The 230,686-nt window shown below is 54.8% G+C and carries 200 protein-coding genes, 7 tRNA genes, 3 rRNA genes, 4 other RNA genes and 1 pseudogene (2 of these 215 only partly in view); 130 read left to right on the forward strand and 85 right to left on the reverse strand.

Translation table 11 applies throughout. From position 1 onward, the window contains the following. The 8 genes from rluD to WM46_RS00305 all read left to right on the forward strand — a co-directional run. Positions 1–114, forward strand: partial view of a 23S rRNA pseudouridine(1911/1915/1917) synthase RluD gene (rluD, locus tag WM46_RS00270; RefSeq protein WP_042999700.1) — the end only. 867 nt of this gene lie to the left of the window's left edge; the window shows 114 of its 981 coding nt (coding positions 868–981); its start codon lies off the left edge, out of view; the stop codon is at positions 112–114. Continuing rightward, positions 111–842, forward strand: a complete 732-nt coding sequence (yfiH, locus tag WM46_RS00275) for a purine nucleoside phosphorylase YfiH (RefSeq protein WP_102601135.1) — start codon at positions 111–113, stop codon at positions 840–842. Before rluD ends, yfiH begins: the two co-directional genes overlap by 4 nt. A gap of 129 nt (positions 843–971) precedes the next feature. Then, positions 972–3,545, forward strand: a complete 2,574-nt coding sequence (gene clpB, locus WM46_RS00280) for an ATP-dependent chaperone ClpB (RefSeq protein WP_061075008.1) — start codon at positions 972–974, stop codon at positions 3,543–3,545. 454 nt (positions 3,546–3,999) lie between these two features. Then, positions 4,000–5,541: ribosomal RNA gene (locus WM46_RS00285) — 16S ribosomal RNA — on the forward strand. An 85-nt stretch (positions 5,542–5,626) separates the two neighbouring features. Continuing rightward, a tRNA-Glu gene (locus WM46_RS00290) sits at positions 5,627–5,702 on the forward strand. A 194-nt stretch (positions 5,703–5,896) separates the two neighbouring features. Beyond that, positions 5,897–8,803, forward strand: a 23S ribosomal RNA gene (locus WM46_RS00295). A 131-nt stretch (positions 8,804–8,934) separates the two neighbouring features. Further along, positions 8,935–9,050, forward strand: a 5S ribosomal RNA gene (gene rrf / locus WM46_RS00300). The 16S, 23S and 5S rRNA genes sit together here with 1 tRNA gene alongside, the layout of an rRNA operon. A 341-nt stretch (positions 9,051–9,391) precedes the next feature. Further along, positions 9,392–10,690, forward strand: coding sequence for an MFS transporter (locus WM46_RS00305; RefSeq protein ID WP_046485356.1), 1,299 nt, complete (start codon positions 9,392–9,394; stop codon positions 10,688–10,690). Here the strand turns inward: WM46_RS00305 and WM46_RS00310 are convergent. From WM46_RS00310 to trxC, 5 genes are all read right to left on the reverse strand, one after another. Beyond that, positions 10,687–11,013 carry a YfiM family lipoprotein gene (locus WM46_RS00310; protein WP_289712169.1) on the reverse strand — a complete coding sequence of 109 codons (327 nt, stop codon included), beginning with the start codon at positions 11,011–11,013 and terminating at the stop codon, positions 10,687–10,689. The genes WM46_RS00305 and WM46_RS00310 overlap by 4 nt on opposite strands. 41 nt (positions 11,014–11,054) lie before the next feature. After that, a complete protein-coding gene (pssA, locus tag WM46_RS00315) occupies positions 11,055–12,410 on the reverse strand; it encodes a CDP-diacylglycerol--serine O-phosphatidyltransferase (RefSeq protein WP_044253171.1) in 1,356 nt (451 codons plus the stop codon). A 113-nt stretch (positions 12,411–12,523) separates the two neighbouring features. Further along, a complete protein-coding gene (locus WM46_RS00320) occupies positions 12,524–15,184 on the reverse strand; it encodes a bifunctional acetate--CoA ligase family protein/GNAT family N-acetyltransferase (RefSeq protein ID WP_102601136.1) in 2,661 nt (886 codons plus the stop codon). 35 nt (positions 15,185–15,219) lie between these two features. Then, complete coding sequence (gene tapT, locus WM46_RS00325) at positions 15,220–15,918, reverse strand: tRNA-uridine aminocarboxypropyltransferase (RefSeq protein WP_102601137.1); 699 nt, start codon at positions 15,916–15,918, stop codon at positions 15,220–15,222. A 68-nt stretch (positions 15,919–15,986) separates the two neighbouring features. Beyond that, complete coding sequence (trxC, locus tag WM46_RS00330; protein WP_042999707.1) at positions 15,987–16,406, reverse strand: thioredoxin TrxC; 420 nt, start codon at positions 16,404–16,406, stop codon at positions 15,987–15,989. Between the two features lie 206 nt (positions 16,407–16,612). Between trxC and WM46_RS00340 the strand changes: the two genes are divergently transcribed. Beyond that, complete coding sequence (locus WM46_RS00340; protein WP_102601138.1) at positions 16,613–17,650, forward strand: tRNA/rRNA methyltransferase; 1,038 nt, start codon at positions 16,613–16,615, stop codon at positions 17,648–17,650. A gap of 32 nt (positions 17,651–17,682) precedes the next feature. Here WM46_RS00340 and ung read toward each other — a convergent pair whose 3' ends face one another. Next, positions 17,683–18,372: a uracil-DNA glycosylase gene (ung, locus tag WM46_RS00345; RefSeq protein ID WP_061077917.1), complete on the reverse strand. Its 690-nt coding sequence runs from the start codon at positions 18,370–18,372 to the stop codon at positions 17,683–17,685. A 317-nt stretch (positions 18,373–18,689) separates the two neighbouring features. Here ung and grcA point away from each other — a divergent pair, with 317 nt between their 5' ends. After that, a complete protein-coding gene (gene grcA / locus WM46_RS00350; RefSeq protein ID WP_044253162.1) occupies positions 18,690–19,073 on the forward strand; it encodes an autonomous glycyl radical cofactor GrcA in 384 nt (127 codons plus the stop codon). A gap of 44 nt (positions 19,074–19,117) precedes the next feature. On the opposite strand, the gene srmB is transcribed toward grcA, so the two are convergent. Further along, positions 19,118–20,452 (reverse strand): ATP-dependent RNA helicase SrmB, encoded by a 1,335-nt coding sequence (srmB, locus tag WM46_RS00355; RefSeq protein ID WP_061075003.1) that lies wholly within the window; start codon positions 20,450–20,452, stop codon positions 19,118–19,120. A 131-nt stretch (positions 20,453–20,583) separates the two neighbouring features. Here srmB and trmN point away from each other — a divergent pair, with 131 nt between their 5' ends. Next, complete coding sequence (gene trmN, locus WM46_RS00360) at positions 20,584–21,321, forward strand: tRNA(1)(Val) (adenine(37)-N(6))-methyltransferase TrmN (protein WP_044253159.1); 738 nt, start codon at positions 20,584–20,586, stop codon at positions 21,319–21,321. Here trmN and nadB read toward each other — a convergent pair. Next, a complete protein-coding gene (gene nadB / locus WM46_RS00365) occupies positions 21,306–22,928 on the reverse strand; it encodes an L-aspartate oxidase (protein WP_044253156.1) in 1,623 nt (540 codons plus the stop codon). The genes trmN and nadB overlap by 16 nt on opposite strands. Positions 22,929–23,188: 260 nt before the next feature. Between nadB and rseD the strand changes: the two are divergent. The 12 genes and pseudogenes from rseD (at position 23,189) to acpS (ending at position 32,837) form a co-directional block, all read left to right on the forward strand. Then, a pseudogene (gene rseD / locus WM46_RS26260) lies at positions 23,189–23,354 on the forward strand (rpoE leader peptide RseD). Then, positions 23,351–23,926 (forward strand): RNA polymerase sigma factor RpoE, encoded by a 576-nt coding sequence (gene rpoE, locus WM46_RS00375; protein WP_000003307.1) that lies wholly within the window; start codon positions 23,351–23,353, stop codon positions 23,924–23,926. Before rseD ends, rpoE begins: the two are co-directional and overlap by 4 nt. A 31-nt stretch (positions 23,927–23,957) precedes the next feature. Next, positions 23,958–24,608 (forward strand): anti-sigma-E factor RseA, encoded by a 651-nt coding sequence (gene rseA, locus WM46_RS00380; protein WP_042999714.1) that lies wholly within the window; start codon positions 23,958–23,960, stop codon positions 24,606–24,608. Then, positions 24,608–25,564 carry a sigma-E factor regulatory protein RseB gene (gene rseB / locus WM46_RS00385; protein WP_044326603.1) on the forward strand — a complete coding sequence of 319 codons (957 nt, stop codon included), beginning with the start codon at positions 24,608–24,610 and terminating at the stop codon, positions 25,562–25,564. The genes rseA and rseB overlap by 1 nt, the downstream gene beginning before the upstream one ends. Further along, positions 25,561–26,040, forward strand: coding sequence for a SoxR-reducing system protein RseC (gene rseC, locus WM46_RS00390; protein WP_102601139.1), 480 nt, complete (start codon positions 25,561–25,563; stop codon positions 26,038–26,040). Before rseB ends, rseC begins: the two co-directional genes overlap by 4 nt. A gap of 282 nt (positions 26,041–26,322) precedes the next feature. After that, positions 26,323–28,122, forward strand: coding sequence for a translation elongation factor 4 (gene lepA / locus WM46_RS00395; protein WP_042999780.1), 1,800 nt, complete (start codon positions 26,323–26,325; stop codon positions 28,120–28,122). Positions 28,123–28,138: 16 nt separating this feature from the next. Beyond that, positions 28,139–29,113 carry a signal peptidase I gene (gene lepB, locus WM46_RS00400; protein WP_044253147.1) on the forward strand — a complete coding sequence of 325 codons (975 nt, stop codon included), beginning with the start codon at positions 28,139–28,141 and terminating at the stop codon, positions 29,111–29,113. 273 nt (positions 29,114–29,386) lie between these two features. After that, complete coding sequence (gene rnc, locus WM46_RS00405; protein ID WP_042291512.1) at positions 29,387–30,067, forward strand: ribonuclease III; 681 nt, start codon at positions 29,387–29,389, stop codon at positions 30,065–30,067. Then, positions 30,064–30,969 carry a GTPase Era gene (gene era / locus WM46_RS00410; RefSeq protein WP_042999782.1) on the forward strand — a complete coding sequence of 302 codons (906 nt, stop codon included), beginning with the start codon at positions 30,064–30,066 and terminating at the stop codon, positions 30,967–30,969. Before rnc ends, era begins: the two co-directional genes overlap by 4 nt. Positions 30,970–30,998: 29 nt before the next feature. Then, positions 30,999–31,709: a DNA repair protein RecO gene (gene recO, locus WM46_RS00415; protein ID WP_102603744.1), complete on the forward strand. Its 711-nt coding sequence runs from the start codon at positions 30,999–31,001 to the stop codon at positions 31,707–31,709. Positions 31,710–31,725: 16 nt separating this feature from the next. After that, a complete protein-coding gene (gene pdxJ / locus WM46_RS00420; RefSeq protein WP_102601140.1) occupies positions 31,726–32,457 on the forward strand; it encodes a pyridoxine 5'-phosphate synthase in 732 nt (243 codons plus the stop codon). After that, entirely contained in the window at positions 32,457–32,837 is a 381-nt protein-coding gene (gene acpS, locus WM46_RS00425; RefSeq protein WP_042999784.1) for a holo-ACP synthase, read from the forward strand. Before pdxJ ends, acpS begins: the two co-directional genes overlap by 1 nt. Here acpS and WM46_RS00430 read toward each other — a convergent pair. Together WM46_RS00430 and WM46_RS00435 are read right to left on the reverse strand one after the other, a co-directional pair. Beyond that, positions 32,834–33,094 (reverse strand): YfhL family 4Fe-4S dicluster ferredoxin, encoded by a 261-nt coding sequence (locus WM46_RS00430; RefSeq protein ID WP_042999785.1) that lies wholly within the window; start codon positions 33,092–33,094, stop codon positions 32,834–32,836. The two genes, acpS and WM46_RS00430, sit on opposite strands and share 4 nt — an antisense overlap. Before the next feature lie 55 nt (positions 33,095–33,149). Beyond that, the gene (locus WM46_RS00435) at positions 33,150–33,998 is read right to left on the reverse strand and encodes a MurR/RpiR family transcriptional regulator (protein WP_102601141.1); all 849 of its coding nucleotides are present in this window, start codon (positions 33,996–33,998) and stop codon (positions 33,150–33,152) included. A gap of 116 nt (positions 33,999–34,114) precedes the next feature. Here WM46_RS00435 and murQ point away from each other — a divergent pair, with 116 nt between their 5' ends. The 4 genes from murQ (at position 34,115) to tadA (ending at position 37,705) form a co-directional block, all read left to right on the forward strand. After that, positions 34,115–35,017, forward strand: coding sequence for an N-acetylmuramic acid 6-phosphate etherase (gene murQ / locus WM46_RS00440; RefSeq protein ID WP_102601142.1), 903 nt, complete (start codon positions 34,115–34,117; stop codon positions 35,015–35,017). A 2-nt stretch (positions 35,018–35,019) separates the two neighbouring features. Then, a complete protein-coding gene (locus tag WM46_RS00445; protein WP_102601143.1) occupies positions 35,020–36,384 on the forward strand; it encodes a PTS transporter subunit EIIC in 1,365 nt (454 codons plus the stop codon). A 3-nt stretch (positions 36,385–36,387) separates the two neighbouring features. After that, complete coding sequence (gene yfhb, locus WM46_RS00450) at positions 36,388–37,023, forward strand: phosphatidylglycerophosphatase C (protein ID WP_102601144.1); 636 nt, start codon at positions 36,388–36,390, stop codon at positions 37,021–37,023. A 124-nt stretch (positions 37,024–37,147) separates the two neighbouring features. Next, a complete protein-coding gene (gene tadA / locus WM46_RS00455; protein WP_081093633.1) occupies positions 37,148–37,705 on the forward strand; it encodes a tRNA adenosine(34) deaminase TadA in 558 nt (185 codons plus the stop codon). Positions 37,706–37,720: 15 nt separating this feature from the next. On the opposite strand, the gene mltF is transcribed toward tadA, so the two are convergent. Continuing rightward, positions 37,721–39,271 carry a membrane-bound lytic murein transglycosylase MltF gene (mltF, locus tag WM46_RS00460; RefSeq protein WP_061074994.1) on the reverse strand — a complete coding sequence of 517 codons (1,551 nt, stop codon included), beginning with the start codon at positions 39,269–39,271 and terminating at the stop codon, positions 37,721–37,723. 256 nt (positions 39,272–39,527) lie between these two features. Between mltF and purL the strand changes: the two genes are divergently transcribed. Continuing rightward, entirely contained in the window at positions 39,528–43,415 is a 3,888-nt protein-coding gene (gene purL / locus WM46_RS00465) for a phosphoribosylformylglycinamidine synthase (RefSeq protein WP_102601145.1), read from the forward strand. A 62-nt stretch (positions 43,416–43,477) separates the two neighbouring features. On the opposite strand, the gene WM46_RS00470 is transcribed toward purL, so the two are convergent. Next, positions 43,478–45,031 carry a bifunctional metallophosphatase/5'-nucleotidase gene (locus WM46_RS00470; RefSeq protein WP_102601146.1) on the reverse strand — a complete coding sequence of 518 codons (1,554 nt, stop codon included), beginning with the start codon at positions 45,029–45,031 and terminating at the stop codon, positions 43,478–43,480. A 133-nt stretch (positions 45,032–45,164) separates the two neighbouring features. Here WM46_RS00470 and WM46_RS00475 point away from each other — a divergent pair, with 133 nt between their 5' ends. The 5 genes from WM46_RS00475 (at position 45,165) to glnB (ending at position 50,808) form a co-directional block, all read left to right on the forward strand. After that, entirely contained in the window at positions 45,165–46,412 is a 1,248-nt protein-coding gene (locus tag WM46_RS00475; protein WP_102601147.1) for an IS1 family transposase, read from the forward strand. Between the two features lie 479 nt (positions 46,413–46,891). Continuing rightward, positions 46,892–48,322 (forward strand): two component system sensor histidine kinase QseE/GlrK, encoded by a 1,431-nt coding sequence (qseE, locus tag WM46_RS00480; protein WP_061074990.1) that lies wholly within the window; start codon positions 46,892–46,894, stop codon positions 48,320–48,322. Between the two features lie 21 nt (positions 48,323–48,343). Continuing rightward, entirely contained in the window at positions 48,344–49,075 is a 732-nt protein-coding gene (qseG, locus tag WM46_RS00485; protein ID WP_102601148.1) for a two-component system QseEF-associated lipoprotein QseG, read from the forward strand. Further along, complete coding sequence (gene glrR / locus WM46_RS00490; RefSeq protein ID WP_102601149.1) at positions 49,075–50,409, forward strand: two-component system response regulator GlrR; 1,335 nt, start codon at positions 49,075–49,077, stop codon at positions 50,407–50,409. Before qseG ends, glrR begins: the two co-directional genes overlap by 1 nt. Before the next feature lie 60 nt (positions 50,410–50,469). Beyond that, positions 50,470–50,808 carry a nitrogen regulatory protein P-II gene (gene glnB, locus WM46_RS00495; protein WP_012906673.1) on the forward strand — a complete coding sequence of 113 codons (339 nt, stop codon included), beginning with the start codon at positions 50,470–50,472 and terminating at the stop codon, positions 50,806–50,808. Between the two features lie 95 nt (positions 50,809–50,903). On the opposite strand, the gene hmpA is transcribed toward glnB, so the two are convergent. Continuing rightward, complete coding sequence (gene hmpA / locus WM46_RS00500) at positions 50,904–52,094, reverse strand: NO-inducible flavohemoprotein (protein ID WP_102601150.1); 1,191 nt, start codon at positions 52,092–52,094, stop codon at positions 50,904–50,906. 327 nt (positions 52,095–52,421) lie between these two features. On the opposite strand from hmpA, the gene glyA reads away from it, so the two are divergent. Next, the gene (glyA, locus tag WM46_RS00510; RefSeq protein WP_061074987.1) at positions 52,422–53,675 is read left to right on the forward strand and encodes a serine hydroxymethyltransferase; all 1,254 of its coding nucleotides are present in this window, start codon (positions 52,422–52,424) and stop codon (positions 53,673–53,675) included. 50 nt (positions 53,676–53,725) lie between these two features. On the opposite strand, the gene WM46_RS00515 is transcribed toward glyA, so the two are convergent. Together WM46_RS00515 and WM46_RS00520 are read right to left on the reverse strand one after the other, a co-directional pair. Beyond that, a complete protein-coding gene (locus WM46_RS00515) occupies positions 53,726–54,148 on the reverse strand; it encodes a DoxX family protein (protein WP_061074986.1) in 423 nt (140 codons plus the stop codon). Positions 54,149–54,223: 75 nt separating this feature from the next. Next, positions 54,224–55,417: an ROK family transcriptional regulator gene (locus tag WM46_RS00520; protein ID WP_061074985.1), complete on the reverse strand. Its 1,194-nt coding sequence runs from the start codon at positions 55,415–55,417 to the stop codon at positions 54,224–54,226. Positions 55,418–55,530: 113 nt separating this feature from the next. Between WM46_RS00520 and WM46_RS00525 the strand changes: the two genes are divergently transcribed. The 4 genes from WM46_RS00525 to WM46_RS00540 all read left to right on the forward strand — a co-directional run bounded on the left by WM46_RS00525 (position 55,531) and on the right by WM46_RS00540 (position 62,378). Beyond that, the gene (locus WM46_RS00525; RefSeq protein WP_102601152.1) at positions 55,531–58,797 is read left to right on the forward strand and encodes a DUF5107 domain-containing protein; all 3,267 of its coding nucleotides are present in this window, start codon (positions 55,531–55,533) and stop codon (positions 58,795–58,797) included. 71 nt (positions 58,798–58,868) lie between these two features. Further along, positions 58,869–60,308, forward strand: coding sequence for a sugar porter family MFS transporter (locus WM46_RS00530; RefSeq protein WP_102601153.1), 1,440 nt, complete (start codon positions 58,869–58,871; stop codon positions 60,306–60,308). Then, on the forward strand, positions 60,308–61,150 hold the full coding sequence (locus WM46_RS00535; RefSeq protein ID WP_102601154.1) for an aldose 1-epimerase: 843 nt from the start codon (positions 60,308–60,310) through the stop codon (positions 61,148–61,150). The genes WM46_RS00530 and WM46_RS00535 overlap by 1 nt, the downstream gene beginning before the upstream one ends. Before the next feature lie 88 nt (positions 61,151–61,238). Beyond that, on the forward strand, positions 61,239–62,378 hold the full coding sequence (locus tag WM46_RS00540) for a 3-phenylpropionate MFS transporter (protein ID WP_061074981.1): 1,140 nt from the start codon (positions 61,239–61,241) through the stop codon (positions 62,376–62,378). Here the strand turns inward: WM46_RS00540 and csiE are convergent. From csiE to WM46_RS00575, 7 genes are all read right to left on the reverse strand, one after another. Beyond that, positions 62,370–63,650: a stationary phase inducible protein CsiE gene (csiE, locus tag WM46_RS00545; protein WP_102601155.1), complete on the reverse strand. Its 1,281-nt coding sequence runs from the start codon at positions 63,648–63,650 to the stop codon at positions 62,370–62,372. The genes WM46_RS00540 and csiE overlap by 9 nt on opposite strands. A 234-nt stretch (positions 63,651–63,884) precedes the next feature. Continuing rightward, on the reverse strand, positions 63,885–64,484 hold the full coding sequence (locus WM46_RS00550; RefSeq protein ID WP_061074979.1) for an SIS domain-containing protein: 600 nt from the start codon (positions 64,482–64,484) through the stop codon (positions 63,885–63,887). Further along, entirely contained in the window at positions 64,481–66,118 is a 1,638-nt protein-coding gene (locus WM46_RS00555) for an FGGY-family carbohydrate kinase (RefSeq protein WP_061074978.1), read from the reverse strand. Before WM46_RS00555 ends, WM46_RS00550 begins: the two co-directional genes overlap by 4 nt. Positions 66,119–66,134: 16 nt before the next feature. Further along, positions 66,135–67,088, reverse strand: a complete 954-nt coding sequence (locus tag WM46_RS00560) for an ABC transporter permease (protein WP_102601156.1) — start codon at positions 67,086–67,088, stop codon at positions 66,135–66,137. Position 67,089: 1 nt separating this feature from the next. Then, positions 67,090–68,079, reverse strand: coding sequence for an ABC transporter permease (locus WM46_RS00565; RefSeq protein ID WP_061074976.1), 990 nt, complete (start codon positions 68,077–68,079; stop codon positions 67,090–67,092). Then, positions 68,072–69,580, reverse strand: coding sequence for a sugar ABC transporter ATP-binding protein (locus tag WM46_RS00570; protein ID WP_061074975.1), 1,509 nt, complete (start codon positions 69,578–69,580; stop codon positions 68,072–68,074). The genes WM46_RS00565 and WM46_RS00570 overlap by 8 nt, the downstream gene beginning before the upstream one ends. Before the next feature lie 103 nt (positions 69,581–69,683). Continuing rightward, positions 69,684–70,667, reverse strand: coding sequence for an autoinducer 2 ABC transporter substrate-binding protein (locus WM46_RS00575; protein ID WP_042999813.1), 984 nt, complete (start codon positions 70,665–70,667; stop codon positions 69,684–69,686). A 428-nt stretch (positions 70,668–71,095) separates the two neighbouring features. Here WM46_RS00575 and WM46_RS00580 point away from each other — a divergent pair, with 428 nt between their 5' ends. Together WM46_RS00580 and WM46_RS00585 are read left to right on the forward strand one after the other, a co-directional pair. Then, the gene (locus WM46_RS00580) at positions 71,096–71,725 is read left to right on the forward strand and encodes a DUF1007 family protein (protein ID WP_102601157.1); all 630 of its coding nucleotides are present in this window, start codon (positions 71,096–71,098) and stop codon (positions 71,723–71,725) included. Continuing rightward, the gene (locus WM46_RS00585; protein WP_102601158.1) at positions 71,716–72,696 is read left to right on the forward strand and encodes a nickel/cobalt transporter; all 981 of its coding nucleotides are present in this window, start codon (positions 71,716–71,718) and stop codon (positions 72,694–72,696) included. Before WM46_RS00580 ends, WM46_RS00585 begins: the two co-directional genes overlap by 10 nt. A gap of 2 nt (positions 72,697–72,698) precedes the next feature. On the opposite strand, the gene asrC is transcribed toward WM46_RS00585, so the two are convergent. The 4 genes from asrC to suhB form a co-directional block, all read right to left on the reverse strand. Continuing rightward, complete coding sequence (gene asrC, locus WM46_RS00590) at positions 72,699–73,712, reverse strand: sulfite reductase subunit C (protein ID WP_102601159.1); 1,014 nt, start codon at positions 73,710–73,712, stop codon at positions 72,699–72,701. Positions 73,713–73,722: 10 nt separating this feature from the next. After that, a complete protein-coding gene (asrB, locus tag WM46_RS00595; RefSeq protein WP_102601160.1) occupies positions 73,723–74,541 on the reverse strand; it encodes an anaerobic sulfite reductase subunit AsrB in 819 nt (272 codons plus the stop codon). Between the two features lie 3 nt (positions 74,542–74,544). Continuing rightward, positions 74,545–75,588 (reverse strand): anaerobic sulfite reductase subunit AsrA, encoded by a 1,044-nt coding sequence (gene asrA, locus WM46_RS00600; RefSeq protein WP_102601161.1) that lies wholly within the window; start codon positions 75,586–75,588, stop codon positions 74,545–74,547. 212 nt (positions 75,589–75,800) lie between these two features. Then, the gene (suhB, locus tag WM46_RS00605) at positions 75,801–76,604 is read right to left on the reverse strand and encodes an inositol-1-monophosphatase (RefSeq protein ID WP_042999816.1); all 804 of its coding nucleotides are present in this window, start codon (positions 76,602–76,604) and stop codon (positions 75,801–75,803) included. Between the two features lie 118 nt (positions 76,605–76,722). Between suhB and trmJ the strand changes: the two genes are divergently transcribed. The 11 genes from trmJ to sseB all read left to right on the forward strand — a co-directional run bounded on the left by trmJ (position 76,723) and on the right by sseB (position 85,624). Next, positions 76,723–77,454 carry a tRNA (cytosine(32)/uridine(32)-2'-O)-methyltransferase TrmJ gene (trmJ, locus tag WM46_RS00610; RefSeq protein ID WP_061074972.1) on the forward strand — a complete coding sequence of 244 codons (732 nt, stop codon included), beginning with the start codon at positions 76,723–76,725 and terminating at the stop codon, positions 77,452–77,454. 241 nt (positions 77,455–77,695) lie between these two features. Next, a complete protein-coding gene (gene iscR, locus WM46_RS00615) occupies positions 77,696–78,187 on the forward strand; it encodes a Fe-S cluster assembly transcriptional regulator IscR (protein ID WP_042317591.1) in 492 nt (163 codons plus the stop codon). Positions 78,188–78,426: 239 nt separating this feature from the next. Next, entirely contained in the window at positions 78,427–79,641 is a 1,215-nt protein-coding gene (gene iscS / locus WM46_RS00620) for a cysteine desulfurase (RefSeq protein ID WP_042999818.1), read from the forward strand. 25 nt (positions 79,642–79,666) lie between these two features. Then, positions 79,667–80,053, forward strand: coding sequence for a Fe-S cluster assembly scaffold IscU (gene iscU / locus WM46_RS00625; protein ID WP_002913991.1), 387 nt, complete (start codon positions 79,667–79,669; stop codon positions 80,051–80,053). Between the two features lie 19 nt (positions 80,054–80,072). Beyond that, on the forward strand, positions 80,073–80,396 hold the full coding sequence (gene iscA / locus WM46_RS00630) for an iron-sulfur cluster assembly protein IscA (protein ID WP_003037681.1): 324 nt from the start codon (positions 80,073–80,075) through the stop codon (positions 80,394–80,396). Between the two features lie 76 nt (positions 80,397–80,472). Further along, complete coding sequence (gene hscB, locus WM46_RS00635) at positions 80,473–80,988, forward strand: co-chaperone HscB (protein ID WP_102601162.1); 516 nt, start codon at positions 80,473–80,475, stop codon at positions 80,986–80,988. 15 nt (positions 80,989–81,003) lie between these two features. Then, positions 81,004–82,854, forward strand: a complete 1,851-nt coding sequence (gene hscA, locus WM46_RS00640) for a Fe-S protein assembly chaperone HscA (RefSeq protein ID WP_102601163.1) — start codon at positions 81,004–81,006, stop codon at positions 82,852–82,854. 1 nt (position 82,855) lies between these two features. Next, entirely contained in the window at positions 82,856–83,191 is a 336-nt protein-coding gene (gene fdx / locus WM46_RS00645) for an ISC system 2Fe-2S type ferredoxin (protein WP_042317595.1), read from the forward strand. An 11-nt stretch (positions 83,192–83,202) separates the two neighbouring features. Then, the gene (iscX, locus tag WM46_RS00650; RefSeq protein ID WP_042999823.1) at positions 83,203–83,403 is read left to right on the forward strand and encodes a Fe-S cluster assembly protein IscX; all 201 of its coding nucleotides are present in this window, start codon (positions 83,203–83,205) and stop codon (positions 83,401–83,403) included. Positions 83,404–83,456: 53 nt separating this feature from the next. Next, complete coding sequence (gene pepB / locus WM46_RS00655; protein WP_102601164.1) at positions 83,457–84,740, forward strand: aminopeptidase PepB; 1,284 nt, start codon at positions 83,457–83,459, stop codon at positions 84,738–84,740. Positions 84,741–84,847: 107 nt separating this feature from the next. After that, positions 84,848–85,624 carry an enhanced serine sensitivity protein SseB gene (gene sseB, locus WM46_RS00660; protein WP_102601165.1) on the forward strand — a complete coding sequence of 259 codons (777 nt, stop codon included), beginning with the start codon at positions 84,848–84,850 and terminating at the stop codon, positions 85,622–85,624. 36 nt (positions 85,625–85,660) lie between these two features. On the opposite strand, the gene timP is transcribed toward sseB, so the two are convergent. Together timP and sseA are read right to left on the reverse strand one after the other, a co-directional pair. After that, complete coding sequence (gene timP, locus WM46_RS26790; RefSeq protein ID WP_354668479.1) at positions 85,661–85,789, reverse strand: small toxic inner membrane protein TimP; 129 nt, start codon at positions 85,787–85,789, stop codon at positions 85,661–85,663. A 343-nt stretch (positions 85,790–86,132) separates the two neighbouring features. Continuing rightward, on the reverse strand, positions 86,133–86,984 hold the full coding sequence (gene sseA / locus WM46_RS00670) for a 3-mercaptopyruvate sulfurtransferase (RefSeq protein ID WP_061074968.1): 852 nt from the start codon (positions 86,982–86,984) through the stop codon (positions 86,133–86,135). A gap of 207 nt (positions 86,985–87,191) precedes the next feature. On the opposite strand from sseA, the gene WM46_RS00675 reads away from it, so the two are divergent. The 11 genes from WM46_RS00675 to WM46_RS00730 all read left to right on the forward strand — a co-directional run bounded on the left by WM46_RS00675 (position 87,192) and on the right by WM46_RS00730 (position 103,937). Further along, entirely contained in the window at positions 87,192–92,153 is a 4,962-nt protein-coding gene (locus WM46_RS00675; protein WP_102601166.1) for an alpha-2-macroglobulin family protein, read from the forward strand. Next, on the forward strand, positions 92,154–94,466 hold the full coding sequence (gene pbpC / locus WM46_RS00680) for a peptidoglycan glycosyltransferase PbpC (RefSeq protein WP_102601167.1): 2,313 nt from the start codon (positions 92,154–92,156) through the stop codon (positions 94,464–94,466). 135 nt (positions 94,467–94,601) lie between these two features. Further along, entirely contained in the window at positions 94,602–95,033 is a 432-nt protein-coding gene (gene ndk, locus WM46_RS00685; RefSeq protein WP_046485030.1) for a nucleoside-diphosphate kinase, read from the forward strand. A 160-nt stretch (positions 95,034–95,193) separates the two neighbouring features. Then, positions 95,194–96,360 carry a bifunctional tRNA (adenosine(37)-C2)-methyltransferase TrmG/ribosomal RNA large subunit methyltransferase RlmN gene (locus WM46_RS00690; RefSeq protein ID WP_102601168.1) on the forward strand — a complete coding sequence of 389 codons (1,167 nt, stop codon included), beginning with the start codon at positions 95,194–95,196 and terminating at the stop codon, positions 96,358–96,360. A 287-nt stretch (positions 96,361–96,647) separates the two neighbouring features. After that, the gene (rodZ, locus tag WM46_RS00700) at positions 96,648–97,640 is read left to right on the forward strand and encodes a cytoskeleton protein RodZ (RefSeq protein WP_102601169.1); all 993 of its coding nucleotides are present in this window, start codon (positions 96,648–96,650) and stop codon (positions 97,638–97,640) included. 26 nt (positions 97,641–97,666) lie between these two features. Next, positions 97,667–98,785, forward strand: a complete 1,119-nt coding sequence (ispG, locus tag WM46_RS00705; protein WP_042999832.1) for a flavodoxin-dependent (E)-4-hydroxy-3-methylbut-2-enyl-diphosphate synthase — start codon at positions 97,667–97,669, stop codon at positions 98,783–98,785. Between the two features lie 110 nt (positions 98,786–98,895). After that, complete coding sequence (gene hisS / locus WM46_RS00710) at positions 98,896–100,170, forward strand: histidine--tRNA ligase (RefSeq protein ID WP_102601170.1); 1,275 nt, start codon at positions 98,896–98,898, stop codon at positions 100,168–100,170. A gap of 13 nt (positions 100,171–100,183) precedes the next feature. Continuing rightward, positions 100,184–100,804, forward strand: a complete 621-nt coding sequence (locus tag WM46_RS00715) for a YfgM family protein (protein ID WP_102601171.1) — start codon at positions 100,184–100,186, stop codon at positions 100,802–100,804. 10 nt (positions 100,805–100,814) lie between these two features. Further along, the gene (gene bamB / locus WM46_RS00720) at positions 100,815–101,993 is read left to right on the forward strand and encodes an outer membrane protein assembly factor BamB (protein WP_042999835.1); all 1,179 of its coding nucleotides are present in this window, start codon (positions 100,815–100,817) and stop codon (positions 101,991–101,993) included. Between the two features lie 118 nt (positions 101,994–102,111). Further along, positions 102,112–103,584, forward strand: a complete 1,473-nt coding sequence (gene der, locus WM46_RS00725; RefSeq protein ID WP_061074961.1) for a ribosome biogenesis GTPase Der — start codon at positions 102,112–102,114, stop codon at positions 103,582–103,584. Between the two features lie 131 nt (positions 103,585–103,715). Then, the gene (locus tag WM46_RS00730; RefSeq protein WP_102601172.1) at positions 103,716–103,937 is read left to right on the forward strand and encodes a zinc ribbon domain-containing protein; all 222 of its coding nucleotides are present in this window, start codon (positions 103,716–103,718) and stop codon (positions 103,935–103,937) included. 37 nt (positions 103,938–103,974) lie between these two features. Here the strand turns inward: WM46_RS00730 and xseA are convergent, their stop codons facing one another. Further along, entirely contained in the window at positions 103,975–105,339 is a 1,365-nt protein-coding gene (gene xseA, locus WM46_RS00735) for an exodeoxyribonuclease VII large subunit (RefSeq protein ID WP_102601173.1), read from the reverse strand. A 161-nt stretch (positions 105,340–105,500) separates the two neighbouring features. Here xseA and guaB point away from each other — a divergent pair, with 161 nt between their 5' ends. Both guaB and guaA read left to right on the forward strand, forming a co-directional pair. Continuing rightward, a complete protein-coding gene (gene guaB, locus WM46_RS00740; protein WP_187394431.1) occupies positions 105,501–106,967 on the forward strand; it encodes an IMP dehydrogenase in 1,467 nt (488 codons plus the stop codon). A gap of 67 nt (positions 106,968–107,034) precedes the next feature. Beyond that, positions 107,035–108,612 (forward strand): glutamine-hydrolyzing GMP synthase, encoded by a 1,578-nt coding sequence (guaA, locus tag WM46_RS00745; protein WP_102601174.1) that lies wholly within the window; start codon positions 107,035–107,037, stop codon positions 108,610–108,612. Positions 108,613–108,725: 113 nt separating this feature from the next. Here the strand turns inward: guaA and WM46_RS00750 are convergent, their stop codons facing one another. Next, a complete protein-coding gene (locus WM46_RS00750) occupies positions 108,726–108,917 on the reverse strand; it encodes a YfgG family protein (RefSeq protein ID WP_042999844.1) in 192 nt (63 codons plus the stop codon). 349 nt (positions 108,918–109,266) lie between these two features. Between WM46_RS00750 and WM46_RS00755 the strand changes: the two genes are divergently transcribed. Beyond that, on the forward strand, positions 109,267–111,507 hold the full coding sequence (locus WM46_RS00755) for a sensor domain-containing phosphodiesterase (protein ID WP_102601175.1): 2,241 nt from the start codon (positions 109,267–109,269) through the stop codon (positions 111,505–111,507). A gap of 7 nt (positions 111,508–111,514) precedes the next feature. Here the strand turns inward: WM46_RS00755 and ppx are convergent, their stop codons facing one another. From ppx to purM, 4 genes are all read right to left on the reverse strand, one after another. Next, positions 111,515–113,056 (reverse strand): exopolyphosphatase, encoded by a 1,542-nt coding sequence (gene ppx, locus WM46_RS00760; RefSeq protein ID WP_061074953.1) that lies wholly within the window; start codon positions 113,054–113,056, stop codon positions 111,515–111,517. Positions 113,057–113,060: 4 nt separating this feature from the next. Then, positions 113,061–115,127: a polyphosphate kinase 1 gene (gene ppk1, locus WM46_RS00765; protein ID WP_102601176.1), complete on the reverse strand. Its 2,067-nt coding sequence runs from the start codon at positions 115,125–115,127 to the stop codon at positions 113,061–113,063. 188 nt (positions 115,128–115,315) lie between these two features. Next, a complete protein-coding gene (gene purN / locus WM46_RS00770) occupies positions 115,316–115,957 on the reverse strand; it encodes a phosphoribosylglycinamide formyltransferase (protein ID WP_071887576.1) in 642 nt (213 codons plus the stop codon). After that, positions 115,954–116,991, reverse strand: a complete 1,038-nt coding sequence (purM, locus tag WM46_RS00775; RefSeq protein ID WP_102603748.1) for a phosphoribosylformylglycinamidine cyclo-ligase — start codon at positions 116,989–116,991, stop codon at positions 115,954–115,956. Before purM ends, purN begins: the two co-directional genes overlap by 4 nt. Positions 116,992–117,253: 262 nt before the next feature. Here purM and WM46_RS00780 point away from each other — a divergent pair, with 262 nt between their 5' ends. The 4 genes from WM46_RS00780 to WM46_RS00795 all read left to right on the forward strand — a co-directional run bounded on the left by WM46_RS00780 (position 117,254) and on the right by WM46_RS00795 (position 121,674). Next, entirely contained in the window at positions 117,254–118,684 is a 1,431-nt protein-coding gene (locus WM46_RS00780) for a 6-phospho-beta-glucosidase (protein ID WP_061074951.1), read from the forward strand. A gap of 182 nt (positions 118,685–118,866) precedes the next feature. After that, positions 118,867–119,493: a uracil phosphoribosyltransferase gene (gene upp, locus WM46_RS00785; RefSeq protein ID WP_046484979.1), complete on the forward strand. Its 627-nt coding sequence runs from the start codon at positions 118,867–118,869 to the stop codon at positions 119,491–119,493. Positions 119,494–119,588: 95 nt separating this feature from the next. Next, entirely contained in the window at positions 119,589–120,878 is a 1,290-nt protein-coding gene (uraA, locus tag WM46_RS00790) for a uracil permease (protein WP_061074950.1), read from the forward strand. A 94-nt stretch (positions 120,879–120,972) separates the two neighbouring features. After that, on the forward strand, positions 120,973–121,674 hold the full coding sequence (locus tag WM46_RS00795; protein ID WP_216525655.1) for a DnaA inactivator Hda: 702 nt from the start codon (positions 120,973–120,975) through the stop codon (positions 121,672–121,674). 131 nt (positions 121,675–121,805) lie between these two features. On the opposite strand, the gene WM46_RS00800 is transcribed toward WM46_RS00795, so the two are convergent. Genes WM46_RS00800 through celB form a run of 3 tightly spaced genes read right to left on the reverse strand, consistent with a single transcriptional unit; the run spans position 121,806 to position 125,518 of the window. Continuing rightward, positions 121,806–123,239, reverse strand: coding sequence for a leucyl aminopeptidase family protein (locus WM46_RS00800; RefSeq protein ID WP_102601177.1), 1,434 nt, complete (start codon positions 123,237–123,239; stop codon positions 121,806–121,808). Beyond that, positions 123,236–124,195, reverse strand: a complete 960-nt coding sequence (locus WM46_RS00805; RefSeq protein ID WP_102601178.1) for a N(4)-(beta-N-acetylglucosaminyl)-L-asparaginase — start codon at positions 124,193–124,195, stop codon at positions 123,236–123,238. The genes WM46_RS00800 and WM46_RS00805 overlap by 4 nt, the downstream gene beginning before the upstream one ends. A 3-nt stretch (positions 124,196–124,198) precedes the next feature. Further along, positions 124,199–125,518, reverse strand: coding sequence for a PTS cellobiose transporter subunit IIC (gene celB / locus WM46_RS00810; protein WP_102601179.1), 1,320 nt, complete (start codon positions 125,516–125,518; stop codon positions 124,199–124,201). A gap of 157 nt (positions 125,519–125,675) precedes the next feature. Between celB and WM46_RS00815 the strand changes: the two genes are divergently transcribed. Then, complete coding sequence (locus WM46_RS00815; protein ID WP_102601180.1) at positions 125,676–126,518, forward strand: helix-turn-helix domain-containing protein; 843 nt, start codon at positions 125,676–125,678, stop codon at positions 126,516–126,518. On the opposite strand, the gene arsC is transcribed toward WM46_RS00815, so the two are convergent. Together arsC and bepA are read right to left on the reverse strand one after the other, a co-directional pair. Continuing rightward, positions 126,519–126,878 carry an arsenate reductase (glutaredoxin) gene (arsC, locus tag WM46_RS00820; RefSeq protein WP_102601181.1) on the reverse strand — a complete coding sequence of 120 codons (360 nt, stop codon included), beginning with the start codon at positions 126,876–126,878 and terminating at the stop codon, positions 126,519–126,521. It abuts the gene before it with no gap. Positions 126,879–126,890: 12 nt separating this feature from the next. Further along, positions 126,891–128,354: a beta-barrel assembly-enhancing protease gene (gene bepA, locus WM46_RS00825; RefSeq protein ID WP_061074944.1), complete on the reverse strand. Its 1,464-nt coding sequence runs from the start codon at positions 128,352–128,354 to the stop codon at positions 126,891–126,893. A 223-nt stretch (positions 128,355–128,577) separates the two neighbouring features. On the opposite strand from bepA, the gene WM46_RS00835 reads away from it, so the two are divergent. Then, positions 128,578–129,642, forward strand: coding sequence for an AI-2E family transporter (locus WM46_RS00835; protein ID WP_102601182.1), 1,065 nt, complete (start codon positions 128,578–128,580; stop codon positions 129,640–129,642). A gap of 183 nt (positions 129,643–129,825) precedes the next feature. Here the strand turns inward: WM46_RS00835 and bcp are convergent, their stop codons facing one another. Continuing rightward, positions 129,826–130,296: a thioredoxin-dependent thiol peroxidase gene (bcp, locus tag WM46_RS00840; protein WP_042999859.1), complete on the reverse strand. Its 471-nt coding sequence runs from the start codon at positions 130,294–130,296 to the stop codon at positions 129,826–129,828. After that, entirely contained in the window at positions 130,296–130,868 is a 573-nt protein-coding gene (locus tag WM46_RS00845; protein ID WP_042999860.1) for a glycine cleavage system transcriptional repressor, read from the reverse strand. The genes bcp and WM46_RS00845 overlap by 1 nt, the downstream gene beginning before the upstream one ends. A gap of 145 nt (positions 130,869–131,013) precedes the next feature. Between WM46_RS00845 and dapA the strand changes: the two genes are divergently transcribed. The 6 genes from dapA to ypfH all read left to right on the forward strand — a co-directional run bounded on the left by dapA (position 131,014) and on the right by ypfH (position 137,556). Next, entirely contained in the window at positions 131,014–131,892 is an 879-nt protein-coding gene (dapA, locus tag WM46_RS00850; RefSeq protein WP_042999861.1) for a 4-hydroxy-tetrahydrodipicolinate synthase, read from the forward strand. Positions 131,893–131,908: 16 nt separating this feature from the next. Continuing rightward, on the forward strand, positions 131,909–132,943 hold the full coding sequence (bamC, locus tag WM46_RS00855) for an outer membrane protein assembly factor BamC (protein ID WP_102601183.1): 1,035 nt from the start codon (positions 131,909–131,911) through the stop codon (positions 132,941–132,943). A gap of 112 nt (positions 132,944–133,055) precedes the next feature. Continuing rightward, the gene (gene purC, locus WM46_RS00860) at positions 133,056–133,769 is read left to right on the forward strand and encodes a phosphoribosylaminoimidazolesuccinocarboxamide synthase (RefSeq protein ID WP_042999863.1); all 714 of its coding nucleotides are present in this window, start codon (positions 133,056–133,058) and stop codon (positions 133,767–133,769) included. Positions 133,770–133,893: 124 nt separating this feature from the next. Next, positions 133,894–134,760, forward strand: coding sequence for a neutral zinc metallopeptidase (locus tag WM46_RS00865; RefSeq protein WP_102601184.1), 867 nt, complete (start codon positions 133,894–133,896; stop codon positions 134,758–134,760). Positions 134,761–134,774: 14 nt separating this feature from the next. Next, positions 134,775–136,784 (forward strand): tRNA(Met) cytidine acetyltransferase TmcA, encoded by a 2,010-nt coding sequence (locus WM46_RS00870; protein ID WP_102601185.1) that lies wholly within the window; start codon positions 134,775–134,777, stop codon positions 136,782–136,784. Positions 136,785–136,857: 73 nt separating this feature from the next. Next, the gene (ypfH, locus tag WM46_RS00875) at positions 136,858–137,556 is read left to right on the forward strand and encodes an esterase (RefSeq protein ID WP_102601186.1); all 699 of its coding nucleotides are present in this window, start codon (positions 136,858–136,860) and stop codon (positions 137,554–137,556) included. A 38-nt stretch (positions 137,557–137,594) separates the two neighbouring features. Here ypfH and WM46_RS00880 read toward each other — a convergent pair whose 3' ends face one another. From WM46_RS00880 to WM46_RS00890, 3 genes are read right to left on the reverse strand one after another with little or no spacing between them, the layout of a single operon-like run. After that, entirely contained in the window at positions 137,595–137,795 is a 201-nt protein-coding gene (locus WM46_RS00880; RefSeq protein ID WP_102601187.1) for a YpfN family protein, read from the reverse strand. A gap of 26 nt (positions 137,796–137,821) precedes the next feature. Further along, the gene (dapE, locus tag WM46_RS00885; RefSeq protein ID WP_061074939.1) at positions 137,822–138,949 is read right to left on the reverse strand and encodes a succinyl-diaminopimelate desuccinylase; all 1,128 of its coding nucleotides are present in this window, start codon (positions 138,947–138,949) and stop codon (positions 137,822–137,824) included. A 3-nt stretch (positions 138,950–138,952) separates the two neighbouring features. Next, positions 138,953–139,309, reverse strand: coding sequence for an ArsC family reductase (locus WM46_RS00890; protein WP_061074938.1), 357 nt, complete (start codon positions 139,307–139,309; stop codon positions 138,953–138,955). Positions 139,310–139,698: 389 nt separating this feature from the next. On the opposite strand from WM46_RS00890, the gene ypfM reads away from it, so the two are divergent. After that, positions 139,699–139,758: a protein YpfM gene (gene ypfM / locus WM46_RS00895; RefSeq protein ID WP_001386977.1), complete on the forward strand. Its 60-nt coding sequence runs from the start codon at positions 139,699–139,701 to the stop codon at positions 139,756–139,758. Positions 139,759–139,851: 93 nt separating this feature from the next. Here the strand turns inward: ypfM and acrD are convergent, their stop codons facing one another. Both acrD and narQ read right to left on the reverse strand, forming a co-directional pair. Further along, positions 139,852–142,965 (reverse strand): multidrug efflux RND transporter permease AcrD, encoded by a 3,114-nt coding sequence (gene acrD, locus WM46_RS00900; RefSeq protein WP_061074937.1) that lies wholly within the window; start codon positions 142,963–142,965, stop codon positions 139,852–139,854. A gap of 168 nt (positions 142,966–143,133) precedes the next feature. Continuing rightward, positions 143,134–144,840 carry a nitrate/nitrite two-component system sensor histidine kinase NarQ gene (gene narQ / locus WM46_RS00905; RefSeq protein WP_061074936.1) on the reverse strand — a complete coding sequence of 569 codons (1,707 nt, stop codon included), beginning with the start codon at positions 144,838–144,840 and terminating at the stop codon, positions 143,134–143,136. A gap of 212 nt (positions 144,841–145,052) precedes the next feature. Here narQ and aegA point away from each other — a divergent pair, with 212 nt between their 5' ends. The 3 genes from aegA to WM46_RS00925 all read left to right on the forward strand — a co-directional run bounded on the left by aegA (position 145,053) and on the right by WM46_RS00925 (position 148,938). Further along, positions 145,053–147,014 carry a formate-dependent uric acid utilization protein AegA gene (gene aegA / locus WM46_RS00915; protein ID WP_102601188.1) on the forward strand — a complete coding sequence of 654 codons (1,962 nt, stop codon included), beginning with the start codon at positions 145,053–145,055 and terminating at the stop codon, positions 147,012–147,014. A gap of 182 nt (positions 147,015–147,196) precedes the next feature. Beyond that, on the forward strand, positions 147,197–147,772 hold the full coding sequence (gene nudK / locus WM46_RS00920) for a GDP-mannose pyrophosphatase NudK (protein WP_061074934.1): 576 nt from the start codon (positions 147,197–147,199) through the stop codon (positions 147,770–147,772). Between the two features lie 125 nt (positions 147,773–147,897). Then, a complete protein-coding gene (locus tag WM46_RS00925) occupies positions 147,898–148,938 on the forward strand; it encodes a DUF1176 domain-containing protein (protein ID WP_061074933.1) in 1,041 nt (346 codons plus the stop codon). Between the two features lie 78 nt (positions 148,939–149,016). On the opposite strand, the gene tkt is transcribed toward WM46_RS00925, so the two are convergent. Further along, positions 149,017–151,011, reverse strand: coding sequence for a transketolase (gene tkt, locus WM46_RS00930; protein ID WP_102601189.1), 1,995 nt, complete (start codon positions 151,009–151,011; stop codon positions 149,017–149,019). A gap of 20 nt (positions 151,012–151,031) precedes the next feature. Further along, complete coding sequence (gene tal / locus WM46_RS00935) at positions 151,032–151,982, reverse strand: transaldolase (protein ID WP_061074931.1); 951 nt, start codon at positions 151,980–151,982, stop codon at positions 151,032–151,034. A gap of 274 nt (positions 151,983–152,256) precedes the next feature. On the opposite strand from tal, the gene maeB reads away from it, so the two are divergent. The 18 genes from maeB to eutR all read left to right on the forward strand — a co-directional run bounded on the left by maeB (position 152,257) and on the right by eutR (position 169,469). Further along, entirely contained in the window at positions 152,257–154,536 is a 2,280-nt protein-coding gene (maeB, locus tag WM46_RS00945; RefSeq protein WP_102601190.1) for an NADP-dependent oxaloacetate-decarboxylating malate dehydrogenase, read from the forward strand. 159 nt (positions 154,537–154,695) lie between these two features. Beyond that, entirely contained in the window at positions 154,696–155,031 is a 336-nt protein-coding gene (eutS, locus tag WM46_RS00950) for an ethanolamine utilization microcompartment protein EutS (RefSeq protein ID WP_042317647.1), read from the forward strand. A 13-nt stretch (positions 155,032–155,044) separates the two neighbouring features. Next, positions 155,045–155,524: an ethanolamine utilization acetate kinase EutP gene (gene eutP / locus WM46_RS00955; protein ID WP_061074929.1), complete on the forward strand. Its 480-nt coding sequence runs from the start codon at positions 155,045–155,047 to the stop codon at positions 155,522–155,524. Beyond that, positions 155,502–156,194, forward strand: a complete 693-nt coding sequence (gene eutQ / locus WM46_RS00960; RefSeq protein ID WP_102601191.1) for an ethanolamine utilization acetate kinase EutQ — start codon at positions 155,502–155,504, stop codon at positions 156,192–156,194. Before eutP ends, eutQ begins: the two co-directional genes overlap by 23 nt. Next, on the forward strand, positions 156,191–156,994 hold the full coding sequence (eutT, locus tag WM46_RS00965; RefSeq protein WP_102601192.1) for an ethanolamine utilization cob(I)yrinic acid a,c-diamide adenosyltransferase EutT: 804 nt from the start codon (positions 156,191–156,193) through the stop codon (positions 156,992–156,994). Before eutQ ends, eutT begins: the two co-directional genes overlap by 4 nt. Next, on the forward strand, positions 156,991–158,007 hold the full coding sequence (gene pta / locus WM46_RS00970) for a phosphate acetyltransferase (RefSeq protein ID WP_102601193.1): 1,017 nt from the start codon (positions 156,991–156,993) through the stop codon (positions 158,005–158,007). Before eutT ends, pta begins: the two co-directional genes overlap by 4 nt. A 36-nt stretch (positions 158,008–158,043) precedes the next feature. Then, positions 158,044–158,334, forward strand: a complete 291-nt coding sequence (gene eutM / locus WM46_RS00975; protein ID WP_000387720.1) for an ethanolamine utilization microcompartment protein EutM — start codon at positions 158,044–158,046, stop codon at positions 158,332–158,334. A 77-nt stretch (positions 158,335–158,411) separates the two neighbouring features. Then, positions 158,412–158,699, forward strand: a complete 288-nt coding sequence (eutN, locus tag WM46_RS00980) for an ethanolamine utilization microcompartment protein EutN (protein WP_042317652.1) — start codon at positions 158,412–158,414, stop codon at positions 158,697–158,699. A gap of 11 nt (positions 158,700–158,710) precedes the next feature. Next, the gene (locus tag WM46_RS00985) at positions 158,711–160,114 is read left to right on the forward strand and encodes an aldehyde dehydrogenase family protein (RefSeq protein WP_061074925.1); all 1,404 of its coding nucleotides are present in this window, start codon (positions 158,711–158,713) and stop codon (positions 160,112–160,114) included. A 10-nt stretch (positions 160,115–160,124) separates the two neighbouring features. Continuing rightward, positions 160,125–160,964, forward strand: a complete 840-nt coding sequence (gene eutJ, locus WM46_RS00990) for an ethanolamine utilization protein EutJ (protein ID WP_102601194.1) — start codon at positions 160,125–160,127, stop codon at positions 160,962–160,964. Continuing rightward, entirely contained in the window at positions 160,954–162,141 is a 1,188-nt protein-coding gene (gene eutG / locus WM46_RS00995) for an ethanolamine utilization ethanol dehydrogenase EutG (RefSeq protein ID WP_102601195.1), read from the forward strand. Before eutJ ends, eutG begins: the two co-directional genes overlap by 11 nt. A 123-nt stretch (positions 162,142–162,264) precedes the next feature. Beyond that, positions 162,265–163,491 (forward strand): ethanolamine utilization protein EutH, encoded by a 1,227-nt coding sequence (gene eutH, locus WM46_RS01000; protein WP_061074923.1) that lies wholly within the window; start codon positions 162,265–162,267, stop codon positions 163,489–163,491. Further along, the gene (eutA, locus tag WM46_RS01005; RefSeq protein WP_061074922.1) at positions 163,488–164,891 is read left to right on the forward strand and encodes an ethanolamine ammonia-lyase reactivating factor EutA; all 1,404 of its coding nucleotides are present in this window, start codon (positions 163,488–163,490) and stop codon (positions 164,889–164,891) included. The genes eutH and eutA overlap by 4 nt, the downstream gene beginning before the upstream one ends. A gap of 11 nt (positions 164,892–164,902) precedes the next feature. Further along, positions 164,903–166,264 carry an ethanolamine ammonia-lyase subunit alpha gene (eutB, locus tag WM46_RS01010; RefSeq protein ID WP_061074921.1) on the forward strand — a complete coding sequence of 454 codons (1,362 nt, stop codon included), beginning with the start codon at positions 164,903–164,905 and terminating at the stop codon, positions 166,262–166,264. Between the two features lie 20 nt (positions 166,265–166,284). Beyond that, entirely contained in the window at positions 166,285–167,181 is an 897-nt protein-coding gene (gene eutC, locus WM46_RS01015) for an ethanolamine ammonia-lyase subunit EutC (protein ID WP_102601196.1), read from the forward strand. Between the two features lie 9 nt (positions 167,182–167,190). Beyond that, entirely contained in the window at positions 167,191–167,850 is a 660-nt protein-coding gene (gene eutL / locus WM46_RS01020; RefSeq protein ID WP_046484833.1) for an ethanolamine utilization microcompartment protein EutL, read from the forward strand. A 12-nt stretch (positions 167,851–167,862) separates the two neighbouring features. Next, positions 167,863–168,369: an ethanolamine utilization microcompartment protein EutK gene (eutK, locus tag WM46_RS01025; protein ID WP_061074919.1), complete on the forward strand. Its 507-nt coding sequence runs from the start codon at positions 167,863–167,865 to the stop codon at positions 168,367–168,369. A gap of 47 nt (positions 168,370–168,416) precedes the next feature. Further along, positions 168,417–169,469 (forward strand): HTH-type transcriptional regulator EutR, encoded by a 1,053-nt coding sequence (eutR, locus tag WM46_RS01030; RefSeq protein WP_061074918.1) that lies wholly within the window; start codon positions 168,417–168,419, stop codon positions 169,467–169,469. Positions 169,470–169,564: 95 nt separating this feature from the next. On the opposite strand, the gene hemF is transcribed toward eutR, so the two are convergent. Further along, complete coding sequence (gene hemF, locus WM46_RS01035) at positions 169,565–170,464, reverse strand: oxygen-dependent coproporphyrinogen oxidase (RefSeq protein ID WP_102601197.1); 900 nt, start codon at positions 170,462–170,464, stop codon at positions 169,565–169,567. A 2-nt stretch (positions 170,465–170,466) separates the two neighbouring features. Continuing rightward, positions 170,467–171,336, reverse strand: a complete 870-nt coding sequence (gene amiA / locus WM46_RS01040) for an N-acetylmuramoyl-L-alanine amidase AmiA (RefSeq protein WP_061074916.1) — start codon at positions 171,334–171,336, stop codon at positions 170,467–170,469. Between the two features lie 212 nt (positions 171,337–171,548). Between amiA and WM46_RS01045 the strand changes: the two genes are divergently transcribed. The 9 genes from WM46_RS01045 to cysA all read left to right on the forward strand — a co-directional run bounded on the left by WM46_RS01045 (position 171,549) and on the right by cysA (position 178,984). Further along, a complete protein-coding gene (locus WM46_RS01045; RefSeq protein WP_042317665.1) occupies positions 171,549–171,974 on the forward strand; it encodes a GNAT family acetyltransferase in 426 nt (141 codons plus the stop codon). Further along, entirely contained in the window at positions 171,961–172,410 is a 450-nt protein-coding gene (locus WM46_RS01050; RefSeq protein WP_102601198.1) for a DUF2919 domain-containing protein, read from the forward strand. Before WM46_RS01045 ends, WM46_RS01050 begins: the two co-directional genes overlap by 14 nt. Before the next feature lie 60 nt (positions 172,411–172,470). Then, positions 172,471–173,046: an RpoE-regulated lipoprotein gene (locus WM46_RS01055; protein ID WP_102601199.1), complete on the forward strand. Its 576-nt coding sequence runs from the start codon at positions 172,471–172,473 to the stop codon at positions 173,044–173,046. Between the two features lie 95 nt (positions 173,047–173,141). After that, entirely contained in the window at positions 173,142–174,041 is a 900-nt protein-coding gene (gene yfeX / locus WM46_RS01060) for a porphyrinogen peroxidase (RefSeq protein ID WP_061074913.1), read from the forward strand. Positions 174,042–174,220: 179 nt separating this feature from the next. Then, entirely contained in the window at positions 174,221–175,012 is a 792-nt protein-coding gene (ucpA, locus tag WM46_RS01065; protein WP_061074912.1) for an SDR family oxidoreductase UcpA, read from the forward strand. A 154-nt stretch (positions 175,013–175,166) separates the two neighbouring features. Next, positions 175,167–176,183, forward strand: a complete 1,017-nt coding sequence (gene cysP, locus WM46_RS01070) for a thiosulfate/sulfate ABC transporter substrate-binding protein CysP (RefSeq protein ID WP_061074911.1) — start codon at positions 175,167–175,169, stop codon at positions 176,181–176,183. Beyond that, on the forward strand, positions 176,183–177,016 hold the full coding sequence (gene cysT, locus WM46_RS01075) for a sulfate/thiosulfate ABC transporter permease CysT (RefSeq protein WP_061074910.1): 834 nt from the start codon (positions 176,183–176,185) through the stop codon (positions 177,014–177,016). Before cysP ends, cysT begins: the two co-directional genes overlap by 1 nt. Beyond that, positions 177,016–177,891, forward strand: a complete 876-nt coding sequence (gene cysW / locus WM46_RS01080; RefSeq protein ID WP_061074909.1) for a sulfate/thiosulfate ABC transporter permease CysW — start codon at positions 177,016–177,018, stop codon at positions 177,889–177,891. Before cysT ends, cysW begins: the two co-directional genes overlap by 1 nt. Beyond that, positions 177,881–178,984 (forward strand): sulfate/thiosulfate ABC transporter ATP-binding protein CysA, encoded by a 1,104-nt coding sequence (cysA, locus tag WM46_RS01085; protein ID WP_102601200.1) that lies wholly within the window; start codon positions 177,881–177,883, stop codon positions 178,982–178,984. Before cysW ends, cysA begins: the two co-directional genes overlap by 11 nt. A 138-nt stretch (positions 178,985–179,122) precedes the next feature. On the opposite strand, the gene WM46_RS01090 is transcribed toward cysA, so the two are convergent. Next, positions 179,123–180,685 carry a bifunctional metallophosphatase/5'-nucleotidase gene (locus tag WM46_RS01090; protein ID WP_262360436.1) on the reverse strand — a complete coding sequence of 521 codons (1,563 nt, stop codon included), beginning with the start codon at positions 180,683–180,685 and terminating at the stop codon, positions 179,123–179,125. 482 nt (positions 180,686–181,167) lie between these two features. On the opposite strand from WM46_RS01090, the gene cysM reads away from it, so the two are divergent. Further along, a complete protein-coding gene (gene cysM / locus WM46_RS01095; RefSeq protein WP_061074907.1) occupies positions 181,168–182,079 on the forward strand; it encodes a cysteine synthase CysM in 912 nt (303 codons plus the stop codon). Between the two features lie 32 nt (positions 182,080–182,111). On the opposite strand, the gene WM46_RS01100 is transcribed toward cysM, so the two are convergent. Both WM46_RS01100 and ptsJ read right to left on the reverse strand, forming a co-directional pair. Then, a complete protein-coding gene (locus WM46_RS01100) occupies positions 182,112–182,828 on the reverse strand; it encodes a type 1 glutamine amidotransferase (protein ID WP_102601201.1) in 717 nt (238 codons plus the stop codon). A gap of 13 nt (positions 182,829–182,841) precedes the next feature. Then, the gene (ptsJ, locus tag WM46_RS01105) at positions 182,842–184,137 is read right to left on the reverse strand and encodes a transcriptional regulator PtsJ (protein WP_102601202.1); all 1,296 of its coding nucleotides are present in this window, start codon (positions 184,135–184,137) and stop codon (positions 182,842–182,844) included. Positions 184,138–184,219: 82 nt separating this feature from the next. Between ptsJ and pdxK the strand changes: the two genes are divergently transcribed. Both pdxK and WM46_RS01115 read left to right on the forward strand, forming a co-directional pair. Continuing rightward, complete coding sequence (gene pdxK / locus WM46_RS01110) at positions 184,220–185,086, forward strand: pyridoxine/pyridoxal/pyridoxamine kinase (RefSeq protein ID WP_102601203.1); 867 nt, start codon at positions 184,220–184,222, stop codon at positions 185,084–185,086. Beyond that, positions 185,083–185,322: a cytoplasmic protein gene (locus WM46_RS01115; protein ID WP_102601204.1), complete on the forward strand. Its 240-nt coding sequence runs from the start codon at positions 185,083–185,085 to the stop codon at positions 185,320–185,322. The genes pdxK and WM46_RS01115 overlap by 4 nt, the downstream gene beginning before the upstream one ends. A gap of 109 nt (positions 185,323–185,431) precedes the next feature. On the opposite strand, the gene crr is transcribed toward WM46_RS01115, so the two are convergent. The 5 genes from crr to cysZ form a co-directional block, all read right to left on the reverse strand. Next, positions 185,432–185,941 carry a PTS glucose transporter subunit IIA gene (gene crr / locus WM46_RS01120; RefSeq protein ID WP_061074903.1) on the reverse strand — a complete coding sequence of 170 codons (510 nt, stop codon included), beginning with the start codon at positions 185,939–185,941 and terminating at the stop codon, positions 185,432–185,434. A gap of 40 nt (positions 185,942–185,981) precedes the next feature. Continuing rightward, positions 185,982–187,709: a phosphoenolpyruvate-protein phosphotransferase PtsI gene (gene ptsI / locus WM46_RS01125; protein ID WP_061074902.1), complete on the reverse strand. Its 1,728-nt coding sequence runs from the start codon at positions 187,707–187,709 to the stop codon at positions 185,982–185,984. Positions 187,710–187,755: 46 nt separating this feature from the next. Next, positions 187,756–188,013: a phosphocarrier protein Hpr gene (gene ptsH / locus WM46_RS01130; protein ID WP_000487600.1), complete on the reverse strand. Its 258-nt coding sequence runs from the start codon at positions 188,011–188,013 to the stop codon at positions 187,756–187,758. A 382-nt stretch (positions 188,014–188,395) separates the two neighbouring features. Then, positions 188,396–189,367: a cysteine synthase A gene (cysK, locus tag WM46_RS01140; protein ID WP_042999909.1), complete on the reverse strand. Its 972-nt coding sequence runs from the start codon at positions 189,365–189,367 to the stop codon at positions 188,396–188,398. A 163-nt stretch (positions 189,368–189,530) separates the two neighbouring features. Next, the gene (gene cysZ / locus WM46_RS01145; protein ID WP_102601205.1) at positions 189,531–190,292 is read right to left on the reverse strand and encodes a sulfate transporter CysZ; all 762 of its coding nucleotides are present in this window, start codon (positions 190,290–190,292) and stop codon (positions 189,531–189,533) included. A gap of 230 nt (positions 190,293–190,522) precedes the next feature. Between cysZ and zipA the strand changes: the two genes are divergently transcribed. From zipA to WM46_RS01160, 3 genes are all read left to right on the forward strand, one after another. Continuing rightward, positions 190,523–191,545: a cell division protein ZipA gene (gene zipA, locus WM46_RS01150; RefSeq protein WP_102601206.1), complete on the forward strand. Its 1,023-nt coding sequence runs from the start codon at positions 190,523–190,525 to the stop codon at positions 191,543–191,545. 72 nt (positions 191,546–191,617) lie between these two features. Beyond that, the gene (gene ligA / locus WM46_RS01155; protein ID WP_102601207.1) at positions 191,618–193,633 is read left to right on the forward strand and encodes an NAD-dependent DNA ligase LigA; all 2,016 of its coding nucleotides are present in this window, start codon (positions 191,618–191,620) and stop codon (positions 193,631–193,633) included. Between the two features lies 1 nt (position 193,634). Next, positions 193,635–193,853: a DUF3820 family protein gene (locus tag WM46_RS01160; RefSeq protein ID WP_042317684.1), complete on the forward strand. Its 219-nt coding sequence runs from the start codon at positions 193,635–193,637 to the stop codon at positions 193,851–193,853. Here WM46_RS01160 and WM46_RS01165 read toward each other — a convergent pair. Further along, positions 193,850–194,848 carry a bile acid:sodium symporter family protein gene (locus tag WM46_RS01165; RefSeq protein WP_102601208.1) on the reverse strand — a complete coding sequence of 333 codons (999 nt, stop codon included), beginning with the start codon at positions 194,846–194,848 and terminating at the stop codon, positions 193,850–193,852. The genes WM46_RS01160 and WM46_RS01165 overlap by 4 nt on opposite strands. An 89-nt stretch (positions 194,849–194,937) precedes the next feature. Here WM46_RS01165 and WM46_RS01170 point away from each other — a divergent pair, with 89 nt between their 5' ends. After that, positions 194,938–195,864, forward strand: a complete 927-nt coding sequence (locus tag WM46_RS01170; RefSeq protein WP_061074897.1) for a LysR family transcriptional regulator — start codon at positions 194,938–194,940, stop codon at positions 195,862–195,864. On the opposite strand, the gene WM46_RS01175 is transcribed toward WM46_RS01170, so the two are convergent. Next, positions 195,855–196,196 carry a FlxA-like family protein gene (locus WM46_RS01175; RefSeq protein WP_102601209.1) on the reverse strand — a complete coding sequence of 114 codons (342 nt, stop codon included), beginning with the start codon at positions 196,194–196,196 and terminating at the stop codon, positions 195,855–195,857. The genes WM46_RS01170 and WM46_RS01175 overlap by 10 nt on opposite strands. Before the next feature lie 236 nt (positions 196,197–196,432). Between WM46_RS01175 and xapA the strand changes: the two genes are divergently transcribed. The 3 genes from xapA (at position 196,433) to WM46_RS01190 (ending at position 199,570) form a co-directional block, all read left to right on the forward strand. Beyond that, on the forward strand, positions 196,433–197,266 hold the full coding sequence (gene xapA / locus WM46_RS01180; protein WP_102601210.1) for a xanthosine phosphorylase: 834 nt from the start codon (positions 196,433–196,435) through the stop codon (positions 197,264–197,266). 64 nt (positions 197,267–197,330) lie between these two features. After that, positions 197,331–198,587: a nucleoside permease gene (locus WM46_RS01185; RefSeq protein ID WP_102601211.1), complete on the forward strand. Its 1,257-nt coding sequence runs from the start codon at positions 197,331–197,333 to the stop codon at positions 198,585–198,587. Between the two features lie 98 nt (positions 198,588–198,685). After that, positions 198,686–199,570, forward strand: a complete 885-nt coding sequence (locus tag WM46_RS01190) for a LysR family transcriptional regulator (protein ID WP_061074893.1) — start codon at positions 198,686–198,688, stop codon at positions 199,568–199,570. A gap of 96 nt (positions 199,571–199,666) precedes the next feature. Here the strand turns inward: WM46_RS01190 and WM46_RS01195 are convergent. The 8 genes from WM46_RS01195 to WM46_RS01230 all read right to left on the reverse strand — a co-directional run bounded on the left by WM46_RS01195 (position 199,667) and on the right by WM46_RS01230 (position 200,684). Beyond that, positions 199,667–199,800, reverse strand: a non-coding RNA gene (locus tag WM46_RS01195) — RtT sRNA. 22 nt (positions 199,801–199,822) lie between these two features. Then, positions 199,823–199,956, reverse strand: a non-coding RNA gene (locus WM46_RS01200) — RtT sRNA. Positions 199,957–199,978: 22 nt separating this feature from the next. After that, a non-coding RNA gene (locus WM46_RS01205) (RtT sRNA) lies at positions 199,979–200,112 on the reverse strand. 22 nt (positions 200,113–200,134) lie between these two features. Further along, positions 200,135–200,268, reverse strand: a non-coding RNA gene (locus WM46_RS01210) — RtT sRNA. 22 nt (positions 200,269–200,290) lie between these two features. Continuing rightward, positions 200,291–200,366: transfer RNA gene (locus WM46_RS01215), tRNA-Lys, on the reverse strand. A 4-nt stretch (positions 200,367–200,370) separates the two neighbouring features. Continuing rightward, positions 200,371–200,446, reverse strand: a tRNA-Val gene (locus WM46_RS01220). A gap of 41 nt (positions 200,447–200,487) precedes the next feature. Beyond that, positions 200,488–200,563, reverse strand: a tRNA-Val gene (locus tag WM46_RS01225). A 45-nt stretch (positions 200,564–200,608) separates the two neighbouring features. Beyond that, positions 200,609–200,684 (reverse strand) — tRNA-Val (locus WM46_RS01230). A gap of 258 nt (positions 200,685–200,942) precedes the next feature. On the opposite strand from WM46_RS01230, the gene gltX reads away from it, so the two are divergent. Further along, a complete protein-coding gene (gene gltX / locus WM46_RS01235; RefSeq protein WP_102601212.1) occupies positions 200,943–202,358 on the forward strand; it encodes a glutamate--tRNA ligase in 1,416 nt (471 codons plus the stop codon). A gap of 53 nt (positions 202,359–202,411) precedes the next feature. On the opposite strand, the gene WM46_RS01240 is transcribed toward gltX, so the two are convergent. Together WM46_RS01240 and WM46_RS01245 are read right to left on the reverse strand one after the other, a co-directional pair. Beyond that, on the reverse strand, positions 202,412–202,804 hold the full coding sequence (locus WM46_RS01240) for a MerR family transcriptional regulator (RefSeq protein WP_061074891.1): 393 nt from the start codon (positions 202,802–202,804) through the stop codon (positions 202,412–202,414). Between the two features lies 1 nt (position 202,805). Then, positions 202,806–203,168 carry a MerR family transcriptional regulator gene (locus WM46_RS01245; protein ID WP_061074890.1) on the reverse strand — a complete coding sequence of 121 codons (363 nt, stop codon included), beginning with the start codon at positions 203,166–203,168 and terminating at the stop codon, positions 202,806–202,808. Between the two features lie 221 nt (positions 203,169–203,389). On the opposite strand from WM46_RS01245, the gene WM46_RS01250 reads away from it, so the two are divergent. The 3 genes from WM46_RS01250 (at position 203,390) to WM46_RS01260 (ending at position 205,968) form a co-directional block, all read left to right on the forward strand. Next, positions 203,390–203,465: transfer RNA gene (locus WM46_RS01250), tRNA-Ala, on the forward strand. A gap of 39 nt (positions 203,466–203,504) precedes the next feature. Then, positions 203,505–203,580: transfer RNA gene (locus WM46_RS01255), tRNA-Ala, on the forward strand. A 198-nt stretch (positions 203,581–203,778) separates the two neighbouring features. Then, complete coding sequence (locus tag WM46_RS01260) at positions 203,779–205,968, forward strand: sensor domain-containing phosphodiesterase (RefSeq protein ID WP_061074889.1); 2,190 nt, start codon at positions 203,779–203,781, stop codon at positions 205,966–205,968. A gap of 52 nt (positions 205,969–206,020) precedes the next feature. Here the strand turns inward: WM46_RS01260 and nupC are convergent, their stop codons facing one another. Continuing rightward, entirely contained in the window at positions 206,021–207,223 is a 1,203-nt protein-coding gene (gene nupC, locus WM46_RS01265; protein WP_061074888.1) for a nucleoside permease NupC, read from the reverse strand. A 343-nt stretch (positions 207,224–207,566) separates the two neighbouring features. Here nupC and WM46_RS01270 point away from each other — a divergent pair, with 343 nt between their 5' ends. Next, positions 207,567–208,805, forward strand: a complete 1,239-nt coding sequence (locus WM46_RS01270) for an Nramp family divalent metal transporter (protein WP_102601213.1) — start codon at positions 207,567–207,569, stop codon at positions 208,803–208,805. A gap of 87 nt (positions 208,806–208,892) precedes the next feature. Further along, positions 208,893–210,440: a hypothetical protein gene (locus WM46_RS01275; RefSeq protein ID WP_102601214.1), complete on the forward strand. Its 1,548-nt coding sequence runs from the start codon at positions 208,893–208,895 to the stop codon at positions 210,438–210,440. Here WM46_RS01275 and nagA read toward each other — a convergent pair. From nagA to mgrA, 5 genes are all read right to left on the reverse strand, one after another. Further along, the gene (gene nagA / locus WM46_RS01280) at positions 210,433–211,644 is read right to left on the reverse strand and encodes an N-acetylglucosamine-6-phosphate deacetylase (RefSeq protein ID WP_102601215.1); all 1,212 of its coding nucleotides are present in this window, start codon (positions 211,642–211,644) and stop codon (positions 210,433–210,435) included. The genes WM46_RS01275 and nagA overlap by 8 nt on opposite strands. Beyond that, the gene (locus WM46_RS01285) at positions 211,637–212,989 is read right to left on the reverse strand and encodes an adenylosuccinate lyase family protein (RefSeq protein WP_102601216.1); all 1,353 of its coding nucleotides are present in this window, start codon (positions 212,987–212,989) and stop codon (positions 211,637–211,639) included. Before WM46_RS01285 ends, nagA begins: the two co-directional genes overlap by 8 nt. Positions 212,990–213,005: 16 nt before the next feature. Next, positions 213,006–214,565: a PTS transporter subunit EIIC gene (locus WM46_RS01290; protein WP_102601217.1), complete on the reverse strand. Its 1,560-nt coding sequence runs from the start codon at positions 214,563–214,565 to the stop codon at positions 213,006–213,008. A 128-nt stretch (positions 214,566–214,693) separates the two neighbouring features. Further along, positions 214,694–215,020, reverse strand: a complete 327-nt coding sequence (ypeC, locus tag WM46_RS01295; RefSeq protein WP_061074882.1) for a DUF2502 domain-containing protein YpeC — start codon at positions 215,018–215,020, stop codon at positions 214,694–214,696. Positions 215,021–215,146: 126 nt separating this feature from the next. Next, the gene (gene mgrA / locus WM46_RS01300; protein WP_102601218.1) at positions 215,147–216,145 is read right to left on the reverse strand and encodes an L-glyceraldehyde 3-phosphate reductase; all 999 of its coding nucleotides are present in this window, start codon (positions 216,143–216,145) and stop codon (positions 215,147–215,149) included. Positions 216,146–216,327: 182 nt separating this feature from the next. Here mgrA and WM46_RS01305 point away from each other — a divergent pair, with 182 nt between their 5' ends. Next, positions 216,328–217,983: an alpha-keto acid decarboxylase family protein gene (locus tag WM46_RS01305; RefSeq protein WP_102601219.1), complete on the forward strand. Its 1,656-nt coding sequence runs from the start codon at positions 216,328–216,330 to the stop codon at positions 217,981–217,983. Here WM46_RS01305 and WM46_RS01310 read toward each other — a convergent pair whose 3' ends face one another. Continuing rightward, entirely contained in the window at positions 217,984–219,219 is a 1,236-nt protein-coding gene (locus WM46_RS01310) for an ion channel protein (RefSeq protein WP_102601220.1), read from the reverse strand. A 204-nt stretch (positions 219,220–219,423) separates the two neighbouring features. Here WM46_RS01310 and glk point away from each other — a divergent pair, with 204 nt between their 5' ends. Beyond that, positions 219,424–220,389, forward strand: a complete 966-nt coding sequence (gene glk / locus WM46_RS01320; protein WP_061074878.1) for a glucokinase — start codon at positions 219,424–219,426, stop codon at positions 220,387–220,389. Between the two features lie 214 nt (positions 220,390–220,603). Beyond that, positions 220,604–221,143, forward strand: coding sequence for a DUF2058 domain-containing protein (locus WM46_RS01325; protein ID WP_102601222.1), 540 nt, complete (start codon positions 220,604–220,606; stop codon positions 221,141–221,143). 7 nt (positions 221,144–221,150) lie between these two features. Here the strand turns inward: WM46_RS01325 and WM46_RS01330 are convergent, their stop codons facing one another. Next, positions 221,151–221,849 (reverse strand): RluA family pseudouridine synthase, encoded by a 699-nt coding sequence (locus WM46_RS01330; RefSeq protein ID WP_102601223.1) that lies wholly within the window; start codon positions 221,847–221,849, stop codon positions 221,151–221,153. A 188-nt stretch (positions 221,850–222,037) separates the two neighbouring features. Between WM46_RS01330 and WM46_RS01335 the strand changes: the two genes are divergently transcribed. Continuing rightward, positions 222,038–222,520, forward strand: a complete 483-nt coding sequence (locus tag WM46_RS01335) for a cold-shock protein (RefSeq protein ID WP_042999939.1) — start codon at positions 222,038–222,040, stop codon at positions 222,518–222,520. Between the two features lie 36 nt (positions 222,521–222,556). On the opposite strand, the gene WM46_RS01340 is transcribed toward WM46_RS01335, so the two are convergent. Continuing rightward, the gene (locus WM46_RS01340; protein ID WP_102601224.1) at positions 222,557–223,291 is read right to left on the reverse strand and encodes a LytR/AlgR family response regulator transcription factor; all 735 of its coding nucleotides are present in this window, start codon (positions 223,289–223,291) and stop codon (positions 222,557–222,559) included. 14 nt (positions 223,292–223,305) lie between these two features. Further along, positions 223,306–225,003, reverse strand: a complete 1,698-nt coding sequence (locus tag WM46_RS01345) for a sensor histidine kinase (RefSeq protein ID WP_102601225.1) — start codon at positions 225,001–225,003, stop codon at positions 223,306–223,308. A gap of 388 nt (positions 225,004–225,391) precedes the next feature. On the opposite strand from WM46_RS01345, the gene alaC reads away from it, so the two are divergent. After that, positions 225,392–226,630, forward strand: coding sequence for an alanine transaminase (gene alaC / locus WM46_RS01350; RefSeq protein ID WP_102601226.1), 1,239 nt, complete (start codon positions 225,392–225,394; stop codon positions 226,628–226,630). Between the two features lie 66 nt (positions 226,631–226,696). Here the strand turns inward: alaC and ypdK are convergent, their stop codons facing one another. Both ypdK and lpxP read right to left on the reverse strand, forming a co-directional pair. Continuing rightward, positions 226,697–226,768 (reverse strand): membrane protein YpdK, encoded by a 72-nt coding sequence (gene ypdK / locus WM46_RS01355; protein WP_010723117.1) that lies wholly within the window; start codon positions 226,766–226,768, stop codon positions 226,697–226,699. Between the two features lie 369 nt (positions 226,769–227,137). Next, complete coding sequence (gene lpxP, locus WM46_RS01360; RefSeq protein ID WP_102601227.1) at positions 227,138–228,058, reverse strand: kdo(2)-lipid IV(A) palmitoleoyltransferase; 921 nt, start codon at positions 228,056–228,058, stop codon at positions 227,138–227,140. A gap of 422 nt (positions 228,059–228,480) precedes the next feature. On the opposite strand from lpxP, the gene WM46_RS01365 reads away from it, so the two are divergent. Next, the gene (locus WM46_RS01365) at positions 228,481–228,723 is read left to right on the forward strand and encodes a DUF2545 family protein (protein ID WP_061074870.1); all 243 of its coding nucleotides are present in this window, start codon (positions 228,481–228,483) and stop codon (positions 228,721–228,723) included. A 137-nt stretch (positions 228,724–228,860) separates the two neighbouring features. Here WM46_RS01365 and WM46_RS01370 read toward each other — a convergent pair whose 3' ends face one another. From WM46_RS01370 to cynS, 3 genes are all read right to left on the reverse strand, one after another. Further along, positions 228,861–230,054, reverse strand: a complete 1,194-nt coding sequence (locus tag WM46_RS01370) for a cyanate transporter (protein ID WP_102601228.1) — start codon at positions 230,052–230,054, stop codon at positions 228,861–228,863. Further along, complete coding sequence (locus WM46_RS01375; protein WP_102601229.1) at positions 230,051–230,509, reverse strand: nucleoside deaminase; 459 nt, start codon at positions 230,507–230,509, stop codon at positions 230,051–230,053. Before WM46_RS01375 ends, WM46_RS01370 begins: the two co-directional genes overlap by 4 nt. A gap of 61 nt (positions 230,510–230,570) precedes the next feature. Further along, a protein-coding gene (gene cynS / locus WM46_RS01380) for a cyanase (RefSeq protein ID WP_061074868.1) crosses the window boundary here: on the reverse strand, positions 230,571–230,686 show its end. Its footprint extends 355 nt past the window's final position; the window shows 116 of its 471 coding nt (coding positions 356–471); its start codon lies off the right edge, out of view — the gene reads right to left on this strand; it ends in the stop codon at positions 230,571–230,573.

The following is a 230,686-nucleotide window of genomic DNA, read 5'->3' on the forward strand; positions in this document are numbered from 1 at the left end:
ATTTCCGGTATCGAAATGGAATGGCATGCGCCGATCCCGCAGGATATGGTTGAACTGATTGACGCGATGCGTGCGGATTTCGAAGAGCATAAGGATGACGTGGCCTGGCTATGAGTGAGCTTATTGTCCCGCAGTGGCCCCTGCCGAACGGTGTGGCGGCCTGCAGTTCGACCCGTACCGGCGGTGTGAGCTTGCCGCCGTATGATGCTTTAAATCTGGGCGCCCACTGCGGCGATAACCCGGAGCATGTCGAAGAGAACCGTAGACGTCTGTTTGCTGCGGGCAATCTGCCTTCAAAACCGGTCTGGCTGGAACAGGTGCATGGAAAAGATGTCCTGAAGCTGACCGGCGAGCCTTACGCCTCTAAACGGGCGGATGCGTCATACAGTAATACGCCGGGTACCGTATGTGCGGTAATGACGGCGGACTGTCTGCCCGTACTCTTTTGTAATCGGGCAGGAACGGAGGTGGCGGCAGCCCATGCGGGCTGGCGTGGATTATGTGAAGGCGTACTGGAAGAGACGGTGGCCTGCTTTGCGGATAAGCCTGAAAATATTCTTGCCTGGTTAGGCCCGGCGATTGGTCCTGCGGCGTTTGAAGTCGGACCAGAGGTGCGCGAGGCGTTTGTCGCCAAAGAGGCTAATGCGCATGAAGCCTTTGCGCCTCACGGCGAAAAATATCTGGCGAATATTTATCAGCTTGCCCGTCAGCGCCTGGCAAATGTCGGCGTTGAGCAAATTTATGGCGGCGACCGCTGTACTTTTAGTGAAAATGAGACTTTCTTCTCTTATCGTCGCGACAAGACCACGGGGCGTATGGCAAGTTTTATTTGGCTGATATAACCTAAAGAATCAAGACGATCCGGTACGTGTAATTTTCTTTTCACATAATTCAGGTCAATAACCTTGAATAATTGAGGGATGACCTCATTTAATCTCCAGTAGCAAATTTGACCTGTTATGGGAGGAGTTATGCGTCTGGATCGTCTTACTAACAAATTCCAGCTTGCTCTTGCCGATGCCCAGTCGCTCGCACTGGGGCACGACAACCAATTCATCGAACCTCTTCATTTAATGAGCGCCTTGCTGAATCAGGAAGGGGGATCGGTACGTCCTTTATTAACCTCTGCCGGTATTAATGCCGGACAGTTACGCACCGCCATCGATCAGGCGTTGAGTCGTTTACCGCAAGTGGAAGGCACCGGCGGCGACGTCCAGCCCTCTCAGGATCTGGTTCGTGTACTGAATCTTTGCGACAAGCTGGCGCAAAAGCGAGGGGACAATTTTATTTCGTCAGAACTGTTCGTTCTGGCGGCGCTTGAGTCGCGTGGCACACTGCCCGATTTACTGAAATCGGCTGGCGCAACGACCGCTAATATTACTCAGGCAATTGAACAAATGCGTGGAGGTGAAAGCGTGAACGACCAGGGGGCTGAAGACCAACGTCAGGCCTTGAAAAAATACACTGTCGATCTGACCGAGCGTGCCGAGCAGGGCAAACTTGACCCGGTTATCGGCCGTGATGAAGAGATCCGCCGGACCATTCAGGTTCTGCAACGTCGTACAAAAAACAACCCGGTATTAATCGGTGAACCTGGCGTCGGTAAAACGGCGATTGTTGAAGGACTGGCACAGCGAATCATTAATGGTGAAGTCCCTGAAGGGTTAAAAGGTCGTCGCGTACTGGCGCTGGATATGGGCGCGCTGGTGGCGGGGGCAAAATATCGCGGTGAATTTGAAGAGCGCTTAAAAGGTGTACTCAACGATCTCGCCAAACAGGAAGGGAATGTCATCCTGTTTATCGACGAATTGCACACCATGGTGGGCGCAGGTAAAGCGGATGGCGCAATGGATGCCGGGAACATGCTGAAACCGGCGCTGGCGCGTGGGGAACTGCACTGCGTAGGGGCGACAACGCTCGACGAGTATCGGCAGTACATCGAAAAAGATGCGGCGCTGGAACGTCGTTTTCAGAAAGTGTTCGTGGCTGAGCCGTCAGTGGAAGATACCATTGCGATACTGCGTGGTCTGAAAGAACGTTATGAACTGCATCACCATGTGCAGATTACTGACCCGGCGATCGTCGCGGCAGCCACGCTGTCTCATCGTTACATTGCCGATCGCCAGTTGCCGGATAAAGCCATCGACCTGATCGATGAAGCGGCATCCAGCATCCGTATGCAGATTGACTCTAAGCCGGAAGAGCTGGACAGACTCGACCGCCGTATTATCCAGCTCAAACTGGAGCAGCAGGCGTTGATGAAAGAGTCTGATGAGGCGAGTAAAAAACGTCTCGACATGCTCAACGAAGAGCTGGACGACAAAGAGCGTCAGTACTCTGAATTAGAAGAAGAGTGGAAAGCGGAAAAAGCGTCGCTCTCCGGAACACAAACGATCAAAGCCGAACTGGAACAGGCGAAGATTGCCATTGAACAGGCGCGTCGTGTTGGCGATCTGGCGCGGATGTCAGAACTGCAGTACGGCAAAATTCCTGAGCTGGAAAAACAGCTGGAAGCTGCGACGCAGTCGGAAGGTAAAACCATGCGTCTGTTGCGTAATAAAGTGACGGATGCGGAAATTGCCGAAGTGTTGGCGCGCTGGACCGGTATTCCGGTCGCGAGAATGCTGGAAGGCGAGCGTGAAAAACTGTTGCGTATGGAACAAGAGTTGCATAGTCGCGTGATCGGGCAGAATGAAGCGGTGGAAGCGGTATCGAATGCGATTCGTCGTAGCCGTGCGGGTCTTGCCGATCCAAACCGTCCGATTGGTTCGTTCCTGTTCCTCGGCCCAACCGGGGTCGGTAAAACCGAACTGTGTAAGGCGCTGGCAAACTTTATGTTTGACAGTGATGACGCGATGGTGCGAATCGACATGTCCGAGTTTATGGAGAAACACTCCGTATCACGTCTGGTGGGGGCGCCTCCGGGATATGTCGGTTATGAAGAGGGGGGCTACCTGACAGAAGCGGTTCGTCGTCGTCCTTATTCCGTTATTCTGCTTGATGAAGTTGAGAAAGCGCATCCTGATGTGTTCAACATTCTTCTGCAGGTACTGGATGATGGTCGTCTGACCGATGGGCAGGGGAGAACGGTCGACTTCCGTAATACGGTGGTCATTATGACCTCTAACCTGGGTTCCGACCTGATTCAGGAACGCTTCGGCGATCTCGACTACAGCCATATGAAAGACCTGGTGTTAGGTGTGGTGAGTCACAACTTCCGCCCGGAATTCATCAACCGTATAGATGAGGTTGTGGTATTCCATCCGTTGGGTGAACAACACATCGCGTCTATTGCGCAGATCCAACTGCAGCGTCTGTACAAACGTCTGGAAGAGCGTGGCTATGAAATCCACATCTCCGATGAAGCGCTGAAACTGCTGAGCGCAAATGGTTATGATCCGGTGTATGGGGCGCGTCCGTTGAAACGTGCAATCCAGCAGCAGATCGAAAACCCGCTGGCGCAGCAAATTCTGTCTGGTGAGTTAATTCCAGGCAAAACGATTCGTCTTGAAGTAAACGACGATCGGATTGTCGCAGTACAGTAATGCTTGATGAAATAATAAATGGGCTCTTCGGAGCCCATTTTTGTTTAAAAACCAGGCTAAAATGACGGTTTATAGGGTAATTTGCCTGGAAAGTGAGCGGTTGATGGGTTTTTTGTATTTTTGACTTGTCAGCCCGAAATAACTCCCTATAATGCGCCTCCACTGACACGGAACAACGGCACGCAAGCCGCCGGGTCAGCGGGGTTCAGAGATGAACGCCGACAGAGAAAAGCGAAATAAATGCTTGACTCTGAAGCGGGAAAGCGTATTATGCACACCCCGCGCCGCTGAGAAAAAGCGAAGCGGCACTGCTCTTTAACAATTTATCAGACAATCTGTGTGGGCACTCAGAGTGACATGGATTCTTAACGTCGCAAGACGAAAAATGAATACCAAGTCTCAAAGAGTGAACACGTAATTCATTACGACGTTTAATTCTAAGAGCATCAAACTTAAATTGAAGAGTTTGATCATGGCTCAGATTGAACGCTGGCGGCAGGCCTAACACATGCAAGTCGAACGGTAACAGGAAGCAGCTTGCTGCTTCGCTGACGAGTGGCGGACGGGTGAGTAATGTCTGGGAAACTGCCCGATGGAGGGGGATAACTACTGGAAACGGTAGCTAATACCGCATAACGTCGCAAGACCAAAGAGGGGGACCTTCGGGCCTCTTGCCATCGGATGTGCCCAGATGGGATTAGCTTGTTGGTGAGGTAACGGCTCACCAAGGCGACGATCCCTAGCTGGTCTGAGAGGATGACCAGCCACACTGGAACTGAGACACGGTCCAGACTCCTACGGGAGGCAGCAGTGGGGAATATTGCACAATGGGCGCAAGCCTGATGCAGCCATGCCGCGTGTATGAAGAAGGCCTTCGGGTTGTAAAGTACTTTCAGCGGGGAGGAAGGTGTTGTGGTTAATAACCGCAACAATTGACGTTACCCGCAGAAGAAGCACCGGCTAACTCCGTGCCAGCAGCCGCGGTAATACGGAGGGTGCAAGCGTTAATCGGAATTACTGGGCGTAAAGCGCACGCAGGCGGTCTGTCAAGTCGGATGTGAAATCCCCGGGCTCAACCTGGGAACTGCATTCGAAACTGGCAGGCTTGAGTCTCGTAGAGGGGGGTAGAATTCCAGGTGTAGCGGTGAAATGCGTAGAGATCTGGAGGAATACCGGTGGCGAAGGCGGCCCCCTGGACGAAGACTGACGCTCAGGTGCGAAAGCGTGGGGAGCAAACAGGATTAGATACCCTGGTAGTCCACGCCGTAAACGATGTCTATTTGGAGGTTGTGCCCTTGAGGCGTGGCTTCCGGAGCTAACGCGTTAAATAGACCGCCTGGGGAGTACGGCCGCAAGGTTAAAACTCAAATGAATTGACGGGGGCCCGCACAAGCGGTGGAGCATGTGGTTTAATTCGATGCAACGCGAAGAACCTTACCTGGTCTTGACATCCACAGAACTTTCCAGAGATGGATTGGTGCCTTCGGGAACTGTGAGACAGGTGCTGCATGGCTGTCGTCAGCTCGTGTTGTGAAATGTTGGGTTAAGTCCCGCAACGAGCGCAACCCTTATCCTTTGTTGCCAGCGGTCCGGCCGGGAACTCAAAGGAGACTGCCAGTGATAAACTGGAGGAAGGTGGGGATGACGTCAAGTCATCATGGCCCTTACGACCAGGGCTACACACGTGCTACAATGGCATATACAAAGAGAAGCGACCTCGCGAGAGCAAGCGGACCTCATAAAGTATGTCGTAGTCCGGATTGGAGTCTGCAACTCGACTCCATGAAGTCGGAATCGCTAGTAATCGTGGATCAGAATGCCACGGTGAATACGTTCCCGGGCCTTGTACACACCGCCCGTCACACCATGGGAGTGGGTTGCAAAAGAAGTAGGTAGCTTAACCTTCGGGAGGGCGCTTACCACTTTGTGATTCATGACTGGGGTGAAGTCGTAACAAGGTAACCGTAGGGGAACCTGCGGTTGGATCACCTCCTTACCTTAAAGAACCTGCCTTTGTAGTGCCCACACAGATTGTCTGATGAAAAGTGAATAGCAAGGCGTCTTGCGATTGAGACTTCAGTGTCCCCTTCGTCTAGAGGCCCAGGACACCGCCCTTTCACGGCGGTAACAGGGGTTCGAATCCCCTAGGGGACGCCACTTGCTGGTTTGTGAGTGAAAGTCACCTGCCTTAATATCTCAAAACTGACTTCAGAGTCATGTTTGAGATATTTGCTCTTTAAAAATCTGGATCAAGCTGAAAATTGAAACGACACACCGTTAATGGTGTGTCCGAGTCTCTCAAATTTTCGCAATCACGATGATGAATCGGAAGAAACATCTTCGGGTTGTGAGGTTAAGCGACTAAGCGTACACGGTGGATGCCCTGGCAGTCAGAGGCGATGAAGGACGTGCTAATCTGCGAAAAGCGCCGGTAAGGTGATATGAACCGTTATAGCCGGCGATGTCCGAATGGGGAAACCCAGTGCAATTCGTTGCACTATCGTTAACTGAATACATAGGTTAACGAGGCGAACCGGGGGAACTGAAACATCTAAGTACCCCGAGGAAAAGAAATCAACCGAGATTCCCCCAGTAGCGGCGAGCGAACGGGGAGCAGCCCAGAGCCTGAATCAGCATGTGTGGTAGTGGAACGGTCTGGAAAGGCCGGCGATACAGGGTGACAGCCCCGTACACAAAACCGCATGTGTTGTGAGCTCGATGAGTAGGGCGGGACACGTGGTATCCTGTCTGAATATGGGGGGACCATCCTCCAAGGCTAAATACTCCTGACTGACCGATAGTGAACCAGTACCGTGAGGGAAAGGCGAAAAGAACCCCGGCGAGGGGAGTGAAAAAGAACCTGAAACCGTGTACGTACAAGCAGTGGGAGCCTCTTTTATGGGGTGACTGCGTACCTTTTGTATAATGGGTCAGCGACTTATATTCTGTAGCAAGGTTAACCGAATAGGGGAGCCGAAGGGAAACCGAGTCTTAACTGGGCGTTAAGTTGCAGGGTATAGACCCGAAACCCGGTGATCTAGCCATGGGCAGGTTGAAGGTTGGGTAACACTAACTGGAGGACCGAACCGACTAATGTTGAAAAATTAGCGGATGACTTGTGGCTGGGGGTGAAAGGCCAATCAAACCGGGAGATAGCTGGTTCTCCCCGAAAGCTATTTAGGTAGCGCCTCGTGAATTCATCTCCGGGGGTAGAGCACTGTTTCGGCTAGGGGGTCATCCCGACTTACCAACCCGATGCAAACTGCGAATACCGGAGAATGTTATCACGGGAGACACACGGCGGGTGCTAACGTCCGTCGTGAAGAGGGAAACAACCCAGACCGCCAGCTAAGGTCCCAAAGTCATGGTTAAGTGGGAAACGATGTGGGAAGGCTCAGACAGCCAGGATGTTGGCTTAGAAGCAGCCATCATTTAAAGAAAGCGTAATAGCTCACTGGTCGAGTCGGCCTGCGCGGAAGATGTAACGGGGCTAAACCATGCACCGAAGCTGCGGCAGCGACACTAAGTGTTGTTGGGTAGGGGAGCGTTCTGTAAGCCTGTGAAGGTGTGCTGTGAGGCATGCTGGAGGTATCAGAAGTGCGAATGCTGACATAAGTAACGATAAAGCGGGTGAAAAGCCCGCTCGCCGGAAGACCAAGGGTTCCTGTCCAACGTTAATCGGGGCAGGGTGAGTCGACCCCTAAGGCGAGGCCGAAAGGCGTAGTCGATGGGAAACAGGTTAATATTCCTGTACCAGGTGTTACTGCGAAGGGGGGACGGAGAAGGCTATGTTGGCCGGGCGACGGTTGTCCCGGTTTAAGCGTGTAGGTGTGTGTTCCAGGTAAATCCGGTTCACTTTAACACTGAGGCGTGATGACGAGGCACTACGGTGCTGAAGCAACAAATGCCCTGCTTCCAGGAAAAGCCTCTAAGCATCAGGTAACATCAGATCGTACCCCAAACCGACACAGGTGGTCAGGTAGAGAATACCAAGGCGCTTGAGAGAACTCGGGTGAAGGAACTAGGCAAAATGGTGCCGTAACTTCGGGAGAAGGCACGCTGATACGTAGGTGAAGCGATTTACTCGTGGAGCTGAAATCAGTCGAAGATACCAGCTGGCTGCAACTGTTTATTAAAAACACAGCACTGTGCAAACACGAAAGTGGACGTATACGGTGTGACGCCTGCCCGGTGCCGGAAGGTTAATTGATGGGGTTATCCGTAAGGAGAAGCTCTTGATCGAAGCCCCGGTAAACGGCGGCCGTAACTATAACGGTCCTAAGGTAGCGAAATTCCTTGTCGGGTAAGTTCCGACCTGCACGAATGGCGTAATGATGGCCAGGCTGTCTCCACCCGAGACTCAGTGAAATTGAACTCGCTGTGAAGATGCAGTGTACCCGCGGCAAGACGGAAAGACCCCGTGAACCTTTACTATAGCTTGACACTGAACACTGGTCCTTGATGTGTAGGATAGGTGGGAGGCTTTGAAGCGCGGACGCCAGTTCGTGTGGAGCCAACCTTGAAATACCACCCTTTAATGGCTGGTGTTCTAACGTAGGCCCGTAATCCGGGTTGCGGACAGTGTCTGGTGGGTAGTTTGACTGGGGCGGTCTCCTCCTAAAGAGTAACGGAGGAGCACGAAGGTTAGCTAATCCTGGTCGGACATCAGGAGGTTAGTGCAAAGGCATAAGCTAGCTTGACTGCGAGCGTGACGGCGCGAGCAGGTGCGAAAGCAGGTCTTAGTGATCCGGTGGTTCTGAATGGAAGGGCCATCGCTCAACGGATAAAAGGTACTCCGGGGATAACAGGCTGATACCGCCCAAGAGTTCATATCGACGGCGGTGTTTGGCACCTCGATGTCGGCTCATCACATCCTGGGGCTGAAGTAGGTCCCAAGGGTATGGCTGTTCGCCATTTAAAGTGGTACGCGAGCTGGGTTTAGAACGTCGTGAGACAGTTCGGTCCCTATCTGCCGTGGGCGCTGGAGAATTGAGGGGGGCTGCTCCTAGTACGAGAGGACCGGAGTGGACGCATCACTGGTGTTCGGGTTGTCATGCCAATGGCACTGCCCGGTAGCTAAATGCGGAAGAGATAAGTGCTGAAAGCATCTAAGCACGAAACTTGCCCCGAGATGAGTTCTCCCTGACCCTTTAAGGGTCCTGAAGGAACGTTGAAGACGACGACGTTGATAGGCCGGGTGTGTAAGCGCAGCGATGCGTTGAGCTAACCGGTACTAATGAACCGTGAGGCTTAACCTTACAACGCCGAAGATGTTTTGGCGGAATAGAGAGAATTTCAGCTTGATAACAGATTTGCGAAAACGAAAGATTTTGCGCTGAGGCAAGGTAGCATCAGAGTAAAAGATTCGTTTTGAGCACAAAAGAATTTGCCTGGCGGCTGTAGCGCGGTGGTCCCACCTGACCCCATGCCGAACTCAGAAGTGAAACGCCGTAGCGCCGATGGTAGTGTGGGGTCTCCCCATGTGAGAGTAGGGAACTGCCAGGCATCAAATAAGTGAAGAAGCCCATCCTGACGGATGGGCTTTTTTGCGTTTTTTCGCCGCAAATTTGCCGGAGGGTGGTTTTGCCTTATCCGGCCTACAGTCAGTACAAGGCCCTGTGGTTAACGGATACGGCAGTCCAGGATCGTCGACCTCTGCGCGCACCGTTACTCTGAATCCCATCATCTAATGCCTGCGCTTACTCCTAAATTCTTTCCCTGCTAATTAAAATCGCGATCGCTGTCACATAATAATATATAACAATTATATAACATTTCATTTACTAAAAAAGACAGCAAACACAACCGACAAGCACAATCGGATCTTTGGCAGGAGTACAACTTTAATGACTGAAAGCAGTGTAACTGCGAACGGGTCACTGACTGACAGTGATACCCGTCGTCGCATATGGGCAATTGTAGGTGCGTCATCCGGAAATCTGGTTGAATGGTTTGATTTCTATGTCTACTCGTTTTGCTCGCTCTATTTTGCCCACATCTTCTTTCCTTCCGGAAACACGACAACGCAACTACTACAAACCGCAGGCGTTTTTGCAGCTGGGTTTTTAATGCGTCCTATTGGCGGCTGGCTATTCGGCCGTATCGCCGATAAACATGGTCGTAAAAAATCCATGCTTTTGTCCGTTTGCATGATGTGTCTGGGATCGCTGGTGATCGCCTGCCTGCCGGGTTATGAAACCATTGGAACCTGGGCTCCGGCGCTGTTACTGCTGGCGCGTTTGTTCCAGGGGTTATCTGTTGGTGGGGAGTATGGCACTAGCGCGACCTACATGAGTGAAGTTGCCGTCGAAGGTCGTAAAGGATTCTACGCCTCTTTCCAGTACGTCACACTTATCGGTGGTCAGCTTTTGGCGCTGCTGGTTGTGGTTGTCTTACAGCAGACTATGGAAGATTCTGCACTCAGAGAGTGGGGCTGGCGTATTCCTTTCGCGTTAGGCGCGGTACTGGCGGTTGTGGCGCTCTGGTTGCGTCGTCAGTTGGATGAAACGTCAAAGCAGGAAACGCGTGCGCTGAAGGAGGCCGGATCGCTGAAAGGGTTATGGCGCAACCGTAGAGCGTTCATCATGGTGCTCGGGTTCACGGCGGCGGGATCGCTGTGCTTCTATACCTTCACCACCTATATGCAAAAGTATCTGGTGAACACCGCAGGTATGCATGCCAATGTGGCAAGCGGTATTATGACGGCGGCGTTATTTGTTTATATGCTCGTGCAACCGCTGTTTGGCGCGTTGTCAGATAAAATTGGCCGACGTACCTCCATGTTGTGCTTTGGTGCACTGGCAACCCTGTTTACTGTACCCATTTTGACCGCGCTTCAGAATGTGACTTCGCCGTACGCAGCATTTGGTCTGGTGATGTGCGCGCTGCTGATCGTCAGTTTCTATACCTCGATCAGCGGTATATTGAAAGCTGAAATGTTCCCGGCACAGGTTCGTGCATTGGGCGTTGGGCTTTCTTATGCTGTGGCGAATGCTCTGTTTGGCGGTTCGGCGGAATATGTGGCGCTGTCGCTGAAGTCTGTCGGTATGGAGACGTCGTTCTTCTGGTATGTCACCGTGATGTCGATCGTCGCATTTCTGGTTTCGCTGACGCTGCATCGCAAAGGGAAAGGTCTGCGCCTCTAGTAATGCGCCATTTGCCAGAGGGTATAGCCGGTCGTTGCACCGGCGACATCCCAGGCAAAGTCTTTCCAGCTCCAGCCGCTCCCTGCGGGGCGGCTATCCCAAAGCTCCTTTGACGCCCCCAGACTGACCGAAAACATAAACCCCATCATCGCACTGCGATCGCGGCCCATTCCCTGATGTTGCGCGTACTCATTACCTGCGGCTGAGAGCATCGCGGAAGCAATAAAGTGCTGTGCTTTGTCCTGCCCACTCCAGCTGTCCTGTGCCATATGGCTACAGCCTGACAGAATAAAAGCGCTCAGAAGAAAAATAACGCGCACCATGCCCCCATAGAAAAAACCCCGTTCAGGACGGGGTTTCACTTTTACAGAATACGGCTTATCAGCCTGTCGATTCGAATACGACGTAATCGACGGATCAGTTTGCGAACTTTTACCGGGTAATCGGCAATGCTCTGCAAGTCACGATAGTGCTTAACGACCGTGGTATGTGTACGAATTAGCGCCAGCTCTTTCTCGCGCTGCGCAGCCAGCTCTTGCTTAGGATCGTGGATCAGAATCGCATTTTCCAGATCCAGACGCCAGGCGCGCGGGTTGAGGTTGTTCCCGGTCAGCAGCATCCACTTGTCATCGATCCACATCCCTTTGAGATGGTAGGTATTGTCGTCATCTTTCCACAAGCGGACGACCAGTTGATCGGTATTGACGTAATACTGCAAACGGCTCAGGAAGCGACGCAGGTTAATCTCATAGAGATAGGGCAGTGCGCCGATTATCTTAAATGGCTCATTTTCCGGGATATAAAAATCGTTGGCGGTTTTATCCCCCACAATGATCTCAACCTTCTTCCCTTCGCGCAGCAGTTGAATGATGTTGCGGACAAGAATTGCTGGCAGGTTGAAATAGGGGGTACAAATCGTGAGCTTATGCTCCGCACAGGGCATAAGATGGAAAATGGTTTTGTTCAGCAGGCTGGATTTCCCCAGACCAACCAATGGCGTCACGGACAACTGTTCATTATCGGCATCGCCCTGGAAGTGATAAGCCGCGTCACGAAGCTCCTGGCGGTATAAACGAATGTCGTTTTTAATCTCCGGGCTTTTCGGACGCTGGGTATTATCCAGACGATTTACGCCACGACCATTCATCAGGTTCTGGGTCACCCACTCGAACATGATGTCAGCCATTCTGGCGTTGCGGATTAACTGATAACGGTCATAGCGATATTTATCGTGCTGATGCAGATAGACATCGTTCAGACTGGCACCGCTGTACAGGACGCTATCATCGATGATAAAGCCTTTAAAGTGCAGAACGCCGAGGGCTTCGCGAGTATTGATAGGCACACCGTATACCGGAACATCGACACCTGGGTTTTCATGCGCCATTCGGCAATACCAGTCAGCGTTGGTATTGGATGCTGCCGCGCCAATACGTCCACGCTGCGCACGATGCCAGTCGACGAGTACCCGAACATCCAGTTCAGGACGCTGCCGTTTCGCCTCGTAAAGCGCGCTAAGAATGCCTTTGCCACCGTCATCCTGTTCCAGATACAGGGCAATAATGCAAATGCGCTGCTTCGCGCTGGCTATCTTTTCCAGCAGGGTCTCCCTGAACCTGGCGGGAGCATAAAAGAAATCGACATCATCAACTGATTGAGAAATCTTAGGTAGTTGGGCAAGGTGTTGTTGATGTTTATTACGCTTAAATTTTGACAACATCACAGTGCATTTCTTCTCTGTTCATTGAAGGGTCCTCTGTGCTATGCAGACGACATAAGCGGGCAATGATAACACCGTCCCCGTTAAAGTGGTCAACATTTCCAGTACCTTACTCACGATTCCTCGGGCGGAGCCAGATCCAGCGACAGCCCGACGATTCCCTCTTCGAGCTGGATATCCACGCTAAACCCAAGCTTACGCGCCAGCGCGACCATGCCACGATTATTTGGCATCGTAATACCATTCAGCCTTCTCAGTCCGTGATCTCGTGTATAGGTAATCAATTTTTCCAGCAATCGACGACCTAGCCCTAACCCTTTGAGATCGGAACGAACCAGTACGGCAAATTCAGCATCAATATTATCCGGGTCGGAGATCGCTCGCGTCACACCAAGGATCTCTTCCGTTCGTTCAACGCGCCTCACCGCAACAAACGCCATTTCCCGATCGTAGTCGATCTGCGTCATGTTGGCTAAATCTTCATGAGTAAATTCATTGATCTCGCTGAAATAGCGGTAATAAAGATCTTCTTTGGTGACCTGGGAAATAAACTGCTGAAGCTGGGGTTCATCTTCCGGCAGGATAGGACGGAACAGACATTGCTCGCCATTTTTCATCTCCACCCACTCTTCCAGTTGATGCGGATAGGGGCGAACGGCGAGACGACTTTCGTTATCGCCCTCGAATGGGGCGATATCCAGCGTGACATCCAGGGCGGTGAACTCACCGGCGGAGGCCAGCAGCGGGTGAATATCCAGACGCTGGATCTCCGGGCAGTCGACAATCAGGTTTGAGACCTGAACCAACAACTGACTTAACCCCGCGACATCCAACGGGCGCAGTGCACTGCGGCCACGGATCTTTTTATTCTTGATCGCCTGAATCACTAAATAGCGCGCCAGGTTCATGTTCAGCGGCGGTAACGCCACCACGGCCTGCTCTTCAGGCCGCCACTCAACGCCGCCTTCACCCAACATGATCAATGAGCCAAATACGGGATCGTGCTCTACCACCACGCGCAGTTCCTGCGCTCCCGCACGGTTCGCCATACTCTGCACCAGCAGACCGTGGATCCGCGCCTGCGGCCATGTCATTTTCACACGATCAATAATTGCATTGGCCGCCTGCTGAACTTCATTTGCCGTGCGCAGGTAGAGCATTACGCCCTGAACTTCAGATTTGTGCGGGATGTCCGGTGAACGCAGCTTCAGCGCGACCGGGTAGCCAATCTGTTCTGCGATGTGGACGGCTTCGATGCTGTCGCCGGCAATCCAGGTCGGGAGCGTATGTAAGCCATAAGCCTGCAGGATCGGCTGAACCTCATGGGTATCGAGTGAGGTCGCCCCATCGGCAATCGCCTGCTGAAGCAGTTCATGCGCCTGGGCCGTGTTGGAGGTCAGATTGCTGGGTAGGGCTGGCGTTTCACGCAGCTGTTTCTGGTTGCGTCGGTACTCGACCATATGCATAAACGCGGTGATCGTCCCTTCCGGAGTGCGGTAGGTAGGGAGCCCGGCTTCACTGAACAGTCTACGGGCTTCCTGAGAGGAAAACTCTCCACACCAGTTGGTCAACAGCGAGACAAATTTGCCACGTGGATGATGCTTAACGGCATCAATCAGTGCCTGAGCACACTCGGTGGCGGGGGCGGCGGCACTGGGGGAGTGAATCACCATCAGTGCGTCAAAGTCCTGGCTGGCGAGCAGAATATCCAGCGTCCGGGTGTAATGCTCAATGCTGGCATCGTCACGCAGATCCAGCGGGTTGGCGATCTCGACATGGGCAGGCAGAGCATCGCGCAGTTTCTGGCTGGTCTCCTCACTCAGCATGGCCAGCTTGCCATTGCGGGACCAGAGTTGATCAAGCGCCAGCGCTGCAGGCGCGGCACCATTACTGATGATCATCAGCCTGTCACCGCGCAGAGGGCGCATGTGGCTGAGCGTTTCCACTGCGGAAAAGAGCTCATGGGTATCTTTCACACGCAGCAAACCGGCTCGCTGGATGGCGGCATCCCAGGCGGGATCCATTCCGGCGCTGGTATGCAATAACCGCTGCGCTGCCGGGCTGCGACCGCTCTTAATGACCAGAATGGGTTTGTTGCGCGCGGCGCTACGGGCGGCGGATACAAAGTGTCGGGCATCGCTGAGATGTTCGAGATAAAGCAAAATGGCGCTGGTTTTGCTGTCACGCGCCAGATAATCCAGCAACTCATCGACATCAATATCCAGGCTGTCGCCGAGCGCAATAAAATAGGAAAACCCCATTTCCCGCTGCTGTGCCCAGTCGAGAATGGTGTTGGAAACCGCAGCGGACTGAGAAATAAACGCCAGTTTGCCGCGTTTAATCGGGACCGGGGAAAAGCTGGCATTCAATCCCTGCCAGGGCGCCAGCAGGCCAAGACTGTTAGGGCCGAGCAGACGCATGTTGTAGCGTTGCGCGCAGGCCAGCAGTTCTGCATGTTGCGCGCCAGGGGCCGAGAGAATAATGCAGGTTTTACAGCCCTTTTCCCCAAGCGCTTCCAGCAAGGCCAGATTGCGGCTGGCATTGGTACACAACACGGCAAGGTCGGGGGTGAAGGGCAGACTGGCAATATCGGGCCAGGCCAGGACGCCCAGAACGGCTTTCCAGGCGGGGGTTACCGGCAAAACGGGACCGTTAAATCCTCCCGCCAGCAGGTTGCGCATCATCAGATATCCCGCCCGATTGGGCTTCATCGATGCCCCGACCACCGCGATCGATTTTGGTCGCAGAAGCGCTTCCAGTCCTCGCTGACTCATACCGGTTTCCCTTACACAGAAGTGACCGAATGATTCTAAACGCTTTCTGCTGATTCTGCTGTGATGCTTCCCTGATGTTGGGTTTTTCCTGCGAGGTAGCGCGTTTTAAAGCGGGTAAAGTGCTCGCCGAGGCTGCCTGCCGCATCGGTATCACCGGCCAGATCCAGCAGCGCAATGGCGACTTCGGCTGTGCAATATTGTCCTTCGGCATGGACCTCGCGCAGGTGATAGGCCGACAGACGCGACAGATCCACCGAAATCACGGGGAGAGAGTCGAGATACGGGCTTTTACGGAACATCTTACGCGCTTCCGGCCAGGTGCCGTCGAGCATAATAAACAGCGGAGGCTTACCCGTCGGTGGGGTGAAAATCACCTCACGTTCGGCGCCGGCATAGGAGGCGGGAAACACCACCATCGGCTGATAATCCGGGTTTTTCACCAGATCCAGCAAAGCCTGCGGTGGCTGTGTTCGTGACCACTGAAACGCAGCGGTATCCGGTAAAATATCGGCGATCAGACGTCCGGTATTACTCGGTTTCATCGGTTCGGTATCAAACATCACCAGACAAAAACGGCTCGTTGCCTGAGAGGGCGACAGCGTCGCACACAGGCAAAGTTTCAGCGGCAGTAAGCAGCGCTGACAGCGACGAATGCGATTGCCCCGGGCGAGAAAAGGGCGAGTGGCGCGCGCCAGACGTTCAGCGCGAAGCTTGAGAACAGCGTTTTCAGTCATAGAGAATGCGTTGAAAAACGCTATTGTCGCAGAGGTGAAAACGGGGCACAAGATGCGCCCCGCAGAGTTTACAGTGACTCGTTCAGCCAACTATCAAATGGCGCTTTGGGGACCGCGCCATTTAGCATGTCGACAACCTGACCGTTTTTGAAGATCATAATGGTGGGAATACTGCGGATACCAAAGCGTGCGCTGAGCTCACGTTCCGCTTCCGTGTTGATCTTCACGAAGCGAACTTTGCCGCTGCGTTCTTCGGCGACATCTTCAAAGATGGGCGCGAAGTTACGGCATGGGCCGCACCATGGTGCCCAGAAATCGATCACGACGGGCAGATCGTCTTTGAGCAGTTTATCCAGTGTTTCACCGGTCGCATTGATCACCTCCCCGTCGAACAGGTCGTGACCACAGCGTCCGCATTTTGCCGCATCCTCAACCCGATCGTCGGGAATGCGGTTGATGGCCTGGCAGCTGGTACAAACGGTATTCATAACTAACCTCTGGATGCGTCGGGGTATTGAACGGCAGAGACGCCGATATGTTTCTAATATGTTACATATTATCGATGAGACTGTTTTAAACGACAATCTGTTTTATTCAATGAGTACAATAGTCATAAGCTTTTAAATGAAATAATGGCTAACCTGGTGCACATCGGGTAATCTGCGCGCTTCGCGCAGCGCTGGTGGAGAAAAGCATGAACGATGAATTGAAAAACAAAAGCGGCAAGGTCAAAGTGATGTATGTCCGCAGTGATGATGATTCTGATAAACGTACCCATAACCCGCGTACCGGGAAAGGTGGCGGGCGTCCAGGAAAATCTCGTGCCGACGGTGGCCGTCGCCCCGCCCGCGATGAAAGAACCCCTCAGAGCCGCGATCGCAAGCGTGAAGACTCACCGTGGCGGACCGTGTCCCGCGCGCCGGGTGATGAAACGCCTGAAAAAGCCGATCACGGTGGTATCAGCGGTAAAAGCTTTATCGATCCTGAAGTCTTACGTCGTCAACGTGCGGAAGAGACCCGCGTTTACGGTGAAAATGCCTGTCAGGCCCTGTTCCAGAGTCGCCCGGACGCGATTGTCCGCGCCTGGTTCATTCAGAGCGTCACGCCACGCTTCAAAGAAGCATTACGCTGGATGGCGGCAAACCGCAAAGCGTACCATGTGGTTGATGAAGCGGAACTGGCGAAAGCTTCAGGGACTGAGCATCACGGCGGTGTCTGCTTCCTGATTAAAAAACGTAACGGCACTACGGTGAAACAGTGGGTAAGCCAGGCGGGCGCGCAGGACTGCGTGTTAGCGCTGGAAGCTATTTCTAACCCGCACAACCTCGGCGGCATGATGCGTAGCTGCGCGCACTTCGGTGTGAAAGGCGTAGTGGTGCAGGATGCGGCGCTGTTGGAGTCCGGCGCGGCGATTCGTACCGCAGAAGGCGGCGCCGAACACGTTCAGCCGATTACCGGCGACAGCATCGTTGATGTGCTGGATGATTTCCGTCAGGCGGGTTACACCGTGGTGACAACGTCCAGCGAACGTGGCAAACCGCTGTTTAAAACTGAACTACCAGAGAAAATCGTCCTGGTGTTAGGTCAGGACGTTGACGGTTTGCCCGATGCGGCGCGCGATGCCAGCGATCTGTGCGTGAAAATCGACGGCACGGGGAATGTTGAAAGCCTGAACGTCTCGGTGGAAACCGGTGTGCTGCTTGCCGAATGGTGGCGTCAGAATAAAGCCTGACGGAAAAATGCCAGCGAATCGCTGGCATTTTTTTATTCGCTCTCCGCCGGTAAAACTGGCATCCAGTCAATCGGCTTCTCGCCGCGCTGTTCCAGCCACTGATTCGCCAACACAAAATGGTTACAGCCAAAGAACCCACGATGTGCCGAGAGCGGTGAGGGATGAGGCGCTTTCAAAACATGATGACGTTTCTGATCAATGATCGCGCCTTTCTTCTGCGCATGAGAACCCCATAGCAGGAAAACCACCCCTTCACGATGTTGATTAATCAGGGCGATCACTTTATCGGTGAACGTTTCCCATCCCAGACTGGCATGAGAGTGCGCCTGACCCGCCCGCACGGTTAATACCGTATTAAGCAGCAGAACGCCCTGGTGCGCCCAGCTTTCAAGGTAACCGTGGGCAGGACGAGTGAAACCGGGGATCGACCCTTCCAGTTCCTTATACATGTTCAGCAGCGAAGGGGGCGTAGCAATACCGGGACGGACAGAAAACGCCAGACCATGCGCCTGACCGGGACCGTGGTACGGATCCTGTCCAAGGATCACGACCTTAACATCACCCAGCTCGGTGAAACGAAACGCATTGAACACATCTTTTTGCGGCGGATAAACCGTGATCCCGGACTGACGCTCTCCGGCGACGGTATGCAGCGTATTGATAAAGTAGGGCTGCTGTTTCTCTTCAGCCAGCACATCGTGCCAGGTTAATTCAGTGGCCATCTCGCTCTCCTGCGAATTTTCAATCGTCATAGCTTAACTGCTTCTTTCGACGGCGCAAAATTCTCTCCGCGATGATGTGCGCTATGCACTTAATAAAGTTGAAAATTTGTGTAAAAAGTTTATATCCACATATAGCGTAAGTTGATGTAAAACAATAAAATCATCTCATTCCCTTGTTTGGTGTGTGGATTTTATTGATTTAAATCAATGAATCGAGGGTGTCAGGGGGGTATATATACACTCAAGCAACAATGGTTTTACCAATTGGCCGCGAGCCGGCCAACCCTAATCAAATACTTTGCCGGGGAGGCATCACAATGATTACAGGTATCCAGATTACTAAAGCCGCTAATGACGATCTGCTGAATTCCTTCTGGCTGCTGGACAGCGAAAAAGGCGAAGCGCGTTGCATCGCGGCTAAAGCTGGTTTTGCCGAAGATGAAGTGGTAGCGGTCAGCAAACTGGGTGAAATTGAGTACCGCGAAATTCCGATGGAAGTGAAACCGGAAGTTCGTGTGGAAGGCGGCCAGCACCTGAACGTTAACGTTCTGCGTCGTGAAACGCTGGAAGATGCGGTTAAGCATCCGGAAAAATACCCGCAGCTGACTATCCGTGTTTCTGGCTATGCCGTGCGTTTTAACTCACTGACGCCGGAACAGCAGCGCGACGTTATCGCGCGTACCTTTACTGAAAGCCTGTAAGGCTTAACGTTTAAATAAAAACGCCGGGAAATCCCGGCGTTTTTCTATTCTTCGTTTGATTCCTGCGACGTCGTTGCCGCACTCGGCTTACGACGTTTACCAATGTTCTTGGTATCGCGATGGCGTTTCTTCACGCGCGGTTTATCTTTGTCTTTCTCTTTTTTCTTCTCTTCACGTTTTGCGAGCGCTTTTTTCGACGGTTTGCCCGTCATCTTTTCGCTCGGCGCGCGTGAGGTCGGGCGCAACTCATCAATCACCCTGGATTTTAGCGGTTCTTCAATGTAGCGACCAATTTTCAGCAGCAGCAGGTGATCGTGCGCTTCGACCAGCGAGATTGCGGTGCCCTTGCGACCGGCACGGCCCGTACGGCCAATGCGGTGCAGATAGGTGTCTCCGCTACGCGGCATGTCGAAGTTAATCACGTGGCTGACGTCAGGAATATCGATCCCGCGCGCGGCAACGTCGGTGGCGACCAGCACGTTAACGCGACCGTCAGTAAGACGCTTAATGCCTTCGTTACGCTTGATCTGCGCCATCTCACCTTCGAGATAGCAGTTGTTGATCCCTGCCAGTCGCAGCATTTCAGCCAGTTCGTGCACGCGCTCGCGCTTGCGGACAAACACGATGGTACGGGTGGCGTCGTCTTGTTTCAGCAGGTGCTTCAGCAGTTCGAATTTGTGTTCGAAGTTATCCGCGCGGTAATACCACTGGTGGATCTTCTTACGTTCGCGGGTGGATGGCGTTGCGGACACTTCGACCGGCTCTTCCAGCAGACGTTCGGCAAAATCTTTAATTGCATCGCCTTCCAGCGTGGCGGAGAACAGCATCGTCTGTTTGCGCCAGCGCGTTTCCCCGGCGATGTGCTCGATGTCCTGGGCAAAGCCCATATCCAGCATTCGGTCGGCTTCGTCGAGGATCAGCGTTTCCACGGCGCGGCAGTCAAAATTCTCTTCTTTAATATACTGCAGCAGACGCCCGGTGGTGGCGACCACAATATCCTGGTTTTCGCTGAACACTTCGGCGTGGTTCATGTAGGCTACGCCGCCGGTAATCGTCGCGATATCCAGGTGGGTGTTTTTGGCCAGCTCACGGGCATGATCGGCGACCTGCATCGCCAGTTCGCGGGTCGGGGTCAGGATCAAAATACGCGGCGGACCGGATTTTTTACGCGGAAAGTCGAGCAGGTGCTGCAACGCTGGCAGCAAATACGCCGCCGTTTTACCGGTGCCTGTCGGCGCAGAACCGAGTACGTCACGGCCTTCGAGTGCAGGCGGAATGGCGGCAGCCTGAATGGCGGTCGGGCGAGTGAAACCTTTTTCCTGGAGGGCATCCAGCAGGCTTTCATCGAGTTCAAGTTCGGAAAAAGTCGTTACAGTCATGTTCTACCTCTGTGTGGGGCGCTGATTATAGACGTTACGGCTGCAATCTTCATCTGTTTGTATGGATATCGCTTCTCAGGTATTGTTTTCACCTGGTGCTGTCGCCGTTTTTCCTGCAAGGTTTTTAATTCATGCCTCAGTCTACATCCGTCCTTCGTCGTAATGGATTTACTTTTAAACAGTTTTTTGTCGCGCACGATCGTTGTGCGATGAAAGTCGGAACAGATGGGATTCTGTTAGGGGCATGGGCACCGGTGGCGGGCGTAAAGCGGATCCTCGATATCGGTACCGGCAGCGGACTGTTGGCGCTGATGCTGGCGCAGCGTACTGATGAAAGCGTCACCGTTGATGCCGTTGAACTGGATAGCGATGCCGCCGCGCAGGCGCAAGAAAACGTTACCCAGTCGCCGTGGGCGGATCGGGTGACGGTGCAGGCGGAAGATGTCCAGCACTGGGCGGCACGCCAGACCGTTAAATATGACCTCATCATCAGCAATCCGCCTTATTACGAGCAGGGCGTCGAGTGCGCCACACCACAGCGGGAGCAGGCGCGTTATACCACGATGCTGGATCATTCTGCGCTGTTAGCGACGGCGACGGGGCTTATTACGGAAGAGGGATTCTTGTGTGTCGTGCTGCCGGAAAATATCGGCAATACCTTCACGCAGCAGGCGTTAAATATGGGCTGGCATTTACGCTTACGGACCGACGTTGCTGAAACGGAGGCGCGGTTACCGCATCGGGTGCTGCTGGCATTCTCCCCAAAGAAGGGGGAATGCTTTAGCGACAGGCTGGTGATTCGCGGACCGGATCAGCGTTACTCCGAAGGTTATACGGCGCTGACCCAGGCATTTTATCTGTTCATGTGAGCCGTTAACGGCGAGAGCACTGACGGGCCAGATTCCTCCAGCAGTGCCGGATAATCGAGCGTGTAGTGCAGACCGCGGCTCTCTTTGCGCATCATCGCACAGCGAACAATCAGCTCGGCGACCTGAACCAGGTTGCGTAACTCCAGCAAATTATTCGAGACGCGGAAATGGGCGTAATACTCGTCGATCTCCTGCTGTAACATGGTGATACGACGCAGGGCGCGCTCCAGACGTTTGGTGGTGCGCACAATCCCCACGTAGTCCCACATAAATAGCCGCAGCTCATGCCAGTTATGCTGGATCACCACCAGTTCGTCAGGGTTGTCCACGCGACTTTCATCCCAGGCGGGCAGGGCGCTGACGCCACGGGCGTAAGGCATTCGTCTGTCGATATCTTCCGCAGCGGACCAGCCGTACACCAGACATTCCAGCAGCGAATTTGAGGCCATCCGGTTCGCGCCGTGCAGGCCGGTGTAGCTTACTTCCCCGATCGCATACAGGCCGTCCACATCGGTACGACCAAAGTCGTCAACCATCACGCCGCCGCAGGTGTAGTGTGCAGCCGGTACGATGGGCACCGGTTCTTTGGTCAGGTCGATGCCCAGTCCCAGCAGTTTTTCGTAAATCATCGGGAAATGCTGGCGTACAAAGGCTTCTGGCTTATGGCTGATGTCAAGAAACATACAGTCCGCACCGAGACGCTTCATTTCATGGTCGATAGCGCGGGCGACGATATCGCGCGGTGCCAGTTCTCCTCGCGCGTCAAAGTCCGGCATAAACCGTGTACCGTCCGGGCGTTTGAGGTGGGCGCCTTCTCCGCGCAGCGCTTCGGTAAGCAGGAAATTACGTGCCTGGGGATGATACAGCGCGGTGGGGTGGAACTGATTAAATTCGAGATTCGCGACCCTGCATCCTGCACGCCAGGCCATCGCAATACCGTCGCCGGAGGAAATGTCCGGATTCGTTGTATATTGATACACCTTTGATGCGCCGCCGGTCGCCAGCACGACAGACTTCGCGTGACAGGTTTCCACCGCTTCTTTATTCCGATTCCAGACCCATGCCCCAACGACGCGGCGGGTACCGGGCAGGCCAATTTTGTCGGAGATGATGAGATCGACGGCGTTACTGCGTTCCAGTACCCGGATATTCGGATGGCTTTGCGCCTTGCTGACCAGCGTGGTTTCCACCTCTTTACCGGTGGCGTCAGCGGCATGCAAAATGCGACGATGGCTATGGCCACCTTCACGCGTCAGATGGTAACTCTCTTCACCGTTAGGCTGAACCTGGGTATCAAACAGCACCCCCTGGTCAATCAACCACTGTACGCAGGGGCGAGCGTTGCTGGCGACAAACTCCACCGCATGACGATCGCAAATACCGGCGCCGGCAATGAGCGTATCTTCCACATGTGAATCAATGCTGTCGGTTTCATCGAAAACGGCGGCAATCCCGCCCTGCGCATAGAAAGTGGAGCCTTCGCTGACGGGACCTTTACTCAGAACGATAACCTGGTGCTTTTCAGCCAGGCGCAGCGCCAGCGAGAGTCCGGCAGCGCCGCTACCAATAATTAACACGTCACAAGAAAGTTCAGGCGTAGTTTTCATGATTTTTGTTTAATTTACTAAACAGTGTTTGGCCAGCATAGCACCAGAATCTGCGATTTCGCACGTTTTATTTTCAGTGTTGTTGTAATGGCTAAACAAAGCGGTGCGATGTAAACGGATGTCAGCCGGGTAAACCATTTTGCGTGGCGGGCCGTAAGCATCAGATTAGAGGATGAAATAAAGTGGCCGTTGGGTTACTCTGCAACCGGTTTATGGGCATTTTTAAAGATAGTGCGTTGTTCAGACTCGGTAGACTTATAATGAGAGATAATGACCGTCTACAACATGACAAACAAAAAACAGATGCGTAACGGAACTTTACAAAAACGAGACACTCTAACCTGTTGCTTGCTCATAGTGCAGCTAATGGAGTGGCGTTTCGCGAACGCGTGGAAATTTGGTTTGGGGAGACTTTACCTCGGATGAGCGAGCAGTTAACGGACCAGGTCCTGGTTGAACGGGTCCAGAAGGGAGATCAGAAAGCCTTCAATTTACTGGTAGTACGCTACCAGCATAAAGTGGCGAGTCTGGTTTCCCGCTATGTCCCGTCGGGCGATGTTCCCGATGTGGTGCAAGAATCATTTATTAAAGCCTATCGTGCGCTGGACTCGTTCCGGGGAGATAGTGCTTTTTATACCTGGCTGTATCGCATTGCGGTGAATACAGCGAAGAATTACCTGGTGGCTCAGGGGCGTCGTCCGCCATCAAGCGATGTGGATGCGATTGAAGCAGAAAACTTCGAAAGTGGCGGTGCGCTGAAAGAAATTTCGAACCCTGAGAACTTAATGTTGTCAGAAGAACTGAGACAGATAGTTTTCCGAACTATTGAGTCCCTCCCGGAAGATTTACGCATGGCAATAACCTTGCGGGAGCTGGATGGCCTGAGCTATGAAGAGATAGCCGCTATCATGGATTGTCCGGTGGGTACGGTGCGTTCACGTATCTTCCGAGCGCGGGAAGCTATTGATAATAAAGTTCAACCGCTTATCAGGCGTTGACGATAGCGGGATACTGGAAAAGGTATTAGGCATGCAGAAAGAAAAACTTTCCGCTTTAATGGATGGCGAGACGCTGGATAGTGAGTTGCTCAACGAACTGGCTCACGATTCGGATATGCAAAAAACCTGGGAAAGCTATCACCTTATTCGTGATTCAATGCGGGGTGATACACCTGAGGTGCTTCATTTCGATATTTCCGCTCGCGTAATGGCCGCTATTGAAGATGAGCCGGTACGTAATACGGTGCCATTCATTCCAGAGGCCCAGCCTGCGCCGCAGCAATGGCAGAAAATGCCATTCTGGAAAAAAATGCGCCCGTGGGCCGCACAACTTACCCAAATGGGCGTTGCCGCGTGCGTATCGCTTGCAGTTATCGTTGGTGTCCAGCACTATAATGGACAATCTGAAACGTCCCAGCAGCCTGAAACGCCGGTCTTCAATACTTTGCCGATGATGGGTAAAGCCAGCCCGGTAAGCCTGGGAGTACCTTCTGATGCGACCGCGAACGGTGGGCAACAGCAGCAGGTACAGGAGCAGCGTCGTCGGATCAACGCAATGTTGCAGGATTACGAACTGCAACGCCGACTGCACTCCGAACAGCTTCAGTTTGAGCAGGCACAGACACAGCAAGCCGCTGTTCAGGTGCCAGGAATTCAAACTCTAGGAACGCAATCGCAGTAATGAAGCAACTTTGGTTTGCCATGTCACTTGTGACGGGTAGCCTGTTCTTCTCTGTCAACGCCTCGGCCAACACTGCGTCCGGGGCGTTGTTGCAGCAGATGAACGTGGCGAGCCAGTCACTCAATTACGAGCTGTCATTCGTCAGCATCACGAAACAAGGCGTTGAGTCTCTGCGTTATCGCCATGCTCGCCTGGAAAATCGTCCGCTTGCGCAACTGCTGCAAATGGATGGTCCGCGTCGTGAAGTGGTCCAGCGCGGCAATGAAATTAGCTATTTCGAGCCCGGACTCGAACCGTTCACTCTGAACGGTGACTACATCGTTGACTCCCTGCCGTCGCTGATCTATACCGATTTCAAACGTCTTGCTCCCTACTATGATTTTATTGCAGTGGGCCGTACCCGGATTGCCGATCGCCTGTGCGAGGTGATTCGCGTGGTCGCGCGCGATGGTACGCGTTACAGCTATATTGTCTGGATGGATACGGAAACGAAGCTGCCGATGCGGGTCGATCTCCTCGATCGCGATGGCGAAACGTTAGAGCAATTCCGGGTGATTGCCTTCACCGTGAATCAGGATGTCGGTAGCGGCATGCAGACGCTGGCGAAAGCCAGTTTGCCGCCGCTGCTCTCTGTTCCGGCGGGTGAAAAAGCCAAATTCAGCTGGAATCCGACCTGGCTTCCGAAAGGGTTTAGCGAAGTGTCCAGCGGGCGCAGACCGTTGCCGACGATGGACAACATGCCGATTGAGTCGCGTCTCTACTCCGACGGTCTGTTTAGCTTCTCAATTAACGTCAATCGGGCGACTCAGGCCAGCACTGACCAGATGCTACGCACCGGGCGCAGAACGGTCAGCACCAGCGTACGCGACAACGCGGAAATTACCATCGTGGGTGAATTGCCGCCGCAGACAGCGAAGCGTATTGCCGACACCATTAAGTTCGGAGCCGCGCAATGATCAAAGAGTGGGCTACCGTGGTGTCATGGCAAAACGGGGAGGCATTAGTGAGCTGCGATGTGAAAGCGTCCTGCAGCAGCTGTGCTTCACGTTCCGGATGTGGCACCCGCGTGCTGAACAAACTCGGGCCGCAGACCACGCATACCATTGTAGTGGCGAGCGATGTGCCGTTAGCACCTGGGCAGAAAGTGGAGCTGGGGATTGCCGAAGGCAGTCTGTTAGGTTCCGCCATGCTGGTTTATCTGTCGCCGCTGGTGGGGTTATTCCTCATCGCATCCCTGTTTCAGGTGCTGTTTGGCTCCGATCTCGCGGCGTTAAGCGGCGCGATACTGGGCGGCGTCGGCGGATTCCTGATTGCCCGCGGCTATTCCCGCAAGCTGGCGGAACGCGAAGCCTGGCAGCCCGTTATTCTTAATGTTGCCCTCCCGCCCGATATGATTCGCGTTGAAACACCCTCTACCGAAACGATCCGATGATATTCTTGCCGGATGGCGGCTTCGTCTTATCCGGCCTACAAACGATCAGCAAGCCCTGCAGGTCCGATACGCTTGCGCCATCGGGCATCATGCTTCTCTTACGATGTTTTACATCAGAAAAGCGATGCCGTTTCCAGTTCCCGTAATCCTGACTCTATGAACATTTCCTCGCCTCAGCGTTGTAGTGTAGAATGCGGCGTTTCAGTTAAACAGACGTTAAGCTCAGAACAGCGACTTCTCAAAGCCTGTCCAACCAGGCGTAAGGCACAATAATTACACTCTATGAAGAACATACGTAACTTTTCGATCATTGCTCACATCGACCACGGTAAATCGACGCTGTCTGACCGTATTATTCAGATCTGCGGTGGCCTGTCTGACCGTGAAATGGAAGCGCAGGTTCTCGACTCGATGGATCTTGAGCGTGAGCGCGGTATTACTATCAAAGCGCAGAGCGTAACGCTCGATTTCAAATCCGCTGATGGTGAAACTTACCAGCTTAACTTCATCGACACCCCAGGCCACGTTGACTTCTCGTATGAGGTTTCTCGTTCGCTTGCCGCTTGTGAAGGCGCTCTGCTGGTGGTAGATGCCGGACAGGGCGTCGAAGCGCAAACCCTGGCAAACTGCTACACCGCGATGGAAATGGATCTCGAAGTGGTGCCGGTCCTCAACAAAATTGACCTGCCAGCCGCCGATCCCGAGCGTGTCGCCGAAGAGATTGAAGACATCGTCGGTATTGATGCGACCGATGCCGTGCGCTGCTCGGCGAAAACCGGCGTGGGCGTGACCGACGTTCTGGAACGTCTGGTGCGTGATATTCCGCCGCCGCAGGGCGATCCGGATGGCCCGTTACAGGCGCTGATCATCGACTCCTGGTTCGATAACTATCTCGGCGTTGTCTCGCTGGTGCGTATTAAAAACGGCACCCTGCGTAAAGGTGACAAAATCAAAGTGATGAGTACCGGTCAGACCTATAACGCTGACCGTCTGGGGATCTTCACACCTAAACAGGTTGATCGTACTGAGCTGAAATGCGGCGAGGTAGGTTGGCTGGTGTGCGCCATTAAAGACATCCTCGGCGCACCGGTTGGCGATACCCTGACTCAGGCACGTAACCCGGCAGAAAAAGCACTGCCAGGCTTCAAAAAGGTAAAACCGCAGGTTTATGCGGGCCTGTTCCCGGTCAGCTCTGATGATTACGAGAACTTCCGCGACGCGCTTGGTAAGCTGAGCCTTAACGACGCCTCTCTGTTCTATGAGCCGGAAAGTTCTACTGCGCTGGGCTTCGGCTTCCGCTGTGGCTTCCTTGGTCTGTTGCACATGGAGATCATTCAGGAGCGTCTGGAACGTGAATACGATCTGGACCTGATCACCACCGCGCCGACCGTCGTGTATGAAGTCGAAACCACCGCGAAAGAGACGATCTACGTCGACAGCCCGTCCAAGCTGCCACCGCTGAACAACATCTACGAATTGCGCGAGCCGATCGCGGAATGCCACATGCTGCTGCCTCAGGCATACCTCGGTAACGTGATTACCCTGTGTATTGAGAAGCGTGGCGTGCAGACCAACATGGTTTACCACGGTAACCAGGTGGCGCTGACTTATGAAATCCCGATGGCTGAAGTGGTACTCGACTTCTTTGACCGCCTGAAATCCACCTCGCGCGGTTATGCGTCGCTGGATTATAACTTTAAACGCTTCCAGGCCTCCGACATGGTGCGTGTTGATGTCTTGATCAACAACGAACGTGTCGATGCGCTGGCGCTGATCACTCACCGTGATAACTCGCAGAGCCGTGGTCGTGAACTGGTGGAGAAGATGAAAGATCTGATCCCACGTCAGCAGTTCGATATCGCGATCCAGGCAGCGATCGGGACGCACATCATTGCGCGTTCTACCGTGAAACAGTTGCGTAAAAACGTTCTGGCAAAATGCTATGGCGGTGATATCAGCCGTAAGAAAAAGCTGCTGCAGAAGCAGAAAGAAGGTAAGAAGCGTATGAAGCAGATCGGTAACGTTGAGCTGCCTCAGGAAGCGTTCCTCGCCATTCTGCATGTCGGCAAAGACAGCAAATAATCCTTAAGGAGTTGGCATGGCGAATATGTTTGCCCTGATTCTGGTGATTGCCACATTGGTCACGGGCATTTTATGGTGCGTGGATAAATTTATCTTCGCGCCAAAACGTCGGGAGCGTCAGGCGGCGGCACAGGCTGCTGCCGGAGATTCACTGGATAAGGCAACGCTGAAAAAAGTCTCGCCGAAGCCTGGCTGGCTGGAAACCGGTGCCTCGGTTTTCCCGGTGCTGGCTATCGTGCTGGTTGTGCGTTCGTTCATCTATGAACCTTTCCAGATCCCGTCGGGTTCGATGATGCCGACGCTGTTGATCGGTGACTTTATCCTGGTGGAGAAATTCGCCTACGGTATTAAAGATCCGATTTACCAGAAAACCCTGATCGAAACGGGTCATCCCAAACGCGGCGATATCGTGGTCTTTAAATACCCGGAAGATCCGCGTCTGGATTACATCAAGCGAGCGGTCGGGTTGCCTGGTGATAAAGTGACCTATGATCCGGTTGCGAAAGAAGTGACTATTCAGCCGGGCTGTCGTTCGGGTCAGGCGTGTGAAAACGCGCTGCCGGTCACCTATAGCGATGTTCAGCCGAGCGATTTTGTGCAGACATTTGCACGTCGTAACGGGGGGGAAGCCACCAGTGGTTTCTTCGAGATCCCGCTGAGTGAAACGAAAGAGAACGGTATTCGTCTGTCTGAGCGTAAAGAGACGTTGGGCGATGTGACGCACCGTATTCTGACCGTGCCGATTGCTCAGGATCAGGTGGGAATGTATTACCAGCAGTCCGGGCAGCCGCTGGCGACCTGGATTGTACCGCCGGGCCAGTATTTCATGATGGGCGACAACCGTGATAACAGCGCGGACAGCCGTTACTGGGGCTTTGTCCCGGAAGCGAATCTGGTCGGTAAAGCCACTGCTATCTGGATGAGTTTCGACAAACAGGAAGGCGAATGGCCGACTGGCGTTCGTTTAAGCCGCATTGGTGGTATCCACTAATTGCCGCGAATCGTTCACGTTGTCGTCATTATGACGGCAACGTGAATTATTTCTTCGATAAATCCGCCCAGGCTAACGACATCCCTTGTCGTTGTGTATAGAATATTCCCCCGAAGTTTCAGGTTGGCGCCTCCAGGTCGCCACGGCACACGAAACAGCGTTGGTCCCCCTATATGAGCGTACATAAGCTGCTTAACGCGGCCGGAAGGATGCTACATATATCAGGTCTGTTTCGTGTGCTGAATTGTTGACGCATTTATTTATTGGTATCGCATGAACCCCATCGTAATTAATCGGCTTCAACGGAAGCTGGGCTACACTTTTACTCATCAGGAGTTGTTGCAGCAGGCATTAACCCATCGCAGTGCCAGCAGCAAACATAACGAGCGTTTAGAATTTCTTGGCGACTCAATTTTAAGTTTTGTGATTGCGAATGCGCTGTATCACCGTTTCCCGCGGGTGGACGAGGGTGATATGAGTCGTATGCGCGCGACGCTGGTGCGCGGGAATACGCTGGCTGAATTAGCCCGCGAGTTCGATCTGGGCGAATGTCTGCGCTTAGGGCCGGGCGAACTGAAAAGCGGCGGCTTCCGTCGCGAATCGATTCTGGCCGATACTGTTGAAGCGCTGATTGGCGGGGTTTTCCTTGACAGTGACATTCAGACCGTCGAAAAGTTGATCCTCAACTGGTATCAGACTCGTCTGGACGAAATCAGCCCAGGCGATAAGCAAAAAGATCCGAAAACGCGTTTGCAGGAGTATTTGCAGGGTCGCCATCTGCCGCTGCCGTCTTATCTGGTGGTACAGGTGCGTGGTGAAGCGCACGATCAGGAATTTACTATCCACTGCCAGGTCAGCGGCCTGAGTGAACCGGTGGTTGGCACAGGTTCGAGCCGTCGCAAGGCGGAACAGGCTGCCGCCGAACAGGCGTTGAAAAAACTGGAGCTGGAATGAGCGACGAAAAAACCTATTGCGGATTTATTGCCATCGTCGGTCGCCCGAACGTTGGCAAATCCACCCTGTTGAACAACCTGCTCGGGCAGAAGATTTCGATCACCTCCCGTAAAGCGCAGACCACGCGTCACCGTATTGTCGGGATCCATACCGAAGGGCCCTGGCAGGCGATTTACGTCGATACCCCGGGTCTGCACATGGAAGAAAAACGCGCGATTAACCGTCTGATGAACAAAGCGGCCAGCAGCTCCATTGGTGATGTTGAACTGGTGATCTTTGTGGTGGAAGGCACCCGCTGGACGCCGGATGACGAGATGGTGCTCAACAAACTGCGTGACGGTAAAGCGCCGGTGATTCTGGCCGTCAACAAAGTGGATAACGTGCAGGAAAAAGCCGATCTGCTGCCGCATTTGCAGTTCCTCGCGAGCCAGATGGACTTCCTCGACATCGTACCGATCTCAGCGGAAACCGGGATGAATGTCGATACCGTCGCGGGCATCGTGCGCAAGCATCTGCCGGAAGCGGAGCATCACTTCCCGGAAGATTACATCACCGATCGCTCACAGCGTTTTATGGCTTCTGAAATCATCCGTGAAAAGCTGATGCGTTTCCTGGGCGCTGAACTGCCGTACTCCGTGACTGTGGAAATCGAACGCTTCGTGTCAAACGAGCGCGGCGGTTATGACATCAACGGGCTGATCCTCGTTGAGCGCGAAGGGCAGAAGAAGATGGTCATTGGCAACAAAGGGGCCAAAATCAAGACCATCGGTATTGAAGCGCGTAAAGACATGCAGGAAATGTTTGAAGCTCCGGTTCATCTTGAACTGTGGGTGAAAGTGAAATCCGGCTGGGCCGATGACGAACGCGCTCTGCGCAGTCTCGGTTACGTCGACGATCTCTAAACCTGCGCTCCGAACAGGCGACGAGTATGATGGAGGGCTGGCAGCGCGCATTTGTCCTGCATAGTCGCCCCTGGAGCGAAACCAGCCTGATGCTGGACGTCTTCACGGAAGAGTCGGGTCGCGTGCGCCTTGTTGCCAAAGGCGCACGTTCTAAACGCTCTAATCTGAAAGGTGCCCTCCAGCCTTTTACCCCCCTGTTAGTCCGCTTTGGCGGACGTGGCGAAGTCAAAACGCTGCGTAGCGCGGAAGCCGTTTCTCTGGCGCTCCCTCTGAGCGGCATCACGCTGTACAGCGGCCTGTACATCAACGAACTGCTCGCCCGCGTGCTGGAGCACGAAACCCGCTTTTCTGAACTCTTTTTCGATTACCTGCACTGCATTCAGGCACTGGCAGGGGCAACGGGAACGCCGGAGCCCGTGCTGCGTCGTTTTGAACTGGCGCTACTCGGCCACCTCGGTTACGGGGTCGATTTTCTGCACTGTGCGGGCAGCGGCGAACCGGTGGATGACACCATGACCTACCGCTATCGCGAAGAAAAAGGCTTCATCGCCAGCATTGTAATTGACAACAGCACCTTTACCGGACGTCATCTGCGGGCGCTGGCAGAACGCGAATTTCCGGATGCTGATACGCTACGTGCGGCGAAACGCTTTACCCGCATAGCGCTGAAGCCGTATCTTGGTGGTAAACCCTTAAAGAGCCGCGAATTATTCCGGCAGTTCATGCCGAAGCGAACATAAAATCACGAGGATTGTCATGGCTGAATTACTGTTAGGCGTCAACATTGACCACATTGCCACGTTACGTAATGCACGCGGTACCGCATATCCGGATCCGGTTCAGGCGGCATTCATTGCCGAGCAGGCGGGGGCCGATGGCATCACCGTCCATTTACGTGAAGATCGCCGCCATATTACCGACCGCGATGTCCGCATTCTGCGCCAGACGCTGGACACGCGTATGAACCTGGAAATGGCGGTGACGGAAGAGATGCTGGCGATTGCCGTTGAAACCAAACCCCATTTTTGCTGCCTGGTGCCGGAAAAGCGCCAGGAAGTAACCACCGAAGGCGGTCTGGATGTGGCCGGGCAGCGCGATAAAATGCGTGATGCCTGTAAACGTCTGGCTGACGCCGGGATCCTCGTGTCGCTGTTCATTGACGCCGATGACGTGCAAATCAAGGCGGCGGCTGACGTTGGCGCGCCGTACATTGAAATTCATACCGGCTGCTATGCGGATGCGAAAACCGATGCGGAACAGGCACAGGAACTGGCGCGCATCGCGAAAGCCGCCACCTTCGCCGCAAGCCTGGGGCTGAAGGTTAATGCGGGCCACGGGCTGACCTATCATAACGTCAAAGCTATCGCCGCACTGCCGGAAATGCACGAGCTGAATATCGGTCATGCGATTATCGGTCGTGCGGTGATGAGCGGGTTGAAAGAGGCCGTCGCGGAAATGAAACGTCTGATGCTGGAAGCGCGCGGCTAATGGCCATCCTTGGATTAGGCACCGATATCGTGGAGATTGCGCGCATTGAAGCGGTGATCTCCCGTTCCGGTGACCGGCTAGCCAGACGAGTGCTCAGCGCTAACGAGTGGGCTATCTGGGAAACGCATCAGCAGCCGGTGCGTTTTCTGGCAAAACGCTTTGCCGTCAAAGAGGCGGCCGCGAAAGCCTTTGGTACCGGTATTCGCAATGGGCTGGCGTTTAATCAGTTTGAAGTGTTTAACGACGAGCTCGGTAAACCGCGCCTGCGGTTGTGGGGAGAGGCGTTAGCGCTGGCGGAAAAACTGGGCGTTGCGCATATGCACGTAACGCTGGCCGATGAACGTCACTATGCCTGCGCCACGGTCATTATCGAAAGTTAGATTTTATCGGCGTGGTGCATCTGGACAAACTTGTCCCACAACTGTTCTTCCGTTTCGACATGTGCCGGGTCTTTGAGGATCGTATTAGGGATCGGGCACACCTTCTGGCAGGTGGGCGTGTCGTAATGGCCAACGCACTCAGTGCATTTGTCGCTGTTAATCTCATAAATGCTGTCACCCATTGAAATGGCCTCATTCGGGCATTCGGGTTCGCACATATCGCAATTAATGCATTTTTTAGTGATTAACAGGGCCATCAGGAAACTCTCAAAACAACACAAACCGGGCGGGCATTATACGCGCATTCTCTGCTCAGACCAGTTTTTTTACCAGCGCCTCACTGTGGCGAATACGTTCAGGTGCGTGCTCCAGATCCTGCTGTACCAGCGCCATAAAAAGCAGATCGGTGAGCATCATCTGCGCGTGGGTTGAAGAGATCGCCGCACTGCGGGTGGCCTGTTCTTCCGCGATGGTATACAGACAGTGGCTTGCGCGCTGCTGAAGCCCATTGGGGGTGAAACCGGTGATCGCCAGGATCTGCCCGCCGACGCGTAAAGTCTCTTCTGCCGCCAGGTTCAGTTCCCGACGTTCACCGCTATAGGAAATCGCCAGCAGCAGATCGTCCGGCGTCAGCGCCTGAACCGTGGCCAGCAGCGCATGCATATCGCGCTCAACAATGGCGTTCAGGCCGATTTTCATCAGCTTCCAGGCAAAATTCTGCGCCACCAGGCCGGATGCGCCAATCCCGGTCAACACGATCCGACGGGCGTTACGTAGAATTGTCACGCTTTCGCTCAGCTTCTCTTCCGTGTTGACATCCAGCGTGGCGTGCATCGCCGCCATATTCTCTTTGATCAGTTTCTCGCCGACCAGACGCAGGGGATCGTCGCCACGAATCTGGTTATGCACCGGCACCGAATGTGGGTTCGGATTGCTGACCAGCGCTTCGCTGATCGCCAGTTTCAACGCCGGGAATCCCTTATAGCCGAGCTTTTGTGCGAACTTCACCACGCTCGACTGGCTGACGCCCGCTTCAGCCGCCAGTTGCTGAGAGCTGAGGTGGCGGGCGGCGTCGGGTTGTATCAGAAGGTAGTCCGCGAGTTTTTTATCGCTCTGCGCAAATCCCGGGTAGCGCTGGCGGATGCGAATCAAACAGTTCATGGTCTCTCCCGACGAAAACGTGATGGCGGCGACAAAATGAAATTTCACTCGCCTGCACGAATATTATATTCCATTATTGGCGTTTAATATGAATTAAAAATTCCTGAGGAGCAAATATGAATCTCGGCGCTTTAGTATCAGAAACCCGTAATCCGCAAACAATGGACCTCGATGCGTTATCGACGCTGGATCTGGTTCACCGTTTTAATCAACAGGATACGCTGGTAGCGGAAGCAGTAAAAGCAACATTGCCCGATGTTGCGAGCGCCGTCGATGCCGCGGCTGAAGCGTTAAAATCCGGTGGCCGGATTATCTATATGGGCGCCGGGACCAGCGGGCGACTCGGCGTGCTGGATGCGTCTGAATGCCCACCGACGTTTGGCGTTCCTCACGGGCTGGTGGTGGGGCTGATCGCCGGTGGCCCGGGAGCATTGCTGAAGGCTGTTGAAGGGGCAGAAGACAATGCGCAGCTCGGTGAAGACGATCTTATTGCCCTGAACCTCGCGCCGCAGGATCTGGTGGTCGGGCTGGCGGCATCAGGGCGTACGCCGTATGTCATCGGTGGGCTGAAATATGCCCGCAAAACGGGTTGTACTACGGTCGCTGTCTCCTGTAATCCTGACTCGCCGATTGCGCAGGAAGCGGATATCGCGATTTCACCCGTGGTAGGGCCGGAGGCGCTGACGGGCTCAACGCGGTTGAAATCCGGCACTGCGCAAAAGCTGGTGCTCAATATGATCTCCACCGGGGCGATGGTGAAGTTTGGCAAGGTGTACCAGAACCTGATGGTGGATATGAAAGCCACCAATATCAAACTGATGGATCGCGCGTGCCGAATGGTGGTTGAAGCCACTGGTATTGCACGCGCAGAAGCGGAAACGCTGCTCAGACAGACCGATTTTGACGTGAAACCGGCCATTCTTATGGCGCTGAGCGGCCTTAACGCTAATGCGGCGCGCGAGAAGCTGACCGCCCATCAGGGATTCTTACGCGCTGCGTTAGCAGATTCATCGAGGTAACTATGGATAAGACGGCGACCCTTGCCTGCGACATTCTGCTGGGAATAGGCGGAGAACAAAATATTCTGCGTCTGGAAAATTGCATGACGCGCGTCCGGGTGGAAGTGAAAGACGATACGGTGCTGGATATCCCGCATCTGAAACAGCTACCGGGCGTCAGTGGCTACGTGAAGCAGGGGGCGCAGCATCAGCTCATCGTCGGGCCTGGCAAGGCAGCAAAGGTTGTTGATGCTATGCGCTCGCAGCTGGCGCAGGGAGGAGAGCGTCAGTCAGACGATGACATTGAGCGCACGAAATCGCAGGCGAAAGCGAAGTACAAAGCGCCAATGAGCGATGCGCTACGCAAGCTGGCGAACGTATTTATTCCCCTGATCCCGGCGTTTATCGCCTCCGGTTTAATCACCGGCATCATTAACATTCTCAAACGCCCGGATATTGTTGGCGATTTCGCCACCCATTACCCCAACATGCTGGGGTTGATGGGGATCTTCGGCAGTGCGGTCTTCGCCATCATGAACATTCTGGTGGGGGTGAATACTGCCAAAGTCTTCGGCGGTTCGCTGGCGATGGGCGGCGTGATGGCGGGTATTCTGTCGAGTCCGCAACTGGCGCAAATTACCCTCTTTGGCGAAGCGCTACAGCCAGGCCGCGGCGGGGTTATCGCCGTGCTGCTGGTGGTGGCGCTGATGTGCTGGATTGAGCGTAAGTTCCGTGACATTTTGCCGGGTTCGCTGGAGCTGATCCTCAATCCCCTGCTGACGACGATCATCACCGGCACGATTGCGATTGTGGCGCTGCAACCGCTGGGAGGCTGGATTTCGGAATCAATCGCTCACGGCGCGTCGTGGGCGATTGATCGCGGCGGCTTTCTGGTGGGCGCGGTTTTGGCGGGAACCTTCCTGCCATTGGTGCTGACAGGGCTGCATCAGGGGCTGGTGCCGATTCACGTTGAGCTGGTGCAGGCGCATGGCTATAACGCGCTCTTTCCCATTCTGGCGATGGCGGGCGTCGGGCAGGTGGGTGCGGCAATTGCCGTGCTGATGAAAACCCGTAACGCGCGGTTGAAAAAAGTGATTAAGGGGGCGTTACCGGTAGGATTACTCGGTATTGGCGAACCGTTGATTTTTGGCGTCACGCTACCGCTGGGCAAACCGTTTATTGGCGCCTGTCTTGGTGGCGCAGTCGGCGGAGCGCTGATCAGCTACTGGAAGGTCGCCACCGTGATCACCTTCGGTATTTCCGGATTGCCGCTGGCGTTAACGATTGTTGCCGGAAAAGTGATGTTCTATCTGTTAGGCTATTTAGTAGCAGTGATAGCCGGGTTCCTGTTTACCTGGCTGTTAGGATTCAACGATCCCGAGGAGTAAGGTTTGACCAATCACGCGCGTCGTGTCGTTTTTTTTGATTTGGATGGTACGTTACATCAGCAGGATATGTTCGGCAGTTTCCTGCGCTATCTGTTGCGTCGCCAGCCGCTGAATGCGCTGCTTGTGCTGCCGTTGTTGCCCGTGATTGTCGGCGCGTTACTGATCAAAGGACGCGCCGCGCGCTGGCCGATGAGCCTGTTGCTGTGGGGATGTACCTTCGGTCACAGCGAAGCCAGTCTACAGGCCAGGCAGGCCGATTTTGTTCAGTGGTTCCGGCAGAGCGTCACGGCGTTTCCTCAGGTCCAGGAGCGTCTGACCACCTATCTGCTCAGCTCCGATGCCGATATCTGGCTCATCACCGGTTCGCCGCAGTCGCTGGTGGAACAGGTCTATGTTGATACGCCGTGGCTGCCGCGCGTGAATCTGATCGCCAGCCAGATGAAGCGGGGGTACGGCGGTTGGGTGCTGACCCTGCGCTGTCTGGGGCATGAAAAAGTCGCGCAACTGGAGCGTAAAATCGGCACGCCGCTGCGTCTTTACAGCGGCTACAGCGACAGCAATCAGGACAACCCGCTGCTCTATTTTTGCCAGCACCGCTGGCGCGTCACGCCTCGTGGAGAACTTCAGCAACTGGAATAGTTGAAAGACGAAGGGGATATACACTTTATCAGTTGCCTCAGCGTTGGCTGTCTTCGTTCACCCCTGTCACTGACTTATGTAAGCTCCAGGGGATTCTCTCCGTTGCCGCCTTGATGCAACTCGAATGATTTTGTGTATAGCAACCCTGTATAATGCGCCCGCAATGATTACCGGAGTAACCCTTTTGTCAGATGTTGAATTTAGCCACGAATACTGGATGCGTCATGCGTTAACGCTGGCGAAGCGCGCCTGGGATGAACGTGAAGTCCCGGTCGGTGCCGTATTGGTGCACAACAATCGCGTGATTGGTGAAGGGTGGAACCGCCCGATTGGCCATCACGATCCCACCGCGCACGCAGAGATCATGGCGCTACGCCAGGGCGGTCTCGTCCTGCAAAATTATCGTCTGATTGACGCGACGCTATATGTGACCCTTGAGCCGTGCGTCATGTGCGCCGGCGCGATGGTGCACAGCCGTATCCGCCATGTGGTGTTCGGCGCGCGCGATGCCAAAACCGGCGCGGCCGGTTCGCTGATGGATGTTCTGCATCATCCGGGAATGAATCATCGTGTTGAGGTAACCGAGGGGATCCTGCGTGAGGAGTGTGCGACGCTGCTCAGCGATTTCTTCCGCATGCGCCGTCAGGAGATCAAAGCGTTGAAGAAAGCCGCAAGCCAGTAGTCATTGCGGCTCTGTTTACTCTTTCTCTTCTTTCTTCTGCGGTAAACGCAGCAGCGACGGCGAGTGCGTCAGATAACTGGATGACGATTGCGACAGGAAGGCGGCGAGTGGTCGCCGCTGTTTGCCAAATTCCGTTGGCGAGACGACCGGATACTCTTCAGCCAGTTTCATCTCTTCAGCCAGTTGCTTTTCTTTCTCCTGCAAATAGCCCTGCAGGCTTATCTGATATTTACGGATGTTTTCAACGTAGGCATAAGCCTCATGTCCGCGTGCATAGCCGTAGGTCAGCTTGCTGTAATACTGTTTTTGACTGAGCAACGGCAGACGCTGTTTGACGTCCGCCCAACTGTCCGGGTTTCCCTTCGTTTTGGCCGTCAGCGCCCGCGCATCAAGCATATGCGCATAACCCATGTTATAGGCCGCCAGCGCAAACCAGATGCGTTCGTTCTCGGGCACAGTGTCCGGTACTTTACTCATCATGTCCTGTAAATAGCGTGCTCCACCGCTGATGCTCTGTTCAGGATCGGTTCTGTCGGTCAGACCGAGACTTTGCGCGGTGTTTTTGGTGAGCATCATCATGCCACGCACGCCGGTTGGCGATGTGGCCTGCGGATCCCAGTGCGATTCCTGCCAGGAGATCGCCGCAAGCAGCTGCCAGTCAATCTCCTGGGCGTGTTTTTCAAACAGTGGTTTCAGGTCGGGGAGCATGGCATCAACCGCGCGCAGAAAGGTGCGGGTATCGACATAGTCAAAATCATCGCCGTGCCCCAGATACTTTTCTTCGAGACGCGCCAGGGAGCCGTCCTCATTCATACCGTTGAAGAAATCGAGCAGGGCGGCAGACAGCGTGTTGTCATCATCCAGCGGACTAAACCAGGTCACCGGCTGTTCGTCGGTGATATCCAGCGCCACGGCCAGTTCGGGGTGAACGCGCTGATAAAGGCTGATGGCGACAGAGTCGGCAATGGTGTAATCCAGCTGTCCGGCAATCACCGCATCAAGCAGTTCCGTTGAGCCTTTTTTCTCATCGATCCGCCAGCTCAGCTCAGGGTATTTTGTCTGTTTCAGGGTTTGTAGATCGTTCGCCACCACATGCCCCGGGGTGATAGTGAGCTGACTTTCCGTCACGCTGCCCAATGTACGGGGACGATACTGGCCCACTTTGTAGACCAGTTGCTGGGACACCGAATAGTAGGTTGGTCCCGGCTGATAATTTTTCACTCGTTCACTGTTGTAGACCAGCCCGGCCGCCAGCAGGTCGGCGTCACCATTATCCAGATCGTCAAACAGCTGGCTGATGTTCTGGCGGACGGTAATCTTCAGCTTTACGCCCAGATAACTGGCGAACTGCTGCGCCAGCTCGTAATCGAGCCCGTACGGCTTACCGTCGAGTTTCGCCCAGGTGAGTGGTGACTCAATCGTGCTCACGCGCAACTCTCCCCGCGACTGGATCGCGGCGATACGATTATCGGCTTTACCGAACCAGGGGATAGAGGGCCAGAGGGCCGCGGCCAGCAGCAGCGTCAATATGCCGATGAACAGATAATTAATCTTTAATTTTTTCAATTAGTTAATTCTCTGAACCGTGCGTTGCCTCAGGATGGGAAAAGGAATAGAAAGACCAGGAGTATTCATCAATGAGCGGCATTTTGCTTAAACTTGCGCCAGTTGGCAACTAATTAGAGCAATCGGTAGCATCGTATGACAACAACGCGGGGTGATTTTATTTCGACGCAAACGGTTTCGTCGGCGGCTCAGATTCTTTATAATGACGCCCGTTTCCCCACTTGGGCACACCGAAAGCTTAGAAGACGAGAGACTTATGATGGAAATTCTGCGTGGTTCGCCTGCACTGTCCGCATTCCGTATTAACAAACTGCTGGCACGTTTTCAGGCTGCCAACCTCCAGGTAAGCAATATTTACGCCGAGTACGTCCATTTCGCTGACCTGAACGCGCCGTTGAACGAGGATGAGCACGCGCAGCTTGCCCGTCTGCTGAAATACGGTCCCAGCCTGAGCAGCCACACCCCGGAAGGGAAACTGCTACTGGTGACGCCTCGCCCTGGCACCATCTCCCCCTGGTCTTCCAAAGCGACAGATATCGCCCATAACTGCGGTCTGCAACAGATTGACCGTCTGGAACGCGGCGTCGCTTATTACGTTGAGGCCTCCACGCTGAGTGCTGAGCAGTGGCAGTGGGTTGCCGCCGAGCTGCACGATCGGATGATGGAAACGGTGTTTTCTTCATTAACTGACGCGGAAAAACTGTTTGCTCACCATCAGCCAGCGCCGGTTGCAAGCGTTGATCTGCTGGGTGAAGGCCGTCAGGCGCTGATTGACGCTAACCTGCGTCTCGGTCTGGCGCTGGCGGATGACGAAATTGATTACCTGCAGGATGCGTTTACCCGACTGGGGCGCAACCCGAACGATATCGAGCTCTACATGTTTGCGCAGGCGAACTCTGAGCACTGCCGCCACAAGATTTTCAACGCCGACTGGATCATCGATGGCAAGCAACAGCCGAAGTCGCTGTTCAAGATGATCAAAAACACCTTTGAAACCACGCCGGATCATGTGCTTTCCGCTTATAAAGACAACGCGGCGGTGATGGAAGGGTCTGAAGTGGGGCGTTACTTTGCCGACCACGCGACCGGTCGCTATGACTTCCACCAGGAGCCGGCGCACATCCTGATGAAAGTGGAAACCCATAACCACCCGACGGCGATCTCTCCGTGGCCGGGTGCGGCGACCGGTTCCGGCGGTGAAATCCGTGATGAAGGGGCTACCGGACGCGGCGCGAAGCCAAAAGCGGGTCTGGTAGGCTTCTCCGTTTCTAACCTGCGCATTCCGGGCTTTGAGCAGCCGTGGGAAGAAGACTTCGGCAAGCCGGAGCGTATTGTGACCGCGCTGGATATCATGACCGAAGGCCCGCTGGGCGGCGCGGCGTTTAACAACGAATTTGGTCGTCCGGCGCTGAACGGCTATTTCCGTACTTACGAAGAAAAAGTGACCAGCCATAACGGCGAAGAACTGCGCGGCTATCACAAGCCGATCATGCTGGCGGGCGGGATTGGTAACATCCGTGCCGATCACGTGCAGAAAGGCGAGATCGTCGTCGGGGCGAAACTGATCGTTCTCGGCGGTCCGGCGATGAATATCGGCCTGGGCGGCGGCGCGGCTTCCTCGATGGCTTCCGGCCAGTCTGACGCGGATCTTGATTTCGCCTCGGTACAGCGTGATAACCCGGAGATGGAACGCCGCTGCCAGGAAGTGATTGACCGCTGCTGGCAGTTGGGTGACGCCAACCCGATCCTGTTTATCCACGACGTTGGTGCCGGTGGTCTGTCGAATGCGATGCCTGAACTGGTTAGCGACGGCGGACGCGGCGGTAAATTCGAACTGCGTGACATCCTCAGCGATGAGCCGGGTATGAGCCCGCTGGAGATCTGGTGTAACGAGTCCCAGGAACGTTACGTGCTGGCCGTGGCGGCGGATCAACTGCCGCTGTTTGACGAGCTGTGTAAGCGCGAGCGCGCGCCGTATGCGGTGATTGGTGAGGCAACCGAAGAACAGCATCTGTCGCTAAACGATCGTCACTTCGACAACCAGCCTATCGATCTGCCGCTTGACGTGCTGCTCGGTAAAACGCCGAAGATGACCCGCGACGTTCAGACGCTGAAGGCGAAAGGTGAGGCACTGAATCGTGCTGACATCACCATTGCGGATGCTGTTAAACGCGTTCTGCATCTGCCGACGGTGGCGGAAAAAACCTTCCTGGTCACCATTGGCGACCGTACCGTGACCGGGATGGTGTCCCGCGATCAGATGGTCGGTCCGTGGCAGGTGCCGGTGGCGAACTGCGCGGTGACCACCGCCAGCCTCGACAGCTACTACGGTGAAGCGATGTCGATCGGCGAACGTGCGCCAGTGGCACTGCTCGACTTCTCCGCCTCTGCCCGTCTGGCGGTTGGGGAAGCATTGACCAATATCGCGGCGACGCAGATTGGCGATATCAAACGCATTAAGCTTTCCGCCAACTGGATGGCCGCAGCCGGTCACCCGGGTGAAGATGCGGGTCTGTATGAAGCGGTGAAAGCGGTCGGTGAAGAACTCTGCCCGGCGCTGGGTCTGACCATTCCGGTGGGTAAAGACTCGATGTCGATGAAAACCCGTTGGCGGGAAGGTAATGAACAACGCGAAATGACCTCGCCGCTGTCGCTGGTGATTTCCGCTTTTGCCCGCGTGGAAGATGTGCGTCATACCATCACCCCGCAGCTTTCCACTGAAGACAACGCGCTGCTGCTGATCGATCTGGGCCGTGGCCATAACGCGCTGGGTGCGACGGCGCTGGCGCAAGTGTACCGTCAGCTTGGCGATACACCGGCAGATGTGCGTGACGTCGCGCAACTGAAAGGCTTCTACGACGCGATGCAGGCGCTGGTGGCGCAACGTAAACTGCTGGCTTATCACGACCGTTCCGACGGCGGCCTGCTGGTGACGCTGGCTGAAATGGCCTTCACCGGTCACTGCGGTATTCAGGCGGATATCGCGGCGCTGGGCGACGATCGTCTGGCGGCGCTGTTTAACGAAGAGCTGGGCGCGGTAATTCAGGTTCACGCCGAGGATCGCGAGGCGGTGGAAGCGCTGCTGGCGCAACACGGTCTGGGCGATTGCGTACATTACCTGGGTCAGGCCGTCACGGGCGATCGTTTTGTTATCGAAGCCAACGGTCAGACCGTCTTCAGTGAAAGCCGCACTCAGCTTCGCATCTGGTGGGCAGAAACCACCTGGCAGATGCAGCGTTTGCGTGATAACCCGGAGTGCGCCGATCAGGAGCACGATGCTAAAACCAACGATGCCGATCCAGGCCTGAGCGCGAAGCTGACGTTTGAACTCAATGAGGATATCGCCGCACCGTATATTGCGACCGGGGCGCGTCCGAAAGTGGCGGTACTGCGTGAGCAAGGGGTGAACTCCCACGTAGAAATGGCTGCGGCGTTCCAGCGTGCAGGCTTTGACGCGATTGACGTGCACATGAGCGATCTGCTCGGTGGCCGTACCGGTCTGGGCAACTTCCAGGCGCTGGTAGCCTGTGGCGGCTTCTCTTACGGCGATGTTCTGGGCGCGGGTGAGGGCTGGGCGAAATCAATCCTGTTCAACAACCGCGTGCGCGATGAGTTCGAAACCTTCTTCCATCGCCCACAGACGCTGGCGCTGGGCGTGTGTAACGGCTGTCAGATGATGTCGAATCTGCGCGAACTGATCCCGGGCAGTGACCTGTGGCCGCGCTTTGTGCGTAACCATTCGGATCGCTTTGAAGCCCGCTTCAGCCTGGTGGAAGTGACCCAGAGCCCGTCTCTGTTGCTGCAGGGCATGGTCGGGTCAATGATGCCTATCGCCGTCTCGCACGGGGAAGGGCGTGTTGAAGTTCGCGATGCAGCCCATCTGGCGGCACTGGAAAGCAAAGGTCTGGTGGCGCTGCGCTTTGTCGATAACTTCGGCAACGTGACGGAAACCTACCCGGCTAACCCGAATGGCTCGCCGAATGGTATTACCGCGGTCACCACGGAAAGTGGTCGTGTGACGGTGATGATGCCGCATCCGGAACGTGTGTACCGTACCGTCAGCAACTCATGGCACCCGGAAAACTGGGGCGAGGACGGTCCGTGGATGCGTATCTTCCGTAACGCGCGCAAGCAGTTAGGATAATGTACCCGCCATGATGAAAGCCCGGTGAATGTCACCGGGCTTTTTTTTACGTCAGGGACCGGTTATTTTTTGACTTCCTGTACGCGCATTTCATTCACCTGTTGCGGGTTGATGGTGTTGCCTTTTTTCAGGTAATCAATCACCGCATCAGAGAGGTTATATCCGCCGCTGACCTGGCTATTCTTACCTTCGGTAAAGGCCATAAAGCCGTCTCCGCCCGGGGAGAGGAAACTGTTGGTGGCGACACGATAGGTTTGCGTATCGACGATAGCTTTACCGTTAAGCGTGAACAGCGTAACGCGCTGGCCGACCGGTTTACTCGGGTCGTAGTGCATTTCCGCGCCTTTCGACATCTGCAATACGCCGTTGCTTAGAGACGCGCCGTGTTCCATCAGGCTACGCAATGACTTCCCGCTTAAGTCCATCACGGTTAATTCATTAGGGAACGGGAACGTACTGATGATATCGCCGAGGGTAATCGTTCCTGAGTTTAAATCGGCGCGTAAACCGCCTGAATTGGTCAGTGCGATCTGCGCATCTGGCGCGGCGACCAGCATGGCATCGGTAAACAGATTACCCAACGGGGATGACTCGCCATATGCTCGGGTCAGCGCAATCGGCGTTTCACCCACTTTTTGGCTCACGGTTTCAGTCAGCTTTTTGTTCCAGCCATCAATCACCTGCTGAGTGGTCGGATCCGGTTTCCATTCATCCGCATAAACGGTTTTGAGCTCAAAGCTTTTAACCGTGTGGCGATGGGTTTTTGTATTCACATCCAGCACCAGTTTCCCGATATCAATACCGCCGCTGTCGGTTGAGAGGATGAGCGTGTTGCCCACTTTAATCGGTTCTGGCGTTCCCACATGCGCGTGCCCGGTAATCAGCAGGTCGAGGCCTTTTACCTGTTTTGCAGTCTGAATATCTTTATCCAGCGCGCGTCTGACGTCCGCATTGCCGATACTGGACTGGCGCGCCGGCGTCCCTTCATGCATTAAAGCGACGGTGATATCCACTTTTCCGCGGAGTTCATCCAGATAGCGCTGCAGATACTTGACTTCATCACGCGCCTCAATCCCCTGACGCATGGCCGCGGAAACCGTGTCATCAAAGGCAAATACACCGTGTAATCCAATGACGCCTATTTTCACGCCGTCCTTTTCCACAATCGTGTAAGGCTTATTCCAGAAGGGCATACTACTATTCTGGAAAAATACGTTACCCAATAAAATGGGAAATTTCGCCTGGCTGAGCTGCAGTAACGTATTATCCCAGCCATGATCAAATTCGTGATTGCCAACGGAGGCGGCATCGACCGACATCGTATTCATAATATCGATGATGGCCTTCCCTTTGGTCAGACTACTGATATAGGGCCCGGTAAAATAATCACCGGCATCAAAATAAAACGTCGCCTTATTGTTAGCTTTTTCCTGTTTAACCAGTGTGGAAATATTGGCAAAGCCGCCAACCTCCCGTTTACCTTCAGCGATATACGGCAGCTTATACGGTTCAACGTGGGCGTGGAGGTCATTGGTATAGATGACGGTAACATCCTGCGCGCAGGCATACCCCACATATCCTGCGATGAGTAACGAGGCAATCAATCGTTTTTTCATTCTTTATCCTTAAAGTAAAAATGAGAGTGTTATTGTCGTTTCCGCTTGCCTGGATTTTGTGAGGCTCCTCACGACAGTTAATCTGAATAACCGCCAGAGTCATTCGACTGACAAAATCAGTTGGTCGAGTGAAATGAAAAGCCAGAACAAAATACATCTCAATGTCTGCAAAAGTTGGTCATGCCCTAATCTCGGCGTTGCGGAGGCGGCTGACTATATTTATCCCGTTTATCGCCTGGGGTATGCGGCGCTGGAGTGCCAGAAATGTGGCGGTCTTCCGCCTTTATTTAATGAACGCGAATTTAATCACTGGTTTGCGCTGCTGATGAAAAATAAACCGGACACAACCGGAGCTGAATGTCCGCACTGCTCAGCCAGCGACGTGATTCGCTATGGGCGAACGCAGGCAGGTCATGGGCGATTCCAGTGCCGTCTTTGTCGGACGGTTTTCACTCCCCGACAGACGAAAGCCCGTTTTGAACGCACCATCGAGCCATTTCTCTTGCGACTTCAGCGGGGCGATTACGCGGCAGAGACCACGCAATATCGTCTGTTGGCGAAAGCGGTTGACTGGTGTGAACAGCAACTGCATCACGCCACCATTGACGTGAAACGCGTTGCGACAAAGGTTCTGGTACTGCCTTTCCAGGGGAAGGCGGCAAAGCAACAGTTGTATGCGGTGATCAGTGCCGATGCCTGCTCTGGTCGTATTCTTCAGGTCACGACCAACTACAGTGATGAAGCGGTTGGCGACGCCTTGCTTTATAAAAGTTCGGCGAGTCCTGCGTCGCAAATGGCGCAGGAGTGCACGGAGGAGTACCTCCGCTGGCAGGAAATACAGTTCATGCAAAGAAGTCAGTTCGATGAAATTCACTATGGCAGTGCGCAACTGAAGCGCAACGATCGCGGGTGTATCCTTCGCCCCGTGATCGCGATTCACGGTCATTTCCAGCGGTTGAAACGGCGGTTTCCGGCTATCACCGATCACTACCTTGCGCACGAGTGTGTGCTGCGTGGCGCAGCGATTACGGCGTGGTCAGCAGAAGTGCAGCGTGGTACGACGAATCTGTGGTTTGTGCTGGAAGACGCCAACCCGCCATTCGGGACAGAGGCGGAGTACAGACTGACAGGCAACTGGAACATTGGGTGGTGGAACAACGTCTGGCAGCGGTGGAGTTGCGGCGGAGCGGATAAGATCGTCTGCTCATTAACCGGGCAAAAGCAGGCCGGGAATATTGCCCCGGTTTCTCTGCGCGCCAGCGATGCCTTTGTTCGCTGGCTGCATGTGCATCCGTGGTCCTCGGGTCAGTCAGGGTTAGGCGCGAAGGTGCTGAGTCGTCATGTAGTGTGCCTCGCGTATCTTTATAATCACTATCGCTAATTCGGCCTGTCGGGAATTCACGACAAATGCGCATAAGGAGTGTCTCTAAAAGGAGACATTTAACTTATTGATTTTTATGATGACAAATACATTGTGTTTAAGGTGTTGCTAATTGGCGACAGTTTGTTTGAAAATTGCTCACGATATTAATCAGATAATTATCAATAAAAACCAATTAAATTCAGCGTGTTAATAATTTGTTTTGAATGTTGGCATAGTTACTGCATAATAATAACCAGTGGCTCATTCACCTTCTTATGTCAGCCCCTTCGGGACGTGCTACATAAACTTCGAATGACGCACAACAAGGTGCCTGCCGTCCAACTTCTGATAATAGCGCTGCTTTATCAACCATCGGGCGAAACGTCGAGTTAGGCACCGCCTTATTCCATAACAAAGCCGGGTTCAGCCCGGCTTTGTTGTATCTGGCGTTCCCCTCAGTTAGCATCGTTCTATTCATCTCCTGTGAGAGTAACGCATTGAAGCGCTGGTCTGTTTTTCCCCGGTCATTACGCCAACTGGTGACGCTGGCATTCCTGCTGATCCTGCTACCGCTGCTGGTCCTCGCCTGGCAGGCGTGGCAAAGCCTGAACGCGCTTAGCGCCCAGGCGGCGCTGACGAACCGTACTACCCTTATCGACGCGCGCCGCAGTGAGGCGATGACCAATGCCGCCCTGGAGATGGAGCGCAGCTACCGTCAGTATTGCGTGCTTGACGATCCGACGCTGGCGAAGGTGTATCAGAGCCAGCGCAAACGCTACAGTGAAATGCTGGACGCCCATGCGGGCGTTCTGCCTGACGATAAGCTGTATCAGGCGTTGCGTCAGGATCTGAACGACCTGGCGCAACTGCAATGCCGTAACAGCGGGCCCGATACCGCCGCCGCCGCGCGACTGGAAGCATTTGCCAACGCCAATACCGAAATGGTGCAAGCGACGCGTACCGTGGTTTTCTCTCGCGGGCAGCAGTTACAACAAGAAATTGCCGAGCGCGGGCAGTTCTTCGGCTGGCAGGCGCTGGTATTGTTTCTGGTGAGTCTGGCGATGGTGCTGCTGTTCACGCGGATGATTATCGGGCCGGTAAAGGGCATCGAGCGGATGATCAATCGTCTGGGGGAAGGGCGATCGCTGGGCAATACCGTCACTTTTGCCGGACCGCGCGAACTGCGTTCCGTTGGACAACGGATCATCTGGTTGAGCGAGCGCCTCTCCTGGCTGGAGTCTCAACGCCATCAATTTTTGCGCCATCTCTCCCATGAGCTCAAAACCCCATTGGCCAGCATGCGTGAAGGCACCGAACTGCTGGCGGACCAGGTGGTGGGACCGCTGACGCCGGAACAAAAAGAGGTGGTTGGCATTCTTGATGACAGTAGCCGTAACCTGCAAAAATTGATTGAGCAACTGCTTGATTACAACCGCAAGCTGGCGGATAGCGCCATTGAAATGGAAAGCGTGGAGATTGAACCGCTGGTGGATATGGTGGTTTCCGCTCATAGTCTACCGGCTCGCGCTAAAATGATGCATACCGACATTGAGCTGGCGGCCGATCGCTGTCTGGCCGAGCCGATGTTACTGATGAGCGTACTGGATAATCTTTATTCCAATGCGGTGCACTATGGGGCTGAATCCGGTAACATCCGTATTCGCAGCCGCTTACAGGGATCAACGGTGTATATCGATGTTATCAATACCGGAACCCCTATTCCTGAAGCGGAAAGAACTATGATTTTCGAACCTTTTTTCCAGGGAAGTCATCAACGGAAAGGGGCAGTGAAAGGGAGCGGACTGGGGCTAAGTATCGCCAGAGATTGTATCCGCCGTATGCAGGGGGAGCTGTATCTTGTCGATGAACAGGCGCAAGAGGTTTGCTTCCGCATAGAACTGCCGTTATCTGCAACGAAAAACGACTAAATAATGCTAAGCCTGGTGAATATGCCACACGTTTTTTCTCACATTTTCCAACGTCTATTCTCCCGTCAGTTCATCCTGGCGGGAATGCCTTGCCTTGCGCTGGTGGGGTGTACGCCGCATGCGGTGAAGCACATCACCGGGGATGCGCCGCAGGATGCCCTCCCGACATATCAACTGGCGGATTACCTGTCGGTTGAATGCACTGATATCTGGGCATTGCAGGGGCAATCGACAGATACCAACCCTCTTTACTGGCTGCGCGCCATTGACTGCGCAGATCGCCTGCTGCCCGTGCAGTCGCGCAGTGAGGCTCGCTCGCTGAGTGACGACAGCTGGCAAAACGCGTTTAAGCGCGGCATTTTGCTGGCGAATGCCAAAATTACGCCGCTGGAGCGTCGCGAAAATGTCTCGCGGCTGGATGCGTTCAGCCCGCAGATCCCGGCGCAGGTGCGTCCGCTTTATCAGATCTGGCGTGACGGTCAGTCGTTACAGCTCCAGCTCGCCGAAGAACGCCAGCGTTACAGCAAACTGCAGCAAACGACCGATGGCGATCTGGATACGCTGCGTCAGCAGCATCAGCACCTTCAGGCGCAGCTCGATCTCACCACGCGCAAGCTGGAGAACCTGACCGATATCGAGCGTCAGCTTTCCACCCGTAAACCGGCGGGAAATTACAATCCGGATGCGACGCACGGCGGCGATAAGTCTGAGGGACAAGCGCCGGAACCATCACAAGATGAGGTGACCCCATAATGAGTCGTAAACCGGCGCATTTACTGCTCGTGGATGATGATCCAGGCTTGTTAAAACTGCTGGGCATGCGTCTGACCAGTGAAGGCTATAGCGTGGTGACCGCAGAGAGCGGGGCTGAAGGGCTGCGCGTTCTGAACCGTGAAAAAGTGGATCTGGTGATAAGCGATCTGCGGATGGATGAGATGGACGGCATGCAGTTGTTCAGTGAGATCCAGAAGGTGCAGCCGGGAATGCCGGTCATCATTCTGACCGCCCACGGTTCGATTCCGGATGCGGTCGCGGCAACGCAAAAAGGCGTGTTCAGCTTCCTGACTAAACCCGTGGATAAAGATGCGCTGTATCAGGCGATCGACGAGGCGCTTGAGCAGTCGGCGCCCGCCACGGATGATAGCTGGCGTGAATCGATTGTGACCCGTAGCCCGCTGATGCTGCGTCTGTTGGAGCAGGCGCGGATGGTGGCGCAGTCCGACGTCAGCGTGTTGATCAATGGTCAGAGCGGCACCGGGAAAGAGATCTTCGCCCAGGCTATTCACAATGCCAGCCCGCGCAGCAACAAACCGTTTATTGCCATCAACTGTGGGGCGCTGCCGGAACAATTGCTGGAGTCGGAGTTATTCGGCCACTCGCGCGGCGCGTTTACCGGCGCGGTGAGCAATCGTGAGGGACTGTTTCAGGCGGCGGAAGGCGGGACGCTGTTCCTGGACGAGATTGGCGACATGCCCGCGCCGCTACAGGTCAAACTGCTGCGCGTCTTGCAGGAGCGCAAAGTCAGACCGCTTGGCAGCAATCGCGACATCGATATTGATGTGCGTATCATCTCGGCAACCCACCGTGACTTGCCGAAAGCGATGGCGCGCGGCGAGTTTCGTGAAGATTTATACTACCGCCTCAACGTGGTGAGTCTGAAGATCCCGGCGTTGGCGGAGCGGACAGAAGATATTCCGCTGCTGGCGAATCATCTGCTGCGCCAGTCGGCGGAGCGGCATAAGCCGTTTGTGCGGGCGTTTTCGACGGATGCAATGAAGCGGCTGATGACCGCCAGCTGGCCGGGCAACGTGCGTCAACTGGTGAACGTGATCGAACAGTGTGTGGCGCTGACCTCTTCGCCGGTGATCAGCGATGCGCTGGTGGAACAGGCGCTGGAAGGGGAAAACACCGCGCTGCCGACGTTTGTTGAAGCGCGTAACCAGTTTGAACTGAACTATCTGCGCAAGTTGCTGCAAATCACCAAAGGCAATGTGACGCATGCGGCAAGAATGGCGGGCCGTAACCGGACGGAGTTCTACAAACTCCTGTCACGCCATGAGCTGGATGCAAACGATTTCAAAGAATAACTCAGCGTAATATGTTACGTTTACCCGATTAAAAGACAGGCGACCTTTTCAAGGACTAGCATGAAAAAGATTGATGCGATTATTAAACCCTTCAAGCTCGATGATGTGCGTGAAGCGCTGGCTGAAGTCGGTATTACCGGGATGACCGTCACTGAAGTGAAAGGCTTTGGGCGTCAGAAAGGGCATACTGAGCTGTACCGTGGCGCGGAATACATGGTGGATTTTCTGCCGAAGGTGAAAATTGAAATCGTCGTACCGGACGATATCGTTGAAACCTGCGTGGATACCATTATTCGCACGGCGCAGACGGGCAAAATCGGCGACGGTAAAATTTTCGTCTTTGATGTGGCGCGCGTGGTGCGTATCCGTACCGGAGAAGAAGACGACGCGGCAATTTAAGCCGCGCCGTGCTTGCCGGATAACGGCGTAAACGCCTTATCAGGCCTACAGCATTCCGTAGGTCTGATAAGCGCAGCGCCGCAGGCATGACGTAATTACAAGACCTTGTGCGGGCCGAAGCATTCGTAATGGATGTTTTCGTTTTTCACGCCCAGTTCAACCAACTGCTTCGCGGCAAACTGCATAAAGCCAACCGGGCCGCACAGGTAAAACTGCATCGCCGGATCGCTGATTGCGCCTTCCAGTTTGTTCAAATCCATCAGCCCAACGCTGTCAAACGCGCCTTTCGCGCGATCGGCTTCGGTTGGCTCACGATACCAGGTATGGGCGCTAAAGCGTGGCAGCGTTTTACCCAGTTCACTCACTTCATCGGCAAACGCATGGACGTCGCCGTTTTCCGCGGCGTGGAACCAGTTGACCTGCGCGGTGTGGTTCGCTTTTGCCAGCGTATCCAGCATTGCCAGCATGGGCGTTTGACCGACGCCGGCAGAAATCAGAGACACCGGCGTATCGCGGGCAACCGCCATAAAGAAATCGCCAGCCGGCGCGGCCAGATGAACGACATCGCCGATGTTTGCATGGTTATGCAGCCAGTTTGATACCTGACCGCCTTCTTCACGTTTAACGGCAATACGGTAGCCTTTGCCATCCGCTTTATGGGTCAGAGAATACTGACGAATCTCCTGATGCGGGAAGCCTTCCGGCTTCAGCCAGACACCAAGATACTGGCCAGGCTGGTATTCGGCCACGGCGCCACCATCTACCGGTTCAAATTCAAAGCTGGTAATCAGTGCGCTGCGCGGGGTTTTCGCCACGATACGGAACGGACGCGTGCCTTCCCAGCCACCGGTTTTACTGGCGTTTTCACTGTAGATTTGCGCTTCACGGTTGATAAAGACATTCGCCAACACGCCGTAGGCTTTGCCCCACGCATCCAGCACTTCCTGACCCGGACTGAACATTTCGTCGAGGGTTGCCAGCAGGTGTGTACCGACAATGTTGTACTGTTCAGGTTTGATCTGGAAGCTGGTGTGCTTCTGGGCGATTTTCTCAACCGCAGGCAGCAGGGCGGGCAGATTCTCAATATTGCTGGCATAAGCGGCAATGGCATTAAACAGAGCTTCACGTTGATCGCCATTACGCTGGTTACTCATGTTGAAAATTTCTTTGAGTTCAGGGTTATGAGCAAACATGCGATCGTAAAAATGGGCGGTCAGTTTGGGACCTGTTTCTACCAGCAGGGGAATGGTGGCTTTTACAGTGGCGATGGTTTGGGCGTCAAGCATACGGTCTTCCTTTATGTGAATCTTTAATGATGTATGTCAAATACATCTTATAAAAAATACCCCTGCATTGTAAATGGTTCTTTGACGCTTTACGTATTAAACGTTACAACGTGAAAAATCTGCATCACAAACCTGAAAAGAAATCCGTTGAAATTCGTAAGGTCTTCATTCCGCAAAGCCTTGTGTCGTGTGAAGGTAATCGTTTGCGTAAATTCCTTTGTCAAGACCTGTTATCGCAGAATGATTCAGTTATACTGTTGCCCGTTGTCCAACAGGACCGCCTTTTAAGGCCAAAAATTCTATCGTTAGCTGAGTCAGGAGATGCGGATGTTAAAGCGTGAAATGAACATTGCCGATTATGATGCCGAACTGTGGCAGGCTATGGAGCAGGAAAAAGTACGTCAGGAAGAGCACATCGAACTGATCGCCTCCGAAAACTACACCAGTCCGCGCGTCATGCAGGCGCAGGGCTCTCAGCTGACCAACAAATACGCTGAAGGATATCCGGGCAAGCGCTACTACGGCGGTTGCGAATACGTGGATATCGTTGAGCAACTGGCGATTGATCGTGCGAAAGAACTGTTTGGCGCAGACTACGCTAACGTACAGCCGCACTCCGGCTCTCAGGCTAACTTTGCGGTCTACACCGCGCTGCTGCAACCGGGTGATACCGTTCTGGGTATGAACCTGGCGCAAGGCGGCCACCTGACTCACGGCTCCCCGGTTAACTTCTCTGGCAAACTGTACAACATCGTACCTTACGGTATTGATGAGTCCGGTAAAATTGACTACGAAGAGATGGCGAAGCTGGCCAAAGAGCACAAGCCGAAGATGATCATCGGCGGCTTCTCTGCCTACTCCGGCGTGGTTGACTGGGCAAAAATGCGTGAAATCGCTGACAGCATCGGTGCGTACCTGTTCGTTGATATGGCCCACGTTGCGGGTCTGATTGCCGCAGGCGTTTACCCGAACCCGGTTCCGCATGCGCACGTTGTGACCACCACCACCCACAAAACGCTGGCCGGTCCGCGCGGCGGCCTGATCCTGGCGAAAGGCGGTGACGAAGAGCTGTACAAAAAACTGAACTCCGCGGTGTTCCCAAGCGCCCAGGGCGGCCCGCTGATGCACGTGATTGCCGGTAAAGCGGTCGCACTGAAAGAAGCGATGGAGCCAGAGTTCAAAGTCTACCAGCAGCAGGTTGCGAAAAACGCCAAAGCGATGGTGGAAGTGTTCCTGAACCGTGGCTACAAAGTGGTGTCTGGCGGTACTGAAAACCACCTGTTCCTGCTGGATCTGGTGGACAAAAACCTGACCGGTAAAGAAGCTGACGCCGCGCTGGGTCGTGCCAATATCACCGTGAACAAAAACAGCGTGCCGAACGATCCGAAGAGCCCGTTCGTCACTTCCGGTATCCGTATTGGTTCTCCGGCCATAACGCGTCGCGGCTTTAAAGAAGCTGAAGCCAAAGAACTGGCGGGCTGGATGTGTGACGTGCTGGACAACATCAATGATGAAGCGGTGATTGAGCGCATCAAAGGGAAAGTTCTGGATATCTGCGCACGCTTCCCGGTTTACGCATAATTCCGTTTTGCTGCAAACAAAAGGCCGCCTGATGCGGCCTTTTTTCCTTTTTAGCGCCGGTCAATAGAGATCGCGCCCGGCCCCGTCAGCGCCAGCAGCAGGAATCCGCCTGCAATACTGACATTCTTATAAAAGTTAATCATATTCGGCCCCACCGCATCACCGGTCATATTCCAGAAGTGATGACCGATCACGGCGGTACCCAACGTATAGAAAACGAAGAGGATTGCCAGCGGGCGAGTGAAAAAGCCCAGCACAATCAGTATCGCTGCCGGAACCTCCATGACAACGGCAATGATCGCGGCAAGCATTGGCGCTGGTGTGCCGAGAGACGTCATATATTGTACGGTACCGTCGAACCCTGTCAGTTTAGGAAAGCCAAAAATAATAAACAGAATTGCCAGCGCAATACGGGCAATCAATAAAAACAGATGGCGTGATTCTCCAAAATCAAAATAACGTAACGTGTTCATAGCAGGCTCATTAGCATGAGTAACGTACTTTAAAATTAATACACAACCCCGAGCCTCGCCATTCACGCCATAAGCTTATATTTCGTTCAGTTGCGACTCCACGTACAGATAGCCAATTCCCATCAGCTGCTGGGCACGGGTCAACGTGCCAAAGCTAATCTGCGTCGCTTTCGCTCGCGGATTATCGCCGTGATCGAAAGGGTTAAATCCCGTCTGTTGCCGTAGCGTATTGAGCCAGGATTCACCGAAGGCGCAACTGCGTCCGTACAGCCAGATCTGGTTAATATTCAGGATATTAAGAAAGTTATACAGGCTTAAGCCAATCGCGCTGGCGGCATGTTCCACCCACGCCTGAATGCGAACATCACCCTTGCGCCAGGCGTCGATCAGCAAATCCGTGGTCAGCGTTTCCGGATCTCTCCCTGGCACCGGCTGCGCCTTCATCCAGACTCTGGCCTGCTTTTTCAGCGCGCTCAGGGAGGCGACGGTTTCCAGACAGCCGTAACGACCGCAGTCGCAGGCGATCCCGTCGGGGTTAACAATGGTATGCCCAATCTGACCGCTGCCGTACAGGCTACCGCGCCAGATACTGTCGTGAATGACGAACGATGAGCCAATGCCGTAATCGACGTTAATCACGCAGAAGTCCTCGTTGGCGGCCGGATTTTGCCACTTTTCCGCCAGCGCCAGCATCACGCAGTCGTTGTCGAGGCGGACCTGGATGCCGAGCCGCTCCTCCAGCAGATACTTGATTTCCACTGGCGTTTTCCACGGCGCCTGCGGCATCGTTTTCGACGCCCCGGTGATCGGATCCACCTGACCGTGGACGCCCAGCGCGAGGTTGATCGTCGTGTCGGGATAGCGCTGACGCCAGCGCCGCCAGTGGTTGGCTATCGCGGCAAGCAGCGCGTCAGGCGTCGCGGCGTTAATCACCTCATGCTGCCAGTCGCCAACCGCCACCAGACGCGCATCGGCCAGTTGGCTGGTCAGACTGGTGGGGGTGACGTTGATACACAGCGTCCACGCGCCCTGTACCGGCAGATGAAAACTCCCGCTGCTAAGCCCGCGCTGGCTCAGCGTTTCACGGGAGTGGCAAAGCCGCCCTTCGTCCAGCAGTTCTTCAAGAATATTACTCACCGCCGGAATCGACAGGCCGGTGAGCTGCGCCAGCTGCGATTTACTGAGCTGCTTTTCGCGCCACAAATGCGACAGGAAGATCTGTTTATTCGCCTGTCTGACCCGGGCGTTATTGAATCCCGAACGCTGCATACACTTAACTCCCTTAACTATATTGCGTGAGCATTGCGCATTTTACCGCCAGTTAACTGCCACACAATAGCCACAAGATGACATTTTACTTTTGTTTATTGAGTGGAGGCAGCATGTACGGTTCAGTTAAGGTCTGGCAGGAAACCCTCTCACTACCGACCTGGACGGTGGGTGAGGAAGATCCGAACCCGATGTTTCTGGAAAAACGAGTTTATCAGGGGTCTTCAGGTGCGGTTTACCCTTACGGCGTGATCGACACCCTGACCGGCAAGCGCGAGATGCGCGATTACCAGGCCGTGTGGATGGAAAACGATTTTATCCGCGTCATGCTGCTGCCGGAACTGGGAGGGCGAATCCACCGTGCGTATGACAAAGTGCAGCAGCGCGATTTTGTCTATTACAACGAAGTGGTGAAACCTGCGCTGGTTGGCCTGTTGGGGCCGTGGATCTCCGGCGGGATCGAATTTAACTGGCCGCAACACCACCGCCCCACCACTTTTATGCCGGTAGATTTTACGCAGCGGGCAGGGGAGCACGGCGAACAAACCGTCTGGATGGGCGAAGTGGAGCCAATGCGCGGTCTGCAGGTGATGACCGGATTCACCCTCTACCCGGATCGCGCGCTGATAGAAATCACCGGTAAAGTCTTCAACGGCAACGCCACGCCGCGCCATTTTTTATGGTGGGCGAACCCGGCGGTGAAGGGCGGCGACGATCATCAAAGCGTGTTCCCGCCTGATGTTACGGCGGTGTTCGATCACGGCAAGCGCGATGTCTCCGCTTTTCCGATCGCCACGGGCACCTATTACAAAGTCGACTACTCGGCGGGGGTGGATATCTCCCGCTATAAGAATGTGCCGGTGCCGACCTCGTACATGGCGGAAAAATCGGACTACGACTTTGTCGGCGCCTGGCATCACGGTGAGCGTGGCGGGTTGTTGCACGTTGCCGATCATCACATCTCGCCGGGGAAAAAGCAGTGGAGCTGGGGATACGGGGATTTTGGCGTGGCCTGGGATCGTAACCTGACCGATGAGAATGGCCCGTACATCGAATTAATGACCGGGGTGTTTACCGACAATCAGCCGGATTTCACCTGGCTTGCACCTTATGAAGAGAAGGTATTTGTTCAGAACTTCCTGCCATACAGCGAATTAGGGATGGTGCAAAACGCCAGTACCGACCTGGCGCTGCGGCTGGTGCGTGATGAAAACCAGCTGTCCGTTGGCGTTTATGCGGTTGCGCCATTGCATGATGTACGGGTGACGCTCAGCGCAGACGGCGCGCCTTTCTTTGAAACCACGCTGACGCTGGCGCCGGGGAAAAGCTGGCTGACGACGCTTGCCGATTCGGGCTATGCGCGGATCACCATGACGGTCACCCGTCACGACGGTCAGACGTTGCTGCAATATGAAGAACACATTGCTGACGATTTGCCGCTGCCCTCGGCGGCAACGGCCCCGGCACAGCCAGAGGCGTTATCCAACACCGATGAACTCTACTTTATCGGTCAGCATCTGGAGCAGTATAACCACGCCAGTCGTTACGCCGGGGATTACTATCGCCAGGCGCTGGATATTGATCCGCTGGATTACCGCAACAACGTCGCACTGGGGACGCTGGCGCTGAACCAGGCTGACTGGGCGCAAGCTGAACGCTGTGCGAAAGCGGCATTAGAGCGGGCGCATCGCCTGAACAAAAACCCACGCGATGGCGAAGCCAGTATGCTGTTGGCCGCTGCGCGGGAGCGCCAGGGCGATTGCCTGCAGGCCTGGGATCACTACTACAAGGCGAGCTGGAGTGGGAACTGTCGTGATGCGGCCTTCTGGGCACTGGCCCGGCTTGCGATGGCGCGTGGCGATCATGCGGATGCACTGGAAAAAGTGACGCAGAGTTTGCGCTTTAACGGCAGCAACAACCTGGCGATGGGACTGAAAGCGCTGGTACTGGCAGAACGGGGACGCACGTCAGAGGCGTTGAAATACATTGAGCAGCAGCTTAATGATTACCCGCTCAGCTACGCGCTGCACTATGCCCGCTGGGCTATACGCCGGGATGAACCGTCGAAAATGGCGCTTATCGCCATTACCGGTCGCCGCGGTACTAACGCCTGCGAACTGGCGGGATGGTTGCTCTCTTTCGGTCAGAAAGCCGCGGCACGCGAACTACTGGAACTGCTGGACAGTCAGGAAACGCTGCCGTTGCTGTGGCGGGCGTCGCTGAGCGACAATCCGCAGCCGTTCATCGCCCAGGCGCGTGCTTGTCTGCATAACCGGGTGCGTTTCCCGAACACCCTCGACGAAGTACAGATGCTGCAAACGCTGGAGCACAGTGCTTACGCCCGCTATCTGTTGGGCTGCTTCTGGTACAGCAAACGCCGCTACGAAGAGGCGCTTTCCTGCTGGCAATTTACCCTGCAACAGGAGCCTGAATTTGCGCCCGTGCATCGTCTGCTGGGGATTTACGCGTGGAACAAACAGCACGATGCCGCCAGGGCACAGCAGTATTTGTCGCAGGCCGTAGCGCTGGAGCCTGATAACGCCCGCTTCCTGTTTGAACTGGATTACCTCAATAAGCTGTTGGCGACGCCGGTTGAGCAACGTCTGCAACAGCTTGAATCGCGCAAGGCGGTGGTGTTCCAGCGTGACGATTTAACCGTGGAGTTGCTCAGTCTGTGGAACGGACTGGGCCACTACGATGATGCAGCGAAGGTGCTTGGCGAGCGCGTATTCCATCCCTGGGAAGGGGGAGAAGGGAAAGCGACCGGGCAGTATCTGCTGAACCAGATGCATAGGGCGCTGGCGGCGATCGGCAGAGAGGAATTCCCTGACGCGGTCAGTCTGCTACAACAGGCGCTGATCTATCCGCATAACCTGGGGGAAGGGCGCTTACCCGGACAAACCGATAACGATATCTGGTATCTGTTGGGCTATTGCGCTCAACGTCAGGGATATCATGACGAAGCGCAGCGTTACTTTGCCCGCGCCACCCGTGGCGGAAGCACGCTGGATGCCGGACGCTACTACAACGATCAGCCTGTGGACTATCTCTTCTGGCAGGGCATGGCGCTGAAACAGTTGGGTGAACGTGACGACGCCGAGCAACTTTTCCACAGCTTCCTGCAGTGGGTGGCGTCACAACGAGACCACGTGCCGGAGGTGGATTTCTTCGCCGTTTCATTACCGGATCTGGTGGTGCTTGATACGCCGGCGGAGGCAAAGCACCAGCAGCACTGCCTGTTTATTACCGCGTTGGGGCATCTGGGGCTGGGAGATTTACCTGCCTGTCAGCAGGCGATTGACGCACTTCTGCAACAGAACCCGGCGCATGACAAAGCTCTGTTCTTGCGCCATGTCATCAGACTGGAGTTATTGCACTAAACCCTGAACCGGTGGCGGTGACGTCACCGGAAACCTACTGTTCCCTGCGTTTCCCTGAAAGAGGAATCATAATGAATAACGCGCAGACACATTTGAAAATCGGCTACGTCTGGACCATCTGTCTGGTCGCGGCCTGTGGTGGTTTGCTGTTTGGCTACGACTGGGTGGTGATTGGCGGGGCAAAGCCTTTTTATGAAGCGTATTTCTCGATAACCGATCCGGCGCAGTCGGGCTGGGCGATGAGCTCAGCGCTGGTGGGCTGTATTTTTGGCGCGCTGATTTCTGGCTGGTGTGCGGATAAATTTGGCCGAAAAATGCCGCTGATCCTCTCTGCTATCCTGTTCAGTGCTTCCGCATGGGGAACCGCCGTTGCCAGCCACTTCGACATGTTCGTGATTTACCGCATCGTTGGCGGCGTCGGGATTGGCCTTGCGTCAGCACTCAGTCCGCTGTACATCGCTGAAGTCAGTCCGGCGGAAAAACGCGGACGTTTTGTGGCGGTGAACCAGTTGACCATCGTGATTGGCGTCCTGGCGGCACAGTTGATCAACCTGATGATCGCTGAACCCGTTGCCACAGGGGCCACGCAGCAGGCGATTGTTGAAAGCTGGAACGGGCAGATGGGCTGGCGCTGGATGTTCGGCGCAGAGCTGGTTCCCGCGCTGGTGTTTCTGGTGCTGATGTTTTTCGTTCCGGAATCCCCGCGCTGGCTGGTGAAGGCGGGCAAACCGGAGCGTGCACGCGCCATGCTGCAACGCATTGGTTCTGCGGAGTACGCCGGGCAGACGCTGAAAGAGATCGAACATACGCTGCTCAAAGATAATCACAAAGTCGCATGGTCAACGCTGCTGCAACCGCAGATCAAACCGATTGTGATCATTGGTATGGTGCTGGCGGTCTTCCAGCAGTGGTGCGGGATCAACGTGATCTTTAATTACGCGCAGGAGATTTTTGCCTCTGCCGGTTTCGACATTAACGGTACGCTGAAATCCATCGTCGCCACCGGCATTATCAATCTGGTCTTTACCCTTGCCGCGCTGCCGCTGGTGGATAAAATTGGCCGCCGCAAACTGATGCTGTTTGGCGCATCCGGGCTGACCGTGATTTATGTGCTGATTGCTGGCGCTTATGGGATGGGGATTATGGGCTGGCCGGTGCTGGTTCTGGTGCTGGCGGCGATTGCCATTTATGCTCTGACGCTGGCGCCTGTCACCTGGGTGCTGCTGTCCGAAATCTTCCCTAACCGCGTACGCGGGCTGGCGATGTCGCTGGGCACGTTGGCGCTGTGGATTGCCTGCTTCCTGCTGACCTATACCTTCCCGCTGCTCAATGCCGGGCTGGGCGCCGCCGGGAGTTTCCTGCTCTATGGCGTGATTTGTGCGCTGGGCTACGTGTATGTGTTGCGTAATGTACCGGAAACCAAAGGCGTCACCCTGGAGGCCCTTGAGGAACGACTGGCGGCGAGACACCTGAAGGCCAGCCCGTCAGCACAACAGAGAAGCGCACGCTGATGACGACGCCGCTGACGCTGCATAACGCGCATCTGCGGATGCGCGTGGATCCGCAGGGCGGTACGCTGCTGTCGTTGTTTTCGTTACCACATCAACAGCCGATTTTACGCGCAGGCGAGGGGAAAACTGCCGGTGATGGCGGGCTGTTTCCGATGCTACCGGTTGCCAATCGCGTGGCCGGTAACCGCTTCAGCCAGTGCGGAACCGAGGTGCAATTGCCGCTGTATGAGGCTGACGACCGGTTTTTCCTGCACGGTGACGGCTGGCTTAAGCGCTGGGAAGTGATGGCGGCGACCGATGATAGCTGTTCGCTGCGTCTGCGCAGTCAACTGGCATGTGGCTATGATTATCAGGCCGAACTGCAGTATGTGCTGGAGGCGTCGGTATTCAGGGCGTCGCTGACGATCGCTCATCTGGGCAAGCGTCCCATGCTGTACGGCTGCGGTTTCCACCCGTTTTTTGCTTTCGATGCGCAAAGTACGCTGCAGTTTTCGGCCAGCGGTTACTGGCCGGAAGGCGAGCACCATTTGCCGCTGCCCTGGCAGAGTGAACTGCCGACGGAGGCCGATTTCACCAGGGCGCAGTATGGCGCGGATCGCTGGTTGAACGTGGGGTATTCTGGCTGGAGCGGGCAGGCGGTTATTCATCGTGATGTGATGAGGGTCACGATTTCTGCGCAAACTCCCTGGCTGATGCTTTTCAGAATGCCAGGTCAGTCATTCCTTTGTCTGGAACCGCAGACGCATCCGGTAAATGCCCACCACATGCCGGGGCAGCCGGGATTACGGATGTTAGGCCCTGGCGATCGGTGCCATTTCGCGATGGAGATTCGCGTTGATTAGTGGCAAATCGTTGTTATGTTGCTGTTAATGTTCACTTGCGCCAGCCTGCGTTTATCGCCAGACTATCGCCTCCACACGGGAGGGGATCATGTCTTTGCACTCCACGCGCTGGCTGGCGCTCGGTTACTTCACCTACTTTTTTAGCTACGGGATTTTTCTTCCCTTCTGGAGCGTCTGGCTTAAAGGGCTTGGCCTCACGCCGGAGACCATTGGCCTGCTATTGGGCGCTGGACTGGTGGCGCGTTTTCTCGGGAGTCTGATTATTGCCCCACGGGTCAGCGACCCGTCGCGGCTGATCTCCGCGTTACGCATTCTGGCGCTGCTGGCGCTGGTCTTTGCGCTGGCCTTCTGGGCCGGAACCCACGTCGCCTGGCTGATGGTGGTGATGGTCGGCTTTAACCTCTTCTTCTCACCGCTGGTGCCGCTCACAGACGCGCTGGCGAATACCTGGCAAAAACAGATCACGATGGACTACGGTCGGGTACGGCTGTGGGGATCGGTGGCGTTTGTGATCGGTTCGGCGTTGACCGGAAAGCTGGTCAGCGTATTTGATTATCGGGCCGTGCTGGCGCTGCTGACGCTGGGCGTCGCCTCAATGCTGCTGGGAATGCTGATTCGCCCCAGCGTGCTGCCCGAAGGGGAAAACCGTCACCAGGAGAGCGCAGGCTGGCTCGCCTGGCGCGCACTGGTCACGCAGAGCTGGCGCTTTCTGGCCTGCGTCTGTCTGTTGCAGGGGGCGCATGCCGCCTACTACGGCTTTAGCGCCATTTACTGGCAGGGCGCGGGGTATTCCGCTTCGGCAGTTGGCTATCTCTGGTCGCTCGGCGTGGTGGCGGAAGTGATTATCTTTGCCCTGAGCAATAAGTTGTTTCGCCGCTTTAGCGCCCGCGATCTGTTACTGCTCTCCGCCATCTGCGGGGTGATTCGCTGGGGACTGATGGGCTGGACGACGGCGCTGCCGTGGCTGATTGTGGTGCAGATCCTCCACTGCGGCACCTTTACCGTCTGCCACCTGGCGGCGATGCGCTATATTGCGGCGCGTCAGGGAAGCGAGGTCATTCGTCTGCAGGCGGTCTATTCTGCCGTGGCGATGGGCGGCAGCATTGCCATCATGACCGTGTTTGCCGGCTTCCTGTACCAGAATCTGGGTAACGGCGTCTTCTGGGTGATGGCGCTGGTGGCGTTGCCGGCCATGGTGCTGCGGCCAAAAGTGGCCGCTTCAGCCTGATTCCAGCATCTTGCGGATCTGCTGCTGCTGATGTGGCGTCAGCGCCTGATCCGCATGAATCAACGGGGGTGAAAAGAGCGGCAGCAGCGTGGCGTAAGGGGTGACAATCAGCGCCACGCCGCGCGGTGAGCCTTCCTGCTGGAATGTTCGCATCGGCAATGGTTTGATGTTCAGCGGCAGTAGCGTCAGTTCACGCAACTGTTGTTCTATCTGCTGCTCCAGTTGCGGATTATCCCCGGTCAGTAAGACAACCTGTTTCTCATGCAGGTCATTATCCTGCATCAGCCACGCGCCAAAAATCACCGCCACCAGTCCCGTCTCTTCTTCGGAAAACTCAACGTCATACTCTTCTTCAAACCCGCGTAACGCGTCGCGAGTGGTACGCATCAGACGCGGATAGAGGCGGGCGAACTCTTCCGGCAGCGTGTTATCGATACCGATAGAAAACAGACTGCGGTTCAGCGCCTGGGCGAGGTGGATGTAGAGTTGCGCGTTCAGCCCGTGTTCGTCATTGAAGCGTACCGCCCCCATTTCGCGAAAGCGCAGGATCAGGCGGGCGATCGCCAGACGCAACCGTCGGTTCTGCTGATGGTTATCGCGAATCGGGTCCGGGATGCGGATCATTGAAAACAGCAGCGCCATAAACAGCGATTCCGTAAGCGGCGCATTTTGCATGACGCGTCGCTGCCAGTGGCGGCCAATCTCTTGTGCCAGTGGGTACTCGGCGCAGGACTGCGCCCAGCGCTGCTGGACAGGATTGAATTCCGGCGAGATCCCCGCGTGATGCTGCAACAGACAATATTGCAGGTAGAGGTGCAGGAACTGGATGTCCCGGCATTCGAATGGCTTTTGCAGACGACGCGCGCACAGGTTAATCAGCGCATGCAGATTGGTATCGTCATACAGCGTGCGCAGGATCCCCCGCTGTTTCAGCTCAATTTTGAGGGCGGGGGCAAAATGCTGGTTAATGAACGCCGGACACAGACGCAGGCCGCGTCTGAGCCAGTGTAAGAGGCAGAGGCGTTGGTTAAGCGCGGTACCTTCGATCCGGTAGCACCCATTCGGACCAGTGCTAATGCTGAGTCGATGATAACGTTGGATCTCCAGTCCCGTTTCGACTATATCCTCACGGGCAACAGTATCATCGACACCATTTAGCGCACTGAACATTTCCGCAGTGGCAATCTGCCCTGGCTGGAAAAGCGTCAGCAAAACTTGGCAACGGCGCTGGGGAGCAGAAAGTACAGATGGCGGAGCAAGCGTTGGCATCATCTGTCGGATCTCCCGTAGGTATGTTAGATAAGAATAGCTAAAGTTTTTCCATAGCCATTACGAATGAAATGTTTTGCGTCAGGATTGCAGGGAGAGGTCACAGAATTTTTCACGTGTGCAACCGTGTAAGAGAGTTTAACGCAGCGATTTATTAGGATTTTCCACGTTTTTATCTTCACATTGCGCAGTAAAAAGCCTCGCCGGGGGAGGCGAGGCTGAAAGGTTATTAATGGATTAACGTTCCTGTCGCAGGGTTAAACCGACATCGCCACCCGGATGCACGGCCAGCAGCGTTTCTCTGGAGTAGCCGCTTTCGCTCATCAGGCAGGCGCAGGCAGCATCAAAGATCGCAATCACCAGCATGATGGAGGTGGTCGCCAGCATGTTCAGCGGATCTGCCTCGCGCTGGACGCCGGTGGAAATCACCAGCCGGGCGGCGCGGGCAATGGCGGAGTCCGGGTTTTCCGTGACGCTGATAATCGGCACGCTGCGTGTGGCCAGACCCGGCAATAAGCGCGTAAGCTCGTCAGAGTTACCGCCACGGGAGAGCAGAATGACCCGGTCGTCCGCGCGTAAAAAACCGAGATCGCCGTGCGCGGCATCGGTGGCGTTGAGGTAGATCGCCGGGCGCTCAACGCAGGACAGCATGTGGGCGATTTTTCGCGCCGCAATGCCGGAGGTGCCGACGCCGGTGACCACGATTTTCCCGCGGCATTCGCGCAGTTCCGTCATTAATGCGTTCCAGACCGGTTCGTTCAGATGCTGGCCCAGACCGGCCAGCGCCTCACTGTAGAGGGTCCAGGTATCGGTGGCCTGTTGCCATGGGCTACTCATGCGTCCCCCTGCATTAACTGGCGGTACTTCATGTGATCCTGATACATCTCGTGGAACACCTGATATTTACGGTCGTAATACTGCTTAATGCGATTGGTCTGCGGGGTGACCGTTTTACCTATCCGACTCATCGCCGACATCGCTTCCGGGAAGGTCTCAAAAACGCCGGCGGCGATGGTGCCCATCATTGCGCCGCCCAGCAGCATCGCTTCGCTCTCTTCCGGCAACAACATGGCGCAACCGGTGGCATTGGCATGTTCCTGCACAAAGATAGGGTTCTTGGTGCCGCCGCCGCTGGCCATGATGGTGTCGATGCTATACCCACTCTGGTTCATGGTTTCAATGATGTGGCGCGTCCCCAGCGCGATGGCCTGAATGGTCGCCAGATAGTGCAGCGCCATGTCTTCCGGCGTGCGGGAAAGCTTCAGACCGCTGATCGCCCCGGTCAGCGTCGGGTTGGCGCGCGGCGAACGGTTGCCGTGGAAGTAGGGCAGGATATGAATATCGCGGGTCAGGAAGGCGATATTCTCCGGCTCGCCTGCCATTTTACGCAGCAACGCGTTCAGCACTTCATAAATGGTTTGCCCCTGCGCTTTGGCCTGTGCCAGCAGCGTGTCATAACAAGGGTGCGACTGAATCATGTGGTCGATCAGCGCGCCGGTCGCAGACTGTCCGCCTTCATTGAGCCAGTATTCCGGCAACACGGCGGAATAGTAGGGACCCCAGACGCCACCGATAAAGCGCGGCTGTTTAGAGATAGCCATGTGACCGGTTGAGGTGCCGCCAATCAGCGCCACGCGACGGTCAAAGTCAGCGACTTCGCCAGAGACGCCGCAGGCGCCAAGCGTACCGAGGGTACCCGCGTGGGCGTCGATGATCGACACGCTGACGGCGGTGCCCGGAATCAGCCCCATTTCACTGGCGGCGCGCTGGGTCAACCCATGGCCGAGCGGTTCGCCCATCGTTTTCACGTAGCGACCGATTTTTGCCGCATCGTGTTCCAGCAGATCTTCCAGTCCGATCTCGCGGAAGTAGCTGGCATCCCACTTGTCTTCATGGCCCATGTAGGTCCATTTGCACACCGTGGAGCAAAGTGAACGCGTGTCGTCGCCGGTGGCGCGCCAGGTCAGAAAGTCAGGTAAATCAAAATAGTAGCCCGCGTTTGCCCAGGTGTTAGGCATATGCTGTTTCAGCCACAGCAGTTTCGGCGTCTGCATTTCCGGGGAGATGATCCCGCCCACGTAGTCCAGTACCCGATGATGCATCGCGTTGATGCGCTCGGCCTGGGTGATGGCGCGGTGATCCATCCACACGATAATGTTTTGTTCGCTGCGCCCGGAAGGGCTGATGGTCAGCGGTTTGCCCTCTTTATCCAACACCACCAGCGAACAGGTGGCGTCAAATCCCAGCCCTTTCACCTGGATGGGGTTGATATCGGACTGATTAATGGCATCACGAACCGCGTTGCAGACGGCCTGCCAGATGTTATCGGACGACTGCTCGACGAAATCGGCCTGCGGGCGGTAAATCTCAATCGCGCGAGTGGCCTGACCGACCATTCTGCCGTTGAGATCAAATACCCCTGCGCGAGCGCTGCCGGTTCCTACATCCACACCAATAAAGTAACTCGCCATAATTTTTCTCCTGAAATCAGGCTCTACGATTCTGTAATGCGATAAAGAGGATGAGTACCGCGCCCCAAAGCGCCATCGTCAGATAGCTACTGATCCCCAGCAAGTTAAAGCCGCTTTCCAGCATTTGCAGCACAATCAGCGCCAGCACCAGGCCGATGATACGGCCAAATCCGCCGTCCGGATTGATGCCGCCCAGCACCGAGGCGAGAATAGTGACCAACAGATAAGACTCACCGTATCCGGCCTTCGCCGAGTTGAATTTCGCCATCATTAAGATTGCGGCCACCCAGCCGAGCAGGGCGGAAATGACGTAGACGGAAATCTGCACCCGAACGGTGTTCACGCCGCTGTAGCGGGTCGCCTGCTCGTTGGAACCCATCAGATAGAGACTGCGCCCAAGCGTGGTGTGCTCCAGCAGCACCCATAGCAGTACAGCGACGAATAAGAAGAGCAGCAGGGCGACGGGGATCCCCGCAAGGGTGGCGTTGCCGAGGTACTGAATTGCCGCCGGAAAGCCGGAAATCACCGTGCCGTTAGAGAGCAAAATATTCAGTCCGGAGATCAGCGTCATGGTGCCGAGCGTGGCGAGGATCGGCGACACGCCAACCCAGGCGATCAGCGCGCCGTTCAGCGTCCCTATCGCCACGGCGACCGCCGCACCGGCCAGCAGCGCCAGCGCAAGGAACAACGGATTGTCCGGATGGCTGACGATGACGGCGGCCATCACCAGCGAACAGGCGTTGGCGCCGGCAATAATCGACAGGTTAATGCCGCCCGTCAGCATGGTCATGCCCATTCCCAGCGCCAGCATGCCGAGGATCGGTAACTGTGAGCCGATGGACTGGAAGTTTACGACGCTGAAAAAGCGAGTGCCCAACAGCGCCGAGAAGACGACGGCGACGACGATAATAATCACGCACTGCAGGCGGATGATGGCATCACCGGGTAATACTTTTGCGAACGCTTTCATCTCAAAGCTCCCTTGCCAGTTTGCGTTTTTCATTCCACGCGGTGGCGCTGATGCTGACCAGGATAATGACGCCGCTGAAAACGGTGTGCCAGTACGATGAGACGCTGAGCAGCGTCAGACCGTTTTGCAAAAAGGCCAGCAGAATGACCCCCAACAGCGTCCCGGTTAATGTGCCGCGTCCGCCGCTCATACTGGTCCCGCCCAGTACAACCGCCGCCAGCACCGTCAGCTCAAAACCGAGCAGTGAGTTCGGCGCCACGGACTGCGTGATCTGCGCCTGCACGACGGCGGCTACGCCCGCGAGGATGCCCATGTAGCCGTAGACATAGAAATGCAGCTTCAACAGATTCAGTCCGAGGCGGGAGGCGGCGTCGCGGTTGCCGCCCATCGCGTAAATCTGGCGACCGAGACGGGTGTAGTTCATCAGGATAGCGGTGAAGACGATCACCGCCGCCAGGCACAGTAACGGCAGGGTAATGCCGTAGTCATAGCCATCTGCCGCGGTGAACGAGAGCCAGTTGATGCCGTTCATGAACCAGTCCGGGAAGCCGTACAGCCAGGTGCCTTTGGTGGCGTAAACCAGCAGACCGTAATAGACGTTAAGCGTAGCGATGGTGATGATGATAGCGGGCACGCGCAGCCAGTAGACCAGAAAGCCGTTAATCAGCCCGAGCAATAAGCCGACGGCGATGGCGATGGTCAGCGCCAGCAGAAAGTTGCCGCCGTGGGCGATGACCCAGCTTGCCATCGCGTATTGCGCTATCGCCGTCATCGCCGGGAACGAAATATCGATTCCGCCGGAGATCAGCACGACAAACAGCCCGCAGGCGAGAATACCGAGAATGGCATAGCTGGTGGCAACGTCCGTCAGGTTACCGAGTGACAGGAACTCGTCAGTGCTGACGCTCAGCCCAACGGCAAGTGCAATCACCAGCAGGCCCAGCCAGAATTCATGGTGCCCGAGTAAACGGGAGAGACGAAAGTTATTCATGGATGACCTCGACCACCTCTGCAATGTCCTCTTCACGACAGCGATGCGGATTAAACTCGGCGACCAGCTTCCCGCGACGCATGACCAGTACGCGGTGGCTGTTGTAATACGCTTCCGGGATCTCATCGCAAATCATCAGCACCGCCATTCCCTGTTCCGCAAGATTGCGGGCGATCTGGTAAATCCCCTCTTTGTTGGCGATATCAACCCCCACCGTCGGGGAATCCAGGATCAGGATACGCGGTTGGGTCGCTACCCATTTGGCGATGGCGATACGCTGGGCGTTGCCGCCGGAGAGTGTTTTGACCGGCAACTGCGGATCGGCCACCTTGATGTTCAGTTCACGGATCAGATCGGCGACCAGCGTTTTGGCTTTACCGTGATCGAGCAGACCGCTGCGGGTATGCAGTTTGTCGAAGACCGTGACAATCGTATTGTCGTAGATCGACTGTTCCATGATCAGCCCCTGGGTCAGGCGATCTTCCGAGACATAGCCGATCCCGTGCCTGATGGCGTCATGGTTGTTGCGCAGTTGAACCGGTTTCCCGTTAATGCGGATTTCCCCGCTTTCCGGGTGGGTCATGCCAAACAGACTCAGACAGAGTTCGGTGCGGCCCGCGCCAAGCAGGCCGACAATGGATACGATCTCACCGCTGCGCAGCGACAGGTTGATATCCTGATATTTTCCTTTGCGGCTCAGGTTGCGCAGTTCCAGCATCGGCTCCTGCTCAACCGGCGGTTTTTCCGGCAGCGGACTGTAGTGGAAGCGTTGACCGGTCATCAGGAATGCCAGTTCATGGCTGTCGAGTTCGCTGGCGGGATACGTCCCCACCAGTTTGCCGTCGCGCATCACGCTGATGCGGTCCGCCACTTCCATCACCTCATCGAGACGATGGCTGACGAACACCACGCAAATCCCGTCGGCTTTCAGTTCGTTGACCACGCGCAGCAGGCCGTTGACCTCCTGGCGCGTCAGGGAAGCGGTGGGTTCATCCATAATCACCAGACGGGCGTCGGCGGCAATAGCGCGACAAATCGCGACGAGCTGACGGTCGGCAATGGAGAGTTTTTCCACTTTTTTATCGGGATCGATGCTAACGCCAATCCGCTTCATCGCCGCCAGCGCCTGTTGCTTCATCGTACCGCGCCGCACCCAGATGTCGCCGCCGGGCAGGTAGCGGTTGACGGCTATATTCTCCGCCACGCTGAAGTTAGGAAAGAGGGATAAATCCTGATAGATAACCTGGATGCCGTAATGCGAAGAGAGCTGCGGCGACAACTGGTGGAACAGTTTGCCATCCAGCAGGATCTGCGCTCCTTTTTCCGGCTGATAGACCCCGGAAATCACTTTAATAATGGTGCTTTTACCGCAACCGTTCTGTCCTGCCAGACAGTGAACTTCGCCTTTTTTCAGCGTCAGATTCACATTATCCAGCGCCAGCACGCCCGGGAATTGCTTGCTGATATTCTCAAGAGTGATAAATGCGGTGGTGTCTGTCATGGACAATACCCCTGCGAGCGCCCTGACGGGCGCAGAGTGTTAAGCCTGTTGATAGCGCCGACCAGACGGTCGGCGTTAGGTTTCCCTGGTGGTGGCTGGAGCCTTAGAAACCGAGTGATTGCGCGTTGTCTTTGGTGACTTCGAGGATCTTGTTAAAGCGGATCACTTTCTTCTCCATGTCGACATCGGCTTTCCCTAATCCTTCAATGGTCAGATCTGGCGTGACCTCTTTACCTTGCAGCAACTGATCTGCCACGGTCACCAGCGCGTAGCCGGCATCTTTTGGATCCCACAGCATCGCTTTTTTGATGTCACCACGCATCAGATAAGGCGCTGCCTGTGCGGGCATCGCAATCCCCACCACGGCAATTTTATCTTTCGCGCGTTTTTTCTGTACCGCCTGACCTGCACCAATCGGACCCAGTGAACCGAAGCCAATGATGCCCTTCATCTGCGGATAGGTTTTCATCAGGTCCAGCGTCGTGGAGTAGGATTTGTCGATGCTCTCAGCCACCGGCAGACGGGTGGTGACTTCAAACATCTCCGGGTATTTTTCTTTCTGGTACTTGATGGCGTAATCGGCCCAGGCGTTGTGCAATGGCACGGTCAGCGAGCCGACGTAAATGGCATAGCCGCCTTTACCGCCCATATCCTTCGCCAGCTCGTCGACGTTGGCCTGCGCGTATTTCTCGCTGTCGATCGTTTCGATATCCCACTGGCCGATTTGCTGATCCGGCGATTCGTGAGTCAGAACGACAATGCCCTTATCGCGCGCTTTTTTCAGCACGGGCTCAAGTACCTTGGCGTCATTAGGTACCACAATGATCGCGTTAACGTTCTTGGCAATAAGATCTTCAATGACCTTCACCTGCTGAGCCGGATCCGGCGTGGAAGGGCCGGTCTGGTAAGCATTCACATCCAGTTTCTTCGCGGCTTCATTCACGCCAGTTTCCATGCGGTTAAACCACGGAATACCGGTGACTTTAGCAACCACAGCGATTTCATATTTTTCTGCCGCAAAGGACGGGCCGGACAACATGCATGCAGAAACCAGGGTTGCACTGAGTAATGCGAGTTTGAATTTCATAGTTGTACCTTTTGTAGGGACCGGGGCATGTCACGAACAGGAGGTTATCAACGAAGGGAAGAGGTAATGAATCGCAAGTTTAATAAATGTGATAAATGCCCGTTTTTGTTAATTTATGGATATCTTTAGGTTAAATTATGGTTAATTTTGATATGTGCAATGCATTGAATGTCAATTTTAATGTTAAAAATAATTAGAAATTGCTTATTTATTTTTACAATTTGTTATCAAAATGGTTGTGACACACAGAAAGTTACCGCCGCAGGCGCACAGCCTCCAACAATGAAATCGCAAATCTGAGAACTGAATCGCGTCCAGAAATCAACGCTCAACATTCCTCATTTCAATGTTATCCTCACGGACAATCCTGCCACGACGATCGTGACTTGCGTGGCCCGTCCTGTTTTTGTGGGGAGTTGATAGCATTCATGATACGCGGCGCTTTGCTGGTATTACTCGTATTTTTGACGTTTACGGTGAGCGCACATCCTCACAGTTTTATCCGTCTGAAAACGGAAGTGGTCAGCGATAACGGGACTATCGTGGCGCTGAAGATGCGCTGGACAATGGATGAACTGACCTCTGCCGATCTGCTCTATGATGCGGGAGAGGCTAAACCGGGTTCTGGAATCTGGAAGAAGCTGGCGGCGGAAGTGATGGCGAATGTGTTGGGACAGCATTACTTTACCGAAATGTGGCACAACGGGCAGCGCGTTAAATTTAAAAACCGCCCTACGGAATACAGCATGGAGCGTGATGAGCATCAGGCCGTGCTCACCTTTGTGTTGCCACTTGCCGAACCGCAACCATTGAGCGGTCAGCGTTACACCTTCTCGACCTTTGATCCCTCTTATTATGTCGATATGAGCTACGAAGACGATAACGATGCAACGCTATCGTCGGCGTTACGCGAGCGCTGCAACATTGCGCTGCACACGCCCGCACCGAGCGAAGCGTCGCTTATTTTTGCCCAGTCGCTGGATAAAGAAGATGCGCCGCCGGAGGATATGGAACTGGGGAAACAATTCGCGCAGACGGTGACGATCTCATGTCAGTAATATCAACAAACCGCATTCACGCACGGCGTTGGTTATCGCTGTGGCCGTTGGCGCTGTTTTTGCTGATTGCAGCGATCGGTTGTGTCTGGCTGTGGCACGCCTGGCCGCAGGTGATGATCAAAAGTATTGTCTGGCAGCGGGAGGTCAATCAGCAGATGAGCGTATTGCTGAAGGCCGTTGCCGCCAGTCCAGCCCAGGCGGGTGGGTCGTTGCTGCTGTTTAGCTTTATCTATGGTGTGCTGCACGCGCTGGGGCCGGGACACGGAAAAGTGGTGATCACCACCTGGCTGGCAACCCATCCTTCAAAGCTGAAGTCGAGTATTGGGCTGACGCTGGCCTCTTCGTTATTGCAGGGGCTGGTGGCGATCGGGCTGGTCGTGGTGGTGCTCAGCATCCTGCAACTGCCGGCGAAACAGTTACATCTGAGTGGTTTCTGGCTGGAGAAGGGGAGCTATGCGCTGGTGGGGATTCTGGGTGTTTTGCTCTGCTGGCGGGCGCTGAAGAAACTGCATGCGCTGCTGCGCAAACCCAGGTTTATTGCCTTCACGCCACACCATGTGCACCATGAAAACTGTGGTTGCGGGCATCAGCACGTACCGAATCCGGACCAGCTTCACCGCGATGATGACTGGCGCGCGCGGCTAATGATTATTCTGTCGATGGGGATGCGTCCCTGTTCCGGAGCGATCATGGTCCTGCTGTTCAGCAAAGTCATTGGCGTCTTTTACTGGGGGATGGCCTCGGCACTGGCGATGGCAGCGGGAACGTCGCTGACGATTACCTCTCTGGCGCTGCTGGTGCACAGTTTTCGTACGCTGGCAGTCAGGCTGAGCGGCAATCATGCGCCAGTACTGTGGCGGCAGATAGGTTGGTCAACGCTGGCGTTAGCCGGTGGCGCGATATTAGTGGTGGCAGCAGGAGTGATGTGGGTGAGTGCGCCACAGCCCATGCAAGGGCTGCGGCCATTTTGATCTTAATGCCCGGCGGGTTTGAGATGCATTCGGACTGCTGACTCATCTTCCGCCCAGTAAATGCGCTCAGCGACCATGGCTTCCGGGTTTAGCTGTACGTCGCGCAATACGCGTTCCTTAAAGCGCAGATAACCGCCCTTATCAATCAGGTGACCCATATGGAGATAGACAGGCTTCCCCCCCAGCATCTCTTTTTCGAACTCATACAGATTGATGATGACCTGACTGATAACCTCTTCGGTGACCCAGTTGAGAAACAGTTTCCCCACGCGAGGTGTTTTTTTACTGGTTCGTCCCCCTAATCGAACCTGCCAGAATGGATCGGGTTTACGTTGCCAGGCGAGAGTAGGGCAGGCCAGAACGCATTCCCCGCAGCCGATACAGGCGGATTCCTCCTTAATAGCTTTGCCGTTTTTTAATGACAGGCAACCCACCGCATGATGCGCGCAGGCTTTCACACAGGCGCTACAGCCAATGCACCGCTCGGCATTGAAGCGTAATTTTGCCACGCCAAGGATGCCAAGATCAGCCATTGAGGCCTTTGCACAATCATTCGGGCAGCCCACAATAACGGTTTTCAGATGGTAAGGGCTGGGATAGACCAGCTTTTCCAGACGGCGGGCGAGACCGGTTGTATCAGTATTGGCTTTCTGGCAAATACGATTCCCCTGACAGGCGACAATGTTACGTCCACCGATGGCCAGATATCCCGCCAGAGGATCTTCAACTTGTACGTTGCACAGGCCCATTTCAATTTCACGAATAAAGGGTTCCAGTGCTGCGTTCACTTTGTCGATATCTTCATAACGAATGCCCGGCATCGCCAGTTTCTGACGTGTGGTCAGGTGAATCTGTCCATTGCCGTAGGTTTCTGCAATATCGCGTGCCACCGTTAGCAGGTGAGCAGGCAGAATACCGCCGGGAATGCGGACACTGATCATGGCTTCACCACGGACTTTGGACAAGCGGTACTCGTTTTTTGCCCGGGCTTTAATGATGTCAATATCAATGCTCATGATGTTCTCCTCAATCCACAAACCGTTGGGCGACGGCGTAGTTGAAAATTGGGCCGTCAACGCAGACATACACATCCCCCATGCGACAGTGCCCGCATTTGCCCACAGAGCACGCCATTCTGCGTTCGTAATCCACCCAGATTTGTTCGGCTCGTAACCCCTTTTGCAGTAACATCTGTACGGTGAAAGCAATCATGACCGGGGGACCGACCACGATGGCTTGCATCGTGTCGACCTGACAAAGTGCTAACTCCGCCAGTCGATCCGTAACCCGGCCAACGTGGTACCGTTTATCCGCTTCACCTTCATCGAGAGTCAGGATCAGATTGTGAGGCGATTTCCAGTTCTCCATTTCCTCTTTGTACAATACGCAATCGCGATTTTTGTAGCCGAGGATCATATCCATCTGCGTAATCTCGCCGGGATTATTGACGAAATAGCGCATCAACCCTTTGACAGGGGCGACACCGGTACCGCCAGCGACAATCAGTAGAGGCTTATGGCGAAAGGCATCAAGGGGATAGCCGTTGCCATAACAGCCGCGTAGCCACAGGTTATCACCGGCGTTTAATGTGAAGAGTTCGTGGGTGACCTTACCTACTTTGCGGATCAGAAGGTCTATCCAGCCCTCGCCGCAGTCAGATACCGAAATGGGCGCTTCTCCTACGCGCGGCAGAGATACCTCTACAAACTGGCCGAATTGAGCGGGAAAATCGACCGCTACGCGGAAGTTCCACTCCTGCGGCGTGTGGCGGGTAATATCAAGAATGCGACAGGCGGCAGGTAGCAGATGGTTCTGCTCAGAATTATGACAGGAACACGGTGACATATGTTATGCCTCCTCTGCCAGCGCCTGACGGACGGCAGCGGTCATTTTATTGATAATATTCGAGAATTTAATGTACTGTGGGCAGCGATCGTCGCAGCGCCCGCAACCTACGCACATATGCTCAGCGTTGTTGCGAGCTTTATAGTCATTGACCTTATGTAATGCGCGGTAGCGTAATCGTTCGCCGGCGTGCTCCCGAAAACCGTGTCCGCCAGCCATATCGCTGAAGCCGGGAACCATACAGCTCGCCCACTGGCGTCGGCGCTCGCCGCGCTGTGGATTTTCATCATAGGCGACGTCATACATGCTGTAGCAGGTGCAGGTTGGGCAACCGGTTGTGCAGCGGCCGCAACTGATGCAACGAGTGTTATATTCATCCCAGAGTGGATGATTTAACAGAATATCGCGGATTTTTTGCGGGTCATCGCAGACGCTTTCAGGAAGCGTGATGATGTCGGGATTTTCACTGACGAAACCGGGCGCGTATGCAATGGTTTGCCCAAGCCCCTGTAATGCTTTTTCGATAAACGGGTCGACGATGCAGACGCTAGCTCCATCATTGCTAAATTGCATTGCTGCGCTGTAATTCTCAGTTTTATTACTTCCCATTGAAACACAGAAGCAATTTTCAAAACTCCGCGCACATTCCATTAAAATAAAATGAATATGTTCACGTAACTGTTGATAATAGATATCTGAGTTATTGCCATTTTCTAAATGCATGTAGTCCAGACGAGACATGGCATTAATGTCGCAGGCGCGGGCGAATATTAATATTGGGCGAGCATCCGTCTCTCGTGGCTGGACAGTCTCTTTATCAAAATAAAAGAGTGTTTCTGTTATTGGCGTGATAACCGTTTTCGGCGACATGTGCGATTTCTCGTGCCAGACGATGTCGCTCCAGCTTCCAATTTCTTGATAAACAATATTATCTGTATCTGAGAAACGACCGCCGCGGAACTCAGCAGACGGAGCAAAGACGCGCCATTTTTCGCTTAACCGCTGGATCAGTACGTTAAACTCATCAGGCGTAATTTTGATAGCCATCACATACTCCACAGTAATATTCAGGAAGGAATCTTGAGAAAGATAAAAAGAATATTACGGTGTACGCTAGCGCCAATTCGTCATGTCTGCTAACGGGAATAAATGATTGTTGATACCGGTATAATAAATAGAAGGGAAATATTTATTGGAATGATAATAGCAGCGTATTGCTGAGCTTCCGGTGAGCGCAGCGCACCCACCGGAACAGAAAATTAACGCTTCAGCGCGTCGCTCAGTTCGTCACGCATATTCGCCAGCATCGCTTTTACCACGCGCGGGTTGCCCGCCACGATGTTGCCGGTCGTCATGTAGTTGTGACCGCCGGTAAAGTCGCAGACCAGGGCGCCAGCTTCACGGGCGATCAGTTCACCCGCGGCGAAATCCCACGGACGCAAACCAATTTCGAAATAACCGTCAACGCGCGCAGCGGCAACATAGGCCAGATCCAGCGCAGCAGAACCGGTGCGACGGAAGTCAGCGCACTCGGTAAACATTTTGCCGAGGATATTCATGTAAGAGGTGGCGTGCTGTTTGGCCTTGAACGGGAAGCCGGTTGCGATAATGGTGCCGTCCAGATCACGCGCATTGCTGCCGCGCAGACGGTAGCCATTCAGCTGTGCGCCCTGACCGCGAGTCGCGGTGAACAGTTCATTACGCATCGGATCGTAAACCACGGCGACTTCAGTGCGGCCTTTAATACGTACGGCGATGGAAACCGCGAAGTGCGGCAGACGTTTTACGAAGTTGGTGGTGCCATCCAGTGGATCGATAACCCATTGAACATCCTGATCGGTACCTTCATGTTCACCGCTTTCTTCGGTGATGATGGTGTGCTGTGGGTAAGATTTGCGGATCGTTTCGATAATAATCGCTTCGGCGGCTTTATCGACGTTGGTCACGAAATCATTGCTGCCTTTCTGGCTGGTTTCTACTGAGTCAGGCGTTTCGTAGTGTTTGGCAATTACATTACCCGCCTTGCGCGCTGCGCGCACGGCGATGGTCAGCATCGGATGCATCGGTCTCTCTCACTGGATGTTAAAGAACGGGAAAACGGCGCAGAGTATAGCAGCGAGATCGGAATATGTCTTCGATTTATGATAATATGACCGAATAATCTTTAGCTGAAGAAAGACAATGCTGCAAAATATTCGAATCGTGCTGGTGGAAACGTCTCATACCGGCAACATGGGCTCTGTCGCCCGCGCCATGAAAACAATGGGGTTAACCAACCTGTGGCTGGTGAACCCGCTCGTGAAACCTGACTCCCAGGCCATCGCCCTGGCGGCAGGAGCCAGCGATGTGATCGGCAACGCGCAGATCGTCGATACCCTCGATGAAGCGCTGGCTGGATGCAGCCTGGTGGTCGGGACCAGCGCACGTTCGCGTACGCTGCCGTGGCCGATGCTTGATCCGCGTGAATGCGGTTTAAAAAGCGTTGCGGAAGCGGCAAATACCCCTGTGGCGCTGGTGTTTGGTCGTGAACGCGTTGGGCTGACCAACGACGAACTGCAAAAATGCCATTACCATGTCGCGATCGCGGCAAACCCGGAGTACAGTTCGCTGAACCTGGCAATGGCGGTACAGGTCATCGCGTATGAAGTACGCATGGCCTGGCTGGCGACGCAGGAAGGTGATAAGACCGCCGAATACGAAGAAGCTGAGTATCCGCTGGTGGATGATTTAGAGCGTTTTTATGGTCATCTGGAACAAACGCTGCTGTCGACTGGGTTTATTCGCGAAGGCCATCCGGGACAAGTGATGAACAAGCTACGCCGTCTGTTTACGCGTGCGCGTCCTGAGAGTCAGGAGCTGAATATCCTGCGCGGGATTCTGGCATCTGTCGAACAGCAGAATAAAAGCAAGTAACGGTGCTAATGCCGGATGGTGCTTCGCTTATCCGGCCTGCCAATCGTGCGGCCTGTAGGCCGGATAAGCGAAGCGCCATCCGGCAAACGAATACCGCACGGAACGTCAAATACCTGACTAAATTAGTCAAGTAAATAGTTGACTGATTTAGTCGGGAATGTCAGACTTGGCCCTGCTATGCAATACCCCCATTTTACAATAAAAAACCCCGGGCAGGGGCGAGTTTGAGGCTAAGTAAGACATGAGACTGACATCTAAAGGGCGTTATGCCGTGACCGCAATGTTGGACGTTGCGCTCAACTCCGAAGCGGGCCCGGTACCGTTGGCTGATATTTCTGAACGTCAGGGAATTTCCCTTTCTTATCTGGAACAGCTGTTCTCCCGTTTGCGTAAAAATGGTCTGGTGTCCAGCGTACGTGGACCAGGCGGTGGTTATCTGCTGGGTAAAGATGCCGGCAGTATTGCAGTCGGTGAAGTGATTAGCGCTGTTGACGAGTCGGTTGATGCGACCCGTTGTCAGGGCAAAGGCGGTTGTCAGGGCGGCGATAAATGCCTGACCCACGCGCTGTGGCGCGATCTGAGCGACCGTCTGACCGGTTTCCTCAACAACATTACGTTAGGCGAACTGGTGAATAATCAGGAAGTCCTGGATGTGTCTGGTCGCCAGCACAGCCACGACGCTCCACGCACAAATCGTGCACAAGACGCGATTGACGTTAAGTTACGCGCTTAAATAGAAAATTACGCAAATCATTCTGGCTGCATTAAGGCGGCAACTGAATGAATCCTCAGGCGTTTACACCAGTAAGTGACTGAGGTGAGTGAAGGCAGCCAGCGCAGAGGCAGCCAGTAGGATTAAGCGTAAAAGTATTCAGAGTCAGGCCGGAGCGTTTGCGCTCCGTTAACACGGTCGTACATCCAGCCGGTTGCCTGACTCCTTGCATTGAAGCGATGTACGGAGTTTATAGAGCAATGAAATTACCGATTTATCTCGACTACTCCGCAACCACGCCGGTGGACCCGCGTGTTGCCGAGAAAATGATGCAGTTCCTGACGCTGGACGGAACCTTTGGTAACCCGGCCTCCCGTTCACACCGTTTCGGCTGGCAGGCTGAAGAGGCGGTAGACATCGCCCGTAATCAGATTGCCGATCTGGTGGGTGCCGATCCGCGTGAAATCGTCTTTACTTCCGGTGCGACTGAATCCGACAACCTGGCGATCAAAGGTGCAGCCAACTTTTATCAGAAAAAAGGCAAGCACATTATCACCAGCAAAACCGAGCACAAAGCGGTACTGGATACCTGCCGTCAACTGGAGCGCGAAGGCTTTGAAGTCACTTACCTGGCGCCGCAGAGCAACGGGATTATCGATCTCAAAGAGCTGGAAGCCGCGATGCGTGACGACACCATTCTGGTTTCCATCATGCACGTGAATAACGAAATCGGCGTGGTACAGGATATCGCGACTATCGGCGAAATGTGCCGTGCGCGCGGCATTATCTACCATGTTGACGCCACCCAGAGCGTGGGCAAACTGCCTATCGATCTGAGCCAGTTGAAAGTTGACCTGATGTCCTTCTCCGGTCACAAAATTTATGGCCCGAAAGGGATCGGCGCGCTGTACGTTCGTCGTAAACCGCGTATTCGCATCGAAGCACAGATGCACGGCGGCGGTCACGAGCGTGGTATGCGTTCCGGTACGCTGCCTGTCCACCAGATCGTCGGCATGGGCGAAGCCTATCGCATCGCGAAAGAAGAGATGGAAACCGAGATGGCGCGTCTGCGCGGTCTGCGTAACCGTCTGTGGAACGGCGTGAAAGATATGGAAGAAGTCTACCTGAACGGTGACCTTGAGCAGGGCGCGCCAAACATCCTCAACGTGAGCTTTAACTACGTTGAAGGCGAGTCGCTGATCATGGCGCTGAAAGACCTCGCGGTCTCTTCCGGTTCTGCCTGTACCTCTGCGAGCCTCGAACCTTCCTACGTGTTGCGCGCACTGGGAATGACCGACGAGCTGGCACATAGCTCTATTCGTTTCTCTTTAGGTCGTTTTACTACCGAAGAAGAGATTGATTACACCATCGAACTGGTTCGTAAATCTATCGGCCGTCTGCGTGACCTTTCTCCGCTGTGGGAAATGCACAAGCAGGGCGTGGATCTGAATAGCATCGAATGGTCGCATCATTAATCGGTACCGATAAGGAGAATTCATCATGGCTTACAGCGAAAAAGTAATCGATCATTACGAGAATCCACGTAACGTGGGCTCTTTTGACAACAGCGACGAGAACGTGGGCAGCGGCATGGTGGGTGCACCAGCCTGTGGCGACGTGATGAAGTTGCAGATCAAAGTTAACAATGAAGGTATCATTGAAGACGCGCGTTTCAAGACTTACGGCTGCGGTTCCGCTATCGCGTCCAGCTCCCTGGTTACCGAATGGGTGAAAGGCAAATCACTGGACGAAGCACAGGCGATCAAAAATACCGATATCGCCGATGAGCTTGAGTTGCCGCCAGTGAAAATTCACTGTTCTATTCTGGCAGAAGACGCGATCAAAGCCGCCATTGCGGACTACAAAAGCAAACGTGAAGCAAAATAAGAAGAGTTGAGGTTTTATTATGTCGATTACACTTAGCGACAGTGCAGCAGCGCGAGTAAATACCTTCCTGGCGAACCGCGGTAAAGGGTTTGGCCTGCGTCTGGGCGTGAGAACCTCCGGCTGCTCAGGTATGGCGTATGTACTGGAATTTGTTGATGAACCGGCGGCAGAAGACACCGTGTTTGAAGACAAAGGCGTTAAGGTCGTGGTCGACGGAAAAAGCCTGCAATTTCTGGACGGAACGCAGTTAGACTTCGTGAAAGAAGGTCTGAACGAAGGGTTTAAGTTCACGAACCCGAACGTGAAAGACGAGTGTGGTTGCGGCGAAAGCTTCCACGTGTAACGCGCGTCATCCGAAAACCCCGCCGTGGCCTTGCTACGTGTGGGGTTTGTTCTAACAGGCTACCCCTGAGAATGTTATGGACTACTTCACCCTCTTTGGCTTACCGGCCCGTTATCCGCTCGATATTCAGGCGCTGAGCCTTCGTTTTCAGGATCTGCAACGCCAGTATCACCCTGATAAATTTGCCAGCGGTACCCAGGCGGAACAGCTTGCTGCCGTCCAGCAATCCGCCACCATCAACCAGGCCTGGCAAACGCTGCGCCATCCTCTGATGCGCGCAGAATATCTGCTTTCGCTACACGGTTTTGATCTCAGCAACGAGCAGCACACGGTGCGCGATACCGCATTCCTGATGGAACAACTGGAACTGCGCGAAGAACTTGATGAGATCGAACAGGCGAAAGACGAGGCGCGGCTGGAACAGTTTATTCAGCGCGTGAAAAAGATGTTTGATAGCCGCCATCAGCTAATGGTGGAACAACTGGATAGCGAGACGTGGGACGCTGCGGCCGATACCGTGCGTAAACTGCGTTTTCTCGATAAACTGCGAAGCAGTGCAGAACAACTCGAAGAAAAACTGCTCGATTTTTAATATTCGGAAGCAATTATGGCCTTATTACAAATTAGTGAGCCTGGTCTGAGCGCAGCGCCACACCAGCGTCGTCTGGCTGTGGGCATCGATCTCGGGACCACCAACTCTCTGGTCGCAACCGTGCGTAGCGGTCAGGCGGAAACGCTGGCCGATCACGACGGTCGTCATCTGCTGCCGTCCGTCGTTCACTATCAGCCGCAGGGCCACACGGTCGGCTATGATGCGCGTGCTAATGCCGCGCTGGATACCGCCAATACCATCAGTTCGGTGAAACGCATGATGGGGCGTTCACTGGCGGATATTCAGACTCGCTACCCGCATCTGCCGTACCGTTTCCAGGCAAGTGAAAATGGCTTGCCGATGATTGAAACGGCGGCGGGCTTGCTGAATCCAGTCCGTGTTTCAGCCGATATCCTGAAAGCACTGGCGGCGCGAGCCTCTGAGTCACTCTCCGGCGATTTGGATGGTGTGGTGATTACCGTACCGGCGTACTTTGACGATGCACAGCGTCAGGGGACTAAAGATGCCGCACGCCTGGCGGGCCTCCATGTGCTGCGCCTGCTCAATGAACCGACCGCTGCGGCGATTGCCTACGGTCTGGATTCCGGTAAAGAGGGCGTTATTGCGGTGTATGACCTCGGCGGCGGAACGTTTGATATTTCTATTCTGCGCCTGAGTCGCGGAGTGTTCGAAGTGTTGGCGACCGGCGGGGATTCCGCGCTTGGCGGCGATGACTTCGACCACCTGCTGGCGGATTACATCCGTGAACAGGCGGGAATTGCCGATCGCAGCGATAACCGCGTACAGCGCGAGCTGCTGGATGCCGCCATCGCGGCGAAAATCGCGCTCAGCGATGCTGAGTCTGTCACGGTTAACGTGGCGGGCTGGCAGGGTGAGATTACCCGCGAACAGTTTAATGAACTCATTTCCGCGCTGGTTAAGCGTACGCTACTGGCCTGTCGTCGCGCACTGAAAGATGCCGGCGTTGAGGCGCAGGAGGTGCTGGAAGTGGTGATGGTTGGCGGTTCCACGCGCGTACCGCTGGTGCGTGAACGTGTGGGTGAATTCTTCGGTCGCCCACCGCTGACGTCAATCGACCCGGATAAAGTGGTAGCGATTGGCGCGGCAATCCAGGCGGATATCTTGGTCGGCAATAAACCGGACAGTGAAATGCTGCTGCTCGACGTGATCCCGCTGTCCCTGGGACTGGAAACCATGGGTGGCCTGGTGGAGAAGGTGATTCCGCGTAACACCACGATTCCGGTGGCGCGCGCGCAGGACTTTACCACTTTTAAAGACGGCCAGACCGCGATGTCTATCCACGTCATGCAGGGCGAACGTGAACTGGTGCAGGACTGCCGTTCGCTGGCGCGCTTTGCCCTGCGTGGTATTCCGGCGCTCCCGGCAGGCGGCGCGCATATTCGCGTTACCTTCCAGGTGGATGCTGACGGTCTGCTGAGCGTCACTGCGATGGAGAAATCCACCGGCGTTGAGGCTTCTATTCAGGTGAAACCGTCCTACGGTCTGACCGACAGCGAAATTGCCTCAATGATTCAGGATTCGATGAGCTTTGCCGAGCAGGACGTGAAAGCGCGCATGCTGGCAGAGCAGAAAGTCGAAGCGGCGCGCGTGCTGGAGAGTTTAACCGGCGCGCTGACCGCTGATGCCGCGCTGCTAAGCGCCGCAGAACGTCAATTGATCGACGATGCCGCCGCGCACCTGAGCGAGGTGGCGCTGGGCGATGATGTTGACGCTATCGAACAAGCCATTAAAAACGTAGACAAACAAACCCAGGAATTCGCCGCTCGCCGCATGGACCAGTCGGTCCGTAGCGCGCTGAAAGGCCATTCCGTGGACGAGGTTTAATATGCCAAAGATTGTTATTCTGCCTCATCAGGATCTCTGTCCGGATGGCGCAGTTCTGGAAGCTGAGACCGGTGAAACCATTCTTGACGTTGCGCTGCGCAACGGTATCGAGATTGAACACGCTTGCGAAAAATCCTGCGCCTGTACGACTTGCCACTGCATCGTGCGTGAAGGCTTTGACTCCCTGCCGGAAAGCACGGAAGAAGAAGACGACATGCTGGATAAAGCCTGGGGACTGGAGCCGGAGAGCCGTTTAAGCTGTCAGGCTCGCGTCACCGGGGATGATTTAGTGGTCGAAATCCCACGTTACACAATCAATCATGCTCGTGAGCATTAACAGAGGGTAGTATGGGACTGAAGTGGACCGATAGCCGCGAAATCGGTGAAGCGCTGTACGATGCGTTCCCCGATCTCGATCCAAAGACCGTTCGTTTCACCGATCTTCATCAGTGGATCTGCGATCTTGAGGAATTTGATGACGACCCTGACGCATCCAATGAAAAAATTCTGGAGGCGATTCTGCTAGTCTGGTTAGATGAAGCAGAGTAAGTCACATAACGGGCTGCCATGAGGCGGCCCGTTTGCTAATAAGGATAAATAACATGACAGAAGCCATGAAAATTACGCTTTCCACACAACCCGCTGACGCACGCTGGGGTGAAAAAGCGACATACAGTATCAATAACGATGGTATTGCCCTGCACCTCAATGGGAAAGATGACCTGGGCCTTATTCAGCGCGCCGCACGTAAAGTTGACGGCCTTGGCATCAAGCATGTTCAACTGGCAGGCGAGGGCTGGAATGCAGACCGCTGCTGGTCATTCTGGCAGGGTTACAAAGGGCCGAAAGGCAGCCGCAAAGTGGAATGGCCAGAGCTGGACGACGTACAGCGCCAGGAGCTGGATAACCGTCTGACCATCATTGACTGGGTGCGTGACACCATTAACGCACCGGCGGAAGAGTTGGGTCCAGAGCAACTGGCGCAGCGCGCCGTTGACCTGCTGTGCAGCGTGGCGTGCGATCACGTCTCTTACCGCATTACCAAAGGCGAAGATCTGCGTGAGCAGAACTACATGGGGCTGCATACCGTGGGTCGCGGCTCTGAACGTCCGCCGGTCCTGCTGGCGCTCGACTATAACCCGACAGGAGATAAAGAAGCCCCGGTTTTTGCTTGCCTGGTCGGGAAAGGGATCACCTTTGATTCCGGCGGCTACAGCATCAAGCAGAGCGCCTTTATGGACTCCATGAAATCCGACATGGGGGGGGCTGCAACGGTGACCGGCGCGCTGGCATTTGCGATCACGCGCGGTCTGAACAAACGCGTGAAGCTGTACCTGTGCTGTGCGGATAACCTGATCAGCGGTAACGCGTTCAAGCTGGGCGATATCATCCACTATCGCAACGGTAAAAACGTCGAAGTGATGAATACCGATGCCGAAGGGCGTCTGGTGCTGGCGGACGGTTTGATTGACGCCAGCGCGCAGAAACCGGAACTGATCATTGATGCCGCGACGCTGACCGGTGCCGCGAAAACCGCGCTGGGTAACGACTACCATGCGCTGTTCAGCTTCGATGACCAACTGGCGAACCGTCTGCTGGCAAGCGCAGCCGAAGAGAACGAGGCGTTCTGGCGTCTGCCGCTGGCGGAATTCCACCGCAACCAGTTGCCGTCTAATTTTGCCGAGTTGAACAATACCGGCAGCGCGGCGTATCCGGCAGGGGCGAGCACAGCCGCAGGATTCCTGTCGCACTTTGTGGAAAATTACCAGCAGGGCTGGCTGCATATCGATTGCTCGGCAACCTATCGCAAAGCGCCGGTTGAGCAGTGGTCTGCCGGGGCGACCGGTCTGGGCGTGCGTACAATCGCGAATCTGCTGACTGCCTGAACGGTGTTTTTGTAGGCCGGGTAAGCGAAGCGCCACCCGGCATTTTGCCTGATGGCGATGCAGTGCGTCTTATCAGGCCTACAGTCCATATATAATTTGTGATCCCTATGTCCGAAACAAAAAACGAATTAGAAACCCTGCTGGAGCAGGCGGCGACTGAACCCGCACACCGTCCGGCATTTTTTCGCACCCTGCTGGAATCCACCGTCTGGGTACCTGGCACCGCGGCAGAAGGCGAAGCGATTGTCGAAGACAGCGCGCTCGATCTTCAGCACTGGGAAAAAGAAGATGGCACCACCGTTATTCCCTTTTTCACCTCACTGGAAGCGTTGCAGCAGGCCGTCGAAGATGAGCAGGCGTTTGTGGTGATGCCGGTACGGACGCTGTTTGAAATGACGCTCGGCGAAACGCTGTTTCTCAACGCCAAATTGCCGACCGGTAAAGAGTTCATGCCGCGCGAAATCAGCCTGCTGATGGGGGAAGAGGGCAATCCGCTGAGTACGCAGGAAGTGCTGGAAGGCGGGGAATCGCTGATCCTCTCCGAAGTGGCCGAACCACCAGCACAGATGATCGATTCGCTCACGACGCTGTTTAAGACCATCAAGCCGGTGAAGCGTGCGTTTCTCTGCTCAATTAAAGAGCGCGCGGACGCCGAGGCCAATCTGCTGATTGGTATTGAGGCCGATGGGGATATTGAGGAGATTATTCATGCAGCTGGCAGCGTGGCAACCGATACGCTACCGGGCGATGAACCGATCGATATCTGTCAGGTGAAAAAAGGTGAGAAAGGGATTAGCCACTTAATCACCGAACACATCGCGCCGTTCTACGAACGCCGCTGGGGTGGGTTCCTGCGTGATTTCAAACAGAACCGGATTATTTAAGTGAAGGAAAGCCGCCCCGAAAGGCGGCATCCTCGCTTACCTGCCCTGATCGTTGGTTTTTACGAGACCAGAATTACCGGGGTAACTCTGGTCTGCGTGCAGACACAACACACCAGAAACAAGAAGCACGATACAGACGTACCGTATCTTCATTGTGCGGTCCATGCGAAGACCGCTTCACGACAGCACCACTGGCGATAATGCCGTGACAGCAAGCACTACGACGTGCCTGCGCTAACGGCCATGGGACATCCTTTTCTAAAGCCAGTGCCCGCTTGCGAGGCGGCGAAAAGGGCCGGGAAGAATAATACATCAATTTCATAATAGTTTCCTGGCTAACTAACTTGACATTATCTTTCTTAAAAGAGAGTATTACCCCACTACGACGTGCCTGCGTTGCTATGGCAACACAGCCAGCTGGAAAGGCCGCGAACCGGACCAGCATAAAAAAACCGCTCAAACGTTTGAGCGGTTTTTTTGTGGGCGAAACAGACTAAGAAATCGGAATTTATTTAGCGTCAGCCGGTTCTACCGGTAAATCGGCACGCGATCCCCATTCACTCCACGCACCGTCGTACAACGTGACATCTGGCACATCAAGCGTCGCAAGCGCCAGCACGACGACGGCTGCCGTCACGCCAGAACCACAGCTGGCGATGATCGGACGATCAAAACTGACCCCGTGGCGAAAGAAAATGGCATCCAGTTCGTCGGTTGTTTTTAATTCGCCTTCCTGAACCAGTTCAGTCCACGGCACGTTTAAGGCGCCGGGTACATGACCACGTCTGAGACCTGGACGCGGCTCGTCGACTTCAGCATTAAAACGTGCAGCCGGGCGGGCATCGACAATCTGTGCGCTTTTCTCATGGCTGGCGAGCAGGACGTCGGTGACGCGCACGACGGCTTCAGGGGTAAATGCCGCATCAAACTCGCCTTCCGGCAGTTCGACGTTACCTTCCTGTAGCGGCAATTCATCACGTTGCCAGCCCGCCAGTCCACCTCCCAGAATAGACACGTTCTCCACGCCAAAGGTGCGCAGCATCCACCACGCGCGCGGGGCGGAGAACAGATTTCCCTCGTCATACACGATCAGATGTTTATCCTGATGCACCCCCAGTTCACGCATCGCCACGGCGAAGCTTTCCGGGCGCGGCATCATATGTGGCAGAGGTGAAGTGTGGTCGGAGAGCGCTTCAATATCGAAAAACACCGCACCCGGGATATGCCCCGAGCGATACTCTTGCGCAACGTCGCGGTCTTCCTGTCCTGGCGGTGCCATACGGGCGTCGATAATTTGAATCTGCGGATCGTCAATATGCTCGGCAAGCCAGTCGGCGGCGACAAAAAAGGCGGTAGTCATGGGGATCTCCATGTTTATCAGGTATCCGGTAAATTGTCAGGCCTTTGCCGACAGGGGACAAGTAAAAGAGGCTGATTTGTCCGGTGATCCCACATTTCTTAATTAAATTCGGACAAGATGGGGGGGATAGAGACTTACACAAAGTGAAATCTCACGCATAATAACGGTTCTACGTTGCTAACGGGCCGTGCTGGCCAGGGATGAAAAATGAAACACATACGCGTAGTTGCCTGCATGCTCATGCTGGCGCTGGCTGGGTGCGACAACAACGATAAAGCCCTTACGGTGGGGAAAAAAGACGCCCCTGCGACACAATCTGCCCCCGTTGCACAGCCCGAGGCGGAAAAGAAAGCGGAAAAAGATACCGCAAAGCTGCAGAAACTGGCCCAGCAGAGCGAAGGTAAAGCGCTGACGCTGCTGGATGCCTCAGAGGTGCAGCTGGACGGTGCATCCACGCTGGTGTTGACCTTTTCCGTCCCGTTAGATCCTGAACAGGATTTTGCCCGTATCGTCCACGTGGTGGATAAAAAAAGCGGCAAAGTCGATGGCGCATGGGAACTGTCGCCGAATCTGAAAGAGTTGCGTCTACGCCACCTGGAACCTAATCGTGACCTGCTGGTGACTATTGAGCGCGATCTCAGGGCGCTGAACAAAGCGATCTTCGAAATTAACTATGAGAAAAGCCTCACCACGCGTGATATCCAGCCTAGCGTAGGCTTTGCCAGCCGCGGTTCACTGCTGCCGGGGAAAGTGGTGGAAGGGCTGCCAGTGATGGCGCTCAACGTGAACAACGTAGACGTTAACTTCTTCCGCGTGAAACCCGAATCGCTGGCGGCCTTTGTCAGTCAGTGGGAGTACCGAAATTCAATGTCCAACTGGGAGTCCGACAATCTGCTGAAAATGGCGGATTTGGTCTACACCGGTCGCTTCGATCTCAATCCTGCGCGTAACACCCGCGAAAAACTCCTTCTGCCGCTGAGCGAGATTAAGCCGCTGCAGCAGGCGGGGGTCTACGTTGCGGTGATGACTAAAGCCGGGCAGTACGAGTACAGCAACGCCGCAACGTTGTTCACGCTCAGCGACATCGGCGTATCAGCCCACCGCTATCAGAACCGACTCGATGTGTTTACGCAAAGTCTGGAGAATGGCGCCGCGCAGCAGGGGGTAGATGTCGCTTTGCTGGATGAAAAAGGACAGACTCTGGCGAAAGCGACCAGCGATGCGAAAGGCCATGTACAGCTTGAAAACCACCAGAATGCCGCGCTGTTGCTGGCGCGTAAAGAGGGGCAAACCACGCTGCTGGATCTGAAACTCCCGGCGCTGGATTTAGCGGAGTTTGATATCGCGGGGGATCCCGGCTACAGCAAACAGTTCTTTATGTTTGGCCCGCGCGATCTCTACCGTCCCGGCGAGACGGTGATCCTCAACGGTCTACTGCGTGACAGCGACGGCAAGACGCTGCCCGATCAGCCAGTGAAGCTGGAAGTGGTTAAGCCGGACGGACAGGTGATTCGTACTGTCGTCAGTCAACCGGATAACGGGCTATATCGCTTTACTTATTCGCTGGACAGCGGCGCGCCAACCGGAATGTGGCACATTCGCGCCAACACGGGCGATAACCAAAGTCGGATGTGGGATTTCCACGTTGAAGATTTCATGCCGGAGCGAATGGCGCTGAATCTCACCAGTCAAAAAACACCTTTGTCGCCGTCTGATAAAGTGACGTTCTCGGTGGTTGGCTATTACCTCTACGGCGCACCGGCGAATGGCAATGCGTTGCAGGGACAGCTGTATCTGCGCCCGCTGCGTGATGCTGTACCCTCATTGCCAGGCTTCCAGTTTGGCAATATTGCCGAGGAAAACCTGTCGCGCAGTCTCGATGAAGTTCAACTGACGCTGGATGAAACCGGGCGTGGCGACATCAGCACCAACAGCGCATGGCGTGAAACCCACTCACCGTTGAAGGTCATTTTGCAGGCCAGTCTGCTGGAGTCCGGTGGTCGTCCGGTAACGCGTCGCGCTGAGCAGGCGATCTGGCCGGCCGACACATTACCGGGTATCCGCCCGCAATTTGCGGTGAAAGCGGTGTATGACTACCGCACCGATACCACGGTGAATCAGCCGATTGTCGATGAAGACAGCAACGCCGCTTTTGACATTGTCTATGTCGATGCCCTGGGAGAGAAGAAAGCGGTCTCCGGGTTACAGGTGCGTTTGATTCGTGAGCGTCGCGACTACTACTGGGACTGGCTGGAAAGCGAAGGCTGGCAGTCGCGCTTTGATCAAAAAGATCTGGTGGAAGGTGAGCAGACGCTGGATCTGAAAGCCGATGAAACCGGCAAAGTGACATTCCCGGTCGAATGGGGTGCCTACCGACTGGAAGTGAAAGCGCCAAACGATGCGATCAGCAGCATCCGTTTCTGGGCGGGCTACAGCTGGCAGGATAACAGTGATGGCAGCGGGGCGGCGCGGCCGGATCGCGTTACGTTGAAGCTGGATAAACCAGCCTATCGTCCGGGCGACACCATGAAGCTGCATATTGCGGTGCCGGCGGCGGGGAAAGGCTATGCGATGGTGGAATCCAGTGAAGGTCCGCTGTGGTGGCAGGAAATTGATGTCCCGGCGCAAGGGCTGGATCTCTCCATTCCGGTCGATAAGTCGTGGAATCGCCACGATCTATACCTGAGCACGCTGGTGGTGCGTCCGGGGGATAAATCCCGTTCTGCAACGCCGAAACGTGCCGTAGGGTTGCTGCATCTACCGCTGGGGGATGAAAACCGACGTCTGGATTTGGCGCTGGAAAGCCCGGCCAAAATGCGTCCGAACCAGCCGTTGACCGTGAAGATCAAGGCCAGCAGTAAAAATGGCGGGACGCCAAAACAGGTCAACGTCCTGGTGTCGGCGGTGGACAGCGGTGTGTTGAACATTACCGATTACGTTACGCCGGATCCGTGGCAGGCCTTCTTCGGGCAAAAACGCTACGGCGCGGATATTTATGACATTTATGGCCAGGTGATTGAGGGCCAGGGGCGTCTGGCAGCACTGCGCTTTGGTGGTGATGGCGACGAACTGAAGCGTGGCGGTAAACCGCCGGTCAACCATGTAAACATCGTGGCGCAGCAGGCGCAACCGGTCACGCTGAATGAGCAGGGTGAAGGTAGTGTGACGCTGCCGATTGGCGATTTTAATGGCGAACTGCGCGTGATGGCGCAGGCGTGGACGGCGGATGACTTTGGCAGCAATGAAAGCAAAACTATCGTCGCCGCCCCGGTCATTGCTGAGCTGAATATGCCGCGCTTTATGGCCGGTGGCGATACCTCGCGACTGGTGCTGGACGTGACCAACCTTACCGATCGACCACAGTCACTGAACGTGACGCTGACCGCCAGCGGACTGATCGAACTGGTCAGCGACCAGCCTGCGCAGATTAATCTGGAGCCGGGCGTGCGTACGACCTTGTTTGTTCCGGTTCGTGCGAAAGAAGGATTTGGTGATGGTGAGCTGCAGGCGACGTTAAGCGGATTGAACGTGCCGGGAGAAGACATCGGACCGCAGCAAAAGCAGTGGAAGATTGGCGTCCGTCCGGCATTCCCGGCGCAAACGGTCAACAACGGCGTGATGCTGCAACCGGGTGAAAGCTGGACCCTTCCCGAGGAAGGGTTGACGAATTTCTCTCCGGTGACGGTACAGGGCCAACTACTGTTCAGTGGTAAACCGCCGTTAAACCTGGCGCGCTACATTCGCGAGCTGAAGGCGTATCCTTACGGCTGTCTGGAGCAGACCACCAGCGGCCTGTTCCCGTCGCTTTATACCAGTGCCGCGCAGCTACAAGCGCTGGGCATCGCGGGCGATACCGACGAGAAGCGTCGTGCGGCAATTGAAACCGGGATTGCCCGCCTGTTGCAAATGCAGCGTGATAACGGTGGTTTTGCGCTGTGGGACAAAAATGGTTCAGAAGAGTACTGGCTGACCGCCTATGCGATGGATTTCCTGGTCCGGGCGAGTGAGCAGGGCTATAGCGTTCCAGCGGCAGGGATCAATCAGGGCAATGCGCGCCTGCTGCGATATCTGCAGGATCCGGGAATGATGTCGATTCGCTACACCAGCAACACGCAGGCAAGCAAATTTGCCGTGCAGGCTTATGCCGCGCTGGTCCTGGCACGGCAGCAAAAAGCCCCGCTTGGCGCGTTACGCGAGATCTGGGAACGGCGCAGTCAGGCGGCGTCCGGCTTACCGCTGCTGCAATTAGGCATGGCGTTGAAAGCGATGGGCGACGCGAAACGAAGTGACGATGCGGTTACGCTGGCGCTCTCCACCCCGCGTCACGATGAACGTCAGTGGCTGGCCGATTACGGTAGTCCGCTTCGCGATAACGCCCTGATGCTGGCGCTGCTGGAAGAGAATAACCTGAAGCCGGACGTCCAGAACTCGCTGCTGAACACGCTCTCTGAACAAGCGTTTGGTCAGCGCTGGTTGTCCACGCAGGAGAATAATGCGCTGTTCCTGGCAGCCCGTTCGCTGCAGGATCTACCCGGTACCTGGCAGGCGCAGACTTCTCTCGCGGAGCAACCGCTGACGGGCGAGAAAGCGCAAACCCGTAATCTGGATGCCGATCAGCTTGCGGCGTTGCAGGTGACGAATAACGGTGCTCAACCGATGTGGTTGCGTCTGGACGTGAGCGGCTATCCGCAATCGGCTCCGGCACCCGCCAGCAATGTGCTGCAGATTGAGCGTCATATTCTGGGCAGTGACGGGCAGAGCAAATCGCTGGATTCCCTGCGTAGTGGTGAACTTGTTCTGGTCTGGCTGGAAGTGAAAGCCAGCCAGGACGTGCCGGATGCGTTGGTGGTGGATCTGCTACCAGCCGGGCTGGAACTGGAAAACCAGAATCTGGCCAACGGTAGCGCCAGCTTGCAGGACAGCGGCAGCGAGGTGCAAAACCTGCTCAATCAGATGCAACAGGCAGATATTCAGCACGTTGAGTTTCGGGATGACCGCTTTGTTGCCGCCGTGGCGGTGAATCGTGGACAGCCGGTGACGCTGGTCTATCTGGCGCGTGCGGTGACGCCTGGAACCTATCAGGTGCCGATGCCTATGGTGGAATCGATGTATGTTCCACAATGGCGGGCGACCGGTGCGGCCGAGGGCATTCTGATTGTTAAGCCGTAAATGGGGCGATTAGTCGGTAAACGTGGCGGTTGGCTTTGGCTGGTCGCCGCGTCTGTTTTACTCGTCTGCGCCGTCTGGGTGGCAGACAAAATCTGGCCGTTGCCTTTACGCGAGGTCAATCCGGCGCGGGTGGTTGTGGCGCATGACGGAACGCCGCTGTGGCGGTTTGCCGACGCGGATGGGATCTGGCGTTATCCGGTGACGCTCGAAGAGGTTTCCCCGCGCTATCTTGAGGCGCTCATCAACTATGAAGATCGCTGGTTCTGGCAACACCCTGGAGTCAATCCTCTCTCTATACTTCGCGCCGCCTGGCAGGATCTCTCCTCCGGGCGGGTGATTTCCGGCGGCAGCACGCTGACTATGCAGGTGGCACGATTACTGGATCCGCACCCCCGTACGTTCGGCGGTAAGTTTCGCCAGCTCTGGCGCGCTCTGCAGCTCGAATGGCATCTCTCAAAACGCGACATTCTGACGCTGTACCTCAATCGTGCGCCGTTTGGCGGCACGTTGCAGGGGATTGGCGCGGCCAGTTGGGCCTATCTCGGAAAACCTCCGTCACAGCTCAGCTACTCTGAAGCCGCGTTACTGGCGGTATTACCGCAGGCGCCGAGTCGACTGCGCCCTGATCGCTGGCCGGATCGGGCAGAAGCAGCGCGCAACAAAGTGCTTGAGCGGATGGCAATGCAGGGGATTTGGTCACCGCGCCAGGTGGCGGAATCACGTGAAGAGCCGGTCTGGCTGACGCCCCGCCAGATGCCGCAACTCGCACCGCTGTTCTCGCGGATGATGCTGGGTAAAAATCAAGGCGACAAAATTGTCACCACCCTGGATGCCGGGCTGCAACGACAGCTGGAAGAGCTGGCGCAAAACTGGAAGGGCAGGCTGCCAGCGCGCAGTTCGCTGGCGATGATCGTCGTCGATCACACCGACATGAGTGTGCGTGGCTGGGTCGGATCGGTCGATCTGAATGATGACACGCGTTTCGGTCATGTGGATATGGTCAAGGCGATTCGATCACCCGGCTCAGTGCTCAAGCCTTTTGTCTATGGACTGGCGCTGGATGATGGATTAATCCACCCGGCGTCTTTATTGCAGGATGTACCACGCCGTAGCGGGGACTATCGTCCGGGGAATTTTGACAGCGGCTTTCATGGCCCTGTCAGTATGAGCGAAGCGCTGGTGCGCTCGCTGAATTTACCTGCGGTACAGGTGCTGGAGGCCTACGGTCCGAAGCGCTTTGCCGCACAATTACGTAATAGTGGACTACCGCTGTACTTGCCTGCGGGCGCGACTCCTAATCTGTCGCTTATTCTGGGGGGCGCAGGCGCACGGCTTGAGGATATGGTCGCGGGGTACAGCGCTTTTGCTCGCCACGGCAAGGCGGGAAAACTGCGTTTGCAACCGGGCGACTCACTCGCTGAACGCAGGCTGATGTCGCCCGGCGCGGCGTGGATTATCCGACGTATTTTGGCCGATGAAGCGCAACCATTGCCGGATAGCGCGCTTCCCCGGGTGGCCCCGCTGGCGTGGAAAACGGGCACCAGCTATGGTTATCGCGATGCGTGGGCGATTGGCCTTAATGCCCGCTATGTCATCGGTATCTGGACCGGCAGACCGGACGGCACGCCCGTTGCCGGACAGTTTGGTTATGCCAGTGCGATCCCGCTGCTCAATCAGGTAAACAACCTGCTCTTAGCCCGTGGCGCCTCGCTACCGGAAGATCCGCGCCCGCAGTCGGTTACCCGTGGCGTGGTGTGCTGGCCAGGCGGGCAATCTCTTCCCCCTGGTGACAGCAATTGTCGGCGTCGTCTGGCCACCTGGCTGCTGGAAGACGTGCAGCCGCCCACGCTGTTGCTGCCGGAACAAGAAGGGGTGAGCGGTATTCGTTTCCCGATCTGGCTGGATAAGGCGGGCCGACGCGTTGCCGTCGATTGTCCGCAGGCGCAAGAACAAATGCTGATTGTCTGGCCGTTGCCGCTTGAACCGTGGTTGCCCGCTTCAGAGCGTCGCAGCGCACGCTTGCCGTTATCCTCAGCGGCGTGTCCGCCGCACGGACAGGATCCCGCATTGCCACTGTTGCTGTCAGGCGTGCGTGATGGTGCAATCGTCAAACGTTTACCGGGGGCCACGGAGGCGAGGGTGACGCTTCAGAGCAGCGGCGGCGCAGGCGTGCGCTGGTGGTTCCTCAACGGTGAACCGCTGCAAGAACGTGAGCGCAGTATCACGCTACGTCTGCGCGAAAAAGGTGACTATCAGCTACTGGCGATGGATGAGAGCGGGCAGGTTGCGACGGTGAGGTTTACGTTGCAGTAGACCAGATTGACACTTTTTGTTGCTAATGCTCATCTTATTTTAAAAAAATGTTACCTTCATCCATATGCAATAGCCGGGATGCTCTTTATAATCCGCGCCAGGTAAAACACAACAGAACATCTTTCAGAGGTAATCATGGCTATTGAACGTACTTTTTCCATCATCAAGCCAAACGCGGTGGCAAAAAACGTTATTGGTAATATCTTTGCGCGCTTTGAAGCAGCAGGGTTCAAAATTGTCGGCACCAAAATGCTGCATCTGAGCGTTGAGCAGGCACGCGGCTTTTACGCTGAGCACGACGGCAAGCCGTTCTTCGACGGACTGGTTGAGTTCATGACCTCTGGTCCTATCGTGGTGTCCGTGCTGGAAAGCGAAAATGCGGTTCAGCGTCACCGCGATCTGCTGGGTGCAACCAACCCGGCTAACGCCCTGGCGGGTACGCTGCGCGCTGACTACGCCGACAGCTTCACTGAAAACGGGACTCACGGTTCTGATTCCGTGGAATCCGCTCAGCGCGAAATCGCCTATTTCTTCGGTGAAGGCGAAGTGTGCGCTCGCACACGTTGATCCCGTTGGGAATAATTTTTCGGTAAATGCCGCGTGCAAACGTGGCATCCTTGCGCCAGACTTTGTACAATGCAACGCCCCGGATGAGCACTGCTTACCGGGGCGTTTTTTTTCAACCTCCCATGGGCCATAACGTGTAACAACGAGGCCGGAAAAAATTATGTCTGAATTAGTTAACACTTCCGAAATCATCACCCCTGCGGTTCCTGCGAAAAATGGCAAAATCAACCTGCTGGATCTGAACCGTCAGCAGATGCGCGAATTCTTTAAAGAGATGGGTGAGAAGCCGTTTCGCGCTGACCAGGTGATGAAATGGATGTACCACTATTGCAGCGACAACTTTGATGAGATGACTGACATCAACAAAGTGTTGCGTAACAAGCTCAAAGAGGTGGCGGAAATCCGCGCACCGGAAGTGGTTGAAGAACAGCGCTCCTCCGATGGCACCATCAAATGGGCGATTGCCGTGGGCGATCAGCGCGTCGAAACGGTGTATATCCCGGAAGAGGATCGCGCCACGCTGTGCGTCTCTTCGCAGGTGGGGTGTGCGCTGGAATGCAAATTCTGTTCAACCGCACAGCAGGGTTTTAACCGTAACCTGCGCGTTTCTGAAATTATTGGTCAGGTCTGGCGTGCGGCGAAAATTGTTGGCGCGGCGAAAATCACCGGTCAGCGTCCAATCACCAATGTGGTGATGATGGGAATGGGTGAACCGCTGCTCAACCTGACTAACGTCGTGCCGGCCATGGAAATCATGCTTGATGATTTCGGCTTCGGTTTGTCCAAGCGTCGCGTCACGCTGTCGACTTCCGGCGTCGTGCCTGCGCTCGACAAATTAGGTGACATGATTGACGTCGCGCTGGCGATCTCGCTGCACGCGCCGAATGACGAAATTCGTGACGAAATTGTGCCAATCAACAAAAAGTACAATATCGAAACCTTCCTGGGCGCGGTGCGCCGCTATCTGGAGAAATCCAATGCCAACCAGGGACGCGTCACCATCGAATACGTCATGCTGGATCACGTTAACGATGGCACAGAGCATGCGCATCAACTGGCGGAGTTGTTGAAAGACACGCCTTGTAAAATCAACCTGATCCCATGGAACCCGTTCCCGGGGGCGCCTTATGGACGTAGTTCTAATAGCCGTATTGACCGTTTCTCTAAGGTGCTGATGAGCTACGGCTTTACCACCATTGTGCGTAAAACGCGCGGTGATGATATTGACGCTGCCTGCGGACAACTGGCGGGGGAGGTGATCGACCGGACTAAACGTACGCTACGTAAGCGTATGCAGGGTGAGGCTATCGACGTTAAAACCGTCTGATGCGCAATGCGCCACAGCCGTATTTTTGTGCTGTGGCGCAGTGTAATTTGCATGAGGGCCTGGGTTGTACTTGTCCGGTCAATAATAACGGTGCGTTTTTGTCGACTTTAAGGCAGTATGTACGGCGCGACAATAGTTTAGCCCTCAGGCTTAAGCTGTTTTTGTTAAGAGTCAGCAGAGAGGTTTATACTGTTTGACTCAGGTTGACTGAACCGATTTTCGCGGTGTGGGTGGGCATTGTGACTCGCCGGCGCCTGAACCCTAATTTTCACCAGCAGCTGTAGCGAATGAATACTGAAGCCACTCACGACCAACATGAAGCACAATCCACCGGCGTTCGCCTACGCAATGCCCGTGAACAACTCGGACTCAGCCAGCAGGCTGTCGCTGAGCGACTTTGCCTGAAGGTATCCACCGTACGCGACATTGAAGACGATAAGGCGCCTGCCGACCTGGCTTCAACGTTCCTGCGCGGATACATTCGCTCTTATGCACGTCTGGTCCATATTCCTGAAGAAGAACTGTTACCGGCTCTGGAGAAACAGGCGCCGGTTCGTGCGGCGAAAGTGGCACCGATGCAGAGCTTCTCATTAGGCAAACGTCGTAGAAAGCGCGATGGCTGGTTGATGACGTTTACCTGGCTGGTGCTGTTTGTGGTGGTTGGCCTGACGGGCGCATGGTGGTGGCAAAACCACAAAGCGCAGCAGGAAGAGATCTCCACGATGGCCGATCAATCCTCTGCTGAGCTGAACGCCAACAGCGAAAACACGCAAAGCGTGCCGCTGGATACCAGCGCGACGGCAACGCAGGACAACACGCCTGCGGCCACCGGTCCGGCGGAGACGGCGCAAACGCCTGCGCCGACGACGGCTCCTGCGGTTGACTCGCAGCAGAACGCCGTGGTCGCCCCTTCTCAGGCCAACGTTGATACCGCAACAACCTCTCCTGCGACACCGGCAACGCCGGATGGCGCGGCACCGTTGCCGACCAATCAGGCGGGTGTGGAAGCCGCTGCCGATCCAAACGCACTGGTGATGAATTTTACCGCCGATTGCTGGCTGGAAGTGAGCGATGCGACGGGCAAAAAGCTGTTCAGCGGAATGCAGCGTAAAGATGGCAATTTAAACCTGACCGGTCAGGCGCCTTACAAGCTTAAAATTGGCGCGCCGGCTGCGGTGCAGATCCAGTATCAAGGAAAACCTGTCGATCTGAGCCGTTTTATCAGAACTAACCAGGTTGCGCGTCTGACCCTAAATGCCGAACAATCACCGGCGCAGTAATAGACGGGTAACGCGGGAGATTTTTCATGCATAACCAGGCTCCAATTCAACGTAGAAAATCAACGCGTATTTACGTTGGGAATGTGCCGATTGGCGATGGGGCACCCATCGCCGTCCAGTCGATGACCAACACGCGGACCACGGATGTGGAAGCGACGGTTAATCAGATCAAAGCGCTGGAACGCGTTGGCGCTGACATTGTTCGTGTCTCCGTACCAACGATGGATGCCGCAGAAGCCTTCAAACTGATCAAGCAACAGGTTTCTGTTCCGCTGGTCGCCGATATTCACTTCGACTACCGTATTGCACTCAAAGTGGCGGAGTACGGTGTTGACTGCCTGCGTATTAATCCAGGCAACATCGGCAATGAAGAGCGTATCCGCATGGTGGTGGATTGCGCACGTGATAAAAATATCCCAATTCGTATCGGTGTTAACGCCGGATCGCTGGAAAAAGATCTGCAGGAAAAGTACGGCGAACCTACGCCGCAGGCCTTGCTGGAATCGGCCATGCGCCATGTGGATCATCTCGATCGTCTGAACTTTGATCAGTTCAAGGTCAGCGTAAAAGCGTCTGACGTTTTCCTCGCCGTTGAATCCTATCGTCTGCTGGCGAAGCAAATCGATCAACCACTGCATTTAGGGATCACCGAAGCCGGTGGTGCGCGCAGTGGTGCGGTGAAATCGGCAATCGGTCTTGGCCTGCTGCTGTCCGAAGGAATTGGCGATACGCTGCGCGTTTCGCTGGCTGCCGATCCGGTGGAAGAGATTAAGGTTGGCTTCGATATCCTGAAGTCTCTGCGCATTCGTGCTCGCGGGATCAACTTCATCGCCTGTCCGACCTGTTCGCGTCAGGAATTTGACGTGATTGGTACGGTTAACGCATTGGAACAGCGTCTGGAAGACATCATTACGCCTATGGATGTATCCATTATTGGCTGCGTGGTTAACGGACCGGGCGAAGCGCTGGTCTCCACGTTGGGCGTAACCGGCGGCAATAAGAAAAGTGGTCTCTATGAAGATGGCGTGCGTAAAGATCGTCTGGACAATAGCGATATGATTGACCAGCTTGAAGCCCGTATCCGCGCCAAAGCGACGATGCTCGACGAAGCGCAGCGGATTAACGTGCAGCAGGTTGAAAAATAATAACGTGATGGGAAGCGGCGTGCTTCCCGTGTATGATTGAACCCGCATGGCTCCCGTATCGCTCGGGGAAGCGCTGAGGGTTCATTTTTATATTCAGAAAGAGAATAAACGTGGCAAAAAACATTCAAGCCATTCGCGGCATGAACGATTATCTGCCTGGCGAGACCGCCATCTGGCAGCGCATTGAAGGCACACTCAAAAACGTGCTCGGCAGCTACGGTTACAGTGAAATCCGCTTGCCGATTGTAGAGCAGACCCCGTTATTCAAACGCGCGATCGGTGAAGTGACCGACGTGGTTGAAAAAGAGATGTATACCTTTGAGGACCGCAATGGCGATAGCCTGACGCTGCGTCCGGAAGGCACGGCGGGCTGTGTACGCGCCGGCATCGAGCATGGTCTCCTGTACAATCAGGAACAGCGCCTGTGGTATATCGGGCCGATGTTCCGCCACGAGCGTCCGCAGAAAGGGCGCTATCGTCAGTTTCATCAGTTGGGTGTCGAAGCCTTTGGTCTGCAAGGGCCGGATATTGATGCCGAACTGATCATGTTAACCGCACGCTGGTGGCGCGCGCTGGGTATCGCTGAGCATGTCAATCTGGAGCTGAACTCCATTGGCTCGCTGGACGCGCGTGCAAACTACCGCGATGCGCTGGTGGCGTTCCTTGAACAGCACGTTGAGAAACTGGACGAAGACTGCAAACGTCGCATGTACTCCAACCCATTGCGCGTACTGGATTCAAAGAATCCTGACGTGCAGGCGTTGCTCAACGATGCACCTCAGCTTGGCGATTATCTGGATGACGATTCCCGCGAACACTTTGCGGGTCTGTGCAAACTGCTGGAAGCCGCTGGCATTGCCTACACCGTCAACCAGCGTCTGGTTCGTGGTCTCGACTACTATAACCGTACGGTGTTTGAGTGGGTCACCAGCAGTCTGGGTTCGCAAGGCACCGTCTGTGCGGGCGGTCGTTATGACGGACTGGTTGAGCAACTCGGCGGTCGCGCGACCCCGGGAGTGGGTTTTGCAATGGGCCTGGAACGACTTGTTTTACTGGTTCAGGCAGTGAATCCGGAATTTAAAGCCGATTCTGTTGTCGATATATACCTGGTCGCTTCAGGCGCGGATACGCAGTCTGCGGCAATGACACTGGCCGAGCGCGTGCGTGATGAAATCCCGGGCGTGAAGCTGATGACAAACCACGGCGGCGGCAACTTTAAGAAACAGTTTGCCCGAGCTGATAAATGGGGCGCCCGCGTTGCACTGGTGCTTGGCGAGTCCGAAGTGGCTGCTGGTACCGTTGTAGTGAAGGATTTGCGCTCCGGTGAGCAAACCGAGGTGGCACAGGATAGCGTTGCCGCCCATTTGCGCACGTTAATGGCTTAAGGAGAAGGACTGCGTGGAAATTTACGAGAACGAAAACGACCAGGTTGATGCGATTAAACGCTTCTTTGCCGAAAACGGCAAAGCTCTGGCTGTTGGGGTTATTTTAGGTGTTGGTGCGCTGGTAGGCTGGCGCTACTGGAACAGTCATCAGACTGAGTCCGCACGCTCTGCTTCTCTATCATATCAAACCGTGGTGAGTTCGCTCAGCGCGGGTAAAGCGGAAGACCTGTCAGCCGCAGAGAAATTTGCTGCCGACAATAAGAACACCTACGGCGCGTTAGCGTCGATGGAACTGGCGCAGCAGTTTGTCGATCAGAATCAACTTGAGAAAGCCGCAGCCCAGCTTCAGCAGGGACTGGCCGCCACGAGTGATGAGAATCTTAACGCGGTGATCACGCTGCGTCTTGCTCGCGTTCAGGTTCAACTCAAGCAGGCGGATACGGCGCTGAAAACCCTGGAGAGCGTGAAGGGTGAAGGATGGGCAGCGATTGTTGCCGATCTGCGCGGCGAAGCGTTGCTGAGCAAAGGTGATAAACAAGGTGCGCGTAGTGCGTGGGAAGCGGGCGTGAAAAGTAACGCCTCCCCGGCACTGAGCGAAATGATGCAGATGAAAATCAATAATTTGTCCATCTGAGAGGGACCCGATGCAATTGCGTAAATTACTTCTGCCAGGGCTGCTTTCCGTTACCCTGTTGAGCGGCTGTTCACTGTTTAGTGGCGAAGAAGACGTTGTTAAAATGTCCCCATTACCGGTGGTTGAAAATCAGTTTACCCCGTCTACAGCCTGGAGCACGTCTGTAGGCAATGGTATCGGTGATTTCTATTCCAACCTCCACCCGGCGTATGCCGATAACGTGGTCTACGCAGCCGATCGCGCTGGCGTGGTGAAAGCGTTAAATGCTGATGACGGAAAAGAAGTCTGGTCGGTTAACCTGGGTGAGAAAGATGGCTGGTTCTCACGCTCGTCAGCGCAGTTGTCTGGCGGCGTAACGGTTGCAGGCGGTCACGTCTATATCGGCAGCGAAAAAGCGCAGGTTTATGCGCTGAACGCGGCGGACGGTACGGTTGCATGGCAAACCAAAGTGGCGGGCGAAGCGCTCTCCCGTCCGGTAGTTAGCGACGGCATGGTGCTGATTCATACCAGCAACGGTCAGTTGCAGGCACTGAATGAAGCCGATGGCGCCATTAAGTGGACCGTGAACCTGGATATGCCTTCGCTGTCCCTGCGTGGCGAATCTGCGCCGGCAACCGCCTTTGGCGCGGCCATTGTCGGTGGCGATAACGGCCGCGTGAGCGCCGTATTGATGCAGCAAGGCCAGATGATCTGGCAGCAGCGTATTTCTCAGGCGACCGGTTCTACTGAGATTGACCGTCTGAGCGATGTGGACACCACCCCGGTAATCGTTAATGGCGTCGTTTACGCCCTGGCTTATAATGGTAACCTGACTGCGCTGGATCTGCGCAGCGGTCAGATCATGTGGAAACGTGAACTGGGCTCGGTGAATGACTTTATCGTCGATGGCAACCGTATCTACCTGGTGGATCAGAATGACCGCGTACTGGCGCTGACTACCGATGGCGGCGTCACGCTGTGGACGCAGAGCGATCTGCTGCACCGTCTGCTGACTTCCCCGGCGTTGTATAATGGCAACCTGGTGGTGGGTGACAGCGAAGGTTATCTGCACTGGCTTAACGTCGAAGACGGCCGTTTTGTGGCTCAGCAGAAAGTAGACAGCTCTGGCTTCCTGACCGAACCGGTCTCTGCCGATGGCAAACTGCTGATCCAGGCCAAAGACGGTACCGTGTATTCCATTACACGTTAATCGTCCTGGTCGTACGCTTTAAAAAACGGCTCCTGGTGCAGGGGCCGTTTTCCTGTTTTTAACAACGGCGCAAAAATCGCGTCTGTTGTCTGATGATTTTTAAAATGAGGCTTTAAACATGGTACCTGTGGTCGCGCTTGTCGGGCGCCCTAACGTCGGAAAATCCACGTTATTTAACCGTCTAACTCGCACCCGAGATGCGCTGGTTGCGGATTTCCCGGGTCTGACTCGTGACCGTAAGTACGGTCGTGCGGAGATTGAAGGTCGTGAGTTTATCTGCATCGATACCGGCGGGATTGATGGCACCGAAGATGGCGTAGAAACCCGCATGGCGGAACAGTCGCTGCTGGCGATTGAAGAGGCGGATGTGGTGCTGTTCATGGTGGATGCGCGTGCTGGCCTGATGCCTGCCGATGAAGCTATCGCCCAGCATTTACGCTCTCGTGAAAAACCGACGTTCCTGGTTGCCAACAAAACGGACGGACTCGATCCGGATCAGGCCATCGTTGATTTCTACTCGCTGGGTCTGGGGGAGATTCATCCGATCGCCGCGTCTCATGGCCGTGGCGTGCTCAGTCTGCTGGAACACGTCCTGCTGCCGTGGATGGACGATGCCGCGCCGCAGGAAGAGGTGGATGAAGACGCCGAATACTGGGCGCAGTTTGAAGCCGACGAGAACGGTGAAGAAGAGCCCGAAGATGACTTCAATCCGCAGGATCTGCCGATTAAGCTGGCGATTGTCGGTCGTCCGAACGTCGGTAAGTCCACACTGACTAACCGTATCCTGGGTGAAGATCGCGTGGTGGTTTATGACATGCCAGGCACCACCCGTGACAGTATTTATATCCCGATGGAACGCGATGAGCGCGAATACGTGCTCATCGATACTGCCGGGGTGCGTAAGCGCGGCAAAATCACCGATGCGGTGGAAAAGTTCTCGGTTATCAAAACATTGCAGGCGATTGAAGACGCTAACGTGGTGATGCTGGTGATTGATGCCCGCGAAGGTATCTCTGATCAGGATCTGTCGCTGCTGGGTTTTATCCTCAATAGTGGGCGCTCACTTGTCATCGTAGTGAACAAGTGGGATGGCCTGACTCAGGAAGTGAAAGAGCAGGTGAAAGAAACGCTGGACTTCCGTCTGGGCTTTATCGATTTCGCGCGCGTGCATTTTATCTCTGCGCTGCATGGCAGCGGTGTTGGCAATCTGTTTGAATCCGTCCGCGAAGCCTATGACAGCTCCACCCGTCGCGTTAGCACGGCGATGCTGACCCGTATCATGACGATGGCGGTCGAAGATCATCAGCCGCCGCTGGTCCGTGGTCGTCGCGTGAAACTGAAATATGCTCACGCGGGGGGCTATAACCCGCCGATTGTGGTGATTCACGGTAACCAGGTTAAAGACCTGCCGGATTCCTATAAGCGCTACCTGATGAACTACTTCCGTAAATCGCTGGAAGTGATGGGGACGCCGATCCGCATTCAGTTTAAAGAGGGCGAGAACCCGTATGCCAACAAGCGCAATACGCTGACGCCGACCCAGATGCGCAAGCGTAAGCGTCTGATTAAACACATCAAGAAAAGTAAGTAATAACTTATCTGCCATTCAGATAACGCCTAAAAGCCCGCGACCGTCGGGCTTTTTGATGTCTGTATCTTCAGGACAGAACGTCCTGGTCATTGGCATCCTCTTCAGCAGAAGAGGAGAGTGAAGGAGGTGATATGGAACTGATTTGCCCTGTTTGTCAAAACTTGCTGGAACGCAATGGAGAAACGGCCCATTGCGCGACCTGCGATACAGATTTTACCGTTGAAGCGCGATGCCCGGATTGCCACCAGCCGCTACAGGTGTTGAAAGCTTGTGGCGCGGTGGATTATTTTTGCCAGAATGGCCACGGGCTGATTTCCAAAAAACGCGTTGAGTTTACGCTGCCTGACGCGTGACCGGACGTTGCTCAGTTTCTGCCAGAGGCTGAGCCACTTACTTGCGGGCGCGCTTCTTCACCGGTTTAATATCAGTGACCTGACTCTCCACCCAGCCGTCTTCCAGTCGGGTGGTCATCACATCACCCGTTTTCACCTGTTTCACTTTTTTCAGCACTTTGCCATCGTTGGCGGTAGAGACGCTGTAGCCACGTGCCAGGGTTGAGAGTGGGCTGACCGCTTCCAGATGTGTTACCGCATTGCCAAAGCGTTCCCGCGTGGCGCTCAGACGGGAACGCACATTCTCCGCCAGCCGATATTCCAGTTGCTGAATGCGGGTTTGCGCGCGGTGAATGCGCGGTTGCGGATTTTGCTGGTTCAGGCGTTGCAGCAGACGGGATTGCCGCTGGCTGGTGCGCTTCAACTGGCCGTCGATGGCCACGTTCATGCGCTGATGCAACCTCTCCAGTGCCGTTTGCTGACGAGCGAGACGCAGCTGCGGATGTTGCTGTTGCAGGCGATGATAAATCTGGGTGAATCGACGGCTGCGGTTCGCCAGAAAGTAATCCATCGCCATGCCGAGACGCTGCTGTGCAGACAGGATCTGACGCAGCAACTCCTGCTGATTTCGGCTGATCATTTCAGCGGCGGCCGAAGGCGTCGGCGCACGCAGGTCGGCAATAAAATCGGCAATAGTGACATCCGTTTCGTGGCCGACGGCGCTGACTACCGGGATCGCGCTGGCAAAAATAGCCCGTGCGACGCGCTCGTCGTTAAAGCTCCATAAATCTTCCAGCGAACCGCCGCCGCGCCCGACGATCAGGACATCACACTCCTGGCGCGCATTCGCCAGTTCAATTGCGCGGACAATTTGCCCCGGTGCGTCGTCACCCTGGACGGCGGTCGGATAGATGATAACCGGTAAAGAGGGATCGCGACGTTTCAGGACATGGAGAATATCGTGCAGCGCGGCCCCGGTTTTTGAGGTAACCACCCCCACGCAGTGGGCAGGAGAGGGAAGCGGCTGCTTATGCTGCTGATCAAAAAGCCCTTCAGCCTGTAGTTTAGCTTTTAATTGTTCATACTTTTGCTGGAGCAGACCTTCACCGGCAGGCTGCATGCTTTCGACGATAATTTGATAGTCGCCGCGCGGCTCGTACAGGGTGATATTGGCGCGAACCAGAACCTGCTGGCCGTGCTGAGGGCGAAAGGTCACCCGACGATTGCTGTTGCGGAACATTGCACAGCGGACTTGTGCCGTGTCATCTTTCAGCGTGAAGTACCAGTGCCCCGATGACGGCTGCGAGAAATTGGAAATCTCGCCGCTGATCCAGACCTGTCCCATCTCCTGTTCTAACAGCAGACGAACCGTCTGATTAAGGCGGCTAACAGTAAAAATTGCGGAGGTCTGAGAGGATAACATGTGAGCGGGATCAAATTCTAAATCAGCAGGTTATTCAATCGATAGTAACCCGCCTGAGCAGGAGCGCAAGCATTATTTGCAAAAAAGTGTGGATGCAACCGATTACGCTCTGTATAATGCCACGGCAATATTTATCCACCCCCAGGTTAGAGATATTGCCCATGCTACGTATTGCTAAAGAAGCTTTGACGTTTGACGACGTTCTCCTCGTTCCCGCTCATTCCACCGTTCTGCCGAATACTGCTGACCTCAGCACGCAGTTGACGAAAACCATTCGTCTGAACATTCCTATGCTCTCCGCAGCGATGGATACCGTGACTGAAGCGCGCCTCGCGATTGCGCTGGCACAGGAAGGCGGCATCGGTTTTATCCATAAAAACATGTCGATTGAGCGTCAGGCAGAAGAAGTTCGCCGCGTGAAAAAACATGAATCTGGCGTAGTAACTGACCCGCAAACCGTTCTGCCGACGACCACTCTGCGTGAAGTGAAAGAACTGACCGAACGCAATGGCTTTGCAGGCTACCCGGTCGTGACGCAAGACAATGAGTTGGTCGGGATCATCACCGGTCGTGACGTGCGTTTTGTAACCGACCTGAGCCAACCGGTCAGCGTTTACATGACGCCGAAAGAGCGTCTGGTCACCGTTCGCGAAGGCGAAGCGCGTGACGTCGTGCTGGCAAAAATGCACGAGAAACGCGTTGAGAAAGCGCTGGTTGTTGATGACAGCTTCCATCTGCTTGGCATGATCACCGTAAAAGACTTCCAGAAAGCCGAACGTAAACCGAACTCCTGTAAAGATGAGCATGGCCGTCTGCGCGTTGGCGCTGCGGTTGGCGCAGGCGCGGGCAACGAAGAGCGTGTTGATGCGCTGGTCGCGGCTGGTGTTGATGTGCTGCTGATCGACTCTTCTCACGGCCATTCAGAAGGCGTTTTGCAGCGCATTCGTGAAACCCGCGCGAAATACCCGGATCTGCAAATCATTGGCGGTAACGTGGCGACCGGTGCAGGCGCTCGTGCCCTGGCGGACGCTGGCGTGAGCGCGGTGAAAGTGGGTATCGGCCCAGGCTCCATCTGTACCACGCGTATCGTGACTGGCGTGGGTGTTCCGCAGATCACCGCAGTGTCTGATGCTGTTGAAGCGCTGGAAGGCATGGGTATTCCGGTTATCGCTGACGGCGGTATCCGTTTCTCTGGCGATATCGCCAAAGCCATCGCGGCTGGCGCAAGCGCAGTGATGGTGGGCTCCATGCTGGCGGGCACGGAAGAATCCCCGGGTGAAATCGAACTTTACCAGGGGCGCTCTTACAAATCCTACCGTGGTATGGGCTCTCTGGGCGCGATGTCCAAAGGTTCTTCTGACCGTTACTTCCAGAGCGATAACGCCGCTGACAAACTGGTGCCGGAAGGTATCGAAGGTCGCGTTGCCTATAAAGGCCGCCTGAAAGAGATCATTCACCAGCAGATGGGCGGCCTGCGCTCCTGTATGGGGCTGACTGGCTGTGGTACTATCAACGAATTGCGTACTAAAGCGGAATTCGTACGTATCAGTGGTGCGGGTATTCAGGAAAGCCACGTTCACGACGTGACCATCACCAAAGAGTCCCCGAACTACCGTATGGGCTCCTGATAAGTTTCCGCGCCCGGTTTTAACCGGGCGTTTTGTTATTGTTTCACTTGCCTCGGAATTAGCGTCAATGACAGACAATATTCACAAGCATCGCATTCTCATCCTTGATTTCGGATCGCAGTACACACAGCTGGTTGCACGTCGCGTGCGTGAACTGGGCGTTTACTGTGAACTGTGGGCGTGGGATGTGACTGAAGCACAGATTCGCGAGTTTAATCCTAGCGGTATCATTCTTTCCGGCGGCCCGGAAAGTACCACGGAAGAAAACAGCCCGCGTGCACCGCAATACGTTTTCGAAGCCGGTGTTCCGGTATTCGGCGTATGCTACGGCATGCAGACGATGGCGATGCAGTTGGGCGGTCATGTTGAAGGTTCGACTGAGCGTGAGTTCGGCTACGCGCAGGTTGAAGTTGTAACCGACAGCGCGCTGGTTCGCGGTATCGAGGACTCCCTGACCGCAGACGGCAAACCGCTGTTGGACGTGTGGATGAGCCACGGCGATAAAGTGACGGCGATCCCGTCCGATTTCGTCACTGTTGCCAGCACCGAAAGCTGCCCGTTTGCCATTATGGCGAACGAAGAAAAACGCTTTTACGGCGTTCAGTTCCACCCGGAAGTGACCCACACCCGTCAGGGGATGCGCATGCTGGAGCGTTTTGTCCGCGACATCTGCCAGTGTGAAGCGCTGTGGACGCCGGCAAAAATCATCGACGACGCCGTTGAGCGTATCCGCCAGCAGGTGGGCGATGACAAAGTGATCCTCGGCCTTTCCGGTGGCGTGGACTCTTCCGTCACGGCGATGCTGCTGCACCGTGCGATCGGTAAAAACCTGACCTGTGTCTTCGTCGATAACGGTCTGCTGCGTCTGAATGAAGCCGAGCAGGTGATGGATATGTTCGGTGATCACTTTGGTCTGAACATTGTTCACGTTCCGGCTGAAGAGCGCTTCCTGACCGCGCTGAAAGGCGAGAACGATCCGGAAGCGAAACGTAAGATCATTGGCCGCGTCTTTGTTGAAGTCTTCGACGAAGAAGCGCTGAAGCTGGAAGATGTGAAATGGCTGGCGCAGGGCACCATCTACCCGGACGTGATTGAATCTGCCGCTTCTGCGACCGGTAAAGCGCACGTCATCAAATCTCACCACAACGTAGGCGGTCTGCCAAAAGAGATGAAGATGGGTCTGGTTGAGCCGCTGAAAGAGCTGTTCAAAGACGAAGTGCGTAAAATTGGTCTGGAGCTGGGCCTGCCGTACGACATGCTTTACCGTCACCCGTTCCCGGGGCCGGGTCTGGGCGTACGCGTGCTGGGCGAAGTGAAGAAAGAGTATTGCGACCTGCTGCGTCGTGCGGACGCTATCTTCATTGAAGAACTGCACAAAGCCGATCTGTACAACAAAGTGAGTCAGGCGTTCACCGTATTCCTGCCGGTTCGTTCTGTTGGTGTGATGGGTGATGGCCGTAAATACGACTGGGTGGTTTCTCTGCGTGCGGTTGAAACCATTGACTTCATGACCGCGCATTGGGCGCACCTGTCGTATGACTTCCTGGGCCGTGTGTCTAACCGTATCATCAACGAAGTGAATGGTATTTCACGCGTCGTGTATGACATCAGCGGCAAGCCGCCAGCCACGATCGAGTGGGAATAATCTCCCCCACGCGTCACTGACGTATAATCAATAAAACCCTCTGTTTATACAGGGGGTTTTTGTTTTATTCGGGCGTATAAAAGACCAAATGGCGTCTGTCAGGAATAAAAGGATTAACGTTGAGCAGGCGTTTCGACAGAAAGAGTGGACTGTTGCGCGTCTTTTTTGTCCTGATGATGATGCCAGGCACCGATAGAAGAGTAGACAAAGCGTCCAAAGAAGAAGATAAAGCTGATAAGCAATACGATACGGGTCATGCGACTGTTAAATCGATGTCGTTTTCGCATACTGGTTGCCTGACTCACAAAAGGTTCCTTAAGGGATGCCCATACGGGCGACAGATACATTAAGGCACACTGTGTCAGATGGGTCAATTCTTGATGATGTAAAATTGCGTCAGTTGAACCATATCTCGTTGTTATGAAGAATAATGATATTATTTACATTAATAATGTGAAAATGATAACACCGTGAAATAAAGGTAATAATTGATTAATGGGGACTGTATTATTTGATATACGTCAAAAATAACTTCCTGTTGATAACTAAAATCTGTGCGACATGTATGGTGAGTTTTTCATCTTAATTTTGACGTCAGGTGGGATGCCTGTCTGATACAACCCCTTCAGGATCCAGGGGTTCCGCTGAGCATCTATGCGACTGAATAAAAGTTATATTGCAATCAGAGATAAGTGGTGGGGACTGCCTCTGGTTTTGCCTTCCCTGTTTTTACCGCTCGTGAGCCATACGAATACCTATGCGCATGTGGCCACCGGGGATGTCATCCTTTTCTACTTACCGTTATCGCTCATGATGAGCCTGATGATCTTTTTCGGTTGGGCGGCATTACCCGGTATTGTTCTGGCGGTTTTTATTCGCAAATATCCGCAGGTAGGGCTGGCGGAAACGTTGCCTGTTATTGCGCATTTTCTTATTGCTGTGGTGCTGAGTTGGGGCGGTTACCGTGTCTTTACGCCCCGGCGTAACAACATCTCGCATGGTGACGCGCAGCTGGTCTTCCCTCGCATTTTTTGGCAAGTTTTTTGTCCCGCCACGCTATTTCTGGTGCTTTTCCAGTTCGCGGCCTTTGTGGGGATGTATGAAAGTAAGTTGAGCTTAATGGGGGGAACACCATTTAACATCAACGCATTAATAAACTACCAGGGCATTCTGGTGGGCAATTTGATTGGTGTACCGCTCTTCTACTTTCTTATTCGCGTTATTCGTAACCCGCTGCATTTGCGCGGTTATTATTCACAGTTAAAGTTACAGTTTGATGCCAAGGCCTCGCAAAAAGAGGTCATTATTTGGTTGCTGGTATTGTCCGCATTAATGTCTTTGCTTTGTATGCCATTGAATGAAAATAGTTCAATATTCAGCACAAACTATACTATGTCATTATTACTCCCGGTTATGTTATGGGGAGCGATGCGTTATGGTTATCGATTCATATCACTGCTGTGGGCGCCAGTTTTAATTATTGCGATTCATAATTACAGAAGTTATACGCCCTATTATTCAGGTTATGATGTACAACTGGCGATTACCTCTTCCAGTTTCATGGTTTTTTCTTTTATTGTGAATTACATGGCGGTGTTGGCGACGCGTCAGCGGATTGTGAGCGGTCGTGCCCGACGGCTTGCGTTTCTTGATCCGGTTGTCCATCTTCCCAATCTTCGCGCGCTCAACCGTGCGCTGAGAAATACGCCCTGGTCAGCGTTGTGTTTTCTGCGCGTTCCTGAACTCGAGTTTCTCGTTAAAAATTACGGAATAATGCTGCGTATCCAGTACAAGCAACAGCTCTCCCACTGGATTGCCGAAAAGCTGGGGCCTGATGAACATGTTTATCAAATGTCCGGGCCTGACCTGCTGCTACGCTTAAATACAGAGTCGCATCAGCAACGCATTGACGATCTGGATGAGCATATCAAGACGTTCCGCTTTGTCTGGGATGGCATGACGTTCCTGCCGCAGGTGGGGATGAGCTATTGCTATGTGCGTTCCCCGGTAAATCACATTTACCTGTTGCTGGGGGAGTTGAGCACTACGGCTGAGCTGTCCATCATGACCAACACGCCGGAAAATTTAGAGCGTAGTGGTGCCATGAACATGCAGCGTAATCTGCGAGACAAAGTCGCGATGATGAACCGGTTACAGCATGCGCTGGAACATGACCGTTTTTGTCTGATGGCGCAGCCAATCGAAGGGCTTCGCGGCGATGTTTATCATGAGATTTTACTGCGATTGCTGGATGATGACGGTGGCATGATCAATCCTGATGCCTTCCTGCCCGTCGCGCATGAGTTTGGTCTCTCCTCGAGAATTGATCTCTGGGTTATCGAACACACGTTGCGCTTTATGGCGGAGAATCGCGCGCAGATGCCTGCCCGTCGCTTTGCGCTTAACCTGTCGGCGTCCTCGGTCTGTCGGGCAAAGTTTGCGCAGGATATCAGCAAACTGCTGAGCAAATACCAGATCGAAGCCTGGCAATTGATATTTGAAGTGACAGAAAGTCAGGCGCTGATGAATGCCGGACAGGCGGAGGCAACGCTGCAAAATCTGCAACAACTGGGCTGCCAAATCGCTATTGATGATTTCGGTACGGGTTACGCCAGTTATGCAAGGCTGAAAAACGTTAACGCCAATATTCTGAAGATTGACGGTAGTTTCATCCGTAATATCGTTTCGAATAGCCTCGACTATCAGATCGTGGCCTCAATCTGTCATCTGGCGCGTATGAAGAAAATGCAGGTGGTTGCTGAATTTGTCGAAAGCGAGGAGATTCGCCATGCGGCGATCTCACTGGGGATTGACTACATGCAGGGATATTTAATCGGTGTGCCGCAGCCGTTAAGCGATACGCTGAAAGAGCAGGTGCCAGTCACTGGCACCTGAGTGTGCTTCACGCAGCGATTTCCGGTGAATGTTCTTCTTCAATTTTCAGACGCCAGCCGGTCACCGCTTCCCAGTACTGCTGTTCTTTTTCCAGATCGAGTAAAACCAGCGCGTTCTGGCTGAACCAGTCGTGAGGGAAACGCAGGGTCCAGTGGTTGTCATCGGTGATGAGCGTCAGCGTAGGCGGTGTGGTCGTGGCCTGGCGCTGGTTATTCAGCAGCACGCCAAGACGCAACAGTTGAATGAGCGGCAGGAACTGCTTCTTCTTAAACAGCGTAAAACGGGGGAGATCGTCCAGCTTCACCGCCTTACGATGGTAGCGAACCAGCGTGGCCATCATGGTTTGCTGCTCCTGATTAAAACCAGGCAAATCGCTGTTTTGCAGAATATACGCCGAGTGACGGTGCAGGCCGCTGTGATTGATGTTCAGTCCAACCTCATGCAACATCGCCGCCCATTTCAGCAACGCTTCGAGCTGCGGATGCGCCAGCTTCGGCTGCTGCGTTTGCCATTGGTCATACATCTGCATCGTGGTTTCCAGCACGCGTCGCGCCTGTTCGCTGTCGATGTTGTACTGATTCGCCAGACTGCTGGCGGTGCGACTGCGGACATCCTGATGGCGGAAGCGGCCTTCCATCTCGTACAACACGCCTTCGCGTAGCGCACCATCGGAAAGGCGTAACTCGCGGATCGCCAGCGCATCAAAGACACCGCATAGAATCGCCAGACCTGGAACAAAGACCGCTTTTCGTTCTTCAGATAGCCCCGGCAGGCTTAGCGACTCGAAACTGCGGTGTTGCAGCAGTTCGGTTACCAGCCGGTCCAGACGCTCTGGGGTGATGAACCCGTCTTTCTCGCCCATTTCTAAGAGCACTTCGTGCGCGGCTTTGATGGTGCCAGAGGCCCCCAGCGCAACGTTCCAGCCCTGAATGCGGAATTGCCAGGTCAGGGTTTCAAGTTTTTGCGCCGCCGCCATTCTGGCGCGCTGGAAGTTTTCCTTGCTGATGACGCCGCCGGGGAAATAGATCTGGGCAAAACTGACGCAACCCATACGACGGCTTTCAACCAGCTTCGGTTCGAAGTTTTCGCCAATGACCAGCTCCGTCGAGCCGCCGCCAATGTCGATGACCAGCTTGCGGCCTTTTTCCGGTTGCGTATGTTCTACGCCCATAAAGATCAGACGCGCTTCTTCATTGCCGGAAATGATTTCGATCGGATAGGGGATGACCTTTTCCGCCCGCTTGAGAAAATCGGTGGCGTTTTGCGCCTGACGAAGCGTATGGGTACCGACAATACACACGCTGGAGGGGGCGAACCCCTGAAGACGTTCGGCGAACAGTGACAGGCAGCTTAGCCCGCGCTCCATTGCCTCTTCGCTCAGCATGTTGTCTTCGCCGAGACCATCAGCCAGATGCACGCGCTGCTTCAGGCGGCCAATAATCTGCATGGCGCCATCCACCACACGGGCAATCACCATGTGAAAACTGTTTGAACCGAGGTCGACCGCCGCAAACTCCTGCGGTCGTGGGGTCTTATCATGTATTGGCATAGCGTTAGTCAGATTGCTCGAGTGATTTGATATAGTCGTAAATGGCCAGTTGCGACTGCACTTTGCGGCGGTTTCCACGCGGCACGTAGCGATTACTCAGTTCTTTATCGATGTAGCGGGCTTTTACCGTATCACTGAACAGGATGTCAATAATATCCAGTACCCGCTGCTTCAGGCGCGGGTCGAGCAGCGGCGTCGCCACCTCAATGCGGTAGTCGATATTTCGCGTCATCCAGTCTGCGGAAGAGAGGTAGACCTGCTTATCGCCGCCGTTTTCAAAGATGTACACCCGGTCATGCTCAAGATAACGGTCCACAATGCTGATGACGCGGATATTATCGCTGATACCTTCCAGATTCGGAATAAGCGAGCACATGCCGCGAATCAACAGATTGACCGGTACACCAGAGCTGGAGGCGGCATACAGTCGATCGACCAGCCCTTTGTCCACCAGGTTATTCAGTTTCAGTGTGATGCCGGAGGGGAGTCCCTGTTGGGCGTTGGCGATTTCACGATCGATCATCTCATACAGCAGCCGGCGCGAGTTTTGCGGCGAGACCAGCAGATAATCAAACGTCACCGGGCGATACGGGTTCTCGATAAAATTGAACACCCGACGGACTTCATTGGTGATTCGCGCATCGGCGGTCAACAGCGAATAGTCGGTATACAGACGCGCGGTTTTTTCGTTGAAGTTACCGGTGCCGATATGGGCGTAACGCACCACTTCTTCGCCTTCTTTACGCGAAATCAGGAACAGCTTGGCGTGAATTTTTAAGCCGGGCGCGGAGAAGATGACATGCACGCCCGCTTCCGTCAGGCGTTTTGCCCAGTGAATGTTGGCCTCTTCATCAAACCGCGCCTGCAGCTCCACCACGACGGTCACTTTTTTACCGTTATGGGCGGCGTGGATCATTGAGTCGATGATCCGCGAGTCTTTTGCCACGCGGTAGATGTTGATTTTGATTGCCAGTACGCTCGGGTCAAACGAGGCCTGGCGCAGCAGTTCCAGAACGTGCTCAAAGGTGTGATACGGATAGTAAAGCAACACATCGCGTTCACGAATGGCGTCAAATCCATTACGGAACTTCTCTTTATCGAACCAGATATGGCGCAAGCGCGGAAGCGGCTTATTCACCAGATTGGCTTTGCCGACATTAGGGAAGTTAATGAAATCTTTGAAGTTGTGATAACGCCCACCGGGAACGATAGAGTCATAGCGTGAAATCGTCAGCTTCTCGCGCAGCACTTCGACCAGCGCATTAGGCATGTCGCGCTGATAGACAAAACGCACCGGCTCGGCGGTCAGACGTTGTTTCAGGCTGGAAGACATCAGCTCCATCAGGCTGGATTCCATCTCGTGCACCAGATCGTACTCGGCGTCACGGGTCATCTTCATGGAATAGGCGTTCAGCGCGTCGTAATCAAAGAAGCCCTTAAAGATGTCGTCCAGGCAGTAGCGCAGAATATTGTCCAGCAGGATCATCGGCTTGCGACGACGCGGGGCTTCCGGCGGCAGATTCACAAAGCGTGGAACCTTGTCAGACGGAATTTCCAGCAGCGCATAACGAATGCTGTCGCCGCGAATAATTTCGACCGCCAGATAGGTGTAGTCATCCTTCAGGAACTGTACCAGATCCGTTTCGCGGTTAATTAAAATTGGGGTGATGTGCTGGCGCAGATACTGTTTGAAATAATGGCGCAGCCAGCTTTGCTGATTGACTGACAGTTGACGCTCGTTGATCAGGAAGATCTGATTACGCGCCATCTCCAGCAGCAGTTCGTTATACAGGCCATCGAATTCCTGGTCGGCTTTCAGTACGCGGGACTGGATTTTGCCTAACAGGTGGCGAGAATGTGAATTTGAACCCTGTTCTTCGCTGATGATGATGCGGCGTTTGAGCTCGGCGAAGCGAACTTTGTAGAATTCATCCAGGTTATTGGAATAGATGCCTAAGAAACGCATCCGTTCAATCAGCGGGTTTGATTTATCCGCAGCTTCCTGGAGCACACGTTCGTTGAACGCTAACCAGCTTAGCTCTTTCTCGATGTAAAGCTTTTCCTGACCCATTAATACTTATACTCCGTTTTATTCACGGGACACTGCCTGATTATTATGGCGAGCATTGCGCTCAGATGTCCAACTGTGCCAGAAAAATATGACAATAAACCGTCTGATCGTAAAGGGGAAGGGAGACTGGAGGTCTGAAGAGAAGCGCTGGCCGGATAACGGATGACATCCGTTATCCGGCACCGTTTTTACTCGTCGGCAGCGTAGCCCTGTGGCGGCAGGCGAACACCGTCCAGCCAGGCGGCGTTATCCTGCATTTTCAGCCGCCCGTCCACAAACCAACTGACGACCAGCGGGTAAATGGCGTGTTCCTGTACCTGAACGCGAGCGGTGATTTCATCTTCGTCATCGCCCTCAAAGACCGGAACTTTGGACTGCAAAATGACCGGTCCGCCGTCGAGCTCGTCAGTCACAAAGTGGACCGAGGTGCCGTGTTCCTCATCGCCATTTTCCAGCGCCTGGCGGTGGGTGTGCAAACCGGGATATTTGGGCAACAGGGAAGGGTGAATATTCAGCAGTCGACCGTTGTAGTGCGCGACGAACGCCGGGCTCAGAATGCGCATAAAACCGGCCAGCACCACCACGTCAGGCGCATAAGCGTCGATCTCAAGGATCAGCTCGCGGTCAAATGCTTCACGGCTGGCAAACTGGTCCGCCGTCAGCGTATGGGCCGGGATTGCCGCTTTTCTGGCTCGCTCAAGGCCGAACGCGTCGGCCTTGTTGCTGAATACTGCCCGCAGGGTGCCGTTGATTTTCTTCTCTCTGCAGGCATCAATAATCGCCTGCAAATTGCTTCCGTTACCGGAAATAAGCACCACAATATTCATTATTCAATAACCACGCGCTGCGCGGAATCGGAAGCCTTGATGACACCGAGCTTCCAGGCTTCTTCGCCTTTTGCCTTCAGCAGGGCAAGGGCGTTGTCCACTTCCGCCGCCGGCAGGGCAATGACCATGCCGACGCCGCAGTTAAAGGTACGGTACATTTCATGCTGGCTGACGTTACCGGCGCTCTGCAGCCAGTTGAAGACGGCTGGCCACTGCCAGGAGGATTCATCGATCACCGCCTGCGTGTTGTCCGGCAGCACGCGCGGAATGTTTTCCCAGAAGCCGCCGCCGGTCAGGTGCGCGATAGCGTGCACATCAACCTTCTCGATCAGTTCCAGAATCGATTTCACGTAGATACGGGTTGGCGCCAGCAGGTGGTCGGCCAACGGTTTGCCTTCCAGCACTGTCGTTTCTGGATCGCAGCCGCTGACGTCGACAATTTTACGTACCAGTGAGTAACCGTTGGAGTGCGGACCGCTGGAACCCAGTGCAATCAGCACATCGCCGTCGGCCACTTTGGAACCGTCAATGATTTCTGATTTTTCTACCACACCGACGCAGAAACCAGCGACGTCATAATCTTCACCGTGGTACATCCCCGGCATTTCAGCGGTTTCCCCGCCGACCAGCGCGCAGCCAGACTGCAGACAGCCTTCGGCGATCCCCTGAATCACGCTGGCTGCGGTATCCACATCCAGTTTGCCAGTGGCGTAGTAGTCGAGGAAAAACAACGGCTCAGCACCCTGAACCACCAGGTCGTTGACACACATCGCCACGAGATCGATGCCGATGGTATCGTGACGTTTCAGATCCATCGCCAGACGCAGTTTTGTCCCGACGCCATCAGTACCGGAAACCAGCACGGGTTCACGATATTTTTGCGGCAATGCGCACAGCGCACCGAAGCCACCCAAACCACCCATCACTTCCGGGCGGCGAGTTTTCTTCACTACGCCTTTGATTCGATCCACCAGAGCATTACCCGCGTCAATATCAACACCGGCATCTTTGTAGCTAAGAGAGGTTTTATCGGTCACTGCCTGGTTCCCCACGTTTTCTTACGGTAAAAGTAAAATTCGGCGCAATTCTAACAGGGAAAGCAAACGTTTGCGAGCCTGCGTTGCATCCGTTTTTATCTGTCGAGTTTTCCTGCATTTTCTCCGCGGCGCGGTGTTTTTATGACCTGAACCACGAAAATGAAACCGGGTTCAGTTTCACCCTTGAAAGCGTGGTCGGGATTGCTCAGTATCATACTGAAACCGGTTTCTGTTTTGTCATAGCAAATCAACGAGGGAAACTATGTCTGGATTTAACGCGAATTTCATGTGGGGCGGGGCGGTCGCCGCTCATCAGCTTGAGGGCGGTTGGCAGGAAGGCGGAAAAGGGATCAGCGTTGCCGACGTCATGACGGCGGGCGCTCACGGCGTTGCGCGAGAAATTACTGATGGCGTGCTGCCCGGGAAAAACTACCCTAACCACGAGGCGATCGATTTCTATCATCGCTACAAAGAAGACATCAGGTTGTTTGCGGAAATGGGCTTTAAATGTTTTCGTACCTCCATCGCCTGGACGCGTATTTTCCCGCGCGGGGATGAAACGCAGCCAAACGAGGCGGGACTGCAATTTTACGACAATCTGTTTGATGAATGTCTGAAATACGGCATTGAACCGGTGATTACCCTGTCGCATTTCGAGATGCCCTACCATCTGGTGACGGAGTATGGTGGCTGGCGCAACCGCAAGCTGATCGACTTTTTTGTCCGCTTTGCAAAAGTAGTCTTTACCCGCTATCAGCACAAAGTGAAGTACTGGATGACCTTCAATGAGATCAACAACCAGGCAAATTATCATGAGGATTTTGCGCCGTTCACTAACTCCGGCCTGAAGTATCAGCCAGGTGAAGATCGTGAGCCGGTAATGTACCAGGCGGCACATTACGAACTGGTGGCCAGTGCGCTGGCGGTGAAGGCGGCACGAGAAATTAACCCGACGTTGCAGATCGGCTGCATGATCGCCATGTGTCCTATCTACCCGCTGACCTGTGCACCAGACGACATGATGATGGCGATGAACGCCATGCATCGTCGCTACTGGTTTACCGACGTGCATGTACGGGGGAAATATCCGCAGCATATTCTCAACTATTTTGCGCGCCGCGAGTTTGACCTCGATATTACGGAGGAAGACCGCATTGCTCTGTCCGAAGGCTGCGTGGATTACATCGGTTTTAGCTATTACATGTCGTTTGTCACCAAAGCGACAGACGATAATCCGCAGCTCGATTATGACGAGAGCAAAAGCCTGGTCTCCAATCCCTACGTACAGAAATCGGACTGGGGCTGGCAGATTGATCCGGTGGGACTGCGCTATTCGCTAAACTGGTTCTGGGATCACTACCAGTTGCCGTTGTTTATCGTTGAAAACGGGTTTGGTGCGATTGATGTTCAACTGCCTGACGGCACCGTGGATGACAGCTATCGTATCGAGTATATGGCGGCGCATCTTCGTGAAATGAAAAAAGCGGTGGAAGAGGATGGCGTGGATCTCATGGGGTACACGCCGTGGGGATGTATCGATCTGGTCTCTGCGGGAACGGGAGAGATGAAAAAGCGCTACGGGTTTATCTACGTTGATAAAAATAATGACGGTAGTGGGACGCTGGCGCGCAGCCGTAAGAAATCTTTCGCCTGGTATCAGCAGGTGATAAAAAGTAACGGTGAATCCCTCTGATTTCAGCCACTTGATACTCGGCCCCGCACGGAATGCGGGGCATGTTTTATACTCATCACCCAAACGTATACCACTTTGCTTGATCCAGGTCATGCATACGTTATGTTGCGCCAGAGAGGAAAAGCGGTATAATCCGGCGATTTTTTTTGTGGTTGCCACTCGTCTGAGGAAAGGAGAAGAGTATGAAGATCGTGGAAGTCAAACACCCACTCGTCAAACACAAGCTGGGTCTGATGCGTGAGAACGATATCAGCACCAAACGCTTTCGTGAACTCGCCTCGGAAGTAGGCAGTCTGCTGACCTACGAAGCGACTGCGGGCCTGGAAACTGAAAAAGTGACCATTGAAGGCTGGAATGGTCCGGTCGAAGTGGATCAAATCAAAGGCAAAAAAATTACCGTCGTGCCTATCCTGCGTGCAGGTTTGGGGATGATGGACGGCGTGCTGGAAAACGTACCGAGCGCGCGTATCAGTGTAGTCGGCATGTACCGTAACGAAGAGACGCTGGAGCCGGTTCCGTATTTCCAGAAACTGGTTTCTCATATCGACGAGCGCATGGCGCTGATCGTCGACCCAATGCTGGCGACCGGGGGTTCCGTTATCGCCACCATCGATCTGCTGAAAAAAGCGGGCTGCAGCAGCATCAAAGTGCTGGTGCTGGTGGCGGCGCCGGAAGGCATCGCCGCGCTGGAAAAAGCGCATCCGGATGTGGAACTGTACACCGCATCGATCGACCAGGGCCTGAACGAGCACGGATACATTATTCCGGGGCTTGGTGATGCCGGCGATAAGATTTTTGGTACTAAGTAAGTGAATAACTAATAAATAGCCGACTTTAAGAGTCGGCTTTTTTTTGAATAAAACAACTCAACGACTCATAACAAACACACTCAGAGGAAAACACTATGACGCGCCGTGCTATCGGGGTGAGTGAAAGACCGCCGCTTTTACAGACAATCCCGCTTAGTTTGCAACACCTGTTCGCCATGTTTGGCGCAACCGTGCTGGTGCCAGTTCTGTTTCATATCAACCCGGCTACCGTTCTGTTGTTCAACGGGATCGGGACGTTGCTGTATCTCTTTATCTGTAAAGGAAAAATCCCTGCCTATTTAGGTTCAAGCTTCGCCTTTATCTCACCTGTTCTGCTGCTGCTGCCGTTGGGATACGAAGTGGCGCTGGGCGGCTTCATCATGTGTGGCGTGCTGTTCTGCTTGGTTTCGTTCATTGTTAAGAAAGCCGGTACCGGCTGGCTGGACGTGATGTTTCCTCCTGCGGCAATGGGCGCAATCGTTGCCGTCATCGGTCTTGAACTGGCAGGCGTTGCCGCCGGTATGGCCGGATTGCTGCCTGCGGAAGGACAATCTGCGGATTCGAAAACCATCATTATCTCGATGGTGACGCTGGCGGTGACCGTATTTGGCTCGGTGCTGTTCCGTGGTTTCCTTGCGATTATCCCGATCCTGATTGGGGTACTGGCAGGTTATGCACTGTCATTTGCGATGGGCGTGGTTGATACCACACCGATTGCCGAGGCGCACTGGTTTGCGCTGCCGACCTTCTACACCCCTCGTTTTGAGTGGTTCGCCATTCTGACCATTCTGCCTGCGGCGCTGGTGGTGATTGCCGAACACGTCGGTCACCTGGTGGTGACGGCGAACATCGTCAAAAAAGATCTGGTTCGCGATCCGGGTCTGCATCGCTCAATGTTTGCCAACGGTCTGTCGACGGTGATTTCCGGCTTCTTTGGCTCCACGCCGAACACCACCTACGGTGAGAACATTGGCGTAATGGCAATCACGCGTGTTTACAGTACCTGGGTGATCGGCGGCGCGGCGATTTTCGCTATTCTGCTCTCCTGCGTCGGTAAACTGGCGGCGGCGATTCAGATCATTCCGCTGCCGGTGATGGGTGGGGTGTCATTGCTGCTGTACGGGGTGATCGGGGCATCCGGTATTCGCGTGCTGATTGAATCGAAAGTGGATTACAACAAAGCGCAGAACCTGATCCTGACCTCTGTCATCCTGATCATCGGCGTCAGCGGCGCGAAAGTGCACATTGGCGCGGCGGAGCTGAAAGGAATGGCGCTGGCGACAATCGTCGGGATCGCGCTGAGCCTGATCTTCAAGCTGATCTCTGTTCTGCGCCCGGAAGAAGTGGTGCTGGACGCGGAAGATGCGGATACGCCGCAACAGTAATACAGGCGCCGGGCAGTGATGCTGCCCGGTTCTAACACGACAGAATTCTGTGGTAAACTCATCGCGATTGAATGAAATCTGGATTGAGGTCTCTCTGAACACACCGGCACAGCTCTCTTTGCCACTTTATCTTCCTGACGACGAAACTTTCGCAAGTTTCTGGCCGGGGGATAACGCCTCTTTACTGGCCGCACTGCAAAATGTGCTGCGTCAGGAGCATAGCGGATACATCTATCTCTGGTCGCGTGAAGGCGCGGGCCGCAGCCATTTGCTGCACGCCGCCTGTGCTGAACTGTCCCAGCGTGGCGATGCGGTAGGTTATGTGCCGCTGGACAAACGAACCTGGTTCGTACCGGAAGTGCTCGATGGCATGGAGCATCTGTCGTTAGTCTGTATCGACAATATCGAATGCGTTGCCGGGGATGAACTGTGGGAGATGGCCATTTTTGATCTCTACAACCGTATTCTGGAATCCGGAAAAACGCGGTTGCTGATCACCGGCGATCGCCCGCCGCGTCAGTTAAAACTGGGGTTACCCGATCTGGCCTCGCGCCTGGACTGGGGACAAATCTACAAGCTGCAACCACTGTCGGATGAAGACAAACTGCAGGCGCTACAGTTACGCGCCCGACTGCGCGGATTTGAACTCCCGGAAGACGTGGGGCGCTTCTTGCTTAAGCGGCTCGACAGGGAAATGCGCACGCTGTTTATGACGCTCGATCAGCTTGATCACGCCTCCATCACCGCGCAGCGCAAATTGACCATTCCGTTCGTAAAAGAGATTCTGAAGCTCTAGCCAGAATACAAGGTTACGTATTGCAGTAGCTCTGATAAGCGTAGCGCCATCAGACAGAACGATGCGGATGCCGGATGGCGACGTCGCCTTATCCGGCCTGATTACCCAAACAAAGACCGTCACTCAGAGGTTTACTCCTCAACAGCCAGATCGTTAAGCAAATGCTGCATCAGCAGTGGAATCGGCCTGCCCGACGCCACGCTTCTTCCTCCCTCGCGCCACAACGCCGTACCGCTGACATCGAGATGCGCCCACGGAATAGTTGCCGGACAAAAATGATGCAGCAGCCAGGCCGCCGATGCGCTGATTGCCGCGTTGTTAGTCGGCGTATTGCACAGGTCGGCAATCGCGCTCTCCGTTTGTTTTTTCAGGCGAGCGTCCAGCGGCAGCGACCAGACTTCATCACCGCTCTGTTCACCGGCAACGGTTAACGCCGCACGCAGCGCGTTATCCTGGGTCATCAACCCGCTCAACTCATAGCCCAGCGCTTTCACCACAGCGCCGGTCAGCGTTGCTAAATCAATGATATAGCGAGTCTCTTCGTGGCGCTGGCTGGCCCAGGCAATGGCGTCTGCAAGTACCAGTCGTCCTTCGGCGTCGGTATTGTTTATCTCCACCGTCATCCCGTTACAGGCGCGAGCTACGCTACCCGGCTGCATGGCGTCGGGGCCTATGGCGTTTTCCGCCAGCGCCAGCACGCCCATTACCCGGACCGGCAGCGCCAGCCCGGCAATGCTTAGCATCAGCCCAAGCACGTTGGCCGCGCCGCACATGTCGTACTTCATGGTGTACATCCCCGTGCCTTCTTTCAGCCACAAACCGCCGGTGTCGAAAGTGATGCCTTTCCCGACATAGCTGCGCACCGGGCCGCTGCTGGCGCCGTCGTAGTGAATCGCCAGCAGGCGGGGTGGGCGGCTGGAGCCTTTCCCCACGGCGTGCAGCAAACCAAGACCTTGCGCGACGATGGCCTGCTCGTCCAGCACTTCGCAGCGCAGGTCAGGGTAAGCCGCGCATAGACGTTGAGCCTCTTCGACAACGAACTGCGGCGTACACTGCTCGGATGGAATATCCGCCAGGCGGCGGGCGGCGACCATGCCGTTAGCAATGGCCTGCTGCTGACGAAAAATTTCCTCTAACGCTTCCTGCTGTTCGGGTAAACAAAGCGCCGCTATGTGGGCGAGTCGCATCGTCGCGTTGTTTGCGGTTTTCAGTTGCAGGTCGTCAAGGCGATGTACCTGATTGAACAGAAAACGCAGAACCTGAAGCAGCACGGTTTCGTGAATTTCGCGAACGTCAATGATCACGTGGGAACTGACCGGCGTGGCGAACAATGGACGCAATGCGTTCAGCAAACTGTCCGTCAGGTTGTCCTGCCACAGCGCGGATGGAATGAGGGTGATGCGTTTGAAAGGGGCGCAGCCAAAACAGGTATCCGCCATGTTACCCGTGGCACGCATTTCGTTTATCAGCGCGGTGTCCGGTAACTGTTGGCTTGTGGGGCGGGCAATCAGGTGCGCGTTGGGTTGCGCCTCTGAAAGGGACTGAATCAACTGATATGTCATCATTCTTCTTCCTCTATTGGCGCACGGATCCGGGCTGCGTAGGCCTGCATCCACGCCTCATCGACTGGCTGGTAATACGTCTTTTCGTGCCGACGTTCCGCGAGATAGACGGTGAGTGGGTGGCTGGCTGTGGCAACGGTAAACGAGAACGTTTTGATATTGGTCGCCGCGCCAAATTCTCCCCGGTGATTCATACACACGACGGATAAATCGCCCACCCGGCCAAAGCGGGACATCAGGTTGTCCTCCAGTTCAAAAACCACTGAGTCCGCAGCCTGCTGCGGCGTCATGCCCTGCGCCATACGGCGAACGATTTCGTAGCTGGTGCAGCCCTTCATCAGGTCTTCGCCAACGCCAGTGGCGGTCGCGGCGCCGATTTGACTGTCGCAGTAGAAGCCGGAGCCAATAATCGGCGAATCTCCCAGACGACCGCGTTTTTTCATAAACAGACCGCTGGTGGAGGTCGCCACGCTCATCGAACCCTGCGTGTCCAGTCCGATAATACCGACGGTATCATGGCCGTCATAAGGGCTCAGTCCCTTATCCAGCGTCTCACGGCAGCGTTTGCGATAGTGTTGGATGGCGCGGTCGGTAAGCATGGTTTTTTCTGCAAACCCCTGGCTTAACGCCCACTCGCGAGCGCCCTGGCCGACAAGCAGGCTGTTATACCGCTGACGACTCAGGGCGTGCGCAACGCGTACCGGATTGGCGATATCCACGAGATTGCCCACGGCGCCGAACGCCAGCGTGTCGCCATCCATAAACGCGGCATCCAGTTCCACCTCACCCTTTTCGGTTGGCAGTCCGCCGTAGCCAACGGATTTGTATAATGGGAAGTCCTCAACTGCGGCAACGGCATCGACTACCGCGCTGGCCGCTGTTTGGCCTGCAGCCAGTGCGGAAGCGGACTCAGTAACGCCTTCAAGCGCCATTCGCCAGGTGGCGATAATTCCCCACATGTTTTACTCCTGTTTAACGGGTGTACTCTCGTTTTGCGCCAGCGTGGTGATTTCCGCCGCGCGGTACTGTTTATCGACAATGCGCATAAAGGGCAGATAGAGCATTGCGCCAATCAGTAAATTGATGATTTGCATGACGCTACCGCTGAGATGGCCTGTGACGATAAAACCACTGATAACCGGCGGGAGCGTCCATGGAATGAATACGCCCGTCGTGACGGCAACGGCGCCAATTTTCATTGCGACGTACTGGATGGTGACTAACACCAGAGGCACCAGGTTGAACGGTATAAGCATGATGGGGTTCATGATTACCGGCAGGCCGAACAGAATGGGTTCGTTGATATTGAAAATCGATGCGCCGGCTCCCAGTCGGGCCACTTCCCGCATGTTTTTACTGCGGGCAAATATCAGCATCGCGATGACCAGCGATAAGGTTGCGCCGGCGCCCCCCATCCAGATCATGTCAAAAAACTGCTCGGTGATAATATGCGGTGGCGTAACGCCCGCCTGAATGGCGGCGATGTTATCCGTCTGGTTCTCCATCCACAGTGGCCGGATAATGCCATTGATCATCGACCCGGAGTTAATCCCTACCGACCATAAAATCGTGATGCTGAAAACCGTCATCAGCGCGCCAAAATAGGAGGTGCCATAGTGACGAACCGGCGTCGCAACCACTTCATAGATAAAGCGGTGAATTGTCTGGTAGTGGGTATTTTCAAACAGGATGCGAATAATCAGCACCAGGATCATTACCAACAGGGCGGGGATCAGCGCGGCAAACGATTCCTGTACGGCAGGCGGAACCCCTTCGGGCATCTTGATGACCAGCTTTTTGCGTTTCAGCCAGCAGAACAATTCAGTCCACAGCAACGAGCCAATCATTGCCACGAACAGCCCTTTAGTGCCGATCCACTCTACTGGTATCACGGTGATGCCGCCGTTATCCGCAACTTTGATAAACGGGGTGAGGATCAGAAAGCTGACCAGCGCCAGGATGCCGCAGGAGATACGGTCTTCACCGTAGTGTTCCGCCAGACGGTAGGCAACCAGGAAACTGATGAACAGCGACATCGTTGAGAACACCGCGTTAAACGGGATCTCAATAATACTGCTCCAGCTTTCGCCAAACGCGCCAGACATAAATTGCTGATAGGTCTGGTTCGGAAAGGAGGAGATAACCAACAGAATGGAGCCGACGATAATGAACGGCATAAAGGAAACATAGGCGCCACGGATCGCGCCCAGGTGACGCTGCTGCGCCGTTTTGGCCGCAAGCGGCATCAGTTTTGCTTCAAGAAATCCCAGAACATTGTTCATTGTGAACTCCGTACAAGATCGGATGAGAGTATTTATGGTATGCCAAAGGATTATCAGGGAAGCACCGCAGCCGAAAGGTGAATCTGGTCACAATGTGTTCGCTACATAAATATAAATCTCATATGATTAGTTATCTCTGTGAAAAAAGGATTTGGCGATGGAAATAAAACTGCATGCCAATGCCACCACGACACCGCGCATCCGTCGTTATCTGCAGCAGTCTGATAAAAGCGACAGGGCGCTGGCCGCTGAGCTGGGGATTTCCGTCACTACGGTCAGGCGCTGGCGACAACGTGAGCAGACTGCCGACCGGCAAACTACGCCGAAAGTGATACACAAAGCGATGAGACAAGAGCAGATTGCGCTGATTAATGGGCTGCGGGATGCGACCGGCGCGCCGTTAGATGAGCTTTTGTTACTGGTCAATGAAGGGCTGGGCATTCACGTATCCCGTGCGACGCTAAATCGTTATCTCAAACCTGTAAGGATGATGCGTCAGGGAACGCTTTTGCAGGGGAAAAAGGCACTGAAGGCCGGGCATTTCCCTCATTTGCTTGAGGTGCATCACCTCCCGCTTTCACTGCATATGGAGGATGGAGGGGAGCATCATGTGCTCTGGGCTCGTGAACCGGTGAGCGGCTGGTGCTATGCGCGATTGTATGCAGGGATTTCACCGCATCTGGTCATGAAATGGCTGGATGCGCTGCTGACGGCCTGTCCGGCTGATATACAATCTATTGAGACTTTCTTTTCTGACACCCATCTCGATGGGCTGGAACAGGGGCTGATAGCTCGAGGGATGACGCACAAAATAAACCGTAACGTGCAGAATGCAATTCGGGTAAATCTTCCGCTGGCGGCGATTGTGCCGCGGGTAAAGGACGTATCGGCCAGTCAACTACTGACAGAGATTTGCGAAAGTTATAATACTGGCAAGGCGCAGAAAAAACTGGGGGAGATGACGCCGCAGGCTTTTCTTGAAGCACTACGGCGGGGGTGATTAGCCGATGATTTCCAGCACCTGTTCCGGTGGACGGCCAATGCGCGCCTGGCCGTTCGCCACCACAATTGGACGTTCCATCAGTTTCGGGTGTTCCACCATCGCCTGAATCAGTTCTTCTTCACTTAGACTGCTGTCAGCCAGGTTGAGCGACGCGTAGAGCTCCTCTTTTCGGCGCATCAGTTCCCGGGCGCTTTCCATGCCCAGCATCTTCAACAGCTGACGCAGGGTTGCGGCATCTGCGGGCGTATCCAGGTAAAGCACCACTTCTGGCTCCACACCGTGCGATTGCAGCAGGTTCAGCGTTTCGCGGCTCTTGGAGCAGCGCGGGTTATGATAGATTTTTACGGCCTTTGACATGGCGAATCCTTTTTACATTTTTGTATACGGCTTAAAGCGTTCCTGCAACTGGCGCAGCTGGTCGATGCGCGCATCGTAACGCGCTTGTTGCTGGCTGCCCAGCTTCACTTGCGAACTGGCGCTGCTCAGTAATGAGATGGCCTGATCGAGACGGCCCGCCAGCGCATACCCTTCCGCACGCGCGGCCAGTTCCTGATCGCGGTTATACAGCGCGGCTTCCGCCTGAGCCAGCAGATCCCAGCCGTTGGCGTCGTCCTTGTTATTAAACGTATAACGGTTGAGGATGGTTGCCGCTTCTTGTGGCTGACCGCCCTGTAGCAGGGCGTTCGCAAGGTTAAGTTGCAAAACCGGGTTGACTCGCAAATCACGCGCCTTTTTCAGTCGGGCAATCGCGTCACTGGTTTTCTTTTGGCCGAGGTCGATGTCGGTGGCCAGATCCAGATACCAGGCGTTATTGGGCTCTGCGGACAGCAGCGGTTGCAGCGCTTTGCGAGCCTCGTCGTATTTACTGGCTTCCATCGCCTGCAACGCACGGCCATACTGTGCGGCGCGCTGCTGGCGGACGTTACCTTTTGCCCATTCGTCCAGCATGTCGCTGGTCAGTTGATTTCGCCCGGAGTTATACATCCCCAGAGTTCGTGCTTTCGCCAGATAGAAATCTTCAGAGGATTGCACAACCACCGGACGCATCTGGTTTGCGCGGTTGCGGGTATCTGAAAGACGGCTTTCCGGCAGGGGGTGGGTCAGCAAAATTTCAGGCGGACGCGAGGAGTAACGCGCCTGGTCGAGCAGTTTTTCCAGGAAGGTCGGCATCGCCTGCGGATCGAATCCAGAACGTTGTAAAACCTGAATGCCGATACGGTCTGCTTCCTGTTCATTCTGCTGCGTGAAGCTAATCATCCCCTGACGCGATCCCGCCAGCGTGCCGGTGAGCGCGGCCATCCCGGCCTGAGGGCTTGCCATCGCCAATAGAATGGAGCCTAACGCGCCAACCCAGGTCAGCGGCGCGCTGCGTTTCTGATCTTCCATGGCGCGCGCCAGGTGGCGCTGGGTGACGTGTGAGATTTCGTGCGCCATAACCGAGGCGAGCTGGCTTTCGTTATCGGAATAGCGAAACAGGGCAGAGTGCAGCACGACGTTACCGCCAAAAAAGGCAAAGGCGTTGATTTCGTCGTTATTAATCAAAAAGAAATGAAAGGGCGTCTTGACCGAATCGGCGTGTGAAACCAGACGCATACCCAACCCATTAATGTACTGAACCAGCAGCGGATCGTTAATCAGCGGCGCGCTGCCACGCAGCTGGCGTACATAATAATCGCCCATCTGCATTTCCTGGCCGATGGAAAGCGTACTTGCAGCCGAGGTTCCCATGTCCGGCAAGCTGTCCGCGGAGTTTGCGAACGCGGGAGCCACCTGACTCAGGGTCAGCGCGGCAATCAGGGTAGCAACCAGGTTCTTCTTAAACTGCCTGAACATAACCTCTGTCCTGTTTTCTTTGAGATAGTCATTTGACCGATGCCGGGTCGTATCGTTCCGTGTCTGCCGACACAGGCAGTGTAACGGCGAAATTTGTCGATGAATACCCTGCACAAATGACTTTTCAGTTTCCAGAATCAGCAATAAAAAGCGAAGTCTTTTTTGTGACATTTCGATACAATTCGGGATCGCAATCCCGCTATTGAGGTTCAGGGAAGGTTTTATGCTCGAAATGTTGATGCAATGGTATCGCCGTCGCTTTAGCGACCCCGAGGCGATTGCCTTGCTGGTTATTCTGGTTGCCGGGTTTGGCATTCTTTTCTTTTTTAGCGGATTACTGGCGCCGCTGCTGGTCGCCATTGTGCTGGCATATCTGCTGGAATGGCCAACGGTGCGCCTCGAAGCCATCGGCTGCTCGCGCCGCTGGGCGACCTCTCTCGTGCTGATCGTATTTGTCGGCATTTTGCTGTTGATGGCCTTTGTGGTGATGCCAGTGGCATGGCAACAGGGGATCTTACTGATTCGCGACATGCCAGGCATGTTGAGCAAACTGTCGGATTTTGCCGCCACGCTGCCGCGTCGTTATCCGGCCTTAATGGACGCGGGTATCATCGATGCGATGGCGGAAAACATGCGCACCCGCATGCTGACGATGGGCGATTCGGTAGTGAAATATTCGCTGGCCTCTTTGGTCGGGCTGCTGACTCTGGCAGTCTATCTGGTACTGGTGCCGCTGATGGTGTTCTTCCTCGTCAAAGACAAAGAGCAGATGCTGAATGCCGTGCGTCGTGTGCTGCCGCGTAATCGCGGGCTGGCGGGTCAGGTCTGGAAGGAGATGAACCAGCAAATCACCAACTATATTCGCGGCAAGGTGCTGGAGATGATGGTGGTGGGCGTGGCGACCTGGCTGGGCTTCCTGCTCTTTGGCCTCAACTACTCGCTGCTGCTGGCCGTACTGGTGGGGTTCTCGGTACTCATTCCTTATATTGGCGCTTTTGTGGTCACCATTCCTGTGGTGGGCGTTGCGCTGTTCCAGTTTGGTCTGGGGACCGAGTTCTGGAGTTGTTTCGCCGTCTATTTGATTATCCAGGCGCTGGACGGCAACCTGCTGGTGCCCGTGCTGTTTTCTGAAGCGGTGAATTTGCATCCGCTGGTGATTATCCTGTCAGTGGTGATCTTTGGCGGCCTGTGGGGATTCTGGGGCGTTTTCTTCGCCATTCCGCTGGCGACGTTAATCAAGGCCGTTGTCCATGCCTGGCCGGATGCGCAGGTCGTTGACGAGTCCTGATGCGTTTATGTAACAGGGAAGGGGGGGAACGGTCTGTAAGTCGATGCGCTCTGGGCGAAAGGTAATAAGGTGGCGCGAGATAAAAAGGCGAGTGTAAAAAGGACGCTTAAACAGACAGCCGATTACCCGGCCTACACACTGTAGGCCGGACAGGGCGTCAGCCGTCATCCGGCAGCGTGAAAGTCAGGCGTTTTCTTTCAGCCAGTTCAGCACCACATCGTGGTGATTACTGGTTTTGAAATCATCGAAAACGTGTTCAATCTTACCGTCAGCGTCAATCAGGAAACTGATGCGATGGATCCCATCATAGGTTTTCCCCATAAAGGATTTCTCGCCCCAGACGCCAAACTGCTCGCAGACCTGATGATCCTCGTCGGACAGCAGGGTAAAGTTGAGCAACTCTTTTTCGGCAAAACGGGAAAGCTTTTCAGGCTTGTCAGTGCTGATGCCCAGCACGTCTACGCCTGCTTTTTTCAGCTCATCCATGTTATCTCGCAGGCCACAGGCCTGAACGGTACAGCCTGGCGTCATGGCTTTCGGATAGAAATAGACCAGCACACGCTGTCCCTGGAAGTCGGTCAAATTTACTTGTTCTCCGTCTTGATCCGGCAAGCTAAATTTCGGTGCGATGTCACCGGCTTTCAGTGGATTCATTACTTAACTCCATCCTGTTCATCATGTTGTGAATAATTAACAACGTTAATACTGCCTTGTGCATTGAGTTCTGTACATAGTGCTTTAAAGGCCTGTTCAATATTTGCGGCATCATCCGACGCCGGACTGTGGGCGGTAATCTGGATGTATAACTGCGCCGCCTTATCATTTTCAGCAGGTTGCGTGCGCGAAACCAGTTCCGCAATGTTCATTCGATGGTTATCAAACAGGGCAGTAAATCGTTCAATTAAATGTGGCGAATCCGGTACATCCACCTGAACCCATACCGTTGCCGGCATTGGCGGACGGGGATGCGCCGTCGTGCGCTTCATCACAATCAATAAATCCAGCTCTGCACCTTTCAACGGCAGGGTCGATTCGATCAGGGTGATGGCATTCCAGGTACCCGACAGCAGCATGATAAACGTAAACTCATCGCCCAGCATGGCCAGGCGACTGTCTTCGATATTACAGCCGCAACTGCTGACATGGCGGGTGATCGTGTTCACAATTCCAGGGCGATCGGCACCCAGCGCAGTAATAACCAGGTAATGTTGCGATGACGGTGTCAAACCTGTTCTTCCTTTGAGAGGTGGGGTAATCATAAGGAAAGCATAAAAAAAACCTGCATACAACAATCAGAAGGGCTCTCGTCGCTTGCTTTTATTGTCGTACCAAACGTAACATTGAGACACTTGTTTGCACAGAGGATGGCCCATGTTCACGGGAAGTATTGTCGCGCTTGTTACACCGATGGATGAAAAAGGTAATGTCTGCCGGTCAAGCCTGAAAAAACTGATTGATTATCATGTCGCCAGCGGCACCTCGGCGATCGTTTCTGTTGGCACTACCGGTGAGTCTGCCACGCTGAGTCATGACGAACATGGCGATGTGGTGATGATGACGCTGGAGTTGGCTGATGGGCGTATCCCGGTGATTGCCGGTACGGGCGCGAACGCGACCGCAGAAGCCATTAGTCTGACGCAGCGTTTCAATGACAGCGGAATTGTCGGCTGCCTGACGGTAACGCCTTACTACAACCGTCCGACTCAGGAAGGTCTGTTCCAGCATTTCAAAGCCATCGCGGAACATACTGACCTGCCACAAATTCTGTATAATGTGCCATCCCGTACCGGTTGCGATATGCTGCCGGAAACCGTTGGCCGTCTGGCGGAATTAAAAAATATTGTCGCAATTAAAGAGGCGACAGGGAACTTAAGTCGGGTTCACCAGATCAAAGAGCTGGTTTCAGATGATTTTCTGCTGCTCAGCGGCGATGACGCGACCGCGATGGACTTTATGCAGTTAGGCGGTCATGGCGTGATCTCCGTGACGTCTAACGTTGCGGCGCGTGATATGGCGGAAATGTGCAAACTGGCGGCGGAAGGGCGTTTTGCCGAGGCGCGTACCATTAACCAGCGTCTGATGCCGTTACATAACAAACTGTTTGTCGAACCCAACCCTATCCCGGTGAAATGGGCATGTAAGGCGTTGGGCCTTGTGGCGACCGATACGCTGCGTTTGCCGATGACACCGATCACGGACAATGGTCGTGAAATTGTCAAAGCGGCGCTCAAGCATGCCGGTTTGCTGTAAAGTTTAGGGAGATTTGATGGCTTACTCAGTACAAAAGTCGCGCCTGGCCAGGGTTGCGGGTGTTTCGCTTGTTTTGCTGCTCGCGGCCTGTAGTTCTGACTCGCGCTACAAGCGCCAGGTGAGTGGTGATGAATCCTATCTGGAAGCCGCGCCGCTTGCTGAACTTCATGCGCCTGCCGGTATGATTCTGCCGGTGACCACGAGCGACTACAACATTCCGGTCACCAACGGCAGCGGTGCCGTAGGGAAAGCGCTGGATATCCGTCCGCCGGCACAGCCGCTGGCGCTGGTTTCCGGTGCCCGGACCCAGTTCGCGGGCGATACCGCCACGCTGCTGGTGGAGAACGGGCGTGGAAATACGCTGTGGCCGCAGGTGGTCAGCGTGATTCAGTCTAAAAACTACACGATTGAAAAACGTGATGATGCCACCCAGACGCTGACAACCGGTTGGGTTGACTGGAACCGTCTGGACGAAGATGAGCAGTACCGTGGCCGTTATCAAATCTCGGTTAAACCGCAGGGCTATCAGCAGGCGGTGATGGTGAAACTGGTCAACCTTGAGCAGGCCGGTAAGCCTGTGGCGGATGCCGCTTCACTGCAGCGTTATAGCACTGAGATGATGAACGTGATTTCTGCGGGCCTCGATAAGACCGCGACTGACGCCGCGAATGCTGCGCAGAACCGTTCTGCCGCTACGATGGATGTGCAGAGCGCCGCTGATGATACCGGTTTACCGATGCTGGTGGTGCGTGGCCCATTCAACGTCGTCTGGCAGCGTCTCCCGGCAGCACTGGAGAAAGTCGGCATGAAAGTGACCGACAGCACCCGTTCGCAGGGGAGCCTGGCCGTCACCTACAAACCGCTGTCCGATAGCGGCTGGCAGGAGCTGGGCGCTCGCGATCCAGGGCTCTCTTCCGGTGATTACAAACTGCAGGTCGGTGATTTAGACAACCGCAGCAGCTTGCAGTTTATCGATCCGAAGGGGCATACCCTGACGCAGAGCCAGAACGACGCGCTGGTTGCTATCTTCCAGGCAGCGTTTAGCAAGTAAAAAAACAGGGCTGGAGAAATCCGGCCCTTTTTATTTCCGTGCTACGCAAACGTGTGCGTGGCATAATATTCCCCGTTTTGAATACAAATGATCACACCCAGGAGTAATGAAGATGCAAAAGCAAGCTGAGTTGTATCGTGGTAAAGCGAAGACCGTATACAGCACGGAAAACCCGGACCTGTTGGTGCTCGAATTCCGCAATGATACGTCAGCAGGGGATGGCGCGCGCATTGAGCAGTTTGATCGTAAAGGCATGGTGAATAACAAGTTCAACTATTTCATCATGACCAAACTGGCTGAAGCGGGTATCCCGACGCAGATGGAGCGACTGCTCTCCGATACCGAATGTCTGGTGAAAAAGCTGGATATGGTGCCGGTCGAGTGCGTGGTGCGTAACCGTGCGGCAGGCTCTCTGGTTAAACGTCTGGGTATTGAAGAGGGCATCGAACTGAATCCGCCGTTATTCGACCTGTTCCTGAAAAACGATGCAATGCATGACCCAATGGTCAACGATTCCTACTGCGAAACCTTTGGTTGGGTGAGCAAAGAGAATCTGGCGCGAATGAAAGAGCTGACCTATAAAGCGAACGATGTGCTGAAAAAAATGTTCGATGACGCAGGACTGATCCTCGTCGACTTCAAACTGGAGTTCGGTCTGTACAAAGGCGAAGTGGTGCTCGGCGATGAATTCTCTCCGGACGGTAGCCGTCTGTGGGACAAAGAGACCCTCGAGAAAATGGACAAAGATCGTTTCCGTCAGAGCCTGGGTGGCCTGATTGAAGCCTATGAAACGGTAGCGCGTCGTCTGGGTGTGAATCTCGACTAACTCACCTTTCGGGTCGGGGACGCTCTCCGGCCCGCTCTTCGCACTTCAATCGCGCTTTCCTGTGGTAATCTTCCGCTGAACCGCCTACGATCATCATCATAACGAATATATTGTTGAGGTGAGTATGCGCTGGCAAGGGCGTCGTGAAAGTGACAATGTGGAAGACAGGCGCAGCAGCTCGGGCGGTGGCCCCTCTCTGGGCGGGCCAGGATTTCGTCTGCCGAGCGGCAAAGGCGGGATTATTCTGCTCATCGTTGTGCTGGTTGCCGGGTATTATGGCGTCGATTTAACCGGACTGATGACAGGACAACCGGTCTCTCAGCAACAGTCCCAACGTTCTATCAGCCCGAATGAAGACGAAGCGGCAAAATTTACCTCGGTGATTCTGGCAACGACAGAAGACTCCTGGGGACAGCAGTTTGAAAAAATGGGTCGCACCTATCAACCGCCGAAACTCGTCATGTACCGCGGGGCAACGCGTACCGGCTGCGGTACCGGACAATCCATCATGGGGCCGTTTTATTGCCCGGCGGATGGCACGGTCTATATCGATCTCTCCTTCTACGATGACATGAAAGACAAACTGGGCGCGGACGGTGATTTCGCTCAGGGCTATGTGATTGCTCACGAAGTCGGTCACCACGTCCAGAAACTGCTGGGCATCGAACCGAAAGTGCGTCAGATGCAGCAGAACGCCTCGCAGGCGGAAATCAACCAACTCTCTGTGCGTATGGAACTGCAGGCGGACTGCTTTGCCGGTGTCTGGGGCAACAGCATGCAGCAGCAGGGCGTACTGGAGTCTGGCGATCTGGAAGAGGCGCTGAATGCCGCCGAAGCGATTGGCGACGATCGCCTCCAGCAGCAAAGTCAGGGACGCGTCGTTCCGGACAGCTTCACCCACGGGACGTCAGAGCAGCGCTATCACTGGTTTAAGCGCGGTTTCGATAGCGGCAATCCGGCGCAATGTAATACCTTTGGTAAAGGTTTTTAACTTCTGAGGCAGGGATGTCTGGTTATACCGCGCTGAATGCGTTAACCGCGCAAATGACCCGGGAGGGGATTCGCCGCCTGCTGGTGCTGAGTGGCGAGGCGTCCTGGTGTCATGAACAAGTCCAGCACCTGCGTGACGCGTTGCCCGGTGACTGGCTATGGGTTTCCCCTGATGCGGCCGCCGAACCCTGCTGCACGCCGCTGGCGCTACAAACGTTACTGGGACGTGAATTCCACCATGCCGTTTTCGACGCTCTGGCCGGGTTTGATGCGGCGGCCTTTGCTGCCTTAAGCGGAACGCTGCGTGCGGGCAGTTGGCTGGTGTTGCTCACGCCGCCACTGGCACGCTGGCATCTCTGTCCTGATAATGATTCGCTGCGCTGGAGCGACTGCGCACAACCTATTGCGACCCCCCATTTTATCCACCGCATCCGTCGCCTGATCGTGGCGGATGAGCAGACGCTGTGCTGGCAGCAGTCGCAGCCGTTTTGCGTACCGCATTTTCCTGAACGTCCTCACTGGCAGTCCGCAACCGGTGCGCCGCTGCCGGAACAGGCAGCCATTCTGACGCAACTGCTACAGATGTCCGAAGGGATCGCCACGGTGACCGCCGCGCGCGGGCGAGGGAAATCGGCGCTGGCCGGTCAGTTGATTTCGCGTATTGCGGGCAACGCCATTGTGACGGCGCCGGCGAAAGCGGCAACGGACGTGCTGGCGCAATTTGCCGGTGACCGCTTCCGCTTTATGGCGCCAGATGCGCTGCTGAGCGCGGAGGCTGATGCCGACTGGCTGGTGGTGGATGAGGCGGCGGCGATCCCTGCGCCGCTCCTTCAGCGTGTTGTTTCCCGTTTCCCGCGCACCTTACTGACAACGACCGTACAGGGCTACGAAGGCACCGGACGCGGCTTTTTGTTGAAATTTTGCGCCCGCTTCCCGGAACTACAACGTTATGAACTTCAGCAACCCGTCCGCTGGGCGCAGGGATGTCCGCTGGAGAAATGGGTCAGCGATGCGCTGGTTTTTGATGATGACCATTTTGCGACCACTCCGCAGGGCAGCATTGTGATTACGCCTTTTGAACAAGATGCCTGGCAGACGCAACCGGAAATGCCTCTGGCGGTCTATCGGCTGCTTTCCGGGGCGCACTATCGTACCTCTCCGCTGGATCTCCGCCGGATGATGGATGCGCCGGGGCAGCATTTTTTCCGCGCCACCTGTGACAGGGAAATTGTCGGGGCGCTCTGGCTGGTTGAGGAAGGCGGCCTTGCTGCCGAACTCAGTCAGGCGGTCTGGGCGGGATTTCGGCGACCGCGGGGGAACCTCGTCGCGCAGTCGCTGGCGGCACACGGCGGCGATCCGCTGGCGGCTACCCTGACCGGTCGTCGAATCAGTCGTATTGCCGTCCATCCGGGACGCCAGCGTGAGGGCATTGGACAACAGCTGATCGCGCAGGCCCATGCGGCACACTGTGACTATCTTTCCGTGAGCTTTGGCTATACGCCTGAGCTGTGGCGCTTCTGGCAGCGCTGTGGCTTTATCCTGGTGCGCGTAGGCAACCACAAGGAGGCCAGTAGTGGCTGCTATACCGCAATGGCGCTCTTACCGCTAAACGCGGCAGGCAGACGCCTTGCCGAATATGAGCACCACCGTTTGCATCGCGATGCGGATATTCTTGCGTGGTGGAATGGGGAGGCGATCCCGGTTGAGTCGCTGAAAGCGACTACGCTTAATGAAGATGACTGGCAGACGCTGGCGGGGTTTGCTTTCGCGCACCGTCCATTGCTGACCTCTCTCGGCGGTCTGAGCCGCCTGCTGGCGACCAGCGCGTTGCCGCTACCGGCGCTGCGGGGCAGCCTGCAAGCACGCCTCAGCGATGCAGCGCTCTGCCAGACATTGCGCCTTTCAGGGCGCAAAGCACTGTTGAAGCGTCAGCGGGAAGAGGCGGCGCAGGCATTAGCCGGGCTGGATCCCGCGCGGACTGAGCATGACCGTAATCGGATTCTGCAATGGCAATTTTTTCACTAACTCCTTCAATTTTCTGGCATGGTCATTGCGATTGAGCAGCGTAGAATTAACGACATCAGTTAAGGAGATCGCCATGAAACATGACCATTTTGTTGTTCAAAGTCCGGCCCAACCTGCTCAACAGCTGTTGCTGCTGTTTCATGGCGTGGGCGATAACCCCGTCGCGATGGGTGAGATAGGGTCGTGGTTTGCCCCTCTCTTCCCGGACGCGCTGGTGGTCAGTATCGGCGGCGTTGAGCCGAGCGGTCCGGCATCCGGGCGGCAGTGGTTTTCCGTGCAAGGGGTGACGGAAGAGAATCGCCAGGCGCGGATTGACGCTATCATGCCGGTGTTTATCGAAACCGTACGTTACTGGCAAAAACAGAGTGGCGTAGGGGCGAATGCCACGGCGCTGATTGGTTTCTCTCAGGGCGCGATTATGGCGCTGGAGAGCATCAAAGCCGAGCCTGGTCTGGCCTCGCGGGTGATTGCGTTTAACGGACGCTATGCCAGCCTGCCGGAAAGCGCATCGACTGCCACTACGATCCACTTGATCCACGGTGGTGAAGATCGGGTCATTGAGCTTTCGCATGCAGTAGCCGCCCAGGACGCGCTGTTAAGTGCGGGCGGGGATGTCACGCTGGATATTGTGGAAGACCTCGGTCACGCGATTGACGACCGTAGCATGCAGTTTGCTCTCGATCATTTGCGCTACACCGTGCCGAAGCACTACTTTGACGAAGCGCTCAGCGGCGGTACGCCGAACGATGATGACGTGATTGAGATGATCTAAAAAATAAAGCCGGAATGGGGAACCCTTCCGGCCTTTGTTTATTTCTTCGGTTGGTCTTTCTTCGGCCAATCGTCGTCGTCGTCCCACTTATCGTTGAAATCACGATGCGGGGGAAGTTCCGGTTTATTCGCGAGGAATTTTTTGTGGTCGACGCCTTTGAGATCCTTGATCACATTCAGCAGTACACCTACCAAAAACACCAGCACCAGAATCCACCAATATTTTGCCAGCCAGTCCATGCGCGTTACCTCTTGCAGGAACCTCGTCAGGCGACGAGTTGTTCCATTATACGTTGATACATACGGGCAAGCAGTTGCAGGTCGGCGGCGTTCACGCATTCATTGATTTTATGAATCGTGGCATTCACCGGACCGAGCTCCACGACCTGCGCCCCCATACGAGCGATAAACCGTCCATCAGACGTACCGCCCGTGGTCAGTAACTGCGGTTTAATTTCATTATAGTGCTCGATGGCGTTCACGACCGCATCCACCAGCTTTCCGCGATCGGTCAGGAACGGCTGGCCAGAGAGCCACCAGTCAACGGTATAGCGCAACTGATGCTTTTCGAGCAGCGCGTGCACTCGCGCTTTGATCATCTCGTCGGTCAGTTCGGTACTGAAACGGAAGTTGAACTGCACAAACAGTTCACCGGGGATGACGTTATTGCTACCGGTACCCGCCTGAACATTGGCAATCTGCATGCTGGTGGCCGGGAAAAATTCATTGCCCTGATCCCACTCAATATTCACCAGTTCATTGAGCATGGGCGCGGCGCGGTGTACCGGGTTATCCGCCAAGTGTGGATAGGCGACGTGACCCTGCACGCCGTGGATGGTCAGGTTGCAGGTGAGCGATCCGCGACGACCGTTTTTCACCACGTCACCCACGACTTCGGTACTTGAGGGTTCGCCAACCAGACAGTAATCCAGGCGCTCATGACGCGCCATCAGCGCCTCGACAACCTTGACGGTACCGTTTTTCGCGCTGGCCTCTTCATCGGAGGTGATCAGAAACGCCAGCCGCCCTTTGTGGTTCGGGTGCTGAGCGACAAAGCGCTCTGCCGCCACCACCATGGCCGCCAGCGAACCTTTCATATCCGCCGCGCCGCGGCCAAACAACATCCCGTCGCGAATGGTCGGCTCGAAAGGTGGGTTGATCCAGCGGTCGGCATCGCCCGCCGGCACGACGTCGGTGTGACCGGCAAACGCCAGCGTCTCCCCCTGTCCGCGCCATGCCCAAAAATTCTGTGTATCCGCAAAATCCATGCGCTCAACGGTAAAACCGATCGCGCGCAGGCGTTCAATCATCAACGCCTGACATCCCGCATCATCCGGGCTCAGGGAAGGGCGGCGAATAAGCTGTTGTGTCAGCTCAATAACCGGGCACGACATAGACTACACCTCGTCAAAAAACTGCTGATAACTGGATTCACTAAAACCCAGCAGCATAGGCTTCCCGGGCGCGCAGAGCAATGGGCGTTTGATGATCGCCGGCATTTCAGTCATTAATGCGGCGGCAGACGCGGCATCGGTGATATGACTGCGTGTGGTTTCATCCAGTTTTCGCCACGTCGTCCCACGGGTGTTGAGAAGCGATTCCCACCCTAATTCATTGATAAATGAAGTGAGAAGTGTGTTGTCCAGCCCATCGACACGGTAATCGTGAAAACGGTAGTCAATGCCACGCGCTTCCAGCCAGCGGCGGGCCTTTTTAATGGTGTCGCAATTTTTAATACCGTAGAGGGTAATCATGTGCATCCTTATTAACGTAAACTGATTATATAATCATCAATATCGTTACGTCCGATAATACATCTTGTCATTTAATCGTGATCGGTAAATATAACATTGTTGAAGTAATGTGAATAATAATTCCTGAATTTGTTGGAATTTTCGTCTTAATCAAAATTCGGAATTTCTCCCTTGCAGCCATCTGTTTTTTAATCGAAATTGAAGAAGTACCAGATAAGGTATGATTGTTTCGAATTATTGCTGTATGTCACATAAAATTTATGGGTACCGCGCCATAGTGATGACATCACCCCACACCCCGGAGGATGTCATCACAGCAATTGGTTAATTTGTCTTCACCAGGAGATAATGTTTTTGTAGAATACGCATAATAAAAAGCAGAGGTTGTTATGATTGAACGCGAACTGGGGAACTGGAAAGATTTTATCGAAGTTATGCTTCGCAAATAAATTTCTGGAAGGATGACCAAATAACAGAACACACCGTGTGAGATTCATCACACAGAAAGGGCGACCCGTTGGCAGGTCGCCTTTTTTTGTCTCTTATTCCGGACGCGGCTTCAGTGGGAAGCGGCGACGGACCAGCACGAAAAACAGCGGCACAAAGTAGATTGCCAGTACTGTTGCCGAGATCATCCCACCCATGACGCCCGTCCCGACGGCGTGTTGACCGCCGGAACCCGCCCCGCTGCTGATGGCCATCGGCAACACGCCGAAGATAAACGCCAGCGAGGTCATCAGGATCGGACGTAAGCGCTGCCGACACGCATGCAGCGTCGCATCCAGCAGATCGTGTCCTTTCTCGTTCATCTCATTGGCAAATTCAACGATCAAAATGGCGTTCTTCGCCGAAAGCCCAATGACCGTCAACAGCCCGACCTGGAAATAGACATCGTTTTCCAGACCCCGCATCCAGGTCGCAAGCAGCGCGCCGATGACCCCCAACGGCACCACCAGCATCACCGAGAACGGTACTGACCAGCTTTCATACAGCGCGGCCAGACACAGGAATACCACCAACAGTGAAATGGCATACAAGGCCGGAGCCTGCGCTCCGGAGAGTCGCTCCTGGTACGACATGGCGGTCCATTCCAGACCAAATCCGGTCGGCAACTGACGCACCAGCGACTCCATCACATCCATCGCTGTCCCGGTACTTACCCCAGGTGCGGCTTCACCGACAATTTCGACGGCAGAATAGCCGTTGTAGCGCTCCAGACGTGGAGAGCCGGTCTCCCAGCGAGAGGTGGCGAAGGCGGAGAAAGGCACCATGCCGCCGCTGTTATTGCGCACGTACCACAGGTTGATGTCGTCTGGCAGCATGCGGTATTTCGCTGCCGCCTGGACGTAGACCTTTTTCACGCGGCCACGGTCCATAAAGTCGTTGACGTAGCTCGATCCCCAGGCGGTCTGCAACGTATCGTTGATGTCGTCAATGGATACACCCAGCGCCTGCGCTTTGCGTTGGTCGACATCAATTTGCAGCTGAGGACTGTCGTCCAGACCGTTGTGGCGCACACGGGTCAGGGCGCTATCCTGCGACGCCAGGCGAAGCAGTTGGTCACGCGCGGCCATTAAGGCATCATGACCGGCGCCGGCGTGATCCTGCAGTTCCATATCAAAACCTGCGGAACTGCCGAGACCGCTGATGGCAGGCGGGCTGCTGGCGAATACGCGCGCCTCTTTGATATTGTTAAACGCCTTCGTCGCACGTTCGATAATGGCAAACGAGGTGCCAGTCGTCGGGTCGCGTTCGCTCCAGTCTTTCAGGCGTACAAACATACGCGCCACGTTCTGACCGTTGCCCCCTGGGCCGGAACCGACCGTCGCAAAGACGGACTGGACGGTATCCTTTTCGTGGGTGAAATAATATTTCTCGACTTCCTGTACCACTTTTAAGGTTTGTTGCTGCGTGGAGCCGCTTGGCAACTGAACTGAGGTGATAAACATACCGCGATCTTCCAGCGGCAGGAACGAGGTCGGCAGACGCAGGAACAGAACCACCATCGCGCCAAGCAGCAGCACATAAATCAGGATCCAGCGCAGGCTGCGATGCAGAATTTTGGCCACGCCTTTTTCGTAGCGTTCGGCGTTACGGTTGAAGGTGCGGTTAAACCAGCCGAAGAAACCGGTTTGCCCGTGATGCTCGCCTTTGTGCAGCGGTTTAAGCAGGGTGGCGCACAGGGCAGGGGTGAGGATCATCGCCACCAGAACGGAAAGCACCATCGCCGCCACAATGGTAATAGAGAACTGACGGTAGATTGCCCCGGTAGTCCCGCCAAAGAAGGCCATCGGTACGAAGACGGCTGACAGCACCATCGCGATACCAACCAGCGCGCCCTGAATTTGTCCCATCGATTTTCGTGTCGCCTCGCGCGGCGTGAGGCCTTCCTCACTCATAATACGCTCGACGTTTTCCACGACCACGATGGCGTCATCCACCAGCAGGCCGATCGCCAGTACCATCGCAAACATGGTCAGGGTATTGATGCTGTAGCCGAAGGCATAGAGCACCGAAAACGTCCCCATCAGCACCACCGGTACGGCAATGGTGGGGATCAGCGTGGCGCGGAAATTTTGCAGGAACAGGTACATCACGAGGAACACCAGCGCGATGGCTTCCAGCAGTGTTTTCACCACGTCTTCAATAGAAGCTTTAACGAAGGAGGTGGTTTCATAGGCCACCTTGTATTCCAGACCGTGCGGGAAATACTGCGCCAGCTCATCCAGACGCTTAATCACCTGAGTCGCGGTGGCCATTTCGTTGGCCCCCGATGCCAGTTTTACTCCAAGCCCGGAGGCCGCATTACCATTAAAACGGCTGAGATAGTCATACTTCTCCGCCCCCATTTCGACGGTGGCGACATCGCCTAAGGTCACTTCTGATCCATCCTGATTGACGCGCAGCGTAATGGCGCGAAACTGTTCCGGCGTTTGCAGTAGCGACTGGGCATTAATGGTGGCGTTCAGCGCCTGGGTATCAATGGAAGGGGTTCCGCCAAGCTGTCCGACGGCGATCTGCGCGTTCTGCGACTCAATGGCGTCGGTGACATCTTTCGCGGTCATCTGGAAGCTGTTGAGCTTTGCCGGATCCAGCCAGATGCGCATGGAATATTGCGAGCCGTAGGCATCGATATCGCCGACGCCGCTCACCCGGCTGAGCGGATCCTGAATATTACTGGCGACGTAGTCCGCGATATCCTGCTTATCCATCGACCCGTCGGTGGAGACAAAAGCAATCGTCAGGATGTTGGTATCCCCGGTCTTACGAACCGTGACGCCCTGGTTCTGTACCGCCTGCGGCAGTTTACGCATCGCCGACTGTAACTGGTTCTGGACCTGTTGTACTGCTTCATCCGGATCGGTGCCTGCCACGAAGCTCAGCGTGACCGACGCTTGTCCGGTGCCGCTGCTTTGCGATGACATGTACATCAGATTATCGAGGCCGGTCATGTTCTGCTCAATGACCTGGGTGACGGTGTTTTCCAGCGTTTGGGCGGAGGCGCCGGGATAGTTTGCTGTGATGCGCACGTTTGGCGGCGCCAGATCCGGATATTGCTCCACCGGCAAAGAGAAAATAGCCAGGGTACCTGTCAGGCACAACAGGATAGCCAGCACCCAGGCAAATATGGGGCGATCGATAAAGAAATTCGCCATCAGAAAGAGGACCTCATTATTCTACATATCTTTATAGGTATGACTTGCTTCACTGTAGCGGGAAGCTACGAGTCAAACGTGGAGAAAAAAAGGAGATAATGTAAATTATCATGCCTGATTACAGCGTTTGTCAGCTTCCCGCACGCTCACGTCCGGTTTTGTGCGATTTTATGTCAGATGACTCGCATCCTCTTCTGATTCTGTCGAGCGAAAGCTAATGCTCACTAACGTCCCGCCGCCGGAAGGTTGCGAGAAACTTAACGTGCCGCCAAGACGTTCCGCGCGCTCGCGCATAATGTTCAGGCCATAATGCCCCGCCGGTTCGTTAGGCTCGCCAATGCCCACGCCGTTATCGCGAATATACACCGTGTGATTGCCATCCGGCGCCGTCACACAGCTGACGGCAATCTCACTGGCACTGGCGTGCTTCATCGCGTTGAGCACCGCTTCCCGGATAATCTGTAACAAATGGACCTGCATCTGCGCATCGAGCGCCAGCGTCGGCAACCGGCAGTCCAGAGTGAGTTTAGCGGCAGTTTGACCTTGTAGTGCTTCGAGCATTTCATGCAGCGCGGAGGGTAAATCGGCCTGCTGCAACGTCAGACGGAAGGTGGTCAGCAGTTCACGCAACTGACGATAGGCATCGTTCAGCGCCCGCGAGAAGTCATCCATAATGGCCTGCGCCGGGGCGTTATCCTCCGGAATGGCGCGTTTGAGCAGCGTCAACTGAATGCGCAGATACGAGAGCACCTGCGCCAGAGAGTCATGCAGTTCGCGGGCAATGGTGGCGCGCTCTTCCATCAGCAACAGTTGCTGGAAGTGTTTCTGCGCATGGTTGAAGTACAGGCCGCGCCCCAGCATGGTCGATACGCTGTTTAACAGCGGGATCGCGCTGGCGACATGCTGACTTTGCCAGTGCAGCTCGCCATAGACCGTCTCCTGCATGGTCACCGGCAGGATTTGCATCGGCAGGTCGGCCTGTTTTTCACCCTCACTGATACGCCAGTTTTCCCCGACGGTAAGCTCAAGAAATTGTGCCGCTTCGTTATCACGGACAATCTGCAAAATATGGCGGAAGCAGTGCACATCAATCTGACTGGTATTCAGCGCCTGAGAACACTGGTACAGCACTTCCAGACGCCGTTTGGCTTCATGGAGATCGTGGGTCTTTTCTTCGACCTTCGCTTCCAGCGAGCGGTACAGCTTATGCAACTCGCTCGACATCTGATTAAAGGTCTTCGCCAGTAGCCCCAGCTCGTTGGGAAGGTGCGTATCCAGCGGCGGCGAGTCAAACTGACCGTGTTCAATACGCTGACTGGCCATCACCAGTTGATTCAGTGGGCGCACAACCTGATGACGAATACGGCGCAGGGTGAAAAAGACGAGGGTAAAAATCCCGATACCGCCCGCCAGCGAGATCCCCACCACCAGCATCACTTTGCGTTCGGCATAGTGCTGCAAGGCCAGCACGAAGAGATCGATCTTATCGACGTAGGCATTAATGTTGTTCTGATACCACTGCAGATCACCATCAATCAGGCGGGGATTCATCTCCAGCCAGTTGGCGTGCAGTTGCGCGTAGCGACCTTTCACCGCCTGAGGCACATACCAGGCATTCAGATTGCTTAGCGCCGGTGAGTTGAGGGCCTGCTGAAAGAGCTGGCGATGGGCGTTTAATTGCGGGCTGTGGCTTTGCAGATCGTACCCCAGACGATAGCTCTGCATACGTAATGAACCCGCCACGTTAATGGCTTCGGCATCCCGCAGGCTGCTGGCCAGCGTCAGTAACGCAACGCCGGTCGAGAGAATCGAGAGCAGGACAATGTAAAAAAAAGCCCGGGCCAGACTGGCCGAGACGGGGCGTTTGACGATCACACGCGTAATTTCCTTTAAAAGTGCTTACGGTAAAAATCTCTCGCAGATCTGAAACGTAATTTCACTCTGGCTGAAATAAATTGATCTGCCACAGGTTCTGTAGAAATAGTTGTGCTTCCTGGGCAAATGAACATTGCCGACGTGTGGTCAGTCGGTTAATAACAACACTTATATAAAGAATAAGGTTTTTACAACCAAAAAAGAAGGTCGCCATGAACCGTTTTATTATGGCCAACAGCCAACAGTGCCTGGGATGCCATGCCTGTGAAGTTGCTTGCGTTTTGGCCCACAATGAAGAGCAACATGTCCTTAGCCAACGTCACTACCAGCCCCGGATCACTGTTATCAAGCATCAGCATCAGCGAAGTGCAGTGACCTGTCACCATTGCGAAGATGCTCCCTGCGCCCGCAGTTGTCCGAATGGAGCGATAAGCCACGTTAACGACAGCGTGCAGGTCAATCAGCAAAAGTGTATCGGCTGTAAATCCTGCGTGGTGGCCTGTCCGTTCGGCACCATGCAAATCGTCCTGACGCCCGTCGCCAAAGGTCAGGTCAAAGCGACGGCGCATAAATGTGACCTCTGCCAGGGGCGGGAAAATGGACCGGCCTGTGTGGAGAATTGTCCTGCGGACGCGCTGCAACTGGTGACGGAAGGGTCGTTAACCCGGCTGGCGAAAGCGCGACGTTTACGTACAGCCCGGCAGGAGAATCAGCCGTGGCATGCGGATGCGACGGCGACCGCTTTCTCCACCATGAGCAAAATTGAGCAAATGCGCGCGACGCCTGCGCGTGGTGAACCGGATAAACTGGCTATCGATGCGCGAAAAGTCAGCTTTGACGAAATCTATCTGCCGTTTCGCACGGCTCAGGCGGAGCAGGAAGCCTCTCGCTGCCTGAAGTGCGGTGAGCACAGCATTTGTGAATGGACCTGCCCGCTGCATAACCACATCCCTCAGTGGATTGAACTGGTAAAAGCCGGAAACATTGATGCGGCGGTGGAATTGTCTCACCAGACGAACTGTTTGCCGGAAATCACCGGGCGCGTTTGTCCACAAGACCGACTGTGCGAAGGCGCCTGTACGGTGCGCGACGAGCATGGCGCGGTGACGATCGGCAACATTGAACGTTACATTTCCGACCGCGCGCTGGGTAAAGGCTGGCGGCCGGATCTGAGCCATGTCCAGAAGGTCGATAAGCGCGTGGCGATTATTGGTGCCGGTCCGGCAGGGCTTGCCTGCGCCGACGTGCTGGCGCGTCGCGGCGTCAGCGCCACGGTTTTTGATCGTCATCCCGAAATAGGCGGACTGCTGACCTTTGGCATCCCGGCCTTCAAACTGGATAAATCACTGCTGGCGCGCCGTCGGGAAATTTTCAGCGCGATGGGGATCCATTTTGAACTGAACTGCGAAGTGGGCAGGGATGTGAAAATGGAGGCGCTGCTGGAGGATTACGACGCCGTATTTGTCGGCGTGGGAACCTATCGTTCGATGAAGGCCGACCTGCCCAACGAAGATGCACCGGGCGTCTACGACGCGCTGCCATTCCTGATCGCGAATACCAAACAGGTGATGGGACTGGACGAATGTCCTGAAGAGCCGTACATCGACACCGCCGGACTCAACGTGGTGGTGTTGGGCGGTGGTGACACGGCGATGGACTGTGTCCGTACCGCGCTGCGTCATGGCGCAAGCCAGGTCACCTGCGCCTATCGCCGTGACGAAGCCAACATGCCGGGTTCAAAAAAAGAGGTGAAAAACGCGCGTGAGGAAGGGGCTAACTTCGAGTTCAACGTGCAGCCGGTCGATCTGGAACTGAGCGCGGACGGGCGCGTTTGTGGCATTCGTTTGCTGCGTACGCAGTTGGGTGAGCCGGATGCCCAGGGACGCCGCCGTCCGGTGCCGATTGCCGGCAGTGAGTTTGTGATGCCGGCAGATGCCGTGATCATGGCGTTTGGTTTCCATCCGCACGGGATGCCGTGGCTGGAGAGCCATGGAGTGCAAGTGGACAACTGGGGTCGCATCGCGGCAAACGTGGAGAGTGCATACCGTTACCAGACCACTAACCCGAAAATCTTTGCTGGCGGCGATGCCGTTCGCGGCGCCGATCTGGTGGTCACCGCGATGGCGGAAGGACGCCATGCGGCGCAGGGGATCGTCGACTGGCTGGGGCTGTAAACGTTTGACTATGCCGTAGGCCGGATAAGGCGTCGCCGACATCCGGCCTATCCGCGCCTGATGGCGCGGCGCTTATCAGGTCTACAATTCACCTCTGTCCGGCACAAATCAGCCTTATCTTACACAGACAAAACCGGCTTCACGGCGTAGTATAATTTCTCTTCTTACGCTGTGGAGCCGATATGTCGCAAAAAATCACCCTCGTTAAAGACAAAGTCCTTTCTGATAACTATTTCATCCTGCGCAATATTACCTACGATCTGACCCGCTCGAATGGCGACGTCATCCGCCACAAACGTGAAGTGTACGATCGCGGCAATGGGGCAACGATCCTGTTGTACAACGCAGAGAAAAAGACCGTCGTGTTGATTCGTCAGTTTCGCGTAGCGACGTGGGTGAACGGTAACGAAAGCGGGCAGTTGATTGAAACCTGCGCCGGATTACTGGACAACGACGAGCCGGAAGCCTGCATTCGCAAAGAGGCCATTGAAGAGACGGGCTATGAAGTGGGCGAGGTGCGTAAGCTCTTTGAGCTGTACATGTCTCCCGGCGGGGTGACGGAGCTGATTCACTTTTTTATCGCCGAATACAGCGAAAGCCAGCGTGCTAATGCTGGCGGTGGCGTCGAAGATGAAGACATTACTGTACTGGAATTGCCGTTTACCCAGGCGCTGGAAATGATTAAAACCGGTGAGATACGAGACGGTAAGACCGTGTTATTGCTCAACTATTTGCAATCTTCCCATTTAATGGATTGATAAATAAGGTTTATATTTCTTTACGAATTATTGAATCTATCCGACAAATCCGATTGAGCATGGTTAACAGCGCAACGAAGATACGACCTGTGTTGTTCGTTTGACTTCTGGGGTTATTACCGTCCATGCGCTATCGCGTTATTTTCCTTTTCTTGCTCGGCCTGATTCCGGCCCGCTTGCTGTGGGCCGCGCCCGCGCAACAGGCCTTTTCTGACTGGCAGGTAACCTGTAATAACCAGAATTTTTGCGTCGCGCGTAACACCGGTGAACATGGCGGACTGGTGATGACCCTGAGCCGCAGCGCCGGGGCGCATACCGATGCCGTCCTGCGTCTCGATCTTGGCGGATTGACCGCGCCCGCCAACGAAGCGGATATCGCGCCACGCCTGTTGCTGGATGGCAAACCGTTGGCGCTGAGCCCAGAGCACTGGCGAATGACGCCGTGGCACCTGATGACGGACGACACGGCGACCATTGCGGAATTTCTGCTGACAATTCAGGACGGGAAGACGATCACCCTGCAAAAAGGCAACCAAACCATTTCGCTGGCCGGGCTGAAAGCGGCGCTGTTGTTCATCGACGCGCAGCAAAAGCGGGTGGGCAGCGAAACGGCGTGGATTGAAAAAGGGGACGATCCCCCACTCAGCGTACCACCGGCACCGGCGCTGAAAGGCGTAGCCGTCGTTAACCCCACGCCCACACCGCTCTCCCTCGACGAACGCAATGACCTTCTTGATTACGGCAACTGGCGAATGAACGGCATTACGTGTTCACTCGATCCTTCACGCCGCGAGGTGCGGGTAACCGCCCTTACCGATGACAAAGCCCTGTTGATGATTGCCTGCGAAGCCGGAGCGTACAACACGATCGATCTGGCGTGGATTGTGTCGCGGAAAAAACCGCTGGCCTCGCACGCCGTACGCTTGCGTTTACCGTTTAACAGCGGTGCGGAAAGTAACAACATGGAGTTGATGAACGCCGTGTTTGATGAGAAGTCGCGCGAACTGGTTACCCTGGCAAAAGGGCGGGGATTAACGGACTGCGGCATCCAGACTCGCTGGCGTTTTGACGGCCAGCGTTTTCGTCTGGTGCGTTATGCCGAAGAGCCGAGCTGTGATGGCTGGCATGGGCCAGATGCCTGGCCCACGCTATGGATCACGCGTTAATTTTCTGTCGGATGGCGACTGCGTCTTATCCGACCTATGAAAAGCTATCTGTAGGCCGGATAAGACGCGTTGCATACATCAGGCGTTCAAAACCTTGTGTGCTTTCTCCACAATGTTCTCAACCGTAAAGCCGAAGTAAGGGAACAGCTTCTCTGCTGGCGCGGATTCACCGTAGCCGGTCATCCCGACAATCGCCCCTTTTAAGCCCACATATTTGTACCAGTAATCGGCAATACCGGCTTCGACTGCGACGCGCGCGCTGACGTTCGACGGCAGCACCGACTCGCGGTATGCCTCGTCCTGGGCATCGAAAATATCCGTTGAAGGTAGCGACACCACGCGGACGTTACGCCCTTCGCCGGTCAGTTTCTCCGCTGCCAGTAGGGTAATCTCCATTTCTGACCCGGTGGCAATCAGAATGATATCCGGTTTGCCACCGCTGTCTTTCAGCACGTAGCCACCGCGGGCGATCTCTTTCACCTGCTCTGGCGTGCGTTCAACCTGCGCCAGGTTCTGTCGTGACAGGATCAGTGCCGTGGGGCCATCATGGCGCTCGACCGCCAGCTTCCAGCCCACCGCGGCTTCAACCTGATCGCACGGACGCCAGGTGCTGAAATTGGGCGTCAGGCGCAGGCTGGCCAGCTGCTCCACGGCCTGGTGGGTCGGACCATCTTCCCCCAGACCGATAGAGTCATGGGTATACACCATGATTTGCCGCGCTTTCATCAGTGCCGCCATGCGCGCTGCGTTGCGCGCATATTCAACGAACATCAGGAAGGTGGCGGTATAGGGTACGAATCCACCGTGATGAGCGATACCATTGGCAATGGCGGTCATACCGAATTCACGCACGCCATAGTGAATATAATTGCCCGCCAGATCCTCTTTCAGTGAGGTGGAGCCTTTCCAGATAGTCAGGTTGCTCGGCGCAAGATCTGCCGAACCGCCTAACAGCTCCGGCAGAAGGGGACCGTAGACGTTGAGGGCATTTTGCGATGCCTTGCGGGTGGCGATTTTGGCGGGATTCGCCTGCAGTTCGTTGATGTATTTCTGTGTGGTCTTTTCCCACGCCTCTGGCAGACCGCCGGTCATGCGGCGCGTGAACTCCGCGGCCAGTTTCGGGTGCGCTTTCTGGTAAGCGGCGAATTTTTCATTCCAGCGTTGCTGCGCTTTCTCGCCTTTTTCGCGGGCGTCCCAGGCGCGATAAATCTCTTTCGGGATCTCAAATGCCGGGTGGTGCCAGCCGAGTTTCTGCCGCGTCAGCGCCACTTCTTCTTCGCCCAGCGCCGCGCCATGGGATTCCTCTTTCCCCGCTTTATTCGGTGAGCCAAAGCCGATCACCGTGCGGCAGATAATCAGCGACGGTTTGTCCTTCACGCTCTGCGCTTCCTGAATTGCTCTCTTCACCGCTTCCGGGTCGTGGCCATCGATTTCGTGGACGACATGCCAGTGATAGGCTTCAAAGCGTTTGGCGGTATCATCGGTAAACCAGCCGTCGGTTTCACCATCAATGGAGATACCGTTGTGATCGTAAAAACCGATCAGCTTGCCCAGCCCCAGCGTTCCCGCCAGCGAACAGACCTCATGCGAAATGCCTTCCATCAGGCAGCCGTCGCCCATAAACACATACGTGAAGTGATCGACAATCTCGTGGTCCGGCTGGTTGAACTGTGCCGCCAGCGTGCGTTCGGCAATGGCTAAACCAACGGCGTTTGCCAGCCCCTGGCCCAGCGGCCCGGTGGTGGTTTCCACGCCTGGCGTATAGCCGATTTCCGGGTGTCCCGGCGTTTTGGAATGCAGCTGGCGGAAGTTTTTCAGCTCTTCAATCGGCAGGTCGTAACCTGTCAGGTGGAGCAGGCTGTAAAGCAGCATCGAGGCATGACCGTTAGAGAGAATAAAACGGTCGCGATCGTACCAGCTCGGATCGGTCGGGTTGTGGCGAAGGAAATCGTTCCACAGGACTTCGGCGATATCCGCCATTCCCATCGGCGCGCCGGGGTGGCCGGAGTTGGCTTTCTGAACAGCGTCCATACTGAGCGCACGAATGGCATTGGCAAGGTCTTTACGGGACATAGAACACTCCGTGGCAAGATTTAGAGTTTGGCAGCAAGCAGGTCTTCCAGTTTGCGTTGGTCAACAGCGAACAGACGGATACCGTCAGAGAGTTTCTCTACCGCCATCGCATCCTGGTTATGCTCCCAGCGGAATTCAGCTTCGCTCATGGGCGCGGGACGATGGAAGGTTTGCGAAGACGGCACCAGCTTGCGCACGACCGGTTCTTCTTTTTCCTGTAATTCTTTCAGGAGATTGGGGGCAATCGTCAGGCGATCGCAGCCGGCCAGCGCGAGGATCTGCTCAGTGCGGCGGAAGCTGGCGCCCATGACGATGGTGTCATAGCGATGCTGTTTGAAGTAATCGTAGATATTGCGTACCGACTTCACGCCGGGATCTTGCTCGACAACGTATGGGTCCATCGGGCTGCGCGCCTGATACCAGTCATAGATGCGTCCGACAAACGGGGAGATCAAAAAGACGCCCGCTTCGGCGCAGGCGCGGGCCTGAGCAAAGGAAAACAGCAGCGTCAGGTTACAGTTAATTCCCTCTTTCTCTAACGCTTCTGCTGCGCGAATACCTTCCCATGTGGAGGCCAGCTTAATCAGTATGCGGGATTTATCGATCCCCTGCTGCTGGTACAAATCCACCAGGTGGCGGGCCTTGTCGATACTTTTTTGTTGATCGAAGGAGAGTCGGGCATCCACTTCGGTCGACACGCGTCCCGGAATGCTTTTAAGAATTTCCGCACCAAAATTGACCGCCAGTTTGTCGCAGGCTTCGGCAACCTGCTGTTCCTGGGTTTTCCCCTGCTGCTTCCCCCACTGGATCGCATCGTCAATCAGATGCGCGTAGTGCGCCAGGCCAGCGGCCTTCAGCAGCAGGGAAGGGTTGGTGGTGGCATCCTGGGGTTGGTAATGACGAATAGACTCAATATCGCCGCTGTCGGCCACGACAGTGGTGAATTGTTTGATGCCGTCTAACTGGTTCATAGGAAATACTCCTTGAAAAGTAACGTGTTAGGTGAGTGCTTAAAATCACACTTCTGAGAAATTCATGATGTGCACCACAAAAAAGCATAGCAGACAGGCATGGTATTGCTGGCTTAAGCAGGTAACATGGTTGTTATGAGTTGATTACGAAATCTTTATTTAAGTCGTGATAGTTTGGGGACCTTCAAAGTTTGCGTCCCGCAGTGCGGTGATAATGTGCGACGCACCTGACTGCGCGTGACTTTTTTGAACGATACGTGAAAGGAACAACAAGATGGATGACCAGTTAAAGCAAAGCGCCCTTGATTTCCACGAATTCCCGGTACCTGGTAAAATCCAGGTTTCCCCGACCAAGCCCCTTGCCACGCAGCGCGATCTGGCGCTGGCCTACTCGCCGGGCGTCGCGGCACCTTGTCTTGAAATCGAAAAAGACCCGCTGGCTGCGTATAAATACACCGCGCGTGGCAACCTGGTTGCCGTTATCTCTAACGGGACGGCGGTGCTGGGCTTAGGCAATATTGGCGCGCTGGCCGGTAAACCGGTCATGGAAGGCAAAGGCGTTCTGTTTAAGAAATTCGCCGGTATTGATGTGTTCGATATCGAAGTCGATGAGCTCGATCCGGACAAATTTATTAACGTCGTTGCCGCGCTGGAGCCGACGTTCGGCGGGATCAACCTGGAAGACATCAAAGCGCCGGAGTGTTTCTACATCGAACAGAAACTGCGCGAACGCATGAATATTCCGGTGTTCCATGACGATCAGCACGGCACCGCGATCATCAGTACCGCCGCCATTCTTAACGGTCTGCGGGTGGTAGAGAAAAATATCTCCGACGTGCGGATGGTGGTATCTGGCGCGGGCGCGGCGGCGATCGCCTGTATGAACCTGCTGGTGGCGTTGGGAATGCAGAAACACAATATTGTGGTCTGCGACTCGAAAGGCGTCATCTACAAAGGTCGTGAGCCGAATATGGCTGAAACCAAAGCGGCCTACGCGGTAGACGATGACGGTAAACGGACGCTGGATGACGTCATCGACGGCGCGGATATTTTCCTCGGTTGTTCAGGCCCGAAAGTGCTGACTCAGGAGATGGTCAAGAAAATGGCCCGCGCGCCGATGATTCTGGCGCTGGCTAACCCGGAACCGGAAATTCTGCCGCCGCTGGCAAAAGAGGTGCGTCCGGACGCCATTATCTGTACCGGCCGTTCCGACTACCCGAACCAGGTCAACAACGTCCTGTGCTTCCCGTTCATTTTCCGTGGCGCGCTGGACGTCGGCGCGACGGCAATCAACGAAGAGATGAAGCTGGCTGCGGTCCATGCCATTGCCGAACTGGCGCATGCCGAGCAGAGCGAAGTCGTGGCTTCAGCCTATGGCGACCAGGATCTGAGTTTCGGCCCGGAATACATCATTCCAAAACCGTTCGACCCGCGTCTGATCGTTAAAATCGCGCCAGCGGTTGCCAAAGCGGCGATGGATTCCGGCGTGGCAATGCGACCGATTGCCGACTTTGATGCTTATATCGATAAGCTGACCGAATTTGTCTACAAAACCAACCTGTTTATGAAGCCGATTTTCTCGCAGGCACGCAAAGCACCGAAGCGTGTCGTATTGCCGGAAGGGGAAGAGGCGCGCGTGCTGCACGCCACGCAGGAACTGATCACGCTGGGTCTGGCGAAGCCGATCCTGATTGGTCGTCCTGGCGTAATCGAAATGCGCATTCAAAAACTGGGTCTGCAGATCAAAGCGGGTGTTGATTTTGAGATCGTCAACAATGAATCCGATCCGCGCTTTAAAGAGTACTGGAACGAGTACTACCAGATCATGAAGCGTCGTGGCATTACGCAGGAGCAGGCGCAGCGTGCGGTGATCGCCAACACCACGGTGATTGGCGCGATCATGGTACAGCGCGGCGAAGCAGATGCGATGATCTGCGGCACTATCGGTGATTACCATGAACACTTCAGCGTGGTGAAAGCGGTGTTTGGCTACCGTGAAGGCGTCCATACCGCCGGGGCGATGAACGCGTTGCTGCTGCCGAGCGGCAATACCTTTATTGCCGATACCTATGTCAATGACGACCCTGAACCGGAAGAGCTGGCGGAAATCGCCGTGATGGCGGCGGAAACCGTGCGTCGCTTTGGTATCGAACCGAAAGTGGCGTTGCTGTCACACTCTAACTTTGGTTCGTCCAACTGTCCGTCTGCAGGCAAAATGCGCGCCGCGCTGGAGATTATCAAAGCACGTGCGCCTGACCTGATGATTGACGGCGAAATGCATGGTGATGCCGCGCTGGTGGAAAGCATTCGTAATGACCGGATGCCGGACAGCCCGCTGAAAGGCTCGGCCAATATTCTGGTGATGCCAAATATGGAAGCCGCGCGTATTAGTTATAATTTACTGCGCGTCTCCAGTTCAGAAGGTGTCACGGTTGGCCCGGTTCTGATGGGCGTGGCAAAACCGGTTCACGTATTAACGCCGATCGCCTCTGTGCGTCGAATTGTTAATATGGTGGCGCTGGCAGTGGTTGAGGCGCAAACACAGCCGCTGTAATTTCACTTTAATTAATTCCGGCGCGGGTTTCTCCCGCGCCTTTTTATTTTCTGCGTATTAGTGATCCACTTCACCTTTTAAATCACCTTGCCGAATTTTGTTATTTACCCTGACAAAAAATTGCCACGATAAGCCCAGTCTTAACACAGGCGGTGAGCAATGGATAAAGAACGCATCATTCAGGAATTTGTGCCGGGCAAACAGGTCACGCTGGCGCATCTCATTGCGCATCCAGGTGAAGAACTGGCGAAAAAGATCGGCGTTCCCGAAGCAGGGGCCATCGGCATTATGACCCTGACGCCGGGAGAAACCGCGATGATTGCCGGCGATCTGGCGATGAAGGCTGCCGACGTACATATCGGTTTTCTCGACAGATTCAGTGGTGCGCTGGTGATCTACGGCTCGGTCGGCGCGGTAGAAGAGGCCTTATTGCAAACGGTCAGTGGGCTGGGGCGGTTATTAAATTTCACCCTCTGCGACCTGACGAAAAGCTAATTCTGAGGTGCTTATGAAACGTATTGCGTTTGTTGGCACTGTCGGCGCGGGAAAAACAACGCTTTTTAATGCCTTACAGGGAAATTATTCCCTCGCCAGAAAAACGCAGGCCGTGGAATTTAATAAAAATGGCGATATCGATACGCCAGGGGAATATTTCAGTCATCCCCGCTGGTATCACGCCTTAATTACCACGCTGCAGGACGTTGATACGTTGATTTATGTCCATGCGGCCAATGACAAAGAAAGTCGCTTACCTGCCGGGCTGTTAGATATCGGTGCCAGTAAACGACACATCGCCGTGATCAGCAAAACGGATATGCCAGATGCCGACGTGACCGCAACGCGGGAATTACTGCGCGGGATTGGGTTTCAGGAGCCGATTTTCGAACTCAACAGCCATGACCCGCAAAGCGTGCAGCACCTGGTGGACTATCTGACTGAGCTCAGCCAAAAGGAGGAAGGGGCAGGTGAAAACACTTATCACAGCTAACGATATACGTGCGGCGCACGCACGAGGCGAACAAGAGATGTCGGTGGTGCTGCGCGCCAGCATCATCACCCCGGAAGCCCGTGAAGTCGCGGAGTTACTGGGCATCACGATTGTGGAGTGCGAGGGATGCGCGCCAACGGCAGCGTGCAGTGTGGACGAGGCCAAATCTGAAACGCAGCGCATTCGTGAAACTATCATCGCGCAACTACCGGAAGGGCAGTTTACCGAGAGTCTGGTTTCGCAGTTGATGGACAAAGTGCTGAAGGAAAAACAGTCGCTGGAGCAGGGCGGGATGCAACCGGGTTTTCATTCGGTGACCGGCAAAGGCGGCATCAAAGTGATCGATGGCAGCAGCGTTAAGTTTGGCCGCTTCGACGGCGCACAGCCGCACTGCGTGGGCCTGACCGATCTCGTTACCGAGCAGGACGGCAGCAGTATGGCCGCCGGGTTCATGCAGTGGGATAACGCGTTCTTCCCGTGGACGCTGAACTACGACGAAATCGACATGGTGCTCGACGGTGAACTGCATGTGCGCCATGAAGGTGAAACGATGATCGCCAAAGCCGGGGATGTCATGTTTATCCCCAAAGGCTCGAGCATTGAATTTGGCACGCCGACGACCGTGCGCTTCCTGTACGTTGCGTGGCCTGCGAACTGGCAATCGGTATGAAAGATTTCATCACCGAAGCATGGCTCAGAGCGAACCATACGCTCAGCGAAGGGGCGGAAATCCATCTCCCTGCTGACGCTCGCCTGACGCCCTCTGCCCGCGAACTGTTGGAAGGCCGTCATCTGCGCATCAAGTTTCTGGATGAGCAGGGCAGTCTGTTTGTCGACGACGAGCAACAGCAGCCGCAGCCGGTGCACGGGTTAACCAGTAGCGATACGCATCCCCAGGCCTGCTGTGAACTGTGTCGCCAGCCGGTGGCGAAAAAGCCTGACACCTTGACCCACCTGACGGCGGACAAAATGGTCGCCAAAAGCGATCCGCGTCTGGGCTTTCGTGCCGCGCTGGACAGCACCATCGCGCTGGCGGTGTGGCTGCAAATCGAACTGGCGGAGCCATGGCAGCCCTGGCTGGCGGATATTCGTTCGCGGCTGGGCAATATTATGCGCGCCGATGCGATGGATGAACCCCTGGCGGCACAGTCCATTGTCGGGCTGAACGAGGATGATCTGCATCGTCTTTCCCATCAACCGTTGCGTTATCTGGAGCACGATCATCTGGTGCCTGAAGCCAGTCATGGTCGTGAGTCCGCGCTGCTGAATCTGCTACGTACCAAAGTTCGCGAGACGGAAACGATCGCCGCCCAGGTCTTTATCACCCGCGGTTTTGACGTCCTGCGACCGGATATTTTGCAGGCGCTGAACCGTCTTTCCAGCGCGGTCTACGTGATGATGATTCTGAGTGTCACCAAACACCCGCTCACCGTCAGCCAGATCCAACAGCGACTGGGAGGTGAACAATGATCATTGAACGCGCCCGCGAACGGGCTCAGCAAGCCCCGGCCCGGGTGGTCTTTCCGGATGCGTTAGACGAACGCGTGCTGAAAGCAGCGCACTACCTGCAACAGCACGGCCTGGCGCACCCCATTCTGGTGGCCAGCCCGTTCGCGCTGCGCCAGTTCGCCCTCACGCATCGGGTGGCGCTGGACGGTATTCAGGTTATCGACCCGCACAGCAACCTGGCGATGCGTGAAGCGTTCGCAGAGCGCTGGCTCGCCCGGTCCGGGGAGAAAACGCCGCCGGATGCCGTTGAGAAACTCAATGACCCGCTGATGTTTGCAGCGGCGATGGTTAGCGCAGGCAAGGCGGATGTCTGTATCGCCGGCAATCTTTCCTCCACGGCTAACGTGCTGCGCGCGGGCTTACGCATTATTGGCCTGCAGCCGGGGTGTAAAACGCTGTCGTCTCTTTTCCTGATGCTGCCGCAGTACGTCGGACCGGCGTTAGGGTTTGCCGACTGTAGCGTGGTGCCGCAGCCAACGGCGGCACAACTGGCGGATATCGCGATCGCCAGTGCCGACACCTGGCGCGGTATCACCGGTGAAGAACCGCGCGTGGCAATGCTGTCATTCTCCAGTCAGGGTAGCGCCCGTCATCCCTGCGTGGCGAACGTGCAGCAGGCAACAGAGATTGTTCGTGAACGCGCACCCACGCTACTGGTGGATGGCGAACTGCAATTTGACGCCGCCTTTGTGCCGGAGGTCGCCGCGCAAAAAGCGCCTGCCAGTCCGCTACGGGGTCACGCCAACGTGATGGTTTTTCCGTCACTGGAGGCCGGCAATATTGGTTACAAAATCGCCCAGCGTCTGGGCGGATATCGTGCCATCGGGCCGCTGATTCAGGGGCTTGCCGCACCGCTTCATGACCTTTCGCGAGGCTGTAGCGTACAGGAAATTATCGAACTGGCGTTGGTGGCAGCCGTGCCGCGCCAGACTGACGTGAGTCGCGAACGTGACTCACAAACCCTGGTTGTATAAATGGTCCCGTTCTGGACCCCATGAGAGGAAAACACAATGGAAGCTTTAGGAATGATTGAAACCCGGGGCCTGGTTGCACTGATTGAGGCCTCTGATGCGATGGTAAAAGCCGCACGCGTGAAGCTGGTTGGTGTGAAACAGATTGGCGGCGGTCTGGTGACTGCGATGGTCCGTGGCGATGTCGCGGCCTGCAAAGCAGCAACGGATGCCGGTGCCGCAGCGGCACAGCGTATCGGCGAACTGGTCTCTGTTCACGTGATCCCGCGTCCGCATGGCGATCTGGAAGAAGTGTTCCCGATCAGCTTCAAAGGCGACAGCAACATCTAAGCAGGACTGGGGGCCGGATGGCGCTGCGCTTATCCGGCCTACAGGATCGCAGCACAACTTAACCCACGGAGGCGGGTATGAAACTGGCAGTCGTCACAGGACAAATCGTTTGTACCGTACGCCATCAGGGACTGGCACACGACAAATTGCTGATGGTGGAGATGATCGATGCCCAGGGAAATCCCGACGGGCAGTGTGCCGTCGCCATTGACAGCATCGGGGCGGGTACCGGGGAGTGGGTGCTGCTGGTTAGCGGCAGTTCTGCTCGCCAGGCGCATCGCAGCGAAGCGTCCCCTGTCGATCTGTGCGTGATTGGTATCGTCGATGAAGTGGTGGCTGGCGGTCAGGTGATATTCCACAAATAGGACTGAACATCATGAATCAACAGGATATTGAACAGGTGGTGAAAGCGGTACTGCTGAAAATGAAAGACAGCAGCCAGCCAGCGACCGCCGTTCATGAAATGGGCGTCTTTGCCTCCCTGGATGATGCGGTGGCGGCAGCAAAAGTCGCTCAGCAGGGGCTGAAGAGCGTGGCGATGCGCCAGCTTGCCATTCACGCCATTCGTGAAGCGGGCGAAAAGCATGCCAAAGAATTAGCGGAACTTGCCGTCACAGAGACTGGCATGGGACGCGTCGACGATAAATTTGCCAAAAACGTGGCACAGGCACGCGGGACACCGGGCGTGGAGTGTTTATCGCCACAGGTACTCACCGGCGATAACGGCCTGACGCTGATCGAAAATGCGCCGTGGGGCGTCGTCGCCTCAGTGACGCCATCCACTAACCCGGCGGCAACGGTGATTAATAACGCCATCAGCCTGATTGCCGCAGGTAACAGCGTCGTGTTCGCCCCCCATCCGGCGGCGAAAGGCGTTTCACAACGCGCGATCACACTGCTTAACCAGGCGGTGGTGGCGGCGGGTGGCCCGGAAAACCTGCTGGTGACCGTGGCGAACCCGGATATCGAAACCGCGCAGCGGTTGTTTAAGTACCCAGGCATTGGTCTGCTGGTCGTCACCGGCGGCGAAGCGGTGGTCGACGCCGCCCGCAAACACACCAATAAACGTCTGATTGCCGCCGGTGCCGGTAATCCGCCGGTGGTTGTCGATGAGACGGCGGATCTGGCGCGGGCTGCGCAATCCATCGTCAAAGGCGCGTCCTTCGATAACAACATCATTTGCGCTGATGAGAAGGTGCTGATTGTCGTCGACAGCGTGGCGGATGAGCTGATGCGCCTGATGGAAGGCCAGCAGGCGGTGAAACTGAGCGCCGCGCAGGCCGAACAGCTCCAGCCGGTGTTGCTGAAAAATATCGATGAGCGTGGCAAAGGCACTGTCAGCCGTGACTGGGTTGGACGCGACGCGGCAAAAATCGCCGCCGCCATTGGCCTGCAGGTCCCGGATCAAACCCGACTGCTGTTTGTTGAAACGCCTGCCACGCATCCTTTTGCCGTCACGGAACTGATGATGCCGGTCCTGCCGGTGGTACGGGTGGCAAATGTCGACGAGGCTATTGCGCTGGCGGTGCAACTGGAAGGCGGCTGTCACCATACCGCTGCGATGCACTCGCGCAACATCGACAACATGAACCAGATGGCGAACGCCATTGATACCAGCATCTTCGTCAAGAACGGACCGTGCATTGCCGGACTGGGACTGGGCGGTGAAGGCTGGACCACCATGACCATCACCACGCCAACCGGGGAAGGGGTGACCAGTGCGCGTACGTTTGTGCGTCTGCGTCGCTGTGTATTGGTGGATGCGTTCCGCATCGTTTAAGGAGAGAGAGATGGCGCACGACGAAGAAAGTTGGCTCACGCCAAGACTGCAAAAAGCCGCTGACCTGTGTAATCAGGCGCCTGCGACAAGCGATTCCGCGCTGTGGCTGGGTGTTGATCTCGGCACCTGCGACGTGGTGTCGATGGTTGTCGACGGCGACGGACAGCCGGTCGCGGTGTGTCTTGACTGGGCTGACGTCGTGCGCGACGGCATCGTCTGGGATTTCTTCGGCGCGATCACTATCGTGCGCCGCCATCTCGATACGCTCGAACAACAGCTCGGCAGCCGGTTTACCCACGCGGCGACGTCGTTCCCGCCGGGCACCGACCCGCGCATCTCCATCAACGTACTGGAATCTGCCGGGCTGGAGGTCAGCCATGTGCTGGATGAACCAACCGCGGTCGCCGATCTGCTGCAACTGGATAACGCCGGTGTCGTGGATATCGGTGGCGGCACGACCGGGATCGCCATCGTTAAGCAGGGCAAAGTGACGTACTCGGCGGATGAGGCGACGGGCGGTCACCATATTTCTCTGACTCTGGCCGGAAACCGGCGCATCGAACTGGAAGAGGCCGAGCAGGTCAAGCGCAGCAACGCGCAGGAGATTTGGCCGGTAGTAAAACCGGTCTACGAAAAAATGGCGGAGATCGTTGCCCGTCATATCGAAGGACAAGAAATAGCCGATTTATGGCTGGCGGGTGGCTCCTGTATGCAACCGGGCGTGGAGGCGTTGTTTCGCCAGCGCTTTCCTGAACTCCAGGTACATCTGCCCCGGCACAGCCTGTTTATGACACCGCTGGCGATCGCAAACAGCGGGAGAGAGAAAGCGGAGGGAATCTATGCAAGCTGAATTGCAAACGGCGCTCTTTCAGGCATTCGATACCCTGAATCTGCAACGCGTGAAAACGTTCAGCGTACCGCCGGTCACGCTGTGCGGGCTCGGGGCGCTCAGTTCCTGCGGACAGGAAGCGCAATCGCGAGGATTAAGCCATCTGTTCGTGATGGTCGACAGTTTCCTGCATCAGGCGGGGATGACCGCGTCGTTAGAGCGCAGTCTGGCGATGAAAGGCGTGGCGATGACGGTCTGGCCGTGTCCGATGGGTGAGCCGTGCATCACCGACGTCTGCGCGGCGGTCGCCCAACTGCGCGAGTCAAAATGCGACGGCGTTGTCGCCTTTGGCGGCGGTTCAGTGCTGGATGCGGCAAAAGCAGTCGCCCTGTTGGTGACGAATCCAAATCAGACGCTGGCGGAGATGACGGAATACAGCAGTTTACGTCCGCGCCTGCCGTTGATTGCCGTCCCCACCACCGCCGGAACCGGATCGGAAACCACTAACGTAACGGTGATTATCGACGCGGCGACGGGACGCAAACAGGTGCTGGCACATGCGACGCTGATGCCGGACGTGGCAATCCTCGATGCCGCGCTGACCGAAGGCGTACCGCCTCATGTGACGGCAATGACCGGGATTGATGCGCTGACGCACGCGGTTGAGGCATACAGCGCGCTGAATGCCTCGCCGTTTACCGACAGCCTGGCGATTGGCGCGATTGCGATGATTGGCAAATCGCTGCCGAAAGCGGTGGGTTACGGTCATGACCTCGCCTCACGAGAGAGCATGCTACTGGCCTCCTGCATGGCAGGAATGGCGTTTTCCAGCGCCGGGCTGGGGCTGTGTCATGCGATGGCGCATCAGCCTGGCGCCACATTGCACATTCCGCATGGCCAGGCGAACGCCATGCTGCTGCCGACGGTGATGGGCTTTAACCGCATGGTGTGTCGCGAACGCTTTAGCCATATCGGGCGCGCCTTAACCAATAAGAAAGCAGACGATCGCGACGCTATCGCCGCAGTCAGCGAACTGATTGCGGAGGTGGGCCTGAACAAACGGCTCGCTGATGTCGGCGCAAAACCAGAACACTACAGCGTCTGGGCGCAAGCCGCGCTGGAGGATATTTGTATACGCAGCAACCCACGCACCGCCACGCAGAGCGACATTATCGAGTTGTACGCGGCGGCACAATAAAAGCATACCAGGACGTAGGCCAGATAAGGCGTTCGCGCCGCCATCTGGCAAAACGCGGCATCATTGCCTGATGGCGCTGCGCTTATCAGGCCTACGAAAACCCTGGCAAATGGAGATAAGGGTATGGGAATTAACGAAATCATCATGTACATCATGATGTTCTTTATGCTGATTGCCGCCGTGGACAGGATCCTGTCGCAGTTCGGCGGGTCGGCGCGTTACCTCGGGAAGTTCGGCAAAAGTATTGAGGGATCCGGCGGTCAGTTCGAAGAAGGATTTATGGCGATGGGCGCACTGGGACTGGCGATGGTCGGTATGACCGCGCTGGCGCCGGTGTTAGCCAAACTGCTTGGGCCAGTGATTATTCCGCTGTATGAAATGCTTGGTGCGAACCCGTCGATGTTCGCCGGAACGCTGCTGGCGTGCGATATGGGCGGCTTCTTCCTCGCCAAAGAGCTGGCAGGTGGCGATGTCGCGGCGTGGCTCTACTCGGGGCTGATTCTGGGGGCAATGATGGGACCTACCATCGTGTTCTCTATCCCCGTTGCGCTGGGCATTATCGAACCGTCCGACCGCCGTTATCTGGCGCTTGGCGTGCTGGCAGGCATTGTCACGATCCCTATTGGCTGTATTGCCGGCGGTCTGGTCGCGATGTATTCGGGCGTTGAGATCAATGGACAACCGGTCGAGTTCACCTTCGCGCTGATCCTGATGAACATGATCCCGGTGATCATCGTCGCCGTGCTGGTGGCGCTGGGACTGAAATTTATCCCGGAAAAAATGATCAACGGCTTCCAGATCTTCGCCAAATTCCTCGTCGCGCTGATCACCATTGGTCTCGCCGCGGCAGTCATCAAGTTCCTGCTGGGCTGGGAGCTGATCCCTGGTCTCGACCCGATCTTCATGGCGCCTGGCGACACCCCCGGTGAAGTGATGCGCGCCATTGAAGTGATCGGTTCTATTTCCTGCGTGCTGCTCGGGGCGTATCCGATGGTGCTGTTGCTGACCCGCTGGTTTGAGAAACCGCTGATGCGTGTTGGTAGCCTGTTGAAAATCAACAATATGGCGGCAGGCGGCATGGTGGCGACACTGGCGAATAACATCCCGATGTTCGGCATGATGAAGCAGATGGATACCCGCGGCAAAGTGATCAACTGCGCCTTCGCCGTCTCCGCAGCCTTCGCGCTGGGTGACCACTTAGGTTTCGCGGCGGCCAACATGAACGCCATGATCTTCCCGATGATTGTCGGCAAATTGATTGGCGGTGTCACGGCAATTGGCGTGGCCATGATGCTGGTGCCAAAAGATGAAAACGTTCCGGCAGAAACGGAAGTGGAGGCGCAATCGTGAACACGCGCCAGCTACTGAGCGTCGGTATCGATATCGGCACCACGACCACTCAGGTGATCTTCTCGCGCCTGGAACTGGTTAACCGTGCGGCTGTGTCGCAGGTGCCCCGTTACGAATTCATCAAACGCGACATTAGCTGGCAAAGCCCGGTCTTCTTTACCCCCGTCGATAAGCAGGGCGGGTTACGGGAGGACGAACTTAAAGCGCTGATCCTCGCGCAGTATCAGGCGGCGGGGATCGCGCCGGAATCAGTTGATTCAGGGGCCATCATCATCACCGGCGAGAGTGCGAAAACCCGCAATGCGCGCCCGGCGGTGATGACGCTCTCCCAGTCGCTCGGCGACTTTGTGGTTGCCAGCGCCGGACCGCATCTGGAATCGGTGATTGCCGGTCACGGCGCCGGGGCGCAAACCCTGTCTGAACAGCGGATGTGCCGGGTGCTGAACATCGACATCGGCGGCGGCACTTCGAACTACGCGCTGTTTGATGCCGGAAAGGTGAGCGGCACCGCCTGCCTGAACGTCGGCGGACGTCTGCTGGAGACTGACGGTCAAGGGCGCGTCGTGCATGCCCATCAACCCGGTCAGAAGATTGTCGATGAGGTATTCGGTGTTGGTACCGATGCCCGTTCACTGACCGTCGCGCAGTTAGGGCAGGTAGCGCAGCGGATGGCGAGTCTGATCGTAGAAGTGATCGACGGCGCGCTGTCGCCATTGGCGCAGACGCTGATGCAAACCGGGTTACTGCCAGCGGACGCGAAGCCGGAGGTGATCACCCTGTCCGGCGGCGTGGGGGAGTGCTATCGCAACCTGCCTGCCGACCCGTTCTGTTTTTCTGATATTGGGCCGCTGCTGGCGACGGCGCTGCATGAGCATCCGCGTCTGCGTGCGATGAACGTGCAGTTTCCGGCGCAGACCGTGCGCGCCACGGTGATTGGCGCAGGGGCGCACACGCTGTCGCTCTCGGGCAGCACCATCTGGCTGGAAGGGGTTCAGTTGCCGCTGCGCAATCTGCCGGTGGCGATCCCGATGGATGACGCCGATCTGGTTGGCGCGTGGCAACAGGCGCTGATGCAGCTCGATCTGGATCCACAGACTGACGCATACGTACTGGCGCTTCCCGCCTCGCTGCCGGTGCGTTACGCCGCATTACTTACGGTCATCGACGCGCTGCTGGCCTTCATCGCGCGTTACCCGAATCCGCATCCCCTGCTGGTGGTGGCCGAGCAGGACTTTGGTAAAGCGCTGGGCATGCTGTTGCGCCCACAGTTACAGCAACTCCCGCTGGCGGTCATTGACGAAGTGATTGTCCGGGCGGGCGACTATATCGACATTGGTACGCCTTTGTTTGGCGGATCGGTTGTGCCGGTGACGGTGAAATCACTCGCATTTCCTTCCTGAGGGAACGACTTATGAAACTAAAGACCACATTGTTCGGCAATGTTTATCAGTTTAAGGATGTAAAAGAGGTGCTGGCAAAAGCCAACGAACTGCGTTCGGGGGATGTGCTGGCCGGCGTCGCGGCGCAAAGCTCACAGGAGCGTGTAGCGGCGAAACAGGTGTTGTCGGAAATGACGGTGGCGGATATTCGCAACAACCCGGTGATTTCCTATGAAGAGGACTGCGTCACGCGTCTGATTCAGGACGATGTCAACGAAACGGCTTACAACCGCATTAAGAACTGGAGCATCAGCGAGCTGCGTGAGCATGTGTTGAGCGATGAGACCTCGGTTGATGATATTGCCTTTACGCGTAAAGGACTGACCTCGGAAGTGGTGGCGGCGGTGGCGAAGATCTGCTCTAACGCGGATCTGATCTACGGCGGCAAGAAAATGCCGGTGATCAAAAAGGCCAACACCACGATCGGGATTCCCGGCACCTTCAGTTGTCGTCTGCAGCCGAACGATACCCGTGATGATGTGCAGAGTATTGCCGCGCAAATCTACGAAGGGCTCTCTTTTGGGGCTGGCGATGCGGTGATTGGCGTCAACCCGGTGACCGACGACGTGGAGAACTTAAGCCGCGTGCTGGACACGGTTTATGGGGTGATCGACAAGTTCAACATCCCGACCCAGGGCTGTGTGCTGGCGCACGTTACCACGCAGATTGAAGCGATCCGTCGCGGTGCGCCGGGTGGACTGATCTTCCAGAGTATCTGCGGCAGTGAAAAGGGCTTAAAAGAGTTCGGCGTGGAGCTGGCAATGCTGGACGAAGCGCGTGCGGTAGGGGCGGAGTTTAACCGGATCGCCGGGGAAAACTGCCTGTACTTTGAAACCGGACAGGGCTCGGCGCTCTCTGCCGGGGCGAACTTCGGGGCGGACCAGGTGACGATGGAAGCGCGTAACTACGGTCTGGCGCGTCACTACGATCCATTCCTGGTAAACACCGTGGTGGGCTTTATCGGGCCGGAGTATCTCTACAATGACCGTCAGATCATTCGTGCCGGTCTGGAAGACCACTTTATGGGCAAGCTGAGCGGCATCTCGATGGGCTGCGACTGCTGCTACACCAACCATGCCGATGCCGATCAGAACCTCAACGAAAACCTGATGATTCTGCTCGCTACCGCGGGTTGTAACTACATCATGGGTATGCCGCTTGGCGACGACATCATGCTCAACTACCAGACCACCGCCTTCCACGATACGGCGACCGTACGCCAGTTGCTGAATCTGCGTCCGTCGCCGGAGTTTGAACGCTGGCTGGAAACAATGGGCATTATGGCAAATGGTCGCCTGACCAAACGGGCGGGCGATCCGTCACTGTTCTTCTGATGACGCGGGGATGACAAACAATGGATCAAAAACAGATTGAAGAAATTGTACGCAGCGTAATGGCGTCAATGGGACAGATACAGCCGCAGACCGCCGCCCCGTCGCCGCAGTCCTGCAACCAGACGTCGTGCGCGGCGCCGTCCACCGCAGAGAGCTGCGCGCTGGATCTGGGTTCCGCTGAAGCGAAAGCCTGGATTGGCGTGGAAAATCCGCACCGCGCAGAGGTGCTGACCGAACTGCGGCGCAGCACCGCGGCGCGCGTCTGTACCGGACGTGCCGGTCCGCGTCCACGCACTCAGGCGCTGCTGCGTTTTCTCGCCGATCACTCACGCTCGAAAGACACCGTACTGAAAGAGGTGCCGGAAGAGTGGGTGAAAGCGCAGGGACTGCTGGAAGTGCGCTCGGAAATCAGCGACAAGAATCTCTACCTGACGCGCCCGGATATGGGCCGCCGTCTGAGTCAGGAAGCCATAGAGGCGCTGAAATCACAGTGCGTCGCCAATCCGGATGTTCAGGTGGTGGTGTCTGACGGCCTGTCTACCGATGCGATCACCGCGAACTATGAAGAGATCCTGCCGCCGCTGCTGTCCGGTCTGAAGCAGGCCGGGCTGAAGGTCGGGACACCGTTCTTTGTCCGCTATGGCCGCGTGAAGATTGAAGACCAGATTGGCGAGATCCTCGGGGCGAAAGTGGTGATTCTGCTGGTCGGTGAACGTCCTGGGCTGGGGCAGTCGGAAAGTCTCTCCTGCTACGCGGTCTATTCACCGCGCGTGGCGACGACGGTGGAGGCCGACCGTACCTGTATTTCCAATATCCACCAGGGGGGCACACCGCCGGTAGAAGCGGCTGCTGTCATCGTGGATTTGGCCAAACGCATGCTGGAGCAGAAAGCGTCCGGCATCAACATGACCCGTTAAGGAGGCATCATGCCAGCATTAGATTTGATTCGACCCTCGGTCAGCGCGATGCGCGTGATTGCTTCCGTGAACGACGGGTTTGCACGTGAACTTAAATTACCACCGCATATACGTAGCCTCGGTCTCATCACGGCAGATTCTGATGACGTGACGTATATTGCCGCAGACGAAGCGACAAAACAGGCGATGGTTGAAGTGGTGTATGGCCGTTCGCTGTACGCCGGGGCAGCCCATGGGCCGTCACCGACAGCGGGTGAAGTGCTGATTATGTTGGGGGGACCGAACCCGGCGGAAGTGCGTGCCGGTCTGGATGCGATGGTCGCGCATATCGAAGGCGGCGCGGCGTTCCAGTGGGCGAACGATGCAGAAAACACGGCGTTTCTGGCGCACGTGGTATCGCGTACCGGTTCTTATCTCTCGTCAACGGCAGGCATTGCACTGGGCGATCCGCTGGCCTATCTGGTGGCACCACCGCTGGAAGCAACCTATGGCATTGATGCGGCGATGAAATCTGCCGATGTCCAGTTGGTGACCTACGTGCCGCCACCGTCGGAAACCAACTACTCGGCGGCGTTTTTGACCGGCAGCCAGGCTGCCTGTAAAGCCGCCTGTAATGCCTTTGCCGATGCGGTTCTGGACATCGCCCGTAACCCTGTTCAGCGCGCGTAACGGAGGTCATCAATGATCAATGCACTGGGGTTACTGGAAGTGGAAGGCATGGTCGCCGCCGTTGATGCGGCGGATGCCATGCTGAAAGCCGCCAACGTCAACCTGCTGAGCCATGAAGTGCTTGACCCGGGCAAAGTGACGCTGGTGGTGGAAGGCGATCTGGCGGCGTGCCGCGCGGCGCTGGATGCCGGAAGCGCCGCAGCACAGCGCACAGGTCGCGTCATCAGCCGCAAAGAAATTGGTCGGCCAGACGACGATACCCAGTGGCTGATCGGCGGATTTAAGCGCGCGTCGACTCCTCCTGAGCAGAAGAAAGCGCTACAGCCTGAAGCGCCTGCGCGGTCTGAATACGCCGACGCGCTGCTGGCGCAGCTCGCGACGGTGCGTCAGGGAATGACGGCAGGAGAGGTCGCCGCGCACTTTGGCTGGCCGCTTGAAGAGGCCAGAAACGCACTGGAACAGCTCTTTACTGACGGGGCGTTGCGTAAACGCAGTAGTCGCTATCGCTTAAAAAATTAACCTGTCGGAGGGCCGGGCGTCTTACCAGGCGTCCGGCATAAAAGATCATGAAAAAGACCCGTTCAGCCAGTTTGCACCATCTTTATCATGAAGCGTTACCCGAAGACGTTAAACTCACGCCAAAGGTTGAAGTGGACAACGTTCACCAGCGGCGGACCACGGATGTTTATGAGCACGCCCTGACAATTACCGCCTGGCAGCAGATTTACGATCAGCTGCATCCGGGGAAGTTTCATGGCGAATTCACGGAAATCCTGCTTGATGACATTCAGGTTTTTCGCGAATACACCGGACTGGCGCTGCGTCAGTCATGCCTGGTCTGGCCGAATTCGTTCTGGTTTGGCATTCCGGCCACGCGCGGCGAGCAGGGATTTATTGGCGCACAGTGTCTCGGCAGCGCCGAGATTGCGACCCGCCCGGGCGGTACGGAGTTTGAGCTGAGCACGCCGGATGATTACACGATTCTCGGGGTCGTTATCTCAGAGGATGTGATTTCCCGCCAGGCGCAGTTTTTACATAATCCGGAAAGGGTGCTGCATATGCTGCGCAACCAGTCGGCGCTGGAGGTCAAAGAGCAGCACAAGGCGGCGCTGTGGGGCTTTGTCCAGCAGGCGCTGGCGACCTTTAGCGAGAATCCGGAGAATCTTCATCAACCCGCAGTGCGTAAGGTGCTGGGGGATAATCTGTTGTTGGCGATGGGCATGATGCTGGAGGACGCGCATCCCATCAACTCGGCGGAGAGTATCAGCCATCAGGGCTACCGCAAACTGCTCTCCCGGGCGCGGGACTATGTGCTGGACAATATGTCGGAGCCGCTGACGGTACTCGACCTCTGCAACCAGCTTCACGTCAGCCGTCGTACGTTGCAGAATGCATTTCACGCGATTCTGGGGATTGGACCGAATGCGTGGCTGAAGCGGATCCGACTGAATGCGGTGCGACGGGAATTAATCAGTCCGTGGTCACAGAGTACCACGGTCAAGGATGCGGCAATGCAATGGGGGTTCTGGCATTTAGGGCAGTTCGCCACCGACTACCAGCAATTGTTTGCCGAGAAACCATCACTGACGTTGCACCAGCGCATGCGCCAGTGGATGTAACGTCGCGACGGCGTGCCGGATGGCGCTGCGCTTATCCGGCCTACGGGTGAAATGTCATTGCCAGGCCGGATAAGGCGTAAGACGCCATCAGGCAATTACACCCACTCACGCACCTGAATAAAATCGCGCAGCGCGGCCTCCGGGCTGTCGGCATCCGGCTGCCAGTCGTATTCCCAACGCACCAGCGGCGGCATTGACATCAGAATCGATTCGGTGCGCCCGCCGGTCTGTAGCCCAAACAGGGTGCCACGATCCCATACCAGATTAAATTCTACGTAACGACCACGGCGATAGAGCTGGAAATTACGCTCACGCTCACCCCAGCGCATCGCCTTACGGCGCTCAACGATCGGCAGATACGCTTCGGTATAGCCCTGGCCGACGGCCTGCATAAAGGCGAAACAGTGGTCAAAATCCGGCGTGTTCAGATCGTCGAAAAACAGCCCGCCGATCCCGCGCTGCTCGTTGCGATGTTTGAGGAAGAAATAGTCATCGCACCACTTTTTGTAACGCGGATAGACCTCGTCGCCAAACGGCTGACACAGATCGCGCGCGGTGCGATGCCAGTGAACGGCGTCTTCTTCAAAGCCGTAATAGGGCGTTAAGTCGAAACCACCGCCAAACCACCAGACCGGATCGGCACCCGGTTTTTCGGCGATGAAGAAACGCACGTTGGCATGGCTGGTGGGAATATAAGGATTGAGCGGATGCACGACCAGCGATACGCCCATCGCTTCAAAGCTGCGTCCTGCCAGCTCCGGGCGGTGGGCCGTGGCCGATGCTGGCATGGCGTCACCGTGTACGTGAGAAAAATTGACGCCAGCCTGCTCGAAGATGCCGCCGTTACGCAGCACCCGACTGCGTCCGCCGCCGCCCGCGTCACGCTGCCAGCTATCTTCGACAAACTCTGCGCCGTCAATGGCGGTGAGTTGCTGGCAAATGGCATCCTGCAGGTTCAGCAGGAACTGTTTTACGCGTAGAGCATCGGGTTTCATGATTAACGTTTCTTCGAGTGTGCTTTCTGATTATCAAACCAGTGGAAATAGCTGATCACGCCGTTGGCAATGGCGGTGGCAATCTTCTGGCGAAAGGCCGTGGTGCCCAGCAATCGCTCTTCTTCCGGATTGGTGATGAATGAGGTTTCCACCAACACCGAGGGAATTGACGGTGATTTTAGCACCACAAACGCCGCCTGTTCCGTACTGCGACTGTGCAGTTTATGTACGGGTTTGATCTTCCTGAGAATATGTGAACCCAGCGTCAGGCTGTTTTTGATGGTATCCGTTTGTACCAGATCGAACAGCACCTGCTGCAACAGGTGATCTTTGTCGGTCGTTTTCTTGCCGGCGACTTCATCGGCGCGGTTTTCGCGGTCGGAAAGGTATTTCGCCATCGCGCTACTGGCCCCGCGATTGGAGAGGGCAAACACCGACGCGCCCGCAGCGCTGGGATTGGTAAAGCCGTCCGCGTGGATCGACATAAACAGATCCGCGCCGTGCTTGTGGGCGATTTCGACACGATCGTACAGAGGAATAAAGGTGTCGCCTGAACGCGTCAGACGGCAGTCGATCCCCTGACTGCGCAAAATGGAACGCACATTTTTCGCAATCGCCAGCACAACATGCTTTTCTTTGGAGCCGTTGCGGCCAATGGCTCCGGTGTCGATACCGCCGTGCCCCGGGTCCAGCACGACAATGCGCTTGCCGCCCGATTTTTTCGTAGCAGGTTGACTGTGACCATTGCTGGTTTTCAGAGGGGCTTCTTTGGCTGTGGCGTTCGCCATCCCTGTTAATGTCAGCGCCGCCAGTCCGGCTTTCAGCACCTGACGGCGCGATGTGAGAGTTTTTAGCGGTTTAAAAGTGCTCATACGGCCTGAGTTGTAAAAAAAAAGAATCCCGATGTTATATCGTATCGCGTAATCCGTTACGACGCTTGATGTTGAGAATTGTTTTACTTTTCATTTCAATACGTGACAATCCGCTATTATGCCATTTTTTCCGCCGTTTCGCGTCAGATATTGGCTAAATGGGGCGTTCGCGCCATAATCGGAGTTTTAACCTTGAAAAGGGCCTCAATACCATGGAGATACGCGTTTTTCGCCAGGAAGATTTCGAGGAGGTGATCACCCTCTGGGAGCGCTGCGATTTGTTGCGTCCGTGGAATGACCCGGAAATGGATATCGAGCGGAAGGTGAACCACGACGTCAGCCTGTTTCTCGTTGCGGAAGTGAACGGGGAAGTGGTGGGGACGGTGATGGGCGGCTACGACGGTCATCGCGGGTCGGCTTATTATCTTGGCGTGCACCCGGAATTTCGCGGTCGCGGCATCGCCAATGCGCTGCTTAACCGGCTTGAGAAGAAACTCATCGCGCGCGGTTGCCCGAAAATTCAGATCATGGTGCGTGAAGACAACGACGTGGTGCTGGGGATGTATGAGCGACTCGGCTATGAGCATTCCGACGTGCTGTGTCTGGGAAAACGCCTGATCGAAGATGAAGAATACTGAGTTTCATCCTGCAGATTACGACGGCCACGGCCATTTGCGTCTGCCCTTTTTGTTCTGGTTTGTGCTGCTGCTTCAGGCGCGGACCTGGGTGCTGTTTGTGATCGCCGGTTCCTCTCGCGAGCAGGGCACTGCGCTGCTGAATCTGTTTTATCCCGATCACGACACCTTTTGGCTGGGACTGCTGCCCGGCATTCCTGCCGTGATCGCGTTTTTGCTGAGCGGGCGACGTTACACTTTTCCGCGTTTATGGCAGGCATTGCGACTGCTGTTGATTGTTGCACAGGTGGCGCTGCTCTGCTGGCAGCCCGTTCTGTGGTTCAATGGTTCCCCTGTTAACGGCGTTGGCCTGTCGCTGGTGGTGGCCGATATCGTGGCACTTCTCTGGCTGCTGACAAATCGACGGATGCGCGCCTGTTTTACCCTGGAAAAAGAATAACGGAACTTTTTGGTGAAGCCGGACTCCAGGTAACGTTGATCATTAATGAAAGGAAGTGAGATGAAATCGCTGCGTGTATTGTTATGTGCCATGCCGCTGGTGCTGACCGGCTGTTCGACGCTGTCGTCGGTAAACTGGTCTGCCGCCAATCCGTGGAACTGGTTTGGTTCATCGACAGAGGTGACTGAGCAGGGCGTTGGCGCACTCACGGCATCGACGCCGCTAAATGAGCAGGCCATTGCTGATGCGCTGGACGGCGACTATCGCCTGCGTAGCGGCATGAAGACTGAGAATGGCAATGTGGTGCGCTTTTTCGAAGCCATGAACGGCGACAAGGTGGCGATGGTCATTCACGGCGAGCAGGGTAACATCAGCCGCATTGATGTCCTGGATAGCGAGATTCCTTCCGACGCAGGCGTTGAAATTGGCACACCGTTCAGCGACCTCTACAGCAAAGCGTTCGGTCATTGTCAGCCTGCCAGCCACGATGAGCAAAGCGCAGTAGAATGTAAAGCCGAAGGCAGTCAACATATCAGCTATCTCTTTACCGGCGAATGGAAGGGACCGGAAGGGTTAATGCCGCCGGACGATACGCTGAAAACGTGGAAAGTGAGCAAAATAATCTGGCGTCGTTAATTTGCGTCTGGACAAACCCTCGAACGTAAAAACAGGGTAAAATAACGCCCATCAATGCCACGATTGCGTGGCATTCTCATTTTTCAGGAGGAATGATGTCTCAGGTTCAGAGTGGCATTTTGCCAGAGCATTGCCGTGCGGCGATTTGGATTGAAGCGAATGTGAAAGGCGACGTTGATGCCCTGCGTGGCGCCAGCAAAGCGTTCGCCGATAAACTGGCGACCTTCGAAGCGAAATTCCCGGACGCCCATCTGGGAGCGGTTGTGGCCTTCGGCAACAACACCTGGCGCGCCCTGAGCGGCGGAGTGGGGGCTGAAGAGCTGAAAGACTTTATCCCTTACGGTAAAGGTCTGGCTCCGGCGACCCAGTACGATGTGCTGATCCACATTCTTTCTCTGCGTCACGATGTGAACTTCTCTGTCGCTCAGGCGGCGATGGAAGCCTTCGGCGATTGCATTGAGGTCCAGGAAGAGATCCACGGTTTCCGTTGGGTGGAAGAGCGTGATCTCAGCGGCTTTGTCGACGGTACGGAAAACCCGGCAGGGGAAGAGACGCGCCGCGAAGTGGCGGTCATCAAAGACGGCGTGGATGCGGGTGGCAGCTACGTCTTTGTTCAGCGCTGGGAACACAATCTGAAACAGCTCAACCGCATGAGTATTCACGATCAGGAGATGATGATCGGGCGTACCAAAGAAGCCAACGAAGAGATCGATGGCGACGATCGCCCGGTAACGTCGCACCTGAGCCGTGTGGATCTGAAAGAAGACGGCAAAGGGCTGAAAATTGTTCGCCAGAGCCTGCCATACGGCACCGCCAGCGGCACCCATGGTCTCTATTTCTGCGCCTACTGTGCGCGTCTGCACAACATTGAACAGCAACTGCTGAGCATGTTTGGCGACACCGACGGAAAACGCGACGCCATGCTGCGCTTCACCAAACCGGTAACCGGCGGCTATTACTTTGCGCCGTCACTGGACCGTTTGCTGGCACTGTAACTTTCTGCCTGCGCACGTCGATACGACCAGCATAAAAATAGCGTCCCCGCCCCGGCGGGGATTATTTTTATCTAAGATTTACCTTAATTAGTGAGCTGTTCCTCAGCACGTATCCTTTTTTGCTGTATTTTCAATGTTAATGGAGTGTGAGACTTCATATTCACAAGGAGAGCATTGAAATGGGTAAACTCACGGGCAAAACAGCATTGATTACGGGCGCATCACAGGGCATTGGCGAAGGCATCGCTAAAGTGTTTGCCCGACATGGGGCGAACTTAATCTTGCTGGATATCTCCGATGAGATTGAAAAGCTGGCGGACGAACTGGGTGGCCGCGGGCATCGCTGTACGGCTGTGATTGCGGATGTGACCGATCCCGCGTCTGTGGCGGCGGCGTTGAAGAAAGCGAAAGAGGTGGAAGGCCGCATCGACATTCTGGTCAACAATGCGGGCGTCTGCCGTCTGGGAAGCTTCCTCGACATGAGCGACGAAGACCGCGACTTCCACATTGATGTGAACATCAAAGGCGTCTGGAACGTGACCAAAGCCGTTCTGCCGGAGATGATTAAACGTAAAGACGGACGCATCGTGATGATGTCCTCGGTCACTGGCGATATGGTCGCCGATCCGGGTGAAACCGCCTATGCGTTGTCGAAGGCAGCGATTGTCGGGCTGACCAAATCACTGGCGGTGGAGTATGCCCAGTCGGGGATCCGCGTGAATGCGATTTGCCCGGGCTACGTGCGTACCCCGATGGCGGAAAGCATCGCGCAGCAGTCCAATCCGACCGATCCGGAATCGGTGCTGACGGAGATGGCGAAAGCGATCCCGCTGCGTCGACTGGCCTGCCCGCTGGAAGTGGGTGAACTGGCCGCCTTCCTCGCTTCTGATGAATCCAGCTATCTCACGGGGACGCAGAACGTGATTGACGGCGGCAGCACGTTGCCGGAGACCGTCAGCGTCGGAATCTGACGACCGCACAACCCCTCCTGACCATCAGGAGGGGTTTCTCTTATTCCCTTTTCAACTTTCAAATCAGTAAACGGTATATAAAACCGTTACTCCTTTCACACTCGTTATAAATATTATGGCTATTAGAAAGTCATCAAATTTATAAGGGTGCGCAATGGCCGTTAACTTACTGAAAAAAAGATATCTGACGCTGATGGCGTCGCTGTTACTGGTCGGTCAGGCGCAGGCGACGGAGCTGTTGAACAGCTCGTACGACGTCTCCCGCGAACTGTTTGCCGCCCTCAACCCGCCGTTTGAACAGCAATGGGCGAAAGATAACGGCGGCGATAAGCTGACGATCAAGCAGTCGCACGCGGGCTCCTCAAAGCAGGCGCTGGCAATTTTACAGGGACTGAAAGCCGACGTCGTGACCTACAACCAGGTGACTGACGTGCAGATCCTGCATGACAAAGGCAAGCTGATCCCGGCCGACTGGCAAAGCCGTCTGCCGAACAACAGCTCACCGTTTTACTCCACGATGGGGTTCCTGGTACGTAAAGGCAACCCGAAGAACATTCGCGACTGGAACGACCTTGTCCGTTCTGATGTGAAGCTGATCTTCCCGAACCCGAAAACCTCCGGTAACGCCCGTTACACGTATCTGGCCGCCTGGGGCGCCGCCGATAACGCGGACGGCGGCGATAAAGCCAAAACTGAACAGTTCATGACCCAGTTCCTGAAAAACGTCGAAGTGTTTGATACCGGCGGTCGCGGTGCGACTACGACGTTTGCTGAGCGTGGACTGGGCGATGTGCTGATTAGCTTTGAGTCCGAAGTGAACAACATTCGCAAACAGTATGAAGCACAGGGTTTTGAAGTCGTTATCCCGAAAACCAATATTCTGGCTGAGTTCCCGGTTGCCTGGGTGGATAAAAATGTGCAGGCCAACGGCACCGAGAAAGCGGCGAAAGCCTATCTGAACTGGCTGTACAGCCCGCAGGCGCAAACCATCATCACAGACTACTACTACCGTGTGAACAACCCGGAGGTGATGGACAAGCTGAAAGACAAATTCCCGCAGACCGAACTGTTCCGCGTGGAAGAGAAATTTGGCTCCTGGCCTGAGGTGATGAAAACCCATTTCGCCAGCGGTGGTGAACTGGACAAACTGTTGGCGGCGGGGCGTAAGTAATGTTTGCAGTCTCCTCCCGACGCGTACTGCCCGGCTTTACCTTAAGTCTGGGCACCAGCCTGCTGTTCGTTTGCCTGATTTTGCTGCTGCCGCTCAGTGCGTTAGTGATGCAACTGGCACAGATGAGCTGGGCGCAATACTGGGATGTGATTACCAATCCGCAGGTGGTTGCTGCCTATAAGGTGACGCTGTTGTCGGCGTTTGTGGCGTCGATATTTAACGGTGTGTTTGGCCTGCTGATGGCGTGGATTTTAACCCGCTATCGTTTCCCGGGGCGCACGCTGCTGGATGCGCTGATGGACCTGCCGTTTGCGCTGCCGACGGCAGTTGCCGGTCTGACGCTGGCTTCACTGTTTTCGGTTAACGGTTTCTACGGCGAATGGCTGGCAAAGTTTGATATCAAGGTGACGTACACCTGGCTTGGCATTGCGGTGGCGATGGCGTTCACCAGCATTCCGTTTGTGGTGCGTACCGTGCAACCGGTGCTGGAGGAGTTAGGCCCGGAATATGAAGAAGCGGCGGAAACCCTGGGCGCCACGCGGCTGCAAAGCTTTCGCAAGGTGGTGTTACCCGAGCTGTCACCAGCGCTGGTTGCCGGCGTGGCGCTGTCGTTTACCCGTAGCCTCGGCGAGTTCGGCGCAGTGATATTCATCGCTGGCAATATCGCCTGGAAAACGGAAGTCACCTCGCTGATGATTTTTGTTCGCTTGCAGGAATTTGATTACCCTGCCGCCAGCGCAATTGCCTCGGTGATCCTCGCGGCATCGTTGTTGCTGCTGTTTTCAATTAACACCCTGCAAAGTCGCTTTGGCCGACGTGTGGTAGGTCACTAATGGCGGAAGTTACTCAATTGAAGCGTTATGACGCCCCCCGTATCAACTGGGGAAAATGGTTTCTGATTGGCACCGGCATGCTGGTGTCGGCGTTCATCCTGCTGGTGCCGATGATCTACATCTTCGTCCAGGCGTTCAGTAAAGGGCTGATGCCCGTACTACAGAATCTGGCCGATCCGGATATGCTGCATGCCATCTGGCTGACGGTGTTGATCGCCCTGATTGCGGTGCCGGTGAATCTGGTGTTTGGCATTCTGCTGGCCTGGCTGGTCACCCGTTTTAACTTTCCGGGCCGCCAGTTGCTGCTGACGCTGCTGGATATTCCCTTTGCCGTCTCGCCGGTGGTGGCGGGGCTGGTGTATCTGTTGTTTTACGGCTCCAACGGTCCGTTGGGCGGCTGGCTGGACGAACATAACCTGCAAATTATGTTCTCCTGGCCGGGGATGGTGCTGGTCACCATCTTTGTAACCTGTCCGTTTGTGGTACGTGAACTGGTGCCGGTGATGCTCAGTCAGGGCAGCCAGGAGGATGAGGCGGCGATTTTGCTGGGCGCATCCGGCTGGCAGATGTTCCGACGCGTGACGCTGCCGAACATTCGCTGGGCGCTGTTGTATGGCGTGGTGCTGACTAACGCCCGTGCGATTGGCGAGTTTGGCGCGGTGTCTGTGGTTTCCGGCTCAATTCGCGGCGAAACCCTGTCGCTGCCGTTACAGATTGAATTACTGGAGCAGGACTACAACACCGTTGGCTCCTTTACCGCTGCGGCGCTATTGACGCTGATGGCGATTATTACCCTGTTTTTGAAGAGCATGTTGCAATGGCGCCTGGAGAATCAGGAAAAACGCGCGCAACAGGAGGAAAATCATGAGCATTGAGATTGCCAATATTAAGAAGTCTTTTGGTCGCACCCAGGTGCTGAACGATATCTCACTGGATATTCCTTCAGGTCAGATGGTTGCCTTGCTGGGGCCGTCGGGTTCCGGTAAAACCACGCTGCTGCGCATTATTGCCGGGCTGGAGCATCAGTCCAGCGGGCATATTCGCTTCCACGGTACCGACGTCAGCCGCCTGCATGCGCGCGATCGTAAGGTGGGATTTGTCTTTCAGCATTACGCGCTGTTTCGCCATATGACGGTGTTCGACAATATCGCCTTTGGCCTGAGCGTCCTGCCGCGCCGTGAGCGTCCCAATGCGGCGGCGATTAAAGCCAAAGTGACGACACTGCTGGAGATGGTGCAACTGGCACACCTGGCAGATCGCTTCCCGGCACAGCTTTCCGGTGGACAAAAACAGCGTGTCGCGCTGGCCCGCGCCTTAGCCGTTGAACCGCAAATTCTGCTGCTGGATGAGCCGTTCGGCGCCCTCGATGCGCAGGTGCGTAAAGAGCTGCGCCGTTGGCTGCGTCAACTGCATGAAGAGCTGAAATTCACCAGCGTCTTTGTCACACACGATCAGGAAGAGGCCACCGAAGTGGCGGACCGCGTGGTGGTGATGAGCCAGGGCAATATTGAACAGGCCGATGCGCCGGATCAAGTCTGGCGTGAACCGGCGACCCGCTTTGTACTGGAATTTATGGGTGAAGTTAACCGCCTGCAAGGCACCATTCGCGGTGGGCAGTTCCACGTTGGCGCACACCGCTGGCCGCTCGGCTATACGCCCGCGTATCAGGGGCCGGTCGACCTGTTCCTGCGTCCGTGGGAAGTCGATATCAGCCGCCGTACCAGCCTGGATTCACCGTTGCCGGTACAGGTCATTGAAGCCAGCCCGAAAGGCCACTACACCCAATTAGTTGTGCAGCCGCTCGGGTGGTATCACGACCCGCTGACCGTGGTCATGCAGGGGGACGATGCTCCAGTACGCGGCGAGCGCCTGTTTGTGGGGCTGCAAAATGCACGCTTGTATAACGGTAATCAGCGTATTGAAGGTGTTGATCAACTCAACGACATCGTGTTGCAGCAAACGGCCTGATTGCGGGTGTTATGGCGATAAAACAGACAGGGGATGTTTTTTATTTAGTACCAGATTAATGCTAAGTGCTACTCATCCGGCAATACAGTGTAAGCGGTACGCAGAAAACCCCTCATAGATACAGAGGGTGGTTCGCGATTAATTAACTGCGGCAACATCTTGTACACGTTTAGTGTAATCAGGGCTGATTATTTTTTGTGCTTTAATATAACTAACAAGCAGATCCATTTCCTGAACACCTGGTAGCGTTTTACGATTTTTACCATTCTTCAGTGAAAGGTACCCATCGCCTCCAGCAGCCATGAAAGAATCTACTGCAATATTATAATATTTATCATCTTGTACCGGTTTTCCATCAATTGTGAATGAAATGATTCGGTGATCAACGGGGTTTGTACTGTTATATTTTATGGATACATTTTTTGAAACTTGAATAATACCATTTGTTAGGTTGGCGCCATGGTTAGCCATGGCTTTAAGATCTTTTCCTGCAACATCCATTGTGATTATTTCATTGACAAAGGGAAATGTCCCTATTAAATCGGCAAGTGATAAGTTTCCCTTCGGAAAATCGGCACGAAATCCGCCACTATTAGAAAATGAGGCAATACTTCCCGGGGAACCTGATTTAACAGCATCATTTACTAAGTTCCCAACCGGCGATGATTCTCCATAGGAGCGAGAAAAAATATCGGTGGTTTGTCCGACCACTTTTTGAGTGATTTTATCTAATTTTTTGGTCCATTCATCAATTTTAGCTTGTACAGTAGGATCCGGTTTGTATGTGTCCGCATACATTGTTATTAAGTTAAACTTATATCCTTCAATTTTTTTCTCTTTTTTATTGTAATCCAATACTAATTTCCCCATGTCTATACCGTAGGCATCGGTAGAGACAATGAGTGTATTGTTTACTTTTATCGGTTCAGGTGTACCAACATGAGCATGACCTGTAATGAGGACGTCGATGCCATCAACTTTTTGAGCGGTATCAATATCGGCTTGTAATAAACGTTGAACATCTTTTGCACCATAACTGGACTGGCGACCAGGGACACCTTCGTGGATTAAAAGCACGATAAGGTCAACTTTGCCCTTAAGCGCCTTTACTCCCTCACGTATAAATGGGAGTTCATCTTTTGCTTCTATTCCCTGGCGCATTGCGGCTGCGACCGTATCATAGAATGCAAATTTCCCATGTACACCAATAACTCCGATCTTAACCCCATTCTTTTCCACTATCATGTAGGGTTTGTTCCAGACAGACTTCCCTGTCTGGGTATAAAAAATGTTGCCTAATAAAATCGGAAAGTTAGCTTTGGACAGTTGAGCCTTAAAATTATCAACACCATGATCAAACTCATGATTTCCTACAGAGACGGCATCATAAGGCATTGTATTCATGATATCGATTATGGCTTCTCCTTTTGTCATTGTACTGATGTAAGGACCCGTGAAGTAATCTCCTGCATCAAAGAAGAAAACATCCTTATTGGTTTTCTCCTCTTGTTTTACGACGCCTGCTATATTTGCAAATCCACCCACGGCACGTTCTTTACTCACGGCAGGATCTTTATAAGGGTTGACATGCGCGTGTAAGTCATTGGTATAAAAGATAGTGATATCTTTAGCGATTACCTGGGCTGATGATGATATCATTATAAAAAACAATAGATTTGACTGTATTTTGCTTAATTTCATTTTGCTTCCCTTTTCAATATCAAATATTCACTTGATGGATAGATACAGATCAGATGCCAAAATCACTTCTGGGTTTAATTGACAACTTATAGGTCTGCTTGCACCGATAGCACTGTGGTGCTATGTGAAAAATATATCATTCACAGTAAGCTATTGGTGTGCTAAAACATTATGGAACTGTATGATTTAATGAAGATTACCTTATTGCGCAGAAACCATAATCGTTTTTATTTGAATGGAATGTGAAAATAATCACAAACTGAAGACGTGATTATCTGTAGAGAATTCAATTTATCAATAAAAATAGGCGTCAGGATAGTTTACTTTTATCATCGTGTTACGCGCCTGGTGTATGAAGTGGGATGCCCATCGGCCCCGGTGGTACCGTGTTGAATAATCGTCCGATGGAATAAGTAGACCTGAGTTACACAGGCTGATAGGTTAACGATCGTGTACCGCTGGCTTTTTATTGAGTAAACATTGTGAATACATTAGAACAAACAATAGGCAATACGCCGCTGGTGAAACTGCAACGGCTGACGCCGGATAATGGCAGTGAAATTTGGGTCAAACTGGAAGGTAACAATCCAGCAGGATCGGTAAAAGATCGTGCCGCGTTATCGATGATTGTTGAAGCGGAAAAGCGCGGTGAGATTAAACCTGGTGATGTATTAATTGAGGCCACCAGCGGGAACACTGGCATTGCGCTGGCGATGATTGCGGCACTGAAAGGTTATCGCATGAAGCTGCTGATGCCGGACAACATGAGCCAGGAGCGTCGTGCGGCGATGCGCGCCTACGGTGCCGAGCTGATTCTGGTGACCAAAGAGCAGGGAATGGAAGGGGCGCGAGATTTAGCGCTGGAGATGGCTCAGCGCGGCGAAGGCACGCTGCTGGACCAGTTCAACAACCCTGATAACCCGTACGCGCATTACACCACCACGGGGCCGGAAATCTGGCGGCAAACGTCCGGACGTCTCACCCATTTTGTTTCCAGCATGGGCACCACCGGCACTATCACCGGGGTGTCTCGCTTTCTGCGTGAGCAGGCCAGCGCGGTTGCTATTGTGGGCTTGCAACCGGAAGAGGGCAGCAGTATTCCGGGAATTCGCCGTTGGCCAGCGGAATACATGCCGGGCATTTTTAACGCTCAGCTTGTCGATCAGGTCGTGGATATTCACCAGCGAGACGCGGAGAACACCATGCGTGAACTGGCGGTACGTGAAGGGATCTTCTGTGGCGTCAGCTCAGGCGGCGCGGTCGCTGGTGCGATAAGGATTGCGAAAGCAAATCCGGGCGCGGTGGTAGTGGCGATAATTTGCGATCGCGGCGATCGCTATCTCTCTACCGGCGTGTTTGGCGAAGAGCACTTCAGTCAGGGCGCGGGGATTTAATCACATTGCCCGGCGATGACCGGGCATGCGGATTAACCCTGACGTTTTTTCACCAGCAGATCGAGGAACTGCCAGAGTTTTTCATTCATCTCCCGGTAATCCCATTCGCGCATTTCCGCATTAGAGCGAATAAAGCGCTTCCCTTTGGCTTCCGCCAGCTCTTGCTCAGAATGTTGAATCAGCCCCTCCACCGCCTCGGCGGTAAATTCCATGTGGCACTGGAAGCCGTAGACAAAATTGCCATATTGCACGATCTGCCGTGGGCAGCCGACGCTGGCGGCAAGCACCGTGGCCTGATCGGTAAGCCCTGGCATGTCGTTATGCCAGTGACCAACCGTCAGCGGAGAGCCGAAATGAGCAAGCAACGGATGCTGTTTTCCTGCTTCGGTCAGCGTAATGGGATAGTGACCAATCTCTTTTTCCGGGCTCTGGCAGACCCTTGCTCCCAGCGCTTCGCCAATCAACTGCGAACCCAGACAGATCCCGACCACAATCCGACCCGCCGAGATGGCCTGGTTGATCAGGTGTTGTTCAGCCTTTGAGTCAAAATAAGGGCACTCCGCAAGCGTGGTGCGCGGTGACTGCGGGCCGCCAAACACGACCAGCATATCAAAGCCATCGGCGTTAGCCGGAACCGGTTCGTTGTCGTAGACGCGGGTCCAGGTGATGTGGTGACCGCGCGTTTCAGCCCATGGCAAATAAGCGCCTGCTGATTCAAATGATTCGTGAATAATAAAATGGACGTGCACGGATGATCTCCTGTTATTGGCTCAGAGCCTGATGAAGATGGGCGGCCAGGCGGTTAATGTCGTTGTCATTGAGTGTGGAAAGGGTGATACGCAGACCCTGCGCGGGCGTGTTAACGCCGAAAGCGTCGCCTTCACGCACCAGCCAACCGGATTTCGCCAGTGCGAATGCAACGTTCTGGCGGGTTTCGGCAAGCGGTAGCCACAGGTTCAGGCCATCGCCGGGGAAAACACGGTTGATGCCTTGTGCGTGCAGTGCCTTCGCCAGTTTACGCTGTTGATCGGCGTAAAACCGGCGGGATTCGGCGAGCGTATGCTGCCAGACGGGGTCTGCCAGACAGGTGTAAACCAGATCCTGCAAAATGTGGCTAACCCACTGGCTGCCGGCGTTAAGACGCAGGCGTAATTTTGCCGACGTCGCGGGATCGCTGGCGACAATGGCAAGACGCAGGTCTGGCCCCAGCGTTTTCGACATTGAGCGAACGATCGACCAGTGGAGCGTTTCCGCCGCAATCACCGGATGCCACGCGGAGGCAGAAAGCAGGGCAAAGTGGTCGTCAACAATCACCAGCACCTGTGGGTATCGCGCCAGGATTGCCTGTAATGCGCCCGCGCGTGCGGCGCTTAAACTGCATCCCGTCGGGTTGTGCGCCCGAGGTGTTACGATCACTGCCCGGGCGCCTTTACTCAGCGCCTGTTCGAGCCCCTCCGGTTGCATTCCTTCGCTATCGACGCTCACCGGGCTGGCGCTGAATCCGGCGTATCGCAGCATATTGATACTGCTTAAAAAGCACGGGTCCTCAACCACCACGCTGTCACCGGGCAGCAGATGGGCGCTCAGCAGGCGTTCAATGGCGTCAATTGCGCCGCTGGTGATATCAATTTCACCCGCAGCGGGAACGGCATCCTGCATCCATTGCGTGGCCCAGCGCCTTAGCTCCGGGGAAACTGGCGCGTCACCGTACAGGCGGTGGCCGTGATGACATTTTGCAAAGTAACGGCTCAGGTCCGGCAGGCGAGCCGGGTCAGGATTTCCGCTGGAGAGATCGTGAAGCGGCGTGTGCGGGTCGCCGCCTTCGCGCGCGATGGGCGTCGAGGCGCTTTTAATAACGGTGCCATTGCGGCCACGACTTTGCGCCAGTCCGGATGTCACCAGGCGTTTGTAGGCCGCTGCAACAGTATTGCGATTCACATTGAGTTGCACAGCCAGTTCCCGCACCGGCGGCAGGGTTTCACCCGCAGGCAACACGCCGCTGGTCACGTGCTGACGTATACTGTCAAAGATTTCGCTGGCGGTTTTTCCGTCGATCATTATTGACCTATGACAAAATGAATTTTAGCATATGACGATAATAGTGAGGCACCCGCCCGCTGTCCAGTGAGAGGAGAAGTCTATGGGGCAGGAGAGTGATATTCAGTCAGTGCTCTTCGACGATAAGCATCGGGCGTTGCAGACCGATATTGTCGCCGTTCAGTCACAGGTGGTGTATGGCAGCGTCGGCAATAGCATCGCTGTGCCAGCCATCAAAGCAAAGGGTTTGCGGGTGACGGCGGTGCCTACCGTCCTGTTCAGTAATACTCCGCACTATGACACGTTCTATGGGGGCGTCATTCCGGCTGACTGGTTCCGTGGTTATTTGCTGGCGTTAAGCGAGCGTGATGCGGTGCGCGAGTTAAAGGCCGTGACCACCGGTTATATGGGCAGCGCGGAACAAATCGCCCTGCTGGCGCAATGGTTGCAAGACGTTCGTAAAACGCATCCTGATATTCCTGTTCTGGTCGATCCGGTGATTGGCGATACCGACAGCGGAATGTATGTGAAAGCGGAAATACCGGATGCCTATCGGCATCACCTGTTGCCGCTGGCGCAGGGGCTGACGCCGAATGTCTTTGAACTGGAGATGCTCAGCGGTATGCCGTGCCACACGCTGGAGGACGCGGTCGTCGCGGCGAGATCGCTGCTGACCGACACGCTGAAGTGGATTGTGATCACCAGCGCGCCTGGACAGGACAGTGAAACCATCAATGTGGCGGTAGTGACGGCCCAAACGCTGGATGTGATTGAGCATCCGCGGGTAGAAACCGATCTGAAAGGAACCGGCGATCTGTTTTGTGCCGAGTTGATTAGCGGCATTGTGCTGGGGAAATCGCTGACGCAGGCAACGCAACAGGCCGCGGAACGCGTGCTGACGGTGATGACATGGACGCAGCAATGCGGATGTGACGAACTGATACTGCCTCCGGCAGGGGAGGCGCGATGAAGAGTTATCGGTTGGTGGTTCGCCAGCAAGGGCGCATTGTGGGGCATTTTGAAACCAGTGGGCTGAGTGCGCTGGAAGATATCTGCGTGGCGCGCGCGATGTTTGGCATCACGGGTGGCTATCAGTGCGAACTGCTGGTTTCTGATTCAGAAAAGCGGATGCTGGAGAGTGGGCCGGAAGGGATGAAAATCCTGATGCGTGAAAAGTGTTATCGCCCGGTGACCTCGCCATTGTGACCCCGGTACCGATGCCGGATGGCGGCGCGAACGCCTTATCAGGCGGGTTTTGCCATCCGGTAGATAAAAAAATGGCGCCAGAAGGCGCCATTTTTTCCTGCGGCAAGAATTATTTCTTGATGCGGATAACCGGGGTTTCACCCACAGTCACGCTACCGGACAGTTTGATCAGTTCTTTGATTTCGTCCATGTTGGAGATAACAACCGGAGTCAGGGTTGACTTGGCTTTTTCTTCCAGCAGCGGCAGATCGAATTCAATAACCGGGTCACCCACTTTCACACGCTGGCCTTCTTCAGCGATACGCTTGAAGCCTTCGCCTTTCAGCTCAACGGTGTCGATACCGAAGTGAACAAACAGTTCGATACCGTTATCGGATTCGATAGAGAACGCATGGTTGGTCTCAAAGATTTTGCCGATGGTACCGTCAACCGGTGCAACCATCTTATTACCGGTTGGTTTGATAGCGATGCCATCACCCACGATTTTTTCAGCAAAAACGACATCCGGTACGTCTTCGATGTTGACGATCTCGCCAGAGAGCGGTGCAACAATCTCAATAGTTCCGGTGTCTTTCTTATCATCAGAAACCAGAGACTTCAGTTTATCGAACAAACCCATGATCTTCTCCTAAGCAGTAAATTGGGCCGCATCTCGTGGATTAGCAGATTGTTTTTTCTTCAATGAACTTGTTAACCAGCGTCATTAACTCGTCCGTTGTCGGTTGAGCAAGAGCCTGCTCTGCTAACACCTTCGCATCTTCGAAGTTCGTGTTACGGATAATCTTCTTAATGCGCGGGATAGAAATGGCGCTCATAGAGAATTCGTCCAGACCCATCCCCAGCAACAGAAGTGTAGCACGTTCGTCGCCTGCAAGCTCACCACACATGCCAGTCCATTTACCTTCAGCATGAGAAGCATCAATAACTTGCTTGATCAATGTGAGGACAGATGGCGACATTGGCTGGTAGAGATGTGAAATCATATCATTACCACGGTCAACTGCCAGAGTGTACTGCGTTAAATCATTGGTGCCGATACTAAAGAAATCAACTTCTTTGGCTAAATGACGAGCAATTGTTGCCGCAGCCGGTGTTTCCACCATCACGCCAATCTCAATGGTTTCGTCAAATGCTTTACCTTCGTCACGCAGTTCCTGTTTGTAGATTTCAATCTCTTTGCGCAGCGCGCGGACTTCTTCAACAGAGATGATCATCGGGAACATAATGCGCAGTTTGCCGAAAGCAGACGCGCGCAGGATAGCGCGAACCTGATCGCGCAGGATCTCTTTACGATCCATCGCGATACGCACGGCACGCCAGCCCAGGAACGGGTTTTCTTCTTTCGGGAAGTTCATGTACGGCAGTTCTTTGTCGCCGCCGATGTCCATGGTACGCACGATCACCGCCTGAGAGCCACAGGCTTCAGCCACGGCTTTGTAAGCCGCAAACTGTTCTTCTTCAGTCGGCAGCGCGTCGCGATCCATAAACAGGAATTCAGTACGGTACAGACCAACGCCTTCCGCACCGTTGCGTTCTGCGCCTTCAACGTCACGCACGGTACCGATATTGGCGCACACTTCAACCTGATGACCATCCAGAGTGATGGCTGGCAGGTCTTTCAGTTTAGCCAGTTCCGCTTTTTCAGTGGCAACTTGCTCCTGAACGGCGCGCAGTTTTTCAATTTCTTCGTTGGTCGGGTTGACGTAAACCTGGTTGTTTACGGCATCCAGAATCAGATAATCGTCGTTTTTCACCTGAGAGGTGACGCTACCGGTCCCCACGATGGCTGGCAGTTCCAGAGAACGCGCCATGATAGAGGTGTGGGAAGTGCGACCGCCCACGTCAGTAATGAAACCCAGCACCTTCTGCAGGTTCAGCTGTGCGGTTTCGGACGGGGTCAGGTCAGCGGCAACCAGGATCACTTCGTCCTGAATGGCGCTCAGGTCAATAATTGCCAGCCCGAGGATGTTGCGCAGCAGGCGCTTACCGATGTCACGTACGTCAGCCGCACGTTCTTTCAGGTATTCATCATCCAGTTCTTCCAGGGCAGTGGCCTGACCTTCGATAATTTCATGCGCAGCTGCGTCAGCCGTCATGTGTTTATCTTTAATCAGGGCTATGATTTCCTGCTCCAGCTCCTCATCTTCGAGCAGCATAATATGCCCTTCGAAAATGGCTTCTTTTTCTTCACCGAACGTTTCACCAGCTTTCGTTTTGATCGCTTCTAACTGTGCAGATGCCTTGGCACGACCGCTCAGAAAACGTTCAACTTCCTGATCAACCTTGTCGGCAGAAACTTTTTTCCGGTCAATGACGATTTCGTCTTCTTTCAGCAAAAGTGCTTTGCCAAAAGCGATACCCGGGGATGCTAAAATGCCTGAAATCATAACCCTACCTTACTTGTGACTGATTTTTAAAAGAACCCGGAAAAACTTATTCCAGTTCCGCCATCAGCTTGACCAGATGTTCTACGGCTTTCTGCTCGTCTTCACCTTCTGCAGAGATGGTAACGACGGTACCCTGAGTCAGACCCAGAGTTTGCAGTTTAAACAGGCTTTTCGCGCTGGCGCTTTTGCCGTTGGAAGTCACAGTAATCTCAGAAGTGAAGCCTTTCGCTTCTTTAACAAACTGAGCAGCAGGGCGGGTGTGCAGACCGTTCGGAGCGGTAATGGTAACTTCTTGCTGGAACATTGTATTTCCCCAACTTATAGGTTTAGTGTTGTGGAACTAAAGTCTAGCCTGGCGGTTTGACTTTAGCCTGTATTGTTAGCGCCGGCGTAAACGGGCGCGACACACCAGGTGTTTTACGCAATCCGTTGCAGTCAACCTCTGGCCGCTGACGTTTCGCTCGTCATTAAACATTATGCCGCTAAATCAATACTTGAACCAAATCATAAAATCGATTCAGCCAGCAGTTTTCCTGTAACGATTAATTTCGCGCTTCAAAATAATTAATCAGGTTAAATACCAGACCTGGCGGGGTGAAGCAATGGCAGGTGGGGTGAAAGTTTGAAGCAGGCCACAAAAAAGCACCTGAAAAGGTGCTTTTTTACGCGTTTTTAACATGCTGGCATTACTGTTGCAATTCTTTCTCTGTGAAGAGATCGGCAAACAGTGCTGTGCTCAGATAACGCTCACCCGATGACGGTAGGATAACCACAATATTCTTATTGGTAAAGGTTTCATCTTCCTGAAGCTTAAGGGCGGCAGCCACTGCGGCTCCGGAGGAGATACCGGCAAGAATGCCTTCCTCTTCCATCAGGCGACGGGCGGTAGAGATCGCCTCTTCGTTGGTGATGGCGACCACTTTATCGATCAGTTTCAGATCCAGGTTGCCCGGAATGAAACCGGCACCGATACCCTGAATTTTGTGCGGACCTGGCTTCAGCTCTTCACCTGCCAGCGCCTGCGCGATAACCGGGGAGTCTGTCGGCTCAACGGCAACGGTAATCAGGTCGGTTTTGCCTTTGGTGCCTTTAATATAGCGGGTGACGCCGGTCAGCGTACCGCCAGTCCCCACGCCGGAGATGAAAACGTCAACCTGGCCGTCGGTATCTTCCCAGATTTCCGGACCGGTGGTTTTTTCGTGAATTTCCGGGTTAGCCGGGTTGCTGAACTGCTGAAGCAGCAGATATTTCGCTGGATCGCTGGCAACAATTTCTTCTGCTTTCTGAATTGCGCCTTTCATGCCTTTTGCGCCTTCGGTCAGCACCAGATTGGCGCCCAGCGCTTTCAGCAGTTTACGACGTTCGATACTCATGGTTTCCGGCATGGTCAGCGTCAGCTTGTAACCACGTGCCGCAGCGACATAGGCCAGCGCGATACCGGTGTTGCCGCTGGTGGGTTCAACCAGCTCGACGCCCGGTTTCAGCACGCCGCGTTTTTCAGCATCCCAAATCATGTTGGCACCAATACGGCATTTCACGCTGAAGCTTGGGTTACGTGATTCCACCTTCGCCAGAATGCGTCCGTTACCGATACGGTTCAGTCGAACCAGCGGCGTATGACCGATAGTCAGCGAGTTGTCTTCAAAAATCTTACTCATGGCCTGTCCTTAACTGTATGAAATTGGGATACCTTCCCAGCATACCCTTCAGACGAATATGGGGAAGTAAGGATTTCGCATATCTATATGCTATGGAGAAATAATGGGTATCAGTATGGAATAAGAGGTGGCATAAGCCACCTCTCGTTTACACATTTTTGCATTACTTCCATAACGCATGTTTAGCACGATAGCAATCCACCCACATCGCCGTGGCGCCACAAACCGCCACCGGCATGATGAAGAGATTAAGCACCGGGATCAGGGTAAACAGGCTGGTAAGGGCACCAAACTGCATATTGATGACTTTACGGCTGCGCAGGGCGGTGCGCATCTCTTTAAACGGCACTTTATGGTTGTCAAAAGGGTAATCGCAATACTGAATGGCCAGCATCCAGGCGCTGAACAGGAACCACAGTACGGGAGCGACGGTTTGCCCGATGCCGGGAATAAAGTATAGGATCAGCAGTACAATGGCGCGCGGCAGATACCAGGCGAGCTTTTGCCATTCGCGTTTCATAATCCGCGGCACATCTTTCATGATCCCCAGAACGCCCGTGTCCGGCGGCGTAGCGCCCGTCAACCGTGCTTCCAGTTGCTCCGCCAGCAGCCCGTTAAACGGCGCGGCAATCCAGTTGGCCAGGGTCGAGAAAAAATAGCCAAACACCAGCAGCACAGAGATGACCGCGACAGGCCACAGCAGATAGCTCAGCCATTGCAGCCAGTCCGGGACGTGACTCATGAGCGACGGGATCCAGACATCCAGCTGTGTGAACAGCCACCAGAACGCACTGCCCATTAGCAGGATGTTTACCAGTAGCGGTAAAATGACATAGCGACGGATCCCCGGTTGCGAAACCAGTTTCCATCCCTGAGCAAAGTAGTAAAAACCGCTGCGTGGTGCAGTGACAGATGATGACACCATAGTCAGGACATGCTCCTTTTCGTATAAGTCCTAAGCGAACACGGGTATCTTACCGGGTTATCGCACACAGAACAGTTCGGAAATGTTCGAAAAAACAGCAAAAAGCACGATTTCGTTCATCTTTATGCTGTGAAAGCTAAGAGTACACTTGCACTTGACGTAATCGGCAAATACTCTTAGTGAGTAAATGTTTGCCGTGGTGGCAAGGTGTTAGAACAACAGAGAATATAATGATGCAGGATTTGCGTCTGATATTAATCATTGTTGGCGCGATCGCCATAATCGCTTTACTGGTACATGGTTTCTGGACCAGCCGTAAAGAACGATCTTCTATGTTCCGCGATCGTCCACTGAAACGCATGAAATCAAAACGCGACGACGACTCGTATGACGATGATGTTGAAGCAGACGAAGGCGTGGGTGAAGTTCGTGTTCACCGCGTGAATCATGCCCCTGGCAACCCGCAGGAGCATGAAGCTCCTCGCCAGTCGCCGCAACACCAGTACCAGCCGCCTTATGCGTCGGCACAGCCGCGTCAGCCGGTTCAGCCATCGTCTGAAGCGCCGGTACAGCCGCAGCATGCCCCGCGTCCGCCGCAGCAGCCGGTACACCAGCCGCAGCAATCCGCTCAGCCGCAGCCGGTGCATCAGCCTGCGCCACTGCAACCTGTGCAACAGCCGCAGCCTGTGCAACAACCCGTCGCGCCGCAGGTTCAGCCCGTTCAGCCGACTGCACCGCAGCCGTCGCAGCAGGCTTTCCAGCCCGCAGAACCCGTGGTCGAGCCGCAGCCAGAGCCCGTCGTTGAAGAAGCGCCAGCCCCGGAAAAACCGCAGCGTAAAGAAGCGGTAATCATCATGAACGTCGCCGCCCATCATGGCAGCGAGCTTAACGGTGAAGTGCTGCTCAACAGCATCGAGCAGGCCGGATTCAAATTTGGCGACATGAATATCTTCCATCGTCATCTGAGCCCGGATGGCAGCGGCCCGGCATTGTTCAGCCTGGCGAATATGGTTAACCCGGGTACGTTTGATCCAGAAATGGTCGATTTCACCACGCCGGGCGTGACCATCTTTATGCAGGTGCCGTCTTACGGCGACGAACTGCAGAACTTCAAACTGATGCTGCAATCCGCACAGCATATTGCCGATGAAGTCGGCGGTGTGGTGCTCGACGATCAGCGTCGGATGATGACGCCGCAAAAATTGCGCGAGTATCAGGACCGTATCCGCGAAGTGAAAGACGCGAACGCCTGATACACTCAAGGCACGACAACTTCCTTTCTGAACCCCCGCCTGTCGGGGGTTTTTTATCATTGATGGTGCGATATGGAATCAATCGAACAACAACTGACCGAACTGCGAACCACGCTTCGCCATCATGAGTATCTTTACCATGTGATGGATGCGCCAGAAATCCCCGATGCAGAATATGACCGCCTGATGCGGGAACTGCGTGCACTGGAAGCGCAACACCCGGAGCTGATTACCCCGGACTCTCCGACGCAGCGTGTGGGCGCCGCGCCGCTGGCATCTTTCAGCCAGATTCGTCATGAAGTGCCGATGTTGTCACTGGACAACGTCTTTGATGAGGAGAGTTTCCTGGCGTTTAACAAGCGCGTGCAGGACCGCCTTAAGAGCAGCGATAAGCTGACCTGGTGCTGTGAGCTGAAGCTGGACGGCCTGGCGGTCAGCATTCTCTACGAAAACGGGGTGCTGGTGAGTGCTGCAACCCGTGGCGATGGCACGACGGGTGAGGATATTACTTCAAACGTGCGGACTATCCGCGCCATTCCGCTGAAACTCCATGGCGATAACATTCCGACGCGCCTGGAAGTGCGTGGCGAAGTTTTCCTGCCACAGGCTGGTTTTGAAAAGATCAATGAAGAGGCTCGCCGTACGGGCGGAAAGCTGTTTGCTAACCCGCGTAACGCAGCGGCGGGCTCGCTGCGCCAGCTCGATCCGCGCATCACCGCGAAGCGACCGCTCACTTTCTTCTGCTATGGCGTTGGCGTGCTGGAAGGCGGCGAACTGCCCGATACTCATCTGGGCCGCCTGCTGCAATTCAAAGCATGGGGGCTGCCGGTCAGCGATCGCGTGACCCTGTGCGACTCGCCGGAAGCGGTGCTGGCGTTTTACCACAAGGTGGAAGAAGACCGTCCGACCCTGGGCTTCGACATCGATGGGGTGGTGATTAAGGTCAACTCGATGGCGCTACAGGAGCAACTGGGTTTCGTCGCACGCGCGCCGCGCTGGGCGGTGGCCTTTAAATTCCCGGCGCAGGAGCAGATGACCTTTGTTCGTGACGTGGAATTTCAGGTCGGGCGTACCGGGGCGATTACTCCCGTTGCGCGTCTTGAACCGGTACAGGTTGCCGGCGTGCTGGTGAGTAACGCTACGCTGCATAACGCCGATGAAATCGAGCGTCTTGGCCTGCGCATTGGCGATAAGGTGGTGATTCGCCGTGCTGGCGATGTCATCCCGCAGGTGGTCAACGTGGTGCTTTCCGAGCGTCCGGACGACACCCGGCCAGTGGAATTTCCGACGCATTGCCCGGTATGCAATTCCGATGTTGAACGCGTGGAAGGTGAAGCGGTTGCTCGCTGTACCGGCGGCCTGATTTGCGGCGCGCAGCGTAAAGAGTCCCTCAAGCATTTCGTGTCTCGTCGGGCGATGGACGTGGACGGGATGGGTGACAAAATTATCGATCAACTGGTCGAGAAAGAGTATGTCCATACGCCAGCGGACCTGTTCAGGCTGACTGCCGGGAAACTGACCGGCCTCGACCGAATGGGACCAAAGTCGGCGCAAAACGTGGTGGATGCGCTGGAAAAATCTAAAGAGACGACCTTTGCGCGCTTCCTGTATGCGCTGGGGATTCGCGAGGTCGGCGAAGCCACAGCGGCGGGGCTGGCGGCCTTTTTTGGTACGCTGGAGGCGCTGGAAGCGGCGTCTATTGACGAGCTACAAAAAGTCCCCGACGTGGGCATTGTGGTCGCCACCCATGTGTTCAACTTCTTTGCCGAAGAGAGCAACCGCGAGGTGATCGCGCAGCTACTGGCAGAAGGCATTCGCTGGCCCGCGCCGGTGGTGATCAACGCGGAAGAGATTGACAGTCCTTTTGCCGGGAAAACAGTCGTGCTGACGGGGAGCCTTAGCCTGATGTCGCGCGATGATGCTAAAGCGCGGCTGGTAGAGCTTGGTGCGAAAGTGGCGGGCAGCGTCTCGAAGAAGACCGATCTGGTCATTGCTGGCGAAGCGGCAGGTTCCAAGCTGGCAAAAGCGCAGGAGTTGGGGATTGCGGTGATCGACGAAGCGGAAATGCTCCGCCTGCTGGGTGTCTGAGATGGAGAAAGAGCAGCTCGTTGAGATTGCCAACACGGTGATGCCGTTTGGCAAATACAAAGGGCGTCGGTTGATCGATGTGCCGGAAGAGTATCTGCTGTGGTTTGCCCGTAAGGATGAGTTCCCGGCGGGCAAACTGGGCGAGCTGATGCAAATTACGCTGCTGATCAAAACCGAAGGGCTGAGCCAGCTGGTTCAGCCCCTGAAACGTCCGCTTTAAGCTTTGGCGGCGCGGCTGTCCTGCTGCGCCTGTAACTGTTCGGCCTGGCGCTTATAGCGACGCGCCAGCACCGCACAGACCATCAACTGAATCTGGTGGAAGATCATCAGCGGCAGTACCATCATCCCAATGACCGACGTCGGGAAGAGGATGTTGGCCATGGGGACGCCGTTCGCCAGACTCTTTTTCGACCCGCAGAAAACAATCGTGATCTCGTCAGCTTTGTTGAAGCCGCATTTACGCGCCACAACGATGTTTACGGCAATCACGATGGCGAGCAGCACAATGCTGACCACCACGATAAACAGCAGCGATCCCCAGCCCACTTTGTGCCAGATCCCGTTCACGACGGCTTCGCTGAAGGCGGAATAAACCACCAGCAAAATTGACGTCTGGTCAGTCTTCGCAATCCATTTTTTATTTCGTGCGACCCACTTGCCGATCCACGGACGGGAAAGGTGACCCAGCACAAACGGCAGCAGCAGTTGCAGCATGATTTTGCCGACCTGCTCCAGGCTGCCCTCTGCACCGTGAATGTTCATCACGAGACCAACTAACAGCGGCGAGAGGAAAATCCCCAACAGGCTGGAGGCCGAGGCTGAGCAGACCGCCGCCGCAACGTTCCCGCCCGCCAGCGACGTAAAGGCAATCGCCGACTGTACCGTGGCGGGCAAAATGCACAGATACAGGAAACCGGTGTACAGCATCGGGTCAACGTTGACTGGCGCCCACCAGGCAAACAGTACGCCGAGCACCGGGAACAGAATGAAGGTGCTGCACATCACCCACAGGTGCAAACGCCAGTGGCTGCCGCCCGCGATGATGGCTTCGCGTGAGAGCTTTGCCCCGTGCATAAAGAACAGGAGCGCGATGGCCGCAGTAGTGATGCCTTCAACAACTGGCACAAAATCTCCCTCTGCTGGAAAAAATGAGGCCAGCAGGACGACCGCAATCAGGGTCAGCGTAAACGGATCAAGGATACGAAAAATATTCATAAATACTCCAGGAATTCGGTGTCCTCATTTTGCGTTTTTCATTTTGAGAAATAAAATTGATTTATTGCATCTATATATGAATTGAGTTGATGAATTATTCTCTGCGTCAATTACGTGTGTTTGTTACCGTTGCTCAGGAGCGAAGTTTCAGCCGGGCCGGTGAGTGTATTGGTCTGAGCCAGTCGGCGGTCAGTCACAGTATCAAAGAACTGGAGCGTCAGACAGGGGTGAAACTGCTGAACCGCACGACGCGTGAAGTGGTGCTGACGGATGCCGGGCAACAGCTGGCGGGTCGCCTGGAGCGACTGCTGGATGAACTGCACATCACGCTGCGGGAAGCGGGTAGGGTGGGCACGCAACTCACCGGTACGGTTCGCGTGGCGGCAAGTCAGACGATCTCCGCCCATCTCATTCCGCAGTGCATTGCGCAAAGTAATCAGCGCTATCCGGCGATTGACTTTGTCCTGCACGATCGACCGCAGCAGTGGGTGCTGGAAAGTATCCGCCAGGGCGAAGTGGATTTTGGCATTGTGATTGATCCTGGCGCGGTGAGTGATTTGCAGTGCGAAGCGATACTCTCCGAACCTTTCCTTCTGCTTTGCCATCAGGCGCACCCGCTGGCGCAACAGGAGTGGGTGAGCTGGCAGGATCTCCAGCAGGAACGACTGGTGTTGCAGGATTACGCCTCGGGGAGTCGGCCGCTCATTGACGCGGCGCTTGCGCACTTTGCGATAGAGGCCAATATTGTGCAGGAAATTGGCCACCCGGCGACGCTGTTTCCGATGGTGGAAGCGGGGATAGGTATCAGCATTTTGCCTGCGCTGGCCTTACCGTTGCCGCAGGGGAGTCATTTGCAGGTGAAGCGACTGACGCCGGTGGTGGAAAGACAGCTGATGCTGGCGCGGCGCAAAAACCGCTCGTTGTCGACAGCAGCCCAGGCGCTGTGGGAGGTGGTCCGCACCCAGGCGAATGCATTAACGTCTTTACGTGCGCAGGATCCGCTCTATCAGATATAGACATCAATCTGATGGTCGTCGGAAGGATAATTAACGCCTTCCGCTTTAACCTGGGTTTGTTCCTGTTTTTGCTGGGCTTCCTCGGCCTGTTGACGCTGTAGCTGTGCCAGCTGCGCCTGCAACATTTTGATCTGCGTCTGGATCAATTCCTGCTGCTTTTGCTTCTCTTCGGCACTGCCGCTGCCGTTTGAGACGTCTTTGAGCTTCTGCGTCAGTTGAGTGATTTTTTCCGCAATCTGCGCGATTTGTGCAGAGACGCTGTTCCCGGAGGCGGCTTGAGTCCCACCGCCGCTGCTTTGGACGGAAGGGGTCGAGACGTTGATGGTGGTCATCGTGGTTTCCTTTTGCCAGTAAAACTACGATATCGGCACACGTTCGCAGACCTTCAGTACTCCCTGCCATTTTTGGCAGTCATGCTTTTTCTCATCTGACGGCGCTGCATCGCCTTATCAATATAGATTTGCTATCGATCGGCAGGGAAAACTGTATTGGTAATCGATTGCGTACTCTCGTTATAACCATTATCTCCCTCACTCAATGAGTGATTAGCCGATTATAAGGACATCTCATGACCGACTCCCACTTTTCCCAGAATCCCTGGAACAGCGCTGATATTATTCGCGGCTACAAACCTGACTTCACGCCGCGTGTCGCCTTTATCCTTGGCTCGGGTTTAGGCGCGCTGGCTGAGCAGATAGAAGATGCGGTGGCGATTTCCTATGAGAAGCTGCCGGGGTTCCCGGTCAGCACCGTTCACGGGCACGCGGGTGAGTTGGTGCTCGGTCATCTGGCTGGCGTCCCGGTTGCCTGTATGAAAGGGCGCGGGCACTTCTACGAAGGACGCGGCATGACCGTGATGACCGACGCTATTCGCACGATGAAGCTGCTGGGCTGCGAACTGCTGTTCTGCACTAACGCAGCGGGTTCTCTGCGCCCGGAAGTGGGGCCGGGGAGTCTGGTGGCCCTAAGCGACCATATTAACACCATGCCGGGGACACCAATGGTTGGCCCGAACGACGAACGCTTTGGCGAGCGTTTCTTCTCGCTGGCCAATGCCTATGACGCCGATTATCGTGCGGTTTTACAGGCCGTTGCCGCCGATGAGGGCTTCACGCTGAGTGAAGGCGTATTTGTTTCCTATCCGGGACCTAACTTTGAGACAGCCGCGGAGATCCGCATGATGCAGATCATTGGCGGCGATGTGGTCGGGATGTCGGTGGTGCCTGAAGTCATCACCGCCCGCCACTGCGGACTGAAAGTGGTTGCCGTGTCGGCGATCACCAATCTGGCGGAAGGCCTGGGCGATGTGAAACTCTCGCACGCGCAAACCCTGGCCGCCGCTGAACTTTCCCGGCAGAACTTTATCGACCTGATTTGCGGGTTCCTGCGTAAACTGGCCTGAAACAGATAATAATAATGACCCCGCTTGCCAGCGGGGTTCGTACTCTACGGCAAGGAAGAGAAAAATGGGTATTGCGTCCCGATTAAAGATCATGTCGTTTATGCAATATTTTATCTGGGGAAGCTGGCTGGTAACCCTGGGCTCATACATGATTAACACCCTTCATTTTACCGGCGCCAACGTGGGTATGGTATACAGCTCAAAAGGGCTGGCGGCGATTATTATGCCCGGCATTATGGGGATTATTGCGGACAAATGGCTGCGGGCAGAGCGCACCTACATGATCTGCCATCTGGTCTGCGCGGGCGTCTTGCTGTATGCGACCACGGTGACTGACCCGGACACGATGTTCTGGGTGATGTTGATCAACGCAATGGCTTTCATGCCGACCATTTCGCTTTCGAACAGCGTCTCCTACTCCTGCCTGGCGCAGGCAGGGCAAGATCCAGTAAGCGCATTTCCACCTGTTCGCGTTTTTGGCACGATTGGCTTTATCGTTGCGATGTGGACCGTCAGTCTGATGGGCCTGGAGCTGAGCAGCGCGCAGCTGTACATTGCATCCGGCGCGTCGTTGCTGTTGGCGCTCTATGCGCTCACGCTGCCGAAAATTCCGGTGGCCGAAAAGAAAGCGAGCGCGTCGTTCGCCAGTAAGCTGGGGCTGGACGCATTCGTGTTGTTTAAAAATCCGCGGATGGCGATTTTCTTTCTGTTTGCCATGATGTTGGGGGCGGTGCTGCAAATTACCAACGTTTTCGGCAATCCTTTCCTGCACGACTTTGCCCGTAACCCGGAATTCGCTGACAGCTTTGTGGTGAAATACCCGTCCATCTTACTGTCCGTCTCGCAGATGGCAGAAGTGGGCTTTATCCTGACCATCCCGTTCTTCCTCAAACGTTTTGGCATCAAAACGGTCATGTTGATGAGCATGCTGGCGTGGACATTGCGCTTTGGCTTCTTTGCCTTTGGCGATCCGTCGCCGTTCGGTTTTGTTCTGCTACTGCTGTCGATGATCGTCTATGGCTGCGCATTCGACTTCTTCAATATCTCTGGCTCCGTCTTCGTTGAGCAGGAGGTGGAATCACGGATCCGTGCCAGCGCGCAGGGGCTGTTTATGACGATGGTCAATGGCGTCGGGGCGTGGGTGGGTTCCATTCTGAGCGGTATAGCGGTGGATTACTTCTCGGTGGATGGCGTGAAGGACTGGCAAACCATCTGGTTGGTCTTTGCGGCGTATGCCCTGGCGCTGGCGGTGATTTTCGCGCTGTTCTTTAAGTACAAACATGAGCCTGAAAAGCTGGCACAGCACTCGCTGGCTCGTTAATCTCTCTTCGCGGCGGGCGTTTGTTGCCCGCCGTTCCTGTTCTGCGACGCATTGTGGTAATTTGGCGCATTCGTTTTCCCCTCTGGAGCGCATTACCCATGGAACGCACGCATCGTATCGATCTTAAGCTACTGCGTTATTTTCTTGCTGTCGCAGAAGAATTGCATTTTGGACGCGCCGCCGCTCGTCTGAATATGTCGCAGCCTCCACTGAGTATTCATATTAAGGAGCTGGAACAAGAGCTCGGCACGCTGTTGTTCATCCGCCATTCCCGCAGCGTGGCGCTGACCCATGCGGGTAAAATCCTGATGGAGGAGTCTCGGCGTCTGCTTTCCAGCGCTAATCAGGTGTTGGCGCGTGTCGAACAGATCGGGCGCGGCGAGGCAGGGCGGATCGAACTGGGGGTGATCGGTACTGCAATGTGGGGAAAAATGCGCCCGGTGATGCGGCGATTTCTGAAGACGAACCCCAACGTTGAGGTGATGTTTCGCGAAAATATGCCCGCGATGCAAATGGCCATGCTGGAACGACGTGAACTGGATGCTGGCGTCTGGCGAATGGCGATTGAGCCTGCGCCGGGGTTTACCAGCCTGCGACTGCATGAATCCTCTTTTCTGGTGGCGATGCCGGAAGAGCATCCGCTGACGGCCCGTGAGGCCGTGCCGTTAGAAGCACTGCGCAATGAATACTTCGTCACCATGCCTTCCATTCACACCGACTGGGCATTCCTGCAACGCGTTTGCCAGAGCGCCGGATTTTCTCCGATGATTATTCGCGAAGTGATGGAGCCGCAAACGGTGCTGGCGATGATCAGTATGGGGATTGGCATTACGCTGATTGCCGATAGCTATGCGCAGATGAACTGGCCGGGAGTGGTGTTTCGTCCGTTAGAAGAGCGTATTCCGGCAGATTTATACATTGTGTATGACCAGCAGCAAGCGACACCCGCGCTGGAGCACATGATTGATGCGTTAACGGCGTAACTGAGACGTGTAGGCCTGATAAGCGAAGCGCCATCAGGCTCGAATCGTTATATTCTGCGCATAGTAAAAAGGCGCCGCCAGCGCCCTCTTTTACATTGGTGGGTCGTGCAGGATGACTCGCTTCGCTCGCCCTTCGGGCCGTCGCCGCAAGCGGCTCCGTTGTCTCACTGCGTTCGACCCGAACCTGCCGCAGGTTCGAATCGTTATATTCTTCGCATAGCAAAAAGGCGCCTTTAGGGCGCCTTTTTACATTGGTGGGTCGTGCAGGATGACTCGCTTCGCTCGCCCTTCGGGCCGTCGCCGCAAGCGGCTCCGTTGTCTCACTGCGTTCGACCCGAACCTGCCGCAGGTTCGAATCGTTATATTCTACGCATAGCAAAAAGGCGCCTTTAGGGCGCCTTTTTACATTGGTGGGTCGTGCAGGATGACTCGCTTCGCTCGCCCTTCGGGCCGTCGCCGCAAGCGGCTCCGTTGTCTCACTGCGTTCGACCCGAACCTGCCGCAGGTTCGAATCGTTATATTCTACGCATAGCAAAAAGGCGCCTTTAGGGCGCCTTTTTACATTGGTGGGTCGTGCAGGATGACTCGCTTCGCTCGCCCTTCGGGCCGTCGCCGCAAGCGGCTCCGTTGTCTCACTGCGTTCGACCCGAACCTGCCGCAGGTTCGAATCGTTATATTCTACGCATAGCAAAAAGGCGCCTTTAGGGCGCCTTTTTACATTGGTGGGTCGTGCAGGATTCGAACCTGCGACCAATTGATTAAAAGTCAACTGCTCTACCAACTGAGCTAACGACCCGAAGTGGTGGGTGATGACGGGATCGAACCGCCGACCCCCTCCTTGTAAGGGAGGTGCTCTCCCAGCTGAGCTAATCACCCACTTCGGTACTTCACAATAAGAAATTTAGCTGGCGAGAAAGTGGTGGGTGATGACGGGATCGAACCGCCGACCCCCTCCTTGTAAGGGAGGTGCTCTCCCAGCTGAGCTAATCACCCACTTCTCAATTTCTTATCTACACGGCGGAGACTACATAAAGTAGTTGGTGGGTGATGACGGGATCGAACCGCCGACCCCCTCCTTGTAAGGGAGGTGCTCTCCCAGCTGAGCTAATCACCCCCGCTGTGTGGAGTCGCATTATAGGGAGAGTTGAAAATGAGTCAACGCCTTTTCTAAAGAAATTGTTCGTTCGTCGTAATTTTAAGCAAAACGATCGTGAAACGGTCTCTGGCGCATGATTTCTAAACAAAAACGGTTCTGCACGGCGTTTACCCGGTAACAACATTGAGGATTTACCTCACAGTGATAGAATATCGGCCATTCCATTTTTCCCGGATTTGCCGGTTGTCGGCATCTTTATAAACGTAAGGCCATTTCATGAAAATCAAAACTCGCTTCGCGCCAAGCCCGACAGGCTATCTGCACGTCGGTGGTGCGCGTACTGCTCTCTATTCCTGGCTTTTTGCACGTAATCACGGCGGTGAGTTTGTGCTGCGTATTGAAGACACCGATCTCGAACGTTCCACGCCGGAAGCTATCGAAGCCATTATGGACGGTATGAACTGGCTGAGCCTGGAATGGGACGAAGGCCCATACTTCCAGACTAAACGTTTCGATCGTTATAACGCAGTGATTGATGAGATGCTGGAAGCGGGCACGGCCTATAAATGCTACTGCTCCAAAGAGCGCCTGGACGCACTGCGTGAAGAGCAGATGGCGAAGGGTGAAAAGCCGCGCTACGACGGGCGTTGCCGTCATGGTCATGAACATCACGCTGATGATGAGCCTTGCGTTGTCCGTTTTGCCAACCCGCAGGACGGTTCAGTCATTTTTGACGATCAGATCCGTGGCCCGATCGAATTCAGCAATCAGGAGCTGGACGATCTGATTATCCGCCGCACCGACGGTTCCCCGACCTATAACTTCTGTGTGGTGGTGGACGACTGGGATATGGAGATCACCCACGTTATTCGTGGTGAAGACCATATCAACAATACCCCGCGCCAGATCAACATTCTGAAAGCGCTGAACGCGCCTGTGCCGGTGTACGCCCACGTTTCTATGATCAACGGCGACGACGGTAAAAAGCTGTCCAAACGTCACGGCGCGGTGAGTGTGATGCAGTATCGTGATGACGGCTATCTGCCGGAAGCGCTGCTGAACTACCTGGTGCGTCTGGGCTGGTCCAGCGGCGATCAGGAGATTTTCACGCGTGAAGAGATGATCAAGCTGTTCTCCCTTGGTGCGGTCAGCAAATCCGCCAGTGCGTTCAACACGGAAAAACTGCAGTGGCTGAACCATCACTACATTAATTCGCTGGCGCCGGAGTATGTGGCAACGCATCTGCAGTGGCACATTGAGCAGGAAAACATCGACACCCGTAACGGCCCGGAGTTGGCTGAACTGGTGAAACTGCTGGGCGAGCGCTGCAAAACACTGAAAGAGATGGCGCAGAACTGCCGTTACTTCTACGAAGACTTTACCGAGTTTGATGCCGATGCAGCGAAGAAACACCTGCGTCCGGTTGCGCGTCAGCCGCTGGAAGTGGTGCGTGACAAACTGGCAGCCATTACCGAGTGGACGGCTGAAAACGTGCATCACGCGATTCAGGCAACTGCTGATGAGCTGGAAGTGGGAATGGGTAAAGTCGGTATGCCGCTGCGTGTGGCGGTAACCGGTGCGGGTCAGTCTCCGGGCTTAGACGTGACGGTGCACGCGATTGGGAAAACTCGCAGCATTGAGCGCATCAATAAAGCGCTGGCTTTTATTGCGGATCGTGAAGCGCAGCAGTAAGCGATCGCCGCATTAACGAAACGGCAGGGGAGACTCTGCCGTTTTTCTTTGTGCTACTCAGAATCGTTCAGACCCAGGCGTGTGAGGAAACCGCGGATGCCTTCACGTGAAAGAAACAGCGCTAACTTTTCCTGTTCCGCTGCGGACATATTTTCCACGGCATCAATAATTTGCCGATAAGCATGGCTGCGCACGACGGGGTTGTACTCGGCCAGTGACTCTTCAGCCTGATAAAATGCAGAATGGTTACGAAACGCCGGGATGTTCAGAATAAACTCCCGCACGCGTGTATCGATGTGAACGAGTCTTGCCCGACCCCCTTTAACACCTGGAAATTTTTCCGTTTCCCATTTTTGTTCACGGATCCAACGATTCACGGTTTGCTTAGCGACACCGAGGCAATCCGCCAGTTCTTCGGTGGTCATTTTGCTGCGTAATCTTTTCATATTATTTGCTGTCGCGGATCCCTAAGCGTTGTAATAAACCGGTAATCCCTTCCCGCAGTAGCAAAGAGGTAAAGTGTTTTTGTTCGGCAGGTGTCATCTCTTTCACCAGCTTGATCAGTAGGGCTTCCAGCGAGGCATCGCCAGGGTGCGAGAAGGTGTCAGACAGCCCTTCCGCCGAGCGTTCTGCGCTGCGGATATATTCACGAACCTGTTCGTTAACATGCACCAGTCGTGCTTTACCGCCCTGGACGCCTGGTTTTGGTGATGTCGCCCAACCCTCTTTTCGCACCCATTTATTAATGGTCTGTCGGCTGTAACCCGTCAGATTCGCGAGTTCTTCTGGCGTCATCCGCTCCTTGAACATAAAGATTCCCTGAATAGTCGTGTGGTTAATTAGTGGTTCATTTTATAGCACCATTTTAGTGGAAACCGTGACGTGTTTAACTACTGAATGCGAGTTGTTACGCAATGTTCTTCATTTGTCTGCTTTTTCAGCGATTAGAATCGGCGTCTACAATTTGCCGTTGACACATGCGAAGGGAATTCATATGATGCCGCCCGTCAACTCGACAAGCTTTACGTAATGGGGCTATAGCTCAGCTGGGAGAGCGCTTGCATGGCATGCAAGAGGTCAGCGGTTCGATCCCGCTTAGCTCCACCAAAAATTGAACCCAACAATTTTGGTACGTAAACGCATCATGGGGCTATAGCTCAGCTGGGAGAGCGCTTGCATGGCATGCAAGAGGTCAGCGGTTCGATCCCGCTTAGCTCCACCAAATTCAGAACCCTCGCTGCGAAGCGGGGGTTTTTTTATCTCTGCATACCTTCCATTTTTGTAATACAGTTGCTGATAAGCCGGAGTCTGTTCCGCGAAAGGTGGGATCGGTTTCTGGTGGGTATAGGTTTGCTTCGCGATGCGAATAAACTTATCATTTATGTGACAAATAGTTCGTCTCTGTGAGAGCAGTTAATTCATGCCAGCCAAGCGCAACCTGATAAATAATATAAGAATATTCGCTCTTGCGATCGTGCTCTCCATCGCAGCCATCCAGTTTTCACGTTTGATTTCTCCTCTGGCCATTGTGGATTCCAGCTATATCTATCTCTCGTGGCTGCCGCTTTGCGTGCTGCTGTCGATGATGCTGCTGTTTGGCCGACGTGCTGTTCTGCCCATTGTGCTGGCGTTATACCTGACCAACCACTGGAATCTTCATCTGCCGTTCGCGCAAGGCATTGTGTTGCTCTTCTGTCAGATGTTTGCCGTGCTGGGAACCTGTGCGCTGGTGCGCTGGCAACTGGGGCCGCGCTGGCGTTACGGATTACCCGATCGCAATATCTGGCGCAGAGTGATTTGGTTTGGCTTTGTCGCCCCGCTCGGGATGAAAATCAGTATGTATCTCGCCGGGCATTATCTCGATTTCCCGGTCGCGGTTTCGACATTCTTTGGCGCGGCGGCGGCCATCTTCACGATTGTCGATATTCTGAGCCTGATCTCGGCGGTGCTGATTTTCACCATGCTTTTTTATTATCCGCTGCGGATGATAGTGAATCCGCATTATGCCCGGATATTCTGGCGTCGCGATATTGCGCCGTGTTTTGAAAAAGAGACGCGTCTCTTTACCCTATGCTGGCTGATCTGCATTTCTCTGCTGCTCGCCATGATGTGCTCCCCGCTGGAAAGCGACTACATTGCAGGGTATCTGGTGCCCGTGCTGTTCATCATCTTTACCACTGGCGTAGGTAAGCTCACCTATCCGTTTTTGAATCTCAGTTGGGCCATTTCAACGCTGTTTCTGCTGACCTATAACCGCAATTTCTTACAAGGGGTGGGATCGGAGTATTCACTGGCGTTCATCCTGTCGGTACTCGTCTCGTTCAGTATCTGCCTGCTGTATATGATGCGCATCTTTCTGCGCAGTGAATGGCTTAATCGTCGCTGGCACATGCAGGCCCTTACCGATCCCTTAACTCGTTTACCGAATCTGCGTGCGCTGGAGCAGTTCCTGCAAAAAGAGTCCGGACAGAGCGTCTGCTGCCTGCGACTGGAGAATCTGGAGTTTCTGAGCCGTCACTACGGCATGTTAATGCGTGTGCACAGCAAACGTACGGTGCACCGTATGCTGCAACCGCTGATGCTTGAGAATGAAAAAATCTTCCAGTTGCCAGGGAGTGAATTATTACTGGTGCTTAACGGGCCGGAGATGGACGCCCGCCTGCAGCATATGCTCGACCTGTTGAACAGTCGTAAAATTTACTGGAACAACACCGGGCTGGACATGGGTTACGGCGCATCCTGGGGGCAATGGGATGGGAAGCAGGAGACGCTGCAACCGCTGCTGGGTCAGCTGAGCTGGCTGGCGGAACAGTCCTGCGCGAATCACCGGGTGCTGGCGCTGACTCAAAGCCAGGAAGTGGCGACGGGGCAGACGACCGAACGGGTGCTGCTGCTCAATAAAATTCGTAAAGCGCTCGATAACGGCGATCTCCTGCTTTACGCGCAGCCTATCCGCGACGCTCAGGGCAAAGGGTATGATGAAATTCTCGCCCGGCTGAAAAGCGACGACGGTATCATGACTCCGGATCAGTTTATTCCGCTGATAGCGCAGTTTAACCTCAGCGCCCGCTTTGATTTACAGGTCGTTGAAGCCTTGCTTACCTGGCTATCCGCACATCCTCCTACAGAGACTGGACCGCTTTTCTCGGTCAATTTAATGCCGCTGACCCTGCTGCAAAAAGAGACCGCGCCGCGCATTATTCGCCTGTTCACCCGGTATGGTATTGCTCCGGAAACGGTGATCATTGAGATCACCGAAGAGCAGGCATTTTCCAATTCGGAAACCAGCATGCAAAATCTCGAGCTGCTGCACAGGTTTGGTTTCAGAATTGCAATTGACGACTTTGGTACCGGATATGCCAATTATGAGCGCCTGAAGCGTCTGCAGGCTGACATCATCAAAATCGACGGTGTGTTCGTAAAAGATATTCTGACCGATTCGTTGGATGCGATGATTGTGAAGTCGATAACCGATCTGGCAAAGGCGAAGTCGCTAAGCGTGGTGGCGGAGTACGTAGAAACGCCCGCACAGCGGGAGTTGCTGCTGAGCCTGGGGGTGAACTATCTGCAAGGGTATTTGATTGGACGACCAAGGCCGCTCGAGGAATAACAGGTATAAAAAAAACGGGGATGCGCTCCCCGTTTTTTATGACAGTGCTGTCTTACAGAACCAGAGCGGCGATAGAAGCAGACAGGACACTCACCAGCGTAGAGCCGTAAACCAGTTTCAGACCGAAACGGGATACGACGTTACCTTGCTCTTCGTTCAGGCCTTTAATCGCGCCCGCGATGATACCGATAGAAGAGAAGTTGGCGAAGGAGACCAGGAACACAGAAAGGATACCTTCCGCGCGCGGAGAGAGCGTGGAGGCGATTTTCTGCAGATCCATCATTGCAACGAATTCGTTGGAAACCAGTTTGGTCGCCATGATACTGCCCACCTGCAGCGCTTCACTGGACGGCACACCCATCACCCAGGCAATCGGGTAGAAGATGTAGCCCAGGATGCCCTGGAAGGAGATGCTGTAGCCGAACCAACCGGTGACGGTAGCGAACAGGGCGTTCAGCGCGGCGATCAGGGCGATGAAGCCGATCAGCATAGCAGCAACGATGATCGCAACTTTGAAACCCGCCAGGATGTATTCACCCAGCATTTCGAAGAAGCTCTGGCCTTCGTGCAGGTTGGACATCTGGATGTTTTCTTCGCTGGCGTCAACGCGGTACGGGTTGATCAGCGACAGCACGATAAAGGTGCTGAACATGTTCAGAACCAGTGCCGCAACCACGTATTTAGGCTCCAGCATGGTCATGTACGCACCGACGATAGACATGGAAACGGTGGACATTGCCGTCGCTGCCATGGTGTACATGCGGTTGCGGGACATTTTGCCGAGAATGTCTTTATACGCGATAAAGTTCTCAGACTGACCGAGGATCAACGAGCTGACGGCGTTGAAGGATTCCAGTTTGCCCATGCCGTTGACTTTGGATAACAGGAAGCCAATGGCGCGGATGATAATCGGCAGCACGCGAATATGCTGCAGAATACCGATCAACGCTGAAATGAAGACGATAGGGCAGAGAACTTTCAGGAAGAAGAAAGCCAACCCTTTATCGTTCATGCTGCCAAAGACGAAGTTCGTCCCTTCATTGGCGAATCCGAGCAGTTTTTCAAACATTTCGGAGAAGCCTCTCACGAAGCCGAGACCGACGTCAGAGTTCAGGAAGAACCACGCCAGTAACACTTCGATAACAAGCAGTTGAACGACATAACGAATGCGAATTTTTTTACGGTCACTGCTTACCAGCAATGCGAGGATCGCAACAACGGCAAGTGCCAGGACAAAATGAAGGACGCGGTCCATATTTGCTCCAAATATGAGGCAGGTTAAATTTCCGTGCACATTCTATGCAACGTGTGCAAAGAAAACGAGATCTAACACACACTATAATCAGGACCTGTGACGAGATTCAAAAATAGTGATCCGGCATACACTTCTGTTATGTCTAATGCGAAAGTAAATAGTTAAGTTATTGTGCTAATATAATAACAATTATTAAACATGCTGCGCGCATTTCCTGTACCCGCACTCTTTATCGTTCCCGCCTATAAGAGAAATCAAGGTTACCGCTTTTACATGCACTTGATAACCATTCTCATTAGGCATAATATAAAACATAGCAAAGGCTATGTTTCCGAGGCAGAAGATGACAAACGATCGCGTTGAGAGTAGCAGTGGAAGAGCAGCGCGCAAGTTAAGGCTCACATTAATGGGACCTGCGTTTGTCGCGGCGATCGGGTATATCGACCCAGGCAACTTTGCGACGAACATTCAGGCCGGTGCCAGCTTTGGTTATAAACTGCTGTGGGTGGTGGTCTGGGCAAACCTGATGGCGATGCTTATCCAGGTCTTGTCTGCGAAACTGGGTATTGCAACCGGTAAAAATCTGGCCGAACAAATTCGCGATCACTATCCGCGCCCGGTGGTCTGGTTCTATTGGGTGCAGGCGGAGATCATCGCGATGGCGACCGATCTCGCGGAATTTATCGGGGCGGCGATAGGATTCAAACTGATCCTCGGTGTTTCATTATTGCAGGGGGCGGTGCTGACCGGGATCGCCACCTTCCTGATCCTGATGCTCCAGCGGCGCGGACAAAAACCGCTGGAAAAAGTGATCGGCGGCCTGCTGCTGTTTGTCGCCATGGCCTATATCGTTGAACTGATCTTTTCCCAACCCAACTTGGCACAGTTGGGTAAAGGCATGATGATCCCTGACTTGCCCAACTCTGAAGCGGTATTTCTGGCCGCCGGGGTGCTGGGCGCGACCATCATGCCGCACGTGATCTATCTGCACTCTTCGTTAACGCAGCACCTGCATGGCGGCACTCGTCAACAGCGCTATGCGGCGACAAAATGGGATGTGGCAATCGCCATGACCATTGCGGGGTTTGTTAATCTAGCGATGATGGCGACTGCCGCCGCCGCGTTTCACTTCAGTGGTCACACCGGCGTTGCCGATCTGGATCAGGCTTATCTGACGCTGGAGCCGTTATTAAGTCACGCGGCGGCAACGGTCTTCGGACTGAGCCTGGTGGCGGCGGGGCTGTCGTCAACGGTGGTTGGAACGCTGGCGGGGCAGGTCGTGATGCAGGGGTTTGTCCGCTTTCATATCCCCCTATGGGGGCGGCGTACCATCACCATGATGCCGTCCTTTATCGTGATTCTGATTGGTCTTGATCCGACGCGGATTCTGGTGATGAGCCAGGTGCTGTTAAGCTTTGGTATTGCACTGGCGCTGGTGCCGCTGCTGATATTTACCAGCGACAGCAAACTGATGGGCGATCTGGTGAATACCCGCTGGGTTAAACAGATTGGCTGGATGATTGTGGTGCTGGTGGTGGCGTTGAACCTGTGGCTGCTGGTCGGCACGGCGCTGGGGCTGTGATCTAACCGCCGTGACTCGCAACAGGTCACGGTTTTAGTCCTGGATTTCCGTTATCCTGAATCTTGCATTAGCCACTGGCGAGCGTTCATGAATCACTTTGATCTCTCTTTCCTGAAATATTTGCAGGATAACAGCCCGCTGTCGATTGACGAGGCGGTTCAGCGTTTCGGTAAGACCCTCTCCACGCTTAAACGCACCATGAAAGAGCTTAATGAACTCTTACCGGAAGACGTCCAGCTCCATCAGGATAATCAGTTTATTACGACCCGGATTGGCTATAGCGAATACCGGCAATTTTTAGCGCGTATACGTTTTAATCGCTATATCACCACGGCGGAAGAGCGTGTGAGGGATCTCCTCGTGGCGCTCTGTTTGCATGATGTGGTGAATAAAAACGAGTACTACAAAAAGTTTTATGTCAGCGCGGGGACGGTAAAAAACGATAATCCCGTGATGCTGCGTCTGACGCAGGAACACGCCCTGACGGTACAAAGCATTCCACGTACCGGGTCGCGGCTTGTCGGCGATGAGTTCTCGTTGCGCCTGGCGGTGTGCATGTTAATACTCAAAACCGTTGAGATCGGTGAAAATCATCAGTTGATTGCCCATCAGGCGAATGAGCCCGTCAGTCGTTCGATTGCCGATCAGTTTCTGAGCGAATGCGCCACGGAGATTACTCAGGCAGCACGCTGCTATGAAGACGTTATCCGACCGATTAACACGCTGGGTTACAACGGTCGGAAATACCTGCTGGTGTATCTGAGCCTCGCGTTACACCGCATCCACCGGGGGCATGTAATCAAAGAGAGTACGGCGACGTCGTTTTTGACGACGTTCCCTTTTGAGGCCATGACCGACCCGCAGGAAAACCGCTGTCTGGATCTTCTGATCGCTTCGCTGACGTTTACGTATCGGCCTTTCACCTTATATGACGCCCGCCTGGTGTCGCACGTGAAACGGACCTGTGAACGATTAGCCAGTAGCCTGAGCAATACGGTTCACAATCAACATGCCTGGTTTGCCGAGGTTTATCACTTTATCTATGCCGCCATCATCCAGAATAAATTTCATCTCTGGTTTGATGATAAAAAACTGCATAACGTCCAGAATCGCTACCCTGAACTCTGGGCCGGCGTTCAGTCAGCGGTGAGCGAGATTGAAAAAGGCTGGCAAACGACGTTTTCTGCCATCCATCTGGCGACGCTGGTGTTGATCACGAAAAAATATGAGCTTAAAAACCGGGTAGTGAGTGAGCCGAAAAAGCGGGTCATTATTGTGACGAACTCTTCGGAAAGTAAGGTCGGGTATTTCAAAGAGGTCCTGTCCTCACGTTTTCATATCGATATCCCGGTATGTATTAATATCAATGAGATCGAACAGCTTCAGTCACGTGAGTTTGATCTGCTGATCACCTTTACCAATAAGATCTCAAGCCATCTGCGGTATGCCGGACTGGATTACGTCAAGGTTAACTTCTGGCTAACGCAGGACGATTTCCAGTTGCTCCGTGAGCGGGGACTCGCCTCTGCGCGCAAAAAAATCCCGGCTGACCATTTTGTTCAGCAGGTTCAGGGGATGAGTCAGGCGGCGCTCAGGGACTTCCTTGAACGCCATTATGGTGATGTGTTTATTTAGCCAGCGGTTGTAAGACGCCGCGACACCAGACGGCTTCCAGATTTAACATCTCATCCAGGACCAGAATATCGGCATCTTTTCCTGGCGTCAGACTACCCTTACGCCGTTCAACACCGGCGAGAATCGCCGGATTCAGGCAGGCAATCTGCGCCACAGAAACCCAACTATTCTCCAGACGATCAACCACATTTTTCACTGAGTCCAGAAAGCTCATCTCCAGTGCGCAGACATCCGCCCAGTCATCGGGCGAGACCGTGCGGGTATTGCCGTGGCGATCGGTAATTTCCAGAAGATGTTGATGGATACGAAACGTCTCCTGACGCAGGTAATGGTGAAATTCAAACCCTTCCGGAAAGTCCACATATCCGAGACAGTCGCTGACCATGACCAGGCGACGATCTTTTTTCAGGCGATAGAGAATATCAAACACTTCCGGGCGTAGAGTGATACCGCTTTGTTTCGCCACTTCGGCGAAGGTGTCCTGGTGATACATCAGCGCGCCGACAACGCCGGGTTCGCGATGATGTAATCCGCGCATGGCGCTGAAGGCGTGGGTAAAGTGGCATAGCCCCGCGTCAATCGCTTGGGTGGTTTCGTCAAACGTCGCGTCGGTATGCCCTGCGGATACCGTGACGCCGGCCTGGCGCAAATGACGAATCAGCGGCAGCGCGTCCGGTAACTCTGGCGCCAGCGTCATTAAGCGAATATGTCCCCGCGCAGCATGTTGATAGCGTTCAAAGCCCTCGATACTGGGGAACTGAATTGACTCCTTGCGCTGCATCCCGCTGTATTTGGCATTGATAAACGGCCCTTCCATGTGAATGCCTACGGCTTCAGCTCCGTCTTCCGCTTTCGCGTGCGCAATCCAGTCGGCGGCCGTGGCCAGACTCTCCAGTAAGAACGCGTCCGGCTGGGTTGCGGACGTAGCAAGCCACGCGGTGACCCCGGCATTGACCAGATCCCGGCTCATGGCACGCAAGGATTGGTGTTCCCCCTTCCAGGCAAACGAACCTCTCCCCCAACCGTGGACGTGGATATCGACAAAACCCGGCATCAGCATCGCATGTCGGTAATCCACAAGCTGGCCGCGGGGCGTATTATCCAGACCAACAATCTGTCCCTGGTCGATATGCAGATAACCGCGTTGTATCCCGTCGGGGGTGATGATACGGTCGCTTGCCAGAGAGAGCAGGGGGTCAGACATCCTCTTTCTCCCACACGCGCGCTGCTGTTTCGGCGGCGATCTCCGCGCACAAACCGAGGTAATGGGCGGGATCGAGCAGAGCGTCAATTTCCGCATCGCTAAAATACTGGCGAATCAGAGTGTCGGCGCGCAGCACGTCGGCGTAGGGCAATCCCTCATGGGTGCTGCGCATCGCCAGTTGGTACACGCGCTCGTGCGCCGCGTCTTTGCCCAGCCGCTCCACCAGTTGCATCATAATCTTTTCGCTATTGATCAAACCGTGGGTTAAGTGGACGTTCTGGCGCATACGTTCAGGGTTAACGACCAGTGTGCGGGTCAACTCTTCAGCGCGCATCACGATCTCCGCCATTAACTCCATGCTCTCCTGAATATTTCCGTCGAAGATAAAGTAGGCAGAACTGTCCGCTTCAAACGGGCGAGGGCTGACATACAGGCAGGAGGTGAGCACGGAATACAATTTCTGCGCATTGGCGATAATCCCTTTAGCCAGTTTGGGGTTTACTTTTTGCGGCATAGTGCTGCTGCCAACCGTTCCTTTAGTGAACGCTTCAGAGACTTCGGCGAACTCTTCGCTGGAGGTCTGATACACCTCTTCAGCGATTTTATGCAACGTGGTAGCGAGCAGGCACAGGTTACTGATGTATTCGGTACGATAGACGCGGGAGTTACGCGAAGGGATCACCATGGAGTGCATCCCTAACCGCTGTGCGACGCGGTCCTGCACGCGACGTCCAGTTTCGCCAGTCGCATGAAACGCCCCCACTGCGCCGCCCATCATCACCGTGAAGACGCGTTTTTCTGCTTCCTGCATGCGCTGTTGGGCGCTCAACAGTTCGTCAATCCATACGGCCGCTTTATAGCCCCAGGTCACCGGTAAGGCATGCTTACCGTGGGTGCGTCCAGGCATCAGGGTGGCCTGGTGAGCGGACGCCATCTTCGCCAGATTGCGCAGAATATCGTTCACAAAGCCTTGCATGATGTCATCGAACTGCTTTGCCAGGTAAAGCTGTGCGGTTTGCTGAATATTCTGGGTTGTGACGCCATAGTGTACATACTTCCCACTTTCGCTGTCGCAGGCTTTGACCAGTACTTTGATCACCGGGACAAAGCCGTGGCCGATCTCGCGGAGCAGGCGTTCCATTTCCGTCAGGTCGATTTTATCAACGCGACAGTTGGCGGCAATATTTTCTGCCGCACGGGTGGGAATCATCCCGTATTCAGCCTGTGACAGCGCCAGAGCAGCTTCGACGTCCAGCCAGGACTGAACCCGCGCGGGTTGAGCGAGCAACGTTTTCATTCCCCGATCGTCGATGGTTTTACTTTTTGAATCATACAATGCGCGCATTCCTGTCTCCTTAAGCTTATTTCGCGCCGACAAGGCGGTCATCTACCGCATTGCGGACAAATTCGACGTGTGGGCCAAAGACCACGTGGACATGGTTGCTGGAGGGAATAAAGGTGCCCAGCGATCCCGATTCTTTCAGCACGGCCATGTCCATTTTTTTCTGATCCTTTACATCGACACGCAAACGCGACACGCAGTTTTCAACATGTTTAATATTGTCGAATCCTCCCAGCCCCTGAATAACCAGTTCAGCGACCTTGTCGTACTCTTTATTATTCAGCAAGGTACTGTCTGATGTTTCACTTTCGCGTCCCGGCGTTTTTATATCAAAGCGAGCAATCGCGAAGCGGAAAACGACGTAGAAAACGACAAAGTTAATGGCGCCGAGGAGCAGTAAATTCACCCAGTGCGTCTGTTCATACATCAGACCAAAAATACCGAAGTCGAAGATCGTGCCGCGAATATAGCCGATGGACACGTCCAGCATTTGCAATGGAATAGTCAGTAAGCCGCAGAGTAGGGCATAAACGATAAACAGCTGCGGAGCAATAAACAGGAAGGAAAACTCCAGCGGTTCAGTGATATTCCCCAGCATGGCGGTGAGTACCACGGTCAGAATCATCCCTTTGGCAAATTTCTTATTCTTAAAATAGGCCATGTGATACATCGCCAGACCAATCGCCGGCACGCGGAACAGCGTGGTGAGCATTTGTGACGACGCCAGATAACTGGTGAGCGTTGGCATATATTCCTTCCAGGCAGGATGAGACGGGCCAAGCTCAAACAGGATCTTATTAATCGCAGGCAAAATACCGACGTACGTTTGTCCGTCAATGAGATAGGTACCACCAGCCGCGGTAAAGCGGACAGTAGAACTCAGTACGTGATGTAAACCAAACGGAATTAACAGGCGGTTGAGCGTCATGTAAATCCCGGCGCCAATATCAGGCGCCATCATAATGGTTGAAATGGCGCGCATACCCGCCGTAAAAAGATCCCAGATAAAAGGGATAATTAACCCCACGGGAATCGAAAAGGCGATAGCCAGAATCGCTACGGATTTCTTACCGCTGAAAAACGCAAAGGCGAGAGGAAGTTGCAATCGGTAAAATCGATCGGTGACTTTGGCCGCCAGCAGTCCGGCAATAATGCCACCAAGCGCTTCGATTTTCAGCGTCTGAATACCGAGTACCATTCCTTGCCCCACCAGCGCCAGCTCATCTTTTGCCAGCGTCCCCGCCAGTTTGAGGTGAACATGCATGGCGATAAGTAGCGTCAGATAGGCAACCACGGAGGCAAAAACCGCAATCCCTTTCTCTTTTTTGGACATGCCGTACGCCACACCCATCGCGAATAATAACGGGATATTGTTGAATACGACGCTACTGATTAATCCCAGCGAAGAAAGGATGGCTTTAAATAGTTCATTCCCCAGAAACGGGAGTTTTTCTATCATATAGCTCTGGCCTAACGCCGAGCTAATACCCATGACCATCCCCACGGGCGCCAGTACGGCAATCGGCAATAACAGCGATCGACCGAATGTCTGAATTTCATTCTTAAAATTAGCATTCATAAATTAATCCTGACGTGAATTCTCATGAGGATAAGATACGTTCAGGATATTTTTGCTCAAGGGCAAATGGTGCAGGATAAAAAGCGCAGGATTTGACCATAAAATAAAGAGCCCGGAGGCTCTTTATTTTAATGTCTGTGTCCGTGGCCTTTCCCGCGCCCGCGATGGTCGTCGCGATCGCGCCAGCCTTCCCGGTATCCGCGCTCGTAAGCATTACGCTTATCCCAGCCACGGTGATAGCCATTGTCATGTCGCCACCAGCGATTTTTACGCCATTCATAATTGCGATGCCAGTAGTCGCGGTCACGCCAGTGCCCGCCGTCCCAGTAGTTACCGTAATTATCGCGATCGCCAATTTGTAATTTTATCGATGGCAACAGGGTGATTTCGCCCGCGTTTGCGGCAAGCGGTGTAAAAGCCAGTAGGGCTGCCGCCAGAATCAGTGACCTGAACATGCTTTATCTCCTTCACGATCGAAGCCGTAGTCGGCCTGTTAACGTAATATTACGGGGCCGTAAAGCCCCATTTCATCGCCTTAACTCTTAAATCATGAATGAGAGCACGAATTGCTAAAAAGGCAGTTAACGCGTGCTGTGCAGAATGTTGTCGATATCGGCGCACTCCTGGTCGGTGAAATGACGATTGGCCAGCATGCCGACCGCATCTTCAATCTGCGCGGTTTTACTGGCGCCAATCAGCACCGAAGTGATGTTGTCGTTACGCAGCACCCATGCAAGCGCCATCTGCGACAGTTTTTGCCCGCGTTTCTCGGCCAACGTATTGAGCTGGCGAATGGTTTCCAGCTTCCCGGCGGTAAGCTGATCCGGATTCAGAAAACGGCTTCCGCTCGCGGCTCTGGAATCCGCCGGGATCCCGTTCAGGTAGCGATCGGTGAGTTGTCCTCCCGCCAGCGGGGAAAAGGCGATACTGCCCACCCCTTTTTCCTGCAACATCGTCAGCAGTTCATCCTCCACCCAGCGTTCAAACATCGAATATTTAGGCTGATGGATCAGGCATGGCGTACCCAAATCATTGAGGATATCGATCGCTTCACGGGCGCGATCGGCCGGGTAATTCGAAATCCCGACATACAGCGCTTTCCCCTGACGCACGATGTGGTCCAGCGCTTTCATCGTTTCCTGCAGAGGTGTTTCAGGATCGGGACGGTGGTGGTAGAAAATATCCACGTACTCCAGCCCCATCCGCTTCAGACTTTGATCAAGACTGGCAATCAGATACTTGCGGGATCCCCAGTCGCCGTAAGGGCCGTCCCACATGGTATATCCCGCTTTGGTGGAGATAATCAGCTCATCGCGCCACGGTAAAAAATCTTCCTGCAGGATGCGGCCAAAGTTGCGTTCTGCTGAACCCGGCGGGGGGCCGTAGTTATTGGCGAGGTCGAAGTGGGTGATCCCCAGATCAAACGCGCGCTGAAGCAGGGCCCGGCTGTTTTCCACCTGGGTGGTATCGCCGAAGTTATGCCACAGGCCAAGCGAGATGGCGGGTAGCTTCAGGCCGCTTTGACCGCAGCGGCGAAATGCCATCCTCTGATAGCGATTTTCATCAGGCTGGTAAACCATTGTCTTCCCTCGCAGTGAATTCAGCTCTCAAGTGTATACGTTTACACTGGTCATTTTTCAATGACATTTTTCACTGCGGAGACTGTAAATTCTGCTTTCCACCCTCATCGCCGCCACTTTCTGGACAGCCCCTACGCTTCTTCAATACTCAACATGAGGTTACCGTCAGAAGGAAAGCTGTCATGCAAACCCCTTACACCGTTGCGGATTACCTGCTCGACAGAATCGCCGGGTGCGGCATCGGGCATCTGTTTGGCGTGCCGGGCGATTACAATTTGCAGTTTCTTGACCATGTGATCGACCATCCGCACGTGCGCTGGGTCGGATGCGCCAACGAGCTTAACGCCGCCTATGCGGCGGACGGTTATGCCCGGGTCGCCGGGGCCGGGGCGTTGCTGACCACCTTTGGGGTGGGGGAACTCAGTGCGATGAATGGCCTGGCGGGCAGCTATGCGGAATATGTCCCCGTTCTGCATATTGTTGGCGCCCCATGTAGCGGCGCGCAGCGTCGGGGAGAACTGATGCACCACACGCTGGGCGACGGCGACTTCCAACACTTCTATCGGATGAGCCAGTCCCTGTGTGCGGCCAGCGCACTGCTGGATGCGCAAAACGCCTGTCATGAGATCGACCGTGTACTGAGTACGATGTTGACCGCCCATCGCCCGGGTTACCTGATGCTGCCTGCTGATGTGGCGAAACGCCCCGCGTTACCCCCTTCAGCGGAACTGGCCCTCTCAGTACCGGAATCGCAGGGGAGCGTGGTGACGGCATTTCGCTACCATGCCCGACAAAAGCTGATCAACAGTTCCCGCGTGGCGCTGCTGGCAGATTTTCTCGCTGTCCGTTTTGGTTTGCAACCGGTCCTGCAACGCTGGATGGCCGAGACGCCCATGGCCCACGCCACGCTGTTGATGGGAAAAGGGCTTTTCGACGAACAGCAGCCGGGATTTGTTGGCACCTATAGCGCGGGTGCCAGCAGTGACGACGTCCGTCAGGCGATAGAAGAGGCGGATACGACGATTTGTGTGGGCACCCGATTTGTCGATACGCTAACGGCTGGCTTCACCCAGCAACTGGCGCTGGAACGTACGATTGAGGTCCAGCCTCAGGCATCGCGGGTGGGAGACACCTGGTTCAGTGGACTGTCTATGGAGCAGGCGGTTACCACGTTACGTGAGCTATGCCTGGAGCTCTCCATTGCGCCGCCGCCCGCAAAACCTGCGCCCGTACAGCCGCACATCGAACGAGGTCCACTGACCCAGGAGAACTTCTGGCATACGGTACAGCAGGCGCTGACGCCCGGCGATCTGATCCTGGCCGATCAGGGAACGGCGGCATTTGGGGCCGCGTCTCTGTCGCTGCCTGGCGGGGCGGAACTGATTGTCCAACCGCTCTGGGGATCGATAGGTTATTCGCTGCCCGCCGCGTTTGGCGCGCAAACGGCGGCACCGGAGCGTCGGGTTATCCTGATCACCGGCGACGGTGCGGCGCAACTGACCATCCAGGAAATCGGCTCCATGCTGCGCGACGGACAAACGCCGGTGATCCTGGTGCTGAATAATGACGGGTATACCGTCGAGCGAGCGATCCACGGGGAGAAACAACGGTACAACGATATTGCTTCCTGGAACTGGACGCAGATCCCTCGGGCATTCAGCCTTGCGGATCAGGCCGAATGCTGGCGGGTGACTCAGGCCATCCAGCTCGAGGAAGTCTTCGCCCGGTTGGCGCGTCCACAACGGCTCTCGCTGATTGAGGTCGTGCTGCCAAAAGCCGATTTACCCGCGCTGTTACGTCAGGTTACCCAGGCGCTGGAGTCGCGTAACAGCGGGTGACTATTTGTCCTCCCGGTTGGCGACCATCATCGGTTTGCCTGCCAGCAACAGCCAGGCCGGAAGCATCACAATACACAGCAGCGGCAGCAGGGTAGTATCCGGTACCACCACTGCGGCCATAAACAGGCTAAGCCAGCCGTCACGGGTGACGACCAGCACCAGGCCAAGAATAGCGCAGGAGACGGTAATGGCGGCCGGAACGGCTTCAACGTGCGCATGCAGCATCAAGCCTAACGCCACGCCGATAAACACCGCCGGGAAGATTCGCCCGCCGCGAAAACCACTGGCCGCTGCAATGACCAGCGCGGCGAGCTTAATCACCGCGAGCATAAAGAAATCCGTGGTACCGAGCGTCTGACTGAACGCCATCTGCTGCATTTCGTCCAGACCCTTAAACAGCGTCAGCGGCCCACCCATCACGCCGAGTAACCCTAACAGGAAGCCACCAACGCCGAGGATCAGCACCGGATTCTTCAGGCGATGCAGTAAAGCGTGCAGCCGAGGTAAGCACCAGACCGCCACCATTCCCGCGGCAATTGCTATCGCCGCCACTACAGCCCCGGAGAAAATGTCCACGATACGCATCTGGGTGTAATGGGCGACAGGGAGCGAGAAATGCGGATGGAAGAACAGGCTGGTGGTCAGTGAACCCGCCGCCGCAGCCATCAACGGCGCAAAGAGGCGATCCCACAAAGGGGTATCGTTCGAGCCGCTCAGGGTTTGCGAGAAGATCAGCGCGGCGGCGACCGGTGTGCCAAACAGGGCGCCGATGGTGCCGGCGGAGGCCAGAATGGTCCAGTCGAGGGCGCCAATCCGTGGGAAAAACCGACGGCCCAGCGCCACGGCTAACGCAATGTTAACAGCCATAATCGGATGTTCGGGACCGAGGCTGACGCCACCCGCCAGACCGAGCACCAGCGCGATGATCAGACCGGGCAGCGCAGCCGGGGAAATCGGTGCGCCGATCAGCGGTTCGGTGGCGGGATCCGGACCGGCGTGCCCGGTGCTGTAGCGAATCACCAGACCCACCAGAACCCCGGTGAACGTCAGGGTGAGCATGATCCAGAGGGGGGAGTCGGCGGCGATCCCTACACTTCCCGGCAGACGTTGCCAGAGTATGCTCTGCAAGATGGCGGCAAACTTCATGACCACAATCAGGACTAAACTGGATGCGACCCCCAGAATCAGCGCGGGGAGCGACAATAACAACATGGTTCTGGCTCGCGGATGGAGCATGTTTTTTTCCTTAATGCCGTGTCTTGCGTTCAGTTTGCCGCGTCAGCCGGATGGCATTGCTGCAAATGGTGCTGAAACGATAAAGTTATTGTGTGACCTGGATCGATATTTTCAGGGGACTCGCTTTTCTGACGTTGTTGTTATGCCCCCGTATATTTACAGTGTGGCAAAGACTTATTTTGACTTTAGCGGAGCAGTAGAAGAATGACAAAGTATGCTTTAGTAGGTGATGTCGGCGGCACCAACGCGCGTCTTGCTCTGTGTGATATCGACAGTGGTGACATCTCGCAGGCCAAAACCTATTCCGGTCTGGATTATCCCAGCCTGGAAGCTGTCGTGCGGGTTTACCTCGATGAGCACAAGGTGAAAGTGGACGCGGGCTGTATCGCGATCGCCTGCCCGATTACGGGCGACTGGGTGGCGATGACCAACCATACGTGGGCGTTTTCTATTGCAGAGATGAAAAAGAACCTCGGTTTCAGCCATCTGGAAATCATTAATGATTTTACCGCCGTGTCGATGGCGATCCCGATGCTGAAAAAAGCGCATTTGATCCAGTTTGGCGGCGCGGAACCGGTTGAGGGGAAACCTATCGCGGTGTATGGCGCGGGCACCGGTCTCGGGGTGTCGCATCTGGTTCATGTTGATAAACGCTGGGTCAGCCTGCCGGGTGAGGGCGGTCATGTTGACTTCGCGCCGAACAGCGAAGAAGAGGCGATCATCCTGGAGGTCCTGCGCGCTGAGATTGGTCACGTCTCTGCGGAACGCGTGCTTTCTGGTCCGGGGCTGGTGAATTTGTACCGGGCGATCGTCAAATCTGACGGACGTCTGCCGGAAAATCTGCAGCCAAAGGATATTACCGAACGTGCGCTGGCCGACAGTTGCACGGACTGCCGTCGCGCACTGTCGCTGTTTTGCGTGATCATGGGGCGTTTTGGCGGCGATCTGGCGTTAACACTGGGCACCTTTGGCGGCGTCTACATTGCCGGTGGCATCGTGCCGCGCTTCCTGGAGTTCTTCAAAGCCTCGGGCTTCCGGGGGGGATTTGAAGATAAAGGTCGCTTTAAGGCCTACGTTCAGGATATTCCGGTGTATCTGATTGTTCACGACAACCCCGGTCTGCTCGGTTCCGGCGCACATTTGCGCCAGACCTTAGGTCAGATTCTGTAAGCCTTGTTCAACGGGAAAACCGCGTGCCTCACGCGGTTTTTTTCATCCTTTTTTCGCAATAGTATTCGCCCTCTGATTCACGGTTTATGGCTGAACAGCATGCGTCACCCCAGTCCGATCATAACGAGACCCGTAAACCGCGCCTGCCAACTGGTATCGTCGCAAAAATTGCAGGTATAATCTCAGACATCATTCCACAGGTTTATAAGCAAAGATGACGAAACTTACCTTACAAGAGCAGATGCTAAAAGCGGGTTTAGTAACCAGCAAAAAGATGGCGAAAGTCCAGAGAACGGCTAAAAAATCACGCGTGCAGGCTCGTGAGGCAAGAGAGGCGGTTGAAGAAAATAAAAAGGCGCAGCTTGAGCGTGACAAGCAGCTCAGTGAGCAGCAAAAGCAGGCGACGCTGGCGAAAGAATTTAAAGCCCAGGTGAAGCAACTGATTGAAATGAACCGGATCACTGTCGCAAAAGGCGACATTGGCTTTAACTTCACCGATAACAATCTCATCAAGAAAATCTACGTCGATAAGCTGACCCAGACGCAGTTGATCAACGGACGTCTGGCCATTGCGCGTCTGTCTACCGATAACAGCGGCGAGAGCGAATACGCGATTATCCCGGCCAGCGTCGCCGATAAAATTGCGCAGCGCGACGCAACCAGCATCGTATTGCACAGCGCGTTGAGTCAGGAAGCGCAGGATGAAGACGATCCGTATGCTGATTTTAAAGTGCCTGATGATCTGATGTGGTAAGTCGCGTTCAGAACGGCGCGGCGTGATGCGCGTTGATGTGCTCCCCGCTGACGGGGTGAGTAAAGCGTAATTCGCTGGCGTGTAGCATCAGCCGTGTGGTTCGTTCAGTACCAGGCAGCAGGCGACCGCCATACAGGTCGCAACCCAGAATAGGGTGCCCCAATAGCTGGCAGTGAATGCGTAGCTGATGTGTGCGTCCGGTCTCCGGCGTGAGCTGGACCCGCGTCAACGGCAGTATGGTTCCGTCGGCCTGCTGTTGGTCAATACGCGCCACGACCTGATAACGCGACCGCGCGGGTTTGCCATTGACCGGGCAAATTGACATCAGCGGGAACCGTGCCGGATCGTTGGCTATCGGCGCATCAATCACCCCTTCGTCAGCGTTCAGATGTCCGCAGAGCAATGCGCTGTAGACTTTACTGACGGTGCGCTGGCTGAACTGGTGGCAGAGGGCGGCATTGATCGCCTTATTACGCGCCACGACCATCAGCCCGGACGTGCCGAAATCCAGACGGTGGACCAGCGTGCAGCCTGGATATTGCTGAACCAGCCGATAGTGTACCGAATCGAGATTTTGTGGATTTTTCCCTGACAGACTGAGCAGCCCGCTGGGTTTATTGATCAACAGCAGGTGATCGTCCTGATAGAGCGTCTCTATCTCGTCGTTGCACGGTGGGGCAATAAAGGTATCAATAATCGTAGACATCAGGCTGCCCGGCGGGAAAGTGGGTGCGGATGATAACCCATTTTCAGCCGACCGGCGAATGACGGCGACTTCACTTTCCCTCGCGTCGCTGAAATTTATCATCCAGACTTAAGCCAAAGACATGGCCTGCGCAGGCATTGTGCTTTACACTGCGCGCTGCAAAAAATGAGTAGATTAACCAGACGGTAATGGCGATGAACGGAACAATCACAACGTGGTTTAAAGATAAAGGTTTTGGATTTATCAAAGATGAGAACGGCGATAATCGCTATTTTCATGTGATTAAGGTTGCCAACCCTGAGCTTCTCAAGAAAGATGCGGCGGTAACCTTTGAACCCACCACCAACAACAAAGGTCTTTCCGCGTATGCGGTGAAGGTCGTGCCGGACAGCAAATATATCTATATCGCTGGCGAGCGACTGAAACTCACCTCGATTAAGTCATTCGTGGTGTTCAGCGAAGAGATCCCGGCCGACACGCCGATTGATAAAGAAAATGCAGTGCTCTCTGTCGGACTGCTGATGAGCAACATCCGACCGAAAACCACGGCGACACCCGGTGAAATGCGCACGGTAAAAAAACTGGCGATCACCACCTTCCAGGGCACGACGTTAATCTTCTCGGAAGATGAGATTGATATTGAGTCCACGGTCAAAATGCTCAAAGTCTGATTTCCGTGCTGCCTGGCGGTAGCACAATTCAGTCGACTACAGATGCATTAACTGCCGGAATTCTTTCACCTTACTGCGGCTGACGGGAATTTCGAATTCCAGATCCTTGAGCCGCAGAATATAGGTATTGTTAAACCACGGCTCGATCTCGCGAATCTTGTTCAGGTTGACGCAGAACGAGCGGTGGCAGCGGAAAAAATGCGCGGGCGGCAGTTTGTTGCAGAACTCGGTGATGTTGATGGGCATCACATACGACTCCCGTCGCGTATAGACAAACGTCATTTTCTCATGCGCTTCGGCGTAATAAATATCGTTGATCGGGGTGACGATGATCCGCTCATCTTTGATCAGGTTGATGGTGTCGTTTTCACGGGTGATGGGGCCGACAGCAGTGGTGCCGGATTGCTGCTGATGCCAGGCCGCCTCCAGTTTTTGCAGCATTCCGACAATCCGCGATTCCTGATACGGCTTGAGAATATAGTCAAACGCTTCCAGTTCGAACGCTTCAACCGCATGTTCTTTCCACGCGGTAATAAACACAATAAACGGCTTATGGGCGAACTGGCTGATATTTTGCGCCAGCAAAACGCCGTCCAGAGACGGAATATTGATATCGAGAAAAATGGCGTCGACGCGCTGATGCTGCAAAAACTTCAGTACATCCAGACCGTCGTCAAACGTCCCGACAATCTCCATCTGGCTATGTTCTTTAATCAGCCAACTGAGTTCCTGTTGGGCGAGGAATTCATCTTCAACGATGATGACTTTCACAGTGTTACTCCGGCTTAAAGCAATAACGTGGCGGGCGTAGCCGTTGCCGAACGCTGGTTGGGGACATAAAAGGCGATTTCGGTGCCGGGTTCCAGGCGGCGTATATGCAGGCCTTCACCATATAACAGCTTAACGCGATGATGGACATTAAGCAGGCCAATTTTATTGCCCGGCATTTCGTTGGATTCCACGCGCTCAATCACTTTCGGGTCAATACCGTGGCCAGTGTCCCTGACGGCAATACGCACCCGGTTGCCGCACTCGGCGACGCTAATCGTTACCACGCCTTTCCCTTTGCAGGGCTGAATGCCGTGGACGATGGCGTTCTCCACTAACGGTTGTATCAGCAGGCTGGGGATGGAGCAGTTGACCTCTTCATCAATATCATAAATCACGGTCAGCTTGTCGCCAAAACGGGCCTGTTCAATGGCAATGTAATCCTTGATTTGATACAGCTCTTTTTTGATGTCGATCTGCTCGTCATCTTTTAACTCAATGTTATAGCGCAGATAACGCGACAAATTAAAAATGAGCTGACGGGCAGTGTCCGGATTAAGTCGAATCGATGATGAAATTGCGTTCAGGGCGTTAAACAGGAAATGAGGATTAATTTTGCTTTGCAGCGCACGTAGCTCTGCCTTATTTGCCATTTCCCGCAATTGCTCGGTGCGGGAGACTTCGAGCTGGGTCGAGATAATCTGCGACAGACCCACCGCCATTTCCTGCAATGACGAGGTGATCTGATGGGCGTGACAGTAGTAAATTTTTAACGTGCCGGTCACCACCCCTTTTTCCCACAATGGAATGACCAGCATGGAGTGGATCTCCGGCGTGCGGTGCGCTTCATCATTGTTTTTAATGATGATTTCACCGTGATTGATCGCCTGTTGGGTGGTCGGGCTGACGAAGTCATCGTGGTTGCGGTAGTTTGCTTCCCCGACGCCGACGTAGGCCAGCACATGCTGGGTATTGGTAATGGCGACCGCATCGGCGTGGATATCGTGGCGAATGATTTCGCAGATCTGGCGCAGCGATTCGCTATTGACCTTGCGAAACAGGGGCAGGGTTTTATTGGCGATATCCAGCGCCAGCTTGGCCTGCCGCGCGGCGCTCGCCTCTTTCTCCCCCTCAACGCTCTGAACCAGCAGCACGATAAACCCGATACAGACGCTGCCGAGGATCATCGGAATACCGATTTTCGAGACAATATCCAGCCCCAGTTCAGTGGTTGGCGCCCAGAGAACCACCAGAATCATCGTCAGCGTTTCGCAAAGCATGCCGCCTAAAATCCCGGCGCGCCAGTGTTGGGCTTTGGGGATCCTGCGGTTAATCCAGCCCGCGAGGCAGCCCGCCAGAATGCTGGTAATAAAGCAGGGGATCGCCGTTACACCGCCAATGTCGATCAGATAACGGTGCGTCCCGGCGATCGCCCCCGTAATAATGCCGACCCACGGACCAAACAGGATGCCGCCGGACATCACGGCAATGATCCGCACGTTCACCAGTGACCCCTCTACCGGTACGCCGGACCAGGTGCTGAACAATGCGAACATCGAAAAAATCGCGGTGACGGCGAGCAGTTCCTTTGGCGTATGGGCAGACTTATGCAGCAGCTCGCGAAACAGGCGGATGCGGATGAGAAAGAACAGGCAAAATAGCATCAGCGCTGCGCGGTCAAACACGGCCAGCAGCATGGTAAATATTTCGTGCACGGGGGGACTCTTGCCAAAGGGTTAAAGCCCTATGATAGGTAACCGCAGGGCGGATGACCAGCCTGCTGAGATCTTGCGGCTAATGAGGAAAAACCATGATTTTAAAAGGGGATTGATGGTTGATTGGTGTATTTACAATACATCTCATAAAACGCCTGCTTTCATGGTTATTACCATAGCAACAAAATGTTATTGAAAAGTAACATTAAGCGGTGTAGTAAACCTATTATTTCCCCTTTTAAAATTATCGTTCCTCTTTTGGTGAACGAAAAAATATTTTCCTTTCCCTCTCGACAGAAGGATTTTAATCAGGCTATTTTCTAAACATGCCACCATCGTGGCAGCGTCGCTCGGACGGTCCGGGCGCTAACGTGAATCTGAGGATATTATGGCTGACTCTCGCCCTGAACGTCGCTTTACGCGTATTGATCGTCTTCCCCCTTATGTTTTTAATATCACCGCTGAACTGAAGATGGCTGCGCGTCGGCGCGGCGAAGATATTATCGACTTCAGCATGGGGAACCCGGACGGCGCGACGCCGCCTCATATCGTCGAAAAACTGTGTACCGTGGCGCAGCGTCCGGATACGCACGGTTATTCCACTTCTCGCGGTATTCCGCGTCTGCGTCGGGCCATCTCCCGGTGGTACCAGGAACGCTATGATGTCGATATCGATCCGGAATCCGAAGCGATTGTCACCATCGGCTCAAAAGAGGGGCTGGCGCATCTGATGCTGGCCACGCTCGATCACGGTGATACGGTGCTGGTGCCGAACCCCAGTTATCCCATCCATATTTACGGCGCGGTGATCGCCGGCGCTCAGGTACGTTCCGTTCCGCTGGTGGAAGGTATCGATTTCTTCAACGAACTGGAACGTGCGATTCGCGAAAGTTATCCGAAGCCGAAGATGATGATCTTCGGTTTCCCATCTAACCCAACGGCACAGTGCGTTGAGTTAGAATTTTTTGAGAAAGTGGTCGCGCTGGCGAAGCGTTACGATGTGCTGGTGGTGCACGATCTGGCCTATGCCGACATCGTTTACGACGGCTGGAAAGCGCCGTCCATCATGCAGGTGCCTGGCGCCCGCGACGTGGCGGTGGAGTTTTTCACCTTGTCGAAAAGCTACAACATGGCCGGCTGGCGTATTGGCTTTATGGTCGGTAACAAAACGCTGGTCAACGCGCTGGCGCGGATTAAGAGCTATCACGACTACGGGACGTTTACCCCGCTGCAGGTTGCTGCGATAGCGGCGCTGGAAGGCGATCAGCAGTGCGTACGGGATATCGCCGAGCAATATAAGCGTCGCCGTGACGTGCTGGTGAAAGGACTGCATGAGGCCGGGTGGATGGTCGAAATGCCGAAGGCTTCGATGTATGTGTGGGCGAAGATCCCGGAACAGTATGCCGGGATGGGGTCGCTGGACTTTGCGAAGAAGCTACTGAACGATGCCAAGGTGTGTGTATCGCCAGGCATTGGTTTTGGTGATTACGGTGATACCCATGTCCGCTTCGCGCTGATTGAGAACCGCGATCGCATTCGTCAGGCGATCAGAGGGATTAAATCAATGTTCCGCGCCGATGGCTTACTGCCAGCCGGGACGAAATCAACCTCAGAGACGCTTGAGTAAAACCCCGGTCCCTCCAGACGCAAACAGGAGCCATCGGCTCCTGTTTTCTTTGCTGCATTGTTGTCTTTAGATCATCAGAGCAAACGTACCGGCCCAAACGATGACCATAAAAGAAATGCCCATAAAGAAATATTTCACTTTCATCTCTCCGCGCAATAACTGATACGCCTGAATGAATTTCATCTCATCTGATTATAGAGAGCTGATACCGGTAAAAACGAAACCCGGAATATTCCTCATTTCGTTTGCGGCATCACCTCAGAATTCTGTGCGTTGATTGCTCCAGACGGCGCTAATGTACGCCTAAAAATGAGGCGAGACAAGAGGCATTTTTTTATTTACTTTTAGTAACTTACAACTGTCGGGATTCGGCGACAGTATAATTGCAGAGGGTAATAAACCCCCTTTGAGCGACGCGATGTACAGTCCGAAAAACGAGGGTGAAAACCCTAGTATAATCAAGGTTATTGGCGGGCGACAGGCAATAAAAAAGGCCTTGCGGCCTTTTTAAATGTAAAGCGAGGCTTCACCCATTGGACGGGTTTTAAAGCGGCGATGGATCCAGAGATACTGCTCGGGGGCGCGCATGATCTCTTTCTCGATAATTTTGTTCATATAGGCAGCAGCCTGATTTTCATCCGCCGGGTAGCCTTGCATCTCCGGGGAGATATACAGACGGTAGCCGCAGTTACCGGCTTTTCTGACCATCGTTACGGTGAGCATCGCGGAACTGGACAGGCGCGACAGCACATAGGTACCGTTAGTGGTCGCCACGTTTTTAACGGCGAAGAACGGAGCGAAAGAACTGCCTTTCGGGCCGTAATCCTGGTCGGGTGCAAACCAGACGGCTTCCCCTTTTTTCAGGGCACCAACGATACCGCGCAGATTATTTCTGCCGATCATCGCTTTATTCGAACGCATCCGTCCGCGGGTCTGTACCCACTCCATCAGCGGATTGTTGTGTGGACGATAGGTTGCCATCATCGGCTGGCAAAGCCCCATTACCCGGCCACCCAGCTCCAGTGACATAAAGTGAACGCCAACGACCATCACGCCGCGATTTTGCGCCTGCGCGCGTTGCAGGTTATCCAGTCCCTCAACATCAAACCATTTACGCACGCGACGGTCCGGCCAGAACCAGGCCATACCGGTTTCCAGCAACGCCATCCCGAGAGAACGGAAATTCTCTTCGATCATCTTTTCTCTCTGTTCCTGAGAATAAGACGGGAAGCAGAGCTCAAGGTTTTTACGGGCGATAGACTCGCGACGTTTCAAGAAGGGGCGCGCCAGTGCGCCCGTCCGGGTGCCGAGAAAGCACAGAACAGGGTAGGGCAGTTGCACCAATAACCAGAGCACACCGAGGCCAAACCAGGTGAGCCAGTAACGCGGATGCAGGAACGCGCGGGAAAATTTGCATGTTGGGAACATAAATACCTTCTAAAGATACCCATTTTTGTATCGCAGAAGACGTATTCTCCAACGCGGTACACTCAATGTCTTAGGCCATCATGTACGACAATGGTTCCTGCAAAGAGTGTAAAACTGCGTCAGGATAAAACCACGAGGGGCATGAATGCTGGACGCATAATGTACCACCTGGAGATTAATGTCAGCCACAAATAATTAATCAAGAAGCGTAAATATTTGCATTGCGTATAAAAAATAATGTCGTGCTTTTTAATTGTTTGTTTTTAATAAGGTTAGAAAAGCACAATGCGGAATATTCGTATAATTAAAATTGTTATAAAAAAGTTGTGATATTTGCCGGAGATACCGCTTTAGTTTATGATTGAAAGTATAAGGAGAGTAAGGGTTTACGTTCGGAGTTCACGCAAAAAGGAGGTACGGCGATGATCTTTTTTTTAGCTTTTCTGCTCGCAAGTATCCTGGGTGTCAGTGGTTATATCGCGCAGGTTTTAGGTTGGGTATCAGCCATTAGCGCGCTTCTTGGCATGGTCATTCTGGCGGTGCTGATATACTACACCACGATGTGGTTGACTGCCGGTGACGAAATGGTCACAGGATTGTTTCTTTTTCTTTCACCTGCCTGCGGCCTGATGATTCGTTTTATGGTGGGTTACGGTAAGCGTTAATAGCCCCGGCAATAAATCATTAATATTGATGATTGCCATTTCTTATATCCGGTTATCGCATCGAGTGGGAAAGTGCCAGTTCGCTGGCACTTTCGTTGTCAGGCTCAACAAGAACGAGCCGGTTAATTCCCCTTCTTTTATTTCGCGTCTTTTTCGGCGACAGACCACTCCTGCGGATAGCGTGAGGGTACGAAGCGCAGTGTGAGCGCCATCAGCCCGGTGACACAGAGGGCGTGGAACGTCCAGTCAAGCCAGTAATTGCCGCTCAGACTGCGCAAGAGACCGGAGAGCCAGGGAGAGAGGCCGGCAATAATAAAACCAATCCCCTGCATGAAAGCAACTAATTTACCGGATATTACCGGATGTCGGGCATGGTCTAGCGCCAGCACCAGACATAAAGGAAATGCGCCGCCCAGGCCGATACCGCAAACCACAGCCCAGAGAATTGGCAATTGCGTGGGCCAGAGGATAAAACCACAAAAGCCGAGCATCTGTAATGCCAGCGTGAAAAGCAGCAGTTTACGGCGATCCTGATGATGCGCGAGCATTGGCAATATCAGCGCTCCCGCCGTCTGACCGACGGTCATCAGTGCCAACAGCGTGCCGCTGAACTGCGCACTTTCGCCTAGTTGAATATAGTACGGCGGCAGCCAGGCAATCAGGCTGCCATAGCCGCCATTGATCACGCCAAAATAAAGCCCCAGCGTCCAGGCGCGTGGGTTGAGGACGACGCGCACGGCGGCACCTTTCGGATGAGTGAGCGGCATCTCTGCGGAGCGGCGTTGCGCCAGCCAGCCAACCAGAGCGATCAGCGCGGGCAAGGCCCACCATGCCAGCGAGCGGTGCCAGAGTTCACTGCGTTGCGCGATCCATGGCGTCAGCGCCGCACCGAGTCCCCCGCCACCCATCAATGCGGCCGACCAGAGTCCCATCACCTGCGGCATGCGGCGATGAAAAAGCCGCTTAATCACCGTGGGCATCACAACCTGAATGATGCCAATCCCAATACCGCCCAGCAGAGCGCTGCTGAGCAGCACAACGCTGTGCGGCGCCAGTTCACGAAGCAATGCGCCGGTCATCACCATCAACAAACTTAAGGCGACGCTGACATGCTCGCTGATATGGCGATTGATCCATCCGCCAGCCAGCGCCAGCGCGCCCATGGCGATCATCGGTAGCGCCGTGAGCAGCGACGCCACGGCAAAGCTCATGCCGCTGGCGGCGCGCAGCTGCGGTAAAAGCGGGCCGACAGAGGTCAGCAGCGGACGCATGTTCAGGCCAATCAGCACCAGAACCAGCAGCATCAGGCCAACGCGGGAGGTTTTGTTCATGACCGTTTTTCAGCCCAGCGTTGATACACCGCCAGACCGTTAGGCTGTGGAAGATGATGAACGGGCAGCGTTTGTTGTTCGAGAGGCTGCTGTAGCTGCTGATAAATGGCCGCCGTGGAGAGACGGAACGTTTCGCCATCGCCATTGCTGTTGGCGAACCAGACCTCTTTCACCCCGGTGAGATACATCGCGCTAAGGCACATCGGGCACGGTTGCCCGCTGGCGTAAACCACGCATTCGCGGAGTGCCGCGCTGCCTGATTGGGCGGCAATCGCCCGAATGGCGTTGAGCTCCGCATGCCCGGTGGGATCATCATCCAGGTGCAGCGTATTGACGGCTTCGGCGATCGCGTCGCCGTTGCGAACAATCACTGCGCCAAACGGGCGTCCACCCTGTTCAACGTTGCGGGCCGCCAGGGCCAGGGCCTGTTGCAGATAGTTATCATGTGCAGACATGCTTTACTCCTGTGAGCAGATAAAAGAAAAACGATACGCCTGCGCGTACCGTTCTGATGGATTAAAAAGGCTTCGTCGGCAAATACTTGCCATCCAGGGTAATCACGGCGCGTTCGCCACCTTCTGGATCCGCCACTTTTTTTACATCCAGCCTGAAATTAATGGCGCTGATAATGC

The sequence above is a fragment of the Citrobacter freundii complex sp. CFNIH2 genome, assembly GCF_002880615.1.
GTDB lineage: Bacteria > Pseudomonadota > Gammaproteobacteria > Enterobacterales > Enterobacteriaceae > Citrobacter_A > Citrobacter_A amalonaticus_F.

What these genes read in the sequence shown, in the direction of transcription:
- yfiH (WP_102601135.1), top strand. Translation starts at nt 111, where the DNA reads ATGAGTGAGCTTATTGTCCCGCAGTGGCCCCTGCCGAACGGTGTGGCG.
- clpB (WP_061075008.1), top strand. Translation starts at nt 972, where the DNA reads ATGCGTCTGGATCGTCTTACTAACAAATTCCAGCTTGCTCTTGCCGAT.
- WM46_RS00305 (WP_046485356.1), top strand. Translation starts at nt 9,392, where the DNA reads ATGACTGAAAGCAGTGTAACTGCGAACGGGTCACTGACTGACAGTGAT.
- WM46_RS00310 (WP_289712169.1), bottom strand. Translation starts at nt 11,013, where the DNA reads ATGGTGCGCGTTATTTTTCTTCTGAGCGCTTTTATTCTGTCAGGCTGT.
- pssA (WP_044253171.1), bottom strand. Translation starts at nt 12,410, where the DNA reads ATGTTGTCAAAATTTAAGCGTAATAAACATCAACAACACCTTGCCCAA.
- WM46_RS00320 (WP_102601136.1), bottom strand. Translation starts at nt 15,184, where the DNA reads ATGAGTCAGCGAGGACTGGAAGCGCTTCTGCGACCAAAATCGATCGCG.
- tapT (WP_102601137.1), bottom strand. Translation starts at nt 15,918, where the DNA reads ATGACTGAAAACGCTGTTCTCAAGCTTCGCGCTGAACGTCTGGCGCGC.
- trxC (WP_042999707.1), bottom strand. Translation starts at nt 16,406, where the DNA reads ATGAATACCGTTTGTACCAGCTGCCAGGCCATCAACCGCATTCCCGAC.
- WM46_RS00340 (WP_102601138.1), top strand. Translation starts at nt 16,613, where the DNA reads ATGAACGATGAATTGAAAAACAAAAGCGGCAAGGTCAAAGTGATGTAT.
- ung (WP_061077917.1), bottom strand. Translation starts at nt 18,372, where the DNA reads ATGGCCACTGAATTAACCTGGCACGATGTGCTGGCTGAAGAGAAACAG.
- grcA (WP_044253162.1), top strand. Translation starts at nt 18,690, where the DNA reads ATGATTACAGGTATCCAGATTACTAAAGCCGCTAATGACGATCTGCTG.
- srmB (WP_061075003.1), bottom strand. Translation starts at nt 20,452, where the DNA reads ATGACTGTAACGACTTTTTCCGAACTTGAACTCGATGAAAGCCTGCTG.
- trmN (WP_044253159.1), top strand. Translation starts at nt 20,584, where the DNA reads ATGCCTCAGTCTACATCCGTCCTTCGTCGTAATGGATTTACTTTTAAA.
- nadB (WP_044253156.1), bottom strand. Translation starts at nt 22,928, where the DNA reads ATGAAAACTACGCCTGAACTTTCTTGTGACGTGTTAATTATTGGTAGC.
- rpoE (WP_000003307.1), top strand. Translation starts at nt 23,351, where the DNA reads ATGAGCGAGCAGTTAACGGACCAGGTCCTGGTTGAACGGGTCCAGAAG.
- rseA (WP_042999714.1), top strand. Translation starts at nt 23,958, where the DNA reads ATGCAGAAAGAAAAACTTTCCGCTTTAATGGATGGCGAGACGCTGGAT.
- rseB (WP_044326603.1), top strand. Translation starts at nt 24,608, where the DNA reads ATGAAGCAACTTTGGTTTGCCATGTCACTTGTGACGGGTAGCCTGTTC.
- rseC (WP_102601139.1), top strand. Translation starts at nt 25,561, where the DNA reads ATGATCAAAGAGTGGGCTACCGTGGTGTCATGGCAAAACGGGGAGGCA.
- lepA (WP_042999780.1), top strand. Translation starts at nt 26,323, where the DNA reads ATGAAGAACATACGTAACTTTTCGATCATTGCTCACATCGACCACGGT.
- lepB (WP_044253147.1), top strand. Translation starts at nt 28,139, where the DNA reads ATGGCGAATATGTTTGCCCTGATTCTGGTGATTGCCACATTGGTCACG.
- rnc (WP_042291512.1), top strand. Translation starts at nt 29,387, where the DNA reads ATGAACCCCATCGTAATTAATCGGCTTCAACGGAAGCTGGGCTACACT.
- era (WP_042999782.1), top strand. Translation starts at nt 30,064, where the DNA reads ATGAGCGACGAAAAAACCTATTGCGGATTTATTGCCATCGTCGGTCGC.
- recO (WP_102603744.1), top strand. Translation starts at nt 30,999, where the DNA reads ATGGAGGGCTGGCAGCGCGCATTTGTCCTGCATAGTCGCCCCTGGAGC.
- pdxJ (WP_102601140.1), top strand. Translation starts at nt 31,726, where the DNA reads ATGGCTGAATTACTGTTAGGCGTCAACATTGACCACATTGCCACGTTA.
- acpS (WP_042999784.1), top strand. Translation starts at nt 32,457, where the DNA reads ATGGCCATCCTTGGATTAGGCACCGATATCGTGGAGATTGCGCGCATT.
- WM46_RS00430 (WP_042999785.1), bottom strand. Translation starts at nt 33,094, where the DNA reads ATGGCCCTGTTAATCACTAAAAAATGCATTAATTGCGATATGTGCGAA.
- WM46_RS00435 (WP_102601141.1), bottom strand. Translation starts at nt 33,998, where the DNA reads ATGAACTGTTTGATTCGCATCCGCCAGCGCTACCCGGGATTTGCGCAG.
- murQ (WP_102601142.1), top strand. Translation starts at nt 34,115, where the DNA reads ATGAATCTCGGCGCTTTAGTATCAGAAACCCGTAATCCGCAAACAATG.
- WM46_RS00445 (WP_102601143.1), top strand. Translation starts at nt 35,020, where the DNA reads ATGGATAAGACGGCGACCCTTGCCTGCGACATTCTGCTGGGAATAGGC.
- tadA (WP_081093633.1), top strand. Translation starts at nt 37,148, where the DNA reads ATGATTTTGTGTATAGCAACCCTGTATAATGCGCCCGCAATGATTACC.
- purL (WP_102601145.1), top strand. Translation starts at nt 39,528, where the DNA reads ATGATGGAAATTCTGCGTGGTTCGCCTGCACTGTCCGCATTCCGTATT.
- WM46_RS00470 (WP_102601146.1), bottom strand. Translation starts at nt 45,031, where the DNA reads ATGAAAAAACGATTGATTGCCTCGTTACTCATCGCAGGATATGTGGGG.
- WM46_RS00475 (WP_102601147.1), top strand. Translation starts at nt 45,165, where the DNA reads ATGAAAAGCCAGAACAAAATACATCTCAATGTCTGCAAAAGTTGGTCA.
- qseG (WP_102601148.1), top strand. Translation starts at nt 48,344, where the DNA reads ATGCCACACGTTTTTTCTCACATTTTCCAACGTCTATTCTCCCGTCAG.
- glrR (WP_102601149.1), top strand. Translation starts at nt 49,075, where the DNA reads ATGAGTCGTAAACCGGCGCATTTACTGCTCGTGGATGATGATCCAGGC.
- glnB (WP_012906673.1), top strand. Translation starts at nt 50,470, where the DNA reads ATGAAAAAGATTGATGCGATTATTAAACCCTTCAAGCTCGATGATGTG.
- hmpA (WP_102601150.1), bottom strand. Translation starts at nt 52,094, where the DNA reads ATGCTTGACGCCCAAACCATCGCCACTGTAAAAGCCACCATTCCCCTG.
- glyA (WP_061074987.1), top strand. Translation starts at nt 52,422, where the DNA reads ATGTTAAAGCGTGAAATGAACATTGCCGATTATGATGCCGAACTGTGG.
- WM46_RS00515 (WP_061074986.1), bottom strand. Translation starts at nt 54,148, where the DNA reads ATGAACACGTTACGTTATTTTGATTTTGGAGAATCACGCCATCTGTTT.
- WM46_RS00520 (WP_061074985.1), bottom strand. Translation starts at nt 55,417, where the DNA reads ATGCAGCGTTCGGGATTCAATAACGCCCGGGTCAGACAGGCGAATAAA.
- WM46_RS00525 (WP_102601152.1), top strand. Translation starts at nt 55,531, where the DNA reads ATGTACGGTTCAGTTAAGGTCTGGCAGGAAACCCTCTCACTACCGACC.
- WM46_RS00530 (WP_102601153.1), top strand. Translation starts at nt 58,869, where the DNA reads ATGAATAACGCGCAGACACATTTGAAAATCGGCTACGTCTGGACCATC.
- WM46_RS00535 (WP_102601154.1), top strand. Translation starts at nt 60,308, where the DNA reads ATGACGACGCCGCTGACGCTGCATAACGCGCATCTGCGGATGCGCGTG.
- WM46_RS00540 (WP_061074981.1), top strand. Translation starts at nt 61,239, where the DNA reads ATGTCTTTGCACTCCACGCGCTGGCTGGCGCTCGGTTACTTCACCTAC.
- csiE (WP_102601155.1), bottom strand. Translation starts at nt 63,650, where the DNA reads ATGATGCCAACGCTTGCTCCGCCATCTGTACTTTCTGCTCCCCAGCGC.
- WM46_RS00550 (WP_061074979.1), bottom strand. Translation starts at nt 64,484, where the DNA reads ATGAGTAGCCCATGGCAACAGGCCACCGATACCTGGACCCTCTACAGT.
- WM46_RS00555 (WP_061074978.1), bottom strand. Translation starts at nt 66,118, where the DNA reads ATGGCGAGTTACTTTATTGGTGTGGATGTAGGAACCGGCAGCGCTCGC.
- WM46_RS00560 (WP_102601156.1), bottom strand. Translation starts at nt 67,088, where the DNA reads ATGAAAGCGTTCGCAAAAGTATTACCCGGTGATGCCATCATCCGCCTG.
- WM46_RS00565 (WP_061074976.1), bottom strand. Translation starts at nt 68,079, where the DNA reads ATGAATAACTTTCGTCTCTCCCGTTTACTCGGGCACCATGAATTCTGG.
- WM46_RS00570 (WP_061074975.1), bottom strand. Translation starts at nt 69,580, where the DNA reads ATGACAGACACCACCGCATTTATCACTCTTGAGAATATCAGCAAGCAA.
- WM46_RS00575 (WP_042999813.1), bottom strand. Translation starts at nt 70,667, where the DNA reads ATGAAATTCAAACTCGCATTACTCAGTGCAACCCTGGTTTCTGCATGC.
- WM46_RS00580 (WP_102601157.1), top strand. Translation starts at nt 71,096, where the DNA reads ATGATACGCGGCGCTTTGCTGGTATTACTCGTATTTTTGACGTTTACG.
- WM46_RS00585 (WP_102601158.1), top strand. Translation starts at nt 71,716, where the DNA reads ATGTCAGTAATATCAACAAACCGCATTCACGCACGGCGTTGGTTATCG.
- asrC (WP_102601159.1), bottom strand. Translation starts at nt 73,712, where the DNA reads ATGAGCATTGATATTGACATCATTAAAGCCCGGGCAAAAAACGAGTAC.
- asrB (WP_102601160.1), bottom strand. Translation starts at nt 74,541, where the DNA reads ATGTCACCGTGTTCCTGTCATAATTCTGAGCAGAACCATCTGCTACCT.
- asrA (WP_102601161.1), bottom strand. Translation starts at nt 75,588, where the DNA reads ATGGCTATCAAAATTACGCCTGATGAGTTTAACGTACTGATCCAGCGG.
- suhB (WP_042999816.1), bottom strand. Translation starts at nt 76,604, where the DNA reads ATGCATCCGATGCTGACCATCGCCGTGCGCGCAGCGCGCAAGGCGGGT.
- trmJ (WP_061074972.1), top strand. Translation starts at nt 76,723, where the DNA reads ATGCTGCAAAATATTCGAATCGTGCTGGTGGAAACGTCTCATACCGGC.
- iscR (WP_042317591.1), top strand. Translation starts at nt 77,696, where the DNA reads ATGAGACTGACATCTAAAGGGCGTTATGCCGTGACCGCAATGTTGGAC.
- iscS (WP_042999818.1), top strand. Translation starts at nt 78,427, where the DNA reads ATGAAATTACCGATTTATCTCGACTACTCCGCAACCACGCCGGTGGAC.
- iscU (WP_002913991.1), top strand. Translation starts at nt 79,667, where the DNA reads ATGGCTTACAGCGAAAAAGTAATCGATCATTACGAGAATCCACGTAAC.
- iscA (WP_003037681.1), top strand. Translation starts at nt 80,073, where the DNA reads ATGTCGATTACACTTAGCGACAGTGCAGCAGCGCGAGTAAATACCTTC.
- hscB (WP_102601162.1), top strand. Translation starts at nt 80,473, where the DNA reads ATGGACTACTTCACCCTCTTTGGCTTACCGGCCCGTTATCCGCTCGAT.
- hscA (WP_102601163.1), top strand. Translation starts at nt 81,004, where the DNA reads ATGGCCTTATTACAAATTAGTGAGCCTGGTCTGAGCGCAGCGCCACAC.
- fdx (WP_042317595.1), top strand. Translation starts at nt 82,856, where the DNA reads ATGCCAAAGATTGTTATTCTGCCTCATCAGGATCTCTGTCCGGATGGC.
- iscX (WP_042999823.1), top strand. Translation starts at nt 83,203, where the DNA reads ATGGGACTGAAGTGGACCGATAGCCGCGAAATCGGTGAAGCGCTGTAC.
- pepB (WP_102601164.1), top strand. Translation starts at nt 83,457, where the DNA reads ATGACAGAAGCCATGAAAATTACGCTTTCCACACAACCCGCTGACGCA.
- sseB (WP_102601165.1), top strand. Translation starts at nt 84,848, where the DNA reads ATGTCCGAAACAAAAAACGAATTAGAAACCCTGCTGGAGCAGGCGGCG.
- timP (WP_354668479.1), bottom strand. Translation starts at nt 85,789, where the DNA reads ATGGACCGCACAATGAAGATACGGTACGTCTGTATCGTGCTTCTTGTT.
- sseA (WP_061074968.1), bottom strand. Translation starts at nt 86,984, where the DNA reads ATGACTACCGCCTTTTTTGTCGCCGCCGACTGGCTTGCCGAGCATATT.
- WM46_RS00675 (WP_102601166.1), top strand. Translation starts at nt 87,192, where the DNA reads ATGAAACACATACGCGTAGTTGCCTGCATGCTCATGCTGGCGCTGGCT.
- pbpC (WP_102601167.1), top strand. Translation starts at nt 92,154, where the DNA reads ATGGGGCGATTAGTCGGTAAACGTGGCGGTTGGCTTTGGCTGGTCGCC.
- ndk (WP_046485030.1), top strand. Translation starts at nt 94,602, where the DNA reads ATGGCTATTGAACGTACTTTTTCCATCATCAAGCCAAACGCGGTGGCA.
- WM46_RS00690 (WP_102601168.1), top strand. Translation starts at nt 95,194, where the DNA reads ATGTCTGAATTAGTTAACACTTCCGAAATCATCACCCCTGCGGTTCCT.
- rodZ (WP_102601169.1), top strand. Translation starts at nt 96,648, where the DNA reads ATGAATACTGAAGCCACTCACGACCAACATGAAGCACAATCCACCGGC.
- ispG (WP_042999832.1), top strand. Translation starts at nt 97,667, where the DNA reads ATGCATAACCAGGCTCCAATTCAACGTAGAAAATCAACGCGTATTTAC.
- bamB (WP_042999835.1), top strand. Translation starts at nt 100,815, where the DNA reads ATGCAATTGCGTAAATTACTTCTGCCAGGGCTGCTTTCCGTTACCCTG.
- der (WP_061074961.1), top strand. Translation starts at nt 102,112, where the DNA reads ATGGTACCTGTGGTCGCGCTTGTCGGGCGCCCTAACGTCGGAAAATCC.
- WM46_RS00730 (WP_102601172.1), top strand. Translation starts at nt 103,716, where the DNA reads ATGGAACTGATTTGCCCTGTTTGTCAAAACTTGCTGGAACGCAATGGA.
- xseA (WP_102601173.1), bottom strand. Translation starts at nt 105,339, where the DNA reads ATGTTATCCTCTCAGACCTCCGCAATTTTTACTGTTAGCCGCCTTAAT.
- guaB (WP_187394431.1), top strand. Translation starts at nt 105,501, where the DNA reads ATGCTACGTATTGCTAAAGAAGCTTTGACGTTTGACGACGTTCTCCTC.
- guaA (WP_102601174.1), top strand. Translation starts at nt 107,035, where the DNA reads ATGACAGACAATATTCACAAGCATCGCATTCTCATCCTTGATTTCGGA.
- WM46_RS00755 (WP_102601175.1), top strand. Translation starts at nt 109,267, where the DNA reads ATGCGACTGAATAAAAGTTATATTGCAATCAGAGATAAGTGGTGGGGA.
- ppx (WP_061074953.1), bottom strand. Translation starts at nt 113,056, where the DNA reads ATGCCAATACATGATAAGACCCCACGACCGCAGGAGTTTGCGGCGGTC.
- ppk1 (WP_102601176.1), bottom strand. Translation starts at nt 115,127, where the DNA reads ATGGGTCAGGAAAAGCTTTACATCGAGAAAGAGCTAAGCTGGTTAGCG.
- WM46_RS00780 (WP_061074951.1), top strand. Translation starts at nt 117,254, where the DNA reads ATGTCTGGATTTAACGCGAATTTCATGTGGGGCGGGGCGGTCGCCGCT.
- upp (WP_046484979.1), top strand. Translation starts at nt 118,867, where the DNA reads ATGAAGATCGTGGAAGTCAAACACCCACTCGTCAAACACAAGCTGGGT.
- uraA (WP_061074950.1), top strand. Translation starts at nt 119,589, where the DNA reads ATGACGCGCCGTGCTATCGGGGTGAGTGAAAGACCGCCGCTTTTACAG.
- WM46_RS00800 (WP_102601177.1), bottom strand. Translation starts at nt 123,239, where the DNA reads ATGATGACATATCAGTTGATTCAGTCCCTTTCAGAGGCGCAACCCAAC.
- WM46_RS00805 (WP_102601178.1), bottom strand. Translation starts at nt 124,195, where the DNA reads ATGTGGGGAATTATCGCCACCTGGCGAATGGCGCTTGAAGGCGTTACT.
- celB (WP_102601179.1), bottom strand. Translation starts at nt 125,518, where the DNA reads ATGAACAATGTTCTGGGATTTCTTGAAGCAAAACTGATGCCGCTTGCG.
- WM46_RS00815 (WP_102601180.1), top strand. Translation starts at nt 125,676, where the DNA reads ATGGAAATAAAACTGCATGCCAATGCCACCACGACACCGCGCATCCGT.
- arsC (WP_102601181.1), bottom strand. Translation starts at nt 126,878, where the DNA reads ATGTCAAAGGCCGTAAAAATCTATCATAACCCGCGCTGCTCCAAGAGC.
- bepA (WP_061074944.1), bottom strand. Translation starts at nt 128,354, where the DNA reads ATGTTCAGGCAGTTTAAGAAGAACCTGGTTGCTACCCTGATTGCCGCG.
- WM46_RS00835 (WP_102601182.1), top strand. Translation starts at nt 128,578, where the DNA reads ATGCTCGAAATGTTGATGCAATGGTATCGCCGTCGCTTTAGCGACCCC.
- bcp (WP_042999859.1), bottom strand. Translation starts at nt 130,296, where the DNA reads ATGAATCCACTGAAAGCCGGTGACATCGCACCGAAATTTAGCTTGCCG.
- dapA (WP_042999861.1), top strand. Translation starts at nt 131,014, where the DNA reads ATGTTCACGGGAAGTATTGTCGCGCTTGTTACACCGATGGATGAAAAA.
- bamC (WP_102601183.1), top strand. Translation starts at nt 131,909, where the DNA reads ATGGCTTACTCAGTACAAAAGTCGCGCCTGGCCAGGGTTGCGGGTGTT.
- purC (WP_042999863.1), top strand. Translation starts at nt 133,056, where the DNA reads ATGCAAAAGCAAGCTGAGTTGTATCGTGGTAAAGCGAAGACCGTATAC.
- WM46_RS00865 (WP_102601184.1), top strand. Translation starts at nt 133,894, where the DNA reads ATGCGCTGGCAAGGGCGTCGTGAAAGTGACAATGTGGAAGACAGGCGC.
- WM46_RS00870 (WP_102601185.1), top strand. Translation starts at nt 134,775, where the DNA reads ATGTCTGGTTATACCGCGCTGAATGCGTTAACCGCGCAAATGACCCGG.
- ypfH (WP_102601186.1), top strand. Translation starts at nt 136,858, where the DNA reads ATGAAACATGACCATTTTGTTGTTCAAAGTCCGGCCCAACCTGCTCAA.
- WM46_RS00880 (WP_102601187.1), bottom strand. Translation starts at nt 137,795, where the DNA reads ATGGACTGGCTGGCAAAATATTGGTGGATTCTGGTGCTGGTGTTTTTG.
- dapE (WP_061074939.1), bottom strand. Translation starts at nt 138,949, where the DNA reads ATGTCGTGCCCGGTTATTGAGCTGACACAACAGCTTATTCGCCGCCCT.
- WM46_RS00890 (WP_061074938.1), bottom strand. Translation starts at nt 139,309, where the DNA reads ATGATTACCCTCTACGGTATTAAAAATTGCGACACCATTAAAAAGGCC.
- acrD (WP_061074937.1), bottom strand. Translation starts at nt 142,965, where the DNA reads ATGGCGAATTTCTTTATCGATCGCCCCATATTTGCCTGGGTGCTGGCT.
- aegA (WP_102601188.1), top strand. Translation starts at nt 145,053, where the DNA reads ATGAACCGTTTTATTATGGCCAACAGCCAACAGTGCCTGGGATGCCAT.
- nudK (WP_061074934.1), top strand. Translation starts at nt 147,197, where the DNA reads ATGTCGCAAAAAATCACCCTCGTTAAAGACAAAGTCCTTTCTGATAAC.
- WM46_RS00925 (WP_061074933.1), top strand. Translation starts at nt 147,898, where the DNA reads ATGCGCTATCGCGTTATTTTCCTTTTCTTGCTCGGCCTGATTCCGGCC.
- tkt (WP_102601189.1), bottom strand. Translation starts at nt 151,011, where the DNA reads ATGTCCCGTAAAGACCTTGCCAATGCCATTCGTGCGCTCAGTATGGAC.
- tal (WP_061074931.1), bottom strand. Translation starts at nt 151,982, where the DNA reads ATGAACCAGTTAGACGGCATCAAACAATTCACCACTGTCGTGGCCGAC.
- maeB (WP_102601190.1), top strand. Translation starts at nt 152,257, where the DNA reads ATGGATGACCAGTTAAAGCAAAGCGCCCTTGATTTCCACGAATTCCCG.
- eutS (WP_042317647.1), top strand. Translation starts at nt 154,696, where the DNA reads ATGGATAAAGAACGCATCATTCAGGAATTTGTGCCGGGCAAACAGGTC.
- eutP (WP_061074929.1), top strand. Translation starts at nt 155,045, where the DNA reads ATGAAACGTATTGCGTTTGTTGGCACTGTCGGCGCGGGAAAAACAACG.
- eutT (WP_102601192.1), top strand. Translation starts at nt 156,191, where the DNA reads ATGAAAGATTTCATCACCGAAGCATGGCTCAGAGCGAACCATACGCTC.
- pta (WP_102601193.1), top strand. Translation starts at nt 156,991, where the DNA reads ATGATCATTGAACGCGCCCGCGAACGGGCTCAGCAAGCCCCGGCCCGG.
- eutM (WP_000387720.1), top strand. Translation starts at nt 158,044, where the DNA reads ATGGAAGCTTTAGGAATGATTGAAACCCGGGGCCTGGTTGCACTGATT.
- eutN (WP_042317652.1), top strand. Translation starts at nt 158,412, where the DNA reads ATGAAACTGGCAGTCGTCACAGGACAAATCGTTTGTACCGTACGCCAT.
- WM46_RS00985 (WP_061074925.1), top strand. Translation starts at nt 158,711, where the DNA reads ATGAATCAACAGGATATTGAACAGGTGGTGAAAGCGGTACTGCTGAAA.
- eutJ (WP_102601194.1), top strand. Translation starts at nt 160,125, where the DNA reads ATGGCGCACGACGAAGAAAGTTGGCTCACGCCAAGACTGCAAAAAGCC.
- eutG (WP_102601195.1), top strand. Translation starts at nt 160,954, where the DNA reads ATGCAAGCTGAATTGCAAACGGCGCTCTTTCAGGCATTCGATACCCTG.
- eutH (WP_061074923.1), top strand. Translation starts at nt 162,265, where the DNA reads ATGGGAATTAACGAAATCATCATGTACATCATGATGTTCTTTATGCTG.
- eutB (WP_061074921.1), top strand. Translation starts at nt 164,903, where the DNA reads ATGAAACTAAAGACCACATTGTTCGGCAATGTTTATCAGTTTAAGGAT.
- eutC (WP_102601196.1), top strand. Translation starts at nt 166,285, where the DNA reads ATGGATCAAAAACAGATTGAAGAAATTGTACGCAGCGTAATGGCGTCA.
- eutL (WP_046484833.1), top strand. Translation starts at nt 167,191, where the DNA reads ATGCCAGCATTAGATTTGATTCGACCCTCGGTCAGCGCGATGCGCGTG.
- eutK (WP_061074919.1), top strand. Translation starts at nt 167,863, where the DNA reads ATGATCAATGCACTGGGGTTACTGGAAGTGGAAGGCATGGTCGCCGCC.
- eutR (WP_061074918.1), top strand. Translation starts at nt 168,417, where the DNA reads ATGAAAAAGACCCGTTCAGCCAGTTTGCACCATCTTTATCATGAAGCG.
- hemF (WP_102601197.1), bottom strand. Translation starts at nt 170,464, where the DNA reads ATGAAACCCGATGCTCTACGCGTAAAACAGTTCCTGCTGAACCTGCAG.
- amiA (WP_061074916.1), bottom strand. Translation starts at nt 171,336, where the DNA reads ATGAGCACTTTTAAACCGCTAAAAACTCTCACATCGCGCCGTCAGGTG.
- WM46_RS01045 (WP_042317665.1), top strand. Translation starts at nt 171,549, where the DNA reads ATGGAGATACGCGTTTTTCGCCAGGAAGATTTCGAGGAGGTGATCACC.
- WM46_RS01050 (WP_102601198.1), top strand. Translation starts at nt 171,961, where the DNA reads ATGAAGAATACTGAGTTTCATCCTGCAGATTACGACGGCCACGGCCAT.
- WM46_RS01055 (WP_102601199.1), top strand. Translation starts at nt 172,471, where the DNA reads ATGAAATCGCTGCGTGTATTGTTATGTGCCATGCCGCTGGTGCTGACC.
- yfeX (WP_061074913.1), top strand. Translation starts at nt 173,142, where the DNA reads ATGTCTCAGGTTCAGAGTGGCATTTTGCCAGAGCATTGCCGTGCGGCG.
- ucpA (WP_061074912.1), top strand. Translation starts at nt 174,221, where the DNA reads ATGGGTAAACTCACGGGCAAAACAGCATTGATTACGGGCGCATCACAG.
- cysP (WP_061074911.1), top strand. Translation starts at nt 175,167, where the DNA reads ATGGCCGTTAACTTACTGAAAAAAAGATATCTGACGCTGATGGCGTCG.
- cysT (WP_061074910.1), top strand. Translation starts at nt 176,183, where the DNA reads ATGTTTGCAGTCTCCTCCCGACGCGTACTGCCCGGCTTTACCTTAAGT.
- cysW (WP_061074909.1), top strand. Translation starts at nt 177,016, where the DNA reads ATGGCGGAAGTTACTCAATTGAAGCGTTATGACGCCCCCCGTATCAAC.
- cysA (WP_102601200.1), top strand. Translation starts at nt 177,881, where the DNA reads ATGAGCATTGAGATTGCCAATATTAAGAAGTCTTTTGGTCGCACCCAG.
- WM46_RS01090 (WP_262360436.1), bottom strand. Translation starts at nt 180,685, where the DNA reads ATGAAATTAAGCAAAATACAGTCAAATCTATTGTTTTTTATAATGATA.
- ptsJ (WP_102601202.1), bottom strand. Translation starts at nt 184,137, where the DNA reads ATGATCGACGGAAAAACCGCCAGCGAAATCTTTGACAGTATACGTCAG.
- pdxK (WP_102601203.1), top strand. Translation starts at nt 184,220, where the DNA reads ATGGGGCAGGAGAGTGATATTCAGTCAGTGCTCTTCGACGATAAGCAT.
- WM46_RS01115 (WP_102601204.1), top strand. Translation starts at nt 185,083, where the DNA reads ATGAAGAGTTATCGGTTGGTGGTTCGCCAGCAAGGGCGCATTGTGGGG.
- crr (WP_061074903.1), bottom strand. Translation starts at nt 185,941, where the DNA reads ATGGGTTTGTTCGATAAACTGAAGTCTCTGGTTTCTGATGATAAGAAA.
- ptsI (WP_061074902.1), bottom strand. Translation starts at nt 187,709, where the DNA reads ATGATTTCAGGCATTTTAGCATCCCCGGGTATCGCTTTTGGCAAAGCA.
- ptsH (WP_000487600.1), bottom strand. Translation starts at nt 188,013, where the DNA reads ATGTTCCAGCAAGAAGTTACCATTACCGCTCCGAACGGTCTGCACACC.
- cysK (WP_042999909.1), bottom strand. Translation starts at nt 189,367, where the DNA reads ATGAGTAAGATTTTTGAAGACAACTCGCTGACTATCGGTCATACGCCG.
- cysZ (WP_102601205.1), bottom strand. Translation starts at nt 190,292, where the DNA reads ATGGTGTCATCATCTGTCACTGCACCACGCAGCGGTTTTTACTACTTT.
- zipA (WP_102601206.1), top strand. Translation starts at nt 190,523, where the DNA reads ATGATGCAGGATTTGCGTCTGATATTAATCATTGTTGGCGCGATCGCC.
- ligA (WP_102601207.1), top strand. Translation starts at nt 191,618, where the DNA reads ATGGAATCAATCGAACAACAACTGACCGAACTGCGAACCACGCTTCGC.
- WM46_RS01160 (WP_042317684.1), top strand. Translation starts at nt 193,635, where the DNA reads ATGGAGAAAGAGCAGCTCGTTGAGATTGCCAACACGGTGATGCCGTTT.
- WM46_RS01165 (WP_102601208.1), bottom strand. Translation starts at nt 194,848, where the DNA reads ATGAATATTTTTCGTATCCTTGATCCGTTTACGCTGACCCTGATTGCG.
- WM46_RS01170 (WP_061074897.1), top strand. Translation starts at nt 194,938, where the DNA reads ATGAATTATTCTCTGCGTCAATTACGTGTGTTTGTTACCGTTGCTCAG.
- WM46_RS01175 (WP_102601209.1), bottom strand. Translation starts at nt 196,196, where the DNA reads ATGACCACCATCAACGTCTCGACCCCTTCCGTCCAAAGCAGCGGCGGT.
- xapA (WP_102601210.1), top strand. Translation starts at nt 196,433, where the DNA reads ATGACCGACTCCCACTTTTCCCAGAATCCCTGGAACAGCGCTGATATT.
- WM46_RS01185 (WP_102601211.1), top strand. Translation starts at nt 197,331, where the DNA reads ATGGGTATTGCGTCCCGATTAAAGATCATGTCGTTTATGCAATATTTT.
- WM46_RS01190 (WP_061074893.1), top strand. Translation starts at nt 198,686, where the DNA reads ATGGAACGCACGCATCGTATCGATCTTAAGCTACTGCGTTATTTTCTT.
- gltX (WP_102601212.1), top strand. Translation starts at nt 200,943, where the DNA reads ATGAAAATCAAAACTCGCTTCGCGCCAAGCCCGACAGGCTATCTGCAC.
- WM46_RS01240 (WP_061074891.1), bottom strand. Translation starts at nt 202,804, where the DNA reads ATGAAAAGATTACGCAGCAAAATGACCACCGAAGAACTGGCGGATTGC.
- WM46_RS01245 (WP_061074890.1), bottom strand. Translation starts at nt 203,168, where the DNA reads ATGTTCAAGGAGCGGATGACGCCAGAAGAACTCGCGAATCTGACGGGT.
- WM46_RS01260 (WP_061074889.1), top strand. Translation starts at nt 203,779, where the DNA reads ATGCCAGCCAAGCGCAACCTGATAAATAATATAAGAATATTCGCTCTT.
- nupC (WP_061074888.1), bottom strand. Translation starts at nt 207,223, where the DNA reads ATGGACCGCGTCCTTCATTTTGTCCTGGCACTTGCCGTTGTTGCGATC.
- WM46_RS01270 (WP_102601213.1), top strand. Translation starts at nt 207,567, where the DNA reads ATGACAAACGATCGCGTTGAGAGTAGCAGTGGAAGAGCAGCGCGCAAG.
- WM46_RS01275 (WP_102601214.1), top strand. Translation starts at nt 208,893, where the DNA reads ATGAATCACTTTGATCTCTCTTTCCTGAAATATTTGCAGGATAACAGC.
- nagA (WP_102601215.1), bottom strand. Translation starts at nt 211,644, where the DNA reads ATGTCTGACCCCCTGCTCTCTCTGGCAAGCGACCGTATCATCACCCCC.
- WM46_RS01285 (WP_102601216.1), bottom strand. Translation starts at nt 212,989, where the DNA reads ATGCGCGCATTGTATGATTCAAAAAGTAAAACCATCGACGATCGGGGA.
- WM46_RS01290 (WP_102601217.1), bottom strand. Translation starts at nt 214,565, where the DNA reads ATGAATGCTAATTTTAAGAATGAAATTCAGACATTCGGTCGATCGCTG.
- ypeC (WP_061074882.1), bottom strand. Translation starts at nt 215,020, where the DNA reads ATGTTCAGGTCACTGATTCTGGCGGCAGCCCTACTGGCTTTTACACCG.
- mgrA (WP_102601218.1), bottom strand. Translation starts at nt 216,145, where the DNA reads ATGGTTTACCAGCCTGATGAAAATCGCTATCAGAGGATGGCATTTCGC.
- WM46_RS01305 (WP_102601219.1), top strand. Translation starts at nt 216,328, where the DNA reads ATGCAAACCCCTTACACCGTTGCGGATTACCTGCTCGACAGAATCGCC.
- WM46_RS01310 (WP_102601220.1), bottom strand. Translation starts at nt 219,219, where the DNA reads ATGCTCCATCCGCGAGCCAGAACCATGTTGTTATTGTCGCTCCCCGCG.
- glk (WP_061074878.1), top strand. Translation starts at nt 219,424, where the DNA reads ATGACAAAGTATGCTTTAGTAGGTGATGTCGGCGGCACCAACGCGCGT.
- WM46_RS01325 (WP_102601222.1), top strand. Translation starts at nt 220,604, where the DNA reads ATGACGAAACTTACCTTACAAGAGCAGATGCTAAAAGCGGGTTTAGTA.
- WM46_RS01330 (WP_102601223.1), bottom strand. Translation starts at nt 221,849, where the DNA reads ATGTCTACGATTATTGATACCTTTATTGCCCCACCGTGCAACGACGAG.
- WM46_RS01335 (WP_042999939.1), top strand. Translation starts at nt 222,038, where the DNA reads ATGGCGATGAACGGAACAATCACAACGTGGTTTAAAGATAAAGGTTTT.
- alaC (WP_102601226.1), top strand. Translation starts at nt 225,392, where the DNA reads ATGGCTGACTCTCGCCCTGAACGTCGCTTTACGCGTATTGATCGTCTT.
- lpxP (WP_102601227.1), bottom strand. Translation starts at nt 228,058, where the DNA reads ATGTTCCCAACATGCAAATTTTCCCGCGCGTTCCTGCATCCGCGTTAC.
- WM46_RS01365 (WP_061074870.1), top strand. Translation starts at nt 228,481, where the DNA reads ATGATCTTTTTTTTAGCTTTTCTGCTCGCAAGTATCCTGGGTGTCAGT.
- WM46_RS01370 (WP_102601228.1), bottom strand. Translation starts at nt 230,054, where the DNA reads ATGAACAAAACCTCCCGCGTTGGCCTGATGCTGCTGGTTCTGGTGCTG.
- WM46_RS01375 (WP_102601229.1), bottom strand. Translation starts at nt 230,509, where the DNA reads ATGTCTGCACATGATAACTATCTGCAACAGGCCCTGGCCCTGGCGGCC.